213 protein-coding genes, 2 tRNA genes, 3 pseudogenes and 1 riboswitch (1 of these 219 cut by a window edge) are annotated in these 230,686 nt (G+C 62.3%); of the genes and pseudogenes, 88 read left to right on the top strand and 130 right to left on the bottom strand.

From position 1 onward, the window contains the following. From LCM4573_RS25635 to coxB, 11 genes are all read right to left on the bottom strand, one after another. Positions 1–502, bottom strand: partial view of a bifunctional 2-polyprenyl-6-hydroxyphenol methylase/3-demethylubiquinol 3-O-methyltransferase UbiG gene (locus LCM4573_RS25635; RefSeq protein ID WP_071009419.1) — the 5' portion only. It extends 233 nt beyond the left edge of the window; only the first 502 of its 735 coding nucleotides appear in the window; the start codon lies at positions 500–502; its stop codon lies off the left edge, out of view. Between the two features lie 15 nt (positions 503–517). Then, on the bottom strand, positions 518–961 hold the full coding sequence (gene rnhA / locus LCM4573_RS25630; protein ID WP_071009418.1) for a ribonuclease HI: 444 nt from the start codon (positions 959–961) through the stop codon (positions 518–520). Next, complete coding sequence (locus LCM4573_RS25625) at positions 958–1,938, bottom strand: homoserine kinase (RefSeq protein ID WP_071009417.1); 981 nt, start codon at positions 1,936–1,938, stop codon at positions 958–960. Before LCM4573_RS25625 ends, rnhA begins: the two co-directional genes overlap by 4 nt. 120 nt (positions 1,939–2,058) lie before the next feature. Next, positions 2,059–3,063, bottom strand: a complete 1,005-nt coding sequence (gene ispH / locus LCM4573_RS25620; protein WP_071009416.1) for a 4-hydroxy-3-methylbut-2-enyl diphosphate reductase — start codon at positions 3,061–3,063, stop codon at positions 2,059–2,061. 71 nt (positions 3,064–3,134) lie between these two features. Then, a complete protein-coding gene (locus LCM4573_RS25615; RefSeq protein ID WP_083347629.1) occupies positions 3,135–3,923 on the bottom strand; it encodes an SURF1 family protein in 789 nt (262 codons plus the stop codon). Between the two features lie 71 nt (positions 3,924–3,994). Then, complete coding sequence (locus LCM4573_RS25610; RefSeq protein ID WP_071009415.1) at positions 3,995–4,870, bottom strand: cytochrome c oxidase subunit 3; 876 nt, start codon at positions 4,868–4,870, stop codon at positions 3,995–3,997. 53 nt (positions 4,871–4,923) lie between these two features. Then, a complete protein-coding gene (locus tag LCM4573_RS25605) occupies positions 4,924–5,529 on the bottom strand; it encodes a cytochrome c oxidase assembly protein (protein WP_071009414.1) in 606 nt (201 codons plus the stop codon). Between the two features lie 17 nt (positions 5,530–5,546). Next, positions 5,547–5,687 carry a hypothetical protein gene (locus tag LCM4573_RS28170; protein ID WP_157895537.1) on the bottom strand — a complete coding sequence of 47 codons (141 nt, stop codon included), beginning with the start codon at positions 5,685–5,687 and terminating at the stop codon, positions 5,547–5,549. After that, positions 5,684–6,640: a heme o synthase gene (locus tag LCM4573_RS25600; RefSeq protein ID WP_071009413.1), complete on the bottom strand. Its 957-nt coding sequence runs from the start codon at positions 6,638–6,640 to the stop codon at positions 5,684–5,686. Before LCM4573_RS25600 ends, LCM4573_RS28170 begins: the two co-directional genes overlap by 4 nt. Positions 6,641–6,707: 67 nt before the next feature. Beyond that, on the bottom strand, positions 6,708–8,405 hold the full coding sequence (gene ctaD / locus LCM4573_RS25595; RefSeq protein WP_071009412.1) for a cytochrome c oxidase subunit I: 1,698 nt from the start codon (positions 8,403–8,405) through the stop codon (positions 6,708–6,710). A gap of 17 nt (positions 8,406–8,422) precedes the next feature. Next, positions 8,423–9,310 carry a cytochrome c oxidase subunit II gene (gene coxB, locus LCM4573_RS25590; protein ID WP_071009411.1) on the bottom strand — a complete coding sequence of 296 codons (888 nt, stop codon included), beginning with the start codon at positions 9,308–9,310 and terminating at the stop codon, positions 8,423–8,425. Between the two features lie 281 nt (positions 9,311–9,591). Between coxB and LCM4573_RS25580 the strand changes: the two genes are divergently transcribed. From LCM4573_RS25580 to LCM4573_RS25570, 3 genes are all read left to right on the top strand, one after another. Further along, entirely contained in the window at positions 9,592–10,206 is a 615-nt protein-coding gene (locus LCM4573_RS25580; RefSeq protein WP_407071771.1) for an invasion associated locus B family protein, read from the top strand. A 94-nt stretch (positions 10,207–10,300) separates the two neighbouring features. After that, complete coding sequence (tldD, locus tag LCM4573_RS25575; RefSeq protein ID WP_071009408.1) at positions 10,301–11,716, top strand: metalloprotease TldD; 1,416 nt, start codon at positions 10,301–10,303, stop codon at positions 11,714–11,716. Then, positions 11,713–12,204, top strand: a complete 492-nt coding sequence (locus LCM4573_RS25570; protein ID WP_071009407.1) for a GNAT family N-acetyltransferase — start codon at positions 11,713–11,715, stop codon at positions 12,202–12,204. Before tldD ends, LCM4573_RS25570 begins: the two co-directional genes overlap by 4 nt. Positions 12,205–12,238: 34 nt before the next feature. Here LCM4573_RS25570 and LCM4573_RS25565 read toward each other — a convergent pair whose 3' ends face one another. Beyond that, positions 12,239–12,547, bottom strand: coding sequence for a pyrophosphatase (locus LCM4573_RS25565; RefSeq protein ID WP_071009585.1), 309 nt, complete (start codon positions 12,545–12,547; stop codon positions 12,239–12,241). Positions 12,548–12,718: 171 nt separating this feature from the next. On the opposite strand from LCM4573_RS25565, the gene LCM4573_RS25560 reads away from it, so the two are divergent. Together LCM4573_RS25560 and LCM4573_RS25555 are read left to right on the top strand one after the other, a co-directional pair. After that, complete coding sequence (locus tag LCM4573_RS25560) at positions 12,719–13,507, top strand: sulfite exporter TauE/SafE family protein (protein ID WP_071009406.1); 789 nt, start codon at positions 12,719–12,721, stop codon at positions 13,505–13,507. 99 nt (positions 13,508–13,606) lie between these two features. Further along, positions 13,607–14,650 (top strand): polysaccharide deacetylase family protein, encoded by a 1,044-nt coding sequence (locus LCM4573_RS25555; protein WP_198539791.1) that lies wholly within the window; start codon positions 13,607–13,609, stop codon positions 14,648–14,650. Positions 14,651–14,670: 20 nt separating this feature from the next. Here LCM4573_RS25555 and pdxH read toward each other — a convergent pair whose 3' ends face one another. After that, positions 14,671–15,291, bottom strand: a complete 621-nt coding sequence (gene pdxH / locus LCM4573_RS25550) for a pyridoxamine 5'-phosphate oxidase (protein ID WP_071009404.1) — start codon at positions 15,289–15,291, stop codon at positions 14,671–14,673. Positions 15,292–15,358: 67 nt separating this feature from the next. On the opposite strand from pdxH, the gene LCM4573_RS25545 reads away from it, so the two are divergent. From LCM4573_RS25545 to LCM4573_RS25530, 4 genes are all read left to right on the top strand, one after another. Beyond that, positions 15,359–15,808 carry an RT0821/Lpp0805 family surface protein gene (locus LCM4573_RS25545; protein ID WP_244505417.1) on the top strand — a complete coding sequence of 150 codons (450 nt, stop codon included), beginning with the start codon at positions 15,359–15,361 and terminating at the stop codon, positions 15,806–15,808. Between the two features lie 198 nt (positions 15,809–16,006). After that, positions 16,007–17,158, top strand: a complete 1,152-nt coding sequence (locus LCM4573_RS25540) for a DnaJ C-terminal domain-containing protein (RefSeq protein WP_071009402.1) — start codon at positions 16,007–16,009, stop codon at positions 17,156–17,158. Between the two features lie 176 nt (positions 17,159–17,334). Next, a complete protein-coding gene (fabI, locus tag LCM4573_RS25535) occupies positions 17,335–18,153 on the top strand; it encodes an enoyl-ACP reductase FabI (protein WP_071009401.1) in 819 nt (272 codons plus the stop codon). A gap of 21 nt (positions 18,154–18,174) precedes the next feature. Beyond that, positions 18,175–18,762: a histidine phosphatase family protein gene (locus LCM4573_RS25530; protein WP_071009400.1), complete on the top strand. Its 588-nt coding sequence runs from the start codon at positions 18,175–18,177 to the stop codon at positions 18,760–18,762. A gap of 27 nt (positions 18,763–18,789) precedes the next feature. Here the strand turns inward: LCM4573_RS25530 and LCM4573_RS25525 are convergent, their stop codons facing one another. Next, positions 18,790–19,050: a DUF1344 domain-containing protein gene (locus tag LCM4573_RS25525; protein ID WP_071009399.1), complete on the bottom strand. Its 261-nt coding sequence runs from the start codon at positions 19,048–19,050 to the stop codon at positions 18,790–18,792. 290 nt (positions 19,051–19,340) lie between these two features. Here LCM4573_RS25525 and LCM4573_RS25520 point away from each other — a divergent pair, with 290 nt between their 5' ends. The 5 genes from LCM4573_RS25520 to LCM4573_RS25500 all read left to right on the top strand — a co-directional run bounded on the left by LCM4573_RS25520 (position 19,341) and on the right by LCM4573_RS25500 (position 25,038). After that, positions 19,341–22,061, top strand: coding sequence for an EAL domain-containing protein (locus LCM4573_RS25520; RefSeq protein WP_338012600.1), 2,721 nt, complete (start codon positions 19,341–19,343; stop codon positions 22,059–22,061). A gap of 125 nt (positions 22,062–22,186) precedes the next feature. Then, positions 22,187–23,284, top strand: a complete 1,098-nt coding sequence (gene aroC, locus LCM4573_RS25515; RefSeq protein WP_071009397.1) for a chorismate synthase — start codon at positions 22,187–22,189, stop codon at positions 23,282–23,284. A 10-nt stretch (positions 23,285–23,294) separates the two neighbouring features. Then, positions 23,295–24,398 (top strand): 3,4-dihydroxy-2-butanone-4-phosphate synthase, encoded by a 1,104-nt coding sequence (gene ribB, locus LCM4573_RS25510; RefSeq protein WP_071009396.1) that lies wholly within the window; start codon positions 23,295–23,297, stop codon positions 24,396–24,398. Positions 24,399–24,475: 77 nt separating this feature from the next. Then, on the top strand, positions 24,476–24,745 hold the full coding sequence (locus LCM4573_RS25505; protein ID WP_071009395.1) for a BrnT family toxin: 270 nt from the start codon (positions 24,476–24,478) through the stop codon (positions 24,743–24,745). After that, a complete protein-coding gene (locus LCM4573_RS25500) occupies positions 24,721–25,038 on the top strand; it encodes a BrnA antitoxin family protein (protein ID WP_071009394.1) in 318 nt (105 codons plus the stop codon). The genes LCM4573_RS25505 and LCM4573_RS25500 overlap by 25 nt, the downstream gene beginning before the upstream one ends. Here the strand turns inward: LCM4573_RS25500 and LCM4573_RS25495 are convergent. Further along, a complete protein-coding gene (locus tag LCM4573_RS25495) occupies positions 25,035–26,228 on the bottom strand; it encodes a winged helix-turn-helix domain-containing protein (RefSeq protein ID WP_071009393.1) in 1,194 nt (397 codons plus the stop codon). The two genes, LCM4573_RS25500 and LCM4573_RS25495, sit on opposite strands and share 4 nt — an antisense overlap. A 110-nt stretch (positions 26,229–26,338) precedes the next feature. Here LCM4573_RS25495 and LCM4573_RS25490 point away from each other — a divergent pair, with 110 nt between their 5' ends. Genes LCM4573_RS25490 through LCM4573_RS25480 form a run of 3 tightly spaced genes read left to right on the top strand, consistent with a single transcriptional unit; the run spans position 26,339 to position 28,211 of the window. Next, entirely contained in the window at positions 26,339–27,016 is a 678-nt protein-coding gene (locus LCM4573_RS25490; RefSeq protein WP_071009392.1) for an energy-coupling factor ABC transporter ATP-binding protein, read from the top strand. Continuing rightward, on the top strand, positions 27,013–27,618 hold the full coding sequence (locus LCM4573_RS25485; protein WP_071009391.1) for an energy-coupling factor transporter transmembrane protein EcfT: 606 nt from the start codon (positions 27,013–27,015) through the stop codon (positions 27,616–27,618). Before LCM4573_RS25490 ends, LCM4573_RS25485 begins: the two co-directional genes overlap by 4 nt. A gap of 29 nt (positions 27,619–27,647) precedes the next feature. After that, complete coding sequence (locus LCM4573_RS25480; RefSeq protein WP_071009390.1) at positions 27,648–28,211, top strand: biotin transporter BioY; 564 nt, start codon at positions 27,648–27,650, stop codon at positions 28,209–28,211. A gap of 37 nt (positions 28,212–28,248) precedes the next feature. On the opposite strand, the gene LCM4573_RS25475 is transcribed toward LCM4573_RS25480, so the two are convergent. Then, positions 28,249–28,647, bottom strand: a complete 399-nt coding sequence (locus tag LCM4573_RS25475; RefSeq protein ID WP_244505416.1) for a thioesterase family protein — start codon at positions 28,645–28,647, stop codon at positions 28,249–28,251. A 135-nt stretch (positions 28,648–28,782) separates the two neighbouring features. Here LCM4573_RS25475 and LCM4573_RS25470 point away from each other — a divergent pair, with 135 nt between their 5' ends. The 8 genes from LCM4573_RS25470 (at position 28,783) to dxs (ending at position 38,004) form a co-directional block, all read left to right on the top strand. Then, positions 28,783–29,715: a histone deacetylase family protein gene (locus LCM4573_RS25470; protein ID WP_071009583.1), complete on the top strand. Its 933-nt coding sequence runs from the start codon at positions 28,783–28,785 to the stop codon at positions 29,713–29,715. Between the two features lie 3 nt (positions 29,716–29,718). Then, positions 29,719–29,985: an exodeoxyribonuclease VII small subunit gene (locus LCM4573_RS25465; RefSeq protein ID WP_071009389.1), complete on the top strand. Its 267-nt coding sequence runs from the start codon at positions 29,719–29,721 to the stop codon at positions 29,983–29,985. A 143-nt stretch (positions 29,986–30,128) separates the two neighbouring features. Continuing rightward, the gene (locus tag LCM4573_RS25460; RefSeq protein WP_071009582.1) at positions 30,129–31,064 is read left to right on the top strand and encodes a TAXI family TRAP transporter solute-binding subunit; all 936 of its coding nucleotides are present in this window, start codon (positions 30,129–30,131) and stop codon (positions 31,062–31,064) included. 189 nt (positions 31,065–31,253) lie between these two features. Beyond that, positions 31,254–33,362 (top strand): TRAP transporter permease, encoded by a 2,109-nt coding sequence (locus LCM4573_RS25455; protein ID WP_071009388.1) that lies wholly within the window; start codon positions 31,254–31,256, stop codon positions 33,360–33,362. Continuing rightward, complete coding sequence (locus tag LCM4573_RS25450) at positions 33,359–33,718, top strand: DUF1850 domain-containing protein (RefSeq protein ID WP_071009581.1); 360 nt, start codon at positions 33,359–33,361, stop codon at positions 33,716–33,718. Before LCM4573_RS25455 ends, LCM4573_RS25450 begins: the two co-directional genes overlap by 4 nt. Positions 33,719–33,854: 136 nt before the next feature. Continuing rightward, positions 33,855–34,970 (top strand): hypothetical protein, encoded by a 1,116-nt coding sequence (locus tag LCM4573_RS25445; protein WP_244505415.1) that lies wholly within the window; start codon positions 33,855–33,857, stop codon positions 34,968–34,970. 96 nt (positions 34,971–35,066) lie between these two features. Then, complete coding sequence (locus LCM4573_RS25440) at positions 35,067–35,990, top strand: pirin family protein (RefSeq protein ID WP_071009387.1); 924 nt, start codon at positions 35,067–35,069, stop codon at positions 35,988–35,990. Positions 35,991–36,084: 94 nt separating this feature from the next. Then, on the top strand, positions 36,085–38,004 hold the full coding sequence (gene dxs, locus LCM4573_RS25435) for a 1-deoxy-D-xylulose-5-phosphate synthase (protein ID WP_071009386.1): 1,920 nt from the start codon (positions 36,085–36,087) through the stop codon (positions 38,002–38,004). A gap of 7 nt (positions 38,005–38,011) precedes the next feature. Here the strand turns inward: dxs and LCM4573_RS25430 are convergent, their stop codons facing one another. From LCM4573_RS25430 to LCM4573_RS25420, 3 genes are all read right to left on the bottom strand, one after another. Further along, on the bottom strand, positions 38,012–38,599 hold the full coding sequence (locus LCM4573_RS25430; protein ID WP_071009385.1) for a YceI family protein: 588 nt from the start codon (positions 38,597–38,599) through the stop codon (positions 38,012–38,014). A gap of 4 nt (positions 38,600–38,603) precedes the next feature. Then, a complete protein-coding gene (locus LCM4573_RS25425) occupies positions 38,604–39,185 on the bottom strand; it encodes a cytochrome b (protein WP_071009384.1) in 582 nt (193 codons plus the stop codon). Between the two features lie 164 nt (positions 39,186–39,349). Beyond that, positions 39,350–41,290 carry a methyl-accepting chemotaxis protein gene (locus LCM4573_RS25420; RefSeq protein WP_071009383.1) on the bottom strand — a complete coding sequence of 647 codons (1,941 nt, stop codon included), beginning with the start codon at positions 41,288–41,290 and terminating at the stop codon, positions 39,350–39,352. Between the two features lie 180 nt (positions 41,291–41,470). Between LCM4573_RS25420 and LCM4573_RS25415 the strand changes: the two genes are divergently transcribed. After that, positions 41,471–42,223 (top strand): TlyA family RNA methyltransferase, encoded by a 753-nt coding sequence (locus LCM4573_RS25415; RefSeq protein WP_071009382.1) that lies wholly within the window; start codon positions 41,471–41,473, stop codon positions 42,221–42,223. Then, entirely contained in the window at positions 42,220–43,464 is a 1,245-nt protein-coding gene (locus LCM4573_RS25410) for a class I SAM-dependent RNA methyltransferase (protein ID WP_071009381.1), read from the top strand. The genes LCM4573_RS25415 and LCM4573_RS25410 overlap by 4 nt, the downstream gene beginning before the upstream one ends. 3 nt (positions 43,465–43,467) lie before the next feature. On the opposite strand, the gene LCM4573_RS25405 is transcribed toward LCM4573_RS25410, so the two are convergent. Together LCM4573_RS25405 and LCM4573_RS25400 are read right to left on the bottom strand one after the other, a co-directional pair. Continuing rightward, the gene (locus LCM4573_RS25405; protein ID WP_083347641.1) at positions 43,468–44,226 is read right to left on the bottom strand and encodes a crotonase/enoyl-CoA hydratase family protein; all 759 of its coding nucleotides are present in this window, start codon (positions 44,224–44,226) and stop codon (positions 43,468–43,470) included. An 11-nt stretch (positions 44,227–44,237) separates the two neighbouring features. After that, positions 44,238–46,019, bottom strand: coding sequence for an acyl-CoA dehydrogenase (locus LCM4573_RS25400; RefSeq protein ID WP_071009380.1), 1,782 nt, complete (start codon positions 46,017–46,019; stop codon positions 44,238–44,240). 202 nt (positions 46,020–46,221) lie between these two features. Between LCM4573_RS25400 and LCM4573_RS25395 the strand changes: the two genes are divergently transcribed. After that, a complete protein-coding gene (locus LCM4573_RS25395; protein WP_071009379.1) occupies positions 46,222–47,217 on the top strand; it encodes a transporter in 996 nt (331 codons plus the stop codon). A 78-nt stretch (positions 47,218–47,295) separates the two neighbouring features. Here LCM4573_RS25395 and LCM4573_RS25390 read toward each other — a convergent pair whose 3' ends face one another. From LCM4573_RS25390 to LCM4573_RS25375, 4 genes are all read right to left on the bottom strand, one after another. After that, the gene (locus LCM4573_RS25390) at positions 47,296–47,811 is read right to left on the bottom strand and encodes a BA14K family protein (protein WP_071009378.1); all 516 of its coding nucleotides are present in this window, start codon (positions 47,809–47,811) and stop codon (positions 47,296–47,298) included. A 237-nt stretch (positions 47,812–48,048) separates the two neighbouring features. Further along, positions 48,049–48,501 (bottom strand): BA14K family protein, encoded by a 453-nt coding sequence (locus LCM4573_RS25385; protein WP_071009377.1) that lies wholly within the window; start codon positions 48,499–48,501, stop codon positions 48,049–48,051. Between the two features lie 86 nt (positions 48,502–48,587). Beyond that, the gene (locus tag LCM4573_RS25380; protein ID WP_198539789.1) at positions 48,588–49,679 is read right to left on the bottom strand and encodes a hybrid-cluster NAD(P)-dependent oxidoreductase; all 1,092 of its coding nucleotides are present in this window, start codon (positions 49,677–49,679) and stop codon (positions 48,588–48,590) included. Between the two features lies 1 nt (position 49,680). Further along, complete coding sequence (locus tag LCM4573_RS25375; RefSeq protein WP_071009577.1) at positions 49,681–50,922, bottom strand: aromatic ring-hydroxylating dioxygenase subunit alpha; 1,242 nt, start codon at positions 50,920–50,922, stop codon at positions 49,681–49,683. Positions 50,923–51,019: 97 nt separating this feature from the next. Beyond that, a riboswitch (cobalamin riboswitch) is annotated at positions 51,020–51,249 on the bottom strand. Between the two features lie 151 nt (positions 51,250–51,400). Here LCM4573_RS25375 and LCM4573_RS25370 point away from each other — a divergent pair. From LCM4573_RS25370 to LCM4573_RS25355, 4 genes are read left to right on the top strand one after another with little or no spacing between them, the layout of a single operon-like run. Then, positions 51,401–52,012 (top strand): DUF6656 family protein, encoded by a 612-nt coding sequence (locus tag LCM4573_RS25370; RefSeq protein WP_071009376.1) that lies wholly within the window; start codon positions 51,401–51,403, stop codon positions 52,010–52,012. Between the two features lie 33 nt (positions 52,013–52,045). Further along, positions 52,046–53,035: an L-threonylcarbamoyladenylate synthase gene (locus LCM4573_RS25365; RefSeq protein WP_071009375.1), complete on the top strand. Its 990-nt coding sequence runs from the start codon at positions 52,046–52,048 to the stop codon at positions 53,033–53,035. Positions 53,036–53,049: 14 nt separating this feature from the next. Continuing rightward, positions 53,050–54,480: an FAD-binding oxidoreductase gene (locus LCM4573_RS25360; protein WP_071009374.1), complete on the top strand. Its 1,431-nt coding sequence runs from the start codon at positions 53,050–53,052 to the stop codon at positions 54,478–54,480. Continuing rightward, positions 54,480–54,860 carry a winged helix-turn-helix domain-containing protein gene (locus LCM4573_RS25355; protein ID WP_071009373.1) on the top strand — a complete coding sequence of 127 codons (381 nt, stop codon included), beginning with the start codon at positions 54,480–54,482 and terminating at the stop codon, positions 54,858–54,860. Before LCM4573_RS25360 ends, LCM4573_RS25355 begins: the two co-directional genes overlap by 1 nt. 8 nt (positions 54,861–54,868) lie before the next feature. Here the strand turns inward: LCM4573_RS25355 and LCM4573_RS25350 are convergent, their stop codons facing one another. Then, positions 54,869–57,460, bottom strand: a complete 2,592-nt coding sequence (locus LCM4573_RS25350) for a DUF1217 domain-containing protein (protein WP_071009576.1) — start codon at positions 57,458–57,460, stop codon at positions 54,869–54,871. Between the two features lie 283 nt (positions 57,461–57,743). Between LCM4573_RS25350 and LCM4573_RS25345 the strand changes: the two genes are divergently transcribed. Then, positions 57,744–58,310, top strand: a complete 567-nt coding sequence (locus LCM4573_RS25345) for a DUF6101 family protein (RefSeq protein WP_071009372.1) — start codon at positions 57,744–57,746, stop codon at positions 58,308–58,310. Positions 58,311–58,388: 78 nt separating this feature from the next. Here the strand turns inward: LCM4573_RS25345 and ubiA are convergent, their stop codons facing one another. From ubiA to LCM4573_RS25330, 3 genes are all read right to left on the bottom strand, one after another. Further along, a complete protein-coding gene (gene ubiA / locus LCM4573_RS25340; RefSeq protein ID WP_071009371.1) occupies positions 58,389–59,342 on the bottom strand; it encodes a 4-hydroxybenzoate octaprenyltransferase in 954 nt (317 codons plus the stop codon). 209 nt (positions 59,343–59,551) lie between these two features. Next, positions 59,552–60,808 (bottom strand): cyclopropane-fatty-acyl-phospholipid synthase family protein, encoded by a 1,257-nt coding sequence (locus LCM4573_RS25335; protein ID WP_071009370.1) that lies wholly within the window; start codon positions 60,806–60,808, stop codon positions 59,552–59,554. Between the two features lie 158 nt (positions 60,809–60,966). Beyond that, positions 60,967–63,276 (bottom strand): Tex family protein, encoded by a 2,310-nt coding sequence (locus LCM4573_RS25330; RefSeq protein ID WP_071009369.1) that lies wholly within the window; start codon positions 63,274–63,276, stop codon positions 60,967–60,969. A 191-nt stretch (positions 63,277–63,467) separates the two neighbouring features. Here LCM4573_RS25330 and purD point away from each other — a divergent pair, with 191 nt between their 5' ends. The 3 genes from purD to LCM4573_RS25315 all read left to right on the top strand — a co-directional run bounded on the left by purD (position 63,468) and on the right by LCM4573_RS25315 (position 67,433). Next, positions 63,468–64,739: a phosphoribosylamine--glycine ligase gene (gene purD / locus LCM4573_RS25325; RefSeq protein ID WP_071009368.1), complete on the top strand. Its 1,272-nt coding sequence runs from the start codon at positions 63,468–63,470 to the stop codon at positions 64,737–64,739. Positions 64,740–64,832: 93 nt separating this feature from the next. After that, the gene (locus LCM4573_RS25320; RefSeq protein ID WP_071009367.1) at positions 64,833–65,327 is read left to right on the top strand and encodes a plant virulence effector HPE1-like domain-containing protein; all 495 of its coding nucleotides are present in this window, start codon (positions 64,833–64,835) and stop codon (positions 65,325–65,327) included. 267 nt (positions 65,328–65,594) lie between these two features. After that, positions 65,595–67,433: a methyl-accepting chemotaxis protein gene (locus tag LCM4573_RS25315; RefSeq protein WP_071009366.1), complete on the top strand. Its 1,839-nt coding sequence runs from the start codon at positions 65,595–65,597 to the stop codon at positions 67,431–67,433. 56 nt (positions 67,434–67,489) lie between these two features. Here LCM4573_RS25315 and glyS read toward each other — a convergent pair whose 3' ends face one another. The 5 genes from glyS to LCM4573_RS25290 all read right to left on the bottom strand — a co-directional run bounded on the left by glyS (position 67,490) and on the right by LCM4573_RS25290 (position 74,663). Further along, on the bottom strand, positions 67,490–69,640 hold the full coding sequence (gene glyS, locus LCM4573_RS25310) for a glycine--tRNA ligase subunit beta (protein ID WP_071009365.1): 2,151 nt from the start codon (positions 69,638–69,640) through the stop codon (positions 67,490–67,492). Positions 69,641–69,751: 111 nt separating this feature from the next. Further along, a complete protein-coding gene (locus tag LCM4573_RS25305; protein ID WP_407071770.1) occupies positions 69,752–71,689 on the bottom strand; it encodes a DUF2207 domain-containing protein in 1,938 nt (645 codons plus the stop codon). A gap of 42 nt (positions 71,690–71,731) precedes the next feature. After that, positions 71,732–72,991 carry a 3-phosphoshikimate 1-carboxyvinyltransferase gene (locus LCM4573_RS25300; RefSeq protein WP_071009364.1) on the bottom strand — a complete coding sequence of 420 codons (1,260 nt, stop codon included), beginning with the start codon at positions 72,989–72,991 and terminating at the stop codon, positions 71,732–71,734. 86 nt (positions 72,992–73,077) lie between these two features. After that, positions 73,078–73,629, bottom strand: coding sequence for a LemA family protein (locus LCM4573_RS25295; RefSeq protein WP_071009363.1), 552 nt, complete (start codon positions 73,627–73,629; stop codon positions 73,078–73,080). A 77-nt stretch (positions 73,630–73,706) separates the two neighbouring features. Then, complete coding sequence (locus tag LCM4573_RS25290) at positions 73,707–74,663, bottom strand: glycine--tRNA ligase subunit alpha (RefSeq protein WP_071009362.1); 957 nt, start codon at positions 74,661–74,663, stop codon at positions 73,707–73,709. Positions 74,664–74,807: 144 nt separating this feature from the next. Between LCM4573_RS25290 and LCM4573_RS25285 the strand changes: the two genes are divergently transcribed. Further along, the gene (locus tag LCM4573_RS25285) at positions 74,808–75,092 is read left to right on the top strand and encodes a hypothetical protein (RefSeq protein ID WP_071009361.1); all 285 of its coding nucleotides are present in this window, start codon (positions 74,808–74,810) and stop codon (positions 75,090–75,092) included. A gap of 244 nt (positions 75,093–75,336) precedes the next feature. On the opposite strand, the gene LCM4573_RS25280 is transcribed toward LCM4573_RS25285, so the two are convergent. The 4 genes from LCM4573_RS25280 to LCM4573_RS25265 all read right to left on the bottom strand — a co-directional run bounded on the left by LCM4573_RS25280 (position 75,337) and on the right by LCM4573_RS25265 (position 77,500). Further along, positions 75,337–75,528 carry a hypothetical protein gene (locus LCM4573_RS25280; protein ID WP_071009360.1) on the bottom strand — a complete coding sequence of 64 codons (192 nt, stop codon included), beginning with the start codon at positions 75,526–75,528 and terminating at the stop codon, positions 75,337–75,339. Between the two features lie 18 nt (positions 75,529–75,546). After that, positions 75,547–76,413, bottom strand: coding sequence for a S49 family peptidase (locus tag LCM4573_RS25275; RefSeq protein ID WP_071009359.1), 867 nt, complete (start codon positions 76,411–76,413; stop codon positions 75,547–75,549). Positions 76,414–76,502: 89 nt separating this feature from the next. After that, complete coding sequence (locus LCM4573_RS25270; protein WP_071009358.1) at positions 76,503–77,273, bottom strand: tRNA1(Val) (adenine(37)-N6)-methyltransferase; 771 nt, start codon at positions 77,271–77,273, stop codon at positions 76,503–76,505. Continuing rightward, a complete protein-coding gene (locus tag LCM4573_RS25265) occupies positions 77,270–77,500 on the bottom strand; it encodes a DUF2007 domain-containing protein (RefSeq protein ID WP_071009357.1) in 231 nt (76 codons plus the stop codon). Before LCM4573_RS25265 ends, LCM4573_RS25270 begins: the two co-directional genes overlap by 4 nt. Before the next feature lie 106 nt (positions 77,501–77,606). Here LCM4573_RS25265 and LCM4573_RS25260 point away from each other — a divergent pair, with 106 nt between their 5' ends. The 4 genes from LCM4573_RS25260 (at position 77,607) to LCM4573_RS25245 (ending at position 81,994) form a co-directional block, all read left to right on the top strand. Continuing rightward, positions 77,607–78,623: a polyprenyl synthetase family protein gene (locus tag LCM4573_RS25260; protein WP_071009356.1), complete on the top strand. Its 1,017-nt coding sequence runs from the start codon at positions 77,607–77,609 to the stop codon at positions 78,621–78,623. A gap of 5 nt (positions 78,624–78,628) precedes the next feature. Continuing rightward, positions 78,629–79,111: a hypothetical protein gene (locus tag LCM4573_RS25255; protein ID WP_131819013.1), complete on the top strand. Its 483-nt coding sequence runs from the start codon at positions 78,629–78,631 to the stop codon at positions 79,109–79,111. A 129-nt stretch (positions 79,112–79,240) separates the two neighbouring features. Next, positions 79,241–81,079 carry a tetratricopeptide repeat protein gene (locus LCM4573_RS25250; RefSeq protein ID WP_071009354.1) on the top strand — a complete coding sequence of 613 codons (1,839 nt, stop codon included), beginning with the start codon at positions 79,241–79,243 and terminating at the stop codon, positions 81,077–81,079. Positions 81,080–81,082: 3 nt separating this feature from the next. Further along, on the top strand, positions 81,083–81,994 hold the full coding sequence (locus LCM4573_RS25245; RefSeq protein WP_071009353.1) for a 4-(cytidine 5'-diphospho)-2-C-methyl-D-erythritol kinase: 912 nt from the start codon (positions 81,083–81,085) through the stop codon (positions 81,992–81,994). A gap of 17 nt (positions 81,995–82,011) precedes the next feature. On the opposite strand, the gene LCM4573_RS25240 is transcribed toward LCM4573_RS25245, so the two are convergent. Together LCM4573_RS25240 and LCM4573_RS25235 are read right to left on the bottom strand one after the other, a co-directional pair. Then, a complete protein-coding gene (locus LCM4573_RS25240) occupies positions 82,012–82,344 on the bottom strand; it encodes a hypothetical protein (RefSeq protein ID WP_071009352.1) in 333 nt (110 codons plus the stop codon). A gap of 177 nt (positions 82,345–82,521) precedes the next feature. Further along, the gene (locus LCM4573_RS25235) at positions 82,522–83,040 is read right to left on the bottom strand and encodes a glycosyl transferase (protein WP_071009351.1); all 519 of its coding nucleotides are present in this window, start codon (positions 83,038–83,040) and stop codon (positions 82,522–82,524) included. A 130-nt stretch (positions 83,041–83,170) separates the two neighbouring features. Between LCM4573_RS25235 and LCM4573_RS25230 the strand changes: the two genes are divergently transcribed. Beyond that, the gene (locus LCM4573_RS25230; RefSeq protein WP_071009350.1) at positions 83,171–84,328 is read left to right on the top strand and encodes a PA0069 family radical SAM protein; all 1,158 of its coding nucleotides are present in this window, start codon (positions 83,171–83,173) and stop codon (positions 84,326–84,328) included. Positions 84,329–84,565: 237 nt separating this feature from the next. Next, positions 84,566–85,237, top strand: coding sequence for a ribonuclease HII (locus tag LCM4573_RS25225; RefSeq protein WP_071009349.1), 672 nt, complete (start codon positions 84,566–84,568; stop codon positions 85,235–85,237). A 155-nt stretch (positions 85,238–85,392) separates the two neighbouring features. On the opposite strand, the gene LCM4573_RS28165 is transcribed toward LCM4573_RS25225, so the two are convergent. The 11 genes from LCM4573_RS28165 to LCM4573_RS25170 all read right to left on the bottom strand — a co-directional run bounded on the left by LCM4573_RS28165 (position 85,393) and on the right by LCM4573_RS25170 (position 95,873). Continuing rightward, a complete protein-coding gene (locus LCM4573_RS28165; protein ID WP_157895536.1) occupies positions 85,393–85,770 on the bottom strand; it encodes a hypothetical protein in 378 nt (125 codons plus the stop codon). Between the two features lie 134 nt (positions 85,771–85,904). Next, positions 85,905–86,390 carry a F0F1 ATP synthase subunit B gene (locus tag LCM4573_RS25215; protein ID WP_071009348.1) on the bottom strand — a complete coding sequence of 162 codons (486 nt, stop codon included), beginning with the start codon at positions 86,388–86,390 and terminating at the stop codon, positions 85,905–85,907. 4 nt (positions 86,391–86,394) lie between these two features. Then, on the bottom strand, positions 86,395–87,069 hold the full coding sequence (locus LCM4573_RS25210) for a F0F1 ATP synthase subunit B (protein WP_071009347.1): 675 nt from the start codon (positions 87,067–87,069) through the stop codon (positions 86,395–86,397). Between the two features lie 78 nt (positions 87,070–87,147). Next, positions 87,148–87,375 carry a F0F1 ATP synthase subunit C gene (locus LCM4573_RS25205; protein WP_046796018.1) on the bottom strand — a complete coding sequence of 76 codons (228 nt, stop codon included), beginning with the start codon at positions 87,373–87,375 and terminating at the stop codon, positions 87,148–87,150. A 68-nt stretch (positions 87,376–87,443) separates the two neighbouring features. Next, a complete protein-coding gene (locus tag LCM4573_RS25200; protein WP_046796019.1) occupies positions 87,444–88,196 on the bottom strand; it encodes a F0F1 ATP synthase subunit A in 753 nt (250 codons plus the stop codon). A 59-nt stretch (positions 88,197–88,255) separates the two neighbouring features. Next, entirely contained in the window at positions 88,256–88,621 is a 366-nt protein-coding gene (locus LCM4573_RS25195; protein ID WP_071009346.1) for an AtpZ/AtpI family protein, read from the bottom strand. Positions 88,622–88,870: 249 nt separating this feature from the next. Next, entirely contained in the window at positions 88,871–90,028 is a 1,158-nt protein-coding gene (locus LCM4573_RS25190; RefSeq protein WP_198539788.1) for a cell wall hydrolase, read from the bottom strand. 407 nt (positions 90,029–90,435) lie between these two features. Next, on the bottom strand, positions 90,436–92,337 hold the full coding sequence (locus tag LCM4573_RS25185) for a potassium transporter Kup (RefSeq protein WP_071009345.1): 1,902 nt from the start codon (positions 92,335–92,337) through the stop codon (positions 90,436–90,438). Between the two features lie 15 nt (positions 92,338–92,352). Continuing rightward, complete coding sequence (locus LCM4573_RS25180; RefSeq protein ID WP_071009344.1) at positions 92,353–93,324, bottom strand: magnesium transporter CorA family protein; 972 nt, start codon at positions 93,322–93,324, stop codon at positions 92,353–92,355. 331 nt (positions 93,325–93,655) lie between these two features. Further along, complete coding sequence (gene apbC / locus LCM4573_RS25175; protein ID WP_071009343.1) at positions 93,656–94,810, bottom strand: iron-sulfur cluster carrier protein ApbC; 1,155 nt, start codon at positions 94,808–94,810, stop codon at positions 93,656–93,658. A 331-nt stretch (positions 94,811–95,141) separates the two neighbouring features. Next, positions 95,142–95,873, bottom strand: a complete 732-nt coding sequence (locus tag LCM4573_RS25170) for a LuxR family transcriptional regulator (RefSeq protein WP_071009342.1) — start codon at positions 95,871–95,873, stop codon at positions 95,142–95,144. Positions 95,874–96,233: 360 nt separating this feature from the next. Here LCM4573_RS25170 and LCM4573_RS25165 point away from each other — a divergent pair, with 360 nt between their 5' ends. The 3 genes from LCM4573_RS25165 to LCM4573_RS25155 all read left to right on the top strand — a co-directional run bounded on the left by LCM4573_RS25165 (position 96,234) and on the right by LCM4573_RS25155 (position 98,726). Continuing rightward, complete coding sequence (locus LCM4573_RS25165) at positions 96,234–97,004, top strand: SDR family NAD(P)-dependent oxidoreductase (protein ID WP_071009341.1); 771 nt, start codon at positions 96,234–96,236, stop codon at positions 97,002–97,004. Between the two features lie 33 nt (positions 97,005–97,037). After that, positions 97,038–97,925 carry an SMP-30/gluconolactonase/LRE family protein gene (locus tag LCM4573_RS25160; protein ID WP_071009340.1) on the top strand — a complete coding sequence of 296 codons (888 nt, stop codon included), beginning with the start codon at positions 97,038–97,040 and terminating at the stop codon, positions 97,923–97,925. Between the two features lie 228 nt (positions 97,926–98,153). Further along, positions 98,154–98,726 carry a PRC-barrel domain-containing protein gene (locus LCM4573_RS25155; protein ID WP_071009339.1) on the top strand — a complete coding sequence of 191 codons (573 nt, stop codon included), beginning with the start codon at positions 98,154–98,156 and terminating at the stop codon, positions 98,724–98,726. 73 nt (positions 98,727–98,799) lie between these two features. On the opposite strand, the gene LCM4573_RS25150 is transcribed toward LCM4573_RS25155, so the two are convergent. The 3 genes from LCM4573_RS25150 to LCM4573_RS25140 form a co-directional block, all read right to left on the bottom strand. Then, entirely contained in the window at positions 98,800–100,845 is a 2,046-nt protein-coding gene (locus tag LCM4573_RS25150) for an NADH:flavin oxidoreductase (protein ID WP_071009338.1), read from the bottom strand. 125 nt (positions 100,846–100,970) lie between these two features. Next, the gene (locus LCM4573_RS25145; RefSeq protein ID WP_071009337.1) at positions 100,971–102,326 is read right to left on the bottom strand and encodes a bifunctional diguanylate cyclase/phosphodiesterase; all 1,356 of its coding nucleotides are present in this window, start codon (positions 102,324–102,326) and stop codon (positions 100,971–100,973) included. 120 nt (positions 102,327–102,446) lie between these two features. Continuing rightward, on the bottom strand, positions 102,447–104,111 hold the full coding sequence (locus tag LCM4573_RS25140) for a response regulator (RefSeq protein ID WP_071009336.1): 1,665 nt from the start codon (positions 104,109–104,111) through the stop codon (positions 102,447–102,449). Between the two features lie 339 nt (positions 104,112–104,450). Here LCM4573_RS25140 and mutL point away from each other — a divergent pair, with 339 nt between their 5' ends. Continuing rightward, entirely contained in the window at positions 104,451–106,301 is a 1,851-nt protein-coding gene (gene mutL, locus LCM4573_RS25135) for a DNA mismatch repair endonuclease MutL (RefSeq protein WP_071009335.1), read from the top strand. Between the two features lie 66 nt (positions 106,302–106,367). Further along, complete coding sequence (locus LCM4573_RS25130; RefSeq protein WP_071009334.1) at positions 106,368–106,601, top strand: DUF2093 domain-containing protein; 234 nt, start codon at positions 106,368–106,370, stop codon at positions 106,599–106,601. A 16-nt stretch (positions 106,602–106,617) separates the two neighbouring features. Here the strand turns inward: LCM4573_RS25130 and lpxK are convergent, their stop codons facing one another. From lpxK to LCM4573_RS25100, 6 genes are all read right to left on the bottom strand, one after another. Then, positions 106,618–107,658 carry a tetraacyldisaccharide 4'-kinase gene (gene lpxK, locus LCM4573_RS25125; RefSeq protein WP_071009333.1) on the bottom strand — a complete coding sequence of 347 codons (1,041 nt, stop codon included), beginning with the start codon at positions 107,656–107,658 and terminating at the stop codon, positions 106,618–106,620. 79 nt (positions 107,659–107,737) lie between these two features. Further along, on the bottom strand, positions 107,738–108,466 hold the full coding sequence (locus tag LCM4573_RS25120) for an HAD family hydrolase (protein ID WP_071009332.1): 729 nt from the start codon (positions 108,464–108,466) through the stop codon (positions 107,738–107,740). Continuing rightward, a complete protein-coding gene (gene waaA / locus LCM4573_RS25115) occupies positions 108,463–109,782 on the bottom strand; it encodes a lipid IV(A) 3-deoxy-D-manno-octulosonic acid transferase (RefSeq protein WP_071009573.1) in 1,320 nt (439 codons plus the stop codon). The genes LCM4573_RS25120 and waaA overlap by 4 nt, the downstream gene beginning before the upstream one ends. A gap of 165 nt (positions 109,783–109,947) precedes the next feature. Further along, complete coding sequence (locus tag LCM4573_RS25110) at positions 109,948–110,190, bottom strand: DUF4170 domain-containing protein (RefSeq protein WP_046797439.1); 243 nt, start codon at positions 110,188–110,190, stop codon at positions 109,948–109,950. A 122-nt stretch (positions 110,191–110,312) separates the two neighbouring features. Beyond that, positions 110,313–111,107, bottom strand: coding sequence for a 3'(2'),5'-bisphosphate nucleotidase CysQ (locus LCM4573_RS25105; RefSeq protein WP_071009331.1), 795 nt, complete (start codon positions 111,105–111,107; stop codon positions 110,313–110,315). Then, entirely contained in the window at positions 111,107–112,453 is a 1,347-nt protein-coding gene (locus LCM4573_RS25100; protein ID WP_071009572.1) for a TldD/PmbA family protein, read from the bottom strand. Before LCM4573_RS25100 ends, LCM4573_RS25105 begins: the two co-directional genes overlap by 1 nt. A gap of 110 nt (positions 112,454–112,563) precedes the next feature. Here LCM4573_RS25100 and LCM4573_RS25095 point away from each other — a divergent pair, with 110 nt between their 5' ends. Next, positions 112,564–114,372 (top strand): monovalent cation:proton antiporter-2 (CPA2) family protein, encoded by a 1,809-nt coding sequence (locus tag LCM4573_RS25095; protein WP_071009330.1) that lies wholly within the window; start codon positions 112,564–112,566, stop codon positions 114,370–114,372. On the opposite strand, the gene LCM4573_RS25090 is transcribed toward LCM4573_RS25095, so the two are convergent. Further along, positions 114,369–114,998 (bottom strand): TetR/AcrR family transcriptional regulator, encoded by a 630-nt coding sequence (locus LCM4573_RS25090; protein WP_071009329.1) that lies wholly within the window; start codon positions 114,996–114,998, stop codon positions 114,369–114,371. The genes LCM4573_RS25095 and LCM4573_RS25090 overlap by 4 nt on opposite strands. Before the next feature lie 78 nt (positions 114,999–115,076). Between LCM4573_RS25090 and LCM4573_RS25085 the strand changes: the two genes are divergently transcribed. Then, positions 115,077–115,676: an NAD(P)H-dependent oxidoreductase gene (locus LCM4573_RS25085; RefSeq protein WP_071009328.1), complete on the top strand. Its 600-nt coding sequence runs from the start codon at positions 115,077–115,079 to the stop codon at positions 115,674–115,676. A gap of 9 nt (positions 115,677–115,685) precedes the next feature. On the opposite strand, the gene LCM4573_RS25080 is transcribed toward LCM4573_RS25085, so the two are convergent. From LCM4573_RS25080 to LCM4573_RS25070, 3 genes and pseudogenes are all read right to left on the bottom strand, one after another. Next, positions 115,686–116,564, bottom strand: a complete 879-nt coding sequence (locus LCM4573_RS25080; RefSeq protein WP_071009327.1) for a patatin-like phospholipase family protein — start codon at positions 116,562–116,564, stop codon at positions 115,686–115,688. Positions 116,565–116,576: 12 nt separating this feature from the next. Next, positions 116,577–117,137: a 16S rRNA (guanine(966)-N(2))-methyltransferase RsmD gene (gene rsmD, locus LCM4573_RS25075; RefSeq protein ID WP_071009326.1), complete on the bottom strand. Its 561-nt coding sequence runs from the start codon at positions 117,135–117,137 to the stop codon at positions 116,577–116,579. Further along, positions 117,118–118,892 (bottom strand): annotated as a pseudogene (locus LCM4573_RS25070) (pseudouridine synthase). Before LCM4573_RS25070 ends, rsmD begins: the two are co-directional and overlap by 20 nt. A gap of 185 nt (positions 118,893–119,077) precedes the next feature. Here LCM4573_RS25070 and LCM4573_RS25065 point away from each other — a divergent pair. After that, positions 119,078–119,527, top strand: a complete 450-nt coding sequence (locus LCM4573_RS25065) for a nucleoside deaminase (protein WP_071009324.1) — start codon at positions 119,078–119,080, stop codon at positions 119,525–119,527. Positions 119,528–119,554: 27 nt separating this feature from the next. Here LCM4573_RS25065 and LCM4573_RS25060 read toward each other — a convergent pair whose 3' ends face one another. Next, positions 119,555–120,190 (bottom strand): hypothetical protein, encoded by a 636-nt coding sequence (locus LCM4573_RS25060; protein WP_071009323.1) that lies wholly within the window; start codon positions 120,188–120,190, stop codon positions 119,555–119,557. 140 nt (positions 120,191–120,330) lie between these two features. Then, entirely contained in the window at positions 120,331–123,243 is a 2,913-nt protein-coding gene (gene ileS / locus LCM4573_RS25055) for an isoleucine--tRNA ligase (RefSeq protein ID WP_071009322.1), read from the bottom strand. A 286-nt stretch (positions 123,244–123,529) separates the two neighbouring features. Here ileS and LCM4573_RS25050 point away from each other — a divergent pair, with 286 nt between their 5' ends. Further along, on the top strand, positions 123,530–123,802 hold the full coding sequence (locus tag LCM4573_RS25050) for a type II toxin-antitoxin system Phd/YefM family antitoxin (RefSeq protein WP_071009321.1): 273 nt from the start codon (positions 123,530–123,532) through the stop codon (positions 123,800–123,802). Beyond that, the gene (locus LCM4573_RS25045) at positions 123,799–124,257 is read left to right on the top strand and encodes a type II toxin-antitoxin system VapC family toxin (RefSeq protein WP_071009320.1); all 459 of its coding nucleotides are present in this window, start codon (positions 123,799–123,801) and stop codon (positions 124,255–124,257) included. The genes LCM4573_RS25050 and LCM4573_RS25045 overlap by 4 nt, the downstream gene beginning before the upstream one ends. Here LCM4573_RS25045 and LCM4573_RS25040 read toward each other — a convergent pair. The 4 genes from LCM4573_RS25040 to LCM4573_RS25025 all read right to left on the bottom strand — a co-directional run bounded on the left by LCM4573_RS25040 (position 124,254) and on the right by LCM4573_RS25025 (position 128,372). Next, positions 124,254–125,234 carry a bifunctional riboflavin kinase/FAD synthetase gene (locus tag LCM4573_RS25040; protein WP_071009319.1) on the bottom strand — a complete coding sequence of 327 codons (981 nt, stop codon included), beginning with the start codon at positions 125,232–125,234 and terminating at the stop codon, positions 124,254–124,256. The two genes, LCM4573_RS25045 and LCM4573_RS25040, sit on opposite strands and share 4 nt — an antisense overlap. Before the next feature lie 16 nt (positions 125,235–125,250). Next, positions 125,251–126,102, bottom strand: a complete 852-nt coding sequence (locus LCM4573_RS25035; protein ID WP_071009318.1) for a TIGR01459 family HAD-type hydrolase — start codon at positions 126,100–126,102, stop codon at positions 125,251–125,253. Positions 126,103–126,193: 91 nt separating this feature from the next. Further along, complete coding sequence (gene chrA / locus LCM4573_RS25030; protein ID WP_407071766.1) at positions 126,194–127,594, bottom strand: chromate efflux transporter; 1,401 nt, start codon at positions 127,592–127,594, stop codon at positions 126,194–126,196. Beyond that, positions 127,554–128,372, bottom strand: a complete 819-nt coding sequence (locus LCM4573_RS25025) for a sulfurtransferase/chromate resistance protein (RefSeq protein WP_071009316.1) — start codon at positions 128,370–128,372, stop codon at positions 127,554–127,556. The genes chrA and LCM4573_RS25025 overlap by 41 nt, the downstream gene beginning before the upstream one ends. Before the next feature lie 269 nt (positions 128,373–128,641). Here LCM4573_RS25025 and groES point away from each other — a divergent pair, with 269 nt between their 5' ends. Together groES and groL are read left to right on the top strand one after the other, a co-directional pair. Then, positions 128,642–128,938 carry a co-chaperone GroES gene (gene groES, locus LCM4573_RS25020; RefSeq protein WP_071009315.1) on the top strand — a complete coding sequence of 99 codons (297 nt, stop codon included), beginning with the start codon at positions 128,642–128,644 and terminating at the stop codon, positions 128,936–128,938. A 55-nt stretch (positions 128,939–128,993) separates the two neighbouring features. Then, the gene (gene groL, locus LCM4573_RS25015) at positions 128,994–130,628 is read left to right on the top strand and encodes a chaperonin GroEL (protein ID WP_071009314.1); all 1,635 of its coding nucleotides are present in this window, start codon (positions 128,994–128,996) and stop codon (positions 130,626–130,628) included. 51 nt (positions 130,629–130,679) lie between these two features. Here the strand turns inward: groL and LCM4573_RS25010 are convergent, their stop codons facing one another. Then, positions 130,680–131,873, bottom strand: a complete 1,194-nt coding sequence (locus tag LCM4573_RS25010) for an MFS transporter (protein ID WP_071009313.1) — start codon at positions 131,871–131,873, stop codon at positions 130,680–130,682. Next, the gene (locus tag LCM4573_RS25005; protein WP_244505414.1) at positions 131,870–132,442 is read right to left on the bottom strand and encodes a GNAT family N-acetyltransferase; all 573 of its coding nucleotides are present in this window, start codon (positions 132,440–132,442) and stop codon (positions 131,870–131,872) included. Before LCM4573_RS25005 ends, LCM4573_RS25010 begins: the two co-directional genes overlap by 4 nt. 114 nt (positions 132,443–132,556) lie before the next feature. Here LCM4573_RS25005 and LCM4573_RS25000 point away from each other — a divergent pair, with 114 nt between their 5' ends. Next, on the top strand, positions 132,557–133,468 hold the full coding sequence (locus tag LCM4573_RS25000; RefSeq protein WP_071009311.1) for a LysR family transcriptional regulator: 912 nt from the start codon (positions 132,557–132,559) through the stop codon (positions 133,466–133,468). Between the two features lie 9 nt (positions 133,469–133,477). On the opposite strand, the gene LCM4573_RS24995 is transcribed toward LCM4573_RS25000, so the two are convergent. Next, entirely contained in the window at positions 133,478–134,173 is a 696-nt protein-coding gene (locus LCM4573_RS24995) for a hypothetical protein (protein ID WP_198539787.1), read from the bottom strand. Between the two features lie 282 nt (positions 134,174–134,455). Here LCM4573_RS24995 and LCM4573_RS24990 point away from each other — a divergent pair, with 282 nt between their 5' ends. Then, positions 134,456–134,914 carry a DoxX family protein gene (locus LCM4573_RS24990; RefSeq protein WP_274534868.1) on the top strand — a complete coding sequence of 153 codons (459 nt, stop codon included), beginning with the start codon at positions 134,456–134,458 and terminating at the stop codon, positions 134,912–134,914. A gap of 69 nt (positions 134,915–134,983) precedes the next feature. Here the strand turns inward: LCM4573_RS24990 and hisG are convergent, their stop codons facing one another. The 3 genes from hisG to hisS form a co-directional block, all read right to left on the bottom strand. Then, positions 134,984–135,682 (bottom strand): ATP phosphoribosyltransferase, encoded by a 699-nt coding sequence (hisG, locus tag LCM4573_RS24985; protein ID WP_071009309.1) that lies wholly within the window; start codon positions 135,680–135,682, stop codon positions 134,984–134,986. After that, positions 135,679–136,800 (bottom strand): ATP phosphoribosyltransferase regulatory subunit, encoded by a 1,122-nt coding sequence (locus tag LCM4573_RS24980; protein ID WP_071009308.1) that lies wholly within the window; start codon positions 136,798–136,800, stop codon positions 135,679–135,681. Before LCM4573_RS24980 ends, hisG begins: the two co-directional genes overlap by 4 nt. A gap of 168 nt (positions 136,801–136,968) precedes the next feature. After that, positions 136,969–138,489 (bottom strand): histidine--tRNA ligase, encoded by a 1,521-nt coding sequence (hisS, locus tag LCM4573_RS24975; RefSeq protein ID WP_071009307.1) that lies wholly within the window; start codon positions 138,487–138,489, stop codon positions 136,969–136,971. Positions 138,490–138,635: 146 nt separating this feature from the next. Here hisS and LCM4573_RS24970 point away from each other — a divergent pair, with 146 nt between their 5' ends. The 5 genes and pseudogenes from LCM4573_RS24970 to LCM4573_RS24950 all read left to right on the top strand — a co-directional run bounded on the left by LCM4573_RS24970 (position 138,636) and on the right by LCM4573_RS24950 (position 140,787). Beyond that, on the top strand, positions 138,636–138,866 hold the full coding sequence (locus LCM4573_RS24970) for a DUF6290 family protein (protein ID WP_071009306.1): 231 nt from the start codon (positions 138,636–138,638) through the stop codon (positions 138,864–138,866). Beyond that, positions 138,850–139,110, top strand: a pseudogene (locus LCM4573_RS24965) (type II toxin-antitoxin system RelE family toxin); the annotation flags it as partial. The gene LCM4573_RS24970 and the pseudogene LCM4573_RS24965, both read left to right, overlap by 17 nt. Positions 139,111–139,195: 85 nt before the next feature. Next, positions 139,196–139,567, top strand: a complete 372-nt coding sequence (locus LCM4573_RS24960) for a hypothetical protein (RefSeq protein WP_071009305.1) — start codon at positions 139,196–139,198, stop codon at positions 139,565–139,567. Between the two features lie 53 nt (positions 139,568–139,620). Continuing rightward, positions 139,621–140,001 (top strand): DUF305 domain-containing protein, encoded by a 381-nt coding sequence (locus tag LCM4573_RS24955; RefSeq protein ID WP_071009304.1) that lies wholly within the window; start codon positions 139,621–139,623, stop codon positions 139,999–140,001. A gap of 81 nt (positions 140,002–140,082) precedes the next feature. Then, positions 140,083–140,787, top strand: a complete 705-nt coding sequence (locus LCM4573_RS24950; protein ID WP_071009303.1) for an HAD family hydrolase — start codon at positions 140,083–140,085, stop codon at positions 140,785–140,787. Here the strand turns inward: LCM4573_RS24950 and LCM4573_RS24945 are convergent. After that, positions 140,774–141,397, bottom strand: a complete 624-nt coding sequence (locus tag LCM4573_RS24945; protein WP_071009302.1) for a DNA-3-methyladenine glycosylase I — start codon at positions 141,395–141,397, stop codon at positions 140,774–140,776. The two genes, LCM4573_RS24950 and LCM4573_RS24945, sit on opposite strands and share 14 nt — an antisense overlap. A gap of 229 nt (positions 141,398–141,626) precedes the next feature. Between LCM4573_RS24945 and LCM4573_RS24940 the strand changes: the two genes are divergently transcribed. After that, entirely contained in the window at positions 141,627–142,385 is a 759-nt protein-coding gene (locus tag LCM4573_RS24940) for a L,D-transpeptidase (protein WP_244505421.1), read from the top strand. A 195-nt stretch (positions 142,386–142,580) separates the two neighbouring features. Beyond that, positions 142,581–143,267: a L,D-transpeptidase gene (locus tag LCM4573_RS24935; RefSeq protein WP_071009300.1), complete on the top strand. Its 687-nt coding sequence runs from the start codon at positions 142,581–142,583 to the stop codon at positions 143,265–143,267. Between the two features lie 142 nt (positions 143,268–143,409). Here LCM4573_RS24935 and glcF read toward each other — a convergent pair whose 3' ends face one another. The 3 genes from glcF to LCM4573_RS24920 all read right to left on the bottom strand — a co-directional run bounded on the left by glcF (position 143,410) and on the right by LCM4573_RS24920 (position 147,543). Then, entirely contained in the window at positions 143,410–144,708 is a 1,299-nt protein-coding gene (gene glcF, locus LCM4573_RS24930; RefSeq protein ID WP_071009299.1) for a glycolate oxidase subunit GlcF, read from the bottom strand. After that, the gene (locus LCM4573_RS24925) at positions 144,708–145,922 is read right to left on the bottom strand and encodes an FAD-binding protein (protein ID WP_071009298.1); all 1,215 of its coding nucleotides are present in this window, start codon (positions 145,920–145,922) and stop codon (positions 144,708–144,710) included. The genes glcF and LCM4573_RS24925 overlap by 1 nt, the downstream gene beginning before the upstream one ends. A gap of 187 nt (positions 145,923–146,109) precedes the next feature. Continuing rightward, complete coding sequence (locus LCM4573_RS24920; protein WP_071009297.1) at positions 146,110–147,543, bottom strand: FAD-linked oxidase C-terminal domain-containing protein; 1,434 nt, start codon at positions 147,541–147,543, stop codon at positions 146,110–146,112. 92 nt (positions 147,544–147,635) lie between these two features. On the opposite strand from LCM4573_RS24920, the gene LCM4573_RS24915 reads away from it, so the two are divergent. The 6 genes from LCM4573_RS24915 to LCM4573_RS24890 all read left to right on the top strand — a co-directional run bounded on the left by LCM4573_RS24915 (position 147,636) and on the right by LCM4573_RS24890 (position 153,920). Then, positions 147,636–148,409 carry a FadR/GntR family transcriptional regulator gene (locus tag LCM4573_RS24915; RefSeq protein ID WP_116285745.1) on the top strand — a complete coding sequence of 258 codons (774 nt, stop codon included), beginning with the start codon at positions 147,636–147,638 and terminating at the stop codon, positions 148,407–148,409. Positions 148,410–148,591: 182 nt separating this feature from the next. Beyond that, positions 148,592–149,098: an NUDIX hydrolase gene (locus LCM4573_RS24910; protein ID WP_116285732.1), complete on the top strand. Its 507-nt coding sequence runs from the start codon at positions 148,592–148,594 to the stop codon at positions 149,096–149,098. Positions 149,099–149,204: 106 nt separating this feature from the next. Next, positions 149,205–150,707, top strand: a complete 1,503-nt coding sequence (locus tag LCM4573_RS24905) for an inorganic phosphate transporter (protein WP_071009295.1) — start codon at positions 149,205–149,207, stop codon at positions 150,705–150,707. A gap of 16 nt (positions 150,708–150,723) precedes the next feature. Next, complete coding sequence (locus LCM4573_RS24900) at positions 150,724–151,461, top strand: 16S rRNA (uracil(1498)-N(3))-methyltransferase (RefSeq protein WP_071009294.1); 738 nt, start codon at positions 150,724–150,726, stop codon at positions 151,459–151,461. 138 nt (positions 151,462–151,599) lie between these two features. After that, positions 151,600–152,973, top strand: a complete 1,374-nt coding sequence (locus LCM4573_RS24895; RefSeq protein WP_071009293.1) for a glutamate--cysteine ligase — start codon at positions 151,600–151,602, stop codon at positions 152,971–152,973. Positions 152,974–153,059: 86 nt separating this feature from the next. Further along, positions 153,060–153,920, top strand: coding sequence for a DUF937 domain-containing protein (locus LCM4573_RS24890; RefSeq protein WP_071009292.1), 861 nt, complete (start codon positions 153,060–153,062; stop codon positions 153,918–153,920). A 79-nt stretch (positions 153,921–153,999) separates the two neighbouring features. Here LCM4573_RS24890 and LCM4573_RS24885 read toward each other — a convergent pair whose 3' ends face one another. After that, positions 154,000–154,299 (bottom strand): hypothetical protein, encoded by a 300-nt coding sequence (locus tag LCM4573_RS24885; RefSeq protein WP_071009291.1) that lies wholly within the window; start codon positions 154,297–154,299, stop codon positions 154,000–154,002. Between the two features lie 192 nt (positions 154,300–154,491). Between LCM4573_RS24885 and LCM4573_RS24880 the strand changes: the two genes are divergently transcribed. Then, positions 154,492–155,442, top strand: a complete 951-nt coding sequence (locus LCM4573_RS24880) for a LysR substrate-binding domain-containing protein (RefSeq protein ID WP_071009569.1) — start codon at positions 154,492–154,494, stop codon at positions 155,440–155,442. A 50-nt stretch (positions 155,443–155,492) separates the two neighbouring features. Here the strand turns inward: LCM4573_RS24880 and LCM4573_RS24875 are convergent, their stop codons facing one another. The 4 genes from LCM4573_RS24875 to LCM4573_RS24860 form a co-directional block, all read right to left on the bottom strand. Next, positions 155,493–156,377, bottom strand: coding sequence for a dienelactone hydrolase family protein (locus tag LCM4573_RS24875; protein ID WP_071009290.1), 885 nt, complete (start codon positions 156,375–156,377; stop codon positions 155,493–155,495). Positions 156,378–156,484: 107 nt separating this feature from the next. Beyond that, positions 156,485–156,895, bottom strand: a complete 411-nt coding sequence (locus LCM4573_RS24870) for an MAPEG family protein (RefSeq protein WP_071009289.1) — start codon at positions 156,893–156,895, stop codon at positions 156,485–156,487. Between the two features lie 34 nt (positions 156,896–156,929). Beyond that, positions 156,930–158,423, bottom strand: coding sequence for an IMP dehydrogenase (gene guaB, locus LCM4573_RS24865; protein WP_071009288.1), 1,494 nt, complete (start codon positions 158,421–158,423; stop codon positions 156,930–156,932). Between the two features lie 188 nt (positions 158,424–158,611). After that, entirely contained in the window at positions 158,612–159,604 is a 993-nt protein-coding gene (locus LCM4573_RS24860) for an MBL fold metallo-hydrolase (protein ID WP_071009287.1), read from the bottom strand. A 174-nt stretch (positions 159,605–159,778) separates the two neighbouring features. On the opposite strand from LCM4573_RS24860, the gene LCM4573_RS24855 reads away from it, so the two are divergent. Next, complete coding sequence (locus tag LCM4573_RS24855) at positions 159,779–161,188, top strand: MFS transporter (RefSeq protein ID WP_071009286.1); 1,410 nt, start codon at positions 159,779–159,781, stop codon at positions 161,186–161,188. A 6-nt stretch (positions 161,189–161,194) separates the two neighbouring features. On the opposite strand, the gene LCM4573_RS24850 is transcribed toward LCM4573_RS24855, so the two are convergent. Together LCM4573_RS24850 and LCM4573_RS24845 are read right to left on the bottom strand one after the other, a co-directional pair. Beyond that, positions 161,195–161,905: an RlmE family RNA methyltransferase gene (locus LCM4573_RS24850; RefSeq protein ID WP_071009285.1), complete on the bottom strand. Its 711-nt coding sequence runs from the start codon at positions 161,903–161,905 to the stop codon at positions 161,195–161,197. Then, a complete protein-coding gene (locus LCM4573_RS24845) occupies positions 161,902–163,458 on the bottom strand; it encodes a Ppx/GppA phosphatase family protein (protein WP_071009568.1) in 1,557 nt (518 codons plus the stop codon). The genes LCM4573_RS24850 and LCM4573_RS24845 overlap by 4 nt, the downstream gene beginning before the upstream one ends. Positions 163,459–163,688: 230 nt before the next feature. On the opposite strand from LCM4573_RS24845, the gene LCM4573_RS24840 reads away from it, so the two are divergent. After that, a tRNA-Gln gene (locus LCM4573_RS24840) sits at positions 163,689–163,762 on the top strand. A gap of 984 nt (positions 163,763–164,746) precedes the next feature. Here LCM4573_RS24840 and LCM4573_RS27590 read toward each other — a convergent pair. The 7 genes and pseudogenes from LCM4573_RS27590 to LCM4573_RS24800 form a co-directional block, all read right to left on the bottom strand. Further along, positions 164,747–165,345, bottom strand: a pseudogene (locus tag LCM4573_RS27590) (IS3 family transposase); the annotation flags it as partial. A gap of 407 nt (positions 165,346–165,752) precedes the next feature. Continuing rightward, entirely contained in the window at positions 165,753–166,415 is a 663-nt protein-coding gene (locus tag LCM4573_RS24825; RefSeq protein ID WP_071009283.1) for a flavin reductase family protein, read from the bottom strand. Between the two features lies 1 nt (position 166,416). After that, the gene (locus LCM4573_RS24820) at positions 166,417–167,841 is read right to left on the bottom strand and encodes a Xaa-Pro peptidase family protein (RefSeq protein ID WP_071009282.1); all 1,425 of its coding nucleotides are present in this window, start codon (positions 167,839–167,841) and stop codon (positions 166,417–166,419) included. 33 nt (positions 167,842–167,874) lie between these two features. Beyond that, a complete protein-coding gene (locus LCM4573_RS24815; RefSeq protein WP_071009281.1) occupies positions 167,875–168,693 on the bottom strand; it encodes an ABC transporter permease in 819 nt (272 codons plus the stop codon). Next, positions 168,686–169,513, bottom strand: coding sequence for an ABC transporter permease (locus tag LCM4573_RS24810; RefSeq protein WP_071009280.1), 828 nt, complete (start codon positions 169,511–169,513; stop codon positions 168,686–168,688). Before LCM4573_RS24810 ends, LCM4573_RS24815 begins: the two co-directional genes overlap by 8 nt. A gap of 10 nt (positions 169,514–169,523) precedes the next feature. After that, positions 169,524–170,567, bottom strand: a complete 1,044-nt coding sequence (locus tag LCM4573_RS24805; RefSeq protein ID WP_071009279.1) for a PotD/PotF family extracellular solute-binding protein — start codon at positions 170,565–170,567, stop codon at positions 169,524–169,526. 31 nt (positions 170,568–170,598) lie between these two features. Beyond that, positions 170,599–171,711, bottom strand: coding sequence for an ABC transporter ATP-binding protein (locus tag LCM4573_RS24800; RefSeq protein ID WP_071009278.1), 1,113 nt, complete (start codon positions 171,709–171,711; stop codon positions 170,599–170,601). Positions 171,712–172,290: 579 nt separating this feature from the next. Between LCM4573_RS24800 and LCM4573_RS24795 the strand changes: the two genes are divergently transcribed. The 5 genes from LCM4573_RS24795 (at position 172,291) to LCM4573_RS24775 (ending at position 177,975) form a co-directional block, all read left to right on the top strand. Further along, entirely contained in the window at positions 172,291–173,220 is a 930-nt protein-coding gene (locus LCM4573_RS24795; RefSeq protein ID WP_071009277.1) for an ABC transporter substrate-binding protein, read from the top strand. Between the two features lie 5 nt (positions 173,221–173,225). Next, the gene (locus LCM4573_RS24790; RefSeq protein ID WP_071009276.1) at positions 173,226–174,101 is read left to right on the top strand and encodes an amino acid ABC transporter permease; all 876 of its coding nucleotides are present in this window, start codon (positions 173,226–173,228) and stop codon (positions 174,099–174,101) included. Between the two features lie 68 nt (positions 174,102–174,169). Beyond that, entirely contained in the window at positions 174,170–175,300 is a 1,131-nt protein-coding gene (locus LCM4573_RS24785; protein WP_071009275.1) for a sugar phosphate isomerase/epimerase family protein, read from the top strand. A 166-nt stretch (positions 175,301–175,466) separates the two neighbouring features. Further along, complete coding sequence (locus LCM4573_RS24780) at positions 175,467–176,210, top strand: GntR family transcriptional regulator (protein WP_071009274.1); 744 nt, start codon at positions 175,467–175,469, stop codon at positions 176,208–176,210. A 421-nt stretch (positions 176,211–176,631) separates the two neighbouring features. Continuing rightward, the gene (locus LCM4573_RS24775; RefSeq protein WP_071009273.1) at positions 176,632–177,975 is read left to right on the top strand and encodes an O-antigen ligase; all 1,344 of its coding nucleotides are present in this window, start codon (positions 176,632–176,634) and stop codon (positions 177,973–177,975) included. Between the two features lie 36 nt (positions 177,976–178,011). On the opposite strand, the gene LCM4573_RS24770 is transcribed toward LCM4573_RS24775, so the two are convergent. From LCM4573_RS24770 to LCM4573_RS24755, 4 genes are all read right to left on the bottom strand, one after another. After that, positions 178,012–178,761, bottom strand: coding sequence for a sulfite exporter TauE/SafE family protein (locus LCM4573_RS24770; RefSeq protein ID WP_071009567.1), 750 nt, complete (start codon positions 178,759–178,761; stop codon positions 178,012–178,014). A 203-nt stretch (positions 178,762–178,964) separates the two neighbouring features. Beyond that, a complete protein-coding gene (locus tag LCM4573_RS24765; protein ID WP_071009272.1) occupies positions 178,965–180,533 on the bottom strand; it encodes a polysaccharide pyruvyl transferase family protein in 1,569 nt (522 codons plus the stop codon). Positions 180,534–180,734: 201 nt separating this feature from the next. Further along, a tRNA-His gene (locus LCM4573_RS24760) sits at positions 180,735–180,811 on the bottom strand. Between the two features lie 131 nt (positions 180,812–180,942). Further along, on the bottom strand, positions 180,943–181,389 hold the full coding sequence (locus LCM4573_RS24755; protein WP_071009271.1) for a phasin: 447 nt from the start codon (positions 181,387–181,389) through the stop codon (positions 180,943–180,945). A gap of 242 nt (positions 181,390–181,631) precedes the next feature. Between LCM4573_RS24755 and LCM4573_RS24750 the strand changes: the two genes are divergently transcribed. Both LCM4573_RS24750 and LCM4573_RS24745 read left to right on the top strand, forming a co-directional pair. After that, complete coding sequence (locus LCM4573_RS24750; protein WP_071009270.1) at positions 181,632–185,234, top strand: ATP-binding protein; 3,603 nt, start codon at positions 181,632–181,634, stop codon at positions 185,232–185,234. Between the two features lie 122 nt (positions 185,235–185,356). Next, positions 185,357–186,961 carry an ABC transporter permease gene (locus tag LCM4573_RS24745; RefSeq protein ID WP_407071769.1) on the top strand — a complete coding sequence of 535 codons (1,605 nt, stop codon included), beginning with the start codon at positions 185,357–185,359 and terminating at the stop codon, positions 186,959–186,961. 254 nt (positions 186,962–187,215) lie between these two features. Here the strand turns inward: LCM4573_RS24745 and LCM4573_RS24740 are convergent, their stop codons facing one another. Continuing rightward, positions 187,216–189,168 (bottom strand): acetoacetate--CoA ligase, encoded by a 1,953-nt coding sequence (locus tag LCM4573_RS24740; RefSeq protein WP_071009269.1) that lies wholly within the window; start codon positions 189,166–189,168, stop codon positions 187,216–187,218. Positions 189,169–189,346: 178 nt separating this feature from the next. Here LCM4573_RS24740 and LCM4573_RS24735 point away from each other — a divergent pair, with 178 nt between their 5' ends. Beyond that, positions 189,347–191,143: an AsmA-like C-terminal region-containing protein gene (locus tag LCM4573_RS24735; RefSeq protein WP_198539786.1), complete on the top strand. Its 1,797-nt coding sequence runs from the start codon at positions 189,347–189,349 to the stop codon at positions 191,141–191,143. Here the strand turns inward: LCM4573_RS24735 and LCM4573_RS24730 are convergent, their stop codons facing one another. The 5 genes from LCM4573_RS24730 to LCM4573_RS24710 all read right to left on the bottom strand — a co-directional run bounded on the left by LCM4573_RS24730 (position 191,144) and on the right by LCM4573_RS24710 (position 196,751). Further along, positions 191,144–191,962, bottom strand: a complete 819-nt coding sequence (locus LCM4573_RS24730; RefSeq protein ID WP_071009267.1) for an ABC transporter permease — start codon at positions 191,960–191,962, stop codon at positions 191,144–191,146. It lies immediately after the preceding gene. Next, a complete protein-coding gene (locus LCM4573_RS24725) occupies positions 191,963–192,874 on the bottom strand; it encodes an ABC transporter permease subunit (protein WP_071009266.1) in 912 nt (303 codons plus the stop codon). A 10-nt stretch (positions 192,875–192,884) separates the two neighbouring features. Further along, entirely contained in the window at positions 192,885–194,033 is a 1,149-nt protein-coding gene (locus LCM4573_RS24720; protein WP_071009265.1) for an ABC transporter ATP-binding protein, read from the bottom strand. A gap of 77 nt (positions 194,034–194,110) precedes the next feature. Then, positions 194,111–195,208: a polyamine ABC transporter substrate-binding protein gene (locus tag LCM4573_RS24715; protein ID WP_071009264.1), complete on the bottom strand. Its 1,098-nt coding sequence runs from the start codon at positions 195,206–195,208 to the stop codon at positions 194,111–194,113. A 127-nt stretch (positions 195,209–195,335) separates the two neighbouring features. Then, positions 195,336–196,751 carry a short-chain fatty acyl-CoA regulator family protein gene (locus LCM4573_RS24710; protein ID WP_071009263.1) on the bottom strand — a complete coding sequence of 472 codons (1,416 nt, stop codon included), beginning with the start codon at positions 196,749–196,751 and terminating at the stop codon, positions 195,336–195,338. Between the two features lie 210 nt (positions 196,752–196,961). On the opposite strand from LCM4573_RS24710, the gene aceA reads away from it, so the two are divergent. Both aceA and LCM4573_RS24700 read left to right on the top strand, forming a co-directional pair. Next, on the top strand, positions 196,962–198,251 hold the full coding sequence (gene aceA / locus LCM4573_RS24705; RefSeq protein ID WP_071009262.1) for an isocitrate lyase: 1,290 nt from the start codon (positions 196,962–196,964) through the stop codon (positions 198,249–198,251). A gap of 183 nt (positions 198,252–198,434) precedes the next feature. Beyond that, positions 198,435–198,671 carry a hypothetical protein gene (locus LCM4573_RS24700; protein WP_046794273.1) on the top strand — a complete coding sequence of 79 codons (237 nt, stop codon included), beginning with the start codon at positions 198,435–198,437 and terminating at the stop codon, positions 198,669–198,671. A 145-nt stretch (positions 198,672–198,816) separates the two neighbouring features. Here the strand turns inward: LCM4573_RS24700 and LCM4573_RS24695 are convergent, their stop codons facing one another. The 4 genes from LCM4573_RS24695 to LCM4573_RS24680 form a co-directional block, all read right to left on the bottom strand. Further along, a complete protein-coding gene (locus tag LCM4573_RS24695) occupies positions 198,817–199,680 on the bottom strand; it encodes a LysR family transcriptional regulator (RefSeq protein WP_071009261.1) in 864 nt (287 codons plus the stop codon). 286 nt (positions 199,681–199,966) lie between these two features. Further along, positions 199,967–201,811 (bottom strand): methyl-accepting chemotaxis protein, encoded by a 1,845-nt coding sequence (locus tag LCM4573_RS24685; protein WP_071009259.1) that lies wholly within the window; start codon positions 201,809–201,811, stop codon positions 199,967–199,969. A 165-nt stretch (positions 201,812–201,976) separates the two neighbouring features. After that, a complete protein-coding gene (locus LCM4573_RS28830; protein WP_274534865.1) occupies positions 201,977–202,108 on the bottom strand; it encodes a hypothetical protein in 132 nt (43 codons plus the stop codon). Positions 202,109–202,247: 139 nt separating this feature from the next. Further along, positions 202,248–203,429, bottom strand: a complete 1,182-nt coding sequence (locus tag LCM4573_RS24680) for an NAD(P)/FAD-dependent oxidoreductase (RefSeq protein WP_071009258.1) — start codon at positions 203,427–203,429, stop codon at positions 202,248–202,250. A gap of 127 nt (positions 203,430–203,556) precedes the next feature. Between LCM4573_RS24680 and LCM4573_RS24675 the strand changes: the two genes are divergently transcribed. From LCM4573_RS24675 to edd, 5 genes are all read left to right on the top strand, one after another. After that, positions 203,557–204,996 (top strand): glutamine synthetase family protein, encoded by a 1,440-nt coding sequence (locus LCM4573_RS24675; RefSeq protein WP_071009257.1) that lies wholly within the window; start codon positions 203,557–203,559, stop codon positions 204,994–204,996. 19 nt (positions 204,997–205,015) lie between these two features. Then, the gene (locus tag LCM4573_RS24670; RefSeq protein WP_083347622.1) at positions 205,016–206,305 is read left to right on the top strand and encodes an FAD-binding oxidoreductase; all 1,290 of its coding nucleotides are present in this window, start codon (positions 205,016–205,018) and stop codon (positions 206,303–206,305) included. A gap of 107 nt (positions 206,306–206,412) precedes the next feature. Then, positions 206,413–207,885 carry a glucose-6-phosphate dehydrogenase gene (zwf, locus tag LCM4573_RS24665; RefSeq protein WP_071009255.1) on the top strand — a complete coding sequence of 491 codons (1,473 nt, stop codon included), beginning with the start codon at positions 206,413–206,415 and terminating at the stop codon, positions 207,883–207,885. Positions 207,886–207,907: 22 nt separating this feature from the next. Then, complete coding sequence (pgl, locus tag LCM4573_RS24660; RefSeq protein ID WP_071009254.1) at positions 207,908–208,606, top strand: 6-phosphogluconolactonase; 699 nt, start codon at positions 207,908–207,910, stop codon at positions 208,604–208,606. Between the two features lie 100 nt (positions 208,607–208,706). Then, a complete protein-coding gene (gene edd, locus LCM4573_RS24655) occupies positions 208,707–210,524 on the top strand; it encodes a phosphogluconate dehydratase (protein WP_071009253.1) in 1,818 nt (605 codons plus the stop codon). 65 nt (positions 210,525–210,589) lie between these two features. Here the strand turns inward: edd and LCM4573_RS24650 are convergent, their stop codons facing one another. The 22 genes from LCM4573_RS24650 to LCM4573_RS27585 form a co-directional block, all read right to left on the bottom strand. Continuing rightward, the gene (locus LCM4573_RS24650) at positions 210,590–210,946 is read right to left on the bottom strand and encodes a hypothetical protein (protein WP_071009252.1); all 357 of its coding nucleotides are present in this window, start codon (positions 210,944–210,946) and stop codon (positions 210,590–210,592) included. Between the two features lie 209 nt (positions 210,947–211,155). Beyond that, a complete protein-coding gene (locus LCM4573_RS24645; RefSeq protein WP_071009251.1) occupies positions 211,156–212,244 on the bottom strand; it encodes an ABC transporter ATP-binding protein in 1,089 nt (362 codons plus the stop codon). Between the two features lie 18 nt (positions 212,245–212,262). Continuing rightward, the gene (locus LCM4573_RS24640) at positions 212,263–213,918 is read right to left on the bottom strand and encodes an alpha-glucosidase family protein (RefSeq protein WP_071009250.1); all 1,656 of its coding nucleotides are present in this window, start codon (positions 213,916–213,918) and stop codon (positions 212,263–212,265) included. Between the two features lie 34 nt (positions 213,919–213,952). Then, the gene (locus tag LCM4573_RS24635) at positions 213,953–215,113 is read right to left on the bottom strand and encodes a carbohydrate ABC transporter permease (RefSeq protein ID WP_071009249.1); all 1,161 of its coding nucleotides are present in this window, start codon (positions 215,111–215,113) and stop codon (positions 213,953–213,955) included. A gap of 1 nt (position 215,114) precedes the next feature. Further along, the gene (locus LCM4573_RS24630; protein ID WP_071009248.1) at positions 215,115–216,128 is read right to left on the bottom strand and encodes a carbohydrate ABC transporter permease; all 1,014 of its coding nucleotides are present in this window, start codon (positions 216,126–216,128) and stop codon (positions 215,115–215,117) included. Between the two features lie 184 nt (positions 216,129–216,312). Further along, the gene (locus LCM4573_RS24625; protein WP_071009247.1) at positions 216,313–217,674 is read right to left on the bottom strand and encodes an ABC transporter substrate-binding protein; all 1,362 of its coding nucleotides are present in this window, start codon (positions 217,672–217,674) and stop codon (positions 216,313–216,315) included. A gap of 145 nt (positions 217,675–217,819) precedes the next feature. After that, positions 217,820–218,719 carry a bifunctional methylenetetrahydrofolate dehydrogenase/methenyltetrahydrofolate cyclohydrolase FolD gene (folD, locus tag LCM4573_RS24620; RefSeq protein WP_071009246.1) on the bottom strand — a complete coding sequence of 300 codons (900 nt, stop codon included), beginning with the start codon at positions 218,717–218,719 and terminating at the stop codon, positions 217,820–217,822. 130 nt (positions 218,720–218,849) lie between these two features. Continuing rightward, positions 218,850–220,454, bottom strand: coding sequence for a hypothetical protein (locus LCM4573_RS24615; protein ID WP_131819012.1), 1,605 nt, complete (start codon positions 220,452–220,454; stop codon positions 218,850–218,852). A 185-nt stretch (positions 220,455–220,639) separates the two neighbouring features. Continuing rightward, entirely contained in the window at positions 220,640–221,290 is a 651-nt protein-coding gene (locus LCM4573_RS24610; RefSeq protein ID WP_131819011.1) for a hypothetical protein, read from the bottom strand. A 123-nt stretch (positions 221,291–221,413) separates the two neighbouring features. Next, the gene (locus LCM4573_RS24605; protein ID WP_071009243.1) at positions 221,414–221,956 is read right to left on the bottom strand and encodes a flagellar basal body-associated FliL family protein; all 543 of its coding nucleotides are present in this window, start codon (positions 221,954–221,956) and stop codon (positions 221,414–221,416) included. Continuing rightward, positions 221,956–222,321: a hypothetical protein gene (locus LCM4573_RS24600; protein WP_071009565.1), complete on the bottom strand. Its 366-nt coding sequence runs from the start codon at positions 222,319–222,321 to the stop codon at positions 221,956–221,958. Before LCM4573_RS24600 ends, LCM4573_RS24605 begins: the two co-directional genes overlap by 1 nt. Before the next feature lie 25 nt (positions 222,322–222,346). After that, positions 222,347–222,904: a rod-binding protein gene (locus LCM4573_RS24595; protein WP_071009564.1), complete on the bottom strand. Its 558-nt coding sequence runs from the start codon at positions 222,902–222,904 to the stop codon at positions 222,347–222,349. 123 nt (positions 222,905–223,027) lie between these two features. Then, positions 223,028–223,447, bottom strand: a complete 420-nt coding sequence (locus LCM4573_RS24590) for a hypothetical protein (protein WP_071009242.1) — start codon at positions 223,445–223,447, stop codon at positions 223,028–223,030. Between the two features lie 10 nt (positions 223,448–223,457). Beyond that, positions 223,458–224,210, bottom strand: a complete 753-nt coding sequence (fliR, locus tag LCM4573_RS24585; RefSeq protein ID WP_046794252.1) for a flagellar biosynthetic protein FliR — start codon at positions 224,208–224,210, stop codon at positions 223,458–223,460. After that, positions 224,207–226,294, bottom strand: coding sequence for a flagellar biosynthesis protein FlhA (gene flhA / locus LCM4573_RS24580; protein WP_071009241.1), 2,088 nt, complete (start codon positions 226,292–226,294; stop codon positions 224,207–224,209). Before flhA ends, fliR begins: the two co-directional genes overlap by 4 nt. A 115-nt stretch (positions 226,295–226,409) precedes the next feature. After that, a complete protein-coding gene (fliQ, locus tag LCM4573_RS24575; RefSeq protein ID WP_071009240.1) occupies positions 226,410–226,676 on the bottom strand; it encodes a flagellar biosynthesis protein FliQ in 267 nt (88 codons plus the stop codon). Between the two features lie 32 nt (positions 226,677–226,708). Then, positions 226,709–227,197, bottom strand: coding sequence for a flagellar hook assembly protein FlgD (gene flgD, locus LCM4573_RS24570; protein WP_071009239.1), 489 nt, complete (start codon positions 227,195–227,197; stop codon positions 226,709–226,711). Then, positions 227,188–227,637 (bottom strand): flagellar biosynthesis repressor FlbT, encoded by a 450-nt coding sequence (gene flbT / locus LCM4573_RS24565; RefSeq protein ID WP_071009238.1) that lies wholly within the window; start codon positions 227,635–227,637, stop codon positions 227,188–227,190. Before flbT ends, flgD begins: the two co-directional genes overlap by 10 nt. After that, the gene (gene flaF, locus LCM4573_RS24560; protein WP_071009237.1) at positions 227,634–227,981 is read right to left on the bottom strand and encodes a flagellar biosynthesis regulator FlaF; all 348 of its coding nucleotides are present in this window, start codon (positions 227,979–227,981) and stop codon (positions 227,634–227,636) included. Before flaF ends, flbT begins: the two co-directional genes overlap by 4 nt. A gap of 38 nt (positions 227,982–228,019) precedes the next feature. Further along, positions 228,020–229,105, bottom strand: coding sequence for a flagellar hook-associated family protein (locus LCM4573_RS24555; protein WP_071009236.1), 1,086 nt, complete (start codon positions 229,103–229,105; stop codon positions 228,020–228,022). A gap of 2 nt (positions 229,106–229,107) precedes the next feature. Continuing rightward, positions 229,108–230,556 (bottom strand): flagellar hook-associated protein FlgK, encoded by a 1,449-nt coding sequence (flgK, locus tag LCM4573_RS24550; protein WP_071009235.1) that lies wholly within the window; start codon positions 230,554–230,556, stop codon positions 229,108–229,110. A gap of 31 nt (positions 230,557–230,587) precedes the next feature. Beyond that, positions 230,588–230,686: flagellar basal body rod C-terminal domain-containing protein (locus LCM4573_RS27585; RefSeq protein WP_131819010.1), on the bottom strand; the 99-nt coding region annotated here is incomplete at its 5' end.

The raw sequence follows: 230,686 nt of genomic DNA, 5'->3' as shown, positions 1-230,686 counted from the left end.
TCGGCCATGTCCTGCGGCCCGCTTCGTCCGTCCGGAAACCCGGCTGTGTGGGCGCCATGTAGATCGGGTGTTCGATGGTGAAGACGAAGCTTCCGCCGGGAACCAGCGAATCGTAAACCTGCCGAACCATTCGCCCGAAATCCTCCAGATAGTGGAAGGCGAGCGAACTGTAGACGAGATCGAAGGAGGCTTGCGGAAGCTCGACATGCTCGAGATCGGCAATCTCGTACCGAACCGCAGGATCGCTGGTTTCCGCTCGCGCCCTGGCGATCATGTTCTGCGAAAGGTCGAGGCCAAGCACGGAGGTCGCCCCCTCGCCCGCTGCGAATCGGCAGAACCAGCCGAAGCCGCAGCCGAGATCGAGGACGCGCAGGCCCTTCAGCGCCGGCAGTTGCGCCTGGATGGACGGCCACTCCGGCGCGCCGGCAAGGCCATGCACCGAACGGGGAAGCTGGCTATAGCCTTCGAAGAATTCCTGCTTGTCGTAGATATTCTGCGCCATGCTCTTATTCCTCCATCAGCCCTTCTTCTTGAACGGCGCCATGCCCAGGCGGGCGAGTTCATCGGCCCGCTCGTTCTCCGGATGGCCGGCATGCCCCTTTACCCAGTGCAGCGTAACCTTGTGCTTGTTGCGCGCTTCCTCGAGCTGCTGCCAGAGTTCGGCATTCTTCACGGGCTTCTTGTCAGCGGTCTTCCAGCCGTTCCTCTTCCAGCCGAAAATCCACTTGGAGATGCCGTCCTTCACATAGGCGCTGTCCGTATAGAGGTCTACCTCGCAGGGCGCTTTCAGCGCGTTCAGCGCCTGGATCGCAGCCATCAGCTCCATGCGGTTGTTGGTCGTCTCGGCCTCGCCGCCGAACATCTCCTTCTCCGCCTCGCCATAACGCAGGATGGCACCCCAACCGCCGGGGCCGGGATTGCCGGAGCAGGCGCCGTCGGTGAAAATTTCCACATGCTTCATGATCCGGCCATCTCCGGGGCCAGCCCGTATTCCGCGCTGGACGCGATCTGACGGTGGAAGCGCAGCTTGCGCAGATATTCCAGCGGGTCCTTTTTGACCACCAGCGCCCCGGCCGGCGTCGTCAGCCAGTCGTAGAGGCGGGTCAGGAAGAAACGCAAGGCCGAGCCGCGCGACAGCACAGGCAGAGCGGCGATCTCGGCTTCGGACAATGGGCGGACGCTGCAATAGCCTTCCAGCAGGGCCGAGCCCTTGGTGATGTTGTAGGAGCCGTCCTTCTCGAAGCACCAGGCGTTCAGGCAGATCGAAACATCATAGGCCAGCACGTCGTTGCAGGCGAAGTAGAAGTCGATCAGACCGGAAAGCCGGTCGCCCAGGAAGAAGACGTTATCCTGGAAAAGATCGGCATGGATGACGCCTGCCGGCAGATCGCTCGGCCAGTTCACGGCCAGGAAATCCAGCTCGGCCGCGATCTCCCCCTGCAGACCGGTTTCGACCTCATCGGCGCGCCCAGCGGATTTCGCCCAGAGCTGTTGCCAGCCTTCCAGTGAGAGCGCGTTCGGCCGCTCGATCGTAAAATCCGCGCCGGCGAGATGCATGCCCGCAAGCGCCTTACCCACCTCACGGCAATGCTTTGCCTCCGGCTTCCTCAGCCACATGCCCTCCAGGAAAGAGATGAGCGCAGCCGGCCGGCCGGAAAGCTCGCCCAGAAGAGCGCCATCCCGGCGCGGCAGGGGCAGCGGGCAGGAAAGGCCCTTCGAGGCGAGATGCTGCATCAGACCGAGGAAGAAGGGCAGGTCGGCCTTCTCCACGCGCTTCTCGTAGAGCGTCAGGATCAGCGGATCGCGGGTGGTGTGGAGCAGGAAGTTCGAGTTCTCGACGCCCTCGGCAATGTCCTTATAGGAAGTGAGCTCGCCGACATCGTATTCGGTGAGGAAGCGCTTCAGCTCGTCTTCGGTAATATCGGTGTAAACGGCCACGATGATCTCTTAAATTTCTTTGAATTCGGAAGCGCTGCCCCGCCCTGCGCTATGGCTCCGGGCGTTCGTCGCTGAAATCGATTCACTGGATCGATTTCACCGGCTTCGCCGGACCGCTCCTCACCCATTGACCCAGGCCATGTCTTCCCGGGTCAGCGGAACGCCGCGCAGTTCCCGGTTGACCAGGAAGTTCTCGTTCTCTTCCGCCGTGATCGCCAGTTCCACCTGCGCGTTGAAGCGTTCGCGGAAGGCATCGATGATCTCGTCGACGATCACTTCCGGCGCGGAAGCTCCCGCCGAAATGCCGAGCGTGCCGATCTCGCCGATCTCGTCCCAATCCAGTTCCGAGGCGCGCTGGACGAGAAGCGAGCGCTTGGCACCGGCGCGCAGCGCGACCTCGACCAGCCGCTTGGAATTGGAAGAATTCGGCGCGCCGACAACGATGAAGAGATCGCAGCCGGGAGCCGCCTCCTTCACCGCTTCCTGCCGGTTGGTGGTCGCGTAGCAGATCGAGTCGGCGGCCGGAGCCTGGATGTTCGGGAAACGCTCCTGCAGCTTGGCGATGACGCCGGCCGTATCATCCACGGAAAGGGTCGTCTGCGTGACGAAGCCGAGAGTGTCCGGATCGGCGGGTTGATAGGCCTCGGCATCCTCGACGGTTTCGATCAGCGAGACCGCGCCTTCCGGCAGCTGCCCCATCGTGCCGATCACTTCCGGATGACCGGCATGACCGATCAGAACGACATGGCGACCGAGTCGCTGATGGCGCATGGCCTGCTTGTGAACCTTGGAGACCAGCGGGCACGTGGCATCGAGATAGAAAAGGTTGCGCGCCTGGGCATCCTCGGGAACGGATTTCGGCACGCCGTGGGCGGAAAACACGACCGGCTGCTCGCGATGCTCGGCGGGGATCTCATCGAGCTCCTCGACGAAGATCGCGCCCTTCGCCTCCAATCCCTCGACCACATAGCGGTTGTGGACGATCTCGTGGCGGACATAAACCGGGGCGCCATAGGCCTTCAGCGCCAGCACGACGATCTGGATGGCGCGATCGACACCGGCGCAGAAGCCGCGCGGCCCGCAAAGCCTGATCGTGAGCGCCGGTTTGGTGACCTGAATGTTCATTCCCGTTCCGTCGTTAGTTATATGCGCTCCATATAGGCGAGCCAATCCGGCCCCGCCAAGGAAAATATTGCTCAAAGCTCTGCGTCGCCGGAACGCCTGCGCTTCCACCAGACGCCGAAGACGACCGCGAGAAGGGCTGCCGCCAGCCCATACCACGTCACCGCATATTGCAGGTGGTTGTTGGGGAGTTCGAACTGGGTAACGCCCCCCTCAGGCCAGCCGCCGGGGCTTTTCGCCGAGGCATCCGCATCAACGAAGAAGGGCAGGACTCGTGAAGCGTCGAGGCCGGCACTCGACGTCATGAGATCGAGATCCTTCCAGTAGAAGATGTTCTTGGTGATATCGTTATCCGGCACCAGCGAGGAGGGCTTTTGCGAAAGCCGCGCCCGCGCATAACCCGTAACCGTCACCTCRCCGGGGATCTCGCCTTCCGCGCGCGTCGAAGGCTCCTTCATCTCGTAGGGAACGAAGCCGCGGTTGACGAACAGCACCCGGCCATCGGCAAGCGTCATCGGGGTATAGACATAGAAGCCGGTGCGGCCCTCATGCGTGGCGAAGAAGTGCCGCTCACGCGCATGGTCGAAACTGCCGGTCACCGAGACGGTGCGATATTCGATATCGCCGCCGGCCTTTTCGATCTCCTCGATCTCGGCCACCGTGACGGGCGGGGCGGTGCGGCGCTCGGCGATATCGGCAAGCAGCCTCTCCTTCCAGTGAAGGCGCTGCACCTGCCATGTGCCGAGTGACAGAAGGATCGCCAGCGCGAGGATGACCGCGCCGATCGTCACGATGGATTTCCACCGGCTGGCGGTCACGGCCGCGCCGCCATCCCTTGCGTTCGTCCTATCCTTCACGGCCATGTCGTCATCCCAATTCCCGAAAGCAGAAAGGGCGGCCCAAAGCCGCCCTCCCGATAGTTTTGGATTCCCGTTCAGTGGGCGATCGGAGCGCCCCAGCCACCCCAGATATAGATGGAGAAGAACAGGAAGAGCCAGACCACGTCGACGAAGTGCCAGTACCAGGCGGCAGCTTCGAAGCCGAAGTGATGGGTCGGCGTGAAGCCGCCGCGAATGGCGCGCAGCAGGCAGACGGCCAGGAAGATCGTACCGATCAGCACGTGGAAGCCGTGGAAGCCCGTCGCCATGAAGAAGGTCGCGCCATAGATCGAGTTGGAGAATTCGAAGGGCGCGTGGGCATATTCGTAGGCCTGCACGAAGGAGAACAGGATGCCGAGGGCGACCGTGAGCGCAAGACCGGTGACCAGGCCCTTGCGGTCGTTATGCAGCAGGGCGTGGTGAGCCCAGGTCACGCAGGTGCCGGAAAGCAGCAGGATGACGGTGTTGTAGAGCGGCAGGTGCCAGGGATCGAGAACTTCGATGCCCTGCGGCGGCCATTGGCCACCGGTCGCCTGCACGCGGGATGCCTGGATCGCCTCGTTGGTGAAGAGGCTCGCATCGAAGAAGGCCCAGAACCAGGCGACGAAGAACATCACCTCGGAGGCGATGAACATGATCATGCCGTAGCGCAGGTGAAGCGAAACCACGCGGGTATGGTGCCCTTCGCGGCCTTCCTTGATGGTGTCGGACCACCAGCCGATCATCGTGTAGAGGATGATGGCAAGGCCCATGTAGAACAGCCACGGGGTGGCAAGGTTCACGCCGAACAGGTTGAACTGGCCACCGTGCAGGTAGCGCATGTAGCCGACACCGCCGAAGGTGATGATGAAGGCGCCGATCGAGGCCAGAAGCGGCCACGGGCTCGGATCGATGATGTGGTAGTCGTGATTTTTCTGATGCGCTTCGGCCATGTCAGAATCCCCGATGAATGCCTGCTTCGCCGGAAACCGGCGAACCCTCTACTCTAAAGTTTCCCGTCTCCTCCCTTACCCTTTTCCGGCAGCGCAGCCACAGGCTTGGACGGTTCGCTGGGGTAGAAGGTATAGGAAAGCGTTATCGTCTTGATGTTCTTCGTCTCTTCCGCCTTGGTGATCTCCGGATCGACGAAGAACAGCACCGGCATTTCCAGGGTCTCCCCCGGCTGCAGCGTCGTTTCCGTGAAGCAGAAGCACTGCACCTTGTTGAAATAGGCGCCGGCTTCCATGGGCGTCACGTTGAAGACTGCCGTGCCGGTGGTCGGAGAGGAAGAGCGGTTGGTGGCGGTGAAATTGACCTGCACGGTCTCRCCGATCTTCGGCTCGATCGCCTGCGCCGCCTTGAAATCCCAGTTCAGGCCGCTCGACGTGTTCGCATCGAAGGTTACGYGCATCGTCTGGTCGAGGATCGTATCGGAAAACTGCTCGACGCGCTGGGTCGTGCCGTTATAGCCGGTGACCTGGCAGAACAGCCGGTAGAGCGGCACGGCCGCATAGGCCGCGCCCACCATGGCGGCCACGAAGACGACGCAGGCGATCAGGATCGTGCCGTTGCCGACCTGCTTTCTGCCGCTGCCTTGAGCCATTTCCGCCATGTTCACCTCCCGTCCCGTCAGTTTCCGAGCCCGCCGATCTTCACCAGCGTAATGACATAGAAAAGCACGACGAGCGCGGCGAGCACGACGCCGAGCGCGACATTGCGGTTGCGCCGCGACTTCTTCTGAGCATCGCTCGGCTTTACGGTATCGATCATAGCGCACCTCCCGCGAGGTTCAGAAGCCCTCCGGCCAGACGATCGACCAGAAGAGCGGAGAAGATCGCGAACAGATAGAAGACCGAATAGGCGAACATCTTCTTCGCCGCGATCATCTTCTCATCGCCGTCGGGCATGCGCCGGACGGCGCTGGAACAGTAGATGAAGATGGCGCCGAGCACGGCGGCAAACGCACCGTATGCCCATCCGGCAAGCCCCGTGACGGCCGGCGCGATGGCAGTCAGCGCGGTCAGCACCGCATAAACGAGGATCTGGTTCTTCGTGGATGCCTCGCCGGCGACGTTCGGCATCATCGGAATACCGACGGAGCCGTAGTCGCGCATCTTGAAGAGCGCGAGCGCCCAGAAATGCGCGGGCGTCCACAGGAAGATGATGAGAAACAGCAGCACGCTGTCGAAGGAGACGCCGCCCGYCACGCAGGCCCAGCCGATCATCGGCGGGAAGGCGCCGGAGGCGCCGCCGATGACGATGTTCTGCGGCGTCGAGCGCTTCAGCCACATCGTGTAGACGACGGCATAGAAGAAGATGGTGAAGGCAAGCAGGCCGGCTGCGAACCAGTTCACCGCAAGGCCGAGGATGACGACCGAGAAAACCGAGAGCGTGAGCCCGAAGGCGAGCGCTTCCTGCGGCAGGATACGGCCGGCCGGAATGGGGCGCTTGGCGGTGCGGCTCATAACCGCGTCGATATCGGCATCATACCACATGTTCAGCGCGCCGGAGGCCCCTGCCCCCACCGCGATGCAGAGAACGGAGATGAAGCCGAGCACCGGATTGATGTGGCCGGGCGCCAGGATCAGGCCGGCAAACGCCGTGAAGACCACGAGCGACATCACCCGCGGCTTCAGAAGTTCGAAGAAATCACGCGCACCGGCTTCCGACAGGCGCGAGCCCGCTTCGGTGCCGAGTACCTCGTGATTGTCGATGACCGTCATTGATCCGTCCTACTTCATGTTTCAGGGCATCGCGGATGCCGCGACGCCCTTATTCGACGACCGCCGCTTACTTGATGCGCGGCAGCTGTTCCCACTRGTGGAACGGCGGCGGCGAAGAAAGCTGCCATTCCAGCGTGCTCGCACCCTCGCCCCACGGATTGTCGCCCGCAACGCGCTTCTTGGCGAAGGCTTCCCACACCATGAAGAGGAAGATCAGGACGCCGACGAAGGAAACGTASGAGCCGATGGAGGACACGTAGTTCCAGCCGGCGAACGCATCCGGGTAGTCGATGTAGCGGCGCGGCATGCCGGCAAGGCCGAGGAAGTGCTGCGGGAAGAACACGAGGTTCACGCCGATGAACATCACCCAGAAATGCAGGTTGCCGAGAGTTTCGGAATACATGTAGCCGCTCATCTTCGGGAACCAGTAGTACCAGGCCGCGAAGATGGCGAAGACCGCGCCGAGCGACAGTACGTAGTGGAAGTGAGCCACGACGTAGTAGGTGTCATGCAGCGAGCGGTCGAGGCCGGCATTGGCGAGCTGAACGCCCGTGACGCCGCCGACCGTGAACAGGAAGATGAAGCCGATCGCCCAGATCATCGGGGTGCGGAAGGAGAGCGAACCGCCCCACATCGTCGCGATCCACGAGAAGATCTTGATGCCGGTCGGAACGGCGATAACCATGGTGGCGAAGACGAAGTAGCGCTGCGCGTCGAGCGACAGGCCGACCGTGTACATGTGGTGGGCCCAGACGATGAAGCCGACGGCGCCGATCGCGACCATGGCGTAAGCCATGCCGAGGTAACCGAACACCGGCTTCTTCGAGAAGGTCGAAACGATGTGGCTGATGATGCCGAAGCCCGGCAGGATCAGGATATAGACTTCCGGGTGACCGAAGAACCAGAACAGGTGCTGGTAGAGGATCGGGTCRCCGCCGCCTTCCGGCGCGAAGAAGGTCGTGCCGAAATTGCGGTCGGTCAGAAGCATGGTGATGGCGCCTGCAAGCACCGGCAGCGAAAGCAGGAGCAGGAAGGCGGTGACCAGCACGGACCAGGCGAAGAGCGGCATCTTGTGCAGCGTCATGCCCGGAGCGCGCATGTTCAGGATCGTGGTGATGAAATTGATGGCACCGAGGATCGAGGAAGCACCCGAAACGTGCAGCGCGAAGATCRCCAGATCCACCGCGGGGCCCGGCATGCCGGTCGAGGAGAACGGCGGATAGAGCGTCCAGCCRCCGCCGACGCCGTATGCGCCCGCCGGGCCCTCGACGAACATCGAGAGCAGCAGCAGCAGGAACGCGGGCGGCAGAAGCCAGAACGAAATGTTGTTGAGGCGCGGGAAAGCCATGTCCGGCGCGCCGATCATGATCGGGATCATCCAGTTGGCGAAACCGCCGATGAGGGCCGGCATGACCATGAAGAAGATCATCACCAGCGCGTGCGCGGTGGTGAAGACGTTGAACATGTGCTTGCCGCCGTCGATCGCGGCGTCACCCTGGAAACCGTAGACCATCGAGGCCAGACCGTGGAAGATCTGGATGCCGGGCTCCTGCAACTCCATGCGCATGGCGACCGACATGAGGCCGCCGATGATGCCGGCCATGATGGCGAACATCAGGTAGAGCGTGCCGATGTCCTTGTGGTTCGTGGACAGGAACCAGCGGGTGAAGAAACCCGGCTTGTGATCGTGGTGGTCATGGGCATGCGCGTCATCGTGAGAGGTGCGGGCATGAGCGTGATCGTCGTGAGCGGAATGTCCAGCCATTGTCCTCACTCCTCTTATTACTTGGATTCGGTTTCGGCGACGAGAACGGCCGGCTTGCCGCCGTCGACCGAAGCCATCAGAGCGCGGTTCGCGGCAGGCACGTCGGATGCAGCCGTCGCGAGCCAGGTCGCATACTGCTCATCCGAAACGACGCGGATCGCGATCGGCATGAAGGCATGGTCCTTGCCGCAGAGTTCGGAACACTGGCCGTAATAGAGGCCCTCCTTCTCCGCATGGAACCAGGTCTCGTTCAGACGGCCGGGAACGGCGTCGATCTTGAGCCCGAAGGCCGGCATCGCGAATGCGTGGATGACATCGGTCGGCGCCGCGGTCACGAGCAGGCGGACCGTCTTGTTGACCGGCACGACCATTTCATTGTCGACGGCGAGGAGGCGCGGATAGGCAGCCTTGTCTTCCTTGCCGGCGGCGGCGCGATCTTCGTCCTTCAGCAGGTAGGAATCGAAAGAAACCGGATTTTCGCCACCTTCGTACTCATAGCTCCAGAGCCACTGGGTGGCGGTCGCCTTGATCGTCAGATCGGGGTTCTGCGGGATCTGAAGCTGGGCGTTGAGAAGATTGAAGGAAGGAATGGCCAGGAAGAAGAGAATCAGGACCGGACCGATGGTCCAGACGATCTCGATCATCGTGTTGTGGCTCGTGCGCGAGGGAACCGGGTTGGCGCTCGCGCGGAACTTCAGCACTACATAGATAAGCAGCGCCAGGACCAGCAAGGTGACGGGAACGATGAACCAGAGCGTATATTGCTCGAACCAGCGGATTTCCCGCATGATCGGCGTCGCCGCCTGCTGCAGACCCATCTGCCAGTCCACAGGCTTGTCCGCCGCCGCGGCGGACGCAAAGAGCAGACAGATGAGCCCCGTCATCACTGCATAAGCTCTGTTCATCGCTATTTTCTCCCCATGCGCTTGATCTGGATCAATCCAACGCAGAATCCAAGGTATATAATCCTGCTTCAATCACAGTTTTCCGGCCGCCGCAATATCTGCCCCGACATGCCCGTGCGGCATTTTTGCGCTCCCTCCACCCTGCGGCTGAAGCAGCACGCGGGCGCCTTCTACTCCTATCCGCGGCAGGACGAAACCGTCTGCGGGTCCCATTTTCGCCGCACTCGACTGGAATGAGAGCGGGACTTTCATTTCTGCTGCGGAGCGACAAAATAGCCGCACTGATTCGCCAGCCAGAGGTTTCCATGCGTCGTTCCCTGCTTCTCAGCGCCTGTCTTGCCGCCGCGATTACGGCAGCATCGCCGTTTTCGGCGCTCGCCCAGCAAGCGCCGACGCCGCAGCCCTCGCCCGGCGCGACGCAGAACCCCGCCCAGCGCCCGGCGCCGCAGCCTTCCGCGCAGCAGCCAGGGAACGTGCGCGCGAACCACGGCGCCTGGTCCGTCATCTGCGACAAGCCGGCCGGCGCCTCCGTCGAGCAATGCGCGCTGATGCAGAACGTGATCGCCGAGGACCGCCCGGAAGTCGGCCTTTCGGTCGTCGTACTGAAGACCGCCGACCGAAAGTCCAAGATCCTGCGCATCCTCGCGCCGCTCGGCGTACTCCTGAAGGACGGCATGGAGCTCTATGTCGACAACAACAATATCGGCCGCGCCTATTTCACCCGCTGCTTCTCCGAGGGCTGCTATGTGGAAGTGGAGATCGACGACGAGCTGATGCGGATCCTGCGCGCCGGCAAGAACGCCGTCTTCGCATTGCGTGAGTCGGTCGATCAGGACCGCGTCGGCATTCCAGTGGAACTCGCGGGCTTCGCCCAGGGTTACGACGCGCTTCCCTGACGCCGGTTGCCGAAGGCTTGCTTCCTGCCGGAGCCGGACCTACATCGCAGGTTTCAAGGACAAGCCGGCGCCTTCGCGGCACAGGAGCATTTTCATGAATACCGACCTTCTCAACCTGTTCGACTGTGACGAGGCCAGGCTGCGAAACCTGCTTTCCGAGACGCTCTCCGGCGCCGACGATGGTGAGCTCTTCGTGGAACATGCCCAGGCGGAATCGCTGACCTTCGATAACGGCCGGCTGAAGGGCGGCTCCTTCAACACCGACCAGGGTTTTGGCCTGCGCGCCGTTGCCGGCGAAGCGGTGGGTTATGCGCATGCGGGCGAGCTTTCCGCAGCCGCCCTTTCCCGCGCCTCGGATGCGGTGCGCGCCGTGACGGCCGGCTATTCCGGCTCCTATGCGGCCGCCCCCCAGCGCAGCAACAAGAAATATTACGGCGACGAAAACCCGATCGGCAGCCCGAGCTTCGAGGAAAAGGTAAAGCTGCTGACCGATATCGACGCCTATCTGCGCGGCAAGGACGACAGGGTTCGCCAGGTGACGGCAACCGTCTCGGCGAGCTGGCAGGTGGTCGATATCCTGCGCGCCGACGGGCACCGCGTGCACGACGTGCGGCCGATGACCCGCATCAACATCTCCGTCGTGGTCGGCCAGGGCGACCGGCAGGAATCCGGCACATTCGGCACCGGCGGACGTATCGGCTTCGGCGATTTCGTGATCGGCGGCAATTGGCAGACCGGCGCCAATGAGGCGCTGCGCCAGGCGCTCGTCAACCTCGAAGCCATCGATGCGCCGGCCGGCACGATGGATGTCGTGCTCGGCTCCGGCTGGCCGGGCGTCATGCTGCACGAGGCGGTGGGCCACGGGCTGGAAGGCGATTTCAATCGCAAGAAGACATCGGCATTCGCCGGCCTGCTCGGCGAGATGGTGGCTGCTCCCGGCGTCACCGTCGTCGACGACGGCACGATCGACAACCGCCGCGGCTCTATCACCATCGACGACGAGGGAACGCCCTCCGGCTACAACGTGCTGATCGAGAACGGCAGGCTCACCGGCTACATGCAGGACCGACAAAACGCGCGGCTGATGGGCATGAAGCCGACCGGCAACGGCCGCCGGCAGGGTTACGCACATGTACCGATGCCGCGCATGACCAATACCTACATGCTCGGCGGCGACAAGACGCCGGAAGAGATCATCTCTTCGGTGAAGAAGGGCATCTATGCCGTCTCCTTCGGCGGCGGACAGGTGGACATCACGTCCGGCAAGTTCGTGTTCGGCTGCACCGAGGCCTATATGATCGAAAACGGCAGAATAGGTCCGGCGATCAAGGGCGCCATGCTGATCGGCAACGGGCCGGAGGCCATGAAACGCGTGTCCATGGTCGGCAACGACATGAAGCTCGATACCGGCGTCGGCAATTGCGGCAAGGGCGGCCAGTGGGTGCCCGTCGGCGTCGGCCAGCCGCACCTGAGGATGGATCAAGTGACGGTGGGCGGAACGAAAGCGTGAGCGCGGTCGAAATCCGGACCTTCGCGGAAGGCGATCGGGAAGGTGTTCTCAAAGTCATCCTGCCGATCCAGCGGGAGGAATTCGGCATTGCCATCACGGCAGACGACCAGCCGGACCTCGCTGCCATTCCTGAATTCTACCAGTCCGGGACCGGAGAGTTCTGGGTTGCCATGCTCGACGGGCAGATTGTCGGGACCGTAGGGCTCAAGGACATCGGGAATAATCAAGCAGCGCTACGCAAGATGTTCGTCGCCGAAGCCGTCCGTGGCCGCGAGCATGGCGTCGCTGCACGGCTGCTGGAAGCGCTTCTCGGCCATGCACGCCATGAGGGTATAACCGAGATATTCCTCGGCACGACCGATAAGTTCCTCTCCGCCCATCGCTTCTATGAAAAGAACGGGTTTGCCGAGATCGGACACAGCGCCCTTCCCGCTGCTTTCCCGGTGATGGCTGTCGACARCAAATTTTATCGCCGCCGGGTGGCGTGATTGCGCCTGAGGGGACGATTAATACCAGCCCGCTTCATCCTCCATCCGGCTTGAACAGCCATTTCCGCTCGATCGCAGCAGCAAGATCCAGGCGGTTGTCGTGCGCGAAAAGCAGGATGTGACCCAAGAGATCGGCGGTCTCGTCAGCGAGATCGCGATGAAGCTCCTCGTCACTTCTGCCTTTCCTTCTTCCCCTTCCCGTCGCCCGGTTCCACGCCTGGGTCAACTCCCCTACTTCTTCCTGTACCTTCAGCAAAAACCAATCCGGATCGCGCATGATGCCGTTGGCCTCGGCATAATCCGCGGAGGCTGCCTCGAACTGCACGCTCAATCTTTCCAGCATCAGAGTTCCTCTTTTGTTCATGAAGACAACACACCGATTCTCGAAAGCTGTCGAGCGTCACGAGGCAGTTCAGCGTCAGGCCAAATGCTTTTCTCATCTGCAAGCTTGACATGGACGCCCGACTTTCCGCAGCTACAGCGTGTAACATGCCAGCCCAGAGTTCCTTCACCCATGCCTTCCGAAAACGTCCTTTCTGCATTTCTGGGAACGATCCTCCCCGGCCATGCGCCCGGTCAGATCGCCTTTCTCCTGGTTTCCGCCGTCGTCGCAGGGCTGGCGCGCGGTTTTTCGGGCTTCGGCGGCGCGCTGATTTTCGTGCCTCTCGCGGGCGCGGCCACGAGCCCGCAGATCGCCGCCGCCCTGCTGCTCATCATCGACAGCGTGATGACGCTCGGCATGGTGCCGGCCGGCTGGCGTCAGGCAAACCGGCGCGAAGTGGCAACCATGCTGATCGGCGCGACGGTGGGCGTACCGCTCGGCACGACACTGCTCGCGCTTGCTCCGCCGGTCACGCTGCGCTGGATCATCTCGGGCGTCGTTCTCAGCCTGCTCGCCTTCCTGATCTCGGGCTGGCGGTATCATGGGCGTCCTAAAACGGCGCTGACGATCGGTGTTGGCGGCATTGCGGGACTCTTCGGGGGCGCGGCGCAGATGTCCGGACCACCGGTCGTCGCCTATTGGCTCGGCGGCGCCATTCCGRCCGCGACCGTGCGGGCAAATCTCGTCCTCTATTTCGCGCTCGCGACCTGCATTTCGATCTCCGCCTATCTTTTCGGTGGCCTGCTGACGCGGGAAGTGCTGATGCTTGCCTTGCTGACCGGGCCCGCCTACGGGCTCGGGCTTTATACCGGCTCGCAGCTCTTCGGCCTGGCGGACGAGGCGACCTTCCGCAGGGCCTGCTTCTTTCTCATCGCCTCGGCCGCCCTGATCGGTCTTCCCCTCTTCGACGGCTGGCGCTGATTTCGGGGACCTTAGTCAAGGTTTAAGACACTCAGGCGTAGGTTCCGCTGTCTTGAAGAATACGGGCGCGTGACCGCAACGGGGCACATGATCGACAGGGTGYATGCCATTTGGCGCCGTGACGTTAAGCGCCGGCTGATTGCCGGCGGGCTCGACGTCGCCGCCCTTCTCGCCCGGGCCGGCGTGCTCAACCAGGCGCGCGGCAGAGGCGCGATTTTCACGCTCCACCACGTTCGTCCCCACAAGCCGCGTCCTCTCGAACCGAGCATGCATCTGGAGGTGACGCCCGAGTTCCTCGAGGCGGCAATCGTCCGGCTGGCCAGGGAGGACTACGAATTCGTCCCCCTCTCCGAGATACCGTCACGGCTGCGCTCGCCGGGACAACGTCGCTTCGCCGCCTTCACCCTCGATGACGGCTATCGCAACAATGCCGAGCATGCGCTTCCGGTCTTTGCGCGGCATCAGGTGCCCTTTACCGTATTCGTGACGCGYGGCTTTGCCGAACGCACCCACTCGCTCTGGTGGGAAACGCTTGCAGAACTCCTCGGCCGACTCGACGAGGCAAGCTTCGATTTCGGTGGTGGGCCGGAGAAGCTCGACCTTTCGACCGAGGCGCGCAAGTTCGATGCCTTCGACCGCTTCTCTCATTACATCGCCGGAAAGAACGAGGCGGCAGCCGTCGCGGAACTCGACGGGCTTGCCCGAAGCCATGGGGTCGATCCGCTCGGCATTACGGCGGAACTCGTCATGGACGGCGAAGAGTTGCGCAGGCTCGCGGCCCATACCCTCGCATCGCTCGGYGCGCACACGATCAGTCACCGCGCGATCAGCCGGCTTTCCGCCGAGGAGGCGGCGCGGGAGATGCGGCAATCGGCCGACTGGCTGGAAAAACTGACCGGCAAACGGCCCCAGACACTTGCCTTTCCCTACGGCACACGGGAAGCAGTATCCACCCGAGACGAGGCGATCGCCCGAGAACTCGGATTTTCTATCGCGGTGACGACACAGCCAGRCACGCTGGACGGCAAGAATGCCGATAGCCCGACCGGCCTGCCGAGGATATCCCTCAACGGCTACTATCAGCAGCCCCGCTATGTCTCGGCGCTCGCTTCGGGGATACCGTTTGCGATCGGCGGCCGCTGACACCCGTTATCCACAGGAAATCAGGGATACATCCGTACCTTTTCCCAGGGGCCGTCCGGATGGGCCCGCCGGAACTCGATGCGGTCGTGGAGCCGGAACGAACGATCGTGCCAGAACTCGATGGAAACCGGCTTGATGCGGAATCCGGACCAATGGGGCGGACGCGGAATATCGCCGATGGCGTAACGGGCGGTATATTCCGCCACCGCCTTCTCCAATGCGAAGCGGCCCTCCAGCGGACGGGACTGTTTCGAGGCCCAAGCGCCGATGCGGCTTCCGCGCGGCCGGGAGCGATAATAGGCATCGGCCTCTTCGTCGGTCACGACCTCGACCTCTCCCCGGAGACGCACCTGCCTTCGTAGCGATTTCCAATGAAAGCACATCGCCGCCTTCTTCTGCCCGAGGATTTCGCGGCCCTTCTGGCTTTCGAAATTCGTGTAGAAGACGAAGCCGTTCTCGTCATAGCCCTTGAGCAGCACCATGCRCACATTGGGCAGGCCATTTTCATCCACCGTCGCCAACGCTACCGCGTTGGGATCGTTGGTTTCGGAAGCCTCCGCCTCCTTCAGCCAGGCGCCGAACAGGGCGAAAGGCTCAGTCTCCTCGGTGAAGTCACCGGATGTTAACCCGCTCTCGGACATATTGACTTAAATGCTCCTAATCTGATCATTGCCCGTGACTCGTTGCCGGACAGGGACACCAGAAGACGTGATAGCAAAGTCGAAGAGCCGCACAAAGGGGTCGCTCCCGTTCTGCCTCAGGGCGCTTGCGATAGCCGCGGTAGGCTTCTCCCTTGCCGGCTGCACCAGCAGCATGGACCTTTTCGGCGGCGTCAAGCGGGTGGATCGTTCGATCGCGACCGGAACCGTTCCCGTGCCGGCAAGTTCCGGCGTCAAACTTTCCGACGAGGCGACCGTCCGCAATGCGGTGACCTCGGCCGATCTCGCCAGACTCGGCTCCAATCCGGTTCCCTGGGCCAATACCGCAACCGGCAGCGCCGGCGTGGTTTCCTCCATCCGGGAGGCCCGCAATGACGGGCACGTCTGCCGCTACTTCACCACCACGCGCCATTCCTACGAAGGCATTGCCCGGTTCAATGGACAGGCATGCCTCACGGGCACCGGCGACTGGTTGCTGACGGCCTTCGACAGGCTGTAACGCTTTCTTTACCCTGTCCGCGATTGGCCGTCGGCGGCAAAGCCGGCGTAACACCTGATTCACGAGTGCCTTGATAGCCTCCGGGAAAGCAGGCACCGCGTCCCGAATACGAGGCGGGGCGAGGACTGCGTGAGTAATGAGTATCGGGGGTTCGGGTTTCCTGCGCGAGCCCGCCGCCCGGAGCGACCGGTGAAGAAGATGCGCGATCCCTATTCCGTACTCGGCGTGAAACAGAACGCCGATGCCGACGAGATCAAGGCCGCCTGGAGAGCAAAGGCGAAATCGGCCCATCCCGACCGAAACCGGGACGATCCTTCCGCCACGACGCGTTTCGCGGAGCTTGGCCAGGCCTACGAGGTGCTGAAGGACCCGGAGCGGCGGCAGCGCTACGACCGGGTCGCCGAGATGCAGCAGACGATCATGCAGCAGCGCGAAGCCACACTCCGGGCGGCCGAGCGCGCCAAGGCCGCCCGCGCCAATGCCGAAAAGGTGATGGAGGAACTGGCCAGGGCCGACGCTCGCCGCGCCCAAACCCAAAGTCAGATGCACGGTCAGACGCAGGGCCAGGCCGCCGGCAGCGGCACCGAATCGGCCGAGGAGATGATCGAGCGCATCTTCGGCTCCGCCTATACCGGCAAGACGGAAGACCAGGGCAAGCCGCAACCGCAGGGACAGGCAACAAGCGGCCAGGCTGCGGACGAGCCGTTCGAGAGCGCCAATTTTCCAGCTCCGGAAACCGGCATGCGGACGGATGCCGAGCAGAAGACCCCGGCGGTCCTACAGGCCGTCGATCTCATCGCATCGCTGGTCCGGCGCATTCGCGGCACGGCACCCGCGCTGGAAAAGGCGCCCGACCTCACCGCCGAGGCGACCGTGACGATCGACGATCTGCTGAAGCAGAACTGGGCGGTCGTGCAGCTTACCGACGAGCGCGAGGTGCGCTTTCCCCTCGAAGCCGGCATGACAGCCGGGCATATGCTGCGCCTGAAGAGCCAGGGGCTGAAGCTTCCCAACATGCAGCGCGGCGATCTGGTCGTCACGCTGAAGATCGCGCCGGACAAGGATTTCCGCGTCGAAGGCTTCGATATCCACACGATCCTGCCRATCTCGCTGGAGGACGCGGTCCTCGGGGCGGAGGCGGAGCTTGCAACCCCGGAAGGCACGCAGACGATAGCCGTGCCGGCGTGGTCGGGCTCCGATCGCTCGGTCAGGCTCGAAGGGCTCGGCCTGCCGAATGATTCGAACGGCCGCGGAGATCTCGTCGTGGAACTCAGGGTGCTGCTCTGGGATCAACCTAACGACAAGGTGACAGACCTCATGCGCCACATGCGCGAAGGTCTCTATATCTGAGCTCCGCGCCACCCCCCCGTTGTTTTCAGGGCCCCGGCGCCAGCATCCCCGTTGCGCACCCTTTGTTACCACAGCTTACACGAGATGATCTGCGCACGCTTGAACCGATTAGCTGCCTATGCCATAGGCAGCTTTCGAATTGAGCATAGCTCTTCACGAGTTTCAGGGGACTTAGCATGGTTCAGGCATCCGGCCTCATGGCAGGCAAACGCGGCATCATCATGGGGGTTGCGAACAACCGTTCCATCGCGTGGGGGATAGCGAAGGCCATCCACGAACAGGGCGGCRAAATCGCCTTCACCTATCAGGGCGATGCCCTGAAGAAGCGCGTCGAGCCGCTGGCGGCCGAAATCGGCGCCATGCTGGCGGGCGATTGCGACGTTTCCGACGAAGCATCGATCGATGCGGTTTTCGAAAACATCGAAAAGCAATGGGGCAAGATCGACTTCCTCGTGCACGCCATCGGCTTTTCCGACAAGGACGAGCTGACCGGCCGCTATGTCGATACGACGCCGGCGAATTTCGCAAAGACAATGCAGATTTCGGTCTATTCCTTCACCTCCGTTGCCCGCCGTGCGGAAAAGCTGATGACCGATGGCGGTTCGATGCTGACGCTCACCTATTACGGCGCGGAAAAGGTGATGCCGAACTATAACGTCATGGGCGTGGCGAAGGCCGCACTCGAAGCGAGCGTCAAGTATCTGGCGGTCGACCTCGGCCCGAAGAACATCCGTGTCAACGCGATCTCCGCCGGACCAATCAAGACGCTTGCCGCATCCGGCATCGGCGACTTCCGCTACATTCTCAAGTGGAACGAGTACAACGCGCCGCTGCGCCGTACCGTCAGCATCGAGGAAGTGGGCGATGTCGGCCTGTACATGCTTTCGGATCTGTCGCGCTCGGTGACCGGCGAAACGCATCATGCAGACAGCGGCTATCACGTCGTCGGCATGAAAGCCGTCGATGCGCCGGACATCTCGGTCATCAAGGATTGATCGAAACCAGGGAAGTCAGCCGTGCTCATCTACATGATCCGCCACGGCCAGACGGACTGGAACGCCGAAGGCCGGCTTCAGGGCCAGAAAGACATCGGTCTCAATGAGACCGGCCGCGGCCAGGCGACACGCAACGGCGAAATGCTCGGCCAAATCATTGGCAAGGACGAGGGCTTCGACTATGTCGCAAGCCCTCTTTCGCGTACCCGCGAAACCATGGAGCGCCTGCGCGCCGCCATGGGCATCGATCCCCTCACCTACCGGACCGACGAGCGGCTGGTCGAACTCTCCTTCGGAGACTGGGAAGGCCGCACGCTCGAGGAAGTGAGCCATATCGCGCCGGACCGGCTGCTCGCCCGCGCCGCCCAGAAATGGAGCTTCATTCCTCCGGGCGAAGCAGCCGAAAGCTACGAAATCCTCTCATGGCGTGTGGGCGCCTGGGTGCGCTCCGTCGAAGCCCCGACCGTCTGCGTCAGCCATGGCGGCGTCATCCGATCGCTCTTCCGGCTGATCGCCGATCTTTCGGAGAATGAGGCGGCCACCATGCCGGTGCCGCAGGACCGGATACTCAGGATCGATACGGGCGCAAGCCGGATGGAGTGGCTGTAGGTTTTCCGCGACGCGGGGAAAACCAGATTACTCGACGACCTGCAGATCATCCACCACGCGGCTGCCGTCGGTGACGGTATAGAAGACCACGACCTTCACGCCGGGCTTCAACCCTTCGAAATTGAACTCCTCGGGCACCTTGTAGGTATTGCCGTCATCGAGAGTCAGGCTCAGCGAATTCATATTCACCGTCTTGATCGTGGCCTCAACATCAGCGCTCTGCGCCAGAGCGGAGAACGGCGAGAGGATGCTGGCGGTCACGAGAAGAGTGGCGATCAGGAGACGCATGGTCGGGGCCTTCGACGGTGTGAGTGCTGTATCTTTTGCAGGCTAAAGAATAGTCGCCGGATTGTGGCAAAATTTGCTCGTGACCGTGACATTTTCATTGCAAGTAATGAGCTGAATATTAACGGCTTTCAAGAATTTCGCCGCATCCGGTTGCATGACCTTCCGCTCACTAAACCAGAAGAACAATCCGGCCCAAGAAATCGCCTGCGACATTGCGCATGGGCGCTCAATCGGAAATTAACGTCGCCTCTATACCGTCCCGCCAACAACAGAATAATGAATGAAAAAGGGTGGCTGCGGTTTTGATGGTCCGGCTCTCGCCTCTTGGAAAAATCCGGCATGCCGCCCGCGGCATCCGCATATCCGCCGCCGCGGCGATGCTGCTCGTCCTCGGCGTCATTCTGACCGGTGTCGTGCTCGATCGCCAGCATACCGAAAGCTTCCGCGAGGAGTTGTACGGCAGGACGGAAAAAGCCGCCACCTTCCTTTCCGGACGGCTTGCCACAAGGCTGGACAAGGACGTCTGGCTCGCAAACCACCTCGCGCAGGCCTTTACCGGCGAGGCGGGAGGATCGCTCACGCGTTTCCGCCATGTCGCCGAAGAGGAGATTGCCGGAACGCCGCACTTCCTCGCGATCGCCCTTGCTCCCAATCTGGAACTCACGGCCGTGTTCACCCGCCAGTCGCTCGGCCTCGATGCGCACGGCCTTGGGGTCGATGCCGAACTTCTGGGAGAGCAGGTGAAATCCTTCCGGCAAGACGGCGCAGCGGTGCTCCTGAGCAATGCGCGGAACGGTCACCTGACACTGTTTGTGCCCTTCGGCGAGCCCGGCCAAGGATCCATTGCCGTCGTCATGGACCAAGCCGGGCTGATAGAGGCAACCGGCGTCAGCCTCGCACCGACCGGTTCGAGTTCCGGCGCTCTCGCCGATCTTTCCTGGATGGATGTCGCCATCCGCGACATGGGCCGCGAAGGCGGGCCGGTGATCTTCGGCGAAGCCTCCATTCAAGCGCCGCGCGCATGGCCGCTCGCGGTCAACGGCGCCAGCTGGGAAATCCTTGCCGCGCCCAAAGCCGGCTGGAATGCCGTTCCGCCGGATCAGACGATCATCCGCCTTTCGATCGCGCTTGCAGCACTCGGCATGATCGTGCCGATCATCGTCGCCAGCCTGCTGATCGACGAGCGTAACCGCAACATAGCAGCGCTCAAGGCCAGGGAGGCGAACCTCCTGCAGCTTTCGCAACGTTTCCATCTGGCCATGGAATCCTCCAATATCGGCATATGGGAAGTGACGGACGATCACCGCCTCTACTGGGACGAGCGCGCCGCCGCGCTGCACGGCCGGCAAGCGGAGGCGAGAGGAAGCCGCCTGGAGGATTGGCTGGCCTCGATCTTCCCGGAGGACCAGGCGGCGGCGGAAGCGCATTTCTTCATTGCCACCTGCTCGGGCAGCCCGTGCAGCGACATCTACCGCGTGCGGCTCGAAGACGGGGCGCTGCGCTATCTGCGCTCGGCCGGCGCGAGCTACCTCAATGCCGACGGCAGCCGGCGCACCACCGGCATCGTCTGGGACATCACTGCCGACATGGTGATGACGGAGACGCTGCGCGCCGCCAAGGAAACGAGCGACATAAAGAACGCCGAACTCGAACTGGCGCTGGACGAGCTCTCCAATCGCGAGCAGGAACTGGAGCTTGCAAAGAGCCGCATCGAGTACAATGCACTGCATGACCCGCTGACCGAACTCGCCAACCGCCGGAAGCTGGATCTGGAGCTCGACAGGCTCTCCCGCGCCAGCCAAACCGAGCGGCAGAAGTTTTCCATCCTTCATCTCGACCTCGACCGCTTCAAGCAGATCAACGACACGCTGGGCCATGCGGCGGGCGACGCCATGCTCGTGCATGCGGCGCGAGTTCTCTCACGCAATGTCGGTAGCGGCGATCTGGTCGCCCGCATCGGCGGAGACGAATTCGTGATCTTCGTGAACGGCAATTGCAACGCCGAGCAGATGGCCGATCTTGCCTCCGGCATCATCATGGAACTGCGTCAGCCCATCGATTTCGAGGGGTTTTCCTGCCGCGGCGGCGTGTCGATCGGCATTGCCCAGGCCAGCGGCTTCAATCTCGATGCACGCAGGACGCTGGTGAATGCCGATATTGCGCTCTATCGCGCGAAAGCCATGGGCCGCAATCGCCACGAGTTCTTCACGCAGAACCTGCAGGCAGAAATCATCAGCCACAAGCGCACCGCCGACGAGGTTCTGGCCGGCATCGACAACCATGAATTCGTTACCTGGTACCAGCCGCAATTCGATGCGCGCTCCAACGAGCTTACCGGCGTCGAGGCATTGGTGCGCTGGAACCATCCGCATCACGGCATTCTGGCACCCGACCGCTTCCTCAAGATCGCCGAGGACCTCAACGTCGCCGCCACGCTCGACCAGATCGTGCTGGAGACGGTATTGAAGGACCGCATGCGCTGGGCCGCGCTCGGCATCGGAATACCGAAGGTTTCAGTCAACGTTTCTTCGAGGCGCCTGCACGACGAGGGTCTGATCGACAGCTTGAAGGGGCTCGCCATCGCGCCCGGCCAGGTATCCTTCGAACTCGTAGAATCGATCTTCCTGGACGAAAGCGAGGCTGCCGCGGCCAGCAATCTGGAAAGGATCAAGTCGCTCGGCATCGATATCGAGATCGACGACTTCGGCACCGGCCACACATCTATCGTGAGCCTGCTGAAGCTGAAGCCGAAGCGGCTGAAGATCGACCGCCAGCTCGTCATGCCGATCCTCACCTCGCCGCAGGAGCGGGCGCTGGTGCGCTCCATCATCGACATCGCCCGTTCGCTCGGCGTCGAGACGGTGGCCGAAGGAGTAGAGACCATGCAGCATGCGGCGCTGCTGCGCGAACTCGACTGCGACCTCCTGCAAGGCTATGCATTCTCCCGACCGCTCTCCTTCGACGATTTCACCCGCTCGGCGCTAGCGGGCTGGCGGAAGGCCGCGGCCTGAGACGGCTCTTGGCGGCACATTCTTCCCGCCGCCAAGAAAGGCTTGTCCCTTCCGCTGTTTTTCCACTATGACAGGGCCGCTTTCAGGAATGGAGCAGCCATTCCCCCACGGTTCCGGTCGCCACCATGTCGCACAATACTTTCGGTCATCTTTTCCGCGTCACCACCTGGGGCGAAAGCCACGGGCCGGCGCTCGGCTGCGTCGTGGACGGCTGCCCTCCCGGCATCCGCTTCACGCTTACCGAAATCCAGGCCTGGATGGACAGGCGCAAGCCCGGCCAGTCGCGTTTCGTGACCCAGCGGCGCGAGGAAGACCTCGTGAAGGTGCTTTCCGGCGTGATGCCGGACGAGGATGGCGAAACACTGGTGACCACCGGTACGCCCATCTCCATGCTGATCGAGAACACCGATCAGCGTTCCAAGGATTACGGCGAGATCGCCCGCCGCTACCGCCCCGGACATGCCGATTTCACCTATGACCTGAAATACGGCATCCGCGACTATCGCGGCGGCGGCCGTTCTTCCGCCCGCGAAACGGCCGCGCGCGTCGCAGCAGGTGCGCTCGCCCGCAAGGTCGTGCCCGGAGTAACCGTACGCGGCGCCCTGGTGCAGATCGGCAAGCACAGGATCAACCGGGCGAACTGGGACTGGGAGCAGGTGGGCCAGAACCCCTTCTTCTCGCCGGATGCCGAGATCGTGCCGGTATGGGAGGAATATCTCGATGGTATCCGAAAGGCGGGCTCCTCGATCGGCGCGGTGGTGGAAGTGGTCGCCGAAGGCGTTCCGGCGGGGCTTGGTGCTCCCATCTACGGCAAGCTGGACCAGGACATTGCAAGCCTTCTGATGTCCATTAACGCCGTCAAAGGCGTCGAAATCGGCGAGGGCTTTGCATCCGCCGAACTTTCCGGTGAGGAAAACGCCGACGAAATGCGCATGGGCAATGACGGCACGCCTCTCTTCCTTTCCAATCATGCAGGCGGAATTCTGGGCGGCATCTCCACCGGGCAGCCGGTGATTGCCCGCTTCGCCATCAAGCCCACTTCCTCCATTCTCGCCGAGCGACGCTCGATCGACGCGGACGGCCACAATGTCGATATCCGCACCAAGGGCCGCCACGACCCCTGCGTCGGCATAAGAGCGGTTCCTGTCGGCGAAGCGATGGTCGCCTGCGCGATTGCCGACCATTATCTTCGTGACCGCGCCCAGACCGGCCGATTGAAGTAAGGAATTGCCCATGGCCTATGACCAGAAGCGCGTCGTCGATGCCATCCGCGCCTTCGAGGCCGGCGAGATTGTCGTCGTGACCGACGACGACGACCGCGAGAACGAAGGAGACCTGATCGTCGCAGCCGTCCATTGCACGGCCGAGAAGATGGCCTTCATCGTTCGCCATACGTCCGGCATCGTCTGTGCGCCCATGCCGCGCGAGGAAGCCAAGCGGCTGAATCTCAACGCCATGGTTGCGGAAAACGACAGCGCGCATACCACCGCCTTCACCGTCACGGTCGATTTCAAGCACGGCACGACCACCGGCATTTCCGCCTATGACCGGACGCTGACCGTGCGCAATCTCGCCAATCCCAATGCGGGGGCTGCCGATTTCGTGCGCCCCGGCCATATCTTCCCGCTCATCTCCCGCGAAGGCGGCGTCCTGATGCGCTCGGGCCATACGGAAGCGGCGGTCGACCTCTGCAAGCTCGCCGGCCTGCCRCAGGTCGGCGTGATCAGCGAACTGGTCAATGATGACGGAACCGTCATGCGCGGTCAGCAGGTCGCCGCTTTCGCGCAGGCTCATGGCTTGAAGCAAGTTTCGGTCGCGGACCTCATCGCCTACCGCCAGCGCAAGGAAACGCTGATCGAACTGCAATCGCAATTCGATGTGAATACCGCCTTCGGCAAGGCGAAGGCGCATGCCTATTCCCTGCCCTGGGACCCGATGCAGCATGTGGCTGTCATCTTCGGCGACATCCGAGACGGAGTCGATATTCCCGTTCGCCTGCATCTCGAGAACGTCGCGGATGACGTCTTCGGCGCCGAGCGGCCCATCAACCGCTACATGGAAAAGATCGCCGAGGAAGGACGCGGGGTCATCATCTATCTTCGCGAGGGTTCCGTCGGCGTCGGCCAGATGGATCATGGCCGCAAGCTTCGTCATAGCGACAAGGAAGAGCACGAACAGGCCAAGGCGCGCGAAAGCGAATGGCTGGAAATCGGCCTCGGGGCACAGATCCTGAAAGATCTCGGCGTCACCTCGATCAAGCTCCTGAGCCGCAGCGAGCGGCACTATGTCGGGCTCGAAGGCTTCGGCATCAAGATTGCCGAAACGGTGATCTGCTGAACCATTAGCTGCATTCAGCTCCGGCCACGCTAGATTGCTTCTGCTTGAGGGGAAGCGATTTTTCGTGTACGAATAATATGAAGATCGTATGGGATGAGCGGAAGCGGCTGGTGAATCTCGATAAGCATGGTCTCGACTTTGCCGAGATCGAAGCTTTCCACTGGGAAACGGCGGTTATGGAAGCCGGGCATTCAGGCCGGATCAAAGCCATCGGCTATTTCGAGGACGGCACGGCAGTTGTCATCTTCGCAACGCTCGGAACCCAAGCGATTTCGATCATCAGCTTTCGCCCCGCCAACGCCAAAGAGAAGAGGCAGCTCCAATGGCCACCAAGCGTCAAACATTGAAGGAGTTTCAGCTTGGCCGCGGTTACACCAAGGAAGATTGGGATGCTGTGGACAGCCCTCCGCTGACCGACGAAGAATTGGCCAGGATGCGTCCGGCCCGAGAGGTGCTGCCGCCCGAGTTCTTCGAAGCAATCGAAGAAATGCGCCGGGCCCGCGGCCGTCCGAAGATGGATGCCCCCAAGGTGGCCGTCACGCTTCGGCTCGAGCCGGAAGTGCTGGAGAAATTCAAGGCCAGGGGCAAGGACTGGCGTAGCGCCATGGCCGAGGAGCTAAAGAAGGCTTCCCGCCGCTAATTGTCCTGCCAGCCGTCCAGGAAATTTACCCTCTCCACGCCCGCAAACCGGGCGACGCGCTGCAATTCCGCCTCCAGCTTCTCCAGGCGTCCGGCCGATGGCTTGACTCCCTTTTCCAGCCAGAGCCGTTTGACATCAAGGGTACCCGCCTTGCGGTCGGCCTTCATGTCGATGCGGCCGATCATGCGGTCTCCCTCGATCAGCGGAAAGACGTAATAGCCGTATTCCCGCTTGGGTTCCGGCACAAAGACCTCAATACGGTAGAAGAAACCGAACAGCCGTTCGGCCCGATTACGATCGCGCAGCAGCGGGTCGAAGGGGCTCAGCACCCGCACACGCGCCGGCGGCTCAGGAATATCGCCGAGGTTTTCCGGAAAGCCGGTAAAAGCAAAGGAAGGTCTCGGCTTGCCGCCATTGACCGGCTCAATCAGCACCTCGTCCAATTCGCCGCGATGAGCAGCCACCCAGTCCTTTGCCTCCTGCGGCGTGACGAGATCCCAGAAGGCCGCGATCTCGCCGGAAGTGGCGAAGCCCAGCCGCTTCAGGGCGCTGCGGCAGGCCCAATCGATAAACTCCTCGTGACTCACCTCGGGTTCGAAGTGATGCTGCGGGATCACCCGCTCGGTCAGATCATAGATCTTCTGGAAGTTCACACGGCCGGCGATCGAAAGCTTGCCGATGTGCCAATAGTATTCGAGTGCCGTCTTGTTCGGGTGCCAGTTCCACCAGCCACCGGATTTGTGATTTTCCACCTTCATGTCGCGCGACATGATCGCGCCGCCCTCGGCAATGTGCCGGTAGGTATCCTCGAAGGCCGAGTCGAAATCCTCGCCCTGCCACTTCTTCCATCGCTCGGCAATGATCGGCTCCCGGCGCCGGAAGCGGTGCTTCCAATAGCGGAAGAAGGCGGACGGCAGGATGGAGGCATCATGCGTCCAGTGCTCGAAAAGCTCCCTGTCCTTTTCAAGGAGCTTTTTCAGATGCTCCCGCCGATAGGTCTGGTTGCGGGAAAACAGGATCATGTGGTGGGCGCGCTCCACTGTGGCGATGCTGTCCACCTGCACGAAGCCCATCTCGTGGATGAGGTTCAGCAGCCCCGCCTTGTCGAGCGCGCGGCCGGGCGGCTGGGAAAGCCCCTGCCGCTCGAGAAAGATTCGTCGTGCCTGATGGTTGGGTATGAGAATCGCCATGACCGGCAGAGTAGAGTGTCGCCGCGCATGATTCAATGTTCATGTTTAGTTYCGAATTCCCCTGCCCTGTGATCCGGTTTATAGCTCCTGCGAAAGAACGAGGGACGGGATTGGATATACGTTTCGAAGAAGCCTCCGTGAGCTTCGAAGGCAGGGTTGCCCTTCATCCGCTGACGCTTTCGCTTTCCGAGCGGCGGATCGGTGTGATCGGCCTCAACGGGTCCGGCAAGACCACCTTCGCCCGCATGATAAACGGACTAGTCAAACCCTCCGGGGGACGCGTCATCGTCAACGGGCTTGATACGGTTACCGATGCCGAGCGGGTACGCGCGCAGGCCGGCTTCATCTTCCAGAATCCCCAGAACCAAATCATCCTGCCGATCCTGAAAGAGGACATCGCCCTCGGCCTCAAGGCCCAGAAGCTTTCGAAGGACGCCGTGGACGAGGCGGTTGCCGCCATCCTCAAGCGTTTCGGCATCCCTCATCTCGCCGAGCGGCGGGCCCACGAGCTTTCCGGCGGAGAGCTGCAACTGGCCGCCCTCGCCTCGGTTCTCGTCACTCAGCCGCCGATCCTGATCCTCGACGAGCCGACGAACCAGCTCGACCTCAAGAACCGCGATCTCGTGGAGCGGACGATCGCCACGCTCGACGAAGATGTGATCGTCATCAGCCACGATCTGCCGCTGGTTGCCGATTTCGACCGCGCCCTTCTATTCGATCAAGGCCGGCTGGTCGCCGATGGCCCGCCCCGCGACGTGATCGACCATTATCGCGAGCTTGCGGCATGAACACGCTCTATGTCGAGGGAAACAGCCTTCTGCACCGGCTTTCAGCCCGTGTGAAGCTGATCGCGCTCACGGCGACCGGTATCGCCCTCATCTTCATCGCCTCTCCAGTCCCATTGGCGATCGCCGCTTTCATGGCGGCCCTGCTCTATGCCTCGCTGCGCATCGGCTGGCGGCAATCCTGGCTGCGTCTGAGGCCGGTTTTCCTGACGATTTTTGTGGTTGCGGTCTTCGCCTTCCTCGTCAGCTCCGCCCCGGAAGCTGCCACAATGCTCTTCAGGCTGACCACCCTGATGCTGCTTGCCGCCGCGGTGACCGCCACCACGACGATCGGCGATTTCATCGATGAGATCACGCTTGCCGCCCGCCCGCTGGAGCGTCTTGGCCTCGTGAAGGCGGCGGATATCGGGCTTTCGCTCGGGCTCGTGATCCGCTTCGTGCCGGAGGTGGTAAGCCGCTACCGGGCAATTCGCGAGGCGCATGCGGCACGCGGCCTGAAAGCCAGGCCGGTGACGCTCGCCGTGCCGCTCATCATTCTGACGTTGAAGAGCGCCGACGAGATCGCTGCGGCCATTGACGCCCGTGGCGTCCGAGGGCAGAACTGAGTGAGCACTTTATTAGGGAATCGCAAACCATGAGCACCCGGGATCTCGTTCTTGCCGCACTGTTTGCCGCCATTATCGTCGTCCTCGGACTGCTGCCGCCGATAACCATCGGCTTCATTCCCGTGCCGATCACCGCACAATCGCTCGGCGTGATGCTGGCAGGCGTCGTTCTCGGCGCCAGGCGCGGCACGATCGCGGTCCTGCTGGTGCTGCTGCTCGTCGCAATCGGGCTTCCGGTTCTTTCCGGCGGACGTGGCGGGCTCGCCGCCTTTGCCGCCCCCACGTCAGGCTTCCTGATCGGCTGGGTATTCGCCGCGTTCGTGACGGGCTATCTTTCCGAACGCCTCGTCAGCCGCTCGCAGAGCGGCCTTGTGCAGGGCACCGGCTTCTTTCTGGCGGCGCTCGCCGGCGGGGTTATCGTCCTCTACGCTTTCGGCATCACCTATCTCGCGCTCATCACCGGGCTCGGCTTCATGCAGGCCTTCCTGGGCTCGCTCGCCTTTGTCCCCGGAGATGTCATCAAGGCCTTCGTCGCCGCCCTTGCCGGACGCGCGATCATGGCCGGCTATCCGCTGCTGCCGCAGCGCGCCTGAGCTTTTGCGCGGCCGCTGTCGCAAAACCGCGACAGCGTTAATCCAGAAACTGATAGAGCCAATCGCGCAGGTCCTCCGGCAATGCGATCGGCTCCCGGCTTTCGGGATCGCAGGCGGTCCAGACAATTTCGGCCTCCGCGACCGCCACTCCGTCGCGCTCCATATGCACGAGGAAGCCCGCGGATTTCCCGCCGATCTTGCTGACCCCGACATGCGTTTCCACCAGATCCCCCAGCTTAAGGGGCTCGTGGAAGGTACAGACGACCTTGCTGACTGTGAAATGCGGATCGCTCTTCGTCGACCGTCGACGGCGCCAGAATTCCGTGACCGCCTCTTCCGCACGGGCGACATAGGCGGCGCGGAACATCTCGCCATGCATATCGACATCGCGGTAGGGCACGCGGAATTCATGAAGTTTCGAAGGTTCTTTGGCCACGATGCACCCAGGCGGGACGCTTCTTCTTCCTCCTGATTCATTTCGGGCGAGCGGGCGCGGGAACAAGAGGTGCCGCTTGAAAAATTGCCGCGTCTGCGCCATGTCCGGGGCACTTCCTTCCAAGAGGCCGGACGCATGACCACCCGCCTATACGAGCACGACATCTTCCTGGAGCACCGCACGCCCGACGGACACCCGGAACGGGCCGACCGGCTGCGCTCGCTGGCGATCGCCCTCCAGCATCCGAATTTCGAGAAGCTCGACCGGAAGGAGGCGCCGCAGGCAAGCGAAGACGCCGTGTTGCTTGCCCATCCGGAATCGCATCTGCGCGCCGTGATGCGGGAAATTCCCGAAGAGGACGAGATCAATCAGATCGAGGCGGATACCTATGTCGGGCCGAAGAGCCTGGCAGCGGCGCTGACCGGCATCGGCGCGGCGATGGCAGCCGTGGATGACGTGCTTTCCCRYAAGGTGGACAATGCCTTCGTCGCCGCCCGCCCGCCCGGCCATCACGCCGAAAAAGAGAAGGCGATGGGCTTCTGCCTTTTCAACAATGCCGCGATCGCCGCCCGCCATGCCCAGAAGGCGCATGGCGTCGAGCGCGTGGCGATCGTCGACTGGGACGTGCATCACGGCAACGGCACCCAGGACATATTCTGGGACGATCCTTCCGTACTCTTCTGCTCCACGCACCAGATGCCGCTCTACCCTTGGACCGGCGCCAAGAACGAGACGGGCAAGACCGGCAATATCGTCAACGCCCCTCTCTCGCCCGATACCGGCAGCGAGCATTTCCGCGAGGCGTTCAAGGCCCGCGTCCTGCCGGCGCTGGAAAACTTCCGACCGGATTTCATCATCATCTCCGCCGGCTTCGATGCGCACCACCGCGACCCGCTGGCGCAGATCAATCTTGTCGGCGAGGACTTCGACTGGGCCACCGGCCGGCTGATGGAAATCGCCGGGAAATACGCCAACGACCGGGTCGTCAGCCTCCTGGAAGGCGGCTATGATCTGGAAGGCCTCGCCGAATCGGCGGGCATGCATATCTGCAGACTGATGAGAGGATAAGGGATGACCAAAAACGCCGAGAATTCCGGCGCCATTGTTGATGTGAGCGGCTATTCCTTCGAAAAGGCAGTGGCGGAGCTGGAAAGCATCGTCGCGCGGCTGGAACGCGGCGACGTGGCGCTCGACGAATCCATCGCCATCTACGAACGCGGCGAGGCATTGAAAAAGCATTGCGAGAAGCTGCTCGCGGCCGCCGAGAACCGCATCGAGAAGATACGCCTCGACCGCGCCGGCAAGCCGCAGGGCATCGAACCGCTCGACGGGGAATAGCCTTCCCCTCCTGCCACGAAAGTCTTACGACCTTCGCCACGATGAGGCCACAAAGCGGTTGACGCACCGTGGCCGCCTCCCCATGATAGCCGCCATAGGTTGCTTTGGGAGGAACAATCGTGAAATTCAATAAAATCAATGTCATGTTCGCTGGTGCGCTAGCCGTTTCGACGGCGTTTTCGGCCGCCGGCGCGAGAGCCGCTGAATTCATCAACGTGCTCACCGGTGGCACGTCCGGCGTCTACTATCCGCTTGGCGTCGCGCTTTCGGAAATCTACGGCCAGAACATCGAGGGCGCGCGCACGCAGGTGCAGGCGACCAAGGCATCCGTCGAGAACCTGAACCTCTTGCAGGCCGGGCGCGGCGAGATCGGTTTCTCGCTGGGCGATTCCGTGCAGGAGGCCTGGAACGGCAACAAGGAAGCGGGCTTCCCCGGCAAGCTGGATAAGCTGCGCGGCCTCGCAGCCATCTATCCAAACTATATCCAGGTGGTGGCGAGCCGGGATTCGGGCGTGAAGACGCTTGCCGATCTCAAGGGCAAGAGCCTGTCGGTCGGCGCTCCCGCCTCCGGCACCGAACTCAATGCGCGGGCGATCTTCGAGGCTGCCGGCATGTCCTATAAGGATCTCGGCAAGACGGAATATCTGCCGTTCGCCGAATCGGTGGAACTCATCAAGAACCGCCAGCTCGACGCCACCTTGCAATCGGCCGGTCTTGGCGTCGCCTCGATCCGCGACCTTGCGACCTCCATGCCGATCAACGTGGTGGCCATTCCAAAGGCCGAGGTCGAAAAGATCGGTGCGCCTTACATGTCCGTGACCATTCCGGCCGGAACCTATGAGGGGCAGACCGAAGCCGTGGAGACCGCGGCGGTCGGCAACTTCCTCATCACCCACGAGGGGGTTCCGGAAGAAACGGTCTACCAGATGACCAAGCTTCTCTTCGAAAACCTGCCGAAGCTGACGGCTGCGCATGCCGCCGCCAAGGCAATCGACCCGAAGAAGGCGCTCGACGGCATGCCGGTGCCGCTGCATCCGGGTGCGGAACGTTATTACAAGGAAGCAGGCTTGCTGAAGTAGGGGCTGGGTCCCGCACATGGCAAGTCCCCTCCCCAACCTCTCCCCACAAGGGGGAGGGGCTTAACCCCGCCGCTCCGCCGACGGCCCATTCAAGGCAAGCGGTTGCCGCTTGTCTTCTCCCCCCTTGTGGGGGAGATGGCCGGCAGGCCAGAGGGGCTCATTATAAACCAGAGCTTATTGAGAGCCCGAATGTCCGCGACCACGATGCAGAGCCAGAACGCGCCCCATTCCGCCGAGGAAGCCATAGAAGGCCTGCCCGCAGGCTTCGGGGAAGGCCTCACCGGCCGCATCGCTTTCTGGATCGCCTTTACCTTCACCGCGTTCCAGATCTGGACCGCGGCCTACGGCACGCTGCCGAGCCAGGTGGTGCGGGCCATGCATGTGGGCTTTTTGCTGCTGCTCGGCTTTGCGCTGTTCGGCAATCTCGTGGCGAAAACACCGGCCGGAAAGCTCTGGTTCTGGGCACTCGGGATCGTCGGCTTCCTCACCGGCATCTACAACTGGATCTTCTACGTCGACCTCATCCAGCGCAGCGGCTTCCACACGACGCTAGACCTCGTCGTCGCCACGGCGATGATCGCCCTCGTCTTCGAGGGCGCGCGGCGGCTGATGGGCCTGCCGCTGACGATCATCGCGGCGATCTTCCTCGCCTACTGCTTCTTCGGGCAATATGCGCCCGGCCCCTTCGTGCATCGCGGCTATGATTTCGAGCTCATCATCGAGCATTTCGGCTTCGGCACCGAGGGCATCTACGGCACGCCGATCTATGTGTCGGCGGCCTATATCTTCATCTTCGTCGTCTTCGCCGCCTTCCTCGAGCGCGCCGGCATGCTCGGCCTCTTCAACGATTTCGCACTCGGCCTCGTCGGCACCTGGCGCGGCGGCCCGGCGCAAGTCTGCGTCATGTCCTCGGCGCTGATGGGCACGATTTCCGGCTCCGGCGTCGCCAATGTCGTGGCGTCGGGTCAGTTCACCATTCCGCTGATGAAGCGCTTCGGCTTCCGCTCCGCCTTTGCCGGCGGCGTCGAGGCCACTTCTTCCATGGGCGGGCAGATCATGCCGCCGGTCATGGGCGCCGTCGCCTTCATCATGGCCGAGACGCTGAACGTGCCCTATGCGGAAATCGTCAAGGCGGCGTTCATCCCGGCGGTCCTCTATTTCGGCGTCTGCTTCTGGATGGTGTTYCTTGAGGCCGGCAAGGCCGGTCTCAAGGGCATGAACAAGGCCGACCTGCCGAACCCCTGGGCAGCCGTCAGGGAGCATTGGCCGCTGGTGCTGCCGCTCGGCGCACTCGTCTACCTGCTGTTTGCCGGATACACGCCGATCTTCGCCGGCACGATGGGGCTTGCGCTCGTCGTGGTCCTCATTCTCGGCATGCCGCTCGCAGCCTCCATCGGCCCGCTCGCCTTCCGGCTCGTCTTCTGGCTGGCGCTGGGATTGGCTGCGGCCTCCTTCCTCAAATACGGGGTCAATTTCCTCGCCATCGTCATCGCGGCGCTGGTCGCCGGCTGCCTGTTCATCAAGGGCGGCAAGGAGACGCTCGCCATCTGTCGCGACGCCATGGCGGAGGGCGCCAAGAACGCCCTGCCGGTCGGGATCGCCTGCGCCATCGTCGGCATCGTCATCGGCACGCTGACGCTGACCGGCATCGCCTCCACCTTCGTCGGTGCGATCATCCGGGTCGGAGAGCACAACCTCTTCCTTTCCCTGGTGCTGACGATGATCACCTGCCTCATCCTCGGCATGGGCATACCGACAATTCCGAACTACATCATCACCTCCTCGCTTGCCGGCCCGGCGCTGCTCGAACTCGGCGTGCCGCTGATCGTCAGCCACATGTTCGTCTTCTATTTCGGCATCATGGCGGATCTGACCCCACCGGTGGCGCTTGCCTGCTTTGCCGCCGCCCCCATGGCCAAGACTTCCGGGCTGAAGATATCGATCGATGCCACCAAGCTTGCCACCGCCGGCTTCGTCGTGCCGTTCATGGCCGTCTACACGCCGGCGCTGATGCTGCAGGACCCAGGCCCCATAGCCGCTGCCTGGGGCTATCCGGTGGAGGTCGCCTACGTCTTCCTCAAGGCCTGCTTCGGCATCGCGCTCTGGGGTGCGGCGGTCGTCGGCTTCCTCTTCACACGCATGGCCATATGGGAGCGGGCGTTTGCCTTCATCGCCGGCGCGAGCCTCGTTCTTGCCCTTCCCTGGACGGACGAGCTGGGCTGGGCGCTCGGAATCATCGTGGTGGCGCTGCACTGGTGGCGCAGCCGCGGGATGCCCTCGCCCACCGCCGCGCCGTGAGCCTCTGCATCCTGGCGGCGGGAAAGGTGACCTCGCTCGCCGTTTCCCTCTTCACGCTCTCGTGGACCCATTCGGTGCAGAAGACCGAATGGCGGGAAAGCTGGGAGGTGACGCCAGCCGGCCTGGAATTGCGCCAGGCTTCCATCAAAGGGTCCGGAGCCGGCATGGAGCCGGGACCAGATGCCATATTGCGGGACGGCTGGTGGATATGGGAGCCGAAGCTGCCGCCGCAGCCGCGCGTTACGCTTGCGGCTTCCGGCGCGACGGTGAGCGGGTGGCGGCTCTGCCATGAAAACGGCTGCATGGAACTCGGAACGGCTGCCGGAGAGAAAATAATCCTGAATTCCTGCCGGTAATTCGGCGGCGAGACCAGAAAAATAACAGTATCATTCCATTCAACGCTTCCGATTCAATCTATTTTTACCTGGAAAACATAGAAGACTCCCCGAATTACTGCAGGATTCTTCGACGAACAGCGACGAATAGAGGCGGATGATGGGCAGGATACGCCCGCTTACAGCCGGCGACGTGCCCGCGATCGCCGCGCTATTTCATAGGATATTCCGCCACTCCGATCGCCGGCCTCCTGCGGCGCTCGTCGAGTATCTCCGGCATCTTTATCTTGAGGCCGCGGTCTGCGCGAAGGATATACCTTCGCTGGTTCACGAGGGTGATGGTGGCGGGATTTCCGGCTTCATCGGGCGGCACGTCATGCCGATGCGGCTTGACGACAAGCCGCTCCGGGCAGCACTCCTCAGCACCATCATGGCCGACGAACGCGCCGGAGATCCGCTGGCGGCAGCGAAAATCCTCAAGGCTGCGCTCAACGGCCCGCAGGATTTCTCCTTCAGCGAAACCGCGAGCGAAGTTTCCCTGCGCATGTGGAAACATGCAGGAGCCGTGGCATTGCCCGGCCACAGCATGGAATGGTTCCGGATCATTCGGCCGGCGACGAGCGCGGTGGAAGCATCCGCTAGGCGCTATCCGGTCCTGCGCGCGCTAAGCCCGGTCTCCTCCCGCATGGATGACGTGTTCCGGCAGCGCATCGCCGCCGAGCGACCCCGCTGGCTCGGACTGTCCAAGGCRCAATCCGGCAGAGCCGGGCTTTCGGTACGCGAGATCGATGCCACGGAGTTCGCCGGGCTCTTCCGCGAGATGACGGAACGCTTTCCGCTGCGGCCGGACTGGTCCGCCGAAGCGTTCGACACGACGCTTCGCGAAGCGATGGAAAAACCGCTCTTCGGCAGACCCGTGCTTGCCGCGGCCATCGACCGGGGCGGCCGGTCCATCGGCGGATTTTTCTACCACTTGGGCCCGCATGGCACGGCGCGGGCGACCCAGTTGCTTGCCGCTTCCGGCAAGGAGGATGCCGTGCTCGATGCGCTCATCACGCATGCTGCGGACAAGGGCGCGAGCGCGGTGCGTGGCCGTACGCAGCCTTTCCTCATGGGAGCGATGCTCGGCCGGCGCATCGGCTTTCTCAACAGCGCCTCCACCGTTCTCCATTGCCGCGACCCCGAGATCACGGCGGCGATCCACAGAGGGGATGCTTTCCTCAACGGGCTTGCCGGAGAGCAATGGAGCCGGCTAATCGGTGATTTCGGCTGAACACCCCGCAATTGCGAGACAGTGTGTCTCCATGGGCTTCGGTTGTCCGTCCGTCCGGTCTTCGATAGAGTCCATGCTCGAAACGGAGACCCGCCCATGTCCTTCTTTCCCGGAAAGGACCCAGTCGCAGGCGATGCCTTTTCCTGCGATGGGATCGAGAACCTGATCATTCCCCGTACCAGCGATATCGGCGGATTTTCCGTGYGCCGCGCGCTGCCGACACGACAGCGCCGGCTGGTAGGCCCCTTCATCTTCTTCGACCGCATGGGCCCAGCCCTCCTTCGGGCAGGCGAGGCTCTCGACGTGAAGCCCCACCCACATATCGGGCTTTCGACCGTCACCTACCTCTTCGACGGCGAGATCAAGCATCGTGACAGCCTCGGCACCGAGCTTGTCATCAAACCCGGCGACATCAACCTGATGACCGCCGGACGCGGCATCGTGCATTCCGAACGGACGCCGGAAAACCTGCGCGGCCGCCCCATGTCCGTATCGGGCCTGCAGACCTGGCTGGCGCTTCCCGACGACAAGGAGGAGATCGACCCCGCCTTCGGCCACACCGACCGTCAGGCCATGCCGCTGATCGATGCCGACGGCGCGAAGGGCCAAGTTGTGATCGGCAGTTTCGAGGGGCTTTCCTCGCCCGTCGCCACCTTCACCGACACGCTCTATGTCGATCTCGGCCTCGAAGCGGGCAGGCGCTTCCCCTTCTCCGCCGCACACGAGGAACGGGCGATCTACATCCTCTCCGGCGAGCTTGTGGTTTCCGGCGACCGCTTTTCGGCGGACCAGCTTCTCGTCTTCCGTCCCGGCGACAGCATCACGCTGGAGGCGGGACCGGGCGGCTGTCACCTGATGCTGTTCGGCGGCGCGGCCCTGAATTCCAAGCGTTACATCTGGTGGAATTTCGTTTCCTCCTCCAAGGAGCGGATCGAGAAAGCCAAGGAGGAGTGGCGTACAGGGCGTTTCGATGTCGTTCCGGGGGACGAAGAAGAGTTTGTCCCTTTGCCCGGAGCCTGAAATCCGGTAAGGCAGTTTACTTGAAAAAGCCCATTTCCTCCTCATCTTGGTGGGGACGCACTGCCCCGGACATAAGCAGAAAAGACAAGATTCCGTGACATCAAACCTTGAAACGCCGCTGCTCGATCAGGTCAAGTTCCCCGCCGATCTCAGGAAAGTCGAAGATCGCGACCTGCCGCAACTCGCCCGCGAAGTTCGCGACGAGATGATCGATGCGGTTTCGCGCACCGGCGGGCATCTGGGTGCGGGGCTTGGCGTCGTGGAATTGACGATCGCGATCCATAAGGTGTTCGATACGCCTGACGACCGGCTGATCTTCGATGTCGGGCACCAGTGCTATCCGCACAAGATCCTGACCGGCCGGCGCGACCGCATCCGCACGCTGCGCCAGGAAAACGGGCTTTCCGGCTTCACCCGCCGAGCCGAAAGCGAATACGATCCGTTCGGCGCGGCTCACTCCTCCACCTCGATATCCGCCGGACTCGGCATGGCGGTGGCCGCCGATCTGTCCAAGTCGAAGCGCAACGTGATCGCCGTCATCGGCGACGGCGCGATGTCGGCCGGCATGGCCTACGAAGCCTTGAACAATGCCGGCGCGCTCGATGCGCGGCTGATCGTCATTCTCAATGACAACGACATGTCGATAGCGCCGCCGACCGGCGCGATGAGCGCTTATCTCGCGCGGCTTGCCTCCGGACGCACCTATATGGGCTTCCGCGAAATGGGCAAGAAGCTGACCGGCTATCTCGGCAAGTCGATCGATCGCGCCATCACCCGCGCGGTCGAACACGCCCGCGGCTATATGACCGGCGGCACCATGTTCGAGGAAATGGGCTTCTATCACATCGGCCCGATCGACGGGCATTCCTTCGACCACCTGCTGCCGGTGCTGCGCAACGTGCGCGACAATGCCCAGGGACCGGTGCTCATCCATGTCGTCACCCAGAAGGGCAAGGGCTATCCGCCGGCCGAGGYCGCAGCCGACAAGTATCACGGCGTCAACAAGTTCGACGTTATTACCGGGGCGCAGGCGAAATCAAAGCCCAATGCACCCTCCTACACCAGCGTCTTCGGCGAGGCGCTCGTGCAGGAAGCCGGCTATGACGAGAAGATCGTCGGCATCACCGCCGCCATGCCGAACGGCACCGGCATCGACAAGCTGGCGGAAGCCTTCCCCTCCCGTACCTTCGACGTCGGCATTGCCGAGCAGCACGCCGTGACGTTTGCGGCGGGGCTTGCCGCGGAAGGCTACAAACCTTTCTGCGCCATCTACTCCACCTTCCTGCAGCGCGGCTACGACCAGGTGGTCCATGACGTTGCGATCCAGGGACTTCCCGTGCGCTTCCCGATCGATCGCGCCGGCTTCGTCGGCGCCGACGGACCGACCCATGCGGGCTCCTTCGACACCACCTTCCTGGCGACGCTGCCGGGCATGGTGGTGATGGCCGCCGCGGACGAAGCGGAACTCAAGCACATGGTGCGCACCGCCGCCGCCTATGACGCAGGCCCGATCTCGTTCCGCTATCCGCGCGGCGAAGGTGTCGGCGTAGAATTGCCGGAGCGCGGGCAGATTCTCGAGATCGGCAAGGGCCGCGTCGTCAAGCAGGGCTCCAAGGTGGCGCTGCTTTCGTTCGGCACGCGTCTCAAGGACTGTCTGCTGGCAGCGGAAGACCTCGATGCGGCCGGTCTTTCCACGACGGTGGCCGACGCACGCTTCGCCAAGCCGCTGGACCACGATCTTATCCGCCAGCTCGCCCGCCATCACGAGGTGCTCATCACCATCGAGGAAGGCGCGGTCGGCGGTTTCGGCGCGCATGTCCTGCAGTTCCTCTCCACCGAGGGGCTGCTCGATCACGGCCTGAAAATCCGCCCGCTGGTGCTTCCGGATATCTGGATGGAGCAGGCGAGCCCGGATGCCATGTATGCCAAGGCCGGCCTCGACCGCGCAGGCATCGTCTCGACCGTCTTCGGCGCACTCGGCCAGAAGCGGATCGACGTCGGCGCGGCAGGCTGACGCCCGCTCAGCGGCGCCGACCCTCTATCCTCATGTCGAACTGGACGACGTTCGAATAGATCGGCGTGCCGACATCCATGCCGTAGCGGGAGCGGAAGATCCTGCCGTGGACATCGAAGCTGATGGAGCGGCCGGTCCAGCCAGTCAGCTTCACATCGAAGCTTTCGGCGGAACTGCGGCCCCTGGCCGTCAGGGTGCCGGCCACGCGGGCGGTGTCCGGACCTGTTTGCTCCACACGGCTGGAGCGGAATGAAATCCTGTCGAAATGTTCGGTGTCGAACACCGCCCCGGAGCGCAGGAAGGTATCGATCCTCTGCTGCCCGGTGCTGACGCTTGCCGGCCGCAATTCGAAGCTGACCGTCGAACCGGAGAGGTTGCCCGCCCTCAGATCGAACGTGCCGGAAAACTGGCCGAACCTGCCCCTGATACCGCCGCCTCCGGCTTGCTCGACCGTAAAGGCAATGCTGGAGGACGGCGTGATGGCGTAGCGGCCCGCCGCTTCGGCGAGACTCGGCACATCGACCGCAAGGGAACCGGCTGCGGGAAGGGCCGCGACACTCAACAGCGCGCCGAAAAGGGCCATTTTTCCATTCATCACCCTACTCCTTCACCGAGACTTTCGGAGCGTTCAATCGGCGGCCGAGCATGCGCAGGAGCACATCGTCGCGCCGGCGATAGTGATGATGAAGCGCGGCGGCGGAATGCAGCAGGACCAGCGCCAGCGTGAAATAGGCAAGCAGGGCGTGCGCCTCCGTCCACCAGCTTTCGGCAGCATCCGATTTCGGCACCGGCAGATGCGGAACCACGACCAGATTGAAGGCGAAGGTTGGAATTTCGAGGAGCGAGACGGATGCGACCATCCAGCCCGCAAAGGGCACCAGGATCGCAAGCGCCAGCAGCAGAATATGCACGCCCTTGGAGAGCCGACGCTCAAGATCACTCAAGCCGGCGGACGGGCGGATGGAAGGCCGGGCCAGCGAATAGAGGAGCCTTACGGCCGCAAGCAGCAATGCCAGCATTCCGAAGGATTTGTGCCACTGGAAGAGTGAAAACTGCAGGACTGGATCGATCCCTGGCCGGGTCATTGCAAAGCCGAGCGCCAGAAGACCAAGGATCAGCGTCGCGATCAACCAGTGAAGGATGATCGTGAAGATGTCATAGCGATCGGCTGGACCACGCATGACGAGCTTCCCAGGGCCTCCTGAGTGATCATCCTCCTGCGTTTGCCTTTCGGCAAGGGCACATCAAATCACGGTAGCGCAATTTTTCGGGACCATCCATAAAGCAAGACAGCCCGGGCGGCGGCCCGGGCTATCTCAAGGCGATCAATCCGCTCGGGATCGGATCAGAACTCCGACCAGTCTTCCTTCACCGCAGCGGCCGAAGCCGTCTTTCCGGAGAAGGCGCGGGCAAGGGTCGAGCGAAGCGCATTGGCCGGGGATGCCGCCGGACGAGCGCCGGTGGCAGCCGGGGCCGGGCGCGTAACCTTCGCGGGCGTTTCGACGCCGAGCTTGAACTGGCGCAGCAATGCATCGAGCGCCTGCGCCTCATGAGCGAGCTTGTGGCTTGCCGCCGTCTGCTGCTCCACCATCGCGGCATTCTGCTGCGTGCCCTGGTCCATGTTGTTGACGGCGGTATTGATCTCCTGAAGGCCGGAAGACTGTTCCCGCGTTGAGGTCACGATGGCGCTCAGGTGCTCGTTGATCTCCTGCACTTCGCCCACGATCGCCTGCAGCGCCTTGCCGGTCTCATCGACCAGGCCTACGCCCGCCTGCACCTGCTGGTTGGACGTGGTGATCAGCGACTTGATCTCCTTGGCCGCATTGGCAGAACGCTGGGCGAGCTCACGCACTTCCTGCGCCACGACTGCAAAACCCTTGCCCGCATCGCCCGCACGTGCCGCCTCGACGCCTGCGTTGAGAGCGAGAAGGTTCGTCTGGAAGGCGATATCGTCGATCACGCTGATGATGTTGATGATCTCGCCGGAGGACTTGGCGATCTCTTCCATTGCCGAAACCGCCCGGCGAACGACATCGCCAGATTTCTCGGCACCGATGCGGGCACGTTCGACGCGCTGGCCGACATCCTCCGCGCGGCGAGCCGATTCCTTGACGGTGGTGGTCACCTCTTCCAGGGCGGCGGCGGTCTCCTCGACGGCTGCGGCCTGCTGTTCTGTGCGGCGGCCGAGATCGTCGGCAGCGGAACGGATCTCGGAAGCGCCGGCATTGATGGCGGAGGCGTTTTCACCGACCGAGCGGAGTGCGGCCTGCAGTTTTTCGAGCGACTGGTTGAAATCGACACGCAGCCGATCGAGACGAGCGGAGAAGGGTGTTTCCAGGCGATAGGCGACATCGCCATTGGCAAGGCTTGCAAGGCCGGTGGCAAGCGAGTCGATGGCGAATTCGATCTCGGCCGCTTCATTCGCCTTCTGGGCCTCGGCAGCCTGGCGTTCGCGATCGGCGGTTTCGCGCAGGTGATCGGCATCGCGAGAAAGACGAAGCTTCTCGATTGCGGCATCCTTGAAGACCGCGACCGCCTTGGCCATCTGGCCCACTTCGTCGCCACGCTCAAGGGCCGGGACCACGATATCGTTGTCGCCGCCGGCAAGCCGGGACATGGCCTGCGTCATGCCGACGATCGGCGTGACGATCGCCCGCGACAGAGCCCAGACAAGCAGCGCGGCGATAAGACCGGCAGCGGCACCGCCGAGGAGCAGGGCCATGCGCAGATCAATGAACGCCTGCTTCTGCTCATCGACGAGCCCCGCAGAAAGCTCATGCACCTGCTGCTTGATCTCTGCCGCCGTCTCGCGGAAGGCATCGAGCTGGCCGCGCGACTGGTTGCGGCCGATTTCGATCACCTGATTGATCGGCATGTCGCTGTTCTTGCGTGCCGCAAGCTGCGGCTCGGTAAGCTGCGTGTGGAAGACATCTGCGGCCTTGCGCATGGCGTCGAGCGAGGCGATCAGCGCCGGCATATCCGCCGCGGCCTGCTTTGCCGCATCGATCGCCGCGATCATCTTCTCGCGATTGGCGAAGACATCGTTATAGGTACTGTCGCTCTTGAAGAGCAGGAAGCCGCGCTGGTTGACGGCCTGTTCCAGCATCGCCTGCAGAGCGGTATCGACATGCCCGACGATCGTCTGGGATGCGACCTGCCTTGCGGAGGCATCGCGGGATTTCGAGGCCTGCCAGTAAACGCCCGCGGAGGCGAGAAGGCAAACCGACATCAAAGCGGCGAAGGTGAAGATAAGCTTTTTGTTCAGCGAAAGATTTTTCAGGGACATGACGGGTTCTCGGTGGACTGGGGCGGCGGACATCTCTCCCGCGCTCCACAGAATCCGATCCTCATTAAGAATGTCTTGCGGTCGGGCCCCGAGTTTTCATGGTGATTTTGCGGGAGGCCAACAGGGTACGCGGCAGGAAATACTTGCATGCCTCCCCGATGACGGTCATTGACTGCTCTCATGTCACAACGCCTGCAGCCTCAACGCCTCGACCAGCTTCTCGTCTCGCGCGGTATCTTCGAAAGCCGCTCGCGCGCGCGCGATGCGATCGCGCGCGGCACCGTGAGCGTCAACGGGCAGGTCGTGACGAAAGCAGGCCAGGTTTTTCCGCCCGATGTTCCCCTGACGATCGAGGATCCGGCCAAGGACTATGTTTCGCGCGCCGCCTTGAAACTCGTCGCCGCGCTCGATCATTTCGGCCTTGATCCGAAAGGCCGCGATTGCCTCGACGTCGGCGCCTCCACCGGCGGTTTCACGGAAGTCCTGCTCGAGCGCGGCGCGACACATGTGACGGCGATCGATGTCGGTCATGGCCAGATGCATGAGCGCATTGCAGGCGATCCGCGCGTGACGAATATCGAAGGACTGAATGCCCGCAATCTCTCTGAAAGCGATCTTGACGGGCGCGCGATCGATTTCGTCGTTTCGGACGTGTCCTTCATCTCGCTGAAGCTCGCGCTGCCGCCAGCATTGAAGCTTGCCACGCAAGGCGCCATATGCGCGCTGCTGGTCAAGCCTCAATTCGAGGCCGGCCGGGAGGCGATCGGCAAGGGCGGGCTTCTCAAGAACCCGGAAAGCGCTTCCGAGGTGGCGGCGGAACTCGAACGCTGGCTTACCGAAGACATGGGCTGGAAGAGCTTCGGCCTCATTCCCTCCCCCATCTCCGGCGGCGACGGCAACCAGGAATTCCTGTTGGCAGGACAGAAGACATGAGCACCGAAACGGTCAACATCACGCGGCTCGGCGCGCAGGGGCACGGCATCGCGGAGAGCGAGAAAGGGCCGATCTACGTGCCCTATGCGCTGCCCGGCGAGACGGTGGCGATCGCCCGGAACGGCAGCCACGGCGCGGTCATGTCCACCTCCGTCGCCTCGCCGGATCGCATCGAGCCGCTTTGTCGCCATTTCAGCCCGGATCGCGACGCTTGCGGCGGCTGTTCGCTGCAGCATCTGGCGGATGCCCCTTATCGCGCCTTCAAACGGGCGCTCGTCGTGGATGCCCTGAAATCCAAAGGGCTGACGCCCGAAGTCCGTGAACTCGTCGCCGCACATCCGGGCGAGCGGCGGCGCGCGGTGTTTTCGGCGCGACGGACGGAAAAAGGACTGCTGCTCGGCTTCAACCGCGCCGAGACCAATCACATCGTCTCGATCGAGGAATGTCCGATCGCCTCGCCGGGGATCGTGGCGAGGCTCGACGCTATCCGCGCCATCGGTCAGGCGCTCGCGACCGGATCGGAGGCCTTCCACATTACCGTTCTCGAAACGCTATCCGGCCTCGACCTTGCCGCCGACGGCTTGAAACCGCTTTCCGACAAGCAGCGGCGTGCAGTCACCGAAACAGTGCTTGGGCTCAAGGGTATCGCCCGGGTCTCGGTAAACGGCGAAATCCTGATCGAGCCGCAGAAGCCGCTGATCGATTTCGGCGGCGTTAAAGTCTCGCCGCCGGCGGGCGCCTTCACGCAGGCCACGAAACAGGCGGAAGACGCCATGGCCGAGCTGGTGCTTTCCCATATCGGCAAGGCGAAGCGCGTGCTGGATCTCTTCGCCGGCTCCGGCACCTTCGCCCTGAGGCTTGCCCGCACCGCCAAGGTGCACGCGGTGGAAGGCGAGGAAAAGCCGCTGAAGGCGCTCGATCACGCCGCCCGCAATACGCAAGGGCTGAAGCCGGTGACGGTGGAGAAGCGCGATCTCTTCCGCCGGCCGATGATCCCGATGGAACTGAAGAACTACGATGCCGTGGTCTTCGATCCACCGCGCGCCGGCGCCGAGGCGCAGGTGAAGGAACTCGCCCGCTCCAACATCAAGACAATCGCGGCGGTGAGCTGCAATCCCGTCACCCTTGCCCGCGACCTCAAGATCCTCGTGGATGCCGGCTACAAGATCCGTTCGGTCACTCCGATCGACCAGTTTCTCTGGTCTCCGCATGTGGAGGCGGTGGCGCTGCTGGAGAAGTAGGCACTACCGTTTCAGGAACGCCTCGAACGCGGCCCTTGCCTCCGCGCTCCTGAGCTGGGCTGCGAAGTGGACGAGTTCCTCATCGATGCGGGAGAGCACGGCATCACGCGGCCCGCGGACGAGATCGCGGGCGATCCTCAGCGCCTGGGGCGGTTTCTTCGCGAGACTTGCGGCGAGCGCCAGCGTTTCCGCCTCCACCGCTTCCGGCTCCACGACCTTCCAGATCATGCCGGCCTGAAGTGCGGCTTCCGCCGAAAGCCCCTCGCCCGCGACCAGCATGGCGAAGGCACGCTGATGGCCGATCACCTTCGGCGCGAGAAGGCTGGAGGCCGCTTCCGGCACCAACGCCAGGTCGACGAAAGGCGTCCTGAACAGGCTGCGGGAGGAAGCGACGGTCATGTCGCAATGCAGGTTCAGCGTCGTTCCGATGCCGATCGCCAGACCATCGACGCCGGAAACGAGCGGTTTTTCCGCCACCGCCAGCGCCTTGATGAAGACGGCCGCGGCAGGCGCTTCCTTCGAACCCGACATGGCGTAAGCGAGGAAATCGCCCATGTCGTTGCCGGCCGAAAAACAGCCTTCCGTGCCGAGAAAGGCGGCGGCGCGGATTGCCTCGTCCCCGTTCGCCTCTTCGAGTGCCGCCGTCATGCGATCGTACATGGCGGAGGTGATAGCGTTCTTCTTTTCCGGCCGGTTGAAGCGGATGACCATAACACCCGGATGGGCCTCCGGACGCTGGACGAGGATATTGTTGTCGCTCACGCGGATCCCCTTCAAACCAGAACCGAACGGGCAGCCTCGAGGCTCACTGCACCCGCCATCACGCGGTCCCGCAGGGCCGAGCTTTCGGCCAGCAGGTTTTCGGCGGCGAAGCGGCAGAGAGCCACACGCTTGGCCGGGCCACCGTCGTCCGCCTCGACAAGCCCGCCCTTGGCAAGATAGGCGCCGGTAAGCACCAGCCCGAACAGCCGCTGGTAGGGCGTGGCGCCGGCAAGCGCTTCGGAGGCGCGGCCTTCCGCCTGCGCATCGAGCAGCCAGGTCGTGGCATTTTCGAGCGCGGCGATCGCTGCCTTCAGGCGATCCGCGGTCTCGCCGAACTCGACATTGTTGGACGCCGCGACCTTGTCGGCGATATCCTTCAGTTCCGCGATGAAGCCGCTCACATGATTGCCATCCGAAAGCGGCAGCTTGCGGGTAACGAGATCGATTGCCTGGATGCCGTTGGTGCCCTCGTAGATCGGCGCGATGCGTGCATCGCGGAGGTAGCGGGCAGCACCCGTCTCCTCGATAAAGCCCATGCCGCCATGCACCTGAATGCCGAGCGATGCGACGTCCACGCCGATATCGGTGGCGAAGGATTTGGCGATCGGAGTCAAAAGCGCGGCGCGCTCAGACCAATGGCGGGCTTCGTCGCCTTCGGTGTGATGCGCCGTGTCGATCGCATGCGCGCAGGCATAGCAAATAGCGCGCGCGCCCTGCGTTAACGCCTTCATGGTGATGAGCATGCGGGCGATATCCGGATGCTCGATAATCGGGCYCATGCTTGATCCAGACCAACCGGGCGCCTTGCCCTGTGTCCGTTCCCTCGCGTAAGCGATCGCCTTCTGGGTGGCAGCTTCGGCGATCGCGACCCCCTGCATGCCGACGGCGAGGCGCGCATTGTTCATCATCGTGAACATGCAGGCGAGACCCTTGTTCTCCTCGCCGACGATCCAGCCGATCGCGCCCTTCTCCTCGCCATGCTTGCCGTCGCCATAGATCATCGTGCAGGTCGGCGAACCGTGGATGCCGAGCTTGTGTTCGATCGAATGGCAGAAGACGTCGTTGCGGGCTCCGAGCGAGCCATCCTCGTTCACCAGGAATTTCGGCACGAGGAAGAGCGAGATGCCGCGCGTGCCGGCCGGCGCGTCCGGAAGGCGGGCGAGGACCAGATGAATGATGTTCTCCGCCRCATCATGTTCGCCCCAGGTAATGAATATCTTCTGGCCGAAAATGCGGTAGGAGCCGTCGTCGTTGCGTTCGGCGCGGGTCTTCAGCACGCCGAGATCGGAACCGGCATGCGGCTCGGTGAGATTCATGGTGCCGGTCCATTCACCGGATACCAGTTTCGCGAGGTAGATTTCCTTGAGGGTCTCGCTGCCGTGCTTGTCGAGCGCCTCGATGGCGCCCATGGTGAGTGTCGGCGCCAGCGCAAAGGCCATGGAGGCGGAATTCCACATCTCCAGCGTCGCGACATTCAGCATGTGCGGTAGCCCCTGCCCGCCATAGGCCTGCGGCCCCGTCAGGCCGTTCCAGCCACCTTCGCGCCAGTGGCGATAAAGATCCGCCCAACCGTCGGGCGTCCTGACTTCGCCATCGGTGAGCTTCGCGCCCTGCCTGTCGCCCGCATCACCGAGCGGCGCCATCTCGTCGCTTGCGAAGCGGCCGGCTTCTTCCAGAATGGCTTCCACCAGATCGGAGCTCAAATCGCCGAAGCGGCCGATCTCGATGGCATCGGCAAGCCCCGCGACGTGATTGAGCGTGAAGGCTATCTCCTCCACAGGTGCCTTATACATGGTTCTTCCTCCTCGTGGCCCTTTCGGCAGGCGGCAGCCCCCTCAAGCCGACTCCACCATGGCAATGATTTTCTTTTACGTAAACGTAAATGCGATTGTCAATGAGCAGCAGCCTCTTCGGGAACATCCTCAACGTTCTCTCGTGAAATTGGTGTCATACAAATCCGATAATCTAGCGGATCATTTTGCGAGTTCACGCCTCATGCTCCTTGTTCCGCCTGCCATTCCCGGCCTCGTCTGGGCCTATCATTTCCGTCCTCAATCAACTTCCTGCAGCCGTTTCCCGGCCGAGGCCAGCCGCAGCGATCTCGATATCGGCGAAGGTTTTCTCTGGCTGCATCTCAATCTTGCGGACAGCCGCGTCCCCGCGTTCCTCGAAGGACTCGAAGGCGTTGGGCCCGCGGCCGTCGCGGCGCTCACCACTCATGACACGCATGCGACCATCACGCTCGACGAACAGCTCGTCTACGGCACGCTCGTGGATTTTCAGCGGGAGTTCGACAGCGAGACCCGGGATATCGGCTGGCTGCATTTCTTCGTTTCCGACAGGATCATCATCACGACCCGGCTGCAGCCGTTGCGTTCGATCGACCGCGTGCGAGGGGCGGTCGAGAAGAACGCGTCACGCTTCAAACGTCCGATCAATGTATTCGAAACCATTGTCGCGGAATTCCAGCGCACCCTGATCACTCTGGTCATGGAGCTGACGGAGGAGCTGAACCTCATCGAGGATTTCGTCTACGACAACGCCCCGCGCGACGAACGGCGAAAGCTCGCGCCGGTACGGCGAACTGTCGTCAGACTGCACCGCCATTTGCGCACGGTGCTGACCCTGCTCAGGCGCGCAGCCGCCTCCGAGGACAACGAGATGCCGGAAGGTTTCGATGATGTCGCCTCCCGCCTGATGAACCGGCTGGAAGCCGTGGATCACGATGTCTATGCGCTGCAGGAGCGGGCAAGACTGCTGCACGAGGAGATCGATTCAAAACTTTCCTCGGAAACGAACCGCCACCTTTACATTCTGTCGCTGATGACCGCCTTCCTGCTGCCACCATCCCTGGTGACGGGCTTCTTCGGAATGAACACCTCGTCGCTGCCGTTTGCCGAAGGCATAGGAGGAACGGTCTATGCGGTCGGTTTCATCCTGTTCTCGGTCGCGGCGGCGTGGTGGGTGCTGCGGCGGGCTGGAATTCTGTAGAGCGCTTCGGGGCTAAAACGAGAAAACCCGCCCGGCTTTCACCGAACGGGTTCATCAAGCTTTATTCAGCCTGGCCGATCAGTAGTAGGGCGAAAGGCACTGCTGGCGCGGTCCGCTATAGGGCTGGAAGGTGTTGCTGTAGCTGTCATAGGACCGATAGCGGGTTGCGCACCAGTCGTAGTGACGCGGGTTGAGGTTGCCTGCGACCGGAGCCGGGGCTGGCTCGACATAGCGCGGTGCCGCAACGGCGCCGCCGATCACCGCGCCGGCGGCAAAGGCAGCAAGCGGGAACCAATAGCCTTCATGATAGCGATAGCCGGGGCGGCGGTCGCGATAGCCACGATGGCCGTTGTAGTAGCCTTCGCGATAACCGCGGCGATAGTCGCGACGGGATTCCCGCCAATCGCGGCGGTCACGCCAGTAGCGGCGATCGCCGCGATCCCAATCCCGGTACTGAACCTGGGTTACGTCCGAAGAGACGGCAGCCGGCTTCTCGACCGCCGGAAGCGGCATAGCCTTAGCCGGCACAAGGGAGCCGGCAAGCACGGCGGCGGAAAGACCGGCAACCGCGAATTTCTTGAACAGCGTCAGCATTTCTATCTCCATTTCTAGTTGACCGGATCAGTTCCAGTCGGAGCGGCGCTTGCTTTCGGGCGAAGAGACATCCTCGAAGGCAGGCAACCCGTAAATCCGGCGCGATCCTAGGAAGATGATCCTGAACCGGCGATTAACGATAGGCAAAGGCTTCTTTGGGTTGAAACGAAGGCGGGATATGAAAAATCCCGCCCGAAGAATTCCGGGCGAGATGGTTCCGCGGAACTTTCGAATTCGTCAATAGGGCGAATTGCAGATGCGGCGCACGCCGGGGCTCGACACATAGGTATTGTCCGATGCGCGATAGGTCCGRTAGCGGTTCTCGCACCAGGCATAGTGACTATTGCTGTAGCCGCCGCGGGGAACGACCGGCCGGGCCTGTGTGGCGCCGCCGATGATCGCGCCGGCAGCGAAAGCCGCAAGCGGGAACCAATAGCCATTGTGGAAGCGATAGCCCGGACGGCGGTCGCGATAACCGCGATGCCCGTTGTAATAGCCTTCGCGATAGCCGCGGCGGTAATCGCGGCGGCGCTCCCAACGATCACGGTCGCGATACTGCACGTCGGTAATGCCGGATGCTATCGTCTGGTGCATAGTAGGCATGGTGAGGGCCTGGGCCGGGCCGATGCCGGTAATCGTCATGACCAGAGCGGCGGCAGCTGCGGCCAAACGTAAGCGAAGAGCGTTCATGTCGGTGGTTCCCCTCTAGGAGTTGGACGGACAAGAACGCGAAAGCGGCGTCTTTGTTCCAAACCCCTGTAAATTCAGGGAAAACGTCAAGCTTCCACCTCGATGTCGCCCTTCGGACGCGAGCAGCAGGCAAGGATATAGCCCTCCTCGATATCCTCATCCAGAATGCCGCCATTGTGGCTCATCTCCACCTTGCCGGAGATGAGCATGACCCGGCAGGTGCCGCAAAGGCCGGATTCGCAGGCCGCCGGAATGCGCACCCCGTTCGCACGCGCCGTCATCAGCACCGTCTGGCCGGGTTGGGCGGAAACCTGCTTGCCGGAGGAGGAGAAGGCGATGGTCGCCAGCTCATCGCCGTCGTCGGCCACCGAAGGCACTTCCTCTACCGACGGCTGGGCTGGCTGAAAACTTTCCTGATGGTAGCGCCGCATATCGAAACCGGAGGCTTCAAGTAGCGACCGCACCGCCGCCATGAAGGGTTCCGGGCCACAGCAGAAGACCGTCCGCTCCAGGAAATCCGGGGCGAGCAGCGCGATCTTGGCCTTGTCCACCATGCCCTTGAGGCCTGACCAGAGATCGGTGCGGCCGCATTGCTCGACGATAAAGCCGAGCGACAGTTTCGGCATGAAACGCGCCATATATTCCAGCTCGTGCCGGAAGATGATGTCGGACGGTGAGCGCGAGCAATTCAAGAAGACAATGTCGCTCTGCGGCGCCCGGTCGCTCATGTCGCGGGTCATCGACATCATCGGCGTAATGCCGGAGCCGGCCGAGATGAAGAGGTATTTTTCGCCGGGATGGCGCACATAGGAGAAATCCCCCAGCGGTCCGAAGGCGCGGACGCGCATGCCGGGCTTCAGGTTCTCGAACATCCAGCGGGTGCCGATGCTCTCCTTCTGCGCCTTCACCGTGACCGCCAGCGCATAGGGCCGCGAGGGACTGGAGGAGAGGGTGTAAGTTCGCATGACGGGTTCCGGGCCGACCGGCAGTTCCAGCGTCACGAACTGGYCCGGCACATAGCGGAACCAGTTCATGCGGTCGGCGCGGAAAGTGAAGGTCATCACGTCGGGAGCTTCCGGCGTGACGGACAGGCATTCGAGGAGATGCTGCCGGTCGTTCCAGGGCTTCATCTCGTCCAGATGCGGATAGGAGGTCGAAGCGGTGAGCGCCATGTTCATCTTAGGCCACCGCCGACAGTTTCTGCTCGCCCTGCAGGCGCTCGATCATGAAATTCGAATACCATTCCACGAACTGCATGACGCCTCCTTCGTCTTCCGGGGAATACGGTCCGGGTTCATAGGCAGGCGAGCGTATGCCGAAGGCGTTCTCCTCAACGATCTGCCTGTCCTGGTCATTGGTCATGTTCCRGACATGCGTCAGTTCCTCGAGGTCGTAATCGACGCCTTCGACCGCATCCTTGTGGACGAGCCACTTGGTCGTGACCGCCGTCTCCTGCGGGCCGATCGGGGTCACGCGGAAGGAGATCGTGTGATCGCCAAGCATGTGGTTCCACGTTGTCGGATAGTGGAACAGCAGCATGGTGCCGATATGCGAGATCGTAACGTCATCCGACAACGGGCGCCGCACGGCGCGCTTGCCGCTCATCGTATAGCTTTCGGCATCCTCGATCAGCGGCATGCGGGCCACGCGGAACTGGCCGTCCGGCGACATGCGGAATTCACTCGGAAGCCCGGCCGCCTCGCATCGCGCCCAGTRTTCGGCAATGACCGGATCGTCCTTGGCGCCCTGCACCCCGGTCGCACTCGGTGCTTCGGGATAGGTGCGGCAAAGCTCCGGATGGTTCGCGGCGCAATGGTAGCATTCGCGGTTGTTTTCCCAGACGAGCTTCCAGTTGCCCTTTTCGATGATGGTCGACTGGTGAGCGACCTTGGCTTCCGAGAGCCGGTGCGGCGCCATATAGGGCTCGATCGCGGCCCGCACGTGGGCGAAATCGGGTGCCTCGTTGGCGAGGCAGATGAAGATATAGCCGGCAACGCTCTGGCAATGCACCTTCTTCAGGCCGAAATTCGCCTTGTCGAAATTCTCGCCCATATGGCGGGCGAAGAGCAGGGAACCATCCAGCTCGTAGGTCCACTGGTGATAGGGACAGACAAGACGGGCAGAGGAACCACGCTCGGTGGTGCAGACCCGGCTGCCCCGGTGGCGGCAGGAATTGTGAAAAGCGCGAACCTGGCCGTCGCGGCCGCGCACGATGATGACGGAGTAATCGCCGATCTGCACGGTGAAATAGTTGCCGGCCTTCGACACCTCGCAATCATGGCCGATGAACAGCCAGTCGCGATACCAGATCATCTCCAGATCGAGCTGGTAATATTCCTGATCGATGTAAARGGGCTGTTCCAGGCTGAATCCCTCGCGGCGGTTCTTGAGCTGCCGCAGGACCTGATTGTGAATATCCATCTTCCGTTCCTCGTAAATCGGGTTGCGGAAGGACATGGAAGAGCCGGCCGGCAAATGCCCGCCGCCGCCTGTCCTCCGAACGCCCACCGCGATCGGGTCATGACTTATCGTTCAAGGCTGGTTTCCGGGCTCAGGAGCTGTCCCGAAGGACCGGCATGACACCTTCCCAGGCGGCCTTTGCGGCTTCTTTCCCAGTGGCACTCGCCATGCTTCGACACTCCACCACCGTTGCGGGGGCAGCGCCGGATCAGAGTAACAAGACCCTCGCCGGCTTCCCAATTTTCCGCTCGTCCCTAGCCGCGCGGCACCTTGAGCTTGAGGGCATATAACCACTGGTCCCGGTTGTCGCACAGGCGACATTGCGACATCCGCCGCTGCATTGACGACCGGCGATACGAGGCAGCGTTTTCCAGCCTCCCAAAGGAAACGGGACGTTAATCGTCGCCGCCTAAATTCCGCGCGAAACGGAGGGCGGGACGTGCAGGCCAAGGGAAAGCTTCGCTATTACGACAACAGGGAATACAGGCCCTATGTCGCCCCCGCGAAGACGACCCACCATTCCGAATTCCTGCGCACCGGGCGCATTTCGCGCGCGCATCCCATCTGGGTCCCCGAGGAGCGACGCTATCTCACCTATCAGGAGGTGGCCGACCGCACCGGCAGAAAGCTGATTGCCGCCGGGGAGAAAAGCCATGAGCGGATCAACGGCTTTCACCGCTCGATCCGCTTTCCGAAGCTGATCTTCCACCGCACGCTCGAGGACAACCCGCATCTCGGCTATTGCCATGTGACGGCCGCAAGCACGTTCTTCGCGCGGCATGCGCGAGTGAGCTGGTCCTTCTACATCGCCAACTTCTTTTCCGAGATCGGTGAAAACGAGCGGTTCTTCGACCGCATCAACCCGGATTACTCTCGCATGTTCTTCGCCGTCGCGATCGAGGGCGAAGCGGGCAAGCCGACGCGGCTCGACCGCTCGATCCGCGGAAACGGCCTGCTCTTCCGCACCCGCGACCCGAAGGAGGCGCTGAAGAACGTGCTTCTGCTCGGCGCGCCGGACGAGGCGGTCCGGGCAATCATCAAAAAGCTTTAAACCCGCGCGCGTCCGCGTTATTGACGAGCGGACATGACCGCAGAGATCATCGATATCCGGCAAGAGAGGGAACGTGCGCTGGCGCGGGCCTCCGCTGTGCTTTCGGACGGCTTTCCCATCGCGCTTCCGACCGAAACCGTCTACGGGCTTGCCGCCGACGCCACCAATCCCGCGGCGATCACTCGCATCTATGAAACCAAGGGGCGACCGCGCTTCAATCCGCTGATCTGCCATGTCGCCGATCTTGAGATGGCGGAGCGCTATGCGGAATTCGATGATGTCTCCAGAAAGCTCGCGGAGGCCTTCTGGCCGGGGCCGCTCACCCTCATCCTGCCGCTTCGGGCCGAGAGCGGCATCCATGCGCTCGCGACCGCCGGGCTCGACACGGTAGGCATTCGCATTCCGCGAGGTTTTGCCGGCGAGCTCATCCGGAAATTCGACCGGCCGCTTGCCGCACCCAGCGCCAACACCTCCGGTAAGATAAGCCCTACCAGCGCCCCCCATGTCGCYGACGATCTCGGTGAGAAGCTGCTGCTTATCCTGGATGGCGGTTCGGCACCGGTGGGCGTCGAGTCCACCATCCTGCGCGTAGAGAACGACCCCGAGGGAYGGGCTGTGAGGCTATTGCGCCCCGGCGGTATCGCGGCCGAGGAGATCGAGAGGGTCACYGGCCTTCCCCTCATCCGTGCCGAAGGGCCGGCGGCGATCATCGAGGCGCCGGGTATGCTCGCCTCCCATTACGCACCGGCCGCCGCCGTGCGATTGAACGCCAGCCATGCGGAACCCGGCGAGGCGTTCATCCGGTTCGGCGGCAGGCCGGTTGCCGGCGAGGAGAAGGCAGCGGCGGTTTTAGACCTCAGCCCTTCCGGCGATCTTGCGCAAGCCGCCGCGAACCTGTTCGACTATCTGAAACGGGCGGATGCCAGCGGAGCGAAACGCATAGCGGTCGGCCCGATCCCCAATGTGGGCCTGGGCGAAGCGATCAACGACCGGCTGGCCCGCGCGGCCGCGCCACGGGAATAACGGAGGATAAACCGATGGACGTTCCGGGACCTGCGCCAGAAGTRCTGGAACGCTTCGCGGCGATCGTCGGCGCCAGCCATGTGCTGCGCGACACCAAGGATCTCGCGCCGCATCTGGTCGAAAATCGCGGCCTCTATCGCGGCGTTTCCCCGATGCTGCTCAAGCCGGGTTCGACCGAGGAGGTTTCCGCGATCCTGAAGCTCGCCAGCGAAACGGGCACGCCCATCGTGCCGCAGACCGGCAATACCGGCCTTGTCGGCGGGCAGACGCCGCGCAGCGCCGGAGGCGACATCATCGTCTCGCTCGAACGGATGAACCGCATCCGCGACGTCGATCCGATCGCCAACGTGCTGGTGGCCGATGGCGGTGCAATTCTAGCGGACGTCCAACGGGCGGCCGAATCCGTGAGCCGGCTGTTTCCCCTCTCGCTCGGCTCGGAAGGCTCCTGCCGCATCGGCGGCAATCTCTCCACCAATGCCGGCGGCACGGCGGTGCTCGCCTACGGCAATATGCGCCAGCTTTGCCTCGGCCTTGAAGTCGTGCTGCCCACGGGCGAAATCTGGGACGGTCTGCGCCGCCTGAAAAAGGACAATACGGGCTACGACCTGCGCGACCTCTTCATCGGCGCAGAAGGCACGCTCGGCATCATCACCGGCGCGGTGCTGAAACTTTTTCCTCAGCCTGTCGGCCATCAGGTAGCGCTGGCGGGCATCAGCTCCCCGGAAGATGCGCTGCTTCTCTTCGAGCAGGCCTCGAACCTCTGCGGCACGGCGCTCACCGGCTTCGAGCTGATGCCGCGGATCGGCATCGAGTTCACGACGCGGCATATCGAAGGCGTTCGCGACCCGCTTGCCGAGCCGCATCCCTGGTACGCGCTGATCGACATCTCCACCTCGGATTCCGCCGAGACCGCCGAGACGATGGTGYAATCCCTGCTTGGGCAAGGCTTCGAGGCTGGCCTCGTCCGCGATGCGGTGATCGCCTCATCGGTTGCGCAGCAAAAGGCGCTCTGGCACATRCGGGAAAGCATGTCGGACGCCCAGAAGCCGGAGGGAGGATCGATCAAGCACGACGTCTCCGTTCCGGTCTCGCGCATTCCGGCTTTCATGGCCGAGGCTGAGAAGGCGGTGCTGGCGGCCATGCCCGGCGCCCGCATCTGCGCCTTCGGCCATCTCGGCGACGGCAATATCCACTACAACATCTCCCAGCCTGTCGGGGCCGATAAGGCCGCTTTCCTGGCCCGCTGGCGGGAGATGAACGAGATCGTCCACGGTATCGTGCTTGCCGCCGGTGGCTCGATTTCCGCCGAACACGGCATCGGACAGCTGAAGCGGGACGAACTCGCGCATATCCGCCCTGCTATCGAGATCGAGCTGATGCGGCGCATCAAGCGCGCCTTCGATCCCGCCGGCATCATGAACCCCGGCAAGGTCATCGAGGTGTGATGGCCCGCGAACCGAAGCTGACGATCCGGCTAGACCTCGAAAACGGCGTCCGTCTCGGCCCCGGCAAGGCACTGCTTCTGAAACTGATCGCCGAACATGGTTCGATCCGCGCGGCGGGGGCGGCGATCGGCATGTCCTATCGCCGGGCATGGCTGCTCGGCGACGAGATCAACCGGATGTTCCRTGAACCTTCCATCTCCACCCGCCACGGCGGGAAGTCCGGCGGCGGCGCGGAGCTGACTCCCTTCGGGCAGGAACTGCTCGCCCGTTACCGGCAGATGGAGGAAGCCGCCCGCGAAGCGATGCGCGATGACCTCGACTGGCTTGAGGCGAACACGGACCCGGCTTACGAGCCCCGCGATAAGACCTACGACGGCTAAGCGTTTTCCTATCCCGAACGGACCTGGGAGAGTGCCCAAAGCGTATCCGCGCTGATGCCGACCGTGCCGCCACCGCCCGTGAGGATGCCTAGTGCCGGCGAGGTGGCCGTATTGTTCTCCAGGTCGTACATCATGGTGAAGCGCTTCACGAGCTTGTCGAGCTTTTCCGGATCTGAGAGATCCTCGAGATTGAGGTATTTCTCCACCACCTTCGCCTGGCGATCGACATCCATATTGCTGATTTCCGCCGGCAGGCTGAAGGTGACACGGAAGAATTCCAGGAGAGCGTCGTCGCCGATGATCACGTAAGGGTCGGAAATGCTGTCGGCCATGCGCTGGAAATAGAGCGCGAGGCGCACGCCGGCATTCTCCTCGCCCTGCTGGGTTTCCATAACCTGGCGCAGATAGGCGCTCTCGGTCGCCAGCACTTCGCCGGCATTCTGCACCTGGGCGGAGGCGGCCCTGCTGACATTGCCGTCCTTGTCGAAATTGAAACTGCCGACGATCTGGGCGAAGCGCTTGTCTTCAAGGGTGTTGACGAAGCTTTCCGGATCGTCGAGATCAGAGGTGAAGGCCTTCTTGAGGAAATCGTCCGTCACCGTTGTGGGATCGATGCCCTTGGCCGTCAGCAGGATATCCATCAGGCGCCGGTCCTTGAGGAGCTGGTCGCGATTGTCGAGCGCCTGCATGGCGGAGGTATAGTATTTGGATTCCTCCTCCGCCGTCTTCTTGGCCGCTTCCAGCGCCTCGCCCTCGAGGAAACGCGTCTTACGCAAGATATAATCCTTACCGACATTGGTAATGGTAGCGGTGGACTGCGCCAATGCAGGAGGAGTGACCTCGCCCTTGGCATTGAAGTTGAACGTTCTTGCCAGCGTCAGCAGGCGCTCATCCTTCAACTGATAGACATAGCTCTTCGGATCGGAAAGATCGCTGGTCAGAACCTTCTTGAGCTTGACCATCGAGATGGAGGCCGGGTCGATGCCGACGGCTTGCAAAGCAAAGGTATAGATCGCTTTCGTGCCCAGGAAATCATCGAGCGTTTTGACGGCCGCCATGCCTTGTTTGTAGAGGCTGTAGGCCTTGTCATGGGCCTCGTCCTGCTTGTCGTCGTAGCGACTGTAATAATTGCCGCGCACGGAGCTGAGCGCTTCCGGCTTCAGCGCCTGGCCGGCGGCCACGGTGCCGTCAGCCGCGAAGTTGAAGGCCTCGTAGAGCTCTTTGTATTGGGGGCGCGTCTTGGCGTATTCCTCCACGATGCCATTGTAATTCATCAGGATCTGCTCGATCGTGGACTTCACGATATAGGCTTCGTTCAGGTCGAAGGCCGCCCTGATGTAATCGTAGAGGATCGGATCGTTGACGATCTCGCTCACATTGGTAACGGTGGCGATCTTCTTCTCGAAATATTGCTGGTTGAAGATGGCCTCGGCATTGGTCTCGCGCGACTGCTTGCTGAAATAGCTGGCCAGGATCGATTCCAGCTTCTCCTCCGTCAGCGCACCTTCGGCCGGGGCGCTGCCGTCGGCGTTGAACTGAAAATCCTCTGCCAGCGCCTTCATCTTCTGCGCATAGGCGATTTGCGGGCCGAGGCTATTCATAAGGGTGGCGAGTTCGGCACGGCGAGCTGCGGTCTGCTCGACAGGCACCAGCTTGGCGTTTAGTTCTTCCAGGGTCTCGCGGTATCCATCGAGCCCTTGCTGCACGGAGACCAGCGCTTCCTCGATATCCGCCAGTTCCTTCCTCTTGGCGTCGAGCTTCGCCTGCGTCTCCTCCGGATCGACACCGGAATCGGGATCGCCCAGCTGCGCTTCGAGTTCGGCGATCTCCGCCTCCACATCGGCCTTGGCCTCCTGGCCTAATGCCAGCGATTCTTCCGCCTTCGGAATCTCTGCGATGATGGTCTGGCGGTTCTGAAGGTCCGCATCCTCCTGCTTCGCGGCATCGTACTGGGCCGGGTACTGTTCAAGCTTGGTTCCGAAAACCGTATTGTAATAGCCGTTCGGATCGTTCGGATCGCTGGTCAGCACGCCCTTGATGACCGAATAGTTGTAATAGGTTCCATCGATGCCATAGGTCGTGAACATGAAATTGCGCAGCCGATCGTTCTGCAGAAACTGATCGACATTCTTGACGTTTCCGGCCTCGCCCATCATCACCTTGAAATAGCGGGTCTCCTCGGAAACCGTATCCTCCACGGTCTTTATGGTCTGGTCGTAGAGCCCGATCAGATCGTCCATCTGCGCTGAGGATTGCGCCACCGCAGTACCGCCGGCTCCCCCGAAATTGAAGGCTGCGGCAAAATCCCGGTAACGCTCGTCGGCCAAGCGGTTGGCATAGCTGTTCGCGTCGCTCAAATCGCTTTCGAGGACCTTCTTCATGAAGGCCTTGGCGTAAATCATGTCCTCCAGGYCGTAGGCCGTCATGGCATAGGAGAACAGCCGGTAGTCGTTGACGAACTCGTCCACCGTTTTGATCTTGCCGATGTTGTCCTTGTAGTACTGGGAGTCTCGGGCAACGTCCGTCTGCTTTGCAACGCGCGAAAGGCTCTGCGGCAGGTTGCGCGTGACGAGATCGTAGCTGAGGTAGGTCGTTACCATGGACATGCCCTTCAGGTCGGAATGATGCCTCCGCAATCATCGACCATCAGCCTTGTCCGTAGCTTTTGAACCAATCCCGCGATGAAACGGTTCGGAGCGCATTCACCCTCTGGAAACCCAAAAGCTTAGGCGTTTCGCTAACCATCGGAGGCGGCAAACCTTCCTTAACCGCGATTTTTAAGCAGTCTCGAAGATGGGCACCCTATCTTGGCCCTCAGAGGACAAAAGTCYCGTGGAGAAGACCGGAAAACGGCTCTCAGGTAAAACAAGGGTAGCATACACAATGACCAATTCCGTTCTGAAGCCCTCATGGGCAGGGTCGACATTGAGGCTCGATCCGTCTCGCTTTCCGCAGCAGGTCACCTATGCCCTGCGCGAGACATCAGGAGATGTTGCGATCACCATCGACGAGCGTGGCGCCGTGCTGCGCAAGACGCTTCCCTCAAGCGGCCTGCCGCTTTCCTTCGCCCTGCCGGCGCGCGCCTTCAAGGGTGTGGCCGCCCGCGCCATCGACCATGGCGACGGCGAAGTGACGGTAACGCTCGAACTGCACCATGACGATCCGGATCTCTGCATTCCGCTGCTCGTCGCCCACGATCTGTGCGATATCGCCGCCGATTGGCGCAACTGGTCGGAAGCCTTCCGCATTCCCATGCTGATGGTGGAAGCCGACGGCGTCGCACGGCCGCTGGAAAACCATATCGGCCAGGTGCGCACTCAGGATATCCAGCCCCGCCGCCGCCATTCCTATTTCGCCGCCCGCCGGCCGCGCTTCCTGGTGCGCCGCTCGACAGGCAGCCTCGGCGTCGCGATGAAGATCGAAGGCAAGGAGATCATCGCGCGCCGCTGATCCACCGCCGACCGCGATTTAAGAAAAGCCCGGTTCATCGAGCCGGGCTTTTGCATATCACACAGTTTCTGGCTTGGCCTAGGCCACCAGAAGGGCCAGAACCAGACCGACGAAAAGAACGGCGCCGACCCAGAAATTGAATCTGAACAGTTTGAGGCACTGGTCCGGATTGTCGATGTCGAGAACCAGGATTTGCCAGGCGAACATGAGAGCGGCGACCAGCAGGCCGAGATAGGCAAGCAGACCGACGCCGACCGCAATGAAGGCGAGCAGCAGGAAGACAAGCGCTGCGCCATACAGCCCGATCAGCCAAGGCTTCGTTCTTTCTCCGAAAAGCCGAGCGGTCGAGCGGACCCCGATCAGCGCGTCGTCCTCCTTGTCCTGATGGGCGTAGATCGTATCGTAGCCGATCGTCCAGGCGATCGCGGCGATATAGAGCCAGATCGCCGCCATGGAGAGGCTGCCGAACATGCCGGCCCAGCCCATCAAGGCACCCCAGGAGAAGGCGAGACCGAGGAAGAATTGCGGCCAATCCGTAAACCGTTTTGCGAAGGGATAGATCGCCACCACGGCAAGCGACAGGATGCCGAGGAAAATCGCAAAGCCGTTGAACTGAATCAGCACAAGCAGGCCGACCAGCGCCTGCGCAGCCAGAAAGACCTTTGCCTCGAAACGGGTCACCCGGCCCGAAGGCAGCGGCCGCGAACGGGTGCGCGCCACTTCCATATCGATATCGTGATCGACAAGATCGTTATAGGTGCAGCCCGCTCCGCGCATGGCGACCGCGCCGATGAAGAAGAGAACCAGGTGGAAGATGAACAGCGGGAGCGAGAATCTGCCCTCGGCCGCCGCGGCATTGGCGGCAAGCGCCGAAGACCAGAAGCAGGGCCAGAGCAGAAGCTGCCAGCCGATCGGCCGATCCCAGCGCGCGAGCTGCGCATAAGGCCAAGCCGGGCGCGGCAGCACCCGGTAGACCCAGTTGTCCGAGGGCGCGTCGAAAACGCGCCCGTTGAGATCGTCAGTGTTGGTCATTGGCGGGTTCTACTCCCCGGTCCACGAACCGGTCAAGCAGGACCTCCTCAGTGCATGATGCCCCCTCACCCGCCTCCGCTTCGCTCGGCGACCGCAAGGGGAGAGGCGAAACCGAAGCTTCGCGGCATACTCCTATCTTCTCCCCTCGGGGAGAGGATGCCCGAAGGGCAGATGAGGGGTGGCGTCCATATGCCAGCGCCCTTGGGATCTCAGACCGCGRTCTTGTCCAGCGGAAGGCGCTGCTCTTCGAAAGCCTTCAGTTCGGCCTCGCGCTCGTAGATGTAGTTCCGGTTGTCCGGAACCGCCATCCGCTGCTTGACGATCTGCATCTGGAAAATGAAGAACTTCTCGTGCGTGAAAGCCATTTCCGAGCCAGCCAGATAGAACTCCCACATGCGTACGAAACGCTCGTCATAAAGCGCCGCGGCCTCGGCCTTGCGGGCCATGAAGCGTTGGCGCCAATGGCGCAGCGTATGGGCATAGTGCATCGGCAGGATTTCGATATCCGATACCAGGAGACCCGCCTTCTCGATCGCCGGCATCACCTCACTGATCGCAGGGATATAGCCGCCAGGGAAGATGTACTTCTCGATCCACGGATTGGTGATGAGCGCCGGGCGGGGCTGGCCGATCGAATGCAGCACCATGACGCCGTCATCGGCGAGCACGTCGTTCACCTTGTTGAAGAACTTGCGATAGTTCAGCCGGCCCACGTGCTCGAACATGCCGACGGAGACGATGCGGTCGTACTGCCTCTGCGGCGGCAGGTAATAATAATCCTGCAGCTCGAAACGGACGCTATTGGCAAGCCCGCGCTTGGCCGCCCGCTCGCGCGAAATCTTGAGCTGTTCCTTGCTGAGCGTGATGCCGGTGACATCGACTCCCGAGGACTCGGCGAGATACATGGCCATGYCGCCCCAGCCGGAGCCGATCTCCAGCGCCCGCTGGCCGGGTTCGGCCTGAAGCTTCGCCACGATATGGCGCTTCTTGRCAAGCTGCGCTTCATCGAGCGAAATGCCCGGTGGATTGAAATAGGCGCAGGAATATTGCCAGTCCTCATCGAGGAACAGCGAGAAGAGCTTTTCACTCAGATCGTAGTGATGGGCGACGTTGCGCTGATTGTGATTGATCGGCACGCGATTGCGGAACTGGGAAGCCGCGATGCGGGCAAGCCCGCGCCACATCATGCCGAAGGACAGGCCCTCGCTCAGCGTGTTGTCCTTGACGAGCGCCATGAGCTCGTAGATGTCGCCTTCCTCGACGATCATCCGGCCTTCCATGTAAAGCTCGCCGAGCTTCAACTGAGGGTCGGCCGCTAGCTCCCGCTCGGCCTCGTCATCGGTGAAGCGAAGACCGACGGTCCTTCCCCCTCCTCCGCCAAATCGCTGTTCTCCCCCTGGGCCTTTCACGGTCAGGGTGCCAATTTTGATGATCCTGTCGAGGAGTTTGCGAAGGGACGAGGCCATAGACTCACCTCCAAAATGCTAAGGCTGCCTTATCAATTTCGGAAAGCTATTCCTTTCCGCCAAACTTTCAAGCGGATTTTTGCCATCAAAATGACACAGAAAATCCAACCGTCAAACATGGTTTGACGGTTGGATTTTCCAAGGGGTGGGGCGAATTTTTATCGGCGTTTCAAGGCTTCGGCGAGCGCCGCGCCGAACGCGCCCTGGGCGGCCGGCTTCTCGGTATTCGTGAATTTCGGATTGGCGGGCCGGCTGTTGCGATCGCCACGCTGGGCCGGAACAGGCTCACCCCCATCCTTGCGCATGGTGAGGCCGATTCGCTTGCGCTTCACGTCCACCTCGACAACCCGCACCTTCACGACGTCGCCCGCCTTCACGACCTCATGCGGGTCCTTCACGAAGCGGTCCGCAAGCTGGGATACGTGAACCAGTCCGTCCTGATGCACGCCGATATCCACGAAGGCGCCGAAGGCCGCGACATTCGTCACCGTGCCTTCGAGCATCATGCCGGGCTTCAGGTCCTCGATCTCATTGACGCCCTCGGCGAAGGTCGCCGTCTTGAAGCTCGGACGCGGGTCGCGGCCCGGTTTTTCGAGTTCTGCGATGATATCCTTCACCGTCGGCAGGCCGAAAGTCTCGTCGATGAACCGGCGGGGATCGAGGGCCTTCAGCGCCGCGCTGTCGCCCATCAGCGAGCGCAGATCGCGGCCGCAGGCGGCGACGATCTTCTTGGCCACCCCATAGGCTTCCGGATGGACGGCCGAGGCATCGAGCGGCTCCTTGCCGTTCGGGATGCGCAGGAAGCCCGCCGCCTGCTCGAAGGTGCGATTGCCGAGACGGGCGACCTTCAGCAGTTCCTTGCGGCTTTCGAATGGACCGTTTGTGTCGCGATGGATGACGATCGCATCCGCGATCGAGCGGCTGAGGCCGGAAACGCGTGCGAGCAGCGGCGCGGACGCCGTGTTGAGATCGACGCCGACGGCGTTCACCGCGTCTTCCACCACCGCATCGAGCGAACGGGAGAGCTTTCCCTGGTCGACATCGTGCTGGTATTGGCCGACGCCGATCGACTTCGGCTCGATCTTCACCAGTTCGGCGAGCGGGTCCTGCAGGCGCCGCGCGATGGAGACGGCGCCGCGCAGGGAGACGTCGAGATTGGGGAATTCGGCGGCGGCGGTTTCGGAGGCCGAATAGACCGAGGCCCCGGCTTCCGAAACAATAACCTTCGTGGGCTTATTTCCCGAGGGGGGAGCCGGCAGAGCGGCCAGCATGTCGGCCACCAGCTTTTCCGTCTCGCGGCTGCCGGTGCCGTTGCCGATCGCGATCAACTCCACCTTGTGCTTGCGGATGAGCGCGGCAAGCTCCGCCTGGGTGCCGCGGGTATCGTTCTTCGGCGGRAAGGGATAGACCGTCGTGGTCTCGACAAGCTTGCCGGTGCCGTCCACCACCGCGACCTTGACACCGGTGCGGATGCCGGGATCGAGACCCATGGTGGCGCGCGAGCCGGCGGGGGCTGCCAGAAGCAGGTCTTTCAGGTTGCGGGCGAAGACATGGATCGCCTCTTCCTCTGCCTTTTCGCGCATCTCCCGCATCAGGTCGAGCGACAGCGACACGGAGAGCTTGACGCGCCAGGTCCAGCCAGCGGCCTCCATCAGCCACCGATCGGCAGCACCCTTGTCTGCAATCTTGAAAGCAGCGGCAATGATGCGCTGGGCAGGCTTCACCGGCGAGGGATCGTCCTGATCCACTTCGATGGTGACCGTCAGGACCTCCTCGTTCCAGCCGCGCAGCATGGCGAGCGCACGATGGCTCGGAACGTTCGCCCAGCGTTCCGAATGGTCGAAATAATCGGCGAACTTGGCACCCTGCTCCTGTTTGCCATCGACCACCTTCGCCCTAAGGACGGCCCGCTCGCGCATATGCTGCCGCAGGCGGCCGAGCAGATCGGCATTTTCCGAAATCGTCTCGGCGACGATGTCGCGGGCGCCATCAAGCGCAGTCTTCACGTCGGGCACGTCGGCGCCGACATAGGCTTCCGCGAGCTTTGCGGGATCGGCCGCGCGGTCTGCCCAGATCGCCTCCGCCAAAGGACCGAGGCCCCGTTCGCGGGCGATCTCGGCGCGGGTGCGGCGCTTCGGTTTATAAGGCAGATAGAGATCTTCCAGCTCCGCCTTGGTTGCGGCCCTGGCGATCTTGCCGGCAAGCTCGTCCGACATCTTACCCTGGGAGGTGATCGACTCGACGATCGTGGCGCGGCGGGCCTCGAGTTCGCGCAGATAGACGAGCCGCTCCGAGAGCGTGCGCAGCTGCGTATCATCCAAACCGCCGGTCACTTCCTTGCGGTAGCGGGCGATGAAGGGGACCGTCGCACCCTCGTCGATCAGTCCGATCGCGGCAGCGGCCTGCTCCGGTCGGGCGTTGATCTCCGCGGCGATCGCGGCGGCAAGGAGGCGGGTGTCGGCGGCCATATGGTCTCTCACTTTCAAATCGAAGGCGAGACCATAGTGAAAGTTTAAGGCAAGGCAATGTGGCCGCTCATAAGCTCCACATTTTTGCCTGCCCCTCATCCCGCTGGAAGAGGGGCGAGATCGCGCGCATTTCACTTGACCTTTACCGCCCCTCCCCTTAACCGCCGGTCAGGAACAGGAAGGGGCGAAACATGAAGGTTCTGCTGATCGGTTCGGGTGGACGCGAGCATGCGCTCGCCTGGAAGCTTGCCCAATCGCCGCTGCTGACGGAGTTCTACTGCGCGCCGGGCAATCCCGGCATTGCCGAACATGCCGAGCTCGTCTCCCTGAATATCGAGGATCACGCCGCCGTCGCCGCCTTCTGCGCCGACAAGGCCATCGAATTCGTCGTCATCGGGCCCGAAGCGCCGCTGGTCGACGGCCTGGCCGATAGCCTGAGGGCGAAGGGCATCGCCGTATTCGGCCCTTCCGCCGCCGCCGCGCAGCTCGAAGGCTCGAAAGGCTTCACCAAGGATCTTTGCGCCCGCTACGACATCCCGACCGGCGCCTATCGCCGCTTCACCGATGCCACCGCCGCCCGCGCCTATGTGGAGGAACAGGGCGCGCCGATCGTCGTGAAGGCGGACGGACTTGCCGCCGGCAAGGGCGTCACCGTCGCCATGACGGTCGACGAGGCGCTCGCCGCGATCGACGACTGCTTCGAGGGTGCCTTCGGCGCGGCCGGCGCGGAAGTGGTGGTGGAAGCCTATCTCGACGGCGAGGAGGCAAGCTTCTTCTGCCTTTCCGACGGGAAAACAGCTCTGGCGCTCGCCACCGCCCAGGACCACAAGCGCGTCGGCGACGGCGACACCGGACCCAATACCGGCGGCATGGGCGCCTATTCCCCTGCCCCGGTGATGACGCCCGACATGGTCGACCGCACCATGAAGGAAATCATCGAGCCCACAATCCGCGGCATGGCGGAAAGCGGCCATCCCTTCACCGGCGTCTTCTTCGCCGGGCTGATGATTACGGCCAAGGGGCCGGAACTCATCGAATACAATGTCCGTTTCGGCGATCCGGAATGCCAGGTGCTGATGATGCGGCTGAAGAGCGATCTGCTGCCGCTGCTTCATGCGGCCGCGACCGGTACGCTGGACAAGGTTTCTGCCGAATGGAGCGACGACGTGGCGCTGACCGTGGTGATGGCCTCCAAGGGCTATCCCGGTTCCTACGACAAGGGTACGCCGATCGCCGAACTTCCGCAGACCCGGGAAGGCGAGAAGATCTTCCACGCGGGAACGGCACTGAAAGACGGCGCGCTTGTCGCGACCGGCGGGCGCGTGCTCAACGTGACCGCCACCGGCAAGAGCGTGGCGGAAGCCCAGGCGCACGCCTACATGCTGGTGGAGCATGTAGGCTGGGAGAACGGCTTTTGCCGCCGCGATATCGGCTGGCGGGCGATCGCGCGCGAACAGCAGTAATCCCACGCGGATTCATTCAAAATTTACCGTTTCTCCTGACCGGATCGAAACGAAGCGACGCTATTCCTTTTCGGTGAAAAGGGGAGTTGCGTCATGCGTCGTCTCATTCTGTCCATGGCCCTGGTGTTTGCCGGCGACACGGCCTTCGCGTCCTCGATCACGCCGCTTGCCGACACTCAAAACGGCAATGGCAGCATCGTGATGAAATCCTGTCCCGACTGCCCGCCCCCGCCTGCCAAGCAGGAAAGCACCGATTACCGCGTGCCGCGGCTCGAACCCGGAACGCAGAAGACCGCCATCATCGAGATCAACGGCGAACGGAAGATCGCCCGCACCGAAGCCTGGCTCGGCGGCTCGCCCGTGGTCCATGTGCGCAAGATGCCGGAATGGATGGAAAGYGGCTCCCATTCCGTGGCCAAGGTGAACCTGCTCGACGGGCTCTCGACCGAGGCGGCGATCGCCACCGCGGACTTGCCTTCGGACGGGATAGACCTTGCGACGATGACCAGCGCCGTCGATGCGCAAGAGACCACCGAGCCAGCGCTGCTCGAGCTTGCCGGTTTTACGCTTCGCCCCCGCCTCGACTGAGGCAGAATACTCACGGAGTGCATTTGACCGGCCCGGTTCCCGGCGCAGGGGGAACGTACGGCAGCCGAGACAATCCCATAAAATTTTATGGGTCTTCTCCGGCAAGCGGCGAAGAATATTAAATTTTTCTCAAACGTTCGGCTGCACTTTGYCGCCAGGTGCGATGACGCACACGATCGGCGCAGGATGCGCCTCCCCCGACAAGATCCGCATCGCACCGGCCGCTTCCTGGCGGAAGCTTCCGGCCGCCTGAACATTGAGTAGAAAATGAAAAATCTGAAGATATCCTACCAGCTGTTGGCCCTGGTGGCCGTGCTGATGGTGGCCTTCGCCACCGTGACCTATTACCAGGTCCGCTCCTCGATCGCCTCGATCTATGCCGAGCGTTACGAGATGCTCGAGAACCAGGTCGAATCCGCCGTCTCGATCATGCAATACTACTACGAGCAGGAGCAGGCGGGCACGCTGACCCGCGAAGACGCCCAGAAGTTCGCCTATGCCAATGTGGCGGCCATCAAGTTCGAGCCGGCCGGCTATATCTTCGGCATGAGCTACGACATGGTCACCATCTTTCATTTCAACCCGAAAACCGTTGGCGTGCAGCAGAAGGGTCAGCCCGACAAGATGGGGAACCTGTTCCGCGAGGAACTGGTCGCCAAGGGTCGCGCGGGCGGCGGCATCACCGAATACTACTGGGAAAAGCCCGGCACACCGGCTGATGAAGTCTATAAAAAGGCGGTCTATTCGATCGACTTCAAGCCCTGGGAAGTCGTGGTCGCCACCGGCGTCTACACCGACGACCTCGACGCCAAGGTGAACAACACGATCATGGAAGTGGTCGGTACCGGCATCATCGCCTTCCTCGTGGCGCTCGGCGTCGCGGCCATCGTCATCCGCAACATCACCAGGCCGCTCGCGGCAGTTCATACCGCTCTCGAAGCGGTAGCGGACGAGAACGTCTCGATCGCCATCCCGCACACCGAAATGTCGAACGAAATCGGCCTGATGGCGAAGGCGACACAGGCGCTGCAGGAAAAGGTTCGCGAGCGCCACGCCATGGCCGAGCGGCAGGTAAAGCAGCAGCAGGAACTCGACCGCGAGCGGCAGCAGAACGCCGACATGCAGCAGGAGGAGGCGCAGCTTCAGGCCCGCGTCGTTTCGACGATCGGCGATGCGCTGGCCGATCTCGCCGGTGGCGACCTGACGGTCCGCTGCGGCGATCTCGGCGCCCGCTACGCCTCGCTGCGCACGAACTTCAACGAAGCGCTTGGCCATCTGGAAGCCGCCATGGCGAAGGTGAATTCCAAAAGCGTCGATATCGGCGGTTCCAAGGAGGAAATCCGCCGGGCTTCCGCCGAGCTTTCACAGCGGACGGAGCGGCAGGCCGCGAACCTCGAAGAAACCTCCGCTGCGCTCGACGAACTGGCGGTTGCGGTGCGCCAGACCGCCGAGGGCGCGCATGAAGCCGCCCAGCGGGTGACTTCCGTCAGCAGCGAAGCCAGCCGCTCCGACCAGATCGTCACCCAGGCGATCGACGCCATGGGCGCGATCGAACACTCCTCGGACGAGATATCCAAGATCATCGGCGTCATTGACGACATCGCCTTCCAGACCAACCTGCTGGCGCTCAACGCCGGCGTGGAAGCGGCGCGCGCCGGTGAATCCGGCAAGGGCTTCGCGGTGGTCGCTCAAGAGGTCCGCGAGCTAGCCCAGCGCTCGGCGGCTGCGGCAAAGGAGATCAAGGACCAGATCTCCCGCTCTTCCGGCCAGGTACAGAACGGCGTGCGGCTGGTGGGCGAGGCCGGCGAGGCGCTGAAGCGCATCTCCGATCAGGTGAAGGCTGCAAGCGACATCGTCAGCAAGATCGCCCATTCGGCTTCCGAACAGGATACGACGCTGCGTTCCATCGCCTCCTCGCTGAACCAGCTCGACGCTGCGACCCAGCACAATGCGGCAATGGCGGAAGAGACAACGGCGTCCGCCGAGGCTCTCGCCGTCGATACCGAAGAGCTTATCGGTCTCATCAGCGGCTTCCGGGTCAATGGTTCCGGTTCGGCTTCGAGCGGGCTGCAGCAAATGGCGCAGCGGATGCGCATGGCGGGCTGAGCAGCCGCCTTCAGTCAAAACAAAACCGCCGGGAAGGACCCGGCGGTTTTTTGTTATCACGAAACGATTTTCGAGAAATCCGCGACCGTGCCGGTCGCCTCGCGGATCGCCTTCAAAAGCGCCAGGCGATTGGCGCGGATCGCCGCATCCTCGTCGTTGACGAGAACATCATCGAAGAACTTGTCGACTGGCGCGCGCAGCTTCGACAGCGCTTCCATGGCCGAGCGGAAATCCTCTTTGGCGATTGCCTCGGATGCTTCCTTCGAAGCCGTCCGGATGGCGGCCCAGAGGGCCTTTTCCGCATCCAGCTTCAACAGTTCTTCCGAAACGCTATCGGCGACGACCGTGCCCTTCTTCTCCTCGGCGGCCAGAAGCTGAACCGCGCGCTTGGTGCCGGCGAGCAGGTTCTTGCCGTCCTCGGAGGTGATGAAGGCGGTGAGCGCTTCGGCGCGGCGGGCGACCATGAGAAGGTCGTCTGCGTCCGGCGTCAGCACCGCGTCGATGATGTCATGCCGTGCGCCCATATCGCGCAGATAGACTTTCAAACGGTCGTGGAAGAAGGCGAGGAGATCGGCGTCCTTTGTGATAGCGAGAAGCGGCAACCGCACCTTTCGCTCCAGCAGAATCCTCACTACGCCCAAGGCAGCGCGGCGGAGCGCGAACGGGTCCTTGGAGCCGGTAGGCTTTTCATCGATCGCCCAGAAACCGACGAGCGTATCGAGCTTATCCGCCAGCGCGACGGCGATCGCCACCTTGTCATCCGGGACGCGGTCGGAAGGGCCCTGCGGCTTGTAATGATCCTCGATGGCCGCGGCGACCGAGGCGTTTTCGCCTTGCAAGGCAGCGTAGCGGCGGCCCATCAGGCCTTGAAGCTCCGGAAACTCACCGACCGCTTCGGTGCGCAGGTCCGCCTTGGCGAGCACGGCGGCGCGATCGACCAGTGCGAGATCAGCGCCGACGATGGGAGCCAGCTCCCGTGCCAATGCACGAATGCGTGCAACGCRCTCGCCCTGCGTGCCGAGCTTGGCGTGGAAGGTGACGTTCAGCGCGTCGAGCTTGGCCATGCGCTGGTCGAGCGGCCTTGCAAGATCGAGGCCGAACTTCTCGGCAGAATCCTTCAGCGTCTCCAGGTCCGGCAGATCGCTCTGGTCGCGGGTCCAGAAATGCTTGGCATCCGAAAGGCGCGCGCGCACCACCTTGCCATTGCCGTGGATGATCTCCTTGCCGCCATCCCTGGCGTCGATGTTCGAGATAAGGATGAAGCGGTTGGAAAGGCCCTCGCCACCCTGCGGGCGGCAGACGAAGCATTTCTGATTGGTCTTGATCGTAAGCCGGATGATTTCCGACGGGATTTCGAGATATTCCTTCTCAAACTCACCCATCAGCACATGCGGCCATTCGACGAGACCCGAAACCTCTTCCAGCAGGCCTTCGTCTTCCACCAGTTCCAGGCCATTTGCGAAGGCGATGTCGCGCGCGTCGTGCAGGATCACGTCCTTGCGGCGCTCGGCATCGAGCATGACCTTGGCCTTTTCCAGGCTCGTAGCATAGTCCTCGAAGCGGCGCACGGTGATCGCGCCCGGCGCATGGAAACGGTGCCCGTAGGTGACGTTGCCCGCGACGATCCCGTCGATCTCGAAGGGAATGACCTGGGTTTCCTCATGCTCGGGGCCGAAGACGCAGACGATCGACTGCAGCGGGCGCACCCAGCGCAGGCTTTCCGAACCCTTGCCCTCGATACCGCCGAAGCGCGCGCCCTTCGGCATGGAAGCCGCGCCCCAGCGCATGGATTTCGGCCAGGGGAAATTGCGGATGATGCCGGGCATGACATCGGCAATGATCTCTTCCGCGGCGCGGCCGGGCTTCGAAATCACCGCGACATAGAAATCGCCCTTCTTCGGATCGCTGACGACCTGCGCCTCGGAAACCGAGGAGAGGCCCGCGCCGCGCAGAAAGCCTTCGATCGCCTTTTCCGGCGCGTCGGTGCGCGGTCCCTTGCGCTCCTCGCGCTGGTCGGCGGAGCGGGCGGTTAGGCCCCGGATATCCAGCGTCAGGCGGCGGGGGGTCCAGTATTCGCGCGCGCCCTCATAGGTCAAACCCGCTTCCACCAGCGCGTCTGTGACGAGCTTTTTCAGGTCTCCAGCAGCCTTGCGCTGCATGCGAGCCGGGATTTCTTCGGAACGAAGCTCTAGGAGTAGGTCGGGCATGGACGATCAACTTCTGTGTGAATTTCACGAGAAAGGAGTAATTGGCGAGCATCTAGCAAGCCGAACGGCAAAAGTCACCCGCAAACGGTGGCCCCTCAAGGGGGAGGTGAGTCACCACCCGCCACCACCGCCGCCGCCGCCTCCGCCGCCGGAGAAACCGCCACCGCCGAAGCCGGAGGAGGACGACGAGGGTTGGGGCGTGGGGATGGTGGAAGCGATCGTATCCGCCATGGAGGACGAGAAGCCGCCGATGCGTTCGCCGAAATTGCCGACGGAGTGCCCGCTATACCAGGTCGGGGCATAGGCAGCCGCAGCCGCTCCGGCCGCCGCCGTGGCGAGCCAGGTTTCGAAGGCGTGGCTCCACGGCTTTTCCACCTCGAGCGCCACCGCATAGGGCAGAAGCGTCTCGAAATGCTGCGGCGACATCTGCGGCGCGCCGGCCATGTTCATGCGGTCCTTCTCGGCAAGCGTCAGATAGGTGCGCAAGCCTTCGATACCGTCCATCATCTTGCGCCCGAGCGGCGTCGGCGCGCCCATCAGAAAGAAGAAGATCACGTTCAGGAGGACGATGCCGCCGACCGCCACGAGGATCGGCCAATGGTCGCTGCCAGTCAGATCCGCGGCCAGCCCGACGACGATACCCGAAAGCGTGGAGATCGCCACGAAGCCGAAGAAGCCCAGCATCAGGATCATCATGAATTTGGAGAAGAGCGAGGCCCTGCGCCGCAGCGACCTGCCGATATTCACCGCGAACAGACCGAAGAACACCGCGAAGAAGGCGGGAATTATGAGAACTGCGATCATATCCGGATCGAGATTGCCGAAGACAAGCATGGCGCCGAGAACGAGCAGGCTCAACGCAATGCCGCCGATCACATAGCCGGTGTTCGAACGGTAGTATTTGCCGCGGTGCTCTCTTTCCATGGCGCGGCGGAAGCTCGCCCCGACCGTCTGCACCCGGCTGCCGTTCGCCTTGTCGATCACCAGCGCATCACCCGGCCCGCCGACGGCCCGCAGGAGCGCCGCCTGGCCTACCGGAAGGGCCTTTTCCTCGCGCTTGTCCGTACGGCGGATGGTGATGGATTTATCCAGATCCTCCAACGTGACATGGCCCTTTACGGCAAGGTCGAGAGCGCTTGCGGAAAGCGCCGTCCAGCCCGCACCGGAAAAGCCTTTGTTGTCGATGTAGTTGACGAGCGCGGGGGAGATGCCGTCCGGCGCATCCCAGCGCGGCACCATGACGCCGCGCGGCGGATCGCGGCCGACGGCAAGCCAGCTTCGGCCGTAATAGAGCGCCACCAGAACGAGCCCGCCGAAACCGATCAACAGAGCCATATTGTCGCGAAGCCACCAGGCTCGCTGCTGATCGGCGGACGGAGCCGCGATCACACCCTTCGGAATGCCGACGACGACGGTGAGGCCTTCCTGGCGGCCGAGCGTTCTCGTGGTGGCGAAAACGGCCGTATTGCCGTTGCTCGATGCGTCGGCATTGCGGTCCCTTGCTCCGAAAGCTCCGGTGAAGGCTGCCGTTTGGGTAACACGCGCGCCTTCCGGCAACGTCACGCGCGCCGAGGCATTGGCGATGCGGAACTGCCAGCCATTGCCGGTGACGTTCCAATAAAGCTCGTCATGATCTTCGAAGAAGCGGATCTGCCGGTCGGTCGTGTAGGTGATGACGTAGGTGTGCTCGCCATAACCGAGCAGCACATCCTGTGAGCCGGCGATGATGCGGGTGCCGCCGGTGACGGATTCGGTCTGCCAGGGCTCCGGCCGGMCGTCACGGGTGACGGAGACGACCTCGAAGCCGACGCGCACCGTGCGGCCTCTCGCATCCTGCATGGTCCGCGGAAAATCGCGGAAGATGCCGCGGCGAATGTTCCGGCCTTCCGTATTCACCGTAATGGTTTCGACAACCGTCAGCTCGCCATCCGGCGCCACCCGGATCTCCGAGTGATAGGAACGGATATATTCCTCCGCGGCAGCCGGCAAAGCGAACGCCGCGAGGAAGATTAGGACCAGGGCGCCGAAGCCGGAGAACCACCGCATCACGACCATTCTCCCCTTCCCCGCTCCCGCGTCTCTTGCGAACCGTTATGCGTCTTCTTCGTAAGCCACCCCGAGCGAGGCCAGCACAGCCCAATAGGCCGGAAAGGTCTTCGCTACGCAATCGGGATCGAGAATGGTGATGCCCTCGATCTTCAGGCCCGCGAGAGCGAAGCTCATGGCGATACGGTGATCCGCGAAGGTATCGATATCGGCCGGCAGCACCTGGCCGGCGAGCGCCGGGTCGGAGGCGACGATGAGATCGTCCCCCTCCTCTGTAGCAAGGCCTTCCCGGATGTTGTTCAGCCCGGTCGAAAGCGCACGCACGCGGTCGCATTCCTTGACGCGCAGGTTGGCGATGCCCGCAAAGCGCACCGGGGTCTCGTTGAAGGCTGCGAGCACGGCGAGCGTCGGCACGGCGTCCTGCATCTGCGAGCCGTCGATCTTGGCCGGCATATGTGGGAACTTCGCGATCAGCTCGTAGGCCTTGGCATCGGGCTGCGTGAAATCGGCGGCGGGCGTCCCGAGATCGATCCTGCCGCCGGTCAGTACTTCCGCCGCCCAGAGATAGGTCGCGGCCGAGGCATCCGGCTCGATATGGAAATCGGCGGCGCGGTAGCCGGTCGGTTCCACCTGCCAGGTGACGGGGCTGGTGCGCTCCACCTTGGCGCCGAAGGCGCGCATGGCGGCAACCGTGAGATCGATATAGCCGAGCGCGCCGATATGCTCGCCGAGCAGTTCCACGACGACGGGACGGGTGCCGCCCGCCGCCATCATGAGAAGTGCGGAGACATATTGGCTGGAAAGGCCGCCGTCGATCCGCACCCGATCTGCCTCAAAGCCGCCCTTGCCGTTGATCGTCACCGGCGGGCAGCCGGTCTCGGTCGAGGCATCGATACCGAGCGAACGCAGCGCATCGACCAGTGGGCCGATCGGCCGCTTGCGCATGTGCTCGTCGCCATCCACCACCACCCTGCCATCGACGAGCGCCGCGGCGGCTGTCAGGAAGCGGGTCGCGGTGCCTGCATTGCCGAGAAAGAGCGCTGCCGACGGTGGCTGAAGCTTGCCGGAGCCGGTGACGACGAAGGTCGTCGCGTCGGGCTCTTCCACCTTCACGCCCATCGCCCGAAGCGCCTCCGCCATATAGCGCGTATCGTCGCTCTTCAGCGCGCCGGTGAGCCGGCTCGTACCCTTGGCAAGGCCTGCCAGAAGCAGCGCGCGGTTGGTGATCGATTTCGAACCGGGAGGGGCAGCGCGGCCGATCAGCGGCTTGCGGGAGGGGATTATCTTGAGTTTGGCTCTGGCCATGATGTCTGTCTCTTCCGTCGCTCGCGCAGTCGATCAAAGGGCGCGAGCCCGCTCATAAATGCCTTCTGCACCAAAGTCCAACGGCGTCAGAACTTGACGGCGGGCACAGCGCGATCCGCCTCGTCGGTGATCTCGAAATACTCGCGCTTCGAGAAGCCGAACTGGCCGGCAACGAGATTGGACGGGAAGCTTTCCACCTTGACATTGAGGTCACGAGCCGCGCCGTTATAATAGCGTCGGGACATCTGGATTTCGCTCTCGATGGTTTCGAGAGAGGCCTGCAGTTCGGAAAAGTTCTGGTTGGCCTTGAGATCCGGATAGGCCTCCGCCAGCGCGAAGAGCTTGCCTAGCGCCTGGGAAAGCAGGCCTTCGGTTTGCGCACGAGCAGCGACATCGCCGCTCGGGATGGATTGTGCCTGATTGCGGAGCGAAATCACTTCCTCAAGCGTGCTCTTCTCGTGCGCCGCGTAACCCTTCACCGTCTCAATGAGGTTCGGGATGAGATCGGCGCGGCGCTTCAGCTGCACGTCTATGCCGGACCAGGCCTCCTCGGCCATCTGCCGGCTTTTTACCAAGCTGTTATAGAGGAAGACCAGATAGAGGCCGACGACGACGATAATGCCGAGCAGGATATACATGCGCGAATCCCCCTGAGACCGGAAGTCTACGCCGGACACTAGGCATAAATCGTCGGTTGCGTCAAATTTCCAATGGGTTAGGCGGCTTCCCTGCCGAAGTTGATGCCGCCCGCATCCGTCAGCAGGAAGGCTTCGCCGCAGGCCTTGGCGAGCGTGCGCACCCGCAGGATATAGCTCTGGCGCTCGGTGACGGAAATCACGCCGCGGGCATCGAGCAGGTTGAAGACGTGGCTTGCCTTGATGCACTGGTCATAGGCCGGGAAGACGCATTTGTGCAGCATCTGATTGGCGCTGGCGCCTGGGGCACCTGCAGCGAGAAGCGCCTGGCACTCCTTCTCGGCATCAATGAAATGCCGGTGCAGCATGGCGGTGTCGGCAAATTCGAAGTTGTGCCGGGAATATTCCTGCTCGGCCTGCAGGAAGACGTCGCCATAGGAGATCTTCTCCTCGCCCTCGCGACCGTTGAAGTTCAGGTCGTAGACGTTGTCGACGCCCTGAACATACATGGCAAGCCGCTCGAGACCGTAGGTCAGCTCGCCGGCGACCGGCGAGCACTCGATGCCGCAGACCTGCTGGAAGTAGGTGAACTGCGAGACTTCCATACCGTCGCACCAGCATTCCCAGCCGAGGCCCCAAGCGCCGAGGGTTGGGCTTTCCCAATCGTCCTCCACGAAGCGGATGTCATGCAGCAGGGGATCAAGGCCGATCGCCTCCAGCGAGCCGAGATAGAGTTCCTGGAGATTGGATGGATTCGGTTTCAGGATGACCTGGTACTGATAATAGTGCTGCAGCCGGTTCGGGTTTTCGCCGTAACGTCCATCCGAGGGGCGGCGCGACGGCTGCACATAGGCCGCCTTCCAGGGCTTCGGCCCGAGCGCGCGAAGCGTGGTTGCCGGATGGAAGGTGCCGGCGCCGACCTCCATGTCATAGGGCTGCAGCACGGCGCAGCCCTTGTCCGCCCAATAATTGTGGAACGCGAGGATGAGCCCCTGGAAGGAGCGCTTCGGAGACATGTGGTCGGGCAGGTTCGTCATGAGTATGGCCGGATATGGTGATTTCGTCGCGGACGAGTGCCACGCATCAGGGGCGTGGGTCAAGGATTTATGCATTCGCGCATATTGCACTATGCCGCTGAATTTCGATCTATGGTAGGATCGGGCAATTTCCGGAGAACCGCGATGAACGTCAAAAACAACGTGACCCTATCGGAGCGATATCTGCATTATGCCGAGCAATTGGTCGAGAGCGGCCAGTTTCCTTCGGTCGAAAAGGTGCTGGAAGCCGGCATCGATACCCTGCGGCAGAGCGAGGAAACAACTGAGGCCCGTGACCCTCTCGCAGGCATGGCCGACGAAATCCGTCGACGGATGGAATTGCCCAGGGATCAGTGGATAGCGATGGACAAGGATAATCTCTTCGACCGTGTACGTGCACGGCTTGAAGAAAAGCACAAGGGTAACTGATGCCCGTCTATCGACTTGAGTATCATCCCGAGCCGAACAAGATCTAGTTGATATCCACAAATTCATTGAGGACTATAGCGGTAAAATCACAGCCGATCGGAAACTTGCAGAGATAGAAGTCCCACAGCGGAAAAAGCTGTCGTCTGCTTTACGGTGGATGACGAAACTCGCACGGTGTTCATCATCTGCGTCAGCTATGCAGGTTCGAATTGGGAGCATCGTGTTAAGGAGCGGGGCTAAAGCCTCATTCCTCGTCGCGCTTGACCCGGTATTCACCCGTCTTGGGGTCCTTCACCAGCGTGCCGATCGCACCCGTCTGGCGCTCCTTTTCCTGCTCCTTCGTACGCGCCGAAAGCCTCTCCGCGTCACGCACGAAGCGTTTGTAGAGCAGCCAGCCTCCGCCGATCAGGACCACCAGAAAAAGAAGTTGCGCCATCTACCCCCTCACTCGATATCAGAGCCCGTAACGGCTCCACAATGCCTTCTCTTCCAGGCTCGCGGCAAGGCCCGCCGTAGCGCCCGCGGCGATTTCGCCGGCATGGCCTTCGCCGAACACGACGCCCGGCACCTTGCGGCCGAAAAGGGTCCGCGCGCTACCGATCAATTCCAGCTTCGTATCCGCTCCGTAGCGGCGTTTCAACGTATCGCGCATCTCGCCTAGATTATCGACGAGACCCAGTTCCAGCCCGCGGGTACCAGTCCAGAACAGGCCGGAGAAGATTGTCGGATCATCCGCCAGCCGCCTGCCGCGGCGCGCCTTCACCATGTCGATGAAGACCGTGTGGATTTCGAGCTGCAGCGTCTTCAGGTATTCGATGTCGCCTTCCTTTTCCGGCTGGAAGGGATCGAGGATCACCTTGTTCTCGCCGGCGGTATAGACGCGACGCTCGACGCCGATCTTGCGCAGGAGTTCCGGAAAGCCGAAGCCGCCCGAAACCACGCCGATCGATCCGACTATGGAGGTCGGATCCGCAAATATCTCGTCACCGGCAAGCGCGATCATGTAGCCGCCGGATGCCGCGACATCTTCAACGAAGACGAGAACCTTCTTGTCCTTCTCCTCAGCCAGCGAACGGATGCGCTGAAAGATCAGGCGCGACTGGACCGGCGAACCGCCCGGCGAATTGATGGAGATCGCAACGACAGGCGCGTCCTTTCTGGCAAAGGCTTTTTCCAGAGCCGGCGCGGCGGTAGCGAGGTTCAGAACTGGGCGGAACTGCCCGCCACCGGTCATGATCGCGCCGTGAAGTCTCACAACGGGGATTGTCACGCCCTTCTTGCGAAACCGTTTCGGCATCAAACGCCGCAAAAAACCTGCCATTGTCCATCCTGTCCGACGCAAATCGTGAAACCGTGATGTATGTAAGCGGACCGCAAACGCAATGGTTGATCGGTGAAAATTCAGTGTTTTCAGCGTTTGCGGCGGGAATAGGCGGCGCGGCCGTTGTTGAGGTCGTCGGCCTCCTTCGTGAAGCCATGCCCCGTCTCACCGTGCAGGATGAGGGGTGCCCGGAATGCAAGCCGCGCGCGCGAACCCTTGATGGCGGTAACCAGTATCCGGGTGGCATCCTCGCCGGGACGCGGATGGACGGCCGTGATCTCCAGCCCGCCAAAACGCTTTCCGCAGGCGGCAATGATCTCGCCGATCGATTGCGGACGGGCGATCAGGGAAAGCTGCCCGCCGGGCTTCATGATCGCACCGGCGGTGCGAAGCCAGCTCTCGAACAGGCCTTCGCTCATCGCGTGGGCCTCCGCCTTGAGGGCGTCCGGCGTGCGCCGGTCCGCCGCGTCGTTGAACGGCGGATTCATGATGACGTGGTCGTAGATCTCGTCCTCCAGCCCCGCCGCCAGCCGCGCCTTGCCGGTCAAGGTCACGTCCGCCTCAATCACCCGCACCCGATCGGCAACTCTTTCGTTTTCGGGATAGGCGAGCGTCTTGCGGGCATAGTCGGCCATCAGCGGCGAGCGCTCGACGAGAAGCACTTTCGCGTGATCGAGGCGTGACGCAACGGCCAGTCCGGCAGCGCCGGCGCCTGCGCCGAGATCGGCGACGCTGATTTCTCCCTCCCCCTCGACGAGAGAAGCAAGCAGCATGGCGTCGACGCCCGAGCGATGCCCTTCCCCTTTCGGCTGGATCACATGGAAGCGGCCGCGATGAAAGGCATCGACCGTCTCCTTCATGCCTGGCCGTCCCTCAGTTCCGCCTCAAGTCCCGCGTCGATCAATATGCGGCGGGCCTGTTCCGCCCTCTCCTCATCAACCAGGAAGCGGCGCGGCAGGAGGCCGAGCGAGCCTTCGAGCACACTCATCGCCTGGTCGGCGATCAGGCAATGGATGCCCGCATCCTTCATGAGGCTTTCCGCAAACGACAGAAGCACGGCGTCATTCGTTCGGATCAATTCACGCATCCCTTGGGAAACCCCTCCAAAATTGGGCGAAAAAGCGATTTGGCCCTTGCCGCACCATGTTCCCCTTTCTATTGTCCTGCACAAGATTTGAACAGGAGTCCGATCGTTGGGCGTCGTGATACCGCTTGAAGAAGGCAAAAACAAACCGGCTTCCGTCAAGCCACTGGTGGATCTCACCAAAGCGGATATGGAACGGGTGAACCAGCTTATCCTGTCGAAGGCAGGTTCTGACGTGCAGATGATCCCAGAGGTCGCCAACCACCTGATCTCCTCCGGCGGCAAGCGGCTGCGGCCCATGCTGACGCTCGCGTCCGCGTCGCTCTTCGGCTATCGGGGCGATGGCCATGTGAAGCTCGCGACCAGCGTCGAATTCATGCACACGGCGACGCTGCTGCACGACGATGTCGTGGACGAAAGCGACCTGCGCCGCGGCAGATCCACCGCCCGCACCATATGGGGCAACCAGGCGAGCGTGCTGGTGGGCGATTTCCTGCTCGGCCAGGCCTTCCGGATGATGGTGGATGTCGGCTCGCTGGAAGCGCTCGACGTGCTCTCCACCGCCGCGGCGGTGATCGCCGAGGGCGAAGTTCTCCAGCTTTCCGTCGCCAAGAACATGGAGACGACGGAGGACGACTATCTCGCCGTCATCCGCGCCAAAACGGCGGCGCTTTTCGCCGCTGCAGCGGAAGTCGGCCCGATCATCGCAAACGCGGACAAGGCCGGCCGCGCCGCGTTCAAATCCTACGGCATGAATCTCGGACTTGCCTTCCAGCTCGTCGACGACGCGCTGGACTATGGCGGCAAGGCCGCCGATCTCGGTAAGAATGTCGGGGACGATTTCCGCGAGGGCAAGATCACGCTCCCTGTCATTCTCTCCTATCGCCGCGGCACGGAAGCCGAGCGCGCCTTCTGGCGCGAGGCGATCGAAAAGGGCGAAAGCAGCGATGAGAACCTGGAAAAGGCGCTCGGGCTGATCAACAAGTACGGGGCGCTCAGCGACACCATAAGCCGGGCGGAACATTACGGCACCATCGCGCGGGACGCGCTCGCGCCGCTGCCGGCCTCGCCGCTCAAGTCGGCGCTGATGGAGGTCATCGACTTCTCCATCCAGCGGGTCAACTAAGGCTGATGAGTTCTCCGGACGACAGAGCTGGAGACGACAATCATTTGCTCGAAGAGGCGCTGAACCGCATCGCCGACCTGATGTCGGCGTGCCGCGATCCCTGGTGCGTGTTCGGCGGAACCGCGATGCGGCTCCACGGATACCGGATGCCGACGCCAATTGCCGATATAGATGTCCTGATCTCCATTGCCGACGCGGATCGCCTTATCCGCCGGCATGGGTTTCCCAACGTGGCCGGCATCGGTACCGAACGTTTCCGCTCGCAAATCCTGTTGCGCCCGGATCTCGGAAAAATACCGGTGGAAATCATGGCCGGCTTCGATGCGCTCTCCGAGGGTAGCTGGCATCGGGTCGAGATTCAGCAGCGCCAGGAAACCACCTATCGCACGGCCAAAACCTTCATCGCCAGCCGCGAAGACCTTTTCACCATCTTCCGGCTTTGCGGACGGCCGAAGGACCTCAAACGGATGGCGCTGCTCGCTTCGTGATCGCCGCGACCGGAAACGAAGCCCGAGATTTCTTGCAGTCCGGTACCAAAAAAGCCATTCTATCGTGAATCAAGTGATGCGGGACGRCGAGCGCGAAATGTCGCGCCACCATCAGCGAAAGGCATATTCATGCGGCGGACCTCCAGCCTTCTTCTGCTTTCCAGCGCGGCCCTCGTCGCCGTTCTGTCCTTCGGCGTGGCGGCAAAGGCCGCCCCTTCCGAGGAAGCTCCCACGGCGAAGGAAATCGTGACATTCACTCCGGAGAACGTGCACTCGTTTTCCGGCGCATTTCTCGCCGCCCGCACCGCCGATGTCGATCATGACTATCCGACCGCAATCACCCTCTATCGCAAGGCGCTCGGCTTCGACCCTGCCAATCTCGAAATCCGCGAAAGGCTGATGATCGCGCTCTTTCTCAACGGCGAGTTCGAAGAGGGCCTCGAGGAAGCGGATGCCCTCAAGGACGACAAGGCCGTAGAGCGGATCACCACCATCGTACGGGGGCTCGACGCCATCCGCGACGGCAAGTTCAAGGAAGCGAAGGCGCTGCTCCCCTATGAGGGCCCCAACGATCTCGACCGGCTGACCCATGCGCTGATCACCGCATGGGCGGATGTCGGCGCCGGCAAGGGCAAGGCCGCGATGGCGAGCGTGCGCGCGCTCAAGGGCCCTGACTGGTTCAAGGTCTTCACCGATTATCACCTCGGCGCCATGGCGATCGTGGCGGGCGACAAGACCGCGGCCCGCAACCATCTCTCCGCGGCGATCACCAATCAGGAATCGGTCGCGACCGCCCCCGACACCTTCATGCGCGCCGTCATGGCGCTTGCCCGGCTCGAGGCCTCCGAAGGCAACAAGCAGAAGGCGCTCGACGCGATCTCGGTCGGCGACGGAATGATCAGCAGCTACGCGCCGCTGAAGGCGCTGCGCGAAAGCATCGAGAACGGCGAGAAGCCCGCTCAGCAGGTGACGGATGCAACCGACGGCGCAGCAGCCGTGCTCTTCTCGATCGGTGGAGCGCTGAACCGGCAGGGCGCGGAAGACATGGTCTCGCTCTACCTGAACATCTCCCACGCACTCGATCCGGACAGCGCCGATACGCTGATCCTGCTCGGCAGCATCGCGGAGAAGCTGGAAAAGCCGGAGCGTGCTATCGCCTTCTATCAGAAGGTGCCCGAGGGCTCGCCGATGCGGCGGATTTCCGAACTCCAGCTCGGCCTGACGCTCGCGCAGACCGGAAAGGTGGACGAGGCACGCAAGCATCTTCAAGAACTTATCGCCTCCGATACCACCGACATCCGCAGCTATCTCGCCTATGGCAGCGTGCTTTCCGATGCCAAGGACTATGCCGCCATGGCGGCAAACTACGACAAGGCCGTCGAGGTGATCGGCCCGGTGACCAAGCGTGGCGACTGGACGGTCTTCTTCCAGCGCGGCATCGCCTATGAGCGCCTGAAGAAGTGGGACCAGGCGGAGCCGAACTTCCGCAAGGCGCTGGAGCTCAACCCCGAGCAGCCGCAGGTTCTGAACTATCTCGGCTATTCGCTGGTTGACATGAACCACAATCTCGAAGAAGGCTTGGATATGATCCGCCGGGCGGTCGAGGCGCGGCCGGATGACGGCTACATCGTCGATTCGCTCGGCTGGGCCTATTACCGCATGGGCCGTTTCGATGAGGCGGTGACCGAACTGGAGCGAGCCATTCAGCTCCGCGCCGGTGATGCGACGATCAACGACCACCTGGGCGATGCCTACTGGCGCGTAGGGCGCAAGCTCGAAGCCGTCTATCAGTGGAACCGGGCGCTGATTTCCGAAGGCGAGGACGTCAACCGCGAGCAGATCAAGCAGAAGATCGCCGATGGCCTGCCGCCGATCGATCCCAATGCGACGACGGCCGATCGCAGCCCCGCTCCGGCGCCAGCACCTCCGGCCCCCCCTGCCCCGGCAAACCCGGACAAGAAATCCTGACGCATGCCTTCCGGCACGCATTCGACCAGCGCCGGCCGTGAAGCCGGCGCAACACTGTTCGAGCCGGCACCGGCCAAGATCAACCTTGCCCTGCACGTCGTGGGGCAACGCGCTGACGGCTATCACCTGCTGGAAAGCATCGTTACCTTTGCCAAGGCCTCCGACAGGCTCTCTTTCTCGCCTGCGGCAGATGATGATTTTTCGGTATCGGGGCGCTTCGGAGTCATGCTCTCCGGTGATCCTAAGCCCAATCTGGTTTTGGCTGCGCGCGACCGGCTGAGGCAGGCTGTCATCGCCGCCGGCGGCGAAGCACCGCCTGTCACGATCCATCTCGAAAAGAACCTGCCGATCGCGGCGGGTATCGGCGGCGGCTCGGCGGATGCGGCAGCCACCCTGCGCGGCCTCATGCGTCTCTGGAATGCCCACCTTCCCGAGACGGAACTTGCCGCGATCGCGCTTTCCCTCGGCGCGGACGTGCCCATGTGCCTTAAGGGCGCACCCTCAATGGCGCGGGGGATCGGCGAGGAGCTGACACCCCTTGCCTCTCTGCCATCCTTCGCGCTGGTGCTCGGTAATCCGCTTATCGGCGTCTCCACGCCCGACATATTCCGGTATCTCGCGCGGCGGGACAATCCGCCGATCGAGGCGCAGCCGGGCGATTGGCTCTCCTATCTCACAGGTCTTCGCAACGATCTCGAGCAGCCGGCAAAAACGCTGGTGCCGGAGATCGGCGAGCTTACAGCGATGATCGAAGCCGAGGGCGCGCTTCTCACCCGCATGTCCGGGTCGGGCGCTACCTGTTTCGGGATATTCTCCTCGATCGAAGCAGCCGAAATAGCAGCCGAAAACCTCGGACGCCGGAAGCCCGGCTGGTATTTCCAGGCGGCGGAGACCGTTGCAGGGAACGCCGCCTGAGCCGACGACGAAGGCGGCTATTCAGCCGGACTTAAGGTTTTCGTGCCGGGAAGAACCGGAACCGATTGCCAGCCCTCGCCGCTGAGGATCATGCAGCTCATGCCGTTCACATTGGTCACCAGCATCGTCCAGCTGCCACTTTCGCCGACATAGACCTCGATGATTGCCTTCTGGTTGATCAACCCGACTGCCGAAAGCTTTTCGGAGTAGTTTCTGGCCAGGAATTCGAYCATTTCGGAGTGGTCGGCGCAGCTATGGGCGACTTGCGATCCTGCTGTCTGGGGATATGCCAGCGCCGCCGCCAGCACGACGGCTGCGGTCGTCAGTCTGCGGATCATGCTGCGTTCCATGACGCATCTCCTTTCGCCGGATAACCCGGCGGAAGAGGAGCCTTCCGCTAACCTGTTCTGCCGTTACCCGGCATTTTCGCGGCCTGCCGCCAGAGGTTTTCTCAATGCGGCGGCGCAACCTGCATTATGAACCCGAATGCGTTCCATTTCCATGGAAATCAGCGGGAGCAGTCTTCGTTATCGAGCCGCCTTGGCCACCCAGGCCGGGATCATCTCGCTTGCGAGTTTCGATGCCCTCTGGCCACGCGCGAGAGCGACAAGATTCATGCCGGAACTGGCGAGCGCCACCGCCTGCCGTTTCGGCAGCAGGAAACCGTATTCGAGAGGCGGCTGTTTGCGGCCGATGYGGCGAAGAAAGGTCGGCCGGTAGCCGCGGGCGGGAGAAAAACGCGCCGGCAGCTTGTTGAGCGCTACATATTCGTGGACTTCGTCGATCCAACCCGCTTGCAGCCGCGCGCCAGGCTCCATCAGAAGCAGCCACTCGCCGCGCACCGAACCCAATATATCCTTGATGTCCCAATCACCATRGAAGCGGCAGCCGGCGGCATCGGCCACGTGGGAGGAACCGTCCCGCGAGYCGTGATCGAGCACGACCACATCGCTGACAAGCCCCTCCACCGCAGCGGGAACGAGGCCGGCAAGCGTCTGCGCCAGCTCCGATTCCTGGTCGCGGCATTCCATGATCACAGTCAGCATAGCCAAGACTTAACGCATCGCATCCCGGAATGCCAGAAAACCTTTCCCAATTTTGTTCTTGCAATGTTCTCGTTTTTGACCTAGGAATTTAATCATCACGAACGGGAGATTTTCCCGGCAGGAGTGTTCCATGAACGAGCTGTCCCAACTGCGGCAGGCTGCATTCGCGCCTGCCCATACGGCAGATATTGCCGATGCGCTGGTCAACTCTTCCGGCCTGCGCATCGAGATCGATCGCCGCCGTGGCCGAGGCGCGGGCCTCAATCCGAGTGGGCGCTTCGAGGAGGAGCGTCGCGAGGTATTCGACGACGGCTGGCAGACGATCGAGGAACTCGCTCCGTTCAAGACGGAAGTGCAGGTGGAGAAGCCGCGCACGGCGATCACCCGCAACGAATCTCCCGACCTTTCCTTCGACCGTTCCATCAATCCCTATCGCGGCTGCGAGCACGGCTGCATCTATTGCTTCGCCCGCCCGACCCACAGCTATATGGGGCTTTCGCCGGGGCTCGATTTCGAATCGAAGCTCTTCGTGAAGCCGGATGTACCGAAGCTGCTCGAGCGCGAGCTCAGCAAGCCGGATTACAAGGTGYGGGCGATCGCAATCGGCACCAATACCGATCCCTATCAGCCGATCGAGCGGGAATGGCGCATCATGCGGCAGATCCTCGAAGTGCTGCAGAAGGCCCATCATCCGGTCGCGATCGTCACGAAATCGGCGCTCATCACCCGCGATATCGACATTCTCTCGAACATGGCCTCCAAGGGGCTCGCCAAGGTCGGCATTTCGGTGACGACGCTGGACCGCAAGCTTGCCCGCACCATGGAGCCGCGTGCCTCGACCCCTCCCAAGCGCCTCGACGCCATCAAGGCACTGACCGATGCCGGTATTCCGACGGCGGTCATGGTGGCGCCCGTGATACCGGCGCTCAACGATCACGAGATCGAAAGGATTCTCGATGCCGGGCATGCGGCCGGCGCCACCGAGGCAAGCTACGTGCTGCTGCGCCTGCCGCTTGAAGTAAGCCCGCTCTTTCGGGACTGGCTGCTGCGCAGCTATCCGGACCGCTACCGGCATGTGATGTCTCTCGTTCGCTCGATGCGCGGCGGAAAGGATTACGATGCCGAATGGGGCAAGCGGATGAAGGGGGCCGGCCCTTATGCCTGGCAGATCGGACGCAGGTTCGAGATGGCGGCAAAGCGGCTTGGCCTCACCCGCCGTGGCCTGCCGCTTCGCGACGACCTCTTCGTCAGGCCGGATGGAGGCGGCATCCAGCTTTCGCTGCTCTGAACGGTAAGGCGCATTCGCCTGCGGAAACGCCCAGGCGATGCGTTTGAATTCTTCTTCGTGCATGCCCTCGGAAAAAAGTTCCCGCGCTTTCCGTGCATGCAACCCCTTTCGGCACGTCCCCGCCACCGTCCCGTGCCGAAATGCCCCCGGCCCACCGACGCCCCTCGGTGGATAGCGAAGCCGCAATCGCTTGCCGGGGCTTGCAGGAGATCGGGTCGGCGTGCGAGTCTCTGCCGCATGTTGACCCGCACGCCGCCCGATTCTCCGATGCTCTTCGAGGAAGTCCCTCTCGTTCCGGATTTCAGCCTGGAACTGGCGGCGCGGAAAGCCGGCCACTGGCCTGTCGCAGGTACCGACGAGGCTGGGCGCGGCCCGCTTGCAGGGCCGGTGGTGGCGGCTGCGGTCATCCTCGATCCCGACAACATTCCGGACGGACTGAACGATTCCAAACAGCTCACCGCCGCCCAGCGGGAGAACCTGTTCGAGGCAATCCTGGCAACCGCCGAGGTATCCATAGCGGCTTCCGGCCCCCGGCATATCGATGAGCGCAACATCCTGCGCGCGAGCCTTGACGCCATGCGCCGCGCTGTCGCCGGGCTTTCCGTCACGCCGGCCTATGTGCTCACCGACGGCCGCGACGTGCCGCTTGGGCTCTGCTGCCCCGGCAAGGCGGTGATCCGGGGAGATGCCCGCTCCGTCTCCATCGCCGCCGCATCGATCATCGCCAAGGTGACCCGCGACCGGATGATGACAAGGGCGCATCAGGTGTTCCCCGCCTATGGCTTTGCCAATCATGCCGGCTATGGAACGCCGCAGCACCGCGCCGGCATCGACACTCATGGTCCCTGCCTGCTCCACCGCATGAGTTTTCGCCCGCTCAAGAAGGATGGCGTTCTGGGGGAGGAGTAAAGTTATTGCCGTGGACGATTGGTCCGGCCCAGCCCAAGCGCTGAAACCTTCAAACTCGAAGCCTCCGGGGACAAGGATGAAAATCTTCTTTGACGTCGATGGGGTACTCATAGATGGCTGGCACGCAAACGGCGCATTGCGCAAGCCATGGGATGTCAACCTTCAGGCCGATCTGGGCGTCGACAAAGACGCATTCCAAAGCTATTTTTCGGCGCCCACGGTTCGCGAACCGGCTCACCAATGTTCGATTGCATTACCGGTCGCCGCGACTTGCGGGACGCCCTGGCCGATGTTCGCATTATCTTTGGAACGATCTCGGATTTTCCGGATACTTCGATCGTATGTTCTACAGCGCTCAAATCGGGCACCCAAAGAAAGATATCCGGTTCTTCGAAGCCATTAATCGCGCACTCGCAATTAGCTCGGAAGAACGGCCACTTTTCTTCGATGATCAGCCCGAGATTATTGAACTTGCCGGCAATAGCGGCTGGGATGGCGCCGTCTTTACCTCGCCAGACGATATCCAGCAGCATCCCCGGCTGAGGCATCTGTGGCATTAACGGCCGGCATCGAACTGACGGAGCAACGGTCTGCCCTGGATCCGACTGGTTGGATCTCATAAAAAAGCCGGGCAATGCCCGGCTTTTTTGAATTCCGTTTACGCCTTTCAGTTCAGGCGGGATTTCACCTGATCGATGGCGTCCTTGAAGAGCGAGTTCCGGGTGGAGGCATCGGCCTTCTTGGCAATGACGCTCTCGGCAGCAGCAACCGCCAGATCGACGGCGGCAGCGCGGACAGCGCCGATCGCTTCGGCTTCGGCCTGCTTGATCTTCTGCTCGGAAAGCGCGTTGCGGCGGGCGACGAATTCCTCCGTCTTCTGCCGCGCTTCCTCTGTCAGGAGGGCGGCCTCGCGCTCGGCTGCGGCAACGATATCGGCAGCCTCGGCTTCGGCTTCCTTGCGCTTGCGCTGATATTCGGCGAGCAGCGCCTGGGCTTCCTCGCGAAGACGCTTTGCTTCCGCCAGTTCGTTGCCGATGTTTGCGGCGCGCTCGTCGAGCGACTTTGCGATCATGCCCGGCACCTTCAGATAGATGATGAGCACGAAGAAGAGAATGAGGCCGACGAGGGCGTAGAATGTTGCATCGAACGCCATGGGATCAGGCCTTTCCGTTCGCTGCCGCGGCAACCGCGGTCTTGATGTCGTCGCCGCCGTCCTTGCCGATGAGCTGATCGACGATCGCCGTCGCGGTCTCTTCTGCAATGGCGCCGACCTGGGCGAAGGCCTTGGCCTTGATCTCGCCGATCCGGGTTTCGGCGGCGGAAAGCTTTTCGGCCAGTTCCGCCTCGATCGCGGCGCGATCGGCAGCGGCCTTGCTCTTGGCCGCTTCGCGCGCGGTTTCGGCAATGCCGTTGGCCTTGGAACGGGCGGCAGCAAGTTCCTTTTCATAGGTCTCGACCGCTGTATCGGCTTCCGATTTCAGGCGGGAGGCCTCGTCGAGATCCTGGGCGATCCGGTCATGGCGGTGTTCGAGAATACCACCGAGACGCGGAACGATGACCCGCTTCATCAGGAGATAGAAGAGGCCGAAGGTGATGACGAGCCAGAGAAGCTGCGAGGCAAAATGGGTCGAGTCGAAGGGCGGGAAAACGCCCGTTCCGTGCTCTTCGCCATGGGCGACGCCGGTCTCGGTATGCAATTCGCCGGCGGGGGCCGCATGCGTATCGCCCGCAGGCGCAGCATGAGTATCGCCGGCCGGCGCCGTTCCTGGCGCTGCAGGCGTTTCAGTGGCGGCCGGCGCAGTCTGCGCTAATGCCGGGGTCACGATCATCATCACCTCCAGGTGTATTCCAAATGCGAAGGATCACGGCGCGCTTCTTAAAGCGGCCGTGATCCCGATCCTGGCAAGCTCTTAGACTGCGAAGAGCAGGAGGAGAGCGATGAGCAGCGAGAAGATGCCCAGAGCTTCCGTAACGGCGAAGCCGAATACCAGGCGGCCGAACTGGCTGTCAGCGGCAGACGGGTTGCGCAGGGCGCCCGACAGGTAGTTGCCGAAGATGTTGCCAAGGCCGAGAGCCGTGCCGGCCATGCCAAAGCAAGCCAGACCCGCGCCGATGAACTTTGCTGCTTCCGCTTCCATGATGAACTCCTTCGAATGGGTGTTGCGGCTGATGACTGACGCCTCAGGACGCCAATGGGTAGTTATCCTTAGTGCCCGCCGGGGTGGACCGCGTCATTGAGGTACATGCAAGTCAGCACCGCAAAGACATAGGCCTGGAGGAAGGCGACGAGGAACTCGAGACCGGTCAGGGCGACCGTCATGATGAGAGGCAGGATGGCGCCGCCGATGCCGAGCGCGCCGAGGGCGCTGAGCGAGGTAACGAAGCCTGCGAAAACCTTGAGCGTGATGTGACCTGCCAGCATGTTCGCGAAAAGACGAACGGAGAGCGAGATCGGACGCGAGAGGAAGGAAATGATTTCGATGCCGACGACCAGCGGCAGCAGGACACCGGGAATGCCGCTCGGCACGAAGACCTTCAGGAAGTGAAGGCCATGCTTGTAGAAGCCGTAGACCAGAACCGTGCCGATCACCAGAACCGCGAGCGCAAAGGTGACGATGATCTGGCTGGTGACGGTGAAGAAATAGGGGAACATGCCGAGCATGTTGGCGGTCAGCACGAACATGAACAGCGTGAACACGAGCGGGAAGAACTTCATGCCGTGGCTGCCGGCGCCTTCGCGCAGCATCGAGGCGATGAACTCATAGGACATTTCAGCGACCGACTGCGCACGGCCGGGGATCAGCCCGCGCTGCGAGGTGGCGAAATAGAGGAAACCGGCCGCCGCAGCGACGGTCGCAACCATGAAAAGAGAAGCATTGGTGAAGGAAAAGTCGATGCCGCCGATCTCGATCGGAACGATCTTCTGGATCTGGAACTGATGGATCGGATCGTTAGCCACCGTCTACCTCTTTGCCTGCGCCGCCCACGACGGCTGACCTTTATATTACACCGGGAGACCTAGAGGCCGCCCGTTCCCGCCTTGTCCTTGTCGCCCCGCTTCTGAAAGGTCGGCGGCGGAGCCACCACCCCGACAGATCGGAGCACGTTCAACACGCCGGCACAGAAGCCGAGGAGAAGCAGAACGACCAACCCCCACGGCGACGTACCGGCGAAACGATCGAGCAGATATCCCAGAATAGCGCCGACCGCGATCGCGGAGATGAACTCGGAAGACAGCTTGAAGCCCAGGGCCATGCCCCTTCGGCTTTCCTCGGAACTCGCGTCCCTGGCCGCCTCTGCCGCGTCATCCGCACGCCTGCCCGCGAGTTCCGCCGACAAGCGCTTCCGGCGCTCTTCCAGACTATCGTCACGATCATCCGTCATTCGCGTCCTCCCGGGCGCAGATCCCTGGCGTAGCCGGTTCGTGAACCGTTCCGACTGCCAAAAACATGCCGCCACCGTGGATTTCGCGCCTTCCGGCCCGTTTTCAAGTCGCGCGCAACATAGTTTTGCCCGCCGGTATAGTCAAGGCATCCACACCGCTTCATTCAAGGTTAATTAACTTAAGAACATCAGAGGCTTAGCAGCGACACAACCGGATCAAGGTAAAACTGTCGCGGGAATCGGCGCCTCTCAGCTCCAACCGCCGCCATAGGTTCGGTAGAAAACATGCAGGCCGATGCGGCCGACCTTCTTCATGCTGCGCGCCCACTTCGGACGCACATAGACGGCATGATAGTGGGTGGAGGAGCCAACCTCGGTCAGCCATATCTTGCCGGCGGTGACGGCCATGGCCACTTCGCGCGCCATTTTCCAGTGATATTCGGAGCGGACTCGGTCCTTGATATTGTCGCAGGCGAAGGAAAACTGGCAGCGGTTGCGCCAATCCTCGTTCTGATAGACGACGTCGCAGATCGTCTTCGGATAGGCGGGATTGCGTACCCGATTGAGGATCACCTGGGCAACGGCAGCCTGGCCGCGGACGGATTCGCCGCGCGCCTCGAAATAGATGCCGGAAGCAAGGCATTGCTGCTCGCGAGCGGAAAAGACCTCAGGCGGCAGCGGGGTCGCCGCCCAGGCATGATCTTCCGGCCCGATCGGCGGAATGAACCGACCGCCGTTCGGTTTATCCTTCAGAATGGCGTCGAAGGGCGACTGCCGCGCGAAATCCGGCGCCGAGGGCGCATAGGCGGTCGCGAGGATATCGGCATCCCTGTTGGTAACGAGGCCAGCGATCATCGGCGAGACCACCGGATCGCGCTTGTCTTCCTTCCTACGGAAATAAAAGGAGGCGAGTTCGATTTCCTTCGCCTCCTTTGCGGAATGAGCAAAGGCCGTCCGCTCCTCCCTCGGCAAGGGCGGGCGCATCAGGCTGCTGCTGCGCTGGAGTATGGAACCGGCCGAAAAAGCCCTTGGCGGCAGCATCGGCTCGACCGCCATGACGCGGCCCTTCTTGGCCGCGCGGTTGACGCGCGCCTCATCGGGACGCGGATCGCCGCCTTCCTTACCTCCCGCGAGCGCCACCTTGCGCCCGTCCGGCAATGTGATGCCCGCATCACCGGAGGACCTGCCGCCCGGAAAGGCGAGCGACGCCGTGTGGATCGAGCCGGCGGGAGAATCGGTCATCACCATCCGCCATTGCTCGCCCTTCCGGTCGAAACCGGTCAGCAGGTCGGCGAGATCGCCCTGGGCGGGCACGGAAGGAAAGATGAGCCAGCAGGCAAGGCCGAAGACGGCGGGGGAAGCCCATCCGTCCATATGGGACGGGAACCTGCGACGCAAAACGCTCATCGAACGCAACACCGGCCAACTCCACAAGGCAATGATGATCCTCGAAAGAATCATCCATTAACCTTGATGAGCGGTTAATGCGGCGGCACAATCGCCCTGAAATGGGGCTTAGAGCAAAGGATGCCCAAATGGGATCAGCACTGTTTGCCCAAACCGGTTCGATCCGCGAGGAGAGCGGCGCGCGTCGTAGCCGAAGCATACGGCCAAGCCGCTTGACAATGCGGGCGGCCGGTTTCGGCAAACCCTGCGGGCGGCATGATTTTTCGCCATTATCTTCGGCTTTCGGTCTCGCCGTACGTCTGTGTACGACCTCGCCGAAAGCCTCGATCCTGACTAAAAATCCTTGCCGCAGTGCGATTCCATTTGAGCATCCTTTGCTCTCGCGCAGCTCACATAAATGTCAGCGGTCAGATGATGACATGCGAGCCGAGCTCCACCACGCGATTGGCGGGAAGCCGGAAATAATCGGAGGGATCGGTGGCCGTGTTGGCGAGCGCGATGAACAGTCGATCCTGCCACATGGGCATGCCCGATTCGGCATCCGGCACCAGCTTGCGCCGACCGAGATAGAACGACGTCGACATGATGTCGAACTTGAACCCGCTCTTGCGAAGCTGCGCGAGAGCCTGGGAGACGTTGTGGGTCTGCATGAAGCCGAAGCGCAATTCGATGAGGGTGAACCGCTCCGAGAGCTTCTCGACCCTGAAGCGATCCCTGGAAGACACCCGCGGCTTGTTGATCGTCCTGATCGTCAGGACGACGTTCTTTTCATGCAGAACATGATTGTGCTTGATGTTGTGCAGCAGCGCAGCCGGCGCGGTCTCCGGATCGCTGGTCAGGAAGATAGCGATGCCCGGCACGGTGACGGGAGCATGTTCTCCCTTCTTCTCGATCATCGGAATGAAGGTTTCGAGCGGCACGTCGATGCGGCGGGTCTTGTCGAAGAGGATGGCGCTGCCGCGCTTCCAGGTCCACATGACGATGGTGAAGACGATCGCCATCATGACCGGCACATAGCCGCCGTCGTGCACTTTCAGAAGATTGGCGCCGAGGAAGACCAGTTCCAGCGCCAGCAGCGGCGCGAGGGTCAGGATCGCGAAGCTCTGCGGCCATCTCCACCGCAGGCGAACGAACTCGAAGGCCATCAGCGTCGTCACCACCATCGCGCCGGTCACCGAAATGCCATAGGCAGTGGCAAGCGCCTCCGAGCTTCCGAAGCCGAGAACGAGCGCGATGACGCCGACGAGCAGCAGCGTGTTCACCGAGGGAAGGAAAATCTGCCCCGTATTGGTTTCGGAGGTGAAGAGGATCTGCATGCGCGGCAGGTAGCCGAGGTGAATGCCCTGCCGCACCAGCGAGAAAGCCCCGGTAATGACCGCCTGGCTGGCGATGATCGTCGCGGCGGTGGCGAGGATGACCACCGGCAGCAGCGCCCATTTCGGGAACATCAGATAGAAGGGATCGGACATGGCCTCCGGATGCTTCAGCACCAGGGCTCCCTGCCCTAGGTAGTTCAGCGTCAATGCCGGAAACACCAGGAGGAACCAGGCCCACTGGATCGGCCGGCGGCCGAAATGTCCGAGATCGGCGTATAGCGCCTCCGCCCCCGTGACGGTCAGGAAAACGGCACCGAGCACGACGATGCCGATAAAGCCTTCCCTCAGCATGAATTCCACCGCATGCAGCGGATTGAAGGCGGCAAGGATGCTGAGATCATCGAAGATATGGGCGATGCCGCCCGCACCCATGACGATGAACCACAGCGCCGTGATCGGTCCGAAGAAGCGCGCGACCAGGCCCGTGCCCTTCGACTGGATCATGAAAAGCCCGATCAGGATGCCGATCGAAATGGGCAGAATGGCGTTTTCCATGGTGGGCGCCACCAGCTTCAGCCCTTCCACGGCGGAAAGCACCGAAAGTGCCGGCGTGATCATCGCATCGCCGAGGAAGAGGGCTGCGCCGATGAGGCCGAGCAGCATCAGAAACGCCCTATGTCCGTTCCCAGCCTTGGTGAGGAGCGCGAGCAAGGAAAGAGTGCCGCCTTCGCCGTCGTTATCCGCCCTGAGCAGGAAGAGCACATATTTGATCGTGACGATGATGGTCAGCGTCCAGATGATCAGCGAGATCAAGCCGATGATCTCCGCCTGGGTCACGCCGTCATGGGAAATCGGCTTCAGCGCCTCGCGAAATGCATAGAGGGGACTGGTGCCGATATCGCCGTAAACGACGCCGACGGAGCCGAGCGCAAGCGCGAACAGGCCCTGGCTACGCGGTTCTTCGGCAGTATCGGAATAAGTGGAGTGGCCCATAAGGCTCTTCTGACTTTAAAGCCAGCCTTTCCAACGGAAGAAGAAGAAAGGGACAACGGCGGACATCACCATCGCGAAGAGCGCGAGCGGATATCCGAAGTACCACTGAAGCTCCGGCATGAAATTGAAGTTCATGCCATAGATCGAAGCGACGAGTGTCGGCGGCAGGAAGACGACGGCAGCCACCGAGAATATCTTGATAATGGCGTTCTGCTCGACATTGATGAGGCCGAGCGAGGCATCGAGCAGGAATGAGATATTGCCGGCGATGAAGGCTGCGTGCTCGGAAAGTGTCTCCACGTCGTGAGCGACGGTCCTRCACAGGCTGCCGTCGTGCTTGCTCTCCTCGATCCTCGGCACGTTGAGAAGAAAGGTGAGTAGGCGGGAAAGCGACCCCAAGCTATCGCGCACCTTGCTGATCAGCCGGTGATGTTCCGAAATATCGGCAAGCTTGCCTTCGAGAAAACGCGGCGGACGCCGCTTGCCACGATCCCGAAAAATATCGTCGGAGAGCCTGTCTATGCGGATGACCGCATGCTCAAGTACCTCCGCAGTCCGGTCGGCGATGGTTTCCAGCAGTCTGGCGAGCAAGGTGGTTCCGTCGCGCAGGTCCGCCGGGACCCGCCCGAGCGCGCCGATGAAAAGCTGGAATGCCTTCGGCTCGGCATAGCGGATGGTGATGAGACGGCCGCCGGAGAGGATGAAGGCGACATCGGTGAGTTCCGGAATGTTGGTGTCCGCCTTCCAGACCAGCGAGGCGGTCATGAAAACCGAACCGTCCTCGATGTAAAGCCGGCTTGAGGGCTCGATATCCTTCAGCTCGTCGCGCGTCGGAATTTGAATGCCAATCAGACCCTCGACATAGGCGTCCTCTTCCTTCGTCGGGTGTACGAGGTCGATCCAGACTATGTCGTCGGGAAGAGCGCGGAGCGAATCCGCCGGCGCAAGCGTCGTAAGGGAGCCATTGGCGCGATAGGCATTGATCAAATCGTATCTCCGGCCGAAGATCGTCGGCCTCGAACGAAAACCGGTGTTGCGGTTCCTTCATGGAAACGTCGACTACGGCGGGAGGCGGCTATAAAGACAGCCGCCGCCAAAATCAAGAGCCGCCTAAGGCAGGTCGTTTGCGGCGCAACATGACTCGGCAGGATGAAAGGTTCAAGCCACTCTTTCGGCGCGGATATTTCCGCTGCCTATCAATGACTTGGATTGAATGCAGAACGAAGCCGCCCCAAACGAAAGTCGAAGGCGCGTTTTTTTCAGGACCGCCACGAACTTCTATGCGTCTTTATAGGAATGCGCTCTTTTCTTTATGCGCTCATTCGAAAACGATCGCGGGCGCCGGTCTTGCCGCCTGGCCTTTCAGCTCGCTCCAGACCTTGGCGGCGATTTCGCGATAGATCCCTGCCGAGACACTTTCGGGATCGGAAGCGACAACAGGGGTTCCCGCATCGGAACGCTCGCGAATATCGATCGTCAGCGGGACCTCGCCGAGGAACGGCACGCCGATCCGCTCAGCCTCGCTGCGGGCTCCGCCATGGCCAAAGATATCGTAGCGCTTGCCGGTATCGGGAGCGATGAAATAGCTCATGTTCTCGATGATGCCGAGCAGGGGCACCTCCACCTTGCGGAACATGTTGATGCCCTTGCGGGCATCGACGAGCGCCAGATCCTGCGGCGTCGAGACGATCACGGCTCCCGCCAGCGGCACCTGCTGGGCCATGGTGAGCTGGGCATCGCCGGTGCCGGGCGGCATATCGACCACCAGCACATCGAGCTCGCCCCAGGCGACCTCGCGGAGCATCTGCATCAGGGCTGACTGCACCATCGGCCCGCGCCAGATCATCGCGGTCTCCTCGTCCACGAGGAAACCCATGGACATGGCCTTCAAGCCGTAATTTTCCATGGGCTTGATGAGGCGGTTACCGATCTGTTCCGGTCGGCCCGAAATCTTCAACAGCCGCGGCATGGACGGCCCGTAGATATCCGCATCCAGTATGCCGACCCTGAGCCCGTTGGCTTTCAGCCCCAATGCGAGGTTGACGGCGGTCGTGGACTTGCCGACGCCTCCCTTGCCGGAGGCGACGGCGATGATGGTGCCGACGCCCGGCACGCCGGCCTTCTCCCGCGCCTGCCCCTGAGGAGGATGGGGATGCGCATGTGTCTGCGAAGAAGCAGCCGGCTGCGGACGAGCCGGAGCGGCGGCAGGTGCCGCGCCCGCCTTGCGGTCGGCCGTGAGCGTCACCAGAGCCCCCTTGATCCCAGGCATCGCCGTCACGCTGCGCTCGGCGGCCATGCGCAGGGGCTCGAGCTCCCTGGCTCGGTCCGCTGGAACGGTAATGGAGAAATAGGCCTTGCCATCGGAAATGAAGACGTCCGAGACCATGCCGAGCGAGACTATATCGCCCTCGAGGTCCGGGCCGCGCACCTTGCGGAGCGTTTCCAGAACCTGTTCCTTCGTCACATCGGGCATGTCTTCCAAACTCCTCAAGTGCCTTTTCGGCCTATATAGGAGGTCGCCAGGACATGCAGCAAGACGATCGGAGATATAAAGAGCCGCCGTCCGGCCGGCAGCCGGATGGCGCCTAACCGGACGGCGGTTTTCTTCGTCGCGCCTCTTGGGACGCTTGTCAGTCCCCTCTGGACCTGCCCCCTAGAGAAGCACGAAACATGCCAGATGGGAAGATTGCCCGTTATTTCCGTCATTTCAGCCAATCGAGGTAAAAGATCGCGCGCTTTGGCGAGCCGAGTTGCCCCAAATTGAAATGATTATTTTCTGCCCATGTTCAAAAAACGGGCAAAGGCTATTTGATGAGGCCGATCCGCAGGGCTTTCGCAACCGCTTGCGTGCGGTTGACGGTATCGAGCTTTCTCGCCGCTCGATTGAGGTAATGATTCACCGTATGCTCGGAAAGGCCGAGGATCTCCGCGATCTCGACGCTCGTCTTGCCTGCCGCCGTCCAATTGAGGYAGTCGATCTCCCGGTCCGTCAGCAGTTCAACCGCGCGGTTATCGACATTGCGGATCTCCGACAGCCGGTTGAACACATGAATGGAGATGTAGCTCAGCTCCATCATCTGCTGAGGGGAGAAGACAGGGCCGTCACCTGCGAGCGTTATCGCTCCGCGCCCGCCCGCGACATCGTGAACGGGGAAGCAGGCGCCCCATCTCAGCCCGAAGCGTTCGAAGAGGTTTTTCGAAACCGTACTTCCCCTCTCCTCGGCGATGCTGTCCGTATCCCAGATGAAAGGAGCGGTCGTGCGACGCAGACGCCGGATGACGGGGCTGGTCTGGAGCAGGCCCTGACGGTCGAAAAGCGAAAGCAGCTCGCTCGGCCAATTCGTGATGATCGTATTGCCAGACAATTCCAGCGAGGAAAAAGGGGGCAGGTTGACGACCATGAAGGTGCGGGCCGCGTAGGAATCGGTAATCCGCTTCATGTAGCGGAAAACGTCGAACTGCGTCTTTAGACGGGCGATCCCATCGAGATCATCGTCTATTCTGGCAGCCTCACCTACTTTTTCAGTCTTGGACATCGCCCGCTTTTCTTTGCTCTCGATCCACCGGAGGAATGGCCTTCCGGGCATTCGTTCATCTGTCGAAGCCGGCCYTTCCCATCACGACAGCTCCATCGCGAACCACATTCGACCCCAATCTTGCATCAGCTTGGTCGATCTCTCCCGCGGTACGCGTCCTACCTGCTTATTACTACTTCCGATTCGGAGGAATGCCTAATGCGATCGCCTGCATCAAATCATAATGATAGATAATCGCTTCTTTCATATCTTGCTTGCGCGGGACTAACCAGCCTTTCCCGGCAAGCCGCGTGCTTGTCTTCCGTCTTGCTCCCGCGCTAGAAGAAGCGCCAGCGAGGAATTGGGAGGAGGAGAAGCAATTTGACCGAATCTATCGTGCGGCATCCGGATCTGGCCGGCCGCGGCGTCCTGATTACCGGCGGCGGCTCCGGCATCGGCGCGGCGCTGACGGAAGTCTTCGTGGACCAGGGCGCGAGAGTGGCGATCATCGATATCGCAGACGATGAAAGCCGCGCGCTCGCCTCCCGCCTCTCTGCCCGTTCGCAGCATCCGGTCACCTATTTCAAGGCCGACCTGCGCAAGGTGGAGGAAACCCGCGCCGCGGTGGACGAAGCGGCGCGAACGATGGGCTCGCTTTCGGTTCTCGTCAACAATGCCGGCTGGGACGACCGCCACGATATCGACCGCGTCACCGAGGAATACTGGGACAACAATCAGGCGATCAACCTGAAGCAGATGTTCTTCACCGCGCAGGCCGCACTTCCGCACATGCGCGCCGCCGGCGGCGGTGCGATCGTCAATTTCTCCTCGATCTCCTATCTTCTGAACATGGGCGAAATGCCCTCTTACACGACCGCCAAGGCCGGCATCGTCGGGCTTACCAAGAGCCTTGCAGGCAGGCTCGGGCCGGAGAACATCCGCGTCAACGCCATCCTGCCGGGAATGGTCGTGACGGAGCGGCAGAAACGGCTGTGGCATTCGGAGGAGGATATCGCCGCCATGATTGCCAGACAGTGCCTGAAGCGCAGCCTTCTGCCGCAGGATATCGCGGCCCCCTGCCTCTTTCTCGCCTCGAATGCCTCGGCCGCGATCACCGCGCAGACGTTGGTCGTCGATGGCGGCGTTCTTTAACCTATCTCGCCAGGACAGCGGAGCCCGCATCACATGACCCCAATCCATACGTTCGAAGGAAAAGTCCTTTCCTCCACGCTGTGCAACCTCGGCGAGGGACCGAGTTTTGATCCGGATACGGACACGCTGTGGTGGTTCGACATTCTCGGCAAGACGCTGCACGAGCTCGACATCACCTCGGGAGAGGAGCAGGCACACGCCCTGCCTTTCATGGGAAGCGTGCTTGCCCGGATCGATGCCGACAGGCAGCTGATCGCCTCGGACGAAGGATTGTTCATCCGCAACCGGGCAAGCGGCGCGCTTTCTCCCTATGTCCAGCTCGAGCCGGACAAGCCCGGCAATCGTTCGAACGACGGCAGGACGCATCCTTCAGGCAGTCTCTGGATCGGCACCATGAGCAAGCGGTCCGAAACAGGCGCGGGGGCTATCTATCATGTTGCCGGCGGCGTGGTGACGAAGCTTTTCGGAAATATCAGCATAACGAATTCCATCTGCTTCTCGCCGGATGGCTCGATCGGCTATTTTGTCGATACCCGCGCCAACCGTCTTATGTCCGTGCCGCTGAACCCCTCCACCGGCCTGCCGGTTGGTGAGGCGACGGTTCTTACGGATACCAGCGATGAACCGGGCGGGATGGACGGCTCCGTCTGTGACCTGGACGGCCATATCTGGAATGCCCGCTGGGGCGAAGGCGCAGTCGACGAATATGACACTTCCGGGCGCCGGCTCGCGCGATATCTGCTGCCGGCAAAGCACACCAGCTGCCCCGTCTTCGTTCTCGAAGGAGCCGGGCGACTGGCGGTTACATCTGCCTGGGAGGGACTGGACGAGGCAGGGCGCGCCGCCAATCCGCTCGCCGGAGCGCTTTTTGAGCTGGATATCCCCATCCGCGGGGCCGCCGATCCGACCTACCGGCTTTAAGGTCCGCGCAGTCGAGCGCGATTGACCTAAAAGAAAAAAGACGTTCCAAACCACTGAAAACAAGAAATGTTCCGCAAATTTCGCCTAAAAAATCGGCAATATTTGCGGAACTAATCCGTTGAGGGATCATTTTCCTGTCGAACCGGCGCGGCTTGGAGTCTCCTGTCCGGGAGGAACCGCGCGTTCACCGAAACCAACCGAAACCATCGAGAGGAAGGTAGGTTCGACATGAAGAAGACCCTTAGCACAATGGCAGCCGCAGCCATCCTCACGGCCTCGACCGCCATGGCACCGGCTTTCGCCCAGAACCCCGCTCCGTCTACGCCGGCACCGGCTCAGCCTTCGGCGCCTGCCGATCCTGCTCCTGCACCGGCACCGGCAACCCCCGCGGCGCCGTCGCCTGACACCGCGGCAGCTTCCGGCGGTTATCTGACGGAACAGTCCGATACCCAGATCAGCGCCAATGACTATATCGGCAAGGCGGTTTATAACCCGAACAACGAAAGCATCGGTGATGTTAACGACCTGATCATCGAAGAAAATGGCGGCGTGGTCGCTGCCGTGGTCGGCGTCGGCGGCTTCCTTGGAATAGGCGAAAAAGACGTCGCCGTTCCGATGGAAAAGATCACCATGTCGCGCGACGCCGAGAACAATCAGGTACGTCTGACGACCAGCGAAACCGCGGAAGCTCTAAAGGCAGCACCGGAATTCATGACGCTGGAAGACCAGCGTTCGGCCCAGGACGCAACGACTACGTCCTCGACCACCGGCGGCACGACCACCCCGGCACCGAAGAACTGATGCCGGGAAACGATTAGGCCTTCCGAATAATCCGGTTACCAACAAGGGCGACGCCACGGCGCCGCCCTTTCTCTTACAGAAGCGAACAGAAACGCAGGGCATCGTAGATGGCAGCGTGAATGTTGCGGCTGGCGACCGCATCCCCGATACGGATCAGATCGAAGCCTGCTTCGGGCTGCCTGACGCGAAGCGGGGGCTTGCGCGCGATCAGGGCCTGGTAATCCACGGCACCCAGATTTCTCGAAAGCGGCTTCAATGCGAGATAGAGGTCGGCATTGGCCATCGTGCCATGCTCGACTACCACCTGCGCCACCCGCCGCTCCTGCACGGCATCCTTCGAAAAGTCCGATCCGAGCACGGCCACCAGCGCATTTCCCTCGCGCCGGACGGATTTGAGACGGGTATTGATCGTCACCCGCACGTCTTTTTCAGCAAAGAGCTTCGCATAGGGCACATGGTTCATACCGCCCATTTCCGGCGCGAAGAAGCGCTCGGGGGACACGACTTCGAGTTCCGCCGTGGTCTCGGCGATCACCTCCGCCGCGCTCATGCCGGGATGCCCGCCATTGTCGTCGAAGAGCAGAACAGGGCCTGCGGGCTTCACCGTTCCGGCCAGGATATCCCAGCTCGAGGTCACCAGTTCCTCGCCCGCCTCGAGTTCCGGCGCCTGCGCGATGCCGCCGGTCGCCACCACCACAAGGTCCGGCCCGAGCGAAAGCACGTCGTCTGCTTCGGCATAGACGCCGTAGCGCAGCTCCACGCCGAGCCGCTCCAGCTCGGCAAGCCGCCAGTCGACGATGCCTATCATCTCCTTGCGGCGCGGATTGCGAACGAGCAGGTTGATCTGCCCGCCGGCTTCTCCTGTTGCCTCCAGCATGGTCACGCGGTGGCCGCGTTCGGCCAGCACGCGGGCTGCTTCCAGCCCCGCCGGACCGGCACCCACGACCACCGCGTTCCGACAGAGATCGGCCTTGCCGATCTCATGCGGCAGCTCCGTCTCGCGGCCGGTCGCGGCGTTGTGGATGCAAAGGGCTTCCCCGCCCTCGTAGATACGGTCCAGGCAGTAGGTCGCTCCGACGCAGGGGCGGATGCGGGCTTCCTCGCCCGCCGCCACCTTCCGGGCGATATGCGGATCGGCCATATGGGCGCGCGTCATGCCCACCATGTCGAGCTTGCCGGTCGCGATCGCATGACGGGCAGTCGCGACATCGGCAATGCGCGCGGCATGGAAGACAGGGAACTTCGTCGCCTCCCGTACTTCACCCGCGAAATCCAGATGCGGCGCCGAGCGCATGCCCTGGATGGGAATGACCTCAGCGAGCGCCGCATCATGATCGATATGGCCGCGAATGACGTTAAGGAAATCGATCCCGCCGGAGCTGACCAAACGCCGGGCGATCTCCACACCTTCCTCGCGCGAGAATCCCTTTTCCCAATCCTCGTCCGCCGCCATGCGGATACCGACGATGAAATCCGGACCCACCGCCTTGCGAACTGCGTCAATCACCATCGTAGAAAAGCGCATCCGGTTTTCGAGCGATCCGCCGAACTCGTCATCGCGGCGGTTGGTAGCGGGAGACCAGAAACCGTCCATCAGATGACCGTAGGCCTCGAATTCGATGCCATCCAGTCCCGCCGCCTGCATGCGGACCGCCGCGTCGGCATAGTCGGAGACGATCCGCTCGATATCCCAGTCCTCGATCTCCTTGGGAAAGGCGCGGTGAGCGGGTTCGCGGATAGGCGATGGTGCCAGCACGGGCAACCAGTCGCCCTTGTTCCAGCCGGTGCGCCGGCCGAGATGGGTGAGCTGGATCATCACCGCCGCGMCATGTTCATGACAGTCGTCGGCGAGCCGCTTCAGCCAGAGGACGATCTCGTCGCGATAGGCATGCAGGTTGCCGAAAGCGGGCGGGCTGTCGGCGGAGACCACGGCCGAACCCGCCGTCATGGTGAGCGCGATACCGCCCTTGGCTTTCTCCACATGGTAAAGGCGGTACCGGTCGGTGGGCATGCCGCCTTGGGAATAGGCGGGCTCATGCGCAGTCGACATCAGCCGGTTCCTGAGCATCAGGTGTTTCAGCCGAAAGGGCTGCAGCAGAGGGTCATTGGAAAGGGACATCGCTTCGAACGCCGAAAGGTGGACATTCGATCATCATCGCCAACTCGCCGCAAGATGGCGACGGTCACAAGCGCCGCTTAGTATCCAGCAAGCGGCGCATCCCTCGATAAAGACGCTGATAGCCCTCAGACGCGCTCGCCGAAGACCACGTCGCGATAGTGGTCGTGGAGATAGCGCAGGGTTGCGGCGCCTTCTGCCGGCTTGCCGTAATAATAGCCCTGCCCCATGCCGCAGCCGAGCGCCTTGAGCTTTTCCGCATCCCCCTTCTGCTCGATACCCTCGGCCACCACTTCCAGATCGAGCCCTTCGCACATGGCGACGATCGCCTTGACGATATGCTCGGAAGCGCGATCCGTGGTGATGCGCGAGACGAAGGCGCGGTCGATCTTGACCTTGTCGAAGGTGAAATCCCTGAGCCGCCCGAGGCTCGACTGGCCCGTTCCGAAATCGTCGAGCGCGATGCGGACGCCCGCCTGGCGCAGATCGGTAATGATCCGATGCGCGGTATCGGCAGATGTCATCACGGCCGTCTCGGTGATCTCCAGCTCCAGCCGCGCAGGATCGAGGCCGACCCGGCCGAGCGTGGCGAGGACCGCTTCGGTGGTGCCCGTATCCATGAGCTGGGCGGATGAAAGATTGAAGGACAGGAAGAGTTCGCGCGGCCAGGAGAGGGCTGCCTCGGCGGCCTTGCGCAGCAAGGTTTCGGAAAGCGCGTCGATGAAGCCGCGTTCCTCGGCGAGCGGCACGAAAACGCCGGGCGAGACGAAGCCGAGATCGGGATCGATCCAGCGGGCCAGTGCCTCGAAGCCTACCACTCCGCCATCGCGAAGGCGCACGATCGGCTGGAAATGCGCCTCGACCGCATCGGCGATGACCGCCGTGCGAAGCGCCTGTTCGAGCTGCGTCGCCCGCTTCATTTCCTGCGCGATCTCGCGGGAATAGACGGTGATCTGGCCCCGGCCGCGGCGCTTGGAGCGATAGAGTGCGGTTTCGGCGCTTTTCAGCAGCTCCTCGAAATCCTCGCCCGCAAAGGGATAGATGGCGAAGCCGAAGGAGGCGGAGAGCCGGACATTGCGATCGCCTAGATCATAGGGCGCAGACAGGACATCCTTCATCATCTGGCCGATGCGCTCGGCACCCGTGCGTTCGAAGACGAGCGGCAGGACGAAGGCGAATTCGTCGCCGTCGTGGCGGGTCACGGTGGCGCCGTCCGGCATGCAGGCCTTCAGGCGATGGGCAACCTGGCAGAGAATCTCGTCGCCGGCTTCGGCCCCGAAGAGGTCGTTGATCGGCTTGAATCCATCGAGATTGGCGATGCAGATGGTGAAGGGGGCGGGATCATCGGCCCGTTCGGCGGCGAGCAGGCGCACCTTGTCGCGCAGGCGGTATCGGTTGCCGAGGCCCGTCAGCGGATCACTGTAGGCCATCGCCTGCAGCTCGTTCTGACTGACCTGCGGCAATGGATTGCTCGCCGACTTCATACCCAATTCCGCCATTCTCCCTAATTCGGGCAAGGATGCGGGAGAAAGATTAAAAAATTCATAGCCCTGACGGATTCGCGCATTCGTAACCAGGCCGCAAATCCGCGACAGTCGACACACCTAAAGTTGGGTTTGAAGCTTTCGTATCTCGCCGTTCAGATGCGTTTGGAAAACTGCCTCCAGCGCCTCCGGGCTGATCGGCTTCAGGATCACGCCGTCCATGCCGGCTGCAAGGCAGGCCTCTCGATCCCGATCGAAAGCCTGGGGAAGAACGCCGATGATCGGCGTTGCGGAAAGGCCGGCCTCGAGCACGCGGATTTCCCGCGCCGCCTCGAACCCGTTGCGCTTCGGCAGGGTAATGTCCATGAGCACGACACGGGGCCTCTGCTCTTGCCAGAGGCGGACCGCGTCCTCGCCATCGGCGGCAAGGACGTAGCGATAGCCCAAGCCTTCGAGGATCTGCGAAAAGACGATCTGATTGACCTCATTGTCCTCGGCGACGAGGACGTCGATCCCCTCATGGATCATCGGCACGGCGCAGACCTGCCAATCGACATCGTTCGCAGCACTTCCATCCCGCAGCTTTCTCAGCACAGAGGCAGCCAGATCGTCGGCCGAGGAGCGGCTGTCGAGCACCAACAGCGGTATGCCATACTGATCCGCAAGCCCAAGGCAACGGACATCCATTTCGGCATCGGCAATGACGAGGTCTATGCCGATCGCCGCTTCATGCGCCATGCGAAGAAACAGGTCGAGCTCTTCGGGACTCGTCACGGAGGAGGTGTCGAGACCAAGGCCGGTAAGCGTCTCAAGTGCGGCGGCTTCCGTGGCACTGACGGAGGTGACGACAAGAGCGCGGCGGCCCTCCGCCCCTTCGAGCACGATGTCCGCGGCGTTTCCATCCCGCCGTTCACCGCCGCCGATGCCGGAGGAGATCGGCTCCACTCCATCCAGCCACGAGGTGACGCCTTGCGTCTGCGGATCGAGATTGTCGAGGGCGGTTACATCCTCCAGCACGCTGACGACATGGTAGCGGCCGGGTTTTCCTATGCGGTACTTGCGGACGACGATGACCGATTCCGTCCCGTCCCCATGGATCACGCCTTCAAGCATGGTGGATGGATTGCCCGTTTCGAGAACCTGCCGGTTCACGCCGTCCAGGCGCTCGGCAAACGCATCAGGATGGATTTCCTGGATCGTTCTGCCGAGAATGGCATCCGCCGGGCGATCGAAGGAGCGGCAGATCGCCTTGTTGACGGCGACGTAGTGGAAAGTGTGATCCTGCACGCAGAGCGGAAAGGGCAGATTGTCGAGGATTTCCTCAGTGATCTGCACGCGCTCGAGATCGGCCCGCCACTGTTCCTCGCGCTTCTTGTGTTCGGAAACGTCCCTGACGACGCAGACACCATAGCCGGAAGGCAACCGGCGTCTGCTATAGCTTACCCAGCGATCAGTGCCCCGCTGCTCCACAGCCTCGGCGCGTTCCTTCCAGAGGGTGGCGATCTGCTTGGCGATCCAGTCTTCCCGGCTCATCATTCGGCGGGAGCCATGACCATCGCCAGAAAGGCGCCCTCCGCCATCGTAAACGGCGCCGAGAAAATCGCGCAGCCGTGTGCCGGGAGCAAGGAATTTCCTGGGAACTGGTAGAAGTCCGAGAAGCTGCTGGCTGGCGAAGACGATCAGGTCGTTCCTGTCGTAGACAAGCACGGCGCCCGAGATCGCCTCGGAGATCGCCTCCAGCATCGCAGTCTGAATGTTCGCGTCGCCGGACGCCAAATCATCCATCGGACGGACTCCCCGTATGCTATTTCGAACCCCATTCAGGACACGGTTGTTCATCTGCCGATCGATACCTCTCGGCATTTCATTCGCTACCTTCGGGGTCGTGTGGGACATGCTGGGGACCGGCCTGGTGGCAACCGGCTGACCGATCCGTTCGTGGCAACGTCCAGCCGGCCGCCACATCGGTCATGAAAGGAGAGCGGAGAGCTCTCCCAAATTTCTTCGATAATTCAATACCTGAACTAATTAGAGGCTTTGTCTTAAGGCGGGATTAATGGGGAGCCATGAGAGGAATGAAGGAGCGGCCCTTCCCATCCTCCGCCGAATCCGGGAAAATGCGGCATGTCCGTAAAACAGCTGCCAGAAACCCTCATCAACCAGATCGCCGCCGGAGAGGTCATCGAAAGACCGGCCAGCGCGGCCAAGGAGCTGGTCGAAAACGCCATCGATGCCGGTGCGACGCGGATCGAGATCGCCACCGCGGCAGGCGGCAAGAGCCTCATGCGCATTACCGACAACGGTTCCGGCATGGATGCCGCCGATCTCGATCTCGCCATCAGACGACATTGCACCTCGAAGATTTCGGAAACTCTCGACGATATCCGCACCCTCGGCTTCCGCGGCGAGGCGCTGCCCTCGATCGGCTCGGTCGCCAAGCTTTCGATCACCAGCCGCCGGGCGGGAGATGCCGAAGGCGCACAGGTTTCGGTCGTCGGCGGCAAGACGACCGGCGTGAGGCCCGCGCCGGCTAATCCCGGTACGGTGGTGGAGGTGCGCGACATCTTCTTCGCCACCCCGGCACGGCTGAAATTCCTGAAAACGGAAAAGGCCGAGGCGGGCGCCATCACCGAAGTGGTGAAGCGCATGGCGATCGCCTTCCCGAAAGTGCGCTTCGTGCTTTCCGGCTCCGATCGCTCCACGCTGGAATTTCCATCGACCGGAGACGACCATCTCGCCCGGATGGCGCAGGTTCTGGGCGCCGAGTTCAAGGACAATGCGGTCGAGATCGACGCCATGCGGGAAGACGTGGCGCTGACAGGCTTCGCCGGCGTGCCGACCTTCAACCGGGGCAATTCGGCGCATCAATATGCCTTCGTCAACGGCCGTCCGGTGCAGGACAAGCTGATCCTTTCCGCCATCCGCGGGGCCTACGCGGAAAGCATTCCCGCCGGGCGCTATCCGATTGCGGTGCTGTCTCTCACCCTCGATCCGGCGCTGGTGGACGTCAACGTGCATCCTGCGAAGGCCGACGTACGCTTCCGCGATCCGGGGCTCGTGCGCGGACTGATCGTCGGCGCGATCCGCGAGGCCATGGCGCGGCAAGGCGACCGGGCCGCCACGACCGGCACGGCCGGCATGATGCGCGCCTTCCGCCCCGGCTTCTCACCACAGCCCACCGCGCCGCGAACGCCCTGGACGCCTGCTGCATCRCCATACAGGCCTGACAGCTATCAGCCGCAGGAATGGCGGCAGCCGGAATTCCATCCGGCCACGCGGTTCGAGGAACAGGCGCAGGCGAATTTCGACGTCCTGACAATGCCCACCGCGCGCGCCGATCTTCCCCCCGAGCAGAGCGTCGTGCAGGCAGCAGCCGAGACGCCGGACACGGCACGCTACCGGCTGGGCGCTCCCAGGGCGCAGCTCCACGAAAACTATATCGTCGCCCAGACCGAGGACGGGCTGGTGATCGTCGATCAGCATGCCGCCCATGAACGTCTGGTCTTCGAGGCGATGCGCAAGGCGCTCGATGCTAAGCGGCTGGCGAGCCAGGTGCTGCTGATCCCGGAAATCATCGACCTGCCGGAAGAGGATTGCGACCGGCTGATGGCGCATGCCGCCGAACTCGACCGCTTCGGGCTTTCGATCGAGCGCTTTGGCCCCGGCGCGGTCGCCGTGCGCGAGACGCCTGCCATGCTCGGCGAAGTGGATGCGACTTCCCTCGTGCGCGATCTTGCCGACGAAATCGCGGAGTGGAACACGGCGGGCGGGCTGAAAGCCAAGCTCGAACATGTCGCGGCTACCATGGCCTGCCACGGCTCGGTGCGTTCGGGCCGGCGCCTCAAGCCGGAGGAGATGAACGCGCTGCTGCGCGAAATGGAGGCGACGCCCGGCTCCGGCACCTGCAATCACGGCCGGCCCACCTATATCGAACTCAAGCTCGCAGATATCGAGCGCCTGTTCGGCCGGAGCTGAAAACCTCTTTCAATCGGAAGTATCTCGGGTTAGACGATCCCCATGTTTTTCCGCAGGAGACGACAGATGAACCGTTTCGAGGGAAGCGGACACCGCGAAGCAAGAATCCGGTATCTCGACGGCGACTACCAGATTCTGACGGCAGGCTCCTATGTCGTATGCGCCATGACGGGCAACCATATTCCGCTGGACGAGCTGCGCTACTGGAGCGTCGCTCGGCAGGAACCCTATGTCGATGCCGCTGCCTCCTTCGAGGCCGACAAGCGCGCCGGCGTCTTGCCGAACCAGAGCCGCAACTAGAGCCGCTTCAAAAGCGCTAAGCGACCGATCTTTCCCTCAAGCGACGTTCGCGGCAATTGGCGATCGCCGTATCGATGATCTTGCCGGGCGCCTGCGGATCATCGAAGGTCATGTCGACCTCGACTACATGCGCTCTTTTTGCCAGCTCTTCCGCGGGCCCATGATGGCCGGCGAGCCGCACGGCATCCTTTGATGTGGTGACGAGCAGAAGGTCTTCCTTTTCCGCATCGGTTAGGAGGTCCCTGATCTCATCCTCGCTGAAATAGTGATGGTCCGGAAAGGAGCGGCGCATGGCGATCTCGCCGCCCAGCGATTCCACCGTGCGATAGAATTTCTCCGGATCGGCAATGCCGGCGAATGCCAGAACTCGCCGCCCCTGCAAGGCATTGTCGCCTCGGGGCTTCAGCGAAGCTACATAGATGGGCTTGCCGGCGCGGGAAGCCTGCCGCACCAGGGCATCGGCCGCTTCCCCCGAGCCGACCTTCAGGAGAGCGGAAAGCTGGAGCATCTGCTCGGCGATCGGCGCCCTCACCGGCCCGCCTGGAACGAGGTGCCCATTGCCGATGCCGCGCACCGTATCGATGACCACCAGCGCGAAATCGAGCACCAGTCTGGCGCTTTGGAAACCGTCGTCCATGATGATGAGATCGACGCCTTCAGCCACGAGCTTGTGCGCCCCTTCCACCCGACGGCGGGAAACGACGGTCAACGCTTCGCGGGCAAGCAACAGGGCTTCGTCTCCCACATCCTCGGCGCGGTGATGCTGCGCATCCACAATGGTCGTCACGTCCAGCGAACCACCATAGCCGCGCGTCAGAAATCCGGGCTTCAAGCCTTTTTTCATCGCCGCGCGGGCGAGCGCAATCGCGGTCGGGGTCTTGCCGGCGCCGCCGACCGTGAAATTGCCGACGCAGATGACGGGCACCATCACGCCGGCGCGGCTTGCCTTCGCCATGCGGCGGCCGGCGACGAGGCCATAGAGATAGGAGAAGGGAGAGAGCCCCCAGGCCCGCCAATCGGCCTTCTTCCACCAGAATGGCGGCGCTTCCGAAACCATACACAATTCTCCGACGACACCGGAATGGGACGGTGCCAAGACGGGCTTTTTGCCCGAAAGGCAAGGCCGCCGCAACCGGTCAGGCGAAGGACCGGTCCGGCAGCAGCGTTTCGAGAACGGTTATGTCTTCCAGGCAGAGGTCGGACGCTGCCTCGAGCGTCTCGCGCGATCCAGTGCCGGTCAGCACCGCCACCCTCACCCCCGCGCCGGCCTTTTCGCCCATGTGCATGTCGTGATTGTTGTCGCCGACCATGGCCACTTGGGATGGATCGAGACCGGTCGCGGCGCAGAAGCCGAGCAGCATGCCGGGCTCCGGCTTCACGCCGTAGCCGCTGTCATAGCCCGCGACGAAATCCACATGCTCGGCGAAGCCGAAGCGGCGGGCCGTCTCCAGGATCGAACGCTCGTTATCGCTCGAAGCAACGCCGAGCTTGAGACCGCGCGCCTTCAGCCGGGCGAAGAAACCCGCAAGATCGGTCACCGGCACGGAGAATTTCGCGGCCCTCACGAAGAGCGCGTCGAGTTCGCGCGTCAGGTCCCCGACATCGAGGGGAGAGCCCGCGGCCACGAAGCCGGCGGCAATTTCGGCGGCATTGCCGGCGGCAAGCAGGCTGTCGGCCCTGGTATGGCCCGAAACCGGGTCCATGCCGGCGAGGAAGAGAAGCCGTGGCTCGATTTCCGCGTTTCCGGCCGCGGCGATGTGGGCCGCTTCGCGGTTCACCGGTCCCCAGCTTTCGTCGTAGCGCAGAAGCGTGCCGTCCTTGTCGAAGAGGATGCCCGCGATTCCCGACAGGTCTACCTGCTTCATTGGGCGGCTGCGCTTTTCGGCTGCAGGCGCGCCGTTACCGTCAGCGGGTTGATATACGGCTCGAGCGCCTTGACGGTGGCGGAAAGGGCGCCGCGCATCTCCTCCATCGCCTCCTGTCCGGCATCGACCATCTTGCGACGGGCGAGATCGTTGGAGAGAAGATAGTGCACGGCCTTGGCCAGCATCTCGACATCGCGCACCATGCGGGCGCCGCCCTTGCGGACCAGATGCTGATAGGCATCGCGGAAATTCTGCACATGGCTGCCCGAAAGCACGGCGCAGCCGAGCATGGCGGGCTCCAGCGGGTTCTGCCCGCCCTCACCCGTCAACGACTTCCCGACGAAGGCCACCTCGGTCAGGCGCAGGTAAAGGCCCATTTCGCCGATCGTATCGCCGAGGAAGACATCCGTTTCTTCCGTAATCTTGTCGTTGCGGGACCGGCGGGCAACCCAGAGCCCCTGTGCCTGAAGCATGGCCTCGATCTCGTCGCACCGCTCGGGATGCCGGGGCACGATGATGGTGAGCTGGCCGTTCTTCGACTTCAGCGCCCGGTGGATCGTGGCGGCGGCCTTTTCTTCCCCTTCGAAGGTGGAGATCGCGGCCCAGGTCCTGCGGGCGCCGATTTCCTCCCGGTAGCGCTCCAGAAGCGCTTCGTCGCAGGGCGGCGGATCGGTATCGCTCTTCAGGTTGCCGGAAACGATAGCCGGCCAGGCACCGAGATCGCGGTAGCGCTCGGCATCGAGATCGGATTGGGCAACCACCAGCGCCATCTTCTCGAACAGCGTCTCGGCGATCGTACCGTTATTGCGCCAACGCTCGAAGGAGCGGTCCGACATGCGGGCATTGACGCGAATCTGGGGAATATGGCGCCGCGCCAGCTCGTCCATCGTCACCGGCCAGATTTCCGATTCAGCCGTGATGCAGATATCCGGCTGCCAGTAGCGGAGGAAGCGCGTGATCGGAAACTTCAGGTCGAGCGGCACATACTGATGGATGACCTCGCCGGAAAGCCGGGAATTTACGAGCCCGGTCGAGGTGACGGTTCCGGTGGTGAGGAGGACATGGATCTCGCGCCGGCGCAGTTCGCGGATCAGCGGAATAACCGCCATCGTCTCGCCGACGCTTGCCGCATGCATCCAGATGAGGGGCCCGCGCGGCCGCGGCAGGCTGGCATAGCCAAGACGCTCCAGCTTGCGGGAGCGGTCTTCCTTGCCCTTGAGGGCTCGATAGGTGAGATAGGGCCCGGCAAACGGATAGGCAGCGATACCGGCAATCCGGTATCCGGCCAGAGCGACACGCGCCACCCCCCTGCTCACCGCGCCCGCCTCCAGTATTCGGCCGCCGCCGCCCAATGTGATAAACCCTCTGGTTAAGTCCTAAACGAGTTTCTTTTCTTTTACAAATGCGTCAAAAAAGGGTCTCCGGCGCCGGCTGGAGGTTTATCCACCGCTTCGACAAACTTGTGCGGAACAGATCTTTCGTCAGGCCGATTTCGTTTCCGGATCGAGCAGGCGATGCATGTGAACGATGAAGTAACGCATATGGGCGTTATCGACGGTCTGCTGCGCCTTGGCGCGCCATGCCACCAGGGCGCTGGCGTAATCCGGGTAGATCCCGACGATGTCGAGCCCGGACAGATCCTTGAACTGAACGCCTTCGAGGCTCTCCAGCTCGCCACCGAAAACCAGATGCAGAAGTTGCTTTTTCTCGCTCGTTTCCGTCATTTTCCGTTACCGTCCATTAGCAGTCCCCCCGAGCCCTCCTCTGCGGCATTCCTCCGGAAAGGTCAACCAAAAGAAAGCGTGAGCGCAGCGCCGCAATGGCGACTTCCGACGTCCGACGCCGTTCACGGCACGAGATGCCGCATCAGGCGGTCGAGCGCATGTTCGGCGCCGGCGCAAAGCATGCCGTGGGTGACAGCCTCGCGATTATAGACGAGAGGCCGGTCGTCGAGATCGACCAGGCGGCCACCCGCCCTTTCCAGGATCAGGTCGGCTGCGACGAGGTCCCAGTCATGGGAATTACGGCGCACGATCGTGCCGTCGATCCGGCCTTCCGCCACCATGGCCAGGCGGTAAGCAAGCGAGGGCACGTGGCGGATACGGTGAATCTGCCGGCGAAAGTCCTGTTCCAGCTTCTTCACCATTTCTTCGGCGGCGGCGATGGAGAGCGGTTCCCCGCTCCTCGGCTCGGAAACGGCGATAGGCTCGCCGTTCTTCAGCGCCGGCCCATTCCTGACAGCCGAAAATTCCTCCTCCAGCGCCGGGGCGACCAGGACGCCCGCCACCGGCCGGCCCCTGTGGACGACCGCCACGGAAACGCACCAGGTCTTCTCGCCGTTGATGAAGGCGCGGGTGCCGTCGATCGGGTCGATCACGAAAAGCGTCTCGCAGGAAAGCCGGGCGGCATCATCGTCGGTCTCCTCCGAAAGCCAGCCGTAGTTCGGCCGGGCCTTCAGAAGCAGGCTCTGGAGACGGTCATTGGCGGCGAAATCGGCGGCGCTGACCGGCGAGCGGCCTTCGTTCTTCCACCAGACTTCCGGCGACTGGCCGAAAAAGCCAAGCGCGATCTCGCCCGCCTGCCGGGCCGCGTCGCAGATCAGCTCGAGATCGTCCTGCCAGTTCTCTTTCTGAACGTCCATCAGCGGCCAGCCAGCGTCATGCCCTCGATCGCGAGCGTCGGGGRGGCGACGCCGAATTTCCGGTCGATATCATCGGCCGGCGTGATGCGCATGAACATGTCCTTGAGGTTGGAGGCGATGGTGACGCCGGATACCGGATAGGCGAGTTCGCCATTCTCGATCCAGAAGCCAGTGGCGCCGCGGCTGTATTCGCCGGTGATCATGTTGACGCCCTGGCCGATCAGCTCGGTCACGTAGAAGCCCGTGCCGACCGAGCGGATCAGATCTTCCGGGCCGATATCGCCGGGCTCCAGCGCCAGATTGGTGGAGGCGGGCGTGACGCTCGTTCCGCCACGCACCCCTCGCCCGTTGGTGGGGAGCCCCAGTTCGCGGCCGGTCGAGGTGGAAAGGAACCAATGCTTGAGGACGCCGTCCTCGATCATCACCATGCGCTTGCCGGAAACGCCTTCGCCATCGAAAGGCCGGGAGGACGCACCGCGCACGACCAGGGGATCATCGGTAACGTTGAGTCCCGCCTTCAATATCTGCTGGCCCATCCTGTCGCGCAGGAAGCTCGTCTTGCGGGCGACGGCGGCTCCGTTGATGGCGCCTGCGATATGGCCGACCAGCCCCCGGGCGACGCGCGGATCGAAGACGACGGTGACATTGCTGCCGGTATCCACCTGGCGCGGGTCGAGTCGCTTGACGGCACGTTCGCCGGCGCGGCGGCCGATCTCCTTCGGATCGTCCAGTTCCGCCGCATAGAGGCGGCTATCGAAATCGTAGTCCCGCTCCATCTTCGTGCCCTCGCCGGCGATGACGCTGACGGAACGGCTGAAGCGGGTGGCCATATAGCTGCCGGAAAAGCCGTGCGAGGTGACGAGCACCATGCCGCCCATGCCGGCGGAGGCACCGGCTCCGGAGGAATTCGTCACTCCCGGCACGTCACGCGCCGCCTGCTCCGCCTCAAGCGCGGCTTCCCTCAGGGCATCGGTCGGCACCTCGGTGCCGTCGAATAGGTCGAGATCGGGATAGGTGCCTGCCAGGTCCTTCTCGTCTGCCAGGCAGGCGAAGGGGTCTTCCGGCGAAACCTTCGCCATCGCCACCGCCCGCACGGCCAGCGTCTTCATGTCAAAACCGGGATTGGCGGAAACGCTCGCGACCTTCCTGCCGACAAAGACGCGGAGCGCGAAATCGTCGCTCTCGGAGGCTTCCGTGCCCTCCACCTTGCCGAGCCGCACTGAGACCGAGCGCGAGCGCGAGCGCACCACGACCGCATCCGCCTGATCGGCGCCGGCGGCTCTGGCAAGATCTATGAGTTCACCGGCGCGGGAAAGCAGGGAGGCGGAATCGATTTCGGAGGTCATGATTGTGCCTTTCATTCACGCTCCATTTATTGTGCACTACAAGAAGCATCAAGGGCGGCGTTCCGATTCTCGGAACTGCACGCCATCCCACGATCTCGAAAGTAACCCGCATGACTGCGCCCGGCTCCCTGTTCTCGCAAATGCTTCTCCTGCTTGCGGGAGCGGTTGTGGCCGCACCGCTTTTCCGAAAGCTGGGGCTCGGTACGGTGCTCGGCTATCTCGCCGCCGGCGTCATCATCGGGCCGATGATGCAGCAGATCACCGAAGCCGAGGAGGTGCTGCATTTCGCCGAATTCGGCGTCGTCTTCCTGCTCTTCATCATCGGGCTGGAACTGAAGCCCTCGCGGCTCTGGCAGATGCGCGGCGACGTGTTCGGGCTAGGGCCCGCGCAGGTGGTGATCACCGGATTTGCGCTCAGCGCTCTCGGCTATTTCTCGGGCCTTGCGGATTGGCGCGACAGCGTCATCATCGGCTTCGGCCTGGCGCTTTCCTCAACCGCGTTTGCGCTGCAGATCCTCAATGATGATGGGGAAATGAACAGCCGCTATGGGCAGCGCGCCTTCTCCGTGCTGCTTTTCCAGGACCTCGCCATCGTTCCGCTGCTGGCGCTGATCACCATCCTGACCCCCGGTTCGGAAGGCGCGGCCGCCTCGCCGCTCAAGGATTTCACGATCGCGGTCGCGGCGGTGGGCGCCATGGTCTTCGCCGGCCGTTACATACTGACGCCGATGTTCCAGATCATCGCCCGCACCGGCGCGCGCGAGGTGATGATCGCCGCCGCTCTGCTCGTGGTGCTCGGATCGGCCGCGGCAATGCAGGCAGTGGGACTTTCCATGGCGATGGGCGCCTTCCTTTCCGGCGTGATGCTGGCCGAATCGTCCTACCGGCACGAACTGGAGGCGGATATCGAGCCGTTCCGCGGCCTTTTGCTGGCGCTCTTCTTCATGGCCGTCGGCCTGTCGCTGGAACTCGAGGTCATTCTCGAAAACCTCTTCTTCATCCTGCCTGCCGTCCCGGCATTCATGATCGTCAAGGCGGTCATCGTCTATGCGCTCAGTCGGCTATGGGGATCACCGCACAACGATGCCATTCGCATCGCCTTCCTGCTGCCGCAAGGCGGCGAGTTCGGCTTCGTGCTGTTCACCACGGCGACTGCTGCCGGCCTCTTCTCCTCCGCGACCGCTTCCCTGCTGATCGCCAGCGTCACGCTTTCCATGGCGCTGACGCCGCTCGGGGCGGCGCTTTCCCGGCGTTTTCTCTCGGGCGAGAATCGCGAGGAACTGGAAGAGGATTTCGATGGCGCAGGCGCCGACGTGCTGATGATCGGCTTCTCGCGTTTCGGCCAGATCGCCGCGCAGATCCTGCTTGCCGGCGGCAGCGAAGTAACCGTGATCGACGATTCGGCCGACCGCATCCGCCAGGCGGCGAGCTTCGGCTTCCGCATCTATTTCGGTGACGGGACCCGCCGCGACGTGCTCATCGCCTCCGGCATCGAACGGGCGAAGATCGTGGCGGTGTGCACCCAGAAGCGGGAGACCACCGATCGCATCGTCGATCTCATCCGTTCGGAATTCCCCGATGTCCGGCTCTTCGTCCGCTCCTACGACCGCATCCACTCGCTTTCGCTGCGCGACCGCAACGTCGAATACGAGCTGCGCGAGACGTTGGAATCGGGCCTCCTTTTCGGCCGCCGCACACTGGAAGGCCTCGGCATGAGCGAGAACGAAGCCTATGAAATCGGCGAGGACATTCGCCGGCGCGACGAGGAGCGGCTGCAGATCCAGGCGGTCCAGGGCCTGGGCGCCGGGCAGGAAATGCTGCTGAACAGGCCCGTTCGCCCCGAACCGCTCATCAAGCCGAAGCGCGCCGTCGCCCTCGACGAACCGGAAGCCGAGCCGGAGCCGGCGGCAGGTATCTAACCGACGCCTTCCTGCGCCGGGCCGCTGCGCTCGACCATCGCGACGATCGTTCCGGAAAGCTCCTCCTTCGCTTGACCAGCGGTTATTTCGCCGGTCGCCGCGGCATTGGAGAGGGCGTCGGCCGCGCCGAGCATCGCCCACAGCCCGGCGGAGGAAACGATCCCGTTCCTGGCGAACGGTGCAAGCTGGGCTCGGCACTTTTCCATGAAAACCAGCTGGTATTCGCGCTTGGTTCTTTCGAGTTCCGGAGAACTCGCCAAAGCCGCGACAATGCCCGGTATCTCGCGCCCCTGTTCGAGCACGCATTCCACATAGGAGGAGGCGATCACCTCCGCGCGGCCGGCGAGCGTCGGCTTGCTCGCTCGAAGCGCCTCGTCGATGATTTCCGTCTGGCGGCGGTCGAACTCCTTGTAGAGCTCCACCAGGAGCCCCGGCCGCGTATCGAAGTGACCGTAGACGACAGGTTTTGCGACGCCTGCCTGTTCCGCAAGCCGCCCCAAGGTCAACGCCTCCGTCCCCTCCTCCCGGATGATCCGCCAGGCGGTTTCGATCAATTGGCCGCGCCTCGTCTCGCGCGACAGGCGCTGCCGCGGATGGGCGGCGGGTTTCAATTCAGTGCTTGACATAGAATATATACCAAAAGTAACTTACTAAAAGTATATAACGTAATCCCGCCAACCGCAACCGCTTACCGGAGTTTTGAAATGCACGCTCTCATCGTCACCGCCCATCCCGATCCCAAATCGCTCACCCATAGCGTCGCCACCGGCATCGCCAATGGCATTCTGGCCTCCGACCCCGCGCATACGGTGGAGATTGCCGATCTTGCAGCGGAAGGCTTCGACCCGCGATTTACCGCCAACGATCACGCCGTGCACTTAAGACAGGCACCGCAGGCGGCCGATGTTCTCGCAGAACAGGCGAGGATCGATCGCGCCGATGCGCTGGTACTGGTCTACCCCGTCTACTGGTGGTCCATGCCTGGGCTACTGAAGGGATGGATCGACCGCGTGTTCTCCAACGGCTGGGCCTATGACGAAGGTCCGGACCTGCCGACCGTGCGGAAGCTCGGTCATCTTCCCGTTCATCTCGTCGCGATCGGCGGCGCCGACATGCGGACCTATGCCCGGCACGGCTATTTCGGGGCGATGAGAACGCAGATCGATCACGGCATATTCGGTTATTGCGGCGCGCCGGTCGTCACCTCAGAACTGCTCGTCGGCGAGGCCGGTTCCAATCTGGAAACCGCCCTCGCCATCGGCGGCAAGCTCTTCGGCACATCCCGCCAATCCGCGGCAGCGTAACGGAATAAGCTAGCCGTCCGCCATCGTGTGAAGCGCGTCGACGGCGCGCTTCAGCTCGTCCTTCACGTCTGCCGATTCATCGAGGATTTCCCGCGCCCGGAAGAAATCGAGAACACGGAAGCGGTTCACGGCAGGACGAAGGAAGATCTGCGGCGGGCGCAGCTTCAGCTTCAGCGCGATGCTGGCCTGCATGGTGAGCTGGCTTGCGCCGAAAAGACTGTCTATGCGGCTCGGCGGATGCGTGCCGTCGCCTTCCGGAACGCCGACGACATCGACGGCGATCACCACATCGGCGAGTTCCATCAGATGCTCGTAGGGAACCGGGTTGAAGACGCCGCCATCGATCATGATGCGGCCATTGACCCTAACGGGCATGAACAGCCCCGGAATGGCGGCCGAAGCCGAGATCGCGGTGCGCAGATCGCCCTGTTCCAGCACCACTTCCGCCTGACCGTAATAATCGGTGGCCGATATCTTCATCGGAACCGCGAGATCGCGGAAATCCCTCGGCACCTGCGGCGGCAGAAAGGCATCGAGGATGAGTTCCAGGTTGAACTGGCCGAAGCGGAAGCCGCCGAGCTTGTCGCGCATGGAGGCCGGGCCGAGGCTCCACAGCCGGTTGAGGAGCATGCCGCGTTCTCCGACCGTCTGCAGCGTGTAATCGCGGATATCCCGGCCGGCCATGCCGGCCGCCATGCCCGCGCCCATGATCGCACCGATGGAAGAGCCGGAAATCGCGACCGGGCGGATGCCGAGTTCATCCAGCGCCTCGATGACCTGGATATGCGAGATGCCCCGCGCCCCACCGCCGCCGAGTGCTACAGCGAAAGTCAGGCCGCCATGGCGGGTATCTTTTTCGAGATCGGGAAGAGCAAGCCTTGTCGTCATCCCGAAGCTCCGTTAGCTCGGCTGGTAGCGGTAGAATTCGATGCGGGTATCGCCGAAGATACGGCTTTCCAGTGGTTTGAACACTGGATCGACCGAAAGCTCCACATCGGCGCGCTCCTCGAGGATCACAAGCGCGCCCGGCACCAGCCAGCCGCCCGTATGCGCGGCCAGCAGCGCACCTTCACCCAGCCCTTGACCATAGGGCGGATCGGCGAAGAGGAAATGGAAGGGTTCCATCGTGCCGATCGGCCCGAGCTTGGTTGCATCCCGTCTCAGGATGCGGGTGCGGCCATGCAGGCCGAAGCTGTCGATATTCTCCCACAGGAGCCCCCTGCCCTCGACGCCGTTTTCGACGAAAAGCGCATGGCGACAGCCCCGCGACAATGCTTCCAGACCTACGGCGCCGGTACCCGCGAAGAGATCGAGCGCCCGCGTGCCTTCCAGCGCTTCCGGATAGACATGGCTGATGATGTTGAAAAGGCTTTCGCGCGTCCGGTCGATGGTTGGCCGGATGGCGTTGGATTTGGGAGTAGCCAGAGCCCGGCCACGAAACTCACCGCCGACGATCCGCACTTTCCGCTACCCCCTCGGTCCCTTGGGCTTGCCGCCTGTTCTGCCGCCGGGGCGCCCTCCGGAAGGCCTGCCGCCCGGCTTTCCGCCGAAGGATTTACCCCCACCGGGTTTGCCACGTCCGCCCGAAGGCTTGTCTCCGAAGCTCTTGCCGCCGGCGGGCTTGCCGGAGAAAGACTTGCCGCGCGGCTTGTCACCGAACGGCTTTTCGCCGCGCGGTCGCTCGGAACGCCCCTCGCCGCGGAAGGATTTCTCACCACGCGGACGGTCGCCGAAGGAACGCTCACCACGATCGGGCCGATCGCCGAAGGAACGCTTGCGGTCGAAATCGCGGCCTTCCCCCTCGCGAGGACGGCGCACCGGCGCTTCCGCGCGGATCCAGTCGCTGTCGTCCTCGGCGCGGTTGACCACGACGCGACGTTCGCTTTGGGCCTTCGGCTTGTCGAACAGCCGTTCGGCCTCGGCGCGGGCGGAGGTTTTCTGGGCTTTGCCGTCGGCGGTCGGGCGCGCGCCCGGCGCCATCCATACATTGGCGGTGCGGCTCGTCCCCATCGGCGGACGCTTCTTCGGGCGGTCGTCGCCGAAGTCGCGGTCATTGCCACGGTCGCCACCCTTGGCTCCCCCCTTGCCGCGCGGCTTGTCGGCGAACTTGCGGTCACCGCGCTTGGTATCCAGGCGGCCCAAAGCCTTCTCGCGGCGGTCCGGCGATCCCTCACCACGGGAGCCCTCACCACGCGGGCGCTCGGAGCGCGCCGGCCTTTCGGCCCTTTCCGACCGGGTCTCGCGGGCGGGCTTTTCGTCCTCCGAACCCTTCTGATTGTAGATAGGCGCCTCGAAATTGGCCTTGGCCTCTTCGATCAGGCGGGGGCCGAGCTGTTCGCGCAGTGTGCGTCCGCGCACTTCCAGAACCTCGCCTTCCGGCAGGTCACCGAGCTGGAAGGGTCCATAGGAGATGCGGATCAGGCGGTTCACCTCCAGCCCGAGCGCGCCCAGCACGTTCTTGATCTCGCGGTTCTTGCCTTCGCGAAGCCCCATGGTGATCCAGACGTTGCGGCCCTGCTGGCGGTCGAGCGTCGCCTCGATCGATCCATAGAGAACGCCTTCGACGGCAATGCCTTCCTTCAGCTTGTCCAGCGTCTCCTGGTCGACCTCGCCATGGGCGCGCACGCGATAGCGCCGCAGCCAGCCGGTGGTCGGCAATTCGAGCACGCGCGACAGCCCGCCGTCATTGGTGAGCAGAAGCAGGCCTTCGGTATTGATGTCGAGCCGGCCGATCGACAGCACGCGCGGCAGGTCTTCCGGCAGATTGTCGAAGACCGTGGGACGGCCTTCCGGATCGGAATTGGTGGTCACGAGGCCGGCCGGCTTGTGATAGAGCCAGAGCCGCGTGCGCTCGATGCCCCGGATCGGCTGATCGTCCACCTCGATCCTGTCTTCGAGCGTGACATTGACGACCGGTGTCTCGAGCAGCTTGCCGTTGAGCTTCACGCGGCCTTCCATGATCATCCGCTCGACATCGCGGCGGGAAGCGACGCCGGCCCGGGCGAGAATCTTGGAAATCCGCTCGGGCTTTCCCTCCTCCACGGCAGCGGAGGCGACGGCCGCCGGCCTGCGCGCGGGCTTTTCGGCCGCGGTCTTGGTCGCCTTGAAATCGGGACGCTTCTTTCCGGCGGAGCCTGGTTTTGCTCCCGAGCGGGGTTTGCTTTCGCGATCGAAGGGCTTGCCTGCGCCGCGCTTCGGCTTGTCTTTGAACGTCATTTGTTGTTTGCCTGAAGCGAGATGTCGGACGGAATCATTTCCGGACATTCATGTTCGTGTTGATTTAACGGGCGGGGCCGGCTTCATCCATCGGGCTGGAACCCATTGGATGAATGCCTGCGACCGGCTCGAATTGGATTGCTTCCTACCAGTTCGCGTCATCCGGGTTAAGAGGAAATTGCCGAATGGGCAAAACGAACGGGTTCATGGACGAGGCTCTGGCCGAGGCGCGGCTTGCCGCCGAACGCGGCGAGGTGCCTGTCGGCGCGGTTATCGTGCTCGACGGCAAGGTCGTCGCCCGCTCCGGAAACCGCACCCGCGCCGAAAACGACATTACCGCCCATGCGGAAATGGTGGCGATCCGTCATGCCAGCGAAACGCTCGGACAGGAGCGGCTTGCCGGCGCCGATCTCTACGTGACACTGGAGCCCTGCACCATGTGCGCGGCGGCAATCTCGTTCGCCCGCATTCGCCGCCTCTATTACGGCGCCGAAGACCCGAAGGGCGGTGCGGTCGACAACGGGGTGCGCTTTTACGCCCAGCCCACCTGTCACCACGTGCCGGAAGTCTATTCGGGCCTGGGCGAAACGGAAGCAGCCGGCCTCCTGACCGGCTTCTTCAAGGCGAAACGTTAGAGCACGAAGTTCGCGGACGGCAGCGGATTACTGGAAGGGCTTCCACCAAGCCGAGGACTTTGCCGTTTCCTCGGCCTCCTTCTTGCGGCGGCGCTCCTTCTGCAGCTCAGGCTCGCCTACGTCCTGAAGGTTGGCCGCATCGGCGGCGCGGTATTCCGTCGGCGGGTCGCTGAGGCTGCGGCGCGGAGCGTTGAGGTTCACCGTCTCGGCATTCTGCCTGGCCTGCCGGAAGGCTTCCCACTTTTGCGATTCCGTCATCTGCCCGGCCTGTCCCCTGCCTGCGAGCAACGGCGAGCGGTAACGGGGATTGTTCTCGTTCTCGGTCGCTTCCTGGCGCAGGCGCTCACGCGTCTCCTCCGGCGATTCGACCCAGTTGGGATTGTTCTCGCGACCGGCCAGCGATTGCTGCGGCGACGGCAAGGTCTGGTTCTGCTGTTCCTTGGTGGCGACCACCAGCGAAGGGCGCGGATTGTATTTCACGCTGCGGCGCTTGTCATCGTTACCGCCGACGGAGACCGCCGAACCCAAGTCGTCGGCCAATTGTTCCATGGCCGTCTTGTCCGTTCCGTAGGTTGGGCTGCCCATGCAACCCGAAAGGGTCAGCGTCGCGGCGAGAATGCCAGYCACGCCCATGCCGGCACGAAACGCATGTGTCGTCTTCATGAAAACCCTTCCATCGACAGGCACCCGTCCATGACGCCTGCGAGATTACTCCAATAGCCCGACTGCCGGAAAAATCCGGCCAATTTCGGGCAGATTTACCGGATCACGCGCCGAAGCGCAATGATCCGGCACTTCAACAATCAGAGACGCCCGAGAGCGGCGAGCTCACGCAGCGCCGCCGCATCGCGCGCGGAAACATCCGGATATTCGGGATCGGCGCCGACATCCTTCGTCACCCGCCAGGAGCGGGCGCATTTCACGCCCTCCGCCAACTTCGGCTCGACGGCCACGCCCGGCACCTCGCGCAGACGGAAGGCATCGGCCGGACCTTCGCCCGCCACGACGGAGATGGCGGAGGTGATGCAGATCTCCGCAAGATCCTGCCCCTTCAGCGCCGCCAGCAGTTCCGGATCGGCGACATGCACGACGGGTGCAGCCTCCAGAGAGGAGCCGATCCGCTTGTCCTTGCGCTCGATTTCCAGCGCTCCGGTGACGACCGAGCGGACGCGGCGGACATTTGCCCATTTCCCCGCCAGTGCTTCGTTCTGCCATTCCGCCGGTACGGCCGGGAACTGTTCCAGATGCACCGAGACTGCGGATGGATTGCGCGACAGCCAGGCTTCCTCCGTGGTGAACGGCAGCATGGGTGCAAGCCAGGTCACCGTGCAGTCGAAGATCCTGCGGATAACGGCGAGTGCCGCCCTACGGCGGAGCGAGGACGGTGCATCGCAATAGAGCGCATCCTTGCGGATATCGAAATAGAAGGCCGAGAGCTCGACATTCGAGAAATCGATGAGCGACCGGGCGATACGCTTGAAGTCGAACGCGTCGTAGCCTTCGCGAACCAGCTTATCCAGCTCGGACAGCCGGTGCAGCATCAGCTTTTCCAGCTCAGGCAGATCGGCATAGGCGATCTCTTCGCCCTCGTCATGGGCGAGCGTGCCGAGCATCCAGCGGATGGTGTTGCGGAGCTTGCGATAGGCATCGACATTGGTCTGGATGATCGCCTTTCCGAGGCGCTGATCCTCCCAATAGTCGGTGGTCATGACCCAGAGCCGCAGGATATCGGCGCCGGCATCCTTCATGACGTCCTGAGGCGCCACGACATTGCCCTTGGACTTCGACATCTTCTCGCCCTTCTCATCCATGGTGAAGCCATGGGTGACGACCGTGTCATAGGGCGCGCGGCCGCGGGTGGCGGCGGATTCGAGCAGCGAGGAATGGAACCAGCCGCGATGCTGGTCCGAGCCTTCGAGATAGACGTCCGCCGGCCATTTCAGGTCCGGACGATCCTCCAGCGTGAAGGTGTGCGTCGAGCCCGAATCGAACCAGACGTCGAGGATATCCATGACCTGCGTCCACTTGGCCGGATCGTGCCCGTTGCCGAGGAAGCGTTCCTTGGCGCCGGCCGCAAACCAGGCATCAGCGCCTTCCTTCTCGAAGGCTTCGAGGATGCGCGCGTTGACGGCGTCGTCGGCCAAAACCTCGCCATGCTCGTCCACGAAGACGCAGATCGGCACGCCCCAGGCGCGCTGGCGCGAGAGAACCCAATCCGGGCGGCTCTCGATCATGGCACGCAGGCGGTTCTGGCCGGCGGCGGGCACGAAGCGGGTGTCGTCGATCGCCTTCAGGGCGCGGGTGCGCAGCGTCGTCCCGTCGGCAAGGTCCTTGTCCATATAGACGAACCATTGCGGCGTATTGCGGAAGATGATCGGCTTCTTCGACCGCCAGGAATGCGGATAGGAATGTTTCAGCCGGCCGCGGGCGAAGAGTGCGTCATGCTCGATCAGCGCCTTGATGACGCGGTCGTTGGCATCGCCCTTCTTGCCGTTGTCGTCCATGACGCGGGCGCCTTCGAGGCCGGGGGCATCGGCGGTGTAGAAGCCGCCGTCATCGACGGGGAACGGGATCTTCGTCTCGATGCCCTTGGCTTCCAGCTCGCGGATGTGATCCATCCAAGTCTCGAAGTCCTCGCGGCCATGGCTCGGCGCAGTGTGCACGAAGCCAGTACCGGCATCGTCGGTCACATGCTCGCCGGCGAGCAGCGGCACGGGGTATTCGTAGCCGCCGGCAAGGCCTTTCAGCGGATGGGCGCAGGTGACGGCCGCCATCTCGTCAGCCGAGATGCCGCGCAAGCGCTTGTACTGGAGCTTGGCCTTGGCGAAGCTTTCTTCCGCCAGGGCATCTGCAAAGATCAGCTTCTCGCCCGGACGCGGGCCGAAATCGTTGACGGCCTCGGTGACCTCGTAAAGGCCGTAGGCGACCTTCGGTGAATAGGCGATCGCGCGGTTTCCGGGGATCGTCCAGGGTGTGGTCGTCCAGATGACGACATGGCTGCCGGAGAGAGGCTCAGGTCCCTGCGCGACCGGGAATTTCACCCAGATCGTATCGCTTTCGTAGTCGTGGTATTCGACTTCGGCTTCCGCCAGCGCGGTGCGCTCGACGACCGACCACATGATCGGCTTGGAACCACGATAGAGCTGACCGCTCCTGGCGATCTTCAACAGCTCTCCGGCGATGCGCGCTTCCGCATGGAAATTCATCGTCAAGTAGGGGTTCTCGAAATCGCCGACGATGCCGAGGCGCTTGAACTCCTCGGTCTGCACCTTGATCCATTTTTCGGCATAGGCGCGGCATTCGCGGCGGAACTCGATCATCGCCGCCGGTTCGGTCAAATCCGGCTTCGCCTTGCCCTTGGCGCGGTAGTTCTCCTCCTCGATCTTCCATTCGATCGGTAGGCCGTGGCAATCCCAGCCGGGCACATAGTTCGAGTCATAGCCGCGCATCTGGAACGAGCGGGTGATGACGTCCTTCAGGATCTTGTTCAGCGCGTGGCCGATGTGGATGTTGCCGTTGGCATAGGGCGGGCCGTCGTGGAGGACGAACTTCTCGCGGCCGGCGGCGGAAGCGCGCAGCTTTTTATAAAGGTCCATCTGCTGCCAGCGTGCGACCAGTTCCGGCTCCTTCTGCGGCAGGCCGGCGCGCATCGGAAATTCGGTCTCGGGCAGATAGAGGGTCTTCGAATAGTCGAGTTTTTCGGCTGTCTCGGTCATGAGGGCAATCTTCTCTGGCGCCGCGACGGGCGCATACCTGATGGAAGTTCGGTGGCGGAAGGCGTTTCACAAACGCCGAGAACCCGGACCTTCCCGCCGCTCGCTCTCAAGCCGCTGAGAAGGCCGGGCCGATAATTCGTATGATCTGGGCCAGCCGGAATAATCTCATGAGGCGCGTCTTTACGGGTTTTTACGCCGGAAAGGAAGGGGGAAGATCGAAATGGCGATCATGGACATTTAGCCCTGGTGCAGCTATAACTGACTATCTGACCAGTTGGAGATCCCCATGCTTGGCAAACCGACCACCGGTGAAAATAGCTGGAAGCTGGAGGATGCCAAGGCTCGCTTCAGCGAAGTGGTGCGGCGGGCGCATAGCCAGGGACCTCAGCACGTGACGGTACGCGGCCGAGAGAGCGTGGTCGTGATCAGTGTCGAGGAGCTTGAACGGCTCACCAAAACGGAGCCGAAAAAGCCGTTTGTCGAGTTCATGGAAAGCCTCGGTCTCGAAAAACTGGTGCTTGAACGAGAGGTTGACCGCGGGCGGGACACCGAGCTGTGATCGGCTGGCTTCTGGACACCAATGTCATTGCCGCCTTGATCAATCCGGCTGGCGCGCCTTCGGTTAAACATTGGGCGGCAGAACAGGACGAGAGGCACTTCTTCATCAGCATTCTGACCTTGGCTGAATACGACAAGGGGATTGAAAACCTACCACCGGAAGACGAAAATCGATACCGTTACGCAGCAGCACGCGATGCGCTGCAGGACCGATTTTCCGGCCGTACCCTCTCGATCAGCGATCCGGTCGTTCGAAGCTGGGGCTCGATTTCCGGAAGAGTGAAGCAGGCAACCGGCCACGCACCGCCCGTCATCGATACGATACTCGCGGCAACAGCGATGGAGCACAATCTCTATCTCGTCACCCGCAACGTGAAAGATACGCGTCTCTCAGGTGCCGCCGTCTTCGATCCCTGGAAAGACGATCCAAAACGTTTTCCGCTCAGCTGGCGCTAAAACGCGATCTTGGCGTCCAAGTCCCCGAGCGGCCTGACGCCGGAAAGAAGCGCCCGCGCCTCTTCCTCATCGCGCCTGATCTGTTCCACGAGGGCATCGAGCCCGTCGAACTTCAGCTCATCGCGCAGATGGCCGAAAAAGGAGACGGAACAGACCTCTCCATAGAGATCGCCCGAGAAATCGAAGAGAAAGGTTTCCAGCAGCGGGGCGCCGTTTTCCGTCACCGTCGGGCGTCGACCATAGCTTGCCACGCCGTCATGGAGTGAGCCGTCCGGCCTGCGGAAGCGCACGGCATAGATGCCCGCCTTCAGTTCGGTCTCGGGAGGAAGCCGCATGTTGGCGGTCGGGAAACCAAGCTGACGGCCGAGCTTCTCGCCGCCGATCACCTCCGCCTCCACCGTATAGCGATAACCGAGCAGCCCGGCGGCGCCGGCAACATCGCCTTCGCAAATCAGAGCCCGGATGCGGCTCGAGGAGATCACCTCGGCATTCTCGTCACGGAAGGCATCCACCAGCGTCACGGCGAACCCGCGCCGCCTGCCGGCCGCCATCAGGAAGGCCGGCCCACCTTTCCTGTCCTTGCCGAAATGGAAGTCAAAGCCGGTCACCACGCCGCTTGCACCGAGCCAATCCACCAAAATCGTCTCGACGAACTCCTCGGCGGAACGGGTCGAGAATTCGCGATCGAAGGGATATTCGATCACCGAACGGAACCCCATGGCCTCCAAAAGCCGCGCCTTCATCGGTGCCGGGGTCAGCCGGAAGACCGGCGTATCGGGCCGGAAGACGGTGCGCGGATGCGGCTCGAACGTCAGCACCAAGGCAGGGACACCGCGCTCCTCGGCAAGCGCCAGGGCGCGCTCAAGCACGCTGCGATGGCCACGATGCACGCCGTCGAAATTGCCGATCGCCACCACTCCGCCCTTCAGGGCTTCGGGCAGCGGTTCCTTCTTTTCGTTGCGGTGGAATACGGTCATCGGGAGAATTCCGTCCTCAGGCGAGCCGCGGCATCCACCATTTCGGCGTCGCGCCTTCGCGCTTCAGCCAAGCATTCAGGATCGCCTCGTCCGGCTCTCCCTTCACCGTATATTCGGCCGCGTGGATACCGCCGCTGATGTAAAGGAGGTCCAGGCCGGCGGCGAGCGCGCCGCGAACATCGGTCGGCATTCCGTCGCCGATCGCCAGCACCTTGTCGAGCGAGAATTCGCCGCGCACTTCGCGGGCGGCGGCAAAGCTCGCCTCATAGATCGGCCGGTGCGGCTTGCCGGCGATACGGCTCTTGCCGCCCAGCTGCTCGTAATAGGCCGCCATGGCGCCGGCGCAGGGGATGATGCGATGGCCGCGCTCCACGACCAGATCGGGGTTCGCGCAGATCATCGTTACATCGCGCGCCAGGAAATCCTGCAGCATGCCGGTATAATCTTCCGGGGTCTCCGTCTCGTCGTCGAAGAAACCGCTGCAGACGAGCGAATTGGCCTCCTTCGGATCGGATACCCGCTCGACTCCGAGATCCTCGATGAGTGCGGAGTCGCGCTCCGGGCCAAGCAGGAACACTTTTTTCGGCCCCTCCGCGATCAACCGGCGCGTAACGTCGCCGGAGGTGACGACGCGGTCATAGGCGGTATCGGGAACCCCGATATGATGAAGCTGAGCTGTAACCTGATGAGCAAGCCGCGGTGAATTGGTGATGAGAACGACGGTCGCGCCGCCCGCCCTTGCCTTTTCGAGCGCCTCGGCGGAGTGCATGAACGGATCGACGCCGTTATGCAGCACGCCCCAGACATCCGAAAGGACCACGTCGTAGTCTTTTGCGACCTCGCTGAGATTGCCGATCCGTCTGGCCATGCGCGCTCATTCCTTGAATTCGACTGGCGCTGACATCGCAAAGCTTTTCCGAGATGGCAAGGAAATTTCGGAGGCGACAGGAAATTCCGATCTAGAGCAACAGCCTCAGCACCAGGCCGGCCGCAGCGCAGACCGTCAGCACCGCCACCATGCCGAGCTTCAGGCGGAACAACAGAAAAGCGGAGACGAGGAACAGCGCCAGCGCCGCAGGATCGAGCGATTGCCAGACCGGCCACCATAGACCGGCGACCGGCTCTCCGCCGGGTTCCGTGGACGGCCAGAGCGGAATGCGGGCCACTTCGGCAAACAGTACGTGCAGGCCGAACCAGAGCGCCAGGTTGAGAATGACGCCGACAACCGCAGCGGTGATCGCCGCCAGCGCCGCCGAAAGGGCCGCATTGCCCCTCAGGCGTTCGATGTAGGGCGCACCGGCGAAGATCCAGATGAAGCTCGGCACGAAGGTCGCCCAGGCGGCGAGCGCGGCACCAACGACGCCCGCGAAGACGGCATCGAGCCCCGGAGAGAACCGGAAGCCGACCATGAAACCCACGAAGGAGAGCACCAGCACCAGTGGGCCGGGCGTTGTTTCGGCGAGCGCCAACCCATCGACCATCTCACCCGGCATCAGCCAGCCGTAACCTTCCACCGCCACCTGAGCCACATAGGCAAGCACCGCATAGGCCCCGCCGAAGGTGACCAGCGCCATCCGGGAAAAGAAGGAGAACATGGCCGCCAGGCTCTCGGTACCGGCAAAGAGCCAAAGGACGAGCAGCGGCAGTTGCCAGAGAAAAACCCAGAAGGCGAGCGTCAGGAGCGACCCAAGCAATGGCGGCCGCCTGACCTCCATGATATCGGTTGCCGGCTCAGCCGCAAGCCTAGCCGGATCGATCCGGGAGGCCAGAAAGCCCGCCAGGCCGGCGGCCAACACCACCAGCGGAAACGGCAGGCCGAACACGAACAGCGCAACGAAGGCCAGCGCGGCGATCACGACGAGAAAGCGGTTCCTCAGCGTCTTGCGACCCAGGCGGATCACCGCTTCCACGACGATCGCCAGCACCGCAGCCTTCAACCCGAAGAAGAGGCCGGTCAGCCAGGTGGTTTCCTGGAAGAGCGCATAGGCCGCCGAGAGCGCCATGATGACGGCAAGCCCCGGCAGCACGAAGAGAAGGCCCGCGACGATCCCGCCGCGCACCCCATACATCAGCCAGCCCGCATAGGTCGCAAGCTGCTGTGCCTCCGGGCCCGGCAGCAGCATGCAATAGTTCAGCGCATGCAGGAAGCGCTCCTCCGAAAGCCAGCGTTTCTCCTCCACCACCGCCTTGTGCAGCATGCCGATCTGCGCCGCCGGCCCGCCGAAACTCAGGAGACCGATGCGCCCGAAGACGGAGACGAGCTCGCCGAACGTGGGGCGCCCGGCGATTTCTTCCTTTATCGTTCCGTGCATAGCCGCCTCACTTCCGCCCGCCATGGGATACCCAGTCGTGTTTTTCATCGGCCGCATCCCGTGCCCAGCGATAGAGCGCGTCGTAAACGAGCATGCCCTGTTCCAGTTGCTCCAGATCGTCGGAATACATGCGCGACAGCCCGAGCGAGACTGCGAGCAATCCCGCCGCCTGCGGCTCCAGGTCCAGCCGATCGGTATCGGCACCCCGCACGATCCGCGCCATTCTCTGCAATGCCGGGAAGGCAAGACCGAATTCCTCCACCATCACGTCGAAGCTGCAGAGTTCGCCGCGATGGCTCCAGGATACGCCCTCGATATCGAAGGGCGTCGCGCCGAAACGCTCGGCAACCGCCTCGACCTCGGCAGCCGAGACGAAAAGAAAGGCGGCTTGCGGGTCCACGAAACGGCGGATCAGCCATGGGCAGGCGATGCGGTCGATTTTCGGTCGGGCTCGAGTGACCCAGAGCGTGCCCCCGGAGGAATTCTGCCCCGGCAGGSGAGCCACGGGCACGACGGGCAGGCCCGCCGCCCGCCAGGCAAGAAACCCGCCTTCGAGGACTTCCGCCTGCGCTCCCGCCAGTCGCAGGAAAGCGGCCACGCCTTCGCTGATCTTCAGGCCCTTCTGGCAGATGACGACCGCCCAGCGGCCGGCATAGGCTGCGGCCCAGCCGGCAACATCGTGGTCGTCGCGGTGGATCGATCCGGGGATCAGATGCGGATCGGCGGGGAAATCGTCCTCGTCACGCACATCGATGAGGATCGGCGCCTTCGGCGTGCCGATCAAGCGGACAAGTTTTTCGGGTGATATCGCGTTATAGGTTGCCATGATACGTGCCCTCTAGAAACCATATGTTATAGCCATATGAAGGACGCGAATTTCGGCATGGCGCCTCGTGGGGTACTCGCAGACCCCATGCTGCGATTACACCCGATCACACGGGATCGGTCAAGTTCGAAGAGAAATTTGAAGGCCGTTCTTGACTCGTCCAACAGCCGCCCTTATCTCCGAGCCCGTTAGCACTCCCCGGAGACGAGTGCTAACGAAAGAGATACGGATTTCCATCCGTCAATGTCATTTGATCGAGGGATAAGACAATGGCAAGCACCAATTTCCGCCCCCTGCACGATCGCGTCGTTGTTCGCCGCGTCGAGTCTGAAGAAAAGACCAAGGGCGGTATCATCATTCCGGACACCGCAAAGGAAAAGCCGCAGGAAGGCGAAATCGTCGCCGTCGGCACCGGCGCTCGTGACGACAAGGGCGCTCTCGTCGCGCTCGACGTCAAGGTCGGGGACCGCGTCCTGTTCGGCAAGTGGTCCGGCACCGAAGTCAAACTCAACGGCGAAGACCTTCTGATCATGAAGGAATCCGACATCATGGGCGTTATCGGCTGATTGCCGGCCAACGCTTTCGAAATCTCGCTGACACCTCTTTTCAGGAGTTCTCAAAATGGCAGCTAAAGAAGTCAAATTCGGCCGCAGCGCGCGCGAAAAGATGCTGCGTGGCGTCGATGTTCTCGCTGACGCAGTCAAGGTAACGCTCGGCCCGAAGGGTCGCAACGTCGTCATCGACAAGTCCTTCGGCGCTCCGCGCATCACCAAGGACGGCGTTTCGGTCGCCAAGGAAATCGAACTGGAAGACAAGTTCGAGAACATGGGCGCACAGATGGTCCGCGAAGTCGCTTCGAAGACCAACGACATCGCCGGTGATGGCACCACGACCGCAACGGTTCTGGCCCAGGCGATCGTCAAGGAAGGCGCCAAGGCTGTTGCAGCCGGCATGAACCCGATGGACCTGAAGCGCGGCATCGACCTCGCCGTTGCAGAAGTCGTCAAGGATCTTCAGGCCAAGGCCAAGAAGATCAACACCTCGGAAGAAGTTGCCCAGGTCGGCACGATTTCGGCCAACGGCGAGCGCCAGATCGGCCTCGACATTGCCGAAGCCATGCAGAAGGTCGGCAACGAAGGCGTCATCACGGTTGAAGAAGCCAAGACCGCCGAGACCGAACTCGAAGTCGTCGAAGGCATGCAGTTCGACCGCGGCTACCTTTCGCCCTACTTCGTGACCAACCCGGAAAAGATGGTCGCCGATCTGGAAGACGCCTTCATTCTCCTGCACGAGAAGAAGCTCTCCAACCTCCAGGCGATGCTCCCGGTTCTCGAAGCCGTCGTTCAGACCGGCAAGCCGCTCCTCATCATCGCTGAAGACGTCGAAGGCGAAGCTCTCGCCACGCTCGTCGTCAACAAGCTGCGCGGCGGCCTCAAGATCGCTGCCGTCAAGGCTCCGGGCTTCGGCGACCGCCGCAAGGCCATGCTCGAAGACATCGCCATCCTGACGGGCGGCACGGTGATTTCCGAAGACCTCGGCATCAAGCTCGAGAATGTTACCCTCGACATGCTCGGCCGCACCAAGAAGGTCTCGATCTCCAAGGAAAACACCACGATCGTCGACGGCGCCGGCTCCAAGGCCGACATCGAAGGCCGCGTTGGTCAGATCAAGGCACAGATCGAAGAAACCACTTCGGACTATGACCGTGAGAAGCTCCAGGAGCGCCTCGCCAAGCTCGCTGGCGGCGTTGCCGTCATCCGCGTCGGCGGCTCGACGGAAGTCGAAGTGAAGGAAAAGAAGGACCGCATTGACGACGCTCTGAACGCGACCCGCGCGGCCGTTCAGGAAGGCATCGTACCGGGCGGCGGTATCGCTCTCCTGCGTTCCTCCACCAAGATCACCGCCAAGGGCGCCAACGACGACCAGGAAGCCGGCATCAACATCRTCCGCAAGGCGCTGCAGGCCCTGGTTCGCCAGATCGCCGACAACGCCGGTGACGAAGCTTCGATCGTCGTGGGCAAGGTCCTCGACAAGAACGAAGACAACTACGGCTACAACGCCCAGACCGGCGAATATGGCGACATGATCGCCATGGGTATCGTCGATCCGGTCAAGGTCGTCCGCACGGCTCTGCAGAACGCCGCTTCGGTTGCGTCCCTGCTGATCACGACGGAAGCCATGATCGCCGAGCTGCCGAAGAAGGAAGCTCCGATGCCGGCAATGCCGGGCGGCGGCATGGGCGGCATGGATTTCTAAGAAATCCGGTCACCGAAATTCAGAAAGGGCGGTCTTCGGGCCGCCCTTTTCTCATTCAGGTTTCCTTTTGCCGAGCAGGAGGAGCAATGCCGCGGCGAAAACGATGATTGTTGCGACGCCACCCGAAAGATAGAGCGCGCCCGCTTCTCCAAACCGTTCCATGACATAGGCATAGGCAATCGGCGCAGCGGCCGAGAAAAAGAAACTCGGTGCGGCCAGCCGCCCGACCAGTGCACCGTAGCTTCGGTGATCGAAGAGGACGAGCGGCAGAGTGCCGCGCGTGATCGTCAGAAGCCCGTTTCCGGCGCCGTAGGCGAAGGCGAACACGCCCGCCGCGATGGCGGACACTCCGGAAAACAGCCCCACCACAAAGGCAAGCGGCAGGATGAGCGTTGCTGCCAGATTGAGCGTCAGCGGATCGATCCGTCCCCCGAACAGAACCTCGCAGAAGCGCGCCAGAGACTGGCCGATGCCGCGCAGGGTAGCGATCCACACGGACGCGGAAGCCGCAAGCCCCAGCCCCGCCAGCACCCCGATCATGTGCGCCGACATGCCCGCGTTCAGAAAATTGGCAAGGCTCATGATCAGCGCATAGAGACTGCCGAGAATGATCTGTTTCCGGCGACCGGTCGCGGCTATCGGCGGCGCTTTCTCGACCGCACCGGGTCTTTCCGTCAGTTTCTCCTGCCCTTTCGGAATCGAGAGATAGAGCGGGATCGTCAAAAGCGCGAAACCCGCATAGGCAAGGACCGCGCCGCGCCAGCCGAATTGCTCGGCTAGAAAATGGCCGATGGGCCAGAAGGTGGTGGAGGCCAGCCCGCCCAGAAGAGTGATTTGCGAGATCGGGCGGCGCGCCTCGGGTCCGCCGATCCGCACCAGCGCCGCAAACGCGGCGTCATAGAGGGTGAGCCGCATGGCAAGCCCGATGCAGATCCAGGCGGCATAATAGGTCGGTATGCTGTAGCTCACTGTAAGGAGAAGACAGCCCGCCGTATTCAGCAGACCGCCGGCGATCATCACCGAACGCCCCCCTTGACGATCGATGAGGCGGCCGACAAAAGGCGAGACGACCCCCATCACCAGCAAGGCGACCGCAAAGCCGCCATGCACGATTTCGGCGCTCCAACCGAGATCGGCGGCAATCAGGTCTCCGAACACGCCGATCAGGTAGTAGGAAATGCCCCAGGCGACGAGCTGGCCGAGCGCCAGGCAGAGAACCGTTTTGCGGGAGATTGCCCGGCTCATTCCTTCCGGCCTTGGGCAGGCGCGCTCCCGTCGCCTTCACCGAGCGGCCTCTGCATCAGAACCGTGTCGACCCACTGGCCGAGCTTGAAGCCGACCGAGCGCAGGGTGCCAACCTCGAGGAAGCCCATCCGCTTATGGAGCGCGCGCGAGCCCTCGTTGCCGCTGTTGCCGACGACCGCCAGCATCTGCCGCCACGGCCCCTTTTCGCAACGGGCGATGAGCGCGCCGAGCAAGGCGCTGCCGATGCCCCGCCCACCGAGGCCTTCCGCCACATAGACCGAATCCTCGATCGTGAAGCGGTAAGCCGGGCGCGGCCGGTAGGCGGTGGCATAGCTGTAACCGGCAATCCGGCCGCCCATTTCGGCCACGAGATAGGGAAGCCCCATAGCCAAAACCGAGGTGCGGCGGGAAAGCAGATCCTCCACCGTGGGCGGCACCTCCTCGAAGGTTGCGAGCCCATGAAGCACATGATGGGCATAGATTGCCTGCACCGCCTCCATGTCCGCTTCGCCCGCATCGCGGACCAGTATCCTGCCGCCGGCAGGCTCCAGTTCTGCTTCTCGCACCATATCATCGCTTTCCATCATGCATTCCCTGACATCAATCTAGAAGCCGCATGATGGCGCATGCAAATGCATAAAAGAAGCTTTGGATAATTATGCAAAGCATGAGAAATTCTTTGAATGCAGAGTCTCAATCTAGACTATCTCAGGACCTTGGTAACCGTGATCGAGCATGGCAGCTTTTCCGCCGCCGCCGAGCGGTTGGGCCTTACCCAGCCGGCGGTCAGCATGCAGATCCGCCAGTTGGAAAAGCGGCTCGGTACGGTGCTTGTCGAGCGGGTTGGGCGAAAGGCACGTCCGACGACGGCGGGTGCTGAACTTCTCGCTCATGCGGAACGTATCGATGCCGAGGTCTCATCCGCCGTCGAGGCAGTCGCGCGCCACGCGAGCGGCGCGATTGGCCGGGTGCGCCTTGGCACCGGGGCAACCGCCTGCATCTTTCTGCTGCCGCCGCTTCTCGGAAAGCTTCGCCACAGATATCCGGGCCTCGAAATCACCGTGACCACCGGGAATACGTCCGAGATCGTCAAGGCCGTGGAGGAAAACCTTATCGATATCGCGCTCGTCACCCTGCCGGCTTCCGGGCGGATGCTCGAAATCACCCCGGTCATGGGCGACGAATTCGTTGCCGTCGCGCCTCGCGACATGACCTTGCCGGATGTGGTGACGGCTGACAGCCTTTCCAAACTGCCCCTGCTGCTCTTCGAGCCTGGCGGCAATACACGCCGGATCGTCGACAGATGGTTTGCGGGCAATAATGTCGCGCTCAACCCGACCATGTCGCTCGGAAGCGTCGAAGCCATCAAGGCGATGGTCGGCGCCGGGCTCGGCTGCGCCATCCTGCCCGGCATGGCAGTACCGCCCGGCGAGCGGCCCGACCTCGTCGCAAGGTCCCTCTCCCCCCGGCTTCATCGCGAACTGGCGGTGGTGATCCGCCGCGACAAGCGCCTTCACCGGGGACTTAAGGCCTTGCGTGACGGGCTTCTCGGCCTTGCCGGCACAAGCCCGTCAGATCGATCAACGGCTGCCTGACGCTTTGTCCTATGCATCGCGCAGGAAATCTGCGCCATGCTCTTCGAGCCAGCGGTCATGGAGCCACATTTCCGTCAGGCGGCGCCCCTGGAGATCGGCCCAGACGATATCGCGCTCGAACACCATGACCTCGCGATCCGAGCCGACGATGACCCAGAACCAGCGGCCATCGGCCATGTTGCGCATCTTCACCTTCATGCCAGTCAGCGTCACCGGGCGACCAGCGCTCTGGACCGTTTCCTCGTGAGGAGCGATGAAGCTGATCCTCAAGCCGGGCAAAAGATCCGGCGCGTGGGCGCCAAGAAAGCGCATGGCTATGTTCTGTGCCTCGTCCTCGCCCGGAAGCTCGCCTTCCCGAAGCGAAAGATCCATTCGCGTGAATCCCTTGAGCCTGCCCGAAGGATCGGTGACCGTACTGAAATGCTCGCCGCCAAAACCGGAATTGCGCCCATCGGCCCGTTCGTAGCGGACGAGCCGCGCTTCCCCGCCGTCTACCGAGACCTCGCCCGCCCCGACCTGCCGATAACCCGGCGGAAGTGGAAGAGCTGCAAACCCCGCCTCCCGGCGGGAGATATCCTGTGGTGCCGCGAGGATATTCGTTTGAGCCATCGCCCTTCCCTCCAAACCGGCCAATACGACCATGGTTGCGACTGCACCCAACGCGAGCGCCGGCCTGCAGCCTGAATAAAGCACTTTCCGTTTCATGCCCGTTCTCCTTGATGAGCAAGACCAGCATCCCGGTCGATATCTTTGCACAATTCGATACGAAACGTACCGTATCATATAAGGAATGTAGGGCAAGCAAACAGCCGCTCACATTCTTGCGACTGCCTATACGCCAACCAGCTGCGGCGTAATCAGGAAGCCGGGCGTTCACTTATAGTAGACAAACCGTCCAGCATCGTTCATCTTCCAGAGGCGGAGTAAACAGTGCAGAATGTTTCCAGTAATCAACGCTTAGTCCGGCCAAGGACCATCATCGGAGACCTGAGAAAAATGTCCRCCACTTCCACAAATCTGCTTCTGCTTGCCGGCCGCGTGCTGCTTTCGGCCATGTTCATCCTGTCCGGCTATCCAAAGCTCGTCGATCCGGCCAGCACTGCCGGCATGATCGCGGGTGCCGGTCTTCCGGCGGCCACGCTGCTGGCCTATGTCGCAGGTATCTTCGAACTTCTGGCAGGCATCGCCGTTCTCGTCGGCTTCAAGACCCGGATCGCCGCCCTTCTGCTTGCGGCCTTCTCCGTCTTCACGGCGCTCGTCTTTCACTCGAGCGCGATCAACATCCCTGACTTTCCGGAAGCCGCGAACGGCATGCTGACGATGTTCAATCAGCTCAACATGATGAAGAACCTGACGATCGCGGGCGGCTTCCTGGTGCTCGCCGCAGCAGGCGCCGGCGCCTACTCGATCGATGCCCGCCGCGGCTCGGTCGCGATCAACGCTTGAATATTCAAGCCTTCCTGCCCGATCCCGGCCGCCGGATGCAAATCCGGCGGTCTTTTCATTTCGAGAGCATCAAAGAGCAGTGCGGACGGCCTGCACGAGCTTCGCCACGCGTAGATCACCGTCATGTCCGGCCTTGCGGGCCCRCACCAGACATGCCTCGCTTTTGAGGATCACCCCATCCGAGAGCACCTTCAGGTGGTTGGCCCGGAGCGTGGAGCCCGTCGAAGTGATATCGACGATGATATCCGCCTGACCCGCTGCCGGCGCGCCTTCCGTCGCGCCGAGGCTTTCGACGATCCTATAAAGCTGAATGCCGTGCTCGCGAGAAAAGAACTGCTGCGTCAGCCGCCAGTATTTCGTGGCGATCGCCAGCCGCCGGCCATGCCGGGCGCGGAAATCCGCCGCCACATCGCCGAGATCGGCCATGGTCTCGACATCGAGCCAGATTTCCGGCACCGCGACCACGACATCCGCGCCGCCAAAGCCCAGACGCGCGCAGAACTCCACCTTCTCGTCCACCTCGGGCATGCCTTCGCGCACCAGATCCTCGCCGGTGACCCCGAAATCGACGGAGCCGCTTGCGAGCTCGCGGGCGATCTCCGAAGCCGAGAGATAGGCTATCTCGACGCCTTCGATACCTTCGATCCGGCCGCGATAAGAGCGGTCGCTACCGACAGCGGAAATCGCCAGGCCGGCGCGCTCGAAAACGCCTGCGGCCTCTTCCTTGATGCGGCCCTTGGAGGGCAAGGCGATGGTGATGACGTTCATTGTTCGGCCCTCGCCGCCTTGATGCGATCGAGCCACAGAGAGAAGCCGACAGCAGGAACGTGATCGCCCGCTCCCAGCAGCGTCAGCAGACGATCGTAGCGGCCGCCGCCAGCAAGCACTGCGGAGGAGCCCTGCTCCGTCACCTCGAAGACGAGCCCGGTATAATAGTCCAGCGGGCGGCCGAAGGCGGCGCGATAGGTCATGCTGCCGATATCTGCACCCGCATTGGCGAGCGCGGCAAGCCGGGCATCGAAGAGCGCCACGGCAGCGCCGAGCTTCAGCCCGGCGGCATCGGCAAAACCGGCCAGAGCCGCCGGCGCCTCATCGAGCGGCAGTTGCAGCGTCAGGAATTCGCGCAGCAGCAGGAGAGCGGAACCATCGAGCCGGGTTTCGGCAAGCTCGAGTTTTTCCTTCAGCCTGCGGGCGATCTCCACCGGCGAGCGGCTGGCATTGGTGGAATAGCCGGTTTCCTGCATTGTCCGATCGATGCGGACCACCAGTGCCGCCTCGTTGTCGGATGCGATAAGTTCCGCGATCTCCGGATCGAGGCCGGCAACCGGTTGAGGACGGGCCAGCCGTTCCAGCAGGGCCTCCAGATGCTCCATATCACCGAAGGCATGGATCAGCCGCTTCTGCCAACCAAGCGGCAGGCCGAGCGCCTGCACCACGGCCTCGAAAACCGCCTGGTCCCCTAGCGTCAAGGCGAGTTTCCGGCCAGGGAGCAGCGCCTTCAGGATGCCGGTGGCATCGCCGATCGCCCGCGCATCGGCGCTTGCGATATCCTTGTCGCCGAGGTCCTCGATGCCCGCCTGATAGAATTCATGGGCTCCTTCGCGCCGCTGCCGGAAAACCTCTCCCAGATAGGAGTAGCGCCGCGGCGTGCCCGTCGCGATCTCGATATGCCGCAGGCAGACGGGAATGGTGAATTCCGGCCGGAGGCACAGGCTGGCGCCAGTCTCGCTCTCGGTGAGAAAAATGCGGCGGCGCAGATCCTCGCCCGCGATATCGAGAAAGGGTTCGGCCGGCTGGATGACCGGCGTATTGACCCGTTCGGTATGGCGCGCCTCGAATTCCTTCAAAAGGTCGTCGGAAAATTCAGGCATGTCGATCAGGGGCATGGAATTTCCCCTCCCCGTCGCTTCGCTCCGACCCTCCCCACAAGGGGGAGGGTAAGGTTTGCCGCACCGTTCAGTGCAGGAACATCAAACTCCGCAGTTTCACACCAGGATGGCGGCTTGCGCCGACCAGCTCCCTCCCCCTTGTGGGGAGGGTTGGGGAGGGGCCAATCAAGCATCACTCGCCCGCCTGCGGTCTTCCGCCTGCGCCGCCAGAATCTCCTTCACCTTGGCGACAAGATCCGCCTCGGGCACGGTCTCCTGCGCAACCCGCGCCTCGCGCCAGGCGGCATTGTCCTCGATCTCGCCGGAAAGGCGTTTGCCCTCGATCAAATCCTTGATCTGCACGACGCCCTGGGCGCGCTCGTCGCCGCCCTGGATGATGGCGATCGGGCAGCCGCGGCGGTCGGCATATTTCAGCTGGTTGCCGAACTTCTTCCAGTTACCCTGGTACATTTCGGCGCGAATGCCTTCCGCGCGAAGCTGCTGCGTGAACCGCTGGTAGCGGCCCATGCTTTCGACATCGCCGTCCATGACGGTAACGAGAACCGGCGCAACCACTTCATCCTGGCCAAGCTTGCCGAGGTTTTTCAGCGCCGTCATCAGGCGCGAGACACCGATGGAAATGCCCGTGGCCGGAACCGGCTGGCCCATGAAGCGCGACACAAGGCCATCATAACGCCCGCCGCCGCCGACCGAACCGAAAACGACTTTCTCGCCCTTTTCATTGGTGACGTCGAAAGTGAGTTCCGCTTCGACCACAGGGCCGGTGTAATATTCGAGACCTCGGACGACCGAGGGATCGATCTTGATGCGGTCAGGACCGTAGCCGGCACTCGCCGCCAATGCGCCAATGGTGTTCAACTCGTCGACGCCCTCACCACCCCGAGCCGTGCCAGCCACCAACTCAGCGAGCTGAACGGCACTTTCGGCATAGTCCTTGATGCCAACGAAGAAGAGAACCTTTTCAATCTGAGCGGCGTTGAGACCGGCGCCTTTGGTAAAGTCGCCGCTCTCATCCTTGCGGCCTTCGCCGAGCAGGAGCTTCACGCCTTCCGGGCCGAACTTGTCGAGCTTGTCGATGGCGCGCAGTACGGTCAGCCGCCGGCCGGCGTTCTCCTCGCCGCCGAGGCCGATCGCCTCCATGACGCCATCCAGAACCTTGCGGTTGTTGACGCGGATGACGTAATCGCCGCGCTTGACGCCGAGCGCTTCCATCGTATCGGCCATCATCATGCACATTTCGGCATCGGCCTGGACGCCAGACGCGCCGACCGTATCGGCATCGAACTGCATGAACTGGCGGAAGCGGCCTGGACCCGGTTTCTCATTGCGAAAGACATAGCCGGCGCGATAAGTACGGAACGGCAGCTGGATCTCGTTGAAGTTTTCAGCGACATGGCGGGCGAGCGGCGCCGTCAGGTCGTAGCGCAGGCTCATCCACTGGTCGTCGTCGTCCTGCAGCGAGAAGACGCCCTCGTTCGGGCGGTCGCTATCGGGCAGGAACTTGCCGAGCGCATCGGTATATTCGAAAAGCGGAGTCTCGGCAGGATCGAAGCCATAGCGCTCGTAGACCTCGCGGATCTTTTCGATCATCTCGTTGGTGGCATGGATATCGGCGGCGGAACGATCGACGAAGCCGCGCGGCAGGCGGGCTTTGAGTTTCTGCTGTTTTTGTTTCTTGTCGCTCATGATCGAAATTCCATTGCCTTCGGACCTCGGCAAGAGCCGGATTTGTGTGCGGTTTCTTAGAGGATGAAGGCCGGAGCGGCAAGGGCGGCGGCTGGTGAAGACGTCTGCGCGATGCTATATAATCTGCCCAAGGAAGGGCAAAGGCCATGAACAAGCGCGTCACGATCGAAATGCCGGATGAAATGCATAAGCTCGTCGCCGAATATGCGGCCAAGGCCGGCGCCGAACCGGATGCCTATGTGAAGGAAATCCTCGAACAGCATCTCGAGGACCTGCACGATATCGCCGCCGCCGAGGCAGCGATGGAGCGCATTCGCAATGGCGAGCGGACTTATACCTGGGAAGAGATGGAGCGCGAGCTTGGTCTGGAAGATTGAGTTTCAGGCGGCCGCGATCAAACAACTCAAGAAAATGGAGCGTAACGAGTCGGATCGCGTAAAGGATTTCCTGCATTCGCGCGTAAAGACACTCGACAATCCTCGTCAGCTTGGCATTGCCCTTGAAGGCTCGCAGTTCAAACATCTCTGGCGCTATCGCGTCGGAGACTACCGCATCATCTGCGACATTCAGGATCACCGCCTCGTTGTGCTGGTGATCGAGATCGGCCACCGGCGCGAAATTACCGCTGAGACGAATGAGATCACGTCTTCGGTACTCCGTTCATCCTCTCTTTGCTTTCGGCTCGGAAGTGACTAAATTCCGGCGCATGTCGCGTCTTGCACCATTGCTGATGTTTCTTGCCTGGCTGCTTTATGGGGCCATGCCGGCTATGGCGAGCCAGCCGGTAGCGATGCCGACATTCGACCACACCGCAGCCGCGCAGCAGCATTCCGGCCATGGCAACCACTTGGCCAAAGCGAAAGCGGACGCCACCGAACACCACGAAAACAGCCAGAAACCCTGTCCGCATGGCGCCAAGAACTGCGTCATGCCGTTCTGCGCGGCCTGCGTGACGCTCCTGCCGGAGCCGCTGCAGGCCGGCGGCAAGCATTTCACCTTTTCCTATCCGGCACCCGAGCCGGTCCAGGCATTGATCTCCGCCGGGCCTGCGCCGATCGACCCGCCTCCCCGATCCTGACCAACTGTTCGCAAATCACAGTTCAACAGATCGGACACGGGAAAGGAAAAACCATGTCTTCGAAGACCATTATTGCAACCGCAGCTCTCGCCCTTCTGCTCGCCGGCCCTCTGGTCGCCAGCCCTTTGGCGGCGCAGGAGATGAAGGGGCACGATCATTCCGCCACGACGGCGGAAGCGAGCCCTTCCGTCAAAGGTTTTACCGCAGCCAATGACAAGATGCACAAGGATATGACGATCGAATATTCCGGCGATGCCGATGTCGATTTCGTCCGCAGCATGATCCCGCACCATCAGGGGGCGATCGACATGGCCAAGGTCGAACTCGAACACGGCAAGGACCCGGAACTGCGCAAGCTCGCCGAAGAGGTCATCAAGGCGCAGACCGCTGAAATCGCCGAAATGGAAGCCTGGCTGAAGGCTCGCGGTCAGTAACAAGCGAGTGCCGGGCAGGGCTGGCTTCTTGCCCGGCATGTTTTTATCCTCCATATCAACGGTCTGGAGGCAGAGTGATCCATGCGCCCGATTACCGCGATCGGCTTCGATGCCGACGATACGCTCTGGCAGAACGAGCAATATTACCGCCTGACGGAACAGTCCTTCGTGGACCTTCTCGGCGAATTCGCCGAGGGCGCGCATATTACCGAGCGGCTGCTTGAAGCCGAGAAGCGCAACCTCGCCTATTACGGCTTCGGCATCAAAGGCTTCACACTTTCGATGATCGAGACGGCGATCGAAATCACCGGTGGCCAGGTCTCCACCGATACGATCGCCGAAATCCTGGAGATCGGCCGGAACCTGCTGCGCCATCCAGTGGAGAAACTGCCCCATGTGGAGGAAACACTTGAGGCGCTCAATGGCGAATATCTCCTGGTGCTGATCACCAAGGGTGACCTTTTCGATCAGGAGCGCAAGCTTGCCCAATCGGGGCTCGGGGATTTCTTCGATGCGGTGGAGATCGTCAGCGACAAGAACGCCACCACCTACCGGCGGATCTTTTCGAAGCTCGCCGACGGGCCCGAACGGGCGATGATGGTCGGGAATTCGCTGAAATCCGACATCGTGCCGGCGATCGCCGCCGGCAGCTACGGCGTCTTCATTCCCCATGCGCTGACCTGGGTGGTGGAGCATGTGGAACCGCCGACCGATGCGCCGCGCTTCCGCCAGATCGAGCATCTCGGCCAGTTGGGTTCGGTCATCGAAGCGATCAAGGCCGCCTGAAAGCCAGCCGCTGCGCCTCCACTTCCCTCTGGCAGAAGCAGCCGTCGAGATGGTCGTTGACCAGGCCCATGGCCTGCATGAAGGCATAGACCGTGGTCGGGCCGACGAAGGTCCAGCCGCGCTTCTTCAAATCCTTCGACAGGCGCACAGAGACCGGCGTAGTGGGATTGGCGCGCAGCGTTTCGAGATCCATCACCTGCGGCCGTTCGGCTGGGCCGGGCTCATAACTCCAGAAGTATTTCGCCAGCGATCCGAATTCATCGCGCAGTTCCAGCGCACGCCGGGCATTGTTGATGGTCGAGACGATCTTGCCGCGATGGCGGATGATGCCCGCATCGCCAAGGCAGCGGGTGATATCCTCTTCGCCGAATTGCGCAACCTTGCCGTAATCGAAGCCGGCAAAGGCGGCGCGGAAATTCTCCCGTTTGCGCAAGATTGTGAGCCAGGAAAGGCCGGACTGGAAACCTTCCAGGCAGATCTTTTCGAACAGACGGAAATCGTCCGTCACGGGCCTGCCCCATTCGTCGTCATGATAGCGGCGGTAATCATCCAGCCCCTGGTGCCAGGCGCAGCGCGGCTTGCCGTCATCACCGATGATAATGCCGTCCATTCGTCTCAAACCCCTTTTTTTTGACGGGTTTTAGCATCCGTCAACCATATTTCAAAACCGGGTGGTAACCCTGCCAAAAGGTTTATCGGGTGCTGTGGGCCGCTGCGTCCACCCGTTTACCATTCGCTCGCCACTCTCTTGGCAGTTTCTCAACAGCAAAGATGCTGTGAACCCGCAGCCCGTATCGGTGGTCGAGTAGCGAGTAGATCCGATGAAGAAAACTCTGTTTATGGTCCTTGGCCTCACGACGGCCCTTTTCAGCGCCGCCCTTTCCAATACCGCGTCGGCAAACGATCGTTATAGGGAACGCCCGCCGGTGGTCGTGAGCCCCGATCTCACCGCGCCCTGGGTCATGCAGCTTGGGGGACAGAGAGTGCGGCCGGTCGCCTATCCGCAGCGCCCCGCCAAGCCGCGTGTCTACCAGCAGCGCGCCACGCGTGAGATTACCCGCCGCGACGCCATCCGGCAACAGCCGCGCAAGCGTGCCCAGCAAGTAGCGGTCCGGCCGAACAAGGCCGTCAAAAGCCAGATCGAGCCGCAATTCCTGCCGCAGGTGGTCGCCTATGAGACCAAGCATCCGGCCGGCACTATCGTCATCGACACCAACAACCGCTTCCTCTATCTGGTAACGGGGAACGGTAAGGCGCGGCGCTACGGGGTCGGCGTCGGCAAGCCGGGCTTCGAATGGGCCGGCACCCACAAGGTTACCGCCAAGAAGGAATGGCCGAGYTGGACGCCGCCGAAGGAGATGATCGCCCGTGAAGCCGCCAAGGGGCATTACCTGCCGGCCTTCATGGAAGGCGGCCCCCAAAACCCGCTCGGCTCGCGCGCCATGTATCTCGGCTCCACGCTTTACCGCATCCATGGCACGAATGCGCCCTGGACGATCGGCAGCGCCGTTTCCTCCGGCTGCATCCGCATGCGCAACGAGGACGTTGTCGATCTCTACGAGCGGGTCAAGCTCGGCACGAAAGTGATAGTAATCTGAGTTTTCTTTTCTGCATGCCGCCATCGCAAAACCGCGGCCCACTTTTGCGAGACATGCATTTATGTGGCCGGATCGCCACGATCCGGCCGATTTCTCACGGGTAACCCATCTATATTCGCCATGCCTCATCTTGCTCCAAATCCTAAGACGAGACATCTTGCCTCGACTTAAGATCTATTTGCACGAGGGGCAGGGATGAGAAGGTGGACGACGCTGGTGGCCATCGCCAGCATGATGATGGGCATGGTCGCAGGCGAGGCTTTCGCGCAGACCTCGGCTTCGGCACGCCCGCAGACGACGGCAAGCGATGTCGCGCCCAAGGTTCGCAACCGGCAGGTGCCGGAAAAGTACAAGCGCCGCATGGTGCGTTTCTCGACGAACGAAGCTCCCGGCACGATCATCGTCGATACCGACAACAAGTTCCTCTACTACGTGGAAGGCCGGAACCGCGCGACCCGCTACGGCATCGGCGTTGGCCGCGAAGGCTTCGGCTGGTCTGGCGTGGTGTCGGTCGGCCGCAAGGCCGAGTGGCCGTCCTGGACGYCGCCCGCCGAGATGCGCGCCCGTGAAGCGCGCCGCGGCATCAAGCTGCCGGTCGTGCAGAAGGGAGGGCCCGACAATCCGCTCGGCGCCCGCGCCATGTATCTCTACAAGGGCGGGCGTGACACGATCTTCCGCATCCATGGCACGAACCAGCCCTGGACCATCGGGCTCAACCTGTCCTCCGGCTGCATCCGGATGATGAACAAGGATGTCGAGCACCTCTATGCTCGCGCTCCCGTCGGCACGAAGGTCATCGTCATCGGCCCCGGCAGCAAGCCAGGGGATGTCGCCTTCCAGGATCGCGGCATCGATATCTTCCGCACGATCTTTGGCGGCTAATCGTTGAGAGCTGGGGAGGCCTTGCCGCTCCAATCGTCATCCTCGGGCTTGTCCCGAGGATCTACCACCTCGATATCGAGTTGCACCTTGGCAGATGCTCGGGACAAGCCCGAGCATGACGACCACGGAAGTCGCCGGCCACTTACCTATCCTTCAATTTCTCCGGCTTCGGCCCGCCATAGGCCCAATCGAGCAGTTCCACCGTGTGGAGGATCGGCATCGCGGTTCCGGTGGCGATCTGGGTGATACAGCCGATATTGCCGGTGGCGATGACATCCGCCTTCGTCGCCTCGATGTTCTTCACCTTGCGGGCCTTCAACTGCTCGGAAATCTCCGACTGAAGGATGTTGTAAGTACCGGCCGAGCCGCAGCAGAGATGGCCTTCCGCCGGATCACGGACCGCAAAGCCCGCCGCCTTCAGCAGGTTCTTCGGCTGCATCGTAATCTTCTGGCCATGCTGCATGGAACAGGCCGAGTGATAGGCGACCGTCAGGCCTTGCGGTTCGAGCCGCGGCAGATCGAGCGTCGAGAGATATTCGGTAACGTCCTTGGCAAGCGCCGAAACCCTTGCCGCCYTTTCGGCATAGGCCGGATCGAGCCGCAGCATGTGGCCGTAGTCCTTGATCGTCGTRCCGCAGCCGGAAGCGGTGATGATGATCGCATCGAACCCGCCCGTCTCGACCTCACGCAGCCAGACATCGACATTGTGGCGGGCATGGTCGAGCGCCTGTTCCTCGCGCCCCATGTGGTGGACCAGCGCGCCGCAGCAGCCCTCGCCCTGCGCCGCCACGACCTCGACGCCGAGCCGGGTGAGCAGACGAATGGTCGCTTCATTGATGCCCGGATCGAGAACCGGCTGGGCGCAGCCGGTCAGGATCGCCACACGGCCGCGTCTTTCGGCCTGCGGGGGGTGAGTGGCCGGGCCTGCCGAAGCTTTCGCGGCGGATTTCGGGGCCAGCTCCAGCATCGCGCCGAAGGGCTTCAGCGTCGGAACCCGCTTCAACAGCGGCGCGAACGGACGGCTGAACTTCGCAAGGCCGAGTGCAGTCCGGAAGCGTGCCGGATAGGGCAGAACCGCCGCGAGCAGATTGCGGATCATTCTATCCGCGAACGGTCGGCGGTAGGTCTTTTCGATATGCACCCGTGCGTGATCCACCAGATGCATGTAATCGACGCCGGAGGGGCATGTCGTGGTGCAGGCAAGGCAGGAGAGGCAGCGGTCGATATGGGTGACCACCTCGGCATCGGCAGGACGGCCGTTCTCGAGCATATCCTTGATGAGGTAGATGCGCCCGCGCGGGCTGTCCAGCTCGTTGCCGAGCGTCACATAGGTGGGACAGGTGGCCGTGCAGAAGCCGCAATGCACGCAGCGGCGCAGGATCTTTTCCGATTCCGCCACATGCGGGTCGAGAAGCTGTTCGGCGGTGAAGGAGGTCTGCATCAGAAGTTTCCTCCCATTTTGCCAGGGCTGAATATGCCCGCCGGGTCAAGCGCCTGTTTCACGCGGGCGGAAAGCAGCGCCACCGCCTCCGGCTGCGGCTCGAAGGCCGAGGTGGAGGCCCGCACAGCGTCCGACGCGCGCATGAGCGTGGTATGACCGCCGCCCAGCGCCTTGATATAGCGACGAAGCAGCTCGGCTTCCGGATCGGCCTCCATGCGCATCCAGACGAGGCCGCCCTGCCAGTCGTAAAAGGCGTCGATACCGGCCTCCAGCCGCAATGCGGCGACGAGCTGATGGCCGATGGTCGGTGCGACGGAGACCCTCCAGAGCGGTTTCCGGGTGCCATCCGCATAGGGATGGACATCGCGAATCTCCCGCCAGAGCGCCTGGCTCTCATCCATACCGATTCTCGATACTGGTCCGAATGTGGCCATGGCGTCGGCGAGCTTTTCCGCCCGCACGGCCACAGAAGCCGAAAGGCCCTCCAGCCGCAATACCGTCGTCTCGCCTTCCGGCAGGGCGCCGCCGAGGAACCGCCCCTTGACGCTTGCCGGCAGATGCGCGGCGCCTGAGACTTCGACCGGCAGAGCCATCGCCGCCGCCATGGCACGCGCCGCTTCCGCATCGTCAAGACCCGAGATCACGACCGTCTCCACCGTCTGCGGCATGGGCAGGACGCGAAAGGTCACCTCCGTCAGAAAGCCGAGCGTGCCCTGAGAACCTGCCAGCAGCTTCACCAGATCGAGGCCGGTGACGTTCTTCATCACCCGCCCGCCGGCGCGGATGAGCTCACCTCTGCCGTTGACGAAGCGGATGCCAAGCAGGCTATCGCGCGCCGCGCCCGCCACGAAACGGCGCGGTCCGGAAACATTCGCTGCAAACACGCCGCCGATCGTCGGTTCGCCAAAGGACGCCCCATGCGTGCCCATGACGCCGCGATGATCCATCGGCTCGAAGGCCATCATCTGCCGATTGGCGGCAAGCGCCGCCTCGACTTCCGCGACCGGCGTGCCGGCTTTCACGGTCATCACCATTTCCGCCGGCTCGTAATCGACAATACCGAAAAGCCCCCGGGAACTCATCTTCTCGACCGGCTCGGTGGAATTGCCGAACCCGGCGCGCGTGCTGCCGCCGCAGGGCGCGAGCCTTTTCCCCTCATAGGCCGCGGTACGGATGATGTAGGCGGCATCGACTTCGGAAGTGGGTATCAGCATTTGATACCCCTTTCACAGGGAATGCCCCTCATCCGGCTGCCGCCACCTTCTCCCCGCACGCGGGGAGAAGGGATATGCCGCACCAGCTCCGCTCGGCCCGCAGCACCGCGTGAGGCACGTCCCCTCTCCCCGCGTGCGGAGAGAGGGTTAGGGTGAGAGGCAAGATTCCTGAAGAAGCAATCCACCATCACGCCCTGCCCTCCAGCGGGAACACCTTCGAAGGGTTCAGGATCCAGCTCTCGTCGAAAGCGGCGCGCACGGCCATCTGCTGGGCGAGGTCGGCTTCGGAATACTGGTGGCGCATCAAGTCGCGCTTCTCGATGCCCACGCCGTGTTCGCCGGTGAGGCAGCCGCCCGCATCAACGCAGAGCTTCAATATCTCGTTGCCGGCGGCTTCGGCGCGAGCGGCATCCTCCGGATCGTTTGCATTGAACAGGATCAACGGGTGCATGTTGCCGTCTCCGGCGTGGAAGACGTTCGCAACACGCAGTCCGAAGCTGTCGGTGATCTCGGATGTCTTCTTCAGCACGTAGGAAAGCTTGCCGAGCGGCACCGTGCCATCCATGCAGATGTAATCGGCGATCCGGCCGGTGGCGCCGAAGGCGGACTTGCGGCCTTTCCAGATCAGCGCCGCTTCCATGGCAGACTGGCTTTCGCGCACCGTCTTCACCCCATGGCGGCCGGCGATCTCGACGATGTTCTTCAGCATCGCATCCATCTCGGCCTCGGAACCCTCCACCTCGACGATGAGCAACGCGCCGACATCGAGCGGATACCCCGCATGGGCGAAAGCCTCGCAAATCTCGATCGCCGGCTTGTCCATGAATTCGATCGCCACCGGAATGATGCCGGAGCCGATGACATCCGCCACGCAGGCGCCCGCCTCTTCCGACGTGTCGAAGCCAAAGAGAACGGGACGCGCGCCTTCGGGCTTCGCAATCAGCCGCACCGTTGCCTCCGTCACGATGCCGAGCTGRCCTTCCGAGCCGCAGACGAGGCCGAGCAGGTCGTAACCGCCGGCATCCAGATGCTTGCCGCCGAGTTCGATCACCGTGCCGTCCACCAGCACCATCTTCACGCCGAGCAGATTGTTGGTGGTGACGCCATACTTGAGACAGTGCGCGCCGCCGGAGTTCATGCCGATATTGCCGCCGATCGTGCAGGCAAGCTGAGAGCTGGGGTCGGGTGCGTAGAAGAAACCATCGGCGCCGACGGTCTCGGAAATGCTGAGGTTCGTGACTCCTGCCTGAACTGTGGCGGTGCGATTGGCGTAATCCACTTCCAGGATGCGCGACATCTTGGAAAGGCCGAGCACGACCGCATCTTCCTGCGGGATCGCGCCGCCGGACAGCGAGGTGCCCGCTCCGCGCGGCACCACCGGAACGCCATAGCGGTGGCAATATTTCATCACTGCGGCGACTTCGGCCGTCGTGCGCGGCAGGGCCACCGCCAGCGGCACGCGGCGATAGGCAACGAAGGCGTCCGTCTCGAACGGCACCAGTTCGCGCGGCTCATGCACAAGACAGTCGGGCGGAAGAAGGTCCGCGAGATCGGCAATGATCGCCGTCCGGCGCGACAGCACCGCCTGACGCGGCGGCAGGAATTGAATGGCCTCAGACACGAGATCCTCCTTCTTTGCACGACTGGTATACTTTTTTTACCAGTGATACAAGGAGACCTTCCGATGGCGGAGAATTGCAGGAAATGCCGGACTTGACCCACGAACTCTTCGCCCCCGTCTCACACGGCAGGACCGCCGGCGAGGTTGTTCATCGGATCGAGCTTCTCATCCTCAACGGCGTGCTGCGCGACGGTGAGCGGCTTCCCGGAGAACGCGAACTGGCGCAGAAGTTCGACATTTCCCGTCCGATCCTCAGGGAAGCCCYGAAGGAGCTCGAAGGACGCGGACTTCTCGTGAGCCAGCATCGCGGCGGCACCTATGTGGCGGATATCATAGGCGAGGTCTTTTCACGCCCGCTTGTCGATCTCATCCGGCGGCACGCCCAGGCGACCCGCGACTATCTCGAATACCGCCGGCAGCTCGAAGCCATGACGGCGGAGCTCGCCGCCGAGCGGGCCACCGATACGGACAGGCAGCTTATCCGGCACATCCTGGACGAGATGCGGCAAGCACATACCGACGGCCGCTTCGAGGACGAGCTTACCTCCGATGTCGAATTTCACAATGCGATCGGCGACGCCGCCCACAATATCATCCTGATGCACACACTCAGATCTTGCTATCGTCTGTTGAGTGATGATATATTCTACAATCGCAAGGTGATATTCAAGATTGCAGATGCGCATGGTGCGGTCATGGCGCAACACGCCGCAATCGGCGCGGCGATCCTGGACCGCAATCCGGCGGCAGCCCGGCGAGCGGCCGAGGAGCATATCGACTTCATTGCCAGGATGACCGCAGAAGCGGAGCGCGCCGGCGAGTGGGACCGGATCGCCCGTTTGAGGCTTCAGCAGCGGACAAGCTGAGTTGATTTTGCACACCTGTGCAAAATCAGTTGACGTGAAACGAAGCTGCCTCACAATTGTTTTCAGCAAGCCGAATTTGTTGCGGTGATTCTCTTCGGGCTACCTTTGTATGCGCTCGTTTTGCCGTCATTTCGTTCTTATATTCGACATGTCTACAATAGAAACCCGGAGGTGACCCTCAATTGGACTTCCTGAAACGACTGGCGGGCAATGTTCGTCTGATGCTGCAGCGGCCTCCGCGGCAGCAATATGCAGCGCTGTGCTATCGGATCAGGAAGAAACAGGGGCAGCTCGAAATTCTGCTCGCCACCAGCCGGGATACAGGCCGCTGGGTCATTCCCAAGGGTTGGCCGATGCCAGGCAAGAAGGCCCACCAGGTTGCGGAGCGCGAAGCCTATGAAGAGGCCGGCGTGAAGGGCAAGGCGGAAAAGGAACCCTTCGGCTTCTATCACTACCGGAAAACGCTCTCGAACGGCTTCAAGATACCGGTCAGGGTGCAGGTGCATCTGCTCGAAGTCGAGGACCTGCTGAAGAACTTTCCCGAGCGGGAAGCACGGCGCCTGGAATGGGTCTCTTCCGAGGAGGCGGCCCAGAGGGTCAACGAGCCGGAACTCAAGGATCTCCTTCTGCAATTCAAGGAGCGGATGCGAACGCCCGGCCCGGGACCTCTGGAGGCAAAAGCCGGCTGATCCTCGCCACGCCGTCATTGCCTTCGAGCCCGGATGAGATTACCCAAACCGGCTATGAGGCCCCTTGGGCGGGCCCACAACTGATTTCTAGGAGTTGAAAGAGTAAATGGGCCAATCCCGGCCGCGTCTGGTCAAGCCGACGCTCGACAAGGATCTTGAGAAGATTTCCTCCCTCGAGGAGGCCGCACGGCAGATGTCGCGCCGGCTTGCGGCGCCCGGCACGGCACTTCTCTTCCTGATCCTCGCCGCGATAATCGCAGCCTATTCGGTGACCGGCAAGCCGGACGTCGTGCTGGTGATCGCCGCGTCCGCCCTTGCCGCCTACATGGCCATGAACATCGGCGCCAACGACGTAACCAACAATATCGGCGCTGCGGTCGGCGCACGCGCCATGTCCATGGCCTTCGGCCTCGGCCTTGCCGCGGTCTTCGAGGTGGCGGGCGCGGTGATCGCCGGCCGGGGGGTGGCCGACACCATCGCCAATGGCGTGATGCATGGAGGCATGATCACCAGCCCCGACATGCTGATCTGGGCGATGATGGCGGCGCTGCTTTCTTCCGCCTTGCTCATCAATGTCGCGACCTGGTTCGGCGCGCCGATCTCCACCACCCATTCGATCGTGGGCGGCGTGATGGGGGCCGGCATTGCGGCGGCCGGCCTTTCAGCGGTGAACTGGAGCACCGTCCTCGGCATCACGGCAAGCTGGGTCTTTTCCCCGCTGCTGGGCGCCGTCATCGCCGCCGGCTGCCTCTATTTCGTCAAGGAAACCATCATCTACCGCGAAGACAAGATCGCGGCCGCCACGAAATGGGTGCCGGTGCTGCTCGGCATCATGACAGGCGCCTTCGCGGGCTATCTCGCTATTCTCGGCTTCGGAGAAACGTCCGGGGTTTCCGCGCCCGTCGCGACGGGGATCGCCGTCGTCTGCGGGCTTGCTGCCTGGGCGGGACTGACACCGGTGATCCGCCGCCAGGCGGAGGGGCTGGAAAACCGCAATCAATCGCTGAGAAAACTCTTCCGCATCCCGCTGGTGTTTTCCGCCGCCCTGCTTTCCTTCGCGCACGGCGCGAACGACGTATCAAACGCCATCGGCCCGCTTGCCGCGATCGTTTCCACCGCGCAGCAGGGCATTTCCGGGGCCGTCAGCATCCCGACATGGGAATTGGTGATCGGCGGCCTCGGCATCTCGCTCGGCCTGCTGCTGTTCGGCCCGAGACTTGTGAAGCTGGTCGGCGCGGAGATCACCCGGCTCAATCCGATGCGCGCCTATTGCGTCTCGCTTTCGACGGCGCTGACGGTCCTCGTCGCTTCCTGGGTCGGTCTGCCGGTCTCTTCCACCCACATTGCCGTCGGCGCGGTGTTCGGCGTGGGCTTCTTCCGTGAATGGTATACCCGCAACTCCCGCCGCCGGCTCGAATATATCCGGGCGCGCGCCGCCAGGTACGATGTGGCCCCGCCCATGGAGCGGAACGAGGACGAAGTGCGAAGGCGCTATCTCGTGCGGCGGTCGCATTTCCTGAGCATCATGGGCGCCTGGATCATCACCCTGYCCGCCTCCACCGCTCTTGGAGCCGGGATCGCCATGCTCATGTTTGGCCTGTTCCTCTGAAACTCGGGAAATCCAGATGCGCGCCAATTTCCGTATGCAAAGGCTGTTCGTCGATTCTGGTCTTTCGGCAGGTGCGAAGCACGAGGCCTCGTCCGAGCAGTTCAATTATCTCGCCAATGTACTGCGCATGGGGGAAGGTGCCGAGGTCCTGGTCTTCAACGGGCGGGACGGCGAATGGAAGGCGCGGCTCGCCTTTCCCAGCCGCAAGAAGCTGACGCTGGAGATTGCCGAACAGGTTCGCGCGCAGCCGCCGGCGCCCGATCTCCACTATCTCTTCGCGCCCCTGAAGACCGGCCGGCTCGACTATCTCGTGCAGAAGGCGGTGGAAATGGGCGCCGGCCTGCTGCAGCCGGTGATGACGCAGCACGTGCAGGGGAAGATCACCAGCCTCGACCGGCTTCAGGCGAACGCGATCGAGGCTGCCGAGCAGTGCGGCATATTGTCGATCCCGGAGGTCATGGCTCCAGCTAGGCTCAAGGAGCTGCTCGAATGCTGGCCGGCCGAACGCCGCATCATCTTCTGCGACGAAGGAGACGAAGGCCAGAATCCGCTGCCGATCCTCTCGGCGATCGAGGAGCGCCATCTGGCGCTGCTGGTGGGGCCGGAGGGCGGCTTTTCAGAGGAGGAGCGCAAGCTTTTGCGCGAACTTCCCTTCGTCACTGCCATCCCGCTCGGGCCCCGCATCCTGCGCGCCGACACGGCCGCGGTGGCGGCGCTCGCCGTGATCCAGGCGGCGATCGGAGACTGGCGCTAAAACCCTTCGATACACTTGACAGGGCGCTCCTGAAATTCTGAAAGCATCTTGAAGAAAATTCACTTGTGCGGCACGTCAATCCGGTCCAAGCAGCCGGACCCGTCCCCGCAAGACAGGCAGTCGAACAAGGTAGTTCCCATGGCCCGCGACACCACAGACCAGACGCCACTTTCCTCGGTGTCCGAGCTTACCGCCTACCTGGAAAAAGGCCCGCGGCCGAAGGAGCAATTCCGCATCGGCACCGAGCACGAGAAGTTCGCCTTCTTCCGCCAGGACAACAGCTCCGTTCCCTATTTCGGAGAGGCCAGCATCTCGGCCCTGCTCAGGGGCATGGAAGCCAAACTCGGCTGGGAGCCGATCATGGACGGCGAGAACATCATCGGCCTTGCCGAGCATTCGGGCATGGGCGCGATCTCGATCGAGCCCGGCGGCCAGTTCGAGCTTTCCGGCGCGCCGCTTGAAAACATCCACCAGACCTGTCACGAGTCCAACCAGCACCTCGCGGTCCTGCGCGAGATCGCCGAACCGATGGGCATCCGTTTCCTCGGCATCGGCGGCAGCCCGAAATGGTCGCTCGCCGAAACGCCGCGCATGCCGAAATCCCGCTACGAGATCATGACGCGCTACATGCCGAAAGTCGGCTCGCACGGCCTTGACATGATGTACCGCACCTGCACGATCCAGGTGAATCTCGACTTCTCCTCCGAGGCCGACATGGCGCGCAAGATGCGCGTTTCGATGAAGCTGCAGCCGCTCGGCACCGCGCTCTTCGCCTCCTCTCCATTCACCGAGGGCAAGCCGAATGGTCTCGTCTCCTGGCGCGGCGAGATCTGGCGCGACACGGATAACCGGCGTTCAGGCCTGCTGCCCTTCGTATTCGACGCGGATTTCGGCTTTGCCGATTACGTGGAATGGGCGCTCGACGTGCCGATGTATTTCGTGGTGCGCGACGGCAAGTACCACGATTGCACTCATATCACCTTCCGCCAGTTCATGGCGGGCGCGCTGAAGGGCGAAATCTCGGCCTGGGAGCCCACGATGGGCGACTGGACGAACCATCTCTCTACGCTCTTTCCGGATGTTCGGCTGAAGCGTTTCCTCGAAATGCGCGGGGCCGATGGCGGACCCTGGCGGCGCATCTGCGCGCTTCCGGCCTTCTGGGTCGGTCTTCTCTACGATGACGGCGCGCTCGACGCGGCCGAAAAATTCACCGCGGACTGGTCGTTCGACGATGTGAACGCGCTTCGCGACGCCGTGCCGGCAGAGGGTCTCAGGGCAGAGATCAAGGGCGCGTCTCTCATCGATATCGCCCGCGAGGTGGTCGGCATTTCGAAGGCGGGCCTCAGGAGCCGCAATTACGTGAACGGCGAGGGTGTGGACGAAAGCGTCTTCCTCAACCCGCTCGACGAGATTCTGGCCAAGAAGACGACGCTCGCCGAAGACATGCTGGCGCTCTACAACGGCCGCTGGAACGGCTCGGTCGAGCCGGTCTTCGAAGAATACCAGTACTGAGCCGCCTCGGCACGTCTCAAAAACGGTTTCCGCCCGCACTTTTCCGGCTATAGTCTCCTCACGACAAGGAGCCGGAAGGGTGCGCCATGCTGCCACTGTTCGACATGATGCTTCGGGCGCAGGACGGCGCGGCCATTCAAGCCATGGCCAAGCAGTTCAACCTGGCCCAGGAACAGGCGGTGCAGGTGCTCGCGGCGCTGATACCGGCCTTCTCCTTCGGATTGAAGAACCGCAGCGCCAATCCCTATGATTTCGCCGCGCTGACACGCGACATGCTTTCCGGCTCCTACGCAAAATATTTCGAGGACATGAGCATGGCCTTCACTCCCGAGGGGATCGCCGACGGCAATGCGGCGCTCGAAAAGCTCTTCGGCTCGAAGGAGGTCTCGCGGGCGATCGCGGCACAGGCCGAACAGCTCAGCGGTATCGGCCAGGATATTCTCAAGAAGATGATGCCCGCCATGGCCGACACGATCATGGGCGGGCTCTTCAAGCAGATGAGCGGCCAGATGCCGGGAAGCGACAATGCATTCGCGGCAAGCCCGATGGGGCAGATGATGAAACCCTGGCTGGAGGGCATGGGGTTGCAGCCGAAGGCCAAGCCGCAGGCCGCCGATCCTCTCGATAACCCGTTCATCCAGGCCGCTCACAAATTCTGGGGTATCGAGCAGAAGCAACGGGCGGAGGCGGCCAGTGGCAATCCCTTCGCCGACAACCCGTTCGCCAAGGCGTTCCAGGAACTGTGGGCCGGCACCTCCCCGCAATCATCAGCAAGCGTTAAGCCGAAGGAAAAGCCGGCAGCGGAGGACTTCTACCGGGACACGCTGAACAGCATGTTCGACAGCGGGCTGGAGGTGCAGAAGAGCTATCAGAAGAACATGGAGGCGATCTTCGACGGATACCTGCGAAGCGCATCCGCCTCCCCGGACAAGCCGCCCGAAACATGAAAAAAAAGCCCGGCGCGGATCGACCGGCCGGGCAAGGGGCAGGGCTATTGGCAATCACCCTGCGGGGAAAAGGTCCGGTTCAGCGGCGGGGAGGTCGCTGGAACCGGGTGCGGGCGCGCTGTCTGGCGGAGCGCGTCAGCAGGAGGAGCGGATCGTCCAAAAGCCTCGTGTCTCTCAGCGCCTCGGCGACATCGTGGCGTGACAGGCCGATATCATCGAGCTGATTGTCGTCGAGCTCGTAGATACGGTTGGTCGCCACGCGGTTACGAAAGATGCGCCAGAGGGATTTCGTTCGCTTCAGCACGACGGCAAGGCGGCTCTCTGCGCCACGCCGTTCATGAGCGAGGTCGAGTTCGATTCCGCATTCGGTCGTGCTCATCGGTCTGTCCCTTTCATTAGGCACGAGTAGGGCCGCCCTCTCGCCAGAACATGCGAAAAGGTTGCCTGAAGGGCGTCTCGCAACGGAGCGCCGGTAGGTGGAGAATTACGATACCTGTATGCGGAAATTCTATTGATCAGTCCAACGAATGTTTCTAATGATTAGCATCAAACTCACTGATGGATGGTCATCATGTCCGCTCCTCTCGATATCGACCAGCTCCACACCTTCATCGCGATCGTGGATACCGGCAGCTTCACCAAGGCGGCTGACCGGGTGTTCAAGACGCAATCGGCCGTTTCCATGCAGATGCGGCGGCTCGAGGAACGCATCGGTAAGCAGCTCTTTGCAAAGGACGGCCGCGGCAACCGGCTGACCGCGGAGGGTGAGAAGCTCCTGAACTATGCCCGCCGCATCATCCGGCTGAACAACGAGGCGATCGCCGCCTTCGACGACAACCGTCTGGAAGGAACGCTCAGGATCGGCACGCCGGACGATTACGCCGACCGCTACATGCCGGAGATCATCGRCCGTTTCGCGAAGACGCACCCGAATGTCGAGCTCTACATCGTCTGCGAACCCTCGGTGAGCCTCGCGGAGAAGATGGCGCGCGGCGAACTCGATATCGCGCTCGTTACCCACAATCCCCGCCAGCGTATATCCGACGTGGTGCGCACCGAGCCGCTCTGCTGGGTCGCCTCGGCCAACCATCCGCTCCGGGAAGACGCGCCGGTGCCGCTCGCGGTCGGCCGGCGGGATTGCCTGTGGCGGCAGCTCGCCTGTTCGGCGCTCGATGCCGACGGACGCGAATACCAGGTGCTGTTCACGAGCTGGTCGTCAACCGTCGTCGCCGCGGCGGTGCTTGCGGGCATGGCGGTATCGGTACTGCCGGAATCGGCCTTGCGGACGGGCATGAAGGTGCTGTCTTCGGCGGATGGTTTTCCACCGCTGCCGCCGGTGCAGATCGGCCTCATGAAGCGGCCCGGCCTTTCGCCGTCGCTGATGAACGCCATCACGGACCACATCGCCGCCTGCCTCGACAACATCTCGCCGACCGCAGTCTCCGACACGCTCGAGGGCGACATGAAGGCCTATCAGCGGCCCGCAATGCGGGCCCGCGGCGGTCAGGCGCTGAGCTGGTAGCAGGACGAGCGGCCATGTCGAGACATGGCCGCTGCAATACGAAGCCTTCGCTAGGCCAGGTTCTTCTTGAAGAACTCGACCGTCCGGCTCCAGGCAAGATCGGCGGCTGTCTTGTCGTAGCGGGCAGCTGAGGTGTCGTTGTTGAAAGCATGGTTGACACCTTCGTAGACGAATATCTCGAAGGTCTTGCCGTTCTCCTCCAGCGCCTTCCGGTAGGCGTCGATGCCGGCGTTGATGCGCTCGTCGAGCCCGGCATAGTGCAGCATCAACGGCGCCCGGATCGCAGGGACTTCGGCGATCGGCGGCTGCTGGCCGTAATAGGCGACGCCGGCATTGAGCTCAGGAGAAGCCGTAGCCATACGGTTCACCATGCCGCCGCCCCAGCAGAAACCGACCGCGCCGACCTTGCCGTTCACGCCGTCGAGGCCCGCGAGATAGGCGCGGCTCGCTTCGCCGTTCGCCGCGGTCGCATCCATATCGAGAGACGAGAACATCTGGCGGGCCTGATCCTCGTCCGACGGAGTTCCGCCTTCAGGCGAAAGGAAATCCGGGGCAAGGGCAACGAAGCCCTCAAGCGCCATGCGGCGGGCGACATCGCGGATATGTGCGTTGAGACCACGATTTTCGTGGATAACGATGACGCCTCCAAGCGGRCCGGAGGCATTTTTCGGGCGAACCAGATAGCCTTTCATCTCCGTGCCGTTGGCGCCAGGATAGGTGACATCCTCCGCCGTCAGCCGGTTGTCGCCGGCGGAAACGATTTCGGCCTTTGCGCCATTGGCGGCAAGCAGCGGGGCGATGGCGGCTGCCGCCGCACCGGAGCCGGCAAGCCCCGTCAGCTTTTCCATGAAGGCGCGGCGGTCGAGCGTGAGATGAGTATATTCATCATAGGCGTTGATCATCGCCTGGGTGATTTTCGGCTTTTCCGTATCCATGGGATGGTCCTCCTTCACTGGAAGGAAAGACTAAACCCAAGGCGTACGGCCGGCCCACGCAAGTTCCGGTGATCGAAGGACCGAGGAAACACTTCTGCGTGAGAGCCTTATTCCAGCGCCAGCCACACGGCGARCCAGATCCACATGGCCATCAGCGAGAAGAAGCCTGCGATCCAGATCGGTCGGCGATAACGAAGCCGGTTGGAGGTGATGTGGACGTAGGAATGCGCATAGCGGCTCGCGACGAATATCCATGCCAGGGCCACGGTGCCGATATTGTCTGCCGTCGTCACGTAGAGCGCCAGGCAGCAGGCGTGGAAAAGGACGGGAAGCTCGAACTGGTTGGCGATATTGTTGCGAACCAGAAGGCTTTCCGGCGGCTCCTCACGGTTTTCCTTGAACTGCTCGGCCTTTGCGGAGCCGGAACGAACGGCGGCGAACCGCCGTTTCGACAGGAGGTAATAGAGGCCAAAGACCAGCGCGGCATGCGCGATCATCGGCCAGAGCATGGCATTCATATAAGTCAACGGCCCCCCTCCCCTTTGCCCTGAATCAGGAACCGGCGCCGGGATAATTGGGGCTTTCCCGCGTGATCGTCACGCCATGCGGATGGCTTTCGCGAAGCCCGGCGCCCGAAATGCGCACGAACGTCGCCTTCTCCTGGAAGTCCTTGATATCCTTGCCGCCGACATAACCCATGGCAGCCTTCAGGCCGCCGGCGAGCTGGTGCAGAACAGCCGAGACCGGCCCCTTGTAGGGCACCTGGCCTTCGATGCCTTCCGGCACCAGCTTCAGCGTGTCGCGCACTTCCGCCTGGAAATAGCGATCGGCCGAACCGCGCGCCATGGCGCCGACCGAACCCATGCCGCGATAGGCTTTAAACGAGCGCCCCTGGTACAGATAGACCTCGCCGGGGCTTTCATCGGTGCCGGCGAGCAGCGAACCGACCATGACGGCCGAGGCGCCGGCAGCGATTGCCTTGGCAAGATCGCCCGAAAATTTGATGCCGCCATCGGCGATAACGGGGATGCCGTGCTTGTTGGCTTCCTCGACGGAGGCCATAACGGCGGCAAGCTGCGGCACGCCGACGCCTGCGACCACGCGGGTCGTGCAGATCGAGCCCGGGCCGATACCGACCTTGATGCAATCGGCGCCCGCATCGATCAGCGCCTTGGTGCCCTCGGCGGTCGCGACATTGCCGGCGATGATGCGGACTGCGTTCGACATGCGCTTGGTCGCGGCAACGGCATCCAACACCTTCTGGGAATGGCCATGAGCCGTGTCGACGACGATCACGTCGACGCCGGCATCGATCAGACGCTCGGCGCGTTCCACGCCGTCCGGGCCGGTGGAAATCGCGGCGGCGACGCGCAGGCGGCCGTGGACGTCCTTTGCAGCATTGGGGTTGAGCTGAGACTTCTCGATGTCCTTGACGGTGATGAGGCCGATGCAGCGGCCTTCATTATCGACCACCAGCAGTTTTTCGATGCGGTGGGCATGCAGCAGGCGCTTGGCTTCGCTCTGGTCTACGCTTTCCTTGACCGTAACCAGGTTCTCGCGGGTCATCAGCTCGCTGATCTTCTGGGACGGCTCGGATGCGAATCGGACGTCGCGGTTGGTGAGAATACCGACCAACCTACCCGGACGGCCGCCATCTTCCACGACCGGTATGCCGGAGATCCCGTGGGCCTTCATCAAGGACAGCGCCTCGGCGAGCGTCGCATTGGGCCCGATCGTGACCGGGTTAACGACCATGCCGCTTTCGAACTTCTTGACCTGACGTACCTCTTCGGCCTGTTCGATCGGGGTTAGATTGCGGTGGATGACGCCCATGCCGCCCGACTGGGCCATGGCGATGGCGAGACGGCTTTCCGTGACGGTGTCCATGGCCGAAGACAAAATCGGCAGCGAAAGATCGATGTCCTTGGCGATGCGGGTGGAAATATTGGTCTGCCCCGGCATGATCTCCGAGTGCCCGGGCTGGAGCAGCACATCATCAAAGGTGAGCGCTTCTGCGCCGGTTGCCGAAACTACGATGCGTGCCATGGCCAATTCCTTCGATCGGAAATGCGGATCACGCGCCGGAACGAATCGTCCGCCCGGGCGGTCTCGCAAGAGTTGCTAGGAAGTTGGCGAGGGCTGGTAACACGTTCATGACAGGAAGGGAATAGGAAAAACCCGGAGGGGAGCCCCTCCGGGTTCGCATAGCTCGCGGATCAGTCGCGCGGAAGCTGTCAAAGGTCGAACTGATAGCTCTTCGGCACGAAGCGATAGCCCTGATCGAGCCGTTCCACAAAGCCTACGGCGGGGAATGGCATGTGATAGCCGAGGAAGGCGATCCTGTCGGTCGCAACCATGTCGAAGATCTTCTTGCGGGTCGCGGCGGCAGCGGCCTTGTCCATATCGAAACGGACTTCCCAATCCGGCCGCTGCAGGGACAGCACGAAATGATTCGCCGTATCGGCAGTCAAAAGCAGCCGGCGCCCCTGGGACTCGATATTGAAGACCATGTGGCCCGGCGTGTGACCGGCGGCCATCATGCCGGTGATGCCGGAAACCACCTCGCCGCCTTCGCCGATGAAGGTCATCTTTTCGGCGAGCGGCTTCACATTGGCGAGCACGCCATTATGACCGCCCTCGGCCGGCGTGCCGGCGCGGGCGGTATCGGTCCAGAAGTCGTATTCCGCCTGCCCCGTCACATAGCGGGCGTTCGGAAAAGCAGGCTTGCCCTCCTCCATCAGCCCGCCGATATGATCGCCATGCATATGGGTAAGGACGACGATGGTGATGTCTTCCGGCATATAGCCGCCCGCGGCCAGTCCCTCGATCAGCCGGCCGCCGCCCTGGGTGCGCGCGCCCGGACCGAGCCCGGTATCGAACAGGATGACATCGCTGCCGGTATCGACCAGCGTCGGCGAGAAACTGTTCACGAACTGGTCGGCGGGAAGAAAGTTCTGCGCAAGCAGCTCCCCGACCGCTTCCGGGGTCTGGTTGGTGCCGAAGGTCTCTCCGGGATTGGGGGACGGCCGTGAGCCATCCTTGACCACCAGCACTTTGAAATCGCCAACCTTGAAACGATGATTGTCCGGCGGCACGACTCGGTCGATTTCCAATTTGCTGCTCTCCTGCGCGCGGGCCACACCGCTCAGAACCGCCGGCGCCGCGAGAACTCCGAGGCCGACCGATCCCAGCAAAACCCGCCGTTCTATTCCCGATGTCACAGTCATAACGAAACTCCCTCCGTTTTGCAGCGATGATGAGGCAAGATAACCAAGCCGAACCCCGCGGAAATCCGCCCTCACGCAGACGTGAGCCAAAGCGCGAAAAGGTGAAAATCTACGATTGGCAGACGGCCCTCCGAGGCGTAGAGACGGCGGACTTCTGCATACAGGCAGCCTCACATGAATCGCACCGTCCCGCTGATTCTCGCCGTCGCTCTCTTCATGGAGCAGATGGACTCCACCGTCATATCCACGGCCCTGCCGGCCATCGCCCTGGATCTCGGCGTCGGCCCGATCACGCTCAAGCTGGCGCTGACCTCCTACATGGTCGCGCTTGCCGTCTTCATTCCGATCAGCGGCTGGATGGCGGACAGGTTCGGAGCCAAGAAGATCTTCCGGCTGGCGATCCTGGTCTTCGTGATCGGCTCGATCTTCTGCGCGGTCTCCTCCACGCTTCTCGAATTCGTGCTTTCGCGCTTCCTGCAGGGCATGGGCGGGGCGATGATGACGCCGGTCGGGCGCCTAGTGCTGCTCAGAACCACCAAGCGCAGCGAACTGGTCTCGGCCATGGCGCTGCTCACCATCCCCGCGCTGATCGGCCCCCTCACCGGCCCGCCGATCGGCGGCTTCATCACCACCTATTTCACCTGGCACTGGATCTTCATCATCAATGTGCCGATCGGCCTACTCGGCATATGGCTCTCCGGCATCCATCTGCCCGATCTCGAAGCAGTGCGGCCGCCGCGGATCGACTGGATCGGCTTCTTTCTGACTTCCATGGCGGCGGCAGGCGTCGTCTTCGGTCTTTCGGTGGTGAGCCTGCCGGCGCTTCCGCCAGCCGTCGGAATAGGGACCACGGTTTTCGGAATCCTCTGCGGGATAGTTTATGTGGGCCATGCGCGGCGGCATCCCGCACCCATCCTCAACCTGTCGATCTTCAGCAACGACGCTTTCCGTGCAGCGACCACGAGCGGCACGATCTTCCGCATTTCGACCGGCGCCATTCCCTTCCTGATGCCGCTGATGCTTCAGCTCGGTTTCGGCCTCAACGCCTTCCAGTCCGGCATGATCACCTTCGCCGGCGCGATCGGTGCGCTGACGGTGAAGTTCATCGCCCGGCGGGTCTATGCCGCACTCGGCTTCCGCACGACGCTGCTTTTCGCCTGCGTCGCCGGCGCCGCCACAACAGYGGTCAACGGCTTCTTCACGCCCGAGACTCCGCATGTGCTGATCATCGTCTTCCTCATGTTCTCCGGGCTCTGCCGCTCTTTCTTCTTCACCGGCGGTAACGCGCTGAGCTATTCGGAGATCGAAGATGCGCAGGCAAGCCAGGCGACCTCCATCGCATCAGTCCTGCAGCAGGTGAGCCTTGCGCTCGGCGTCGCCTTCGCGGCCTTCATCCTCGAAGCGGCCTCGGTGCTTTCGGGCTCGCACCTGYAGCTTGCCGATTTCCACCTGGCCTTCTTCATCGTGGCCGGCTTCTCGCTGCTGGCGATCGGTCCACTTCTCAGCCTCGACCGCAATGCGGGCGCGGCCGTCTCCGGCCACGGGCGCAGGCAGACCGAAATGACGCCGGAGGCAGGTGAGTAGCTAAACCTAGAGTGTTTCTTCCACTTCGGAGGCCTGCGGCTTGCGGCCCTTGAAGTGTTTGGCGAGCAGGAACATCTCCACCGACTCGGCACGCGAAGCGCCCGGCTTGACGTGGATGACCTGCTTGAAATTCTGCTTCAGCATGTTCAGGAGCTCGCGTTCCGTGCCGCCCTGGAAGGTTTTCGCCAGGAAATGGCCGCCTTCGCTCAATACCTCGACGGCGAAGTGCGCGGCAACCTCGCAGAGATGCATGGTGCGCAGGTGATCGGTCTTCTGGTGGCCGGTCGTGGGCGCCGCCATATCGGAAATGACGAGGTCCGGTGCGCCGCCGATCGCTTCCATCAACTGGCGGGGAGCGGCCGGATCGAGAAAGTCGAGCTGGAGGATATTGACCCCCGGAATGGGCGCCATTTCGAGGAAATCGATGGCTGCGACGCGGATGTCCTCCTCCGTCGAGCCCGTGACCTTCGCAGCGATCTGCGACCAGCTTCCCGGCGCCGCCCCGAGGTCGATGATGCGACGGGCGCCCTTGAGGATCTGATGCTTCTCGTCGATCTCCAGCAGCTTGAAGGCCGCGCGGGCGCGATAGCCCTCGAGCTTCGCCCGCTGCACATAGGGATCGTTGATATGCCGCTCGATCCAGCGGCGGGAGGAGGCTTTCAGCTTCCCCTTCTTGACTTTCTGGCCGAGTTTGCGGCCGACCGGCGGTTTCGTCATCCCCTTGCCTGCGCCTCCTCGTTCGAGGCGCGGCGCGGCCGCGCCCTGCGCCAGACGCCATCATCGGCCATCATTTCCGTCAGCAGTCCTTCGCGCAGGCCGCGATCGGCCACCCGCATGCGCGTGCTCGGCCAGCGCCGGCGTATCGCCTCCAGGATGGCGCAGCCGGCCAGCACCAGGTCCGCGCGATCCGGACCGATACAGGGATTGGCCGCGCGGCCGGCGAAATCCCAGGACAAGAGCCTCGCCTGCATGGCGCTCACCTCCTGATCGGAAAGCCAGAGTCCGTCCACCTTGCGGCGATCGTAGCGCGGCAAGTCCAGATGCACGCCGGCAAGCGTGGTGACGGTGCCGGACGTGCCGATCAGGTGAAAATCCTCTGCGCCCTGGCGACGATCCCCGCCAAGCGGCGGGCATTCGAAATCGGCAAGCATGCGCTCGACCTCGTTCACCATGGCGGCGAAGACCTCGGGCGTCACGTCGCGGCCGCCGTGGCGCTCCGACAGCGTCACGACGCCGACAGGCAGCGAGGTCCAATGGGTGATGTGGTTGGCGAGCCGGCTGGAACGGTTCTCTCCGATGCGGATCACCGCGATTTCGGAGGAGCCGCCGCCGATATCGAAAAGCACGACCGAACGCGCCTCGCGGCCGACCAGCGACGAGCAGCCGGAAACGGCGAGCCGCGCCTCCGTCTCGCGATTGATGATCTCGAGCGCAAGCCCGGTTTCGGCCGTGACCCTTTCCAGGAATTCCTCGCCGTTTTCCGCCGAACGGCAGGCTTCCGTCGCGATCAGCCGCATGCGGCGGATCGGCTTGCTAGCAAGCTTGCCGGCGCAGACGCGCAGAGCCTCCACGGCACGGTCCATGGCTTCCTGCGAAAGACGGCGATTGGCAGCGAGCCCCTCCCCCAGCCGCACGATGCGTGAAAAGGCGTCGACCACACGGAACTGGCCAGGACGTGTCGGCTGGGCGATCAGCAGGCGGCAGTTATTGGTGCCGAGGTCGAGCGCGGCATAGAGATCATCACGGAAAAAGGCGGGTCTCTCGGCGCGCTGATCACCGCCCGCCGGAACGGCCGAGGGGCCGCGCGGCCGCATCTCCTTCACCGGACCGGATAGCGTCCCGCCCGGCGAGCGCGCAGCGGCGCCGGGTGCAGCCTTTGCCTGGGTCAACGGACGGCCCTGAAGACCTCGGCCACCGCGGTTTTTCCGCCGCCGGTTGCGCGATTTTCCGCCCGGAGCGGACTGGCTTTCCTGAGAGGGTGACGACCGCGACGAGACCGGCGCCATGGCCAAAACCTGGGCGGCCTCGACCGGCGCGCCCGACCTGTTGCGTCGGCGCTTGCGCTTGCGCTGGGGGCTGGCCGCAGTGTTCACGTCCGGACGTCCGGCCGGGCCGACCTTCTCGACCTGGCCACCATGCGGAACAGACGCCGCGTTCCAGCTTTTGCCGTTACGCTTCGCCTTCCGGCGCCGCGAGGACTTTTTCGCCCCGCCGCGCTCCGCCGCAGACGCCCCGCCTTCTGGCGGCTTTCCGCCGCTATCGGGGTCCATATTCAAATATTCCATCTCGCCGCGCAAAACCCAAAAGGCATGCCGCTGGCATCTGATCGTTTCGTTGGGGCGGAGGATAACAGCGCGGGACGCTTTCGCCAATCGCTTTTTCGACAGGTGCTTTTCCGCTTTTCGGGCGCCCTCAATTTTTTGCAAACGGGTATTTGCAATCCGCACGGTTTTGGTTATAAGCCCGGCACACCAGCGGCGGCGCTTCGCCACCAGCCTGCTGGGGAATAGTTCAATGGTAGAACAGCGGACTCTGACTCCGTCGATCTTGGTTCGAATCCAGGTTCCCCAGCCAATTCTCGCTAAATCACCTTAATTCCTTGATTTTCCAGTCGTGCCGGATCCCGTTTTGGCGTCATTGGCGACCTGATGCCCAGAACTGTAGCCCACAGGTGATGCCCACGCGAAATATGCGCGGCGGCCTCGCCGGTGGCCGGCAAGGGCAACATACCCATGGCAGTCCGCCACGACGTCGAAAATCTCATTCGCCGCGGCAACATCTTCTACTGGCGAGCACGCGTCCCCATGTCGTTCACGCGGTGCCGACCGGGCAGCCCGCTTTCACTGAGCCTTCACTGTTCCGACCATAAGAAGGCGCAGGCGATCGGTCGGAAGCTCAACATGCTGATGGCCGAGCTGAAGATGAAATCGAAGGAACCGATGTCCAAGGAGCTGCTCCAGAAACTCTGCGAACACGAGCGCGACGTCATGCTCCTGCATCTCGAAGACGTTGCCCTCGCGGCCAGGCGGTATGGCCGACCTGCTGACATCGAGGAGCTGGAACTCGACCTGGAGAATGGCTGGGCCTACAAACTGCTCGCCATGTTCGGCATCCGCCAGCATCTGACACTGAAGGAAGGCTGCAGCGGGCATCGTTACCTGGTGGCGAACGGAGTTCCCGCCTCCCATATCCCGGCGATCAAGTCGAACTACATCGAACTCTATGACGAGACAAACAGCAGAGCCTTTCAGGACGGGATCCGGATGCTGATGGATCAGTTCGGAATCGCTCAGCACCCGCTCAATCACGAGAAGGCCATGAAGGCCTATTTCGAAGGACGGGCAGAGGCACTATTCGAGGTAGATGATCGGCATCCGCTGGCCGACCGAAATCTCAGCGAGTTCACGGGCGGCTCAAGGCAGAAACGCCGCGCCGACGCACCTCAAGCCGCGCAGACCGAAGCGACACCGATTGCAGCCGAACGTACAGCGCCACCCGCTGCAGTGCCAGCACCCCAGCCCCCTGGGCCGACCGAGCCTCCGGCTATCACCATGCTCGATCTTCGACCGACGCCGCATTCCGACGGCACCGAACAAGGGGAACCTTCAGTCCCTCCCGCCGCCAGATGCGCTCGACACGCTTGGCATTCACCGTCCAGCCCTCAGACCGCAGCATYGCCGTGATCCTGCGATAGCCGTAGCGGCCATAGCGGGACGCGAGCCGGATGATGTCGGCGGTCAATGCCTCTTCATCCGGCCGGCCTGTGGGCTTCTTGCGCTGGGTCGAACGGTGCTGGCCGAGAACCTTGCAGGCGAAGCGCTCCGACACGGAGAACTTCGCCATGACATGATCGACGCAGCGACGGCGGCGGGCGGGGCTCAGTAGTTTCCCGAGGCAGCCTCTTTCAGGATCAGCTTCTCGAGCGTCAGATCCGAGACCGCCTTGCGCAACCGATCGTTCTCTTTCTCAAGCTCCTTCAGGCGCTTCACCTGATCACCCTTCAGGCCGCCGAACTCCTTGCGCCAGCGATAATACGTGAACTGCGTCACACCGATCGTGCGAACCGCTTCGCCAAACGATTTTCCTTGCGACAGCAGAACATCGACCTGGCGCAGTTTCGCGACGATCTCTTCGGGCTTGTGTTTCTTCTGGGGCATTCCAACGTCCTCTCTACGGCTCAATAGCCTACTTCAGGGAGGACCACTTTTCAGGGGGCAGGCCAATGCCCAAAGCCAGGGCACAAAGGTGGCATCCACGGTCGCTCGCGATGGGAAAATAGAGGGAATTTCAAGAACTTTCCGCTAAGTCATTGAAATCATGTGAGAATCTAAGTTCCCCAGGCAAGCTGTTTTTTTGCACCTTCGTGCGTCGCTCTGTGGCCAGCAATAAATCTCATAATATCATAGCTGTTACAGTTATTTACCGACAACCGGCGGCAAGTTTTTCTGTGATCTTTCAGGATCGAGAACGCTATCCATGGGTACCGGAGAGCTGGCTGGGAACCCAGTTCTCTGCCTGGGATCTATTACAGAACGTGGTGAAGGCGCCTTTGCTTGCCCGTCGGTCATTCGGCCGCCGTCTGCTCGCCCGTCTTCCGGCTTTCCCATTCCTGCGGCGTCAGCGTCTTGATATCGAATTGGTCGCGCGTCCTGGCATAAGTATGGCCACCCATACGGCCAACCGCATCCATCGCCTGCTGGTCGATATGCAGGTTTGATGCGTTGACCGCGTCGCTACGGACAAACACGCCGACGACCTCGCCGAGGATGATCTCGCGGGCCGGGCCGACCTGCAGAGTCGTGTGACGGCGGCATTCAAGTGCGGCCGGGGCCGCGAGGATGCGGGGGCTTCGCACCATCTGGCCGGGCACGGTTGCAAGACCCGCCTCCTCCATCTCATTCACCTCGGGGCCGAACTTGATGGCGCAGACCTCCATCTGATCCACCAGTGCATTATCGCAGATGTGGACGGTGAACTCGCCGGTCTCGCGGATGTTGCGGGCGGTGTCCTTGAAGCGCATGTCAGCATAGTTCTCTACGCCGATGGCGACGATTGCCGGATCGTGGGTCAGCACATTGAAGAAGCTGAATGCGCCGGCGTTCGGCTGGCCATCCTTGCTGACCGTCGTCACCAGCGCGATCGGGCGCGGAATCACGGTGCCRATCAGAATCTTGTAGCGCTCGCGCTCGCTGAGCTTGGCGAAGTCGAAATGGGTATGATCGGACATGTCAGGCCTCGGCAGCGATGCGGTGGGTTTCAAGCGGAGTATGGCGGGAGAGGTTTTCGAAGCCATCCTTGGTGACGACATACATGTCGCCGACATTGCAGCCGGCCGAAAGCGGCTCCAGCCATTGCGTGTGGAGAACGAAGACCATCCCTTCTTCCATCCGGTCGTAATTGTGGGAGGAGATGTTGAAGCTGTTCTGCCCTCCGGCCATGCCGACCGAGTGGCCAAGGTTGGGATTATGTGGTCCGTGCGTCGCCGGGTAGACGTGCATGAGTTTGCGGCCCTGCGCCTCCCAGTCGATGTTCTTCACATACTGGCGCGGGATGAGGCGGGCGCTGCCATCGTCCATCGGCGCCCAGTTGTAGGGCATGGTGCGCGCTTCGGGCGAGGCCAGCATGCCGCGTTCGATCATCGGCTCGAAGGCCGCGTTGTTGACGTCGCGCATCAGGGCACCGGGGCGGATCAGCTTTTCAGCGCGCTTGACGCCCTCGGTGCAGGCTTCAAGCACCTCTTCCTGCCGTTTGGTGATCCCGCCGACCGCGATCATGCGGGCGGTCTGGGCGGTGTAGCCGCGATAGGTGACGTTAGAGACATAGAGGTTGATCAGGTCGCCCGGCCGCACGACATGGCCGTAGGGCTTGCCGCAATGGGTGCCGAATTCGTTGATGCCAATCTGGTAGCCATCGCCGGTCTCGCCGCCATAGCTGAGTTGGGCCTGGGTGAAGGCGGCGTAGATTTCATGGTCGGTGACGCCGGGCCTTGCGACATGATAGGCCGCCTGCGTCGCGATGCTGATGAGCTGGGCGGCGGCGCGGAACATTCCGATCTCGCGCGGCGAGCGGACCTTCTGCATCCGGTCGAGGATGGCGTTATCGGCGATGAACTTGGTCTTCGGCATGAGCTCGTCGAGCGCTGCCCAGAAGGTCAGCGAGGTGCGGTCGCCGATGCGGCCGATCTGGGCCTTCGTGAACCCCATGCCGGCCAAGAGTTCGGCACATTTCTCGGCCGTCTTGACCACGCTGTCGCCCGGACGGTCGGCATATTCGCGGCCGATCGGGCCGATCTGCCAGATGTCCTCGACCAGAACGGGCTCGCCGCCTGGTGGCAGAAGAACGGACTGGGTGAAGAAGGAGAGCAGCGTCAGAGGCTTGTCCGCATCAGTCGGGATGATCAGCACGCCCTCGCGCATCCAGTCGCAGATATAGCGCAGATAGTGGTTCGACGTGTGGAACCAGCCGACACCGCCGGTGTGGACGATCAGCGCATCATGCCCGGCTTCCACGGCCTGCCGACGGATGCGGCGCAGGCGATCCTCGAATTCCTCGACGGGCAGCGGCAGGGGCGCGTCGAAATCGAAATCCGGCTGGAAATCAGCAAGCAGCGAACCGACGCGGTAGGAGCCTGACTTGGTTGCGCGAATGGTCATGGGTATTTCCTTCCAGAGTATTCTTGAGTTTGGTCAAGACTGCCGCAGCACGAGAACGCGCCTTGCGACGAGTATGACGATTAGGGTGAGGCCGATGAGGATGCCGGACATGGCGGCGACGCGGACATCGAGCGATTCCTCGATCAGCGCGAACATGCGAAGCGGCAGGACGGTGGTCTCGGCATCCGCGAGGAAGAGCGAAACTGAGACATTGTCCAGCGACTGGATGAAGACGAGAAACGCGCCGGCAAGAATGCCCGGCATCAAGAGCGGCAGCGTCACCCGGCGAAGCGTGGTGAACCAGGATGCACCCATCACGGTCGATGCCTCGACGAGCGACGGATTGAGACCCTGCGCGACGACGGAGGCGGCGCGGTACATCAGCGGCCCGAAGACGACGATATGGCCGGCGACGGTCAGCCAGAGCGACGGCTGGAAGCCGATGAAATTGGCGACGATCAGAGCTGCCAGACCATAGACGAGGCTGGGCAGGACGAGCGGCGACAGGAGCAAGGGTTCGATAGCGCCAACGATGCCCTTGCGCATCCGGCTCATGCCGATGGTGGCGGGCACGGCAAAGAGCAGCGAGCCCAGAACCGCAAGTCCGGCGATCTTCAGCGAGTTGAAGGCCGCGGCATGTTCGGTCGCCGAACGGACGGGATCGAGCAACGCCTCGTACCAGCGAAGGGAAAAGCCCTCAGGCGGGTATTTCAAGGTCTGGCCCGAGGTGAAGGACATCGTCAGAGCAATGACGATCGGCGCGACGAGATAGATCGCGGCGAAGGTGCCGAAACCGAAAACGAAAACTTTGTATAGCAGACCGGGGATGGGATTTTCGCGTCTGTTAGCCATGGCCGACAAACCTCCTGTGGCGGGAAATCATGGTCATTGCGACGAGCAGGCAACCGGTCGAGAGCAGCAGGACGACGGCAATCGCTGATGCCAGCGGCCAGTCGAACAAGGTACCGACCTCACGATAGATGAGCTGCGGAACATAGACGTTGCGCGCGCCGCCGATGACGGCCTGCGTAACGAAGGAACTGCTGGTGCTGGCGAAGACGAGAATCCAGCCGGCCAGCAGACCCGGCAGCATGAGCGGGATGAGTACGGTGACGAAGATGCGCCATGGACCGGCACCGGAAACCTGTGCGGCTTCGGTATATTGCACCGGCGTGCGCGACAGGATGGCGACCAGCGGCAGGATGATCAGCGGCAGGTCGATCTGGCACATGGCCATGACGAGGCCGAGTTCGGTGAACATCAGCGTCATCGGCCGACCGATCAGCCCGAGCCCGAGCAGCGCCTCGCTGATCGGTCCCTGCCGGCCGAGGATGACAATCCAGGCGAAGGTGCGCACCACATTGCTGGTCAACATGGGAATAAGCGTCAGGAAGATGATGATTTGGCGCGCCGTCTTGCCGCTATGCCAGTAAAGAAGCGCGATTGGCACGCCGAGCAGCGTCGTGGCAAGAACCGTCTCCAGGCCCAGCCGGGCGGTATTGACGAGGACGCGGAAATTGAACGCGTCCCCGAAGAACCGGCCATAGTTGGCCAGCGTGGCCCCGTCTGGGCCGGTGAAGCTGAAGCCGACGAGAACGGCGAGCGGCGTCGCAAAGAACGCCACCGACAGCAACAGCATCGGTACAACGTATGGAAAACCGCCCGCCTTCATCGTGCTCTCCTCAGCCTGCGACGAGAGCGTCGAACTGGCGGATCCAGTCGGCGCGGTTCTTGTTGATGGCGACCCAGTCCGGATAGACCATGTTGCCGAGCTGYTCGCGTGTCACATAAGCTTCGATCTCAGGCGTCAGCGCGACGTCCTTGTTAGTCGGGAACATCTCGGTCGGCGGCAGCTTCAGCTTGTCCTGCGCAGCCTTGGAGATGGCGGCGTCCATATAGGCATAGGCCGCATCGAGGTTCTTTGCGCCCTTGGTCAGGTGGATGTTGACCGGGGCTGCCGGCGCGCCGGTTTCCGGGGCGACATATTCCGCCTTGAGACCCATCGACTTGAGACGAGCGACGTTGCCGGTCGAGCACATGAAGACGGCAATTTCACCTTGCTGGAACAGCGTCATCTGGTGGTTGGTACTGTCGACGACGCCCTTCAGGTGTTCCGGATGGTCCTTGAACAGCTTGAAGACCGCATCCATGTCGTTCGGGCCAGAGCCGAAGATCTTCGCCATTTCCGTATAGGCCATGACGGCGGTGTTGGAGCCGAAACCGGTCCAGGAGACCAGACCGCTATAGGCAGGATTTTCGAACAGGTCGCGATAGCCTTTCGGACGCGGCACGAGGTCGGGATTGTAGGCGATGCCGTTGACTTCGATTGTCACGGTCGGGCCGTATTCGCCCTGGAAGGCCGGATCGAGCATGTCCCAGTTCTTGAGACGGCTCGGGTCGATCTTCTGGATGATATCGTTTTCGATGGCGACCGCCATCTGGCCGGGCGACATCAACAGCGTGTCGTAGGGCGGGTTGCCGGGGCTTGCCATCACCTTGGCGAGCTGGTCCTGCGCCATGGAGGGGGCGATCGTCAGGCCGTAACCGGCTTCCTTGACGAGCGGGGTCAGAACGGAGCGGTAACCGTCTTCCCAGTTGCCCGGAAAGGTCGCGGCGACCGCGGTTTCGCCTGCCGCCGCACGGGCAGCGAAAGGCATTGCCGAAGCTGCAGCGACGCTGGCGGCGAGAAGGCCGAAATGGCGGCGGGTCATTTTGAAGTCGTTCATGCTGTCACCTCTGTTGGTTGTCTTTGTTCATTCACCGGATGCTTTCCGGTTCAGCCGGAAATACGTGACACCTGCGGGTGTCGATCTCTGCGAAAAGCTGGGTGCCGATATCAGGAATGGCGGCGCCTGGACCGCGAACCTCGGAGGCCCGCAGGCCCGTGCCGTCGTCGAGGACGAGGTCGTGGATCAGGGAAGGCCCGAGCGGCACGGAAACGGTGATGCGCGCGGCAAGCGCGTTCACGCCTGGCTGCATCATCAGGCGAACCTCTTCGGGCCGGAAGGTGATCGTGACATCGGAGCGCGTGGTAAAGCTCAGACGGCGCGGCAGAACGAGGCTTTCGCCGTTCTTCAGGGCAATCACGGTGCTGTCTTCGCCGAGCTCGGCAACGGTCCCGTGCAGGAGATTGGCCTGACCGATGAAGGTATTGACGAACAAAGTCTTCGGCCGGTCGTAGACGGCCATCGGCGTATCGATCTGCTCGACATTGCCCCTGTTCATCAGCACCAGGCGGCTGGCAAGGCTCTGGGCCTCTTCCTGGTCATGGGTAACGATCAGCGTGGTGATGCCGAGCGTCTTCTGGAGATGAAGGAGCTCGACCTGCAGGTCGAAGCGCAGCGCCCGATCAAGAGCACCGAAGGGTTCGTCAAGAAGCAGGAGCGACGGGCGGCCCGCGATCGCGCGGGCGACGGCGACACGTTGCTGCTGGCCACCGGAGAGTTCGCGCGGCAGGCGGTTGCCATAGCCATCGAGCCGGACAAGCGCAAGCATCTCGGCGACGCGTGCGTTTCGCTCCGCGCGCGGCACCTTCTGGCAGGCCAGTGGATAGGCGATGTTTTCCGCGACAGTCAGATGCGGGAAGAGCGCATAGTTCTGAAAGACCATGCCGATCCCTCGCGCGCGGGCCGAGACATTGGCAAGGTCGTCGTCGCCGAGCACGATCCTGCCCGCCTTCGGCTGGATGAGGCCGGCGATGGCCCTCAGCACCGTCGACTTGCCGCAGCCGCTTGGCCCCAGAAGCGCGACGATCTCGCCGGCTTCGATATCAAAGGAAATGTCACTGACGGCATTCTGCCCACCGTAACTATGGGTGACGCCCCGGACACTGAGCCGCTTGCGATAGGCCGTCTTTGCGATGTCTAGCATGTGGCTTCCCTGACCTTGCGTGGTTGTGACGAGCGCTCCGCCACCGGAGCATCTTCATGCAAAGGGAACTGCAAGGGCCGTGCCAGATTCGAAACATAACGAGCAAGATAAACTCAACTATCTGATTATAGAACGATTTTTGTGTTTTATAAAGTTTCGAAACTTTCTAATTACAAGTTTCTTTCATCAATTTCGGAAAATATTTTGTCTAAAGTTTCGTCATATAGGTTCGATGTCGTGCAGAATCCTGCTCATCTTTCGACTGCCGACACGACGCGTCGGGCGCGCCACGAGCAATTTCGCAGGCGTTTCGCCCATCACGCAGGGAATGAGGATGAAGAGAACGGCGAGACTTCAAGCAAACTTCGCTCAGAAAATCGACGTAAGGATGATTTTTTAATCACATCAAATTCGAATAGTTGTTCGAATTAATATTCGAAACTTTATTCGGATAACTGTTTGATTGACAATTATTGTTTAGATTCAATATCTTAATGTCGAAAATTTAAAACTGGCACGGTGATTGCTTGGATGATCCCAGATAATTCTACGCATGGAAAAATCGAAAAAGGGGATCCCATGAAGAACGCGCAGACAATTCTGAAGATCGGCATCGCCACCGCGCTCGTTACCCTCATGACGCTGTCGGCCCATGCGGCGGAGAGCGTGGCCGAGAAGATGGAAGCGGCTGACGTTGCCAAGCTCCCCGGCGTGGTGTTGACGAAGAGGCTGGCGGATGGCCTTCCCGCTTCGATCAAGGCGTCAGGCGTTCTGAAGGTTGCGACGGATCTGACGCCGCCCATCAGCTTTCACGACGATGACGGCAAGCTTGTCGGCATCGATGCCGATCTCGCTGCGGCTCTCGGTGTCATCCTGGGCGTCGACGTCCAGATGACGGATGTCGGCGCAGGCGCTGCCATCGTTCCCGCCATCCTGTCCAAGCGCTTCGACATGACGATCTCCGGCATCAACGACGACGTCGAACTGGAAAAGCAGGTCGATGTCATCGACTACATGTACGACGCCACCACGATCATGACGATCAAGGACAACCCGCTCGGCATCAAGAGCATGGACGATCTCTGCGGCAAGAAGGTCGCGGTTCCGGTCGGCACCTTCCAGGGCAAGATGGTCGAGGYCGCCTCGACGAAGTGCAAGACGCCGATCGACATCATGGCAATCCCGAAGATGCCCGACGTGCTGCAGGCGGTGCGCACCGGCCGCGCCGATGCTACCGTCAACGGCTATGCGACCAGCGTCTACACGACCGAGCATCAGACGGGCAACGGCAAGGGTCTACAGGCACTTCCCGACATTCGTCTGGCCGTYGGCTATCTCGGCATGCTGACGGCAAAGGACAATCCGGAACTTCGCGATGCCGTCGTCGCCGCCCTGCAGCAGATGGTCGACAGTGGTGCTTACGAGACGATCATGAAGAAGTGGAGCCTTGGCCCGCTTGCCGTCAAGACCGTCAAGGTCAACGACGCCGCCAGCATGCCCGCAGAGTGAACCTCATGGCACTGTTCACCACGCAGACAACAACAATGAGCCTGCCGCCACCGGCCATGAGGTCGATCAAGTGGGGACAGTTCGCAACCGGTGCCAGCGCGATCCTCGCGCTGGCCCTCCTCGGCAGCGTCGTCGCGCAGAGCCAGAGCGTTCAATGGTCCGAAATTCCGCGCTATCTCGTGCATCCCTCCATCTTGCGCGGCGTGCTTCTCACGCTTGAGCTGACCGCCGGCGCCATGATCTTTGGCATCGGCCTCGGCTGCCTTCTCGCCATCATGGCAACGTCGACGAACATCGTTCTGAAGGCGATTGCCGCGGGTTTCGTCTGGTGGTTTCGCGGTGTGCCGCTGATCGTCCAGATCTTCCTCTGGTTCAATATCGCGCTCTTCATTCCGCAGGTCGAGGTGGGATACTACAGCATCTCGATCAACGACCTCGTCACACCAGCGCTCGCAGGTTTCCTGGCACTCGGGCTACACGAGGCAGCCAACATGTCGGAAATCATCCGCAGCGGCCTTCTTGCCATCGACCGCGGGCAGCGCGAGGCGGCGACGGCACTCGGATTGAAGCCTCGCCAGACGTTCTGGACAATCATCCTGCCGCAGGCCGCACGCCTCATCGTCCCGCCAACCGGCAACCAGGCGATCGGCATGCTGAAAGCGAGTGCCATCATCTCCGTCATCGGCATGCAGGACTTGCTGACCCAGGCGCAGGTCATCTACGCCCGCAACTTCCTGGTGATCGAACTGCTGTTCGTCGCCTCCATCTGGTACCTCGCGATCACGACAGTGGCGTCGATCGGCCAGCACTATCTCGAAAAGAGCCTCCAGCCCAAATTCGGCAGCGGCGCCGACAAGCCCCGCGACGCGAAACGCGCCTGAGGACCAACCAATAACGAAAGACCTCGCCAGAGCAGCGAGGTCTGTCAGGAAACGACAAGGAGCACACCATGAAGCTTGGCATCGACAATATCAAACTGCCGGAATCGAAGAAGCGCGGTCCGCTCGGCAGCCTTGACCACGTCAAGGAGCTCGGGCTTTCGGGCATCTTCTTTTCGACGGCGCTGGACATGAGCCCGACGCTCGACATGGGCGAACTGCGCGATATCAGGGCGAAGGCTGACGAGCTTGGCCTCTACCTCGAAAGCGGCGTCGGTAAGATCAATCCCTATTGCAGCGCCGAGGAACCGGCTCTGAGAGCTGCCGGCGACGGCGACATTATCGCCGGCTTCACGCGGATGATCGAAGCGAGCGCAGCCATCGGTTGCTTCGAGCTCTGGGTTGCACCCGGCAACTTCAAGTCCGAATATCGCGGCCGGCTCGCCAATGACCGTTTCCGGACCGATATCACCTGGGAAGACCAGTTGATTGGTATCGAGAAGGTTCTGCAGAAACTTGCACCGGTCGCGCGCGCGCATGGCGCACACCTGAACATCGAGACCCATGATGAGATCACTTCCTTCGAGATCCTGCGGCTGATCGAGAAGGTCGGCCCGGATTGCGTCGGCGCCGTCTTCGACACCGCCAATGGCCTGCAGCGCGCCGAGCATCCGGTCTTCACGGCCAAGCGGCTTGCCCCTTATGTGCGCCAGACGCATATTAAGGACGCCTATGTCGGCCGCGCGCCCGGCGGCCTCGACTTCCAGACCCGGCCCGTCGGCGGCGGTATCATCGATTTCGAAACGATCCTGCCGATCCTCGCCGAAGCCAACCCCGCGCTCAACCTCTCGCTGGAAGTTGCGGCCTCCGTCGCCGATAAGCCGCGCAAGGCCAATCCGCGCCAGTGCATCGAAATCGACGATCCGATCTGGCGGGCCGGTCATCCCGATCTCAACGCGGAAGAACTCGCCGCCTACATGGCGCTTGTCGATTCCTACGAGAAGCGCGTCGCATCCGGCGAAGTCCCGGACTGGGAGGCTTACGAAGCCGGCCAGTACGGCTACCCGAGCTACGAGCATCAGTCTTACGGCTTCAACGAAGCAATCGCCTTCATCAAGCAGTCGGCACATCACATCGTGGCGATCTGCAAGGACAAGGGCATCACGCTGAACTCGGCAACGGCGGACAGGAAGGCCGCCTGATCGCCTCAAATGGCAGCGGCTTCGGCCGCCTGACTTCACCAGCTTGCGGTGGAAACATCGACTTGCGCACAAACATTCTTATGGAAAAAATTACGGCCCACCGATATCGGATATGTTACAGCATCGAGTGTGCCCCTGAGGCTGCCGCTACGCCTGGAGAGGAATGATGAAGAAGACGCGCCGTCAAAGCCTGAAACCGTCCACGCCCGCCAACGGCGGGGCGGACACTGTTGACAATGACGACGTGTCCGAACGCATTCGTAACACGCTAGCGGCGGCGATCGGCGAAGGCGCGCTTAAGCCGGGGACCAAGATCCTCGAAGAAGCGATCGCCGAACATTTCGGGGTCAGCCGTACCGTCGTTCGCGGCGCGCTCGGCGTGCTCGAAAGCGACCATCTGCTGGAACGCAAGAGAAATCGAGGCACCTTCGTCGCCGAGCCGAGCATTGAGCAGGCCAAGAGCCTGTTCGAAGCACGGCGGAAGTTGGAGCGGCTGCTGCTTGAACTCGTCGTCATGCGCGCGACGTCAGAACAACTCGATGCGCTGGAGAGGCTGACGGACGAGGAAGAACACATCCATCACCACGGCGACGAGAAATCGAAGACCGTTCTTTCCGGAAAATTCCATATCGTCCTCGCCGGCCTCGCTGGAAATCCTGTGCTGACGGAAATGCTTTCCAAGATCGTCGCCCGCCTGTCTCTTGTCATGTCGCTCTACGAAGAAGACCGCGAGGACGACTGTGGCGCCGACCATCACCGCATGATCGTTGCGGCGCTAAAAGCGAAAGATCTCGCCAAGGCGCAGGACCTGATGGACCACCATCTTGCGGACATCGAGGGGCGCGTGCGCTTGACGGAGGGACAGGGTGATCGGCACACGTTTCTCGCGGTATTAGCGAACTTCTCATGAATTGCGCTCGTTAGGTCGGTAGCGGAAATAATTGCCGCCATGCCCTCTGTTGACTGATGCCCAAAGCCAGGGCACAAGGGGTGACATCCACGGTTGTTCGCGATGGAAAAACAGAGGGAATTTCAAGGCTTTTACGCTAAGCTATTGAAATTATGCGAGAATCCAGGTTCCCTAGCCAGTTCTCGCTAAATCCCGCTTCGCTCCTTGATTTTCCAGTCGCGCGCTCACTTCATGAGCACTTCGACTGAGGGACGCAAATTCATTCGCAGCACGACAGAAAGCGGATTGTACGGCCTGGATCGTCGGAGAATTTGCTGATCCAACCGGTGCGTTAACCTATTGGTCGACTTCGCCTCCTAAAATTGCATTCAACTTCTGGCGGTTGAGGTGAATTTCCGCCTGAATGGGGTTGAGCAGCAGAATGGGCCGAAATTTCTTCTTTCTGGCGGTCTTTGCGCTGTTCTGGGTTACCACCACACCCTTCATCGATCTTAGAAATCCCGATGTGCTGCTTGGCCAGGAAACTGGAGACGCGAGCAATCAGATCGCCGTTCTCCTGCTATTGGCAATGTCGATCAGAGTGCTGTGGCAAAATCGGCGCGCCGCGATTTCGGCCATTTCACCCGCGATGATTTGCGTGCTTCTTTGGCAGTTCGTCACGGTTATCAGCTCCAATCATCCCGATATCTCCCTGCGCCGTTACATCCTCAATGCCGCGGTCACGATCATTACGCTTGCCTGGATCTTGACGCCTCAGGATACCGCGCAGTTCCGTCGCCTGCTGCGGTGGGGCTCGGCCTTTGTCCTCGCGCTCGCCTATTTGGGGGTCATGGTCTGGCCGGAGGTTTCCATCCACAATACCAGCGAAGTGCTGGAGCTTGCCAATGCTGGATCCTGGCGTGGCCATTTCGCACACAAGAACATTGCCGGCCCGGCCATGGTCGTCCTGATGTTGTTCTGGCTCTATCTCGCAAGTACGAGCGAGAGGAACGCTGCCAAGGCCGTCTATGGTCTACTGGCTTTGCTTTCGCTGATTTTCCTCTACCAGAGCAACAACAAGACCTCGATCGGCCTTCTGGCCGTGGTCTTCCTGCTGGCGGCCCTCATCCAACGTACAAGGTTCCTGCCATTGCAGATGGCATTGGCGTTCCTGCCCGTAGGTTTCATGGGATTGCTGACTGTCGGATCGGTCATGTTCGAGCCGATGGGCGAACTGGTCGCCATGCTGGTCTCGGACCCGACCTTCACGAACAGGACGGATATCTGGCGCTTTGCGATCGACCAGCTTCAGGGACATCTATTGACGGGTTATGGATTCGAGACGTTTTGGGCGACATCCGAACTGCGGAATGCTTTCCACGAAACATGGGCCAATGCGGCCGGCCACGCCCATAACGGCTTGCTCAATGTCGCGATGTCCAGCGGTCTTGTGGGCGTCATCCTCACGGTATGGTGGGTCTTTCTCGATCCGCTACGGGACTTCAACAAGTCTCAGGGCTCCAACAACGATCCGCGCCTCGCGCTGCTCTTCTTACGAATTTGGCTCTTCATGCTTCTCTACGCCAACCTTGAGTCCCCGTTCTTCGTGGGCCGAGGGCAAGTCTGGTTTACGCTGCTGAGTGCGGTATTCGTGCTGCGCCTGCACGCAAGGATGCCACAGGTTATTGAAGCATCCTCCCGCGAATACGGGATGACCGGCGAATGGAGCGCCRCTTTTTCATGGAGGCGTGAAGCAAATCAGAGAGCGCGCCAATCCGAACCTTGAGTCTCTTTTCATCGCGCCGGAGACGCCAACCCTCTCTCACCCCTTCAGCGCATCCCATATGAGCTTGAGCGAGATGATGAGCAGCGCGATCTCCACGCAGCGGAAGAAGATATCGTCCCGGATCATCCTCAAGAGCCGCGCGCCGATGAAGGTGCCGATGATCGCCACGGGAACCAGCGCCAACGCGGCGGACAGATTTTCCCGGTCGAACTGGCCGAGCGCCCAATAGGGCAGAACCTTTACCGCATTCACGATCGCGAACAGGATCGCGGTCGTGCCGGCGAAAACGAGCTTGTCCAACCGCTGTGGCAGGACATAGATCTGGTAGGGCGGGCCGCCGGAATGCGACACGAAGCTGGTGAAGCCCGAAATCATGCCCCAGAAGACGCCGCGAGGCACATCCGCCGGTCGGGGAGGCACGAATTTGCCGAGCTTGCGCCAGGTGTTGAAACAGTAGAGCAGGCCCAACAATCCGACGATGAGGGTGATCACCCACTCCTGGATGAACGATGCGGTCGCCCAGCCCACGCCGACGCCGGCGATCGCCGAGGGCGTGRGGATCGCCAGGTTGCGGCCGCTGAATATGCCGCGATAGATCCACAGCCCGACGATATCGGTGGCGATATAGATCGGCAACAACAGAGCCGCCGCTGTTACCGGCGAGATGAAAAGGGAGAACAGGGGAACGGAAAGGATCGCGATCAGCGGCAACCCGCCCTTCGAAAGGCCGACGAAGAAGGCGGAAAGCAGAGCCACGGCGCTGAAGGCCGGGTTGGCGAGCATCACATCAAGCATGGCATGCCCTTGGCGCGTCCCGCATTGCGAGCGGACGCCATCCGAAACTTTCCTGCCCTTTCACCAATGCACTCCCCGCCGACGCTTCGGATGCCGAGATAGGCACCAATTTTTCCGCACATCAAGCGCAACCAAGCCGGAAACTGTTGATACCGGGCCACAGCCGCATCAGGTGAACCCGGCAGAAGGCGAGGTCAGGTTTTGCTTCCTCGCGCACCGAGCTTGCGGATGGGTGCGGTCCAGCGCCAGGATCTGCTCTTCTCCATTAGAAGAAGTCTGTCCTTCAATTCGGCACCCTCAGCACGCGCACGCTCAAGCTCTGCCCGCACCTGTTCGAGTTCCGCGTGCGTCTGTTCACGCTCCGCGTGCGCCTGGCCAAGTTCCGTACGAACTTGGCCGAGTTCCGCCTGGGCCTGCTCGCGTTCCACCTGGTTTCTGTCTATCGTTTCCCGCAAAGCGCTTTCTCGCTCTCCCGCCTGAGCCTCCCGCTCGCGGGCGGCCCCTCGCTCCCGCTGCAGCGAATGGAGAAGCTCCTCCCAGGTGCCGGCGATATCGATGGGGAAGGCATCCTTGCCTGAATTGCGATCGAGGATGCGTGTGGCGATCTCGCGCTTGCGCTCGATAAAGCCGTTCTTCGCCTCCGGGCGAAATGATGGCTCGTCCCGCTGCCAGAGACTTTCCACCACGGCAGGCAGGCCAGAAAGCTCCTCCTCGCCACCCAGCACCGGCCAATTGCTTCCCATCTCGCGCACGGCCCTGTGCTTGGTGTCGTAGTAGGGAATGGAGGTGAGCGCCACACCCTTGATGCCGGAGAGCGCGCAGAAGAAATGCGGATGATAGCGCGACGTGATCACCAGGCCGTCAGAACTGACAGGAAAGCCTTTTTCCAGCAGGGAAAAAGGTGGGATCGTCTCGGTGGTAAAGCCGGCGGCATTAAGGCTTTCTATCTGGCCGGCGGGCGGCCCTTCCACATCGCCCTGCATGGCGATGGCATAGACGATTTTCCTTATTCCTCGCGCCTCCAGAATCCTCAGGAGATCATCGCTTAAAATACCGGAGGCAGCGGTATCGCCGGGGAAGAGGTCGTTCTGGATGCAGATCGTCAGGGTCGGCTCGTCCAGCAGCCGCAGCGGATAGGAAATATCGCCATCTCTCAAATGAAGAAGTGCATCGTCTCCCGAACAGGAGAAGCGGCCTTCATCCAGACCGGCGAATAGCTCGTGGGATTCGGTATCCCGCACGTCCACGTGATCGAATGTCGACAGCAGCCCGCGCAATCCCCCGAGATTCCTGGAGTTGACCGGTGTCAGACCGAGCCCGGACGCAAAAAGGCGGGCGCCGGTCTTCCACGCAAGCATTCTCGCGAAGAAGAGTATCGCGTAATTGGCAGGCCAGAGCTCGTTGAAATAGCCTCCCCCGATGATGTGGATGGCATCCGGTCTGAARCCCTCCAGAGCCTTCAACCGGTCGGCCAGATCCCCGGCGACGTCTTCCCGCTTCAGCTCGCTCTCGATATGCGCCCAGATCGACTTTTCCGCGTCACCCGCTCCCATGGATGCGGAAAGCATCCACAGACTTTCTTCGTGGCGAAGCACCGTGGCGACGCCTTTGGCGTATTGGGTGAGGTTTTGAAGCCCATATCCGTCGCAGAAGATTTCAGCCGCAGGGTCTCTTTCCCGGATCGTCCGCACCCAGGCGGAAAAGATGGCCTCGTCGCCGAAATTGGGACCGCCCAGGGCACCGATCAGTAAATGGCGGGTCATATGAACAAGGCCTCCGGACTAGTTGGAAGATATGAGCTCGGGAGGAGCCTCGGCCTATTGAGGTTCCAATCCTTGGCCCAATTGGGGCGTTCGAGAAGATTTTGAAGGCCGGATGCAATTAAATGCGGCAAGGCGGGCGCGTGGCGTCACGCGCGTGCTAGACGCCATCGGCGCCTGAAATGTGCTTTGAAAAGATGGGGATGGTACGGTTGGGGGGTCTCGAACCTCCGACCTCAGGTGCCACAAACCTGCGCTCTAACCAACTGAGCTACAACCGCACAAAGGATACGCCGAAGCGGCGTTGCGGGTCACATACGGCCATCGCATGTGTTTTGCAAGTCCTTCCTCGCAAAAGAAAGAGGCCGGAGCATGACCGGCCTTCTTCGCAGCGGAAATTTCGGCGTTTCGCTCAGGCGGCCGTGAAGGTCGCCATGACTTTTTCGGCGGCTTCCTTGCCGGGTTTCGTAACTTCTTCGGCGAGCTTGCGGGTGGCTTCCTGCATAGCCCTGGTCTGCTCGACGGTCATTTCCGCCTGCCTGCGCAGGAAACCCGTCTGAAGCTCGACCAATTCGGCAACGGACTTCACGCCGAGAAGCGCTTCCATATGCGACAGCGAGAGATCGGCATTGGAGCGAAACGCATCGATCGCCTTCAGGCCGATCTCGACCGTGCCGGCCTGGGCCGACTGCATCGTGATCTCCACGGTCTTCGTCGTCTCGTCAGCGGCAGCTTTCATCCTGGAATAGGCTTCGCGCGACTGGGTCGCACCTTTTTCTGCAAATTCGCGGAAACTCTCGGTCAGCCTGGACGGATCGAAAGCGGAGAAGGAAAAGATATCATCAGTTCTGTAGGCCATGAGTCGAACATTTCCCTGTTGACGCATTTCTCCGGCTGTATCCGAAGAGCTCATGAACCTTATATAATAAATAGCCTTGTGCATTGCAATATTATTGTGCACCGCACAATGAAGCGAAGCCTCGTTAACCCTATAACAGGATTGACCGGCCTACGAGTGGACCCACATGCAGGGGAGGGTTATTTAACAATCTGTTAATTTGCCCTCAAAATCACCGGTCAGGAAAATCACCAGGTTCGCCTATGTCCGCAGTCCAATACCCGTTCATCGACATCGCCGTGCACGAGCGCGTCCGTGACCGTTTTGCGGCAGGCGAAGCGATAGCTCTCTTCTCGCCGGACATGCGCGATGCGCTATGGGCGAACGGCCGGGGCGCCGATCTTTTCGGCTTCGCATCCGTCTACGATTTTCTGGACCAGGGGCCGAACCGGACCGATGTCGCCTTCCGGCAAATGGAAGCGGCAGCACGCCAGCTTTCCGCCGTGGGAGAGAGCCGCAGCTTCGTGATGCGCGTCACCGCCGATTTCCAGCGGATAGCCGTCCAGGCGATGTGCGAACTCATCCGGGTCGGGGGCGGAACCGCCGTGCTCTTCGCCGCGCCGGCGGAGAAGGAAAAGCTCTCCCGCGAGGCGCTTTCGGCGCGGATGCTCGAAGGTCTCGACGATCCGGACACGCATATGGCGGTGCTGGACGGAGACGGCGCCGTCATTGCCGCCTCACCGGATTTTCACGGTCTCGGCGTTACCGAAAAGACGGCAAAAATGCTGGTGACCATAACCGGCAATGATCCGAGCCGTCTCACCAAGCGGCCCATCCCCACCTCGAAGGGTTATCTTCCCGCGGCGATCGGCAAGCTTTCCGACGAACCGGCCCTCCACCTGCTTTTCACAGTGGAGGCACTGCCGGGCCGTAGCGATCAGAACATCGGCTTCGAACCCAAGGCGGAGGCTGTGATCACTCCTCCACCCGCGGAAGCGGCGGATACACACAGCTACGAGGCGGCGATCGACGCGGTTGCCGGCATCGAGGAAACCGAAGAGCCCGAGGAGGAAATCTCCCTCGACACCGGGGAGACGGCAGCTGAAGCGCCTTCCGCAAGGCGGCAGCCGGATATGGCGACCGAGTTGCTTGCGCCGACAGCGGTGGAACCGAGCGCCACGGGCTCTACCCAAGAGCCGGAACGCGAGGTGGCCGCGGAGAAAGCAAAGCCCGAGACCGTGCCGGCCTTGCCCGGAGAAACAGGTTTCGTCTTCAGGCGCGATGCCCGCGCGACCCGCTTCGTCTGGAAGATCGATGCCGAAGGCCGGTTCCGGGAAATCTCCGGTGAATTCGCCGAAACGGTCGGGCCGCATGCCGCCGATATCAACGGCATGGCCTTCAGCGGCATCGCAGCCCTCTTCCGAATCGACCCGGAAGGCAAGATCACCGAACTGCTCGGCAAGCGCGATACATGGTCCGGGAAAACCATCTGGTGGCCTGTCGAAGGCACGGACCTGGCGGTTCCGGTCGATCTCGCCGCCCTGCCAACCTATACCCGTGCGCGAGAGTTCGATGGTTTCCGCGGATTCGGCATCGTGCGCGTGGGCGACGCCAGGAAAGACCCCGAAGCGCTAGGCCTGACGCTTGGCAGCAGCCCCGCCAGGGGGCCGGAAGACGCGATAGCGGAGGCTGCATTCCCGTCAGAGGAGCATGTTTCCGAACCTCAGGCGAGCGAGGAGCGTTCCGAAACGGGCTCGGTCGCAGAGACCGGCGACGAGGTCCTTTCCGGTGACGAAAAGACCGAAGAAGCCGGAAAGGCGGCGAATGCGCCTCTCCCCTCCTTGCTGGACTGGCCCGACGGCGAGCCCCCTGCAATCAAGATCGCCGAGAGCCGCAGCAGGCACCACACCGACAAGGTGATCCAGTTCGAGGAACGCCGTTCGCGAAAGGAGGGGYTCACCCCCGGCGAACAGGCCGCGTTCCAGGAGATCGCGCGCCAACTGGACGGCTTCATTGGCCAGGCCAAGGAAGGACCTGATGACGAGGCCGCTACGCAATTGGAAAACGAAGGCAGGCCGCCGGAAGAGGTTCGGGCAGACGTAGCGGAAGAAACTCCGAGCGCGGAGCCGAGTCCGGAAGCTGTGGAAGGCGAAACGGTCTCCGAGGAGCTTGCGCAGGAGGAGGTCGCGGATGCTGTCGAGGCCGAGGAAGCTCCCGATGAGGCCGGAGCAGACATGGGCGTGCCACCGGAAGAGCCTATCTGGGACGAAATCCCGGTGGAAGAAACGGTAAACCCTGCCGGTGAGGACATCGATTTGTCGGATCGGGAACTGCTCGGCAGGATGATGCCGATCCGCGAAAGAATCGGCCTTTCTTCGGAAATCGTCGATCAGATGCCGATCGCTCTCTTGGTGCATAGCGGCGACAGGCTGATCCACGGCAACCCGGAATTCCTGCGGCTCACCGGCTATCCCTCGATCGAAGCGCTGGCGGAGGTCGGCGGCCTCGATGCCCTGCTGCAGCGGCAGGAGCTCGAGGACAGGACGGCGGAAGCCGGCGGCATGGTGGTGGTTCGCGCCGACGACGTGATCGTTCCGGTGACAGCCCGGCTGCAGTCGGTACGCTGGGAGGAATCCACCGCGCTGATGCTCGCCCTCATGCCCATTGCGGCGGAAGCGGAAGCTCCCGAGGACGGAGCCGAGGCCATTTCGGCGCGGCCTACCCGCCCTGCCGATCAGCTCGCCCGCCTGCAGGTGGAGGTCGAGGAACTGCGCGCGATCCTCGAGACGGCGACAGACGGCGTCGTCATCATCGATGCGAACGGCGATATCCGCTCCATGAACCGCGCGGCAAGCGGTCTCTTCAATTACGACAATGAGGAAACCTCCGGCAAACCCTTCGTCATGCTGTTTGCCCATGAGAGCCAGCGGGCGATCATGGATTATCTCGGCGGCCTTTCCGGCCATGGCGTCGCAAGCGTGCTGAACGACGGCCGTGAAGTGATTGGCCGCGAGGCTTCCGGCGGCTTCCTGCCGCTGTTCATGACGATCGGCCGCCTCACCTCCTCCAACGGCTATTGCGCGGTGATCCGCGACATCACCCAGTGGAAGCGCACCGAAGAGGAATTGCGCACGGCCAAGCGCGCCGCCGAGACCGCCAATGCCCACAAGAGCGAGTTCCTCGCCCATGTGAGCCATGAGATCAGGACGCCTCTCAACGCCATCATCGGCTTTGCCGACATGATGGCCGGCGAGCGCTTCGGTCCAATCGGCCATCCGCGCTATGTCGAATATGCCAATGATATCGGCCGTTCGGGTCGCCATGTGCTGGACATCGTCAACGACCTGCTCGACATCTCGAAGATCGAGGCGGGCGAGATGGACCTGGATTTCGTAGCCGTCGGCCTAAACGAAACGGTTTCGGAAGCCGTTTCGCTGGTGCAGCCGCAGGCCAACAGCCAGCGCGTCATCATTCGAACGGCGCTTTCCCATGCGGTGCCGCCGGTGGTGGCCGATCTGCGCTCGGTCAAGCAGATCGCCCTCAACGTCCTTTCGAATGCGATCCGCTTCACGCCTTCCGGCGGACAGATCGTGGTCTCCACCGCCTATGAACCCAATGGCAGCGTCGTGCTCCGCATCCGCGACACGGGGATAGGCATGACGCGCTCGGAACTGGAACTCGCCATGAAGCCTTTCCGCCAGGTCGCGGGCGGCGCACGCAAGCGCGGCGATGGCACCGGGCTAGGCCTGCCGCTGACGAAGGCCATGGTAGACGCCAACCGCGCCTCCTTCTCGATCAGCTCCTCGCCCAACGAGGGCACGCTGGTGGAAATCACCTTTCCGCCACAGCGGGTGCTTGCGAACTGAGCCCTRCAGGGTTAGCAGTCCTTTGAAAAGAGGACTTGGACTTGCAAGTTTCGACGAGCACTGACGCGGCGAGGGTGACGGTCCGGCGGCCGGCACGATCACTATCCTGGGCGGCGGCGGGCATTACCGCGATCGTCGCCCTGCCGGTGATCGCCATCTTCTGGATCGCCTTTTCGAGCGGCGACGAGACCTGGCGGCATGTGATGGTCAATGTCGTGCCGCGCGCCACCGGCCGCACGGTGAGGCTGCTCCTGTTCACGGGCCTCGTGACCTGCTTCTTCGGCATTCTGACCGCCTGGCTGGTGGCGAGCTTCGATTTCCCCTTCCGGCGCCTGCTTTCGGCCATTCTGGTGCTGCCGCTTGCCATACCCTCCTATCTCGCGGCCTATGCCTTCGGAGAATTCCTCGATTTCACCGGCCCGGTGCAAACGGGCTACCGCGCGCTCTTCGGCTTTCAGACCTCGCGCGAATACTGGTTTCCGGATATCCGATCGCTGGGCGGCGCGGTGCTGGTCATGAGTTCCGTGCTCTACCCTTACGTCTATCTCGCCTGCCGCTCCATGTTCCTGATGCAGGGACGCGCCGCGGCCGACGTCGCTCGCACGCTCGGCGCCGGACCGCTCAAGGTCTTCCTGCGGGTGCAGATTCCCATGGCGCGGCCGGCGATCATGATCGGCCTGACGCTGGTGATGATGGAAACACTGAACGATATCGGGGCGGTCGAATTCCTGGGCGTGAACACCCTCACCTTCTCGATCTACGATACCTGGCTCAACCGCGGGAGCCTGATTGGCGCGGCGCAGATCGCAAGCGTCATGCTCTGCGTCGTCGCAATCCTCATCTTCGTGGAGCGCGCCGCCCGCCGCAGCCAGCGCTTCACCAGTAACAAGACGACGGCCCTGGTCAACGATAGCGCAAGGCCGCGCCTGCCAGCGGTGCGGGCCTGGTGCGCGACGCTGTTCTGCGCGCTGCCGATCGCCATCGGTTTCGCCATTCCCGTCTCGGTGCTCGGCGGCTTCGCGCTGAGCCGGCTTGAAAATTTCGCCGACGCCAGGCTTTTGAACGCGCTGTGGCACAGTATCGTCGTCTCCTCCGCGGCGGCACTCGCAGCCGTCGCCCTCGGTTTCGTTCTGGCCTATGCGGCGCGCGCGGAACGCTCGACCCCGACTACGGCAGCCGGGCGCATCGCCTCTCTCGGCTACGGCGTGCCGGGCACGGTGCTGGCGATCGGCGTGCTCATCCCGCTTGCAAGCTTCGACAACGCCATAGACGGCTTCCTGCGGGCGCAGTTCGGCATGTCCACCGGCCTTCTGCTTTCCGGCACCGGATTTGCGATCGTCTATGCCTGCACGGTGCGGTTCATGACCATGGCGGAAGGCACGCTCGATGCGGGCTTCCACAAGCTTTCGCCGCATCTCGACATGGCTGCGCGGACGCTTGGAAGGAGCAGGAACCAGACGCTGCTTTCGGTGCTTCTGCCCAACATGCGCCCGGCGATCATGACGGCCGCCCTCTTTGTCTTCATCGAGACGATGAAGGAGCTCTCGGCGACGATCCTGCTCAGGCCGTTCAACTTCAATACGCTCGCAACCCTCGTCTACGAGGATGCCTCCCGCGCCAGGATCGAGGATTCCTCCGTGGCGGCCATGATCATCATCGCGGCCGGCCTGATCCCGGTTCTGTTCGTCTCGCGGTCTCTGGACAACGGTCGCGAGCGCGAAGATTGAAACATTGGCAATCTATGAGGGTATTCGAAGCCAAAAGAAAGGCAGCACACGCTGCCTTTTAAAGTTCAATGCTGTCCAACGTGAAGTCGGGAGGAGACATCATGTCCGTGGGAAGCATAAGGCTTCGCCATCTCCATACGGGAAATGTCTTCCAATTGCTTCATTCTCGATCAATGTGCCTTAACAGGGCGTTAAAGCGTGCCATTTCCGGATGGCACCCGGCAAAACGACCATTCCGGCACATTCCAGCTCCCTCAGCTCTTTAGCTCCTCCAGCCCCGCGAAAAGCTCGAGCGCTTGCGGATTGGCGAGCGCCTCCTTGTTCTTGACCGGCCGGCCGTGAACGACGTCGCGCACCGCCAGCTCGACGATCTTGCCGGACTTGGTGCGTGGGATATCGGCCACCTGGATCACCTTGGCCGGCACGTGCCGCGGCGAGGCCCCGGCGCGGATGCGGTTCTTGATCGCCTTGACCAGGTCCTCGGTCAAGGTCACGCCGTTTGCGAGCCGCACGAAGAGCACGACGCGGACGTCATCCTCCCAATCCTGGCCGATGCAGATGGCTTCCGCCACCTCCTCCATCTGCTCAACCTGGTTGTAGATCTCCGCCGTGYCGATGCGCACGCCGCCGGGATTGAGGGTGGCATCAGACCGGCCATGAATGACGATGCCGCCATGCTCGGTCCATTCGGCGAAATCGCCATGGCACCAGACGTTATCGAAGCGCTCGAAATAGGCAGCGTGATACTTCTTCCCCTCCAGGTCGTTCCAGAAACCGACCGGCATGCAGGGGAAGGCCTTGGCGCAGACAAGCTCCCCCTTCTCGCCGCGCACCGGCTTGCCGTCGTCGCTCCAGACGTCCACCGCCAATCCGAGCCCCGGCCCTTGGATTTCGCCGCGCCAGACGGGCTTCAGCGGATTGCCGAGCACGAAGCACGAGACGATATCCGTACCGCCCGAGATGGAGGCGAGATGCACGTCGCTCTTGATATCTTCGTAGACGAATGAAAMCCCCTCCGGCGAAAGCGGCGAGCCGGTGGAGGCGATGAGCCGAAGGGCCGGCAGATCGTGCGAATTCCTCGGGACGATGCCGCCCTTGCGCACCGCATCGATATACTTGGCCGACGTGCCGAAGACCGCGAACCTTTCCTGTTCCGCATAGTCGAACAGCGCATTGCCATCGGGCGCGAAGGGCGAGCCGTCGAAGAGGCAGAGGGTGGCGCCCACCGCAAGTCCCGAAACCAGCCAGTTCCACATCATCCAGCCGCAGGTGGTGAAATAGAAGAGCCTTTCGCCGGGGGCGAGGCTGCAATGCAGCCGGTGTTCCTTCAGGTGCTGTAGAAGTGTGCCGCCCGCCGAATGGACGATACATTTCGGCACGCCCGTCGTGCCGGAAGAGAAGAGGATGTAGAGCGGGTGCGAGAAAGGCAGCTCAGCGAATTCCAGTTCTTTCGGCTCATAGGGCGCGATGAAATCCGCAAGCCTGCGGCCATCGGTAAGCGAAGCGGCAAGCGCCGACGCGTCGCCGGCATAGGGCACGACCAGGACCGGAGCGCCGAGGACTTTCGAGACCGCCCTTACCTTTTCCGCCACGTCCTGCAGCTTTCCGTTATACCAATATCCGTCGCAGGTGATGAAAAGCTTCGGCTCGATCTGACCGAAGCGGTCTAGCACGCCCTGCTCGCCGAAATCGGGGGAACAGGAAGACCAGATCGCGCCGATCGAGGCGGCGGCGAGCATGCAGGCCACGGTTTCCGGCATATTCGGCATCATGGCGGCGATCCGGTCGCCCTTGCCGATGCCCATCGCCTTGAAAGCCTGCTGCAGGCGGGAGACCTCGATGTGCAGCCGGTCCCAGGACCAGCGGTAGCTCACCTTGTCCTCACCGCGGAAGATGATGGCATCCTCTTCTCCGCTGCCAGAGAGAAGGTTTTCCGCAAAGTTCAGCGTCGCGTCGGGAAAGAAGCGGGCGGCGAGCATGTCGTCGCCATCGACGAGCGCACGTGTCCCCCGTGCGCCCTTGACCCCGCAGAAATCCCAAACGGCCGTCCAGAAATCCGCCGGCTCCGTGATCGACCAGCCGTAGAAGGCGTCGTAATCCGGAAAACTCGCACCATGACGTTCGCCGCACCAAGCCATGAAGCGGCTGAGCGGCGCCTTTTCCAAAACCTCCTTGGACGGCGTCCAGAGCGGTTGCTGTACTCCCATGAATCTCCTCCTCTTTTTGAGGCTGTATAACATGCTGCACCGCAAGAGAAAAAGCGCATTTCAACAGAGCTCCTGTTTGCGCCCGGGCCGCATTTCCTATATCGCAAGCCTGATGATCAGAGCGCTCGGGAACATTCGGGAAAAGCTGGGCCGGCCGCTCGGCCGGAGGGTCCGGCTTTTGCTCTACGCGGCTCTGGCGATCGCCGGTATTCTCCTCGTCGTCCAGATCGTCGCGCCGTTTCTGATCTCCATCACGGTGGTGCGCGGCAGCATGGAGCGAGCGGTTGCGGAATGGACCGGCCACGAAGTGTCGATCGGCGGCTCGCCGGAAGTCCGTTTCTGGCCCGAGCCGCAGATCACGCTCTCCGATGTGACGATCACCAGGGAGGATGCTCGCTCCAAGCGCCTGCTGGCGCGCATCGACAAGCTTTCGGCCTCGTTCGAGCTCTATCCCGCGCTGCTGGGCCGTATCGTATTCGAGGATATCGAGCTCACCAGACCCTCCGTTTTCGTCATCCGCGACAGGGAAGGCAGGCTCGACTGGGCGAATGACGGGCTCTTGAGCGCCGCCGTGCGGCAGGCGGCCTCCGCCAACGCAAACACCATACCGGCCGATCTCGACGCGCGCGTGGGTGACGTGACGGTCGAAAACGGCAATCTGGAACTGCTCGATCTTTCGAGCAACCGTTCCTTCCGGCTCAATGCGATCAACGGCGAGCTCCGCTGGCCGCGGCTTTCCCAGCCTGCAAGGATCCAGGGGAGCACACAGCTGAACGGCCGGGCGGCGAGCTTCGATCTCAACTCGGCCCAGCCGCTTCTCCTGCTCTCCGGCCGCGATGCGGCAGCCGCCGGAAGCCTTCAATCCGACCTGATTTCCGGCCGGATGAACGGCACCGCCAATCTTGCTGCCTACAGCTTCCTTGCGGGCAGTTTCGACGTCGCGGTTCCCGACGTTCCGACGTTCACCACCTGGTCCGGCATCGAGATACCGGGGGCCGAGCAGGTCAAATCGCTGGCCATGAAGGCCAGGCTCGGCATCAGCGGCGATGTCCTGCGCTTCGAGGATCTATCGCTCGCGGTCAATGAAGGCCGGGCGACCGGAATTCTCGACCTCGCCCTGCCATCCGGTGGGCGACCCCGGCTGACCGGGACGCTTGCCTTCGACAAGCTGGACTTCTCCTCCATGCTGGCCGCCATTCCGCCACGGACGTTGCTGGACGGCCCACCGGCCGATGGGGACATCACCGCGCTGCACAGAAGCGCCGAGTTCGATCTCCGGCTTTCCGCGCAAGAAGCGGCGCTCGGCCCCTTCATGCTCGGCGACGCTGCCGTGAGCGTGCTGAAGACGGGTGACGAAACCCGGCTCGACATCGCCGACAGCGATTTCGAAGCCGGCACGCTGACAGGCAGGCTCACCTCCGCCAAGGATGGATTTTCGAGCGGCGCGGCGCTGAGGCTCTCGATCCAGAACGCGGATTTCTCCAGCATCGCGCGCCGTCTCAACCTCAGCGGCCCCCTTCCCTCCGCGCGCGGTTCGCTGGAACTCTCCTTCAGCCTCGAAAAGCCGATGGGCACGGCGAGCTGGGAGGATGCAAGAGGCCAGATGCGCTTCACCGCCGGCCCGGGCACCATTCCCGGCGTCAATCTTGCCGCCTTGCGGCAGCTCGCCTCCAGTAAGAACTACTTCCCCTTGAGCGAAGCTTCCGGGGACGATCTGGATTTCGACCGGATGGAAGTGGCCGCGACTTTCGCCGGTGGCTCCGCCGAACTCCAGAGGGCGGAGATCGCGAATGCCGCTGAGACCCTCAGCTTCAGCGGCGTGGTGCCTTATGTCGATAACAGCCTGGCGCTTTCCGCGAACATCACGGCGGCGGGCACGGAAGCGCCGAATTTCACCTTCTTCATCGGCGGGTCCTGGCCTTCTCCGGTGATCCTGACGGCTCCCGCCCCGGATACCAAGCGGCTCAACGACTGATCAGGTCGCGTTACGGGCCGCGGCGTGTTCGTCCCGGATGCGGCGCAGCTCCGCGCGTTTCATGCTGATCGAGGTGGCGATGACGCCGAGCGTGACCAAGCCGATCAGGATGGTGCAGATCGCATTGATCTCCGGCGTAACGCCCAGGCGCACCTGAGAATATATCTTGATCGGCAGCGTCGTGGCGCCGGGTCCCGTCGTGAAGCTCGCGATGACCAGATCATCCAGCGACAGGGTGAAGGCGAGCATCCAGCCGGCCAGCACGGCGGGCAGGATCAGCGGCAGGGTGATCGTGAAGAAGGTTTTCACCGGCGGGCTGCCGAGATCGAGAGCGGCCTCCTCCAAGCTGCGATCAAAGGTAAGCAAGCGCGACTGCACGACGATCGCCACATAGCACATGGTGAAGGTCGTATGGGCGATCGTGACCGTCCAGAAGCCGCGATCGATTCCCGCCGCCACGAAGAGCAGGAGCAACGAAAGGCCGGTGATGACCTCCGGCATGACGAGCGGCGCATAGATCATCCCGGAAAACAGCATGCGGCCGGGAAACCGCCCATAGCGCACAAGCGCCAGCGCGGCGAGCGTGCCGAGCACCGTGCCGATCGTCGCGCTGAGAACACCGACACGGGCCGTCACCCAGGCGGCATCCATGAGCCCCTGATTCGACCACATGGTGCGGTACCAATGCAGCGAAAACCCTCCCCAGACCGTCACCAGCCGGGAGGCGTTGAAGGAATAGATCACCAGAATGATGATCGGGATATAGAGGAAGGCGAAGCCGAGCGTCAGAACGGTGGCGTCGAGCCTTGACGATTTCATCTAGACCACCTTCTTCTGCTGGTTCTGGAAGATCATGATCGGCACCACCAGCGCAAGGAGCAGGATGACGGCGACCGCCGAGGCGAGCGGCCAGTCGCGGTTGCCGAAGAACTCCGTCCACAGCGTCTTGCCGATCATCAGCGTATCGGCGCCTCCGAGCAGATCGGGGATGACGAACTCGCCCGTAATCGGGATGAAGCAGATCATCGAGCCGGCAATGACGCCGGGTAGCGAAAGAGGAAAGGTGATCTTCCAGAAAGCCTTGAGAGGAGGGCAGCCGAGATCGTTCGCGGCCTCCAGGAGCGTATTGTCCATCTTCTCCAGCGCCGAATARAGCGGCAGCACCATGAAAGGCAGGTAGGAATAGACGATGCCGATGAAGACGGCGATGTCGGTGCGGAAAATCTGCACCTGATCGTTCGGCCCGAGGAAGCCGACCGTCTGGAGCAGGAGCGTCAGGAGCCCATCGGGCTTCAGAATGCCGATCCATGCATAGACGCGGATGAGGAAGGAGGTCCAGAAGGGCAGGATCACCAGCATGACCAGCAGCGGCCGGATGGTCGTCGGCGCGCGCGCCATGGCGAGCGCGATCGGATAACCGATCAGGAGAAGCAGGATGGTGGAGATCAGCGCGATCCTAAGCGACGAGAGATAGGACTGCACATAGAGCGGATCTTCCGTGAGGAAGAGATAGTTCTCCATGTCGAGCTGGGAGAAGAAATCGCGGATCGCACCGAAGCCCTGGAAAACCGGCGTATAGGGCGGCATCGCGATCGCTGTATCCGAAAGCGATATCTTGACGATGATGAAGAAGGGCGCGGCAAAGAAGAGCAGCAGCCAGATATAGGGGACCACGACCACCAGCCAGCGGGCGGGTGACGCGTGGGTGGTGGTGGCGCTGGTCTCGGCCATGCGGATTCCCCTATCGCGTCAGAACGATGCCGGCATCGCGCGGCCAGGTGAGCCAGACCATGTCGCCGAAGGTAACCGGCCGGTCGACAAGGCGCGAGACATTGGCCTGGGCGGCGCGAACGATCCGGTCATCGGCGAGCTTGACGAGGAAGACGGAGAAATCGCCGAGGTAGCCGATATCCCAGACCTCGCCGTATACCGCATTTATGGAGGTTTCGGCCGGCGCATCGAGCGACATGCGCACCTTTTCCGGGCGGATCGCGAAGGCGACCTGATCGCCCTTCACCACCTGACAGTCCTGCTCGACGGCCACCGCAACGCCGCTGCTATCCAGGCGCACCACGCCAGGCGCATTTTCGGTCGAAACGACCGTGCCTTCCAGGATGTTGATGTCGCCGATGAAGTCCGCGACATAGCGGCTATTCGGCGCCTCGTAGATTTCCGCCGGCGTCGCCACCTGCACGATAACGCCCTTGTCCATCACCGCTATGCGGTCCGAAACCGTCATCGCCTCCTCCTGGTCGTGGGTCACGATGAAGAAGGTGAGGCCGAGATTGGTCTGGATGTCCATCAGCTCGAACTGGGTTTCCTCGCGCAGCTTCTTGTCGAGCGCGCCGAGCGGCTCGTCGAGCAGCAACACTTTCGGGCGCTTGGCGAGCGAGCGGGCGAGCGCCACGCGCTGGCGCTGGCCGCCGGAAAGCTGGTTCGGCTTGCGCTTGGCGAAGGATTCGAGCTTGACGAGCTTCAACATCTCCTCGACCCGGGCGGCAATCTCCCCTTTCGGGAGATTGTCCTGCTGAAGGCCGAAGGCGATGTTCTTCTCCACCGTCATGTGCGGAAAGAGCGCATAGCTCTGGAACATCATGTTGGTGGGGCGGCGATAGGGCGGCACGCCGGAAATATCCTTGCCCTGGAGCAGGATGCGGCCCTCGGTCGGCTCCTCGAAGCCCGCCAGCATGCGCATCAGGGTGGTCTTTCCGCAACCGGAGGGACCGAGAAGCGAGAAGAATTCCCGCTCGTAGATGTCGAGCGTCAGATTGTCGACGGCGGTGAAATCGCCGAAGCGCTTGGTGATGTTCTCGAAGCGGATGAAGGGGACCGCGGCGGGGTCCGTCCAAGGTGAGAATTTACGCTTTACCGGCCCGAGAGATTTCGCCATGCCCTAACCCCAATTCGCCCCGTTACACTTGCGCCAAGCCGAAAAGGGCAGGCGATGGGCCTGCCCTTTTTCTCAACTCAGCTACCGGTCTTTATCTGCGTCCAGACCCGGTTCAGCACGCGTTGCTCGCGCGGACCATAGGACGAGATGGCGAAGAGCTTGGAAAGCACTTCGGCAGGAGGATAGACGGAAGGATTGTCCAGCACTTCCTTGTCGATGAATTGCTGCGAGGCCAAGTTGCCGTTCGCATACTGCACGTAGTTCGTCGACTTGGCGATGACTTCCGGCTTCATCATGTAGTTGATGAAGGCATGCGCCTCCTCGACATTCTTCGCATCCGCCGGGATCGCGAGGTTGTCGAACCACATATAGGTGCCTTCCTTGGGGATCACGTAGTTGACCTGCACGCCGTTATTGGCTTCCTCGGCGCGGTCCTTCGCCTGCAGCACGTCGCCGGACCAGCCGATGGTGATGCAGAGATCGCCATTGGCAAGCTCATCGATATAGGCGGACGAGTTGAACGACCGTACGAAGGGACGAATCTTCGAATAGACCTCGCCGCCTGCCTCGAGATCGGCGGTCTCCTTGCTGTCCGGGTCCTTGCCGATATAATTCATGGCGATGGCGAAGGTCTCGTCGGAGGCATCCAGGATATTGATGCCGCAGGCCTTCAGCTTTTCGGCATTTTCCGGCTTGAAGAGAATATCCCAGCTATCGACTGGCACGTCGCCGAGCGCGGCCTTCACCTTCTCGACATTGTAGCCGATGCCGGTCGTGCCCCACATGTAGTTCACGGCATATTCGTTGCCGGGATCGTACTTGGCCAGACGCTCGGAAATTTCCGGCCAGAGATTGGAAAGGTTCGGCAGCTTCGATTTGTCGAGCTTCTGGAAGACGCCCGCCTGGATCTGGCGTGCCAGGAACGGAGCGGTCGGTGCAACGACATCATAGCCCGAACCGCCGGCGAGCAGCTTGGTCTCGACGATCTCGTTGTTATCGAACACGTCATAGACGACCTTGATACCGGTTTCCTTGGTGAAATCCGCCAGGACCGATTCATCGATATAGTCGGACCAGTTGTAGACATGAACCACCCGTTCCTGCGCCATGGCAGCGGTGGCGGCGATCGCCGACGCGGCAACGGCGGCGGCAAGACGGAGCAAATGGGTTTTCATGATCTCTCCTGTTCCAGTTTTTCCCGCGCAGGCGGGGTGCCGCGCATGAATTCCCGCATGTTTTTCAACCAGAGTAAGAAGGAAATTTCCTCCCCACAAGAGGGGAAATGTGCGCTGCCACAAGGGACTACTGGAAATCGAACGCGCTGAGCCCCGTCACCATCTCGTCGAGCCCGAGCGGGCGGGTGAGCGGCGGTTCGGCACGGGAAAGACAGCCCCGCCGTTCGCAGAGGCGGCAGGCCGTGCCGGCGAGCACTTTCGCCGATGCCGCCACCACATCACCATAGACCGTGTCGCCGGCATGGGAGAGGTCGCAGCCGATAAGGAGCGCCGTGCGCCGCACCCGCTCCCCGAAGCCGGCCTGCGGACCTTCCAGCGTGCGGGAAAGCGTCAGGAAGGCATTGCCGTCCGCCATCTCCACCGCATCGACCAGCACCTGTCCCGGCTGGGCGAAGGCCGTATGGATGCCGAGCTTCGGACAGAGACCGCCGAAGCGCGCCTGCGGAAAGCCCTGCGCGCCGGCGCGGCGTATCGCATTGCCGGCATGATCGAGCTCCAGCAGGAAGAAGGGGATGCCGGCGGAGCTGGCGCGACAGAGCGTGGCAAGGCGCGTCGCCGCCTGCTCGAACGAAACGTCGAAGCGTCCGCGAAGGATGTCGATATCGTAGCGGGCGCGCTGCGCGGCGGCGAGAAACTGCGCATAGGGCATCATCAGCGCATGGGCCGCATAGCGGGCAAGCTCGAAACGGGCGATGCGCCGGGCCTCCCCGGTGGAAAGGGAGAGCGCATCCAGTTCCGCCATGATCTCCGGCCCGAGCGCCAGAAGCCCCGCCTCCATGGCAAGCTCGCGCGTGCGGTCGAAGGGCGAAAGGCGCTCCGAAAGGAAAAGCCGCATGGAGTGGCGGTCATAGCGGCGGCGGAGATCCGGCATGACGTGATCCGGCAGCGTACGGACAACAATGCCATGCTCTGCCTTCAGCCAGGCCTTGAGAGCACCCGGCAGCTCATCGCCGCCGGCAAGCCTTTCAGCAAATGCCTCCGCGGCGTCCTCTATCCGGGCGAAGAAATTCGGCCGGCGCTCCAACGTCTCACGCACTTCGTCGATCGGCAGCCGTGCACCGGCGATCGACGTCTCATGGCCTTCGCGCGCCAGAAGATCGGAAAGATCGGAAAGCCGCRCGGCCTGTTCCCGATAGGCGCGATAGAGCTTCATCATGCCAAGCGCGGCATTGGGGGCGGCTTCGGCTACCTCGATGATTTCCTGGTCGCCGGGGATTTCGCCGACCAGCAGCGGATCGGAAAAGACTTCGCGCAATTGGCTCGCCAGACCGCCGCCCTCACCCTGCAAGGCATCGAGATCGACCTTGTAGACGGTGGCAAGCTTCAGGAGGAGTTGGACGGTAAGCGGCCGCTGATTGCGCTCTATCAGATTAAGATAGGACGGCGAAATGCCAAGAGCCTCGGCCATGGACGTTTGTGTCAGTCCGAGGCCGATCCGGATGCGCCTCACGCGAGGGCCTCCGAAAATCTTTCGCTCCGCCACCTGTTACACCTTTTTTACAACTTCGAAGACCCAACCAAATTTTACTAGATTTACATCTTCACAGATCGATTGGTAAAACACAAGACAAGCTAACCTCTTTCATGGCGCTGTTTTCGCAACTTTTCTGGCGATAACATCTTCTTTTCTGTAAATTCAGTCATACGAACTCGCCGAGATGGCGATGACGGATTCTCAATGGGAGAGAGGATAATGACAGAATTTTACAAACTGGTTCCGAATGCAGTTGGGGGCCGCTTCGACGGCATCGAGCGCCCCTATGGCGCCGAGGACGTCAAGCGCCTGCGCGGCTCGATCGAAATCCGCTACTCGCTGGCGGAGATGGGGGCGAACCGGCTGTGGAAGCTCCTGCACGAGGAGGATTTCGTCAACGCGCTCGGCGCGCTTTCCGGCAACCAGGCCATGCAGATGGTCCGCGCAGGACTGAAGGCGATCTATCTCTCCGGCTGGCAGGTTGCGGCCGACGCCAACACCGCTTCGGCCATGTATCCGGACCAGTCGCTCTATCCTGCCAACGCAGCCCCGGAGCTTGCCAAGCGCATCAACCGCACACTGCAGCGGGCCGACCAGATAGAAACCGCCGAAGGCAAAGGGCTTTCGGTCGAGACGTGGTTCGCGCCGATCGTGGCTGATGCGGAAGCCGGCTTCGGCGGACCGCTCAACGCCTTCGAGATCATGAAAGCCTTCATCGAAGCGGGTGCCGCGGGGGTTCACTTCGAGGACCAGCTCGCCTCGGAAAAGAAGTGCGGGCATCTCGGCGGCAAGGTTCTGATCCCGACCGCCGCGCATATCCGCAATCTCACCGCCGCGCGGCTTGCCGCCGATGTCATGGGCGTGCCGACGCTGGTCATCGCCCGCACCGACGCGGAGGCGGYCAAGCTGCTCACCTCGGACATCGATGAGCGCGACCGGCCCTTCGTGGATTATGACGCCGGCCGCACGGTCGAGGGTTTCTATCATGTGCGGAACGGGCTCGAACCCTGCATAGCGCGGGCGATCGCCTACGCACCCTATTGCGACCTGATCTGGTGTGAGACCTCCAAGCCGGATCTGGAGCAGGCGAGGAGGTTCGCGGAGGGCGTCCACAAGGCGCATCCGGGCAAGCTCCTCGCCTATAACTGCTCGCCTTCGTTCAACTGGAAGAAGAACCTGGACGACGCGACGATCGCCAGGTTCCAGCGGGAGCTGGGCGCGATGGGCTACAAGTTCCAGTTCATCACGCTCGCGGGCTTCCACCAGCTGAACCACGGCATGTTCGAACTGGCCCGCGGCTACAGGGATCGGCAGATGGCCGCGTATTCGGAGCTCCAAGAGGCGGAATTTGCCGCCGAGGCGAACGGCTATACGGCGACCAAGCACCAGCGCGAGGTGGGCACCGGCTATTTCGACGCCGTCTCCATGGCAATCACCGGAGGACTTTCCTCCACCACCGCCATGAAGGAATCCACCGAGCACGACCAGTTCCGCCCGGCAGCGGAGTAACGAGCTACCCCTCCCCAACCCCTCCCCACAAGGGGGAGGGGCTACCAACGGCGACCTTTCTACCCTTACTCACCCCATGAGTTTGAGGTGGAATACGAGGCGCGCGGCATAGTCCCCCTCCCCCTTGTGGGGAGGGGCTGGGGAGGGGTCATTTTTCAAGAACCCCGAGAGAGGAGAAATGCCATGAACGTCCAGACCCGCGTCAAGGAACGCGCAGAAGAACAATCCACCAGCATGACCGCCGACCAGCAGGCGGCGATCCGATCGCTCGCCAACGACCTGCACCGGCTCAATCATTCCGTCATAAAGGCGGTCGAGGCAGGCGTTTCCGTCGAACTCGTCCGGTCCGCGCGCCATCACGGCGGCGACGGCCATTGGGGTGATCTCATGATCCCCGTCGTGATCGCGAGCAACAGATAATGCTGCTTACGATACTCGCCCTCGCGGCAATGCTGCTCAGCCTTGCGGGCCCGCACCAACAGGCGGGCTACGCTCCTATCATCGCATCAAACGCTGAACGGAAGGCGCCCTGAACCGGCGCCTTCTGCATGCGGGAAACTCAAGATCAGGGTCGGCGTCCGGCGAACAGTTCCGCATGGCCCCGAACGAGGCTTACCATGCGATCCACGACCGTGCGGATTTCGCGCCGGTGGCGATCGTCATTGTTCATGACGATCCATTGGCTGTGCCGCAGCTCGGTGATCTCCTCCCCCACCCGGGCAAGCCGGATATCCTGATCGCCGACGAAGCAGGGCAGCACGGCGGTGCCCGCGCCGGCCAAGGCCAGATCGCGCAGCGAGCGAGGGCGGTTGACCGTCACCACGATCTGCCCGGCACGGGCTTCGTGCGGAAAGCGCAGATAGGCGGAGATGGCATCCTCTTCCGATACGGCGAGCCACTTTTCCGCCGTCGAGGGGTGGGCGGTACGGGCGCGATAGGCGGCATAAGCCACCTCCCCTAGCTTCGTTGCCGCAAGGTTCGGCTCCGCCGGCTCGAAAGCGCGGATACCGATATCGCTTTCACGATGGGCGAGCGCCGCACGCCGCTCCGCAATGAAGAAATCCAGCCGGAAGTCATCGCTTTCCGTGCGGATCGCCGAAAAATTGCGGTTGAACATCCAGGCAAGCCAAGTGCCGCAGGCAACCCGGACGAGGGCAGAACCGGAGCCCTGCCGCTTCCATGCCTCGATGCGCCGGGCGGCACCTTCCATTTCCAGTATCTGGTCGAGGAGAAGCGACCCTTCGCCGCTCAGCCTGTAGCCCGTGCGGCTGCGGACGAAGAGCGGACGGCCGACCTCCYCCTCCAGTTCCAGCATGCGCCGGCCGATGGTGGCGGGACTGAGCCCCGTCACCCCGGCCGCACCGGAAAGCCCGCCATGGCGCGCGACCTCCAGGAAAAGTTCGTAAGCATCCCAGCCGATGTTTTTCATGGGTGAAAAACATAGCCCGATGCCGGCCGTTCAAGAAGCAGATTTTTGCGTTTAGTAGAGGAGATGGCTTTTATACGAAGGAGTCATCGAATGTACGAGACAGTCGCAGCTATCGTCATGAAGCGGCAAATGAATTTGCCCGAACATAACCTTCACGCGGAGGAGTGTTTTTATCGCGACTTCGCCCAACCCGTGCCGCGCTGGATCAGCCGGCTCGCAAAATGGCTCAGCCGCGATCGAGCAATGAAAAAGGGCGGCCCGCAGACYGCCCTTTGTGAGGATATCCTCATGCCGCCCGAGGACGCCGTTCCCGCTGAACCGCATCGTCATCGCCAATGCGGAACTGCTCGACAAGCTGCCTGAGCACATCGGCTTCTTCGGCGAGACGCCGGTTTGCAGCGCTGGTTTCGCCGACCATGGCGCCATTCTGCTGCGTCATCTGATCCATGCGATTGACGGAGGTGTTGATCTCCTGCAGCGCCGCGGATTGATCCTGGCTTGCCGTGGCGATCATTTCCACATGCTGGCTCACCCCTGCGATCTGCCGRCTGATCGCCGCCAGAACCTCGCCCGCCTGCTGCACCAGGCCGGCACCAGCGCCGACTTCCTGGGTGGATTGGTTGATGAGCGCCTTGATCTCGTGGGCGGCGCCCGCTGAGCGCTGCGCCAATTCCCGCACTTCCTGCGCCACCACCGCGAAGCCCTTGCCGGCCTCGCCTGCGCGCGCCGCCTCGATGCCCGCATTCAGCGCCAGGAGATTGGTCTGGAAAGCGATGTCATCGATCACCTCGATGATGAGCTCGATCTTCTTCGACGCCTCTTCGATGCGGCCCATGGCTTCGACCGCATTCCTCACCACGGTTCCGGAACTGTCGGCGCTCTTGCGCGTCACCGTCACCGCCTCATTGGCTTCCTTCGCCCGCTCGGCGGTGGAGCGTACCGTCACGGTGATCTCGTCGACGGCGGCGGCGGTTTCCTCCAGCGAGGCGGCCTGGGCTTCGGTGCGCTTGGAGAGTTCCGCCGAGGAATGGCTGAGGCCCGCGCTGCTTTGCTGGATCGTGAACGTGCTTGCGCGGATGTGAGAGAGCGTATCGCGCAGGCGAATGATCGAGCCGTTGAAATCGAGGCGGAGCTGTTCGAGCCGGCCGGAGAAGCCGGTATCGATCACGGAGGAAAGATCGCCTTGGGCGAGCCGGGCGAGCGCCTTGCCAAGTTCGGTTACGGCCAGATCGATCTGGGCATCGACGCGCTGCTTCTCCATGTCGTTGCGCTGCCGCTCAGCCTCCGCCCCGGCGCGTTCCTCGGCACCACGAGCCTCTATGACCTGTTTCTCGCGGGCATTGTCGCGGAATACTTCCAGCGCGCGGGCGATGTTGCCGAATTCCGTTCGGCTATCGAGATAAGGGACCTCCGCATGATGATCGCCTTCGGCGATCTTGCGGACCGTGCCAGTGAGGATCCCGAGCGGGCGGATCAAGGCGCGTAGGGCAAGGAAGCTCAAAAGGCTGACAACGGCGAGCGCCACGAGCGAGGTGGCGAGCACGACATGGAAAAGAGATGTCATCTGCGCGAAATAGACCTCCATCGGAATGCCGATGAAGAGCAGCCCGGTGACGGCATTGGAAGCATCCGTGATCGGGAAATAGCCGGTCATGAAGTCCCGGCCGAAAAGGACGGCAGGGCCGAAATATGCCTCGCCTCGGGCAAGGAAGGCCTGCGCCGGATGATTGGCGGCAAGCTTGGTGCCGATCGCACGCTCGCCCTTCTCGGTCTTCACGTTTGTGGAGATGCGGACATATTCGCTGCCCTGCTTCTCGAAAACGGTCGCAACGCCGCCGATCGACTGGGCCGTGCGGTCCACGAGATCATGATCGGACACCGAGCCTTGGCCCTGAATCGCGCGAACGAGTTCGCCCTCGCGGATTTCGACCCGCGCACCTTCCACGTCGGTCTCGTAGAGAAGGCCCATGGCGCGGGCGGCTTCCTTGGCGTCGCGCAGCGCCGTGTTCATGATATCGGCGCGCAGATAGGCATAGGTGAGCCCGCCCACGGCGGAGACCGCGGCAAAGATCAAGAAGAGACAGAGAAAGACGATACGGGTAGCAATCGAAGACGGAAGAATTCCGCGCATGGGGCCCAGCTTTCCAAAGTAGATTGGCGTGGGGCCTTTTTATTAGAACTACGTAAAAATTTACTGAATTGGACTGTCGGCAGGTTTAGCGCTGCGGCCTATCGCGTTATCGCCGCGGCTGCTCCGCCTTTGGAGCAGGTTACACTTGCAAACCGTTCCGGATTGTCAGAACAGAACCGGCAGAGCAAGCAATGCCGCTACCGCGCCGATGGTGATTGCAAGAAGGCGCAGACGGGCGAACCGTTCGGCGTCGCGGGTTGCTGCGATGGCAATGGCACGAGCGCGTTTTTTCTGCATGGAAATAGCCTCGAAACACTTGTTGTTATCTTCTGCCGCAGAGCAGCAGACCGGCATTCACCCAAACAAATATGAGCAGGACTTTGCTGGGATTAAGGCAGGATCGCGCCGCCACATTAAAAAGTGCTGAATCGCATCGTTACAATGCTTCCCCGCATACATGGCCGGAAGCCCAGGCCCATTGGAAATTATAACCGCCGAGCCAGCCGGTCACGTCCACGCATTCGCCGATGAAATAGAGGCCGGGCACGGCCCTGGCCTCCATCGTTCGTGAATCCAGCCCGGATGTGTCGATGCCGCCGGAGGTGACCTCCGCGGTGCGGTATCCCTCGGATCCCGCGGGGCGGATTGTCCAGCTCTGGATGGAAGAGGCCAGCGCATGGATCGCCTTGTCCGAAAGATCGGCGAGATGGCTCGCGATGCCGCGCGTCTCGACGAAGAACTGGGCAAGCCGCTTCGGCAATGTCTCGGCAAGCACCGTCTGCGGCGCCTGCCTGCCGTTCTGCCCGCGCGCGGCCTTGAGCATGGCCGCCATATCCATATCCGGCTCGATCACGAGGGTGATTTCGTCTCCCTCCCTCCAGTACGAGGATATCTGCAGGATGGAAGGGCCGCTCAAGCCGCGATGCGTGAAGAGAAGCGCCTCGCGGAAGGCGGTCTTGCCATGGCGAACCTCCGCCGGCACCGCAATGCCCGAAAGGGGAGCCAGTTTTTCCAAGAGCCCCGGATCGAGGGTCAGCGGCACGAGGGCGGGCCGCGTTTCCGTCACCTTCAGCCCGAACTGCTCGGCGATGCGATAGGCAAGGCCGGTCGCCCCCATCTTGGGGATAGACTTGCCGCCGGTGGCGACGACCAGAGCCTTCGTTTCAACCGGGCCGGAGGAAGTCGCCAGCCGAAACCCGTCGAGCGTCTTTTCGACCGAGGTGATCTCGGCCTGCAATTCGAGTTCGGCCTTAACCTTGCGCATTTCCGCAAGCAGCATGCGGATGATGTCCTTGGCGCTACTGTCGCAGAAGAGCTGGCCGAGCGTCTTTTCGTGCCATGCGATGCCGTGTGCCTCGACCAGGTCGAGGAAATCGCGGGGCGTGTAGCGGGCGAGCGCCGATTTGGCGAAATGCGGATTGCCGGAAAGATAGTTCTTCGCCGTCGCATGGATGTTGGTGAAATTGCAGCGGCCGCCGCCGGAAATGCGGATCTTCTCGCCGGGGGCCTTCGCGTGGTCAAGAACCAGTACCGACCGGCCGCGGCCGCCCGCCCGGATCGCGCACATCATGCCGGCCGCGCCGGCACCCAGAACCACAACGTCGAATTTCCGCGCCACGCGCCCATCCTTTCAATTTCCGCCAGCGGTGTTTGCGATCCTTGTTCCAAAGTCAATGCCGCCCCCCTCGCCAATCGCCAATGAGTGGCTATGATGGGATTCCCGATCAACCCCACTCCGGTGTGCCATGCCGCGAAAGAAACCCACTCCGACGTCCACCAAAGGCAGCGTCCTCAAAGCTGCCACAACCAAGCCCACCCTCACTTCCCTGCGCGGCGTCTCCGACTGGCGCGAAGCGGCGGCATGGCTGAGGGCTCGCGGCATAGAGGACGTCGAGTGCATCACGCCGGACCTGGCGGGCGTGCCGCGCGGCAAGATGATGCCGTCTTCGAAGTTCACGTCGAATACCTCGCTGGCGCTGCCTTCGGCGCTCTATCGCCATACGATATCGGGCGAATATCCGGAGGAAACCGCAAACTTCCGCTATGAGCCGCGCGACAGCGATCTCAAGCTGATGCCGGATCTTTCGACGCTTTCGGTGGTGCCCTGGGAGACCGATCCGACGGCCCAGGTGATCTGCGACATCGTGGATACGACCGGCCAGACCGTCGCCTATACGCCGCGCAATGTCCTGAAGAACATCGTCAACCTCTACAAGCAGCGCGGCTGGAAACCCGTCGTGGCGCCGGAAATCGAGTTCTATCTCGTCGCCAAGAACGACGATCCGGATTACCCGCTGCGTCCGCCGAAAGGCCGCTCCGGCCGCTCCATCCTCGGCGGCCAAGGCTATTCGATCGCCGGCATCAACGAGTTCGACGAACTGATCGACGACATCTACCACTTCTCCGAAAAGCAGGGGCTGGAGATCGATACGCTGATCCACGAGGAAGGGCCTGCCCAGCTCGAGATCAACCTGCGCCACGGCGATCCCGTCGAGCTTGCCGACCAGGTCTTCCTGTTCAAGCGCACCATTCGCGAGGCGGCGCTGAAGCACGGCATCTATRCCACCTTCATGGCCAAGCCGATGCAGGGACAGGCTGGCTCGGCAATGCATATCCACCAATCGGTGGTCGATATCGCGACCGGCAGGAACGTCTTCTCCAATCCCGATGGGTCGCCATCCAAGGAATTCTTCCACTTCATCGGCGGCATGCAGACCTATGTGCCGAAGGCGCTGGTGATGATGGCGCCCTATGTGAACTCCTATCGCCGCCTGACGCCGGACATGGCCGCACCCGTCAACAATGCCTGGGGTTACGACAACCGCACCACCGCCTTCCGCGTGCCGGTTTCGGACGCCGCGGCGCGCCGGGTCGAGAACAGGTTGCCGAGTTCGGACGCCAATCCCTATCTGGCGCTTGCAGCCTCGCTCGGCTGCGGGCTGCTCGGCATCATGCGCGCCATCGAGCCCGATCCGCCGACGGAGGATTCGGCCAACGAGGGCTCGATCGACCTGCCGCGCGGCCTGCTGGAGGCGGTATCGCTGATGGAATCGGAACCCGCGCTGACGGATGTGTTCAACCCCGAGTTCATCGGGCTCTATGYCGGTGTCAAGCGCGGCGAGTTCGAGACCTTCATGCAGGTGATCAGTCCTTGGGAGCGGGAATTCCTGCTTCTGAATGTCTGAGTAACATGAGTAACGCATCGTGAATTCATGGCAGAGCCCCATAGCGCCCGGCATTTCCTGGTATCAGGCCACGATTGGTGAACGCCCCGCCTATCCCGCGCTCGACGGTTCCGGCACCGTCGATGTGGCGATTGTCGGCGGCGGCTTCACCGGCCTGCAGGCGGCCTATAATCTCGCCAAGAGCGGAGTTTCGGTGGCCTTGATCGAGGCCTGCCGGCTCGGCGACGGCGCTTCGGGCCGCAATGGCGGTCAGATGGGCACCGGTCAGCGCGCCTGGCCGGAGGAACTGGAGCAGAAGATCGGCTACGAACGTTCCAAGGCTCTGTTCGACATGGCCGAGGACGCCAAACGTCATCTCCTCGACTTCGCGACGGCCCACGGCATCGATATCGACTATATGCCGGGGCAGATGAACGTCGCTCACAAGCCCGGCTACGAGAAGGAATATCAGGCGAACGCCGAGATCGCCGCGGAGCGTTACGGCTATCCGCATCTTTCCTTCATGGACGCACGCGAGACGGCCGAACGCGTCGGCAGCAAAAGCTATTATTGCGGCGTGCGTGACACCGGCACCGGCCATATCCATCCGCTGAAGCTCCTGGTCGGCCTCGCCCGCGTGGCGAATGAAGCCGGCGCGCAGCTCCACGAGATGACGCAGGCGACCGCGATCAGGCGCGCTTCGGGCAAGGTCATGATCGATACGCCGAACGGCACGCTCACGGCGGACCGGGCGCTGATCGCGACCAATGCCTATATCGGCAATCTGGAGCCGGTGACGGCCGCGCATGTGATGCCGATCGGCTCTTTCATCGCAGCGACGGCGCCGCTCGACGATTTTCCGGACGTGCTTCCCGGTGGAGAGGCCGTTGCCGATTCGCGCTTCGTGGTGCGCTATTTCCGCAAGTCGCGCGACAACCGCCTCCTCTTCGGCGGCCGCGAGGTCTACTCGTCACGCAATCCGCAGGACACCGCCGACGCCATCCGCCGCCAGATCGTCGAAACCTATCCGGCACTGAAAGACGTCGAAGTCACCCATGCCTGGGGCGGCAATGTGGGCATTACCATGCCGCGCCAGCCTTTCGTGCGGGAGGTCATGCCGGGCGTCACCTCGATCGGCGGCTATTCCGGGCATGGCGTGATCCTGTCAAACTATTGTGGCAAACTTTATGCTGATATGGTCGGCGGCAAGGCGACGGACCTCGATCTCCTCGAGGCGCTTGACGTTCCCGCCTTCCCCGGCGGGCGGCACCTGCGCACTCCGTTGCTTTTCCTCGCCTTGACGTGGTTTGCCCTGCGCGACAGGCTGTGACAAGGCGCGCGCCAACAAGTTATCCGTCAGACCCTAAATCGGGCTGGCCTTTTTAAATCGATTAGATTAAACAAGCCTCCAACCATACGAAGACGAAAGACCAGCGTATGAGCAGCCAGATCATTCCCGTTGAACCCTTTGATTGTGTCGTGTTCGGCGGCACGGGCGACCTTGCCGAGCGCAAGCTCCTGCCCGCTCTCTATCACCGCCAGATCGAAGGCCAGTTCAGCGAGCCGACCCGCATCATCGGCGCCTCGCGCAGCACGCTTTCCGACGACGAATACCGAAAGTTCGCGGAAGATGCGCTGAAGGAGCACCTGAAGAAGGGCGAATACGACGAGGCGGAAGTCAAGAAGTTCTGCCAGCGGATTTTCTACGTGCCCGTGGACGCCAAGACCGACCAGGGCTGGGACCAGTTGAAGAAGCTGCTCGAGGAGGGCAAGGATCGTATCCGCGCCTTCTATCTGGCCGTCGCTCCCGGCATTTTCGGTCCGATCTCGGAAAAGATCCGCGATCACAAGTTGATCACCAAGTCCACGCGGATCGTCGTGGAGAAGCCCATCGGCCGCGATCTCGCTTCGGCGCTGGCGCTCAACGACACGATCGGCAACGTCTTCCGTGAAGAGCAGATCTTCCGCATCGACCACTACCTCGGCAAGGAGACGGTGCAGAACCTGATGGCGCTGCGTTTCGCCAATGCGCTCTACGAGCCGCTGTGGAACGCAAATCATATCGATCACGTGCAGATCACGGTCGCCGAAGCCGTCGGCCTGGAAGGCCGCGCGGGTTACTATGACACCGCCGGGGCGCTGCGCGACATGGTGCAGAACCATATCCTTCAGCTTCTCTGCCTCGTCGCCATGGAAGTGCCGGCATCGATGGATTCCGAATCCGTCCGCGACGAGAAGCTGAAGGTGCTGCACGCGTTGAAGCCCATCACCGAAGCCAATGTCGAGCAGGTTACGGTTCGCGGCCAGTATCGCGCCGGCGCATCGGCCGGAGGCCCCGTCAAGGGCTATCTCGAAGAGCTTGAGGGCGGCGTCTCCAATACCGAGACCTTCGTCGCCATCAAGGCCGAGATCGGAAACTGGCGCTGGGCGGGCGTGCCCTTCTACATCCGCACCGGCAAGCGGCTTGCCACCCGCGTCTCCGAGATCGTCATCACCTTCAAGCCGATCCCGCACAATATATTCGATACGGCCGCCGGCCGCATCGCCGCCAACCAGCTCATCATCCGCCTCCAGCCGGATGAAGGCGTGAAGCAGTCCCTGATGATCAAGGACCCAGGCCCCGGCGGCATGCGTCTGCGCGAAGTTTCGCTCGACATGAGCTTTGCCGAGTCCTTCTCGGTTCGCAACCCGGATGCCTATGAGCGGCTGCTGATGGATACGATCCGCTCCAACCAGACGCTTTTCATGCGCCGCGACGAAGTGGAAGCCGCATGGCGCTGGGTGGACCCGATCCTCAAGGGCTGGGAAGTGACCGGTCAGCTGGCGCAGGGCTATACCGCCGGCACCTGGGGTCCGAGCCAGGCCATTGCGCTCATCGAGCGCGACGGCCGCACTTGGCATGAAGGCTAATGGGCATGAAGGGCGAAAAGCGATGACGGCAAAGCTGCATGCCTTTTCCGACGCCGCAACGCTGGCGGAAGCTCTGGCGGATGCGGTCTCCTCGCGGCTCGCCGCGGCCATCGCAGAGCGGGGCGGCGCATCGATCGCCGTCTCCGGCGGCTCGACGCCGAAGAAATTCTTCGAGGCGCTTTCGGCCCGCGATCTCGACTGGTCCAAGGTCGTGGTCACGCTGGTGGACGAGCGCTTCGTGCCGGCCGACAATCCGCGCTCGAACCATCTGCTCGTCGCCACGCACCTGTTGAAGAGCAAGGCGGCGGCCGCCCAATTCGTCCCGCTCTACTATGACCGCGCCTCGATCGGAGAAGCGGCGGCTGTCGCCACGGAAAAGGCTGCCGGCATCGGCAATCCCTTCGACGTTGCGATCCTCGGCATGGGAACGGACGGCCATACGGCCTCGTTCTTCCCGCATGGCGACAACCTGAAGAGAGCGCTCGATCTTTCCGGCCCGCGCGGTGTGCTGACCATGGAGGCGGAAGGCGCCGGCGAGGAACGCCTGACGTTCTCCTTCGCCAGCCTTTCGGATGCGCGCTTCCTGGTTCTGCATATCGAGGGCGAAGGGAAGAAAGAGGTGTTGGAGAAGGCGAAATCCGGCTCCGACGAGATGGAGATGCCGATCCGCGCCGTACTTAACCGCGCAAATTCGCCGGTCGATATCTATTGGGCGCCTTGAGGCGCCCCATGCCGGCCATCCGCCGGAAATTTTGAGAGAACCCCGATCCCGGCCGGCTTCCTGCCCCTCCCAAGCCGGGATGGACGAAGAGGACTAGATTATGGCCGCCCATTCCAGCATCGAGGCGATCACCGCCCGTATCGTCGAACGATCGAAGCCACATCGCGAAGCCTATCTCGACCGCGTACGGCGCGCTTCGAGCAAGGGGCCGCACCGGGCGGTCCTCTCCTGCGGCAACCTCGCCCATGGCTTTGCGGTCTGTTCCCCCGCCGAGAAGGAGGCGCTCGCGGGAGACGTCGTTCCGAACCTCGGCATTATCACCGCCTATAACGACATGCTCTCGGCCCATCAGCCCTACGAGACCTTTCCGGCGATCATCCGGGAGGCGGCGCGGGAAGCCGGCGGTATCGCCCAGGTCGCCGGCGGAGTGCCGGCCATGTGCGACGGCGTGACCCAGGGCCAGCCGGGCATGGAGCTTTCGCTCTTCTCGCGCGATGCGATCGCCATGGCGGCGGGCATCGGGCTTTCGCACAACATGTTCGATGCGGCCCTCTTTCTCGGCATCTGCGACAAGATCGTGCCCGGCCTCGTGATCGCCGCGCTCAGTTTCGGCCACCTGCCGGCCGTCTTCATTCCTGCCGGTCCCATGACCACCGGCCTGCCCAATGACGAGAAATCCCGCATCCGCCAGCTTTACGCAGAGGGCAAGGTCGGCCGCGCCGAGCTTCTGGAAGCGGAATCGAAATCCTATCACGGCCCCGGCACCTGCACCTTCTACGGCACCGCCAATTCCAACCAGATGCTGATGGAGATCATGGGCTTCCACATGCCGGGCGCCTCCTTCGTCAATCCCGGCACGCCCTTGCGCGATGCGCTGACCCGCGAAGCGACCAAGCGGGCGCTCGCCATCACCGCGCTCGGCAACGAATTCACGCCGGCCGGCGAGATGATCGACGAACGCTCGATCGTCAACGGGGTGGTCGGCCTGCATGCCACCGGCGGCTCGACCAACCACACCATGCACCTCGTCGCAATGGCGCGCGCGGCCGGCATCCAGCTCACCTGGCAGGATATATCCGAGCTTTCGGATATCGTGCCGCTGCTGGCCCGCGTCTATCCGAACGGGCTTTCCGACGTGAACCACTTCCATGCCGCAGGCGGCATCGGCTTTCTCATCAAGCAGCTTCTCAAGCAGGGCCTGCTGCACGACGACGTCCGCACCGTCTTCGGCCATGGGCTGGAAGCCTATACCGTCGAAGCCAAGCTCGATCAAAACGGCTCCGTCATGCGCGAACCTATCCCGGACGAGAGCGGCGATCCGAAAGTGCTCGCCCGCATCGAAGCTCCCTTCCAGCCGACCGGCGGCCTCAAGATGCTGACCGGCAATATCGGCCGGTCGGTCATCAAGATTTCGGCCGTCAAGCCGGAGCGCCACGTCATCCAGGCACCTGCGATCGTCTTCCATGACCAGCAGGAAATGCAGGACGCCTTCAAGCGTGGCGAGCTCAACCGCGATTTCGTCGCCGTCGTGCGCTTCCAGGGACCGAAGGCGAACGGCATGCCGGAACTCCACCGCCTCACGCCACCGCTCGGCGTGCTGCAGGACCGCGGCTTCAAGGTGGCCCTCGTCACCGACGGGCGCATGTCCGGCGCTTCGGGCAAAGTGCCGGCTGCGATCCACATCACGCCCGAGGCTGCGGACGGCGGCCCGATCGCCAGGATCAGGGACGGAGACATGATCCGCCTCGATGCGGTCGCCGGGACGCTGGAAGTGCTTGTCGACGCCGCCGAACTTGCCGCCCGCCCGCTTGCCGAAACCGATCTTTCGGAAAACGAATTCGGCATGGGCCGCGAACTCTTCGCCACCTTCCGCCGCAATGCGGGCCCGGCCGACCAGGGCGCCAGCGTGTTTGCTTGAACTTATCGCAGAACACAAAACAAAATGGGCGGCCTTGGGGCCGCCCTTTCGTTTTCAGGCCCCGCTCACCATGCGCGGATGTCGAGCGTCCGGTCGCGATGGCTGGGATGCGTGCTGAACACGAAGATGCGGTCCAGGTCCTTCTGGCTGAGAAGGCTCAGGAAACGCACATCGATCGTATTGTTCATGTTGGCACGCATCAGCAGGCACCCGATCTTGGAGATGCGGGCATCCGGAATATCGAGGTAAAACTGTTCCGGCAGCTTATACTGCGTCAGGAGGCCGAGAACCGCACCGCTGCGGGAGATGCGCAGCACGTCGCAGCGGCGCTGCGCCATGTTCAGCACACCCTTTTCGGTATATTCGATGCGCGCCGCGTTCATGGTGTCTTCCATTTTGAACCGGCTCTCCCGGTCGTACATGAAAGACTCTTCCTTATTCAGAAAATGATTTCTATTGCTTGCTGCCGCACCCACGACCTGTCTCCCTTCCGTTGGGCGGACGTGTTTACGTCGATCCGCAACGGGTTATTTCCGCGCGGGGTCATTCCCTGATGTATTCGGCTTCATCGCCTTACGCAGGAAAAGACTAGCCGACGAAGTTTAACAGAGCGTTCGAAAGAACTTCGCAATTAATGGCGATAGCTCCGGCCGGCTGTATCGAAGAGATGCAGTTTCTTCGGATCGGCCGAGAAGCGCATGGTCTCTCCCTTCTTCACGTCGAGAATACCGGGGATCTTCGCGATAATCGGTTCCTCGCCCGTGAGACCTTCCACATAGAGCAACGTCACCTCGCCCAGCGCCTCGACGATCGAGATCTGGCCCGCGAAGAGGTAATCCTCGCCGGCTGCGATCGTCAGGTCCTCAGGGCGCACACCGAAGCTTGCCCTCTTGCCCTTTTCCGAGGCAGCCGATGGCACCGGCACGCGCACCGACTTGCCGCCCTTGAGCTCCACCTCCGTCGCCTCGCCCGTCTCCGTCACCGTCGCCGGAATGACGTTCATGGCGGGCGAGCCGATGAAACGCGCAACGAAGAGATTATCCGGCCGCTCGTAGAGTTCCAGCGGCGCGCCGACCTGTTCGATGCGGCCGGCGGAAAGCACGACGATCCGGTCTGCCAGCGTCATCGCCTCCACCTGGTCGTGCGTGACGTAGATCATCGTCGTATCCGGCATGGATTCGTTGAGCTTGGCGATCTCGATGCGGGTAGCGACGCGCAGCGCCGCATCGAGATTGGAAAGCGGCTCATCGAACAGAAAGACCTTCGGATCGCGGCAGATCGCCCGGCCGATCGCCACACGCTGCCGCTGGCCGCCGGAAAGCGCCTTCGGCAAGCGATCGAGATAGGGCGCGAGCTGCAGGATCTCCGCGGCCGCGCGGACCCGCCGATCGATCTCGTCACGGCTTTCACGCGCGATCCGCATGCCGAAGGCCATGTTGTCGTAGACCGTCATGTGCGGATAGAGCGCATAGGATTGGAAGACCATGGCGATACCGCGTTTGGAGGGCGGCACATCGTTGACGACCTGTTCGGCGATCCGCATCTCGCCGCCGGTGATGCTCTCCAGGCCGGCGATCATCCTGAGCAGCGTCGATTTTCCGCAGCCCGAAGGGCCGACGAAGACGACGAACTCTCCCTGCCGTATTTCCAGATCGATCCCGTGGATCACCTCCACCGAACCATATGCCTTCCGGATATCCTTCAGAACGACGCCGGCCATGTTGCCCCCTCTTCTTCTCTATGCATGGCGGGCGAAGAACGCCCCCCAGGCGGGTAGTTCCACCCGATTGCCTTCCCAGCCGCTTTCGAAACCGTGGCCAGTCAGCACCTCCCATTCGCCGATCGGCAGTTCAGCCGCGATTGGCGCCGCGCTGACGTTGAACATGCACAGCAGCACCTCATTGCCATGCTGCCGCTTATAGGCAAGCAACGAACCATCCTGAGGCAGGAAGAGAATATCACCCTTGGCGAAGGCCGGATGCAGTTTGCGGAATGCCAGGAAACGGCGATATTGCTCCAGCACCGAGGCCGGATCGCCGTATTGCGAGCTGACCGCGCGCATCTGGTGCTCTACCGGAATGGGTAGCCAGGTGCGTTCGGCAGTCGAAAAGCCCGCTTGAAGCGCCTGGGCATCCCACACCATCGGCGTGCGGCATCCGTCGCGTCCCTTGAACTCCGGCCAGAACTGAATGCCGTAGGGATCCTGCAGGTCCGCATAGGCGATGTCGGCTTCGGTCAGCCCCAGTTCCTCCCCCTGATAGATGCAGACGGAACCCCGCTGGGTCAGAAGAATGGCCGAGAGCATCCTGGCATAGGCGTCACGGTCGAGAACCTCAGCTCCCCAGCGGCTCACATGGCGCACCACGTCATGGTTGGAAAAGGCCCAGCAGGCCCAGCCATCGGGGGCGGCGCCGGAAAAAGCGTTCTGGACGGTCGCGACACGTTCCGGGGTGAGCGGATCGGGCGCCAGGAATTCGAAAGCATAGCACATCTGCATCTTGTCGTTGCCGGAGGTGTACTCGCCGACGATCTCGAGCCCACGCTGACTGTCACCCACCTCGCCCACGGCGGCGATCGCAGGAAACTCCTCCAGAACGGCGCGGAAGCGCTTCAGAAACTCCAGATTTTCCGGCCGGTTCTTGTCGTAGATGTGCTCCTGGAAGTTATAGGGATTGACGGCAGGGGCCGTTGCGGCATTCCGGCGCGAAGGTTCGAGCGAGGGGTTATCCCGCAATTCCTTGTCGTGGAAGTAGAAGTTGATCGTATCCAGCCGGAAGCCATCGACGCCGCGCCGCAGCCAGAAACGCGTCATGTCGAGCAGCGCGTCCTGCACCTCGGGATTATGGAGGTTGAGGTCCGGCTGCGACATCAGGAAATTGTGCATGTAATATTGCATGCGCGTCGGGTCCCAATGCCAGGCGGACCCGCCGAAGATCGACAACCAGTTGTTGGGCGGCGTGCCGTCCGGCTTGGCATCGGCCCAGACGTACCAATCGGCCTTGGGATTGAAGCGGCTCGACCGGCTTTCGATGAACCAGGGATGCTGGTCGGAGCTGTGGGATATCACGAGGTCGATCATCACCTTTAGGCCGAGCCGGTGCGCTTCGGCGATCAGGCCATCGAAATCCGACAGTGTCCCGGACATCGGATCGACGCCGCAGTAATCGGAAACGTCGTAGCCGAAATCCTTCATCGGCGAGGGAAAGAACGGCGAAATCCAGATCGCGTCGGCGCCGAGCGCGGCCACATGCGAGAGGCGCGCGGTGATGCCCTTGAGATCACCGATGCCGTCGCCGTTGCTGTCCTGAAAGGAGCGGGGATAAATCTGATAGATGACGGCGCCGCGCCACCAATCCTTGTCGGGAGCCGCATTGTTTTCGGCGAGAATAGCCATTCGAAGTCCTGTTTCTTTTAATTCTATCGCYGTTTCAGCCGCCCTTTACCGACCCTGCCAGCAGGCCTCTCACGAGATACCGCTGAAGCAGGAAGAAGACGAGCAGGGGAACGACGATGGTGATAAAGGCGGATGCGGTGAGAATTTCCCATTTGCCTCCCTGGGAACCCAGAAGCGCGTTCAAGGCGCCCGTCAGGACGAGCTGGTCCCTTCCGGTTCCGAGGAAAACCATGGCCACCAGAAGATCGTTCCAGGTCCACAGGAACTGGAAGATCGCGAAAGAGGCAAGGGCCGGGAAGGAGAGCGGCAGGATGATCTTCAGGAAAATCTCGAAATCGCTTGCGCCGTCGACACGGGCGGATTCGATGATCTCCTTGGGCAGGCCTGCGATATAGTTGCGCAGAAGATAGATCGCGAGCGGCATTCCGAAGGCCGAATGGGCGAGCCAGATGCCGGCATAGCTCCGCGACGGCACGCCGAGCAGGCCGCCGATCTCGTTATACATCCTCAAAAGCGGAATGAGCGACATCTGCAGCGGCACGACGATCAAACCCACCACCATGGCAATGAGCAGCGCGCGGCCGGGAAACTCCATCCAAGAAAGGGCGTAAGCCGCAAAGGCGGCGATGAGGATCGGAATGATGGTGGAGGGAATGGCGACCGTCAGCGAGTTGACGAAGGCTTGGCCGATCCCTTGCGAGGTGAGGACCGTATCGTAGTTTTCCGTCGTGAAGGAAGGCGGCGTGGCGACCTGGAGATAGACACGGCGGCCCCGCTCGCCGTCGAAAGGGCCGGCCTTCATATAAGTGTAGCTACCGTCCTCGTTGATCGTCAGCGTTTCGCCGTCGCCGAGATCGGCCGGCTGGCCAGCGGGATAGGCGGCCGGCTCCTGCACCCGCGTGCCGAAGGCCCGGACCGTCCCCCCCTGCCCTTCCCCGAAGACCGAGCCGGAAATCACGAAATTGGCACCCTCCTGCCGGGCCGTCGAGGGATCGGCAAGCCGTGCAGCGCTCGTCCGGGCGGCGCTGGTGAAAGCCGTCCACCAGCCGGACGAGGTGATCTGCGCCGGTTCCCGGAAGGATGTCATCAGGATGCCAAGGGTCGGGATGAGCCATATGACGCAGATGACAAGCACCGCGAAATGGACGATGAGGCGCGGAAGGCCGATGCGGCGCAAGCTTGCTGCGGCATTCATCTCAATGGCCTCCCATTTCCTTGTTGGCCTGCCGGATGTTCCAGATCATGATCGGCGTGACGGCCGCCATGATGACGAGCGCAATCACCGCGCTTCGCCCGCTGTCGCCGCCACCGCGGAACATCCAGTCGAACATGAGATTGGCGAGCACCATGGTGTTCCACTGGCCGTTGGTCATGGTCAGCACGATATCGAAGACCTTCAGCACCAGGATGGTGATCGTCGTCCAGACGACCGCGATCGTGCCCCAGATCTGCGGCACCATGATCTTCCAGAAGATCTGCCAGCCATTGGCGCCATCGATCACCGCCGCCTCGATCGTCTCTTCCGGAATACCGCGCAACGCGGCTGACAGGATCACCATCGCAAAGCCGGTCTGTATCCAGATGAGGATGACCATCAGAAAGAAGTTGTTCCAGAAGGGGAGCGATATCCAGACCTGCGGATCGCCGCCGAAGAACTGCACGATGGCATTGAGGAGACCGATCTGCGCCTCGCTGCCGCCCCGATATTCGTAGACGAATTTCCAGATCACCGATGCGCCCACGAAGGAGATCGCCATCGGCATGAAGACGAGGCTCTTGGCGATATTGCCCCACCATATGCGGWCGGTCAGAACCGCGATCACCAGTCCGAAGAAGGTGCAGGCGGCAGGCACCACGGCAAGCCAGAGGATGTTGTTGAAGATCGACTGGCGGAACTGCCCATCCGAAATCGCCCAGCGGTAATTGGCGAGCCCGACGAAATTGACGCCGGAGCGGTCGTAGAAGGAGAGCACGAAAGTCGCGAGCACCGGATAGACGAGATAGACGGCAAGGAGGATGAGCGCCGGTCCCAGAAACAGCCAGGGCCGCACGACTGCACGGCGGTTGAGGTTTACCGAGGCGGCGCGGACATCGCCTTCACGGACCGGGAAGAGAACCTGCAGTAGCTTGTCCGAAAGCCAGTAATACAAGGCGCAGGCGAAAACGCCGACGATCACCGCCCCGAAGGCTGACACGATCTGCGATGCCATGAATGCCCCTCTCGCTTAGGCCTGTTTCATATTGCCCCTCATCCGCCTTCCGGCACCTTCTACCGCAAGTGGGGAGAAGGATATGCCGCACCGTCCCCTCCCCCCTCGCCCCGTTACGGGGAGAGGGTCGCGGAGCGACGCGGAGGCGGAGTGAGGGGCTGGTTCATCAGACGCCCCGTCCGGCCTATTTCAGGCCTTCCCAGGCGTTCTGGATATCGGTTGAGACGGTCTGCGCATCCTTGCCGCCGACATAATCGATCATGCCGGTCCAGAAGGCACCCGCGCCGATCTTGCCCGGCATCAGGTCGGATGCATCGAAGCGGAAGGTCGTGGCCGACATCAGAATCTCACCCTGCTTCTTCAGCGGCTCGTTGGCATAGGCTGCGGGATTTGCGCCCTTGTAGGGCGTCAGGAACGCGGCCTGCGCCATCCAGACCTCATGCGCGATCGGCGTCTTGAGGAATTCGATAAAGGCCTTGGCGGCAGGAGAATCCTTGGTGATGGATACCAGCGTGCCCGCACCGAGAACCGGGGTTCCGAGGTCCGGCTTGGAGGCATAGGTCGGCATGTAGAAGAAATCCGCATCCTCTCCCAATTTCTTGTCCGGCGGGAAGAAGGACGAGATGAACGATGCCTGATGGTGCAGGTAGCATTTCGGCGGAATGTCGAAGAGGCCCTTCGGGCTGTCGCGGAAATCGGTGGAGGCGACGGCCGCAACGCCGCCGCTGACATATTTCTCGTTCTTGGCGAACTTGCCGAACTCCTCGATTGCGCCGACGACGGCCGGATCATTGAACGGAATTTCGTTTTTCACCCACTTGTCATAGGTTTCCGGCGTCTGCGTGCGCAGCATCATATCCTCCACCCAGTCGGTCGCGGGCCAGCCGGTGGCGCCACCGGAACCGAGGCCGATGCACCACGGAACACCGCCATCCTCGACGATCTGGTCGCTGAGCTTGATGAGGTCTTCCATCGTCTTCGGCACTTCGTAACCGGCTTCCTCGAAGTTTTCCGGAACGTACCAGACGAGCGACTTCACATCGGCCTTGAAGGGGAAGGCGTAAAAAGCATCCGCGCCTTCCTTGCCCTTGTAGGTGCCATATCCGATCCAGCTCTCGCCGGCTCCGTAATTCTCCTTCACCCAGGTGGCGGTTTCTTCCCCGAGCGGCGTCAGGAAGCCCTTGGCAGCCAGATCTGCAAGCAGGCCCGGTTGCGGCAGGATGGCGATGTTCGGCGGGGAGCCCGCCTGCGTATCGATGACGATCTGCTGTTCGTAATTCTCGGAGGAGGAGTAACGACCGTCCACGCCCGTCGCGGCATTGAAATAGGCGAGTACGCTGTTGAAGAGGGTTTCATCCTCGCCGCGCCAGGGACCGAATAGCGTCAGGCTTTGGCCCTTGAGGTCCGCGTGCGCCGCCTTGAAATCCTCATAGCTCTTCCAGTTGAAGCGGGAATCCTCGCCCGGCGGGAATTTCAGTTCCTGCGCGCCTGCCGAGCCCGCGACAAGTGCTGCAAGAGCGGCGCCCATCAAAAGCGATAGCTTCATCACATTCTCCTCCCGTTTCGTTCCATTATGCATGGCCGATGTTCAGCCTGCCCGGAAATCCGAAGCATGGAAAAGATTTAACGCACCTCCGGGGGAGTCAATACCCCTCAAGATAGAGGGATTTGGCTCGGTGCATGGAAACGGTTCAGAACTTCGGAATCGGACGGCCCGCCGCGCGATGGGCAGCGATCAGCGTATTCGCCATCAGCATGGCGATTGTCATGGGGCCGACGCCGCCGGGAACCGGCGTGATCGCGCCGGCGACCTCCGCGCATTCCTCAAACGCCACATCGCCGACCAGCTTGTTCTTGCCTTCGCCCTTTTCCGGTGCGGGCACGCGGTTGATGCCCACATCGATGACGGTTGCGCCCGGCTTCACCCAATCCGCCTTCACCATGCCCGGACGGCCGACGGCGGCGACGAGGATATCCGCATTGCGGCAGATGGCGGGCAGATCGCGGCTTTTCGAATGTGCCATGGTCACGGTCGCATTGGCGGCAAGCAGGAGAAGGCCCATCGGCTTGCCGAACAGGTTGGAACGGCCGATCACCACCGCGTTGAGGCCGGAAAGATCAGCCCCATGAATCTTGTTGACGAGGATCATCGCGCCGGCCGGCGTACAGGAGATGAGACCGCTTGCGAGATCGCCCGTCGCCAGTTTGCCGGCATTCACGACGTTCAGGCCGTCGACGTCCTTCTCCGGCGAGATCGACCCGATGACCGGCTCCGAATTCAGATGCTTGGGCAGCGGAAGCTGCACGAGAATGCCATGCACGGCGGGATCTGCATTCAGCTCACGCACGAGCTTTTCGAGTTCTTCCTGCGTGGTCTCTTCCGGCAGGCTGTGCTGAATCGAGTTGAAGCCGCACTGTTTGGCCATCCGGCTCTTGGAATTGACGTAGGCATGGCTTGCCGGATCATCGCCGACGATGACCACCGCAAGGCCCGGCTTGGTGCCGGACAGCTTCTCGAGCGACGCTGCCGCCTCGGTCACCGCGGTGATGACGGATGCCGCCGCTTCTTTTCCATCGATCACGAATGCCACGCGCGTGTCTCCCGTTTTTCGCCGTCAATCTACAGAGCAGCCTAATCTACAAAGCGGCAAACTGCAGAATTTGCCCGTCAGCGCCCTATGCTGTCCTCGAGCGGAAAATGCAAGGATCTTGGTGTCGCAATTAGCGGCCGGACGCGGCCCGCCGGGCAGCATAGGACTGTACCCGTTCCCGAAGCTCCGCCATATCGCGGCGCAATTCGAGTGCCTCCTCCTGCCGGCCGGCAACCTTAGTTCTCTGTTTCGCGATCGCGGCGGCGACGAGCGGCGGCAGGTCCGCGTCACGCTCGGGAATGCGGTTCGCCATCAGCATCGCGCGGATGCGATCTCCGAAGGGAGTATCGTTGGCTGCCAGTTCGTGCAGCGGAGTGGGAACGGCTTCCTCTTCCGCTGAGTGAGACGGGGCGATTTCCACCTCCAGCGGCGGCTCTTCACTCGTCTCGCCAATGTTCTCAACGGCAAGCAAGTCCTCGTTTTCCAAGAGAGCATCGATGTCGATGTCTTCGGGGCGACGGCGCGTGAAATAGGCGAGAGCGCTTCCGAGAGCGAAGCCAGCAGCCCCGCCGATGCCGGCAAGCATCAGGGAAGAGGGGCCGAGAGGTTGGGCCTTCCCGGCATTCGCGGCCGAAACGACCACCGCCGCAGCCGGCGCGGGGGTGGAGGCCGTCTTGGAGCGCCGCATAGCTTCGAGGTAACGGGACCGCGTTTCCTCCGCGTCGCCTTCCAAGGCCGCGAGCCTGGTTCCGATTTCGACCATGTGTTTATCGGGCGATGTCTTCTGCTGCCGCGCTTTGAGTTCCGCGAGCCGCTTTGCCGTCGCCGCTTCCTGGTCCTTCAGCGAGGCTTTCAGCCGTTCCAGCGCCTTGCCGATATCCGAGCGCACGCTGTCGACAGCGGCCTGGGCGGCGAGCAGGCGCGGATGACGCGGACCGAGTTCGGCCGAGAGCTGATCGACGGTAAGCTTCGCCTCGACCAACCTTTGCCGCTGATAATCGAGCGCGGTGAATTCGAGGCTGTTCGGCAGCTGTTTTTCGAGGACATCGGCCAGCGTCATTTCCGATGCCTGGCCGAGTTTGCGGCCGAGGCCCGCCAGTTCCGCCTCGGTGCCGGAGACCTGAGCGGCGAGCGCCCTCTCCTCACCATCCGCCCGGCGCAGCTGTGCCAGCCTCGCGCCATCGACGCCGGCAAGAAAACCGGAGAGATCGGCCTGGGCTTTCTCGAACGCCTGCCGGAGATTTTCCAGCACCGGATCGGCGCGCCGAAGGCCGGTCGCCGCCATTTCGGCGCGCAGCATGCCACCCAGCGCGTTGGCTATGCGCGCCGCCTCGTCCGCCCGATCCGCCGTGACCGAAATCGAAACTTCGCCGGGAGCGGGGTCGTAGCGCACCGCGATCGCCTCCGCGAGCCGGCGGCGAATTCCGGCTTCGGCCTTGCCGACCGTCGTTTCCTGACCCGAGACGATGTCGAGAACGAGTCTGAACACGCTCGAGCGATCGACTGCGAACTCGCTGCCGCGGCCGAGATCCAGCTCCCGGATGAGATGATCGAGATGAGCCTTCGATCGTAGGTTCGCCGCCGCCTCGGAAATCGATTTGTCGTCCGCATCCGCGGCTTCGATCTTCAGCCGCGTCTCAGCCGTGAAGTCCCTCGGCAGAAAATCGATGAAAAGTGCCGGCAGCACAGCCCCGATCGCGGTGAATGCCGCGACCTTCAGAACGGCACTACGCATCCCGGCCCGCCAGCGCGTCTGACGCGCAACATCATCCGGGGCCGGCAACAGCCGTTCCCGGTCTGGAGTTTGCGCATGCTTCTCAGGGTCGTACATGGATCATGACCGCGCTAATCGACGGCGCAGGCCCGCACCGCCATGATTAAGGCAGCCTAAATTTTCATGGCAAAGAAAAGGTTAATTCCTCAGGCCGCGGCGCTTTCTTCGATAGACGCGGCGGCGGCCGCAAACCTGAAGGCCGGTCTCTCGGCCTCGAATTTATCAAGACCAGTCCCCACGATTACGACAAGACTGGTGTGCAAGCCGGAAAGCCGAGGCTCGATGCGCCGCTCCTCGGCCGGGCTGCCGGCCTGGACGAGGATCAAGTCAAAAAAATCATCCCGGTGTTCGCCGATCTGCGAAGTGGCGATTGCCATGAATTCGTGCCAGGGCGCATGAGCGGAAAGCTCCTCACGCAGCCGTCCGACGGCGCCCATCTCTTCTCCGACAAGCGCGATACGGCGACCCTCGGCGAGAAAGGTCAACAATGCCGGCGCGAACCGCTCCACGCGGAAATGCGCGGAAGCGGTGTCTTTTCGGGTCAGGCGCTCCCATGTCCTCGATAGCGTCCCCGCCGCCGGCAGCAGGGCCCGTTGCGAAAGGAGATCACGATAGGCAGGATCAACCAGTTGCCGCAGGGCGGCGTTCTCATCGAAAAACGAAACCGTCAGCTTTCGCCGGGGTGCTTTCAGATGCCCTTCGAAGAAGGCGAGAACGCCGTTCCAGTCCATATCCAGCACGGGAAAGCCGAAGAGGCGGCGCATGGGCGCGAAAGGCTGAACGGGTATAGACCGCATCTATCACTCGGCACGAAGGAAGCACGATTATGCTTCATCCCACGCAGCCGGTGAAACCGTACTTAAATCATTTGGTAAAATGCGAACGGTTCGCCCGATTTTGTGCCACCTGGCGGTCGCCGCTCAGTGTCCCGGCGAGGTTCCAGGGTTGTCGACCTTCGTGCCCTCGATGATCTTCACCGGAGCCATGGGATTCCGGCCGCCCCGCGAAGCGTTGTTCCGAATATCCTCCTTGGAGAGATAATCGAGCTGTTCGACCAGGACCTCGGCCACCAGAGTGTCGCCGAGCTTCTGGTTCACGCCTTCCTTGATGCGGCTGCGGAAGGTCTCCAGGTCGAAGGCGCCGGGGTTTCCGAGATCGACCATCTTGTTGCCGACCAGCAGGGTGAAGAGCTGATCGGTCATCAACTCCGTCATCGGCAGCTGGACGGACCGGATCTTCTCCTTGTCCATCATGAAGGAGACACGCCCCAGGAAGTAGCCGGTGATGGTGCCGTTGTCGATCAGCGGAACGGTGATCGATTCTCCGCGCACCAGTTCCAGCATTTCGTTGCGGGCGGCTTCCTCGTCCACCGGCGCGGGCGCGGCCGACATCTGCACGGAAAAATAGACCGCCCCCAGAGTGACGACACAGCCCCACAAGCCGGTGAGAAGCAGCTTTATCATCAGTTTTCGCTATAAAGGAATTGTTCCTGGGTATAGGTGCCGTCGCCCTCCGCCTCGCGGGCGGCATCCTTCAGGAGATCGGCCACGGAACGCACCGCGTGCAGATGCGCCTCGACACGGCGGGCGTTCAGCGCCAGCTTGCTCTTGAGGTGGTGCATCTGGTCGATATGGGCGGCCGCGAACTCCTCCGGATCGGTGCTGCGGAACAGCATGGTCAGTTCGTAAAGGCAACGGCTCTTGTGGGTGTTGGAAACCTTGAGGTCGAATTCGGGATCGCTGCCGATCCTCTGATTCTCATTGTCGATGATCATCTCGAGCCGTCCGAGCACGGACTTGATGCGATAATCGTTCGAAACGGCTTCCATATGTTCTGTCCCGGTATGGTTCATATCAGGCCTCGCCCTTCTCTGTGGCTGAAACGCCAAGTACCTTTCGCTCGAAATCGGTGACCATGCTCATGGCACGGGTGCGGTCATGCTCGTCCGTGGTGGCGTTCACCATGCCGCCGCGTTCGGCGCGTGCCAGCGCCTGGGAATACATCTGCTCGGCAATGCCGATACCGCCGCGCTTCGACATTTCGTCGGCAACCTGTTCGGCCATCATGCTCTTCCAGAATTCGCCGGCCGAGCCTTTGCCGTAAACCTCGGCGCTGTCTTCCGGCAGCATGGAGTTCACGAAGGTCTGCAAGATGCTCGCCTCGAACTTGCGATACTCTTCCGGCATTTCCGCAACCTTCTTCGAGACTGCGGCATCTCCGAGACCCGCCTTCGTCGCCGGGGTATCGAGAATATCGACGGCCGCGCCGAATCCGGCGCCGGCTTCCGCCAGACTGGTTGCGGCAAAGGCCGCCTTGCTTGCCTTCAGCTTTGCCTGAGCTGCCTGCACTTCCATGGGGTCCGCGGCACGGACGACATCCAGGACCAGATCGCTCGGAGGTGATATAGCCACTTCAGCTCCCTTCATCACGACTGCGAAACACCCGCCGCCACGGGCCCACACAGGATTGTCGATTTCCAACAGCGCGTTCCCGCGGAGGAAACTGCCCTCGGGGATTCGCGTCAGATGACGGGACTATGACGTGCGAAGCTTGCTGGAGGCTGGCGCGGCCATGGTGATTTCGAGGAGCTCGTATATTGCGTTGTCCTCCGCCTCGCGATCCTCGAGCGCGCGCRCCGCCTTCATCTGGTCCTCCAGGCGGTCGGCCTTGGTGCGTTCCTTCAGCATCCTCGCCTCCTGGGCCTGCTGGATTCCCGCCAATTGCCGCTCCTTCACCGTCAGGCGGCCGAAGCGCTCCGCATATTCGTGCGAAAACTGCCGATGGATCGGGTGCATGGAGCCGATCGCCTCGATCACCACATCCATCGATTCGCTGACCTCGACGCGATGGCGGCTGGTCGCTGCAAGATCGGTCTCCGCCATCCTCTCGAGATGACGCTGCACCGCCACGAGGCGCTTCAGCTTCTCCGATCTGCGCCCATTGTCCGCCGCCATCCCGGTCCCCTCAGAACGACAGGAAGATCGGGGCGAAGCCCCCGGCGAACTGCCGGATCATCACCGCGATGGAGAGATAGAGAAGGAAGATGCCGCCCACCAGCAGGAAGGGCGTGGAAATGAAGAAGACCGGGATCTGCGGCGCAAGCTTGTTGATGAGGCCGATCGCCACGTTGAACATCAGGCCGTAGATGAGAAAGGGGCTCGCCAATTGCAGCATCAGATAGGTGGAGGCCCTCAGAGTATCGGTCAGCGTGATCAGCATTCGCTGCGGATCGGCGATGGCGCCGACCGGGGTCGCCGCATAGGATTCGACCAGCGCGCGGAAGACCACATGATGGAAATCCAGCATGAAAAGCAGCAATAGACCACTGAAGGTCAAAAGCGTGGTGAGCTGGTTTTCGGACGTATCTTCCAGCACGTCATGCCCACCCGGCGCGGTGAACCCGATGGACATGGCGACGATCGTGCCGGCGAATTGCAGCCCCAGCGCATAAAGGCGCGCGATCAGCCCGTAGACGGCGCCAATCAGCGTTTCGCTGGCGATCAGGCCGAGATAGGTGGCGGTCGGTTCGGAAGCCCGCGGATAGATAGTGTCCCATAGCACCGGCAGCACCGCCATGGAGATCGCGACGGCAAGGAAAAGGCGGATATTGGTGGAAATGCGCGCGCTGCCGAACCCCGGCAGGACCATCACGCACGCTCCCATGCGGCAGAACGCCAGGAAAAGTGCAAGAATGGTCCCCTGGGGGTCGGTTATCACGAGATGGCGCCCAATATCTTGATTTCGAGCCCCTTGGCGAGTTCCACATGGGAGAGAACCGGCAGCGTGGCGAAGAGTCGCTCGATGATCATGCGGACATAGGAGCGTGTTTCCGGCGAGGTTACAAGAACGAAAGGCAGGCCGCGGTCCATGAATTCACGGATAACTTTCGTCGCCTGCTCGCTGAACTCCTCGAGGCTGCGGGGATCGATGTCGAACTCCACCACCTCGCCCTTGGCATCGCGCTTGAGCGCCTGGTGGAACAGCATGTCCCATTTGGTGCCTAGGCGGAGCACGCGCAGGACGCCGTTGTCGGCGAGATCGCCGCAAAGTTGCTGGGACATGCGCACGCGCACGTGCTCTACGATCTGCTCGGTCTTGCGCACGTGCGGGGCGAGTTCGGCGACCGCTTCCAGGATGAGGTGGAGGTTGCGGATGGAGACGCGCTCCGCAAGCAGCAGCTTGAGCACGGCCTGCAGGCCGGAATAGGACATATGCGAGGAGCATATCTCGTCGGCCAGCTTTTTGTATTCCGGATCGAGGCGATCGATGAGGACCTTCACGTCCTTATAGGAGAGGAGCTGCGGAAGATTGTTGCGGATCACCTCCGAAACATGGGTCAGCACCACGGAAACATTGTCGATCGGCTGGAAGCCCTCGCGCTTCAGATCCTCAGCGAATGTCTCGAGCACCGAAACCGCCGGCATGCCGAAAGCGGGCTCGCGGATTTCGTCGCCCGGAATGCTCGGCTTGCGGCCTGCCCCCGTCACCACGAGCACTTCGCCGACGCGCAGCGCATTCGAGGCCACGGTCGTGCCGTGAATGCGGATCTGATAGGACTTCTCCTGAATGGAGATGTCGTCGGAAACCTTGATCTCCGGTACCACGAAGCCGTATTGGGCGGCGAACTTCTTGCGCATCTTGCCGACGCGGAAGGCGAGTTCCTGATGCGCGCCCAATAGGCGCGTAGAGACCTGCTTGCCGAGCGCCAATTCGATCTCCGCCGTCTTGAGGACGGATTTGACCGAGTCCTTTTCCGCTTCCTTGCTCTCGACGACCTTCTTTTCCTCGTCCTCGCGGCGGGCCTTGTTCTCGGCTTCGATGCGACGCGGCACCAGCCAGGCGCCGAAGCCCATCACGCCGCCGAGCGCCAGGAAGGGCAGCATGGGCAGGCCCGGAACGACCGCCAGCAGGCCCATGAGCGCGGCCGCCATGGAAAGCGCGCGCGGATAGCCGCTGAGCTGGTCCACAACCGCCTTGTCGGTCGAACCCGCGGTTCCCCCACGGGTGACCAGAAGGCCGGCGGCGAGCGAAACGATGAGTGCGGGAACCTGCGAGACGATACCGTCGCCGACCGACAGCTTGACGAAGACGTCGGCGGCTTCGCCGATCGGCATGCCATGGCGGAAATAGCCGATGATGATCCCGCCGAAGATATTGATGGCGGTGATGATAAGGCCTGCGATCGCATCGCCGCGCACGAATTTCGAGGCACCGTCCATGGCACCGAAGAAGGAGCTTTCCTCCTCCAGTTCCGAACGGCGGCGCTGCGCTTCCTTCTCATCGATAATGCCCGCCGAAAGGTCGGCGTCGATCGACATCTGCTTGCCGGGAATGGCATCGAGGGTAAAGCGMGCACCGACTTCCGCGATACGCGTGGCGCCCTTTGTGATGACGATGAAGTTGACCGTGACCAGGATCATGAAGACGATTACGCCGATCACGAAATCGCCCGACATGACGAGGCCGGAAAAGCCTGCAAYGACGCCGCCTGCCGCATCGTGACCCTGATGGCCGTGGGAGAGGATCACGCGGGTGGTCGCGATGTTGAGCGACAGGCGCACCATCGTCGCGATCAGCAGGATGGTCGGAAAAGACGAGAAATCCAGCGGGCGCTGGATCCACAAGGCCACCATCAGGATCAGCACCGAAAAGGCGATCGAGAAGGCCAGGCCGACATCGATCAGAAATGTCGGGATCGGCAGGAAGAGGATGCAAAGGATCGCGATAATACCGAGCGCGAAGCCGATGTCCCGGCCGCTCGGGGCGACCTTCGGAATGGAGAGTGCAGGTGGTTGCGCCATAGCGGTCCCCGTCTCTTCATGAGAAAGGTGGCAGACATGCTGCCGGTTCGCCTGCCTGACTAGCGGACGAAGCTTGCGCGAAGGTGGCAGGGAAGAGAGCGCGGAAGAAGCGGGGCTAGAATCCCGACTGGATGCGCGAGAAGACCAGATTGGCGAAGAGATTGATCTGCGCGCCGATGAAGGGCGCTGAGATGCCGATGGTGATCATGATCGCCACGATCTTCGGCACGAAGGTCAGGGTCATTTCCTGGACCTGCGTGAGTGCCTGGAGAACCGCGATCACCACGCCGACGACCATGGCGACCAGAACCGCGGGGCCGGAGGCGATCAGGATGGTCCAGATCGCCGCCTGCATGATATCCAAGGCGTCGGCTTCGTTCATTGCCGTATTCCCGAGCCCGACTCATTCGGGCGTTAAGTCTCAGTCTCTGTATCGTTATTCGAGCCGTCGGTCGATTCCTCTTCTTTCGGGGGATCGACCACGATCGGCTGGTCGGAGAAGACGACGCCGGCCTGCAGCAGGACCTTCTCCTTCTTGTCGGTAATGACGATAACGCCGTCGCTGTAGACTTCGACTTCCTTGACCACGCCCATGATCTTGTCATCGGCGCTCTTGACGTATTTGCCGACGAGATCGCTTGCGCGCGTGAGCGCTTCGGCCTGAAGCATGCTCTTCAGGTGCGAGTTCGTCTGGATCGTCTGTTCGACCTGCGAGAACGTGGCGAGCTGGGAAATCTGCTCGGTGGCGTCCATCGGCTCGGTCGGATCCTGGTTCTTCATCTGCGCGATGAGGAGCTGCAGGAAACTGTTGTAGTTCAGGCTGGCGGCATTGGACGCCGAGTTGGAGGCGCCCGCATTGGYCCAGGGGTTCGAGGCGACCGCGCCGACCGTATCTACCGCCATGGCGCGATCTCCTTGCGGATCTGCTCGACCGTTGCCGGCGCCATTTCCTGGTTGTTGAGGATACGGTCCTCCGCCGCGTAGAGTCCGCGGATCGCCTTCAGGGCATCGAACGCCCGGCCGGACATGACGAGACCGTCGACACGCTTCAGTTCAGCCAGGATCTCCTCGTCGCGGAAGCAGGTCAGCAGCATGGCGACCGACTTGCGGAAAAGCGCCGTTGACTGTTCCTTGCCTTCCGGATTGATCAGGATCATCTGCGCGATGAAATAGAGCTGCCGCAGCGGAGTGGTCGCATCCTCCGGCTGGAGAACATGGTTTTCGAGCAGGAACGTGACGTCGTTCAGGAATTCCAGCGCAACCTTCCGATCGACGCGAAGCACGGCGCCGTTGATGAAGATCTTTTCTCCGGATTTCAGCGAGATGCGCAGCGTACTTTTCATTTCAATCCATCCTTGATGATGGTGGTCACGTCGATGATGCCTTGATAGTTCTCGGACTGGCGCGTCCTGATCTTCTCACACTCTTTCAATATCCAGATGGCGATGGAGATCAGGTTGGCCCGGAGCTCGATGTCGAGCTCGTTTTCCGGCTGTTTCAGGTCTTCGATGAACCTGATCCACACGCGGCGCGTATAGAAGACCGCCTCGATGGTGTGCCGCGAATATTTCCCCTCGTCACGCGCCGCCGTCAGAAGCTCGATCGAGCGGTCGAGGGTCTGCCGTTCACGCTCCTTGGCGTCCGCGACGCCATCCTCCATGATCTCGGCATATGAAAACTGGTACATTCACGTATCCTTCATTTTCATGAGGCTACCTTTTGACATCAAAGGTAGTTTACCAGGCTCAGACTCTGGAGCCTCCCTGTCAGCGTGTAAGAGGTCTCGAGAAGGAGCTTGAGCGCGTTGACGCGGACCGAAGCCTCCTCCACGTCGATGCCTTCCAGTTCGAGCAGATGGTTCTTGATGATCGTCTGCTGCGCCTTGAGCGATTCATCGGCCTTCTTGACCCGTTCGGCRGAAAGACCCAGCGAGCTGCGCTCGGCGGTGRTGCCGGTCTCGCCGCGCCCGACCGCGTCTCGGGATTTCTGAACGACCACGTCCTGCACGTTTGTGAAATCACCGCCCAGGAACTCTATCGCAACAATCGAGCCGAACACGAAGCTGCGCATGCCGTCGGTGTTGGCATTGGTGGAGGTCTGCACGATCTCCCCCTGGCTGATGCGGCTCTTCATGTTCACGTCGCTGGCATTCGACACGAACTCCGTCCAGAAATCGGTGCTTCCCAGCGGCCCCGGATGGGGAGGACTGGTGATGGGCTCCTCTCCCATGAACTTCTTTTCCAGGTCGCTCAGGAAGACCCCCATTTGATCCTTGGTGATGGCCGCCTCTGCCGCAATGCCGTTCGCGGTCATGAAGGCCTGGAGTTCGCGATCGACGGCCGCCTGAATCGGGGAATTCGTGGCGGAATAATCCTCCAGCGGCTTCACATCGGTGTTCACGCCGGAGAACAGATATTCGCCCTTGACCGCCGAATTCGCAAAGCCCGTGAAGGCTGTGAGATTGGCCGCAACCGTCTGCTTGACGGCGCTCACCGTCTGGCTGCTGTCGGTCAGCGCCAGAAGCGCCGTCTGCACGCTCTGTGCGGATTTAGCCATCTTGTCGAGCGCCTCGTCCGAAGACTCCAGACGCTGCGTGGCTATGGCATTGGTATCGATCAGGGACTGGATGCGGATAACGTCGCGGTTCAAATCCAGGCTGCGGGCGGTTGCCGAGCCGAGCGCGACGCCGATATCGTTGTGGACGCCGGTTGCCGCCTCGTTGGTGGCGGCGGTCAACTGCTGCTGCGCCTTGGCCATCGTGTGGCGCAGAGTCGTCTGCATGGACATTGAAGAGATAAAAGACGTTTTCATAACTATGCTGCCTCCATGAGGGCCCGCAACATTTCGTCGACGGCAGCCATAAGCTTGGCGGCAGCCTTGTAGGATTGCTCGATATCGAGCAGCAGGGACATTTCCTCGTCCATGTTCACGCCAGTCTGGCTCGAATAGGCGTCCATGGTGCGGCTGAGCATCGCGGTCTTCGTCTCGTCCGCGGTCGTGGCGGAACTGCGAAGCTGCTCGAGCCAACCGACGGAATCGGCTGCAAATGAGAAAAGATCCTTATTGCCGCCGATCCCGGTCGCGGGATCGAAGGCAATAGCGCCTTCCATTGCCTTGTAATACTTGTCGAGCAGATCGGAGAAGCCGGCCTGGCCGCTGTTGACGACATAGGCGGTCCCGTTGATGCCGCCGTCGCGCAGCAGCGTCGGGTTGCCGGCCGGCGGGACGACTGCCGGGTTGACCTTGATGCGCGAGGCAAGACCCGGCTCGATCGTCCCCGCAGGCGGGATACCCGTGCCGTCCCAGGTGAAGAGGCCCGGCAGGGGCGTCAGGGTGCCGTCCGGTCCGGTCTCGGCGAAGGCGACGATCACGCCGCGGGCGATCTCGTCGAGCTGGGTCTGGAATTGCGGCGCGATCTCGTCGCGCAATTGCAGAAGGCCCTGCAGGGTGCCCTTGGCGCTGGTATCGGCGCCAACACCCGCCTTCATCGGCGCGCCGTCGATATAGATGCCGTTGCCGGTCGTCGCGGCATCGTAGGTATTCGTCGGAGTGAAGGTCACCGCGCGCGGCACGGTCTCGAACAGCGTGGTGCCATCCGAGGTATAGAGCACCATGTCGTTATTTTCACGAACATAGCTGGAGATGCCGACGATCTCGGAAATCTGCTTGAGAACCGTGTCGCGTTCGTCCAGCGCGTCATTGGGATCGCCGCCGACGGCAGTCGCGCTCCTGACCTTGTTGTTTGCCGCCTCGAACTGCTTCAGCAGATTGTTCAGCGTATCGACGTCTTCCTTGATCTGCTCGTCCGCGCGCTTGCGGATGGCCTGCAGTTCCTTGGAAGTGGTGTTGAGCGTGTTGACGACGTCCTGGGCGCTCGACACCACGGTGGTACCCACCGTGGCATCATTGGGCGTGGCCGCGTAGGCATTGAGGTTGTTGAAGAGCGCCCGCAGCCGCACTTCCGGCGAGTTCTCGTAGTCGTTGCCGCCAAGCAGGCCCTTGATTTCGGTGAGGCCGGTCAGCACGGTGCGCTGGCCGGTCGCAAACGAAGTGCTTTCGATGGTCTGGCGCTGCAGGGAAAGGTTCTGCGCCYGCTCGATGCCGACGACGAGAGCGCCGGCACCACCCGTGACGTACACGGCAGAACGGCGAACATAGTTCGGGTTCTGGGCGTTCTGGATATTCTTCGCCACCACCGACGACTGCGTGCCGGTGTTGTTGAAGATCGACTGAGCCGTGGACATTGCGGACGAGAGTGACATTTCGACTGCCTCTACAAACCTCTAGGCTTGGTTATCTCTTGAGATTGACCAGGACTTCCATGAGTTCGGAGCCGGTCTGGAATACCTTCGAGTTCGCCGTATAGTTACGCTGGGACTCGATCATGCTGGT

It is taken from the genome of Rhizobium sp. LCM 4573, from assembly GCF_001854865.1.
In the GTDB taxonomy this organism is placed as follows: domain Bacteria; phylum Pseudomonadota; class Alphaproteobacteria; order Rhizobiales; family Rhizobiaceae; genus Neorhizobium.
This window is presented reverse-complemented; position numbering and strand designations above follow the sequence as displayed.

Coding starts and splice junctions, on each gene's coding strand:
- rnhA (WP_071009418.1), bottom strand. CDS start 961: ATGAAGCATGTGGAAATTTTCACCGACGGCGCCTGCTCCGGCAATCCC.
- ispH (WP_071009416.1), bottom strand. CDS start 3,063: ATGAACATTCAGGTCACCAAACCGGCGCTCACGATCAGGCTTTGCGGG.
- LCM4573_RS25610 (WP_071009415.1), bottom strand. CDS start 4,870: ATGGCCGAAGCGCATCAGAAAAATCACGACTACCACATCATCGATCCG.
- LCM4573_RS28170 (WP_157895537.1), bottom strand. CDS start 5,687: ATGATCGATACCGTAAAGCCGAGCGATGCTCAGAAGAAGTCGCGGCGC.
- coxB (WP_071009411.1), bottom strand. CDS start 9,310: ATGAACAGAGCTTATGCAGTGATGACGGGGCTCATCTGTCTGCTCTTT.
- tldD (WP_071009408.1), top strand. CDS start 10,301: ATGAATACCGACCTTCTCAACCTGTTCGACTGTGACGAGGCCAGGCTG.
- LCM4573_RS25565 (WP_071009585.1), bottom strand. CDS start 12,547: ATGCTGGAAAGATTGAGCGTGCAGTTCGAGGCAGCCTCCGCGGATTAT.
- LCM4573_RS25525 (WP_071009399.1), bottom strand. CDS start 19,050: ATGCGTCTCCTGATCGCCACTCTTCTCGTGACCGCCAGCATCCTCTCG.
- aroC (WP_071009397.1), top strand. CDS start 22,187: ATGTCGCACAATACTTTCGGTCATCTTTTCCGCGTCACCACCTGGGGC.
- LCM4573_RS25505 (WP_071009395.1), top strand. CDS start 24,476: ATGAAGATCGTATGGGATGAGCGGAAGCGGCTGGTGAATCTCGATAAG.
- LCM4573_RS25500 (WP_071009394.1), top strand. CDS start 24,721: ATGGCCACCAAGCGTCAAACATTGAAGGAGTTTCAGCTTGGCCGCGGT.
- LCM4573_RS25495 (WP_071009393.1), bottom strand. CDS start 26,228: ATGGCGATTCTCATACCCAACCATCAGGCACGACGAATCTTTCTCGAG.
- LCM4573_RS25485 (WP_071009391.1), top strand. CDS start 27,013: ATGAACACGCTCTATGTCGAGGGAAACAGCCTTCTGCACCGGCTTTCA.
- LCM4573_RS25480 (WP_071009390.1), top strand. CDS start 27,648: ATGAGCACCCGGGATCTCGTTCTTGCCGCACTGTTTGCCGCCATTATC.
- LCM4573_RS25465 (WP_071009389.1), top strand. CDS start 29,719: ATGACCAAAAACGCCGAGAATTCCGGCGCCATTGTTGATGTGAGCGGC.
- LCM4573_RS25460 (WP_071009582.1), top strand. CDS start 30,129: ATGTTCGCTGGTGCGCTAGCCGTTTCGACGGCGTTTTCGGCCGCCGGC.
- LCM4573_RS25430 (WP_071009385.1), bottom strand. CDS start 38,599: ATGAATGGAAAAATGGCCCTTTTCGGCGCGCTGTTGAGTGTCGCGGCC.
- LCM4573_RS25425 (WP_071009384.1), bottom strand. CDS start 39,185: ATGCGTGGTCCAGCCGATCGCTATGACATCTTCACGATCATCCTTCAC.
- LCM4573_RS25420 (WP_071009383.1), bottom strand. CDS start 41,290: ATGTCCCTGAAAAATCTTTCGCTGAACAAAAAGCTTATCTTCACCTTC.
- LCM4573_RS25415 (WP_071009382.1), top strand. CDS start 41,471: ATGTCACAACGCCTGCAGCCTCAACGCCTCGACCAGCTTCTCGTCTCG.
- LCM4573_RS25410 (WP_071009381.1), top strand. CDS start 42,220: ATGAGCACCGAAACGGTCAACATCACGCGGCTCGGCGCGCAGGGGCAC.
- LCM4573_RS25395 (WP_071009379.1), top strand. CDS start 46,222: ATGCTCCTTGTTCCGCCTGCCATTCCCGGCCTCGTCTGGGCCTATCAT.
- LCM4573_RS25390 (WP_071009378.1), bottom strand. CDS start 47,811: ATGCTGACGCTGTTCAAGAAATTCGCGGTTGCCGGTCTTTCCGCCGCC.
- LCM4573_RS25345 (WP_071009372.1), top strand. CDS start 57,744: ATGACCAATTCCGTTCTGAAGCCCTCATGGGCAGGGTCGACATTGAGG.
- ubiA (WP_071009371.1), bottom strand. CDS start 59,342: ATGACCAACACTGACGATCTCAACGGGCGCGTTTTCGACGCGCCCTCG.
- purD (WP_071009368.1), top strand. CDS start 63,468: ATGAAGGTTCTGCTGATCGGTTCGGGTGGACGCGAGCATGCGCTCGCC.
- LCM4573_RS25315 (WP_071009366.1), top strand. CDS start 65,595: ATGAAAAATCTGAAGATATCCTACCAGCTGTTGGCCCTGGTGGCCGTG.
- LCM4573_RS25300 (WP_071009364.1), bottom strand. CDS start 72,991: ATGGCCAGAGCCAAACTCAAGATAATCCCCTCCCGCAAGCCGCTGATC.
- LCM4573_RS25295 (WP_071009363.1), bottom strand. CDS start 73,629: ATGTATATCCTGCTCGGCATTATCGTCGTCGTCGGCCTCTATCTGGTC.
- LCM4573_RS25290 (WP_071009362.1), bottom strand. CDS start 74,663: ATGACGAACCTGCCCGACCACATGTCTCCGAAGCGCTCCTTCCAGGGG.
- LCM4573_RS25285 (WP_071009361.1), top strand. CDS start 74,808: ATGAACGTCAAAAACAACGTGACCCTATCGGAGCGATATCTGCATTAT.
- LCM4573_RS25280 (WP_071009360.1), bottom strand. CDS start 75,528: ATGGCGCAACTTCTTTTTCTGGTGGTCCTGATCGGCGGAGGCTGGCTG.
- LCM4573_RS25275 (WP_071009359.1), bottom strand. CDS start 76,413: ATGGCAGGTTTTTTGCGGCGTTTGATGCCGAAACGGTTTCGCAAGAAG.
- LCM4573_RS25270 (WP_071009358.1), bottom strand. CDS start 77,273: ATGAAGGAGACGGTCGATGCCTTTCATCGCGGCCGCTTCCATGTGATC.
- LCM4573_RS25265 (WP_071009357.1), bottom strand. CDS start 77,500: ATGCGTGAATTGATCCGAACGAATGACGCCGTGCTTCTGTCGTTTGCG.
- LCM4573_RS25255 (WP_131819013.1), top strand. CDS start 78,629: ATGAGTTCTCCGGACGACAGAGCTGGAGACGACAATCATTTGCTCGAA.
- LCM4573_RS25250 (WP_071009354.1), top strand. CDS start 79,241: ATGCGGCGGACCTCCAGCCTTCTTCTGCTTTCCAGCGCGGCCCTCGTC.
- LCM4573_RS25245 (WP_071009353.1), top strand. CDS start 81,083: ATGCCTTCCGGCACGCATTCGACCAGCGCCGGCCGTGAAGCCGGCGCA.
- LCM4573_RS25225 (WP_071009349.1), top strand. CDS start 84,566: ATGTTGACCCGCACGCCGCCCGATTCTCCGATGCTCTTCGAGGAAGTC.
- LCM4573_RS28165 (WP_157895536.1), bottom strand. CDS start 85,770: ATGCTGCTGGATATCGTCTGGCGAGGTAAAGACGGCGCCATCCCAGCC.
- LCM4573_RS25215 (WP_071009348.1), bottom strand. CDS start 86,390: ATGGCGTTCGATGCAACATTCTACGCCCTCGTCGGCCTCATTCTCTTC.
- LCM4573_RS25210 (WP_071009347.1), bottom strand. CDS start 87,069: ATGATGATCGTGACCCCGGCATTAGCGCAGACTGCGCCGGCCGCCACT.
- LCM4573_RS25205 (WP_046796018.1), bottom strand. CDS start 87,375: ATGGAAGCGGAAGCAGCAAAGTTCATCGGCGCGGGTCTGGCTTGCTTT.
- LCM4573_RS25195 (WP_071009346.1), bottom strand. CDS start 88,621: ATGACGGATGATCGTGACGATAGTCTGGAAGAGCGCCGGAAGCGCTTG.
- LCM4573_RS25190 (WP_198539788.1), bottom strand. CDS start 90,028: ATGAGCGTTTTGCGTCGCAGGTTCCCGTCCCATATGGACGGATGGGCT.
- LCM4573_RS25185 (WP_071009345.1), bottom strand. CDS start 92,337: ATGGGCCACTCCACTTATTCCGATACTGCCGAAGAACCGCGTAGCCAG.
- apbC (WP_071009343.1), bottom strand. CDS start 94,810: ATGCCCGATGTGACGAAGGAACAGGTTCTGGAAACGCTCCGCAAGGTG.
- LCM4573_RS25160 (WP_071009340.1), top strand. CDS start 97,038: ATGACCCCAATCCATACGTTCGAAGGAAAAGTCCTTTCCTCCACGCTG.
- LCM4573_RS25155 (WP_071009339.1), top strand. CDS start 98,154: ATGAAGAAGACCCTTAGCACAATGGCAGCCGCAGCCATCCTCACGGCC.
- LCM4573_RS25145 (WP_071009337.1), bottom strand. CDS start 102,326: ATGAAGTCGGCGAGCAATCCATTGCCGCAGGTCAGTCAGAACGAGCTG.
- LCM4573_RS25140 (WP_071009336.1), bottom strand. CDS start 104,111: ATGGATGATTTGGCGTCCGGCGACGCGAACATTCAGACTGCGATGCTG.
- LCM4573_RS25130 (WP_071009334.1), top strand. CDS start 106,368: ATGAACCGTTTCGAGGGAAGCGGACACCGCGAAGCAAGAATCCGGTAT.
- lpxK (WP_071009333.1), bottom strand. CDS start 107,658: ATGGTTTCGGAAGCGCCGCCATTCTGGTGGAAGAAGGCCGATTGGCGG.
- LCM4573_RS25120 (WP_071009332.1), bottom strand. CDS start 108,466: ATGAAGCAGGTAGACCTGTCGGGAATCGCGGGCATCCTCTTCGACAAG.
- LCM4573_RS25110 (WP_046797439.1), bottom strand. CDS start 110,190: ATGACGGAAACGAGCGAGAAAAAGCAACTTCTGCATCTGGTTTTCGGT.
- LCM4573_RS25105 (WP_071009331.1), bottom strand. CDS start 111,107: ATGGACGTTCAGAAAGAGAACTGGCAGGACGATCTCGAGCTGATCTGC.
- LCM4573_RS25095 (WP_071009330.1), top strand. CDS start 112,564: ATGACTGCGCCCGGCTCCCTGTTCTCGCAAATGCTTCTCCTGCTTGCG.
- LCM4573_RS25090 (WP_071009329.1), bottom strand. CDS start 114,998: ATGTCAAGCACTGAATTGAAACCCGCCGCCCATCCGCGGCAGCGCCTG.
- LCM4573_RS25085 (WP_071009328.1), top strand. CDS start 115,077: ATGCACGCTCTCATCGTCACCGCCCATCCCGATCCCAAATCGCTCACC.
- LCM4573_RS25080 (WP_071009327.1), bottom strand. CDS start 116,564: ATGACGACAAGGCTTGCTCTTCCCGATCTCGAAAAAGATACCCGCCAT.
- LCM4573_RS25065 (WP_071009324.1), top strand. CDS start 119,078: ATGGGCAAAACGAACGGGTTCATGGACGAGGCTCTGGCCGAGGCGCGG.
- ileS (WP_071009322.1), bottom strand. CDS start 123,243: ATGACCGAGACAGCCGAAAAACTCGACTATTCGAAGACCCTCTATCTG.
- LCM4573_RS25050 (WP_071009321.1), top strand. CDS start 123,530: ATGCTTGGCAAACCGACCACCGGTGAAAATAGCTGGAAGCTGGAGGAT.
- LCM4573_RS25040 (WP_071009319.1), bottom strand. CDS start 125,234: ATGACCGTATTCCACCGCAACGAAAAGAAGGAACCGCTGCCCGAAGCC.
- LCM4573_RS25035 (WP_071009318.1), bottom strand. CDS start 126,102: ATGGCCAGACGGATCGGCAATCTCAGCGAGGTCGCAAAAGACTACGAC.
- chrA (WP_407071766.1), bottom strand. CDS start 127,594: ATGAAAAACACGACTGGGTATCCCATGGCGGGCGGAAGTGAGGCGGCT.
- groES (WP_071009315.1), top strand. CDS start 128,642: ATGGCAAGCACCAATTTCCGCCCCCTGCACGATCGCGTCGTTGTTCGC.
- LCM4573_RS25010 (WP_071009313.1), bottom strand. CDS start 131,873: ATGAGCCGGGCAATCTCCCGCAAAACGGTTCTCTGCCTGGCGCTCGGC.
- LCM4573_RS25005 (WP_244505414.1), bottom strand. CDS start 132,442: ATGGTGCGAGAAGCAGAACTGGAGCCTGCCGGCGGCAGGATACTGGTC.
- LCM4573_RS25000 (WP_071009311.1), top strand. CDS start 132,557: ATGCAGAGTCTCAATCTAGACTATCTCAGGACCTTGGTAACCGTGATC.
- LCM4573_RS24995 (WP_198539787.1), bottom strand. CDS start 134,173: ATGAAACGGAAAGTGCTTTATTCAGGCTGCAGGCCGGCGCTCGCGTTG.
- LCM4573_RS24980 (WP_071009308.1), bottom strand. CDS start 136,800: ATGCCCCTGATCGACATGCCTGAATTTTCCGACGACCTTTTGAAGGAA.
- hisS (WP_071009307.1), bottom strand. CDS start 138,489: ATGAGCGACAAGAAACAAAAACAGCAGAAACTCAAAGCCCGCCTGCCG.
- LCM4573_RS24970 (WP_071009306.1), top strand. CDS start 138,636: ATGAACAAGCGCGTCACGATCGAAATGCCGGATGAAATGCATAAGCTC.
- LCM4573_RS24960 (WP_071009305.1), top strand. CDS start 139,196: ATGTCGCGTCTTGCACCATTGCTGATGTTTCTTGCCTGGCTGCTTTAT.
- LCM4573_RS24955 (WP_071009304.1), top strand. CDS start 139,621: ATGTCTTCGAAGACCATTATTGCAACCGCAGCTCTCGCCCTTCTGCTC.
- LCM4573_RS24950 (WP_071009303.1), top strand. CDS start 140,083: ATGCGCCCGATTACCGCGATCGGCTTCGATGCCGACGATACGCTCTGG.
- LCM4573_RS24945 (WP_071009302.1), bottom strand. CDS start 141,397: ATGGACGGCATTATCATCGGTGATGACGGCAAGCCGCGCTGCGCCTGG.
- LCM4573_RS24925 (WP_071009298.1), bottom strand. CDS start 145,922: ATGCTGATACCCACTTCCGAAGTCGATGCCGCCTACATCATCCGTACC.
- LCM4573_RS24900 (WP_071009294.1), top strand. CDS start 150,724: ATGCGCGCCAATTTCCGTATGCAAAGGCTGTTCGTCGATTCTGGTCTT.
- LCM4573_RS24895 (WP_071009293.1), top strand. CDS start 151,600: ATGGCCCGCGACACCACAGACCAGACGCCACTTTCCTCGGTGTCCGAG.
- LCM4573_RS24890 (WP_071009292.1), top strand. CDS start 153,060: ATGCTGCCACTGTTCGACATGATGCTTCGGGCGCAGGACGGCGCGGCC.
- LCM4573_RS24885 (WP_071009291.1), bottom strand. CDS start 154,299: ATGAGCACGACCGAATGCGGAATCGAACTCGACCTCGCTCATGAACGG.
- guaB (WP_071009288.1), bottom strand. CDS start 158,423: ATGGCACGCATCGTAGTTTCGGCAACCGGCGCAGAAGCGCTCACCTTT.
- LCM4573_RS24860 (WP_071009287.1), bottom strand. CDS start 159,604: ATGACTGTGACATCGGGAATAGAACGGCGGGTTTTGCTGGGATCGGTC.
- LCM4573_RS24850 (WP_071009285.1), bottom strand. CDS start 161,905: ATGACGAAACCGCCGGTCGGCCGCAAACTCGGCCAGAAAGTCAAGAAG.
- LCM4573_RS24845 (WP_071009568.1), bottom strand. CDS start 163,458: ATGGACCCCGATAGCGGCGGAAAGCCGCCAGAAGGCGGGGCGTCTGCG.
- LCM4573_RS24820 (WP_071009282.1), bottom strand. CDS start 167,841: ATGACCATTCGCGCAACCAAGTCAGGCTCCTACCGCGTCGGTTCGCTG.
- LCM4573_RS24815 (WP_071009281.1), bottom strand. CDS start 168,693: ATGGCTAACAGACGCGAAAATCCCATCCCCGGTCTGCTATACAAAGTT.
- LCM4573_RS24810 (WP_071009280.1), bottom strand. CDS start 169,513: ATGAAGGCGGGCGGTTTTCCATACGTTGTACCGATGCTGTTGCTGTCG.
- LCM4573_RS24800 (WP_071009278.1), bottom strand. CDS start 171,711: ATGCTAGACATCGCAAAGACGGCCTATCGCAAGCGGCTCAGTGTCCGG.
- LCM4573_RS24790 (WP_071009276.1), top strand. CDS start 173,226: ATGGCACTGTTCACCACGCAGACAACAACAATGAGCCTGCCGCCACCG.
- LCM4573_RS24785 (WP_071009275.1), top strand. CDS start 174,170: ATGAAGCTTGGCATCGACAATATCAAACTGCCGGAATCGAAGAAGCGC.
- LCM4573_RS24780 (WP_071009274.1), top strand. CDS start 175,467: ATGAAGAAGACGCGCCGTCAAAGCCTGAAACCGTCCACGCCCGCCAAC.
- LCM4573_RS24755 (WP_071009271.1), bottom strand. CDS start 181,389: ATGGCCTACAGAACTGATGATATCTTTTCCTTCTCCGCTTTCGATCCG.
- LCM4573_RS24730 (WP_071009267.1), bottom strand. CDS start 191,962: ATGAAATCGTCAAGGCTCGACGCCACCGTTCTGACGCTCGGCTTCGCC.
- LCM4573_RS24720 (WP_071009265.1), bottom strand. CDS start 194,033: ATGGCGAAATCTCTCGGGCCGGTAAAGCGTAAATTCTCACCTTGGACG.
- LCM4573_RS24715 (WP_071009264.1), bottom strand. CDS start 195,208: ATGAAAACCCATTTGCTCCGTCTTGCCGCCGCCGTTGCCGCGTCGGCG.
- LCM4573_RS24700 (WP_046794273.1), top strand. CDS start 198,435: ATGAACGTCCAGACCCGCGTCAAGGAACGCGCAGAAGAACAATCCACC.
- LCM4573_RS28830 (WP_274534865.1), bottom strand. CDS start 202,108: ATGCAGAAAAAACGCGCTCGTGCCATTGCCATCGCAGCAACCCGCGAC.
- zwf (WP_071009255.1), top strand. CDS start 206,413: ATGAGCAGCCAGATCATTCCCGTTGAACCCTTTGATTGTGTCGTGTTC.
- pgl (WP_071009254.1), top strand. CDS start 207,908: ATGACGGCAAAGCTGCATGCCTTTTCCGACGCCGCAACGCTGGCGGAA.
- edd (WP_071009253.1), top strand. CDS start 208,707: ATGGCCGCCCATTCCAGCATCGAGGCGATCACCGCCCGTATCGTCGAA.
- LCM4573_RS24650 (WP_071009252.1), bottom strand. CDS start 210,946: ATGTACGACCGGGAGAGCCGGTTCAAAATGGAAGACACCATGAACGCG.
- LCM4573_RS24645 (WP_071009251.1), bottom strand. CDS start 212,244: ATGGCCGGCGTCGTTCTGAAGGATATCCGGAAGGCATATGGTTCGGTG.
- LCM4573_RS24640 (WP_071009250.1), bottom strand. CDS start 213,918: ATGGCTATTCTCGCCGAAAACAATGCGGCTCCCGACAAGGATTGGTGG.
- LCM4573_RS24635 (WP_071009249.1), bottom strand. CDS start 215,113: ATGAATGCCGCAGCAAGCTTGCGCCGCATCGGCCTTCCGCGCCTCATC.
- LCM4573_RS24625 (WP_071009247.1), bottom strand. CDS start 217,674: ATGAAGCTATCGCTTTTGATGGGCGCCGCTCTTGCAGCACTTGTCGCG.
- LCM4573_RS24615 (WP_131819012.1), bottom strand. CDS start 220,454: ATGCGTAGTGCCGTTCTGAAGGTCGCGGCATTCACCGCGATCGGGGCT.
- LCM4573_RS24610 (WP_131819011.1), bottom strand. CDS start 221,290: ATGCGGTCTATACCCGTTCAGCCTTTCGCGCCCATGCGCCGCCTCTTC.
- LCM4573_RS24605 (WP_071009243.1), bottom strand. CDS start 221,956: ATGATAAAGCTGCTTCTCACCGGCTTGTGGGGCTGTGTCGTCACTCTG.
- LCM4573_RS24600 (WP_071009565.1), bottom strand. CDS start 222,321: ATGGAAGCCGTTTCGAACGATTATCGCATCAAGTCCGTGCTCGGACGG.
- fliQ (WP_071009240.1), bottom strand. CDS start 226,676: ATGAACGAAGCCGACGCCTTGGATATCATGCAGGCGGCGATCTGGACC.
- flbT (WP_071009238.1), bottom strand. CDS start 227,637: ATGAAAAGTACGCTGCGCATCTCGCTGAAATCCGGAGAAAAGATCTTC.
- flaF (WP_071009237.1), bottom strand. CDS start 227,981: ATGTACCAGTTTTCATATGCCGAGATCATGGAGGATGGCGTCGCGGAC.